This is a genomic window from Nakamurella panacisegetis, assembly GCF_900104535.1.
GTDB lineage: Bacteria > Actinomycetota > Actinomycetes > Mycobacteriales > Nakamurellaceae > Nakamurella > Nakamurella panacisegetis.
Genome location: NZ_LT629710.1, coordinates 2,706,194 through 2,933,555, shown reverse-complemented (window position 1 = coordinate 2,933,555; position 227,362 = coordinate 2,706,194). Strand labels below are relative to the sequence as shown.

Here is a 227,362-nt window from a genome sequence, read left to right as displayed (position 1 = left end):
GAGCGCCCCCAGCGTGCTGGCCGGCTGGACCGTGGCCGATTTGATCGGACATCTCGCGGGCACCGGGAGCTCGATCGCCGCCCTCGAGCCGGCCCCCGAGGGCACCGACCCGATCAGCATCGCCACCTACGTGTCGAACTACGCACCGGCGGCGGACGAGATCGCGGCCGTGGCCCGCGACACCACCGTCGGCGCCGGCCCCGAGCTCCTGGACCTGTTCGGTCGTACCAACGAGGCGGCCATGTCCAACCTGACCGCCCTGGGCGGGAGCGATCGTGTCGTGCTGGCCCGGCGGGGCCCGATCCTGCTGTCGGATTTCCTCGACACCCGGCTCATCGAGTTGGTCGTGCACGCCGGCGATCTCGCCCGGTCGCTGCCCGACCGCAAACCGCCGAAGGTGCTGTCCGGAGCGGCGTGGCGGGTCGTCGCGGTGATGCGAGAACTACTGACCGAACGCGCCGCCGACCCGGTCGCCGCTCTGGCCGCCGCCTCGACCCTCCCGGTGGTCGAGTTCATCGAGCTCGCCACCGGGCGGCGTCCGCTCCCCGACGGGCTTCCGGTGGCCCTTGGCACCGCGCTCCCGCTGTTCTGACCTTTGGTGAACGGCCTCTTCTGAACGACCTGCGCTGAACGACTTGCACCACGTGCCCGTGCGGCCGGTCGGTGAGGGCGGCGCTCTCCGCAGGGCGGCCGAGGTTCCCGCGAGCCGGCCCGGGCGGGCCGGACGTCAGGGCCGGTTGATGGTGGTGGCCACGAGGAACAACAGGGCGAGAGCTCCGAGGAACAAGACGTCGAAGGTGCGGCCCCGGACCCGGAGCGGACCGATTGCCCGTTCGGGGACACACAGCCGCAGCAGGGCGCCCACCCCCGCGGCGGCGCCCAGCACCGCCGCCGCTCGCAGCCAATGCCCGGTGGCGTCGATGACCAGACCGATCGCCACGATCAGGACCACCACCGTGATCGGGACGAGCCGCCGCAGGCGGGCCGTCACCGACGCCCACAGAGATCGGCCGGGAAGATCACTCGCCGCCGACCGCGCGTTCGGCCGCCGCGACCACGTTGGCCAGCAGCATGGCCCTGGTCATCGGGCCGACACCGCCCGGGTTCGGGGCGACGAAACCGGCGACCGCCGCCACGTCGGCGGCCACGTCGCCGGCGATCCGGCCGTCGACCCGGCTCACCCCGACGTCGAGGACAGCCGCGCCCGGCTTCACCATGTCCGCGGTGATCAGGTTCGGGGCACCGGCGGCGGCGATCACGATGTCCGCCTGGCGGACGTATCTGGCCAGGTCGCGCGTTCCGGTGTGGCAGAGAGTGACGGTCGCGTTCTCACTGCGGCGGGTCAGGAGCAGGCCCAGCGGGCGCCCGACGGTCAGGCCCCGGCCGACCACGACCGCGTGCGCGCCGGCGATCGGCACGTCGAACCGGCGGAGCAGTTCGATGGCGCCCATCGGCGTACACGGCAGCGGCCCGGGCTGGCCGAGCACGAGCGACCCGAGATTGAACGGATGCAGCCCGTCGACGTCCTTGGACGGGTCGACCCGGGACAGGATGGCGAACTCGTCCAACCCGGTGGGTTGCTGCACCAGGAAGGCCGTGCAGGCCGGGTCCGCGTTCAGTTCGTCGACCACGGCCAGCACGTCGGCCAGCGAACTCGACGCCGGCAGTTCACGGGCGATGCTGTTGATCCCGATCTCCGCACAGTCCTTGTGCTTGGCGTTCACGTACCAGCGGCTGGCCGGGTCGTCGCCCACGAGCACCGTCCCCAACCCGGGCACCACACCTCGCGCGGCGAGCGCCTCGATGCGCAGTCGAAGTTCCGACTTCACGGCCTTCAGGGTGGCTTTGCCGTCCAGGATCGTCGCGGTCACGGGCCTCATCCTGCCATGGGGACCTGGGCCGTCCGTCAACTCTCTCCGCGCGCGAGGGTGAGTCCGTGGGCCGCCGCGAACAGCACGGCTTGGTCGAGGTCGATGACGGCGCCTTCGAGCCGGGCGGTCACCCAGACGCCGGCGTCGATGACGGCACCGCGGAGGTCGGCCCCCCGCAGGTCGGCTCGGGTGGCCCTGGTCCCGGCCAGGTCGGCCCGGCGCAGGTCGCAGCCGTGCAGGTCGGCCTCGGTCAGGTTCATCTCGCGCATGCGCAGCCCGGACAGGTCCACCCCGGCCAGCTTCTCCCCGGCGAACGAGGCGAGCGTCAGGTCGCAGTCGACGAAGCGGATACCGGTCAGTCGGCACGAGGTGAAGGTGGTGCCGAGCAGCCGGCAACCGTTCAGCGAGGTGTCCGCCCACGAGGTCCGCTCGAACGTGCATCCGAGGAACGAACCGGCCCGGTGGGTCGAGGAGTACATCTCGGCGCCGACGAACCGACAGCGGGTGAAGGTGACCCGTCTCGTCGAGGTGCGGGCCAGCGAGCCGTGTGAGAAGTCGCAGTCGATGAATTCGATGCCCTCGATCTCGGTGTCCGAGAGGTCGACCTCCGTGAAGTCCTCACCGTCGTAGACGGTTTCGGTCAGCGTCAGGGCCATACCCAACCCTTCGTCGATCCGGCGCGGACGGTTCGGTCAGTGGAAGAAGTGCCGGGTGCCGGTGAAGTACATGGTCGCCCCGGCGGCCTCTGCGGCGGCGATCACGTCGGGATCACGCACGGATCCGCCCGGCTGGACGACCGCCGTGATCCCGGCGCCGAACAGGATCTCGGGGCCGTCGGCGAACGGGAAGAACGCATCCGAGGCAGCGACCGATCCGGCCGCCCGCGTGCCGGCCCGCTCGACGGCGAGCCTGGAGGAGTCGACCCGGTTGACCTGACCCATACCGATCCCGACCGAGGCGCCGTCGGTGGCCAGCAGGATCGCATTGGACTTGACGGCGCGGCAGGCCCGCCAGGCGAAGGCGAGGTCGGCCAGAGTCTGCTCGTCGGCCGGCGCCCCGGCGGCCAGCGTCCAGGTCGTCGGGTCGTCGCCCGGCGCGTCGATGGCGTCGCGGGTCTGGGCCAGGATTCCGCCGGAGATGCCGCGGAACTCGATGGGGTCGGTGTTGACCATCGCCGGCATCACCAACAGCCGGATGTTCTTCTTGCGGGTCAGGATGGCCAGTGCCGCCTCGTCGAACGCGGGAGCGAGCAGAACCTCGGTGAACACCTCGGCCACCTGCTCGGCCATCTCGGCCGTCACCGGCCGGTTCACCGCGATCACCCCGCCGAAGGCCGACACCGGATCGCAGGCCAGCGCCTTGCGATGGGCAGCGGCGATCGAGGCATCGTCGCCGCCGGCGATCACCGCGATCCCGCACGGGTTGGCGTGTTTGATGATGGCCACCGCGGGATCGGTGAAGTCGGTCGCGCTGCGCCAGGCCGCATCGACGTCGACGTAGTTGTTGTAGCTCATCTCCTTGCCGTGCAGCTGGGTGGCACCGGCCAGTCCGGGTGGCCAGTGCCGGTAGAGCGCGGCCTTCTGGTGGGGGTTCTCGCCGTATCGCAGTACCGACTGCCGCTCCCAGGTCGAGCCGGTCCAGCGCGGCCACCCCTGCTCGTCCGGCGCGACGACAGCGTTCATCCAGGACGCGACCGCGACATCGTACGAGGCGGTGTGGGCAAAAGCCTTGGCCGCCAACGCCTGCCGCTGCTGCAGGGTGAATCCCCCGGCAGCCAGGGCGGCGATGACGGAGTCGTAGTCGCCCGGCTCGACCACGGTGGCCACGCTTGGGTGATTCTTGGCCGACGCGCGGATCATCGCCGGGCCGCCGATGTCGATCTGCTCGATGCACTCGTCCGGGCTCGCTCCGGAGGCGACCGTCGCCCGGAACGGATACAGGTTCACGACCACCAGGTCGAAGGTCTCGATGTCCAGCTCGGCCAGCTGGTCGAGATGGCTCTGCTTGCGGGTGTCGGCCAGCAGCCCTCCGTGGATCTTCGGGTGCAAGGTCTTGACCCGACCGTCCAGGCACTCGGGGAACCCGGTGACGTCCTCCACCTTGGTGACCGGGAGCCCGGAGTCGGCCAGCAGCGCCGCCGAACCGCCGGTCGAGACCAGCGCGACCCCGGCCCGAGTCAGGGCGGTGGCCAGGTCGAGCAGTCCGGCCTTGTCCGAGACGGACAGCAATGCCCGGCGGATCGGACGGACGTCCGAGCCTGCGTCTGGTGCGGTCATGAGGTGAAAGCCCTTCTGCCTTGGATGGTCCAGCCGTGTCTGGCCATCAGCGAAACCTGTTCGACGAGCTGCGCCCGTTCGGCCTGCTTGATCCGCTCGGTGAGCGTCTCCTCGCTGTCGTCGTCGAGCACCGGGACCGCCACCTGGGCCAGAATCGGCCCGGTGTCGACTCCGTCGTCGACCACGAACAGGGTGGCGCCGGTGATCTTGACGCCGTAGGCCAGCGCGTCCGCCGGTCCGTGCATGCCCGGAAAGGCGGGCAGCAACGTGTTGTGGGTGTTGATGTACCGACCCGGAAAGCGGGCCAGGAACTGCGGCCCGACCAGCTTCAGGAAGCCGGCGGAAACCACCAGATCGGGTTCGAAGCCAGCCGTGACCTCGGTCAGCGCACGGTCCCAGCTCGCCCGGTCGGGGTGATCGCTGACCCGTTCGACGAAGGTGGGAACTCCGGCCTGACGGGCCAGTTCGAGACCGGTGGCACTGTGTCGGTCGGCGCCGACGGCAACGATGTGCACCGGGTACTGCTCGGGCTGGGGCGCGGCCAGCAGGGCGGCGAGATTGGACCCGCCGCCGGAGATGAGCACGACCACCCGCAGGCCGGACGGTTCCGTCACGAAGCGCTGCGGGGCCAGGGGGGCCGACGGTTCCAGGATTGGGTCGGGTTCAGGGTGTTCCGGATCGGAGCGTGCTGCAGCGTGGTCGGCTTGCACCTGGAGTCTTTCCTGTCGTCGGCGATTCGGCCCGACCCAGGGTAGAGCGTCCGGGAGGTCCAGATTGACGCACCCCGATGCCGGTCGGCGGCCCGTCCCGTGCTCCACCGGTTCGGTGGCCGCCGGCGTGCACGGCCGAGGCCGGCGGCGGACGGTGCCGCAGTCGCGCCCGGGCCGGGACGGCCGAGGTCAGCCGGCCCTTCCGGGCCGGCGCCGGGGACGCAGTTCGGTGACCAGGGCCTCGTCCGGATCGCCGTCCGGGGCCGCGATCAGGTCCTCGTCGCGCACGCCGGCCACACGGGCCCGCCGACCGGCCAGGTCGCTCGGGTGGGCGACCGGGGCTGCGGCCGTGGCGTCCGGGTCGATGTCGTCGTGCTCCTGGTCGACGGCCTGCGGGCCCGGGTCGGGGGCCGGATCGCTCCCATCCCGGTCGCTGTCACCGTCCGGGGTGTCCATCTCGGTGGCATCGTCGGTCGGTGCTCGGTCGGTGGTTGCCTCCCGCGACGTCCCGCCGTCGACCGGCCCGTCATTCGTCAGGTCTTCGGGCGATTCGAGTTCGGTCACCTCGGCGTCGTCCTCGATCTCCCCCTCGGTCGCGTTCTCGTCGCTGTCGGATCCATCCGGGCCGTCGGACACGGCGGCATCGGCGGTGTCGTCCGCAACCGGGTCGCCCTCGTCGAGGTCGAGCGACGCGGCGGCGGTCCGCGCCGGGACCAGCACCACCACGGTCGCGCCGACGGTTCCCATGACCATCCCGACCGCGGCCCCGAACAACAGCGGGGGTGAGCCGGACGACGACCACTCCCCGCCGGTGACGCCGCCCGACGCCATCTTCGCGGCCGCGGCCGCTACGACCGCGGCGAACAGGCTGGCCGCCCCGACCGCGAACAGCCGGTCGCTGCGGCTGTGCAGCCTTCGGATCGATCCGAAGGCGATCACCAGGCCGGCGACCACCGGCACCAGCAGCACCAACAGGGCGGTCCGTCCGACCGTGTGGGAGTCGGGTACCGCCGTCAACAACGACACGGCCGGCAATTCCACCGGCGACGACCCGAACGGCGTGTAGGTGCCGCTGCCCACCGTGAACCCGACCCCCGTCGAGTACCCGGTGGCGGCGACGACGGCGTTCGGCAGATAGGCCAGGCCGAGCAGGAACATGCCGAAACCGCCGGCCGCGCCGGGGGCGGCCAACGTCTGGATGGTGCTCGAATCGGAGAAGGTGCGAACCAGCCCGACGATCAACGTGACCGCACCGCCGCCGAAGAGCGCGAAGATCCCGGCCGACCCGACCCGCAGCGAGGTCGGGGCCCAGGGCGGCAGCCGGTCGAACAGCCATTCGCGCGCGGCGGAGCCCCTGACCAGCATGGTCACGGACAGCACGACCCCGGCCAGCAGAGCGGGGCGCCAGATCTGCACGGCGTTCACGGCGTGCCCGCCGCCCAGCACGCCGACTGCGGTCACGGTGATCGCGAAACTGGCGGTCGCGGCGCCGACGAACGTCGCCTCCAGTCGGAGGTTTCGCTCCGAGGAGCGCCCGCGACCGACCACGGCGGTCAGCAGCGCGACGATCACCCCGGTGAGCATCAACGGCGACAGGGTGAGATCGGCGTGGCCGATGCGCAGCGTCATGCCGGCGGCGCCGCAGAAGGCCGCGATGCCGGCCTGCACCAGCCTGACCGGTGTGCCACCGGAACTCGGTGTCACCGCCCACACGACCAGGGCCAGCCCCAGACAGAGGACGAATCCGGCGAGGGCGGCGAGGGCGGTCTTCAGGGCCGCGTTGCCCGCCACTGCGAGTCGCGAGGGCGTGAGTTCCGCAGTGGGCGCAGACGCGGAGGCATCGACGTCGGCGAGGAACATGACCGCAACCCTCACACGTTAGGGAGGACGTTCGGGGGGTGCCACGCCGTTTCGACTACGGATAGTCCGATACCGGGGCAGCCGGGAGGCGACGGATCCGGCATCCGGGTGGGCGGCTGGGCATCACGCAGCGGTGCCGGAACCAGAAAGGGCGGGCGCCGCTCCCGCGAATGCTCGCCGGAGCCGCGCCCGCCCTGTCGGTGCGTGGTCGAAACCTCTCAGAAACGGACCTGCTGCGTGACATCGGGTGACGGGCCGTCGTCGCGGCCGTGCTGGCCCGTGTTCGGGCTGGCCGATCCCGGTTCCGCCGATACCTGCTGGCCGGTCGGAGCGGTGCCGTACGGCGCGTACTGCGAACCGCTGTCAACGGACGGGTTCGATCCGGTGGTCGCTCCGGACCCGGACGGCTGCTGGCCGTACTGGCCGTAGCCTTCCGAGCCCTGACCGGCCGGGGCCGGCGCAGCGGGCGGGCCGGCCGGGGCGTAGCCGCCCTGGCCGTAGCCGCCGAAGGCGGGGACGTCACTCTGGCCGTGGCCCTGCGCTCCGTAACCGGACGGTGCCGGGGCCGAACCCGACGGCGCCGGCTGAGCCGGACCGGACGGCCCAGGGCCCTGGCTCGGACCGAAGGAGCGCGCCGAATGTCCCGAACCCCGCTCGCCGGCCGGCCGGGTCGCCGGGCCGGAACCCGCCTCGGTGAACCAGGCGTATCCACTGGCCGCGGCCTGCAGAACGGCCACGATCAGCAGCAGCCAGATGCCGAACCCCTTGGAGGAGGAAGCACCGGTGCCGCCGTCGGCCAGCTTGGACAAGATGGTGGACGACACCGCCGCGCCGATGGCGCCGAGCAGACCGGCGACGGAGAGCAGCAGCACGGGGAGGCTGTACTTCCGGCCGCCCGGGATCAACGGCGCGCAGGCCAGAAACCCCACCACGATGAGCAGGATCGGCAGATAGGAGGGCCCGCCGCCGAAGACCGAGACGCTCAGCGACATCGAGTTCTCGGTGTAGGACGCCGCCGGAAGGAAGCCGGCGATGAAGCCGACCACGCCGAGACCGCCGATGACCAGTGGGAGGATCTGCCCGAGGTCGGCCGGGGCTCTCGTCTTGGGCGCCGGGCCACCCCACTGGCCCGGTCCACCTGGGCCGGACGTGGCGGGGCCGCCGTGACCACCGGCAGCGGGCGGGGCGCCGTGACCGAACGGCTGGCCGTATCCCGGTGCGGGCGCACCGGGGGTGGGAGCTCCGTAGCCCGAGTTGTGGCCGGGTCCGCCGTAGGACGGCGCCGGCTGGCCCTGGGTCCAGGATGGGGCACCACCGGGTGCGCCGTAACCGCCGGCTTGGCCCGGACCCTGCTGGCCGCCCTGGGGCGGTCCGTATGGACTACTCATGCTGATCCACCTCACTCTTTTTTCACTGCTTGTTGTTCCCCGACAATTGCTTTCCTGTGCATTCTCGCGGGCGACCTGCACCCGCAACCACGTTCCGAACCTATCGCAACGGACCGACGCCCCGACCGGTCGGCATCGCGCGGGACCCCGCCTCAGCCTTCCCCCGCGACGCCGACAGGCCGGACACCCCGCGAAAGGATGTCCGGCCTGTGCGTCGATTCGTCTGTTACCCGTTCCGATTGACGGGCAATCGTCCGGCCTATCCGGCGAGGACCTCACGCAGCAGCCGCGCGGTCTCCGAAGGGGTCTTGCCGACCTTGACACCGACGGCCTCGAGGGCCTCCTTCTTGGCCTGCGCGGTACCGGCTGAGCCGGAGACGATGGCCCCGGCGTGGCCCATCGTCTTGCCCTCGGGAGCGGTGAACCCGGCGACGTAGCCGACGACCGGCTTGGTCACGTTGTCCTTGATGAACGCGGCCGCCCGCTCCTCGGCGTCGCCACCGATCTCACCGATCATGACGATGGCCTTGGTCTCCGGATCGGCTTCGAACGCGGCCAGGGCGTCGATGTGGGTCGTCCCGATGACCGGGTCCCCGCCGATCCCGATTGCCGTGGAGAAACCGAGATCCCGCAGCTCGTACATCATCTGGTAGGTCAGGGTGCCGGACTTCGACACCAGACCGACCGGGCCCTTGCCGGTGATGTTGGCCGGGGTGATGCCCACGAGCGACTCGCCGGGGGTGATGATTCCGGGGCAGTTCGGGCCGATGATCCGGGTCTTGCTGCCCTTGTCCAGGGCGTACTGCCAGAACGTGGCCGAGTCCTGCACCGGGATGCCCTCGGTGATGACGACCAGCAGTTCGATGCCGGCGTCGATGGCCTCGATGACGGCCGCCTTCGCGAAAGCCGGCGGCACGAAGACGACGGAGACCGTGGCGCCGGTCTTCTCGACGGCCTCCACCACCGTTCCGTAGACGGGGAGGACGACGTCGCTGCCGTCCTTTCCGGCGTGCTGCACCGTGGTGCCGGCCTTGCGGGCGTTGACGCCACCGACGACCTTGGTACCGGCCTTGAGCATCAATGCGGTGTGCTTGGTGCCCTCGCCGCCGGTGATGCCCTGGACGATGACCTTGGAATCAGCATTCAGATAGATAGACACAGTTGATCTTCGTCCCTTACTTCGCAGCCGCGAATGCGAGTTCGGCTGCCTTGTCGGCGCCTTCGTCCATGGTGTCGGCCAGGGTGACCAGCGGGTGGTTCGCCTCGGCCAGGATGCGGCGCCCCTCTTCGACGTTGTTGCCGTCCAGCCGGACGACCAGCGGCTTGTTGGCCTCGTCGCCGAGGATCTGCAGAGCCTGCACGATGCCGTTGGCGACCGCGTCACAGGCAGTGATGCCGCCGAAGACGTTGACGAACACGGCGCGGACCTCCTCGTCGCCCAGGATGATCTCCAGGCCGTTGGCCATCACGGTCGCGCTCGCCCCGCCGCCGATGTCCAGGAAGTTGGCCGGCTTGACGCCGCCGTGGGCCTCGCCGGCGTAGGCGACGACGTCGAGGGTGGACATGACCAGCCCGGCCCCGTTGCCGATGATGCCGACCTGACCATCGAGCTTGACGTAGTTGAGGTTCTTCTCCTTGGCCGCCAGCTCCAGGGGGTTCTCGGCTGCGTTGTCGACGAAGGCGGCGTGCTCCGGGTGACGGAACGAGGCGTTGTCATCCAGCGACACCTTGCCGTCCAGTGCCAGCACCACCCCGTCCGGGGTCTTGACCAGCGGGTTCACCTCGACCAGGGTGGCGTCCTCGGAGATGAAGACGTCCCACAGCTTGATCAGCACGTTCTCGACCTGGTCGCGGACTTCCTCCGGGAAGCGGCCGGCGACGGCGATCTCGTGCGCCTTGGCCGCGTCGACTCCGACGATCGCGTCGACCGCGACACGAGCCAGGGCTTCCGGGCGCTCGACGGCGAGTTCCTCGATCTCCATGCCGCCGTCCTTGCTGGCCATGGCCAGGTAGGTGCGGTTGGACCGATCGAGCAGGTAGGAGACGTAGTACTCCTCAGCGATGTCGGCCGCCTCGGTGACCAGCACCGTGCGGGTGACATGGCCCTTGATGTCCAGGCCCAGGATCGCTTCGGCGTTCTTGCGGGCCGCGGCGACGTCGGGCGAGAACTTCACGCCGCCGGCCTTGCCTCGACCACCGATCTTCACCTGGGACTTCACCATCACGGGCACGCCGTACTCGGCGGCGATCGCCTCGGCCTCGTCGACCGTGGTCGCGGTTTTTCCCCGCGTTCCCGGCACGCCGTGCTTCGCGAAGAGTTCCTTCGCCTGGTATTCGTACAGATCCACGTCTTGCTCCCGACTTCTCGACATTGTGTAGTCGTGGGTGTTTGGCTGCGGGTGTTGAGCAGCGGCTGCGCTGGGATCCGGGCGCGGTGACCGGTCTCCCGGGCGCGTCGTGGACCGTGAAGTGACCCTACTGGCCCGTCCTTGCCGCGGACACATCCGCCCTGGTGAGCTATCCCACCTGGTGATGTGGGCCGCACCGGGCAGAGCGGTTCAGTCCTGTTCCAGCCGAGCCGCGACGTTCTCGCGCAACCAGCTGACGATGTCCGTCGTCGATGCTCCGGGGGTGAAGATTCCGTGCACGCCGAGTTCGGCGAGTTCGGCGATGTCCTCCGCCGGGATGATGCCGCCCCCGAACACCACGATGTCCTGGGCGTCCTGCTCGGCCAACAGCTTCACCACCGCCCTGAACTGCGTCATGTGGGCTCCGGAGAGGACCGAGAGACCTACCGCGTCGGCATCTTCGGCCAACGCGGCGGCGACGATCTGCTCCGGCGTCTGGTGCAACCCGGTGTAGATGACCTCCATGCCGGCGTCGCGAAGCGCCCGTGCCACCACCTTGACGCCGCGGTCGTGACCGTCGAGGCCGGCCTTCGCGACCACCACCCGGATCGGTCTGGTCATCGTCGTCGTCCCTTCTTCTCGCCCTTTGATGATGCTCCGGCGGCGGTCTTGCCGCTGGGGCCGGCCGGGCGAACGGCGGCAGAGCGGCCGCCGACCGGCCGTCGGCCCGACGCCGGACGGACCGGCTTCGACGCGACCGGATCGGTATGACGGATCCGCGCCGCACTGAAGCCGAGGACGACGGCGGCCGCGGCGAAGGCGGCGATGGTGATGTACCCCCCGATCAGACCGGGTCCGGCGGTGAATCCGTCCTGCGCGCGCACCGCGGCCGGGATGACCAACCGCACGGCCAGCACGGCGCCACCGGCCAGGGCGTAGCTGACCGCTCCCGCCGTCCGCTGTGACCGGCCGGCCGCCCAGGCCGCCGCGATCATCGCCGCGGCCAGGGTCAGCACACCCCAGGAATTCGCCTGGTAGCCGTCGAGCAGGGTGGCCGAGTCGAGCTGTTGGGTGGAGTACACCGGCATCGAGAGAACCACCACCACGACAACGGTCAGCACGACGGCGACCACCGTGCCGATCGACCGGGCCCTCGACAACGACGCCTCCTCGGCGACCAGCGGCGACGCGTCCGCGGCCTGGCGGCTGGCCAATGCGGCGATGGCGCACGTGGCCAGTCCGAGGCCGATGCCGGCGACGCCCCACCAGAGCCCCGGGCCGGCCGACCAGCGCGGGACGGCGAACGGGCTGTTGGCGACGAACACCGACGCGCTGGCGATCAGTTCGCTCAGCACGTACGTCGATTGGGCCACGGCGACGACGAGAGCGACCCAGCCGATCGCGGCCAGCGCCCGTCCGGAGCGCGCGGCGATCGGCACCAACCAGAGCACTCCGGCGATCGCCGGGATGATCGCCGCGACGAGGTAGGGGGCCGACTGCGGCGCCGACAGCGCGACGCCGGTCCCCGACGTCGTGGGCACCGCGCCGCCGCTGTACCGCAGCTGCGGGAGCCGCCAGCCCCCCACTGCGGCGCCGGCGACGGCCAGACTGAGAACGGCCCCGGACAGGTTCAACCACCGCACCGACGCCCGGCTCGGCTCGGAGTAGTCGTCCTGGACCAGCACCACTCTGGACAGCGCACCGGAGGCCGCGAGTACGACGACGCCCAGGATCCCCAGCGCCACGATCGGATTCAGCTTGACCGGCGCGTCGGTGATGCTGACCAGTACGGCCGTCAGAAAGGGAATCGAGGCGCCGACGGCCACGCCGCCGAGCAGGCCGAGAGCCACCGCGCGCGGGAGCACCGCCGCGGTCAGCACGGCAACCGCGGCGACCAGAGCGAGTACCAGAGCCGCCCCGAGCCCGAGCATCCCGATCTCCGGCGGGATGTACCGCGCCAGCAGATAACCGCCGGTGTACGGCAGCCCAAGGGAAGCGGCCAGCACGGCCAGCGTGCCCAGGAATCCGGCCAGGATGAGCCAGTTGTTCCGCCGAGGCCCTCCGTCGATCATCGATTCCGGCTCGTCGGCCCGGACCGCGTCGGACTCCTCGAGTGCCTCGACCAGCAGTTCGGCGCCGGATCCGGTGTCATCGACCTCGATCAGGTGGACGTCGAAGATCCGCTCGGTCCGGAACGACAGGCTGGCCGCGACCCGCCGCGCCGCGAGTACCCCCGCCACCACCATCACGACATCGCCGACCACCACGACCGCGGCCCCGGGCCCGGCCGAGAACGGCTGGGCCCGGTCGGTGAGTTCATAGAAGAACTCGGGCCGGATCGCCGTGTTGGGACTGGTGAGCAGGCCCAGGTCGGACACGGTCCGGGCGAGCGCGACGATGCCCGCCCCACACGTGACGGCCAGCCCGATCTCCGGCCGCACCGCGGAGACGGAAAGCGCCAGCACCGCCGGGAGCAGGACGATCCAGACCGCGCCGGACGCCGACCCCAGAGCGGAGTGGTCGAACGGAGTGGCCACGCCGATCAGGCCGCCCGCTCCGATCAACAGGGCGCCGACAAGCAGCAGAGCGGCCAACCCGACCGGGAGGGAGCGACCGGCGCGCTGGAGCACGACCGCCGTCCGACCCCCGCTCACGCGCGACCGCCGTGGTGGGTCGCCCGGGGGGCCCGGCCAGCGTCCGACCTCATCGCCGTCACCATCCCTGACCCCCACGGACCTTGACGCGATACATCCGGGCGCAATTCACATCCATGACCGTAGCAACGTCGGGCCGGGAGAATCGGTTACCGTCACCATGCCCCGCCCGTGACATCGACGTCCGCCCCGTCTTCTCGCGGACCGACTGCACCACACCTTCCTCGACGCGCCCACGAAAGGCCCGCTTCCCGATGATCGACGCACTGGCCTACAGCCTGGTCGGCGCGGGACTGCTGCTGGGCATCTGGTGCGGAGTGCAGGCGCGCCGGAACCGGCCCACCGACGACGCGCTGATGATCGCCGCCATCGCACTCGAAGTGGCCCTGGTGGTGCAGACGGCGGTCGGCCTCGCTCGTCTCGGCGGCGCCCATCTGGCCGAACCGGTCACCTACGTGGCATACGCGGTCGGGATCCTGTTCCCTCTGCCGCTGGGGTTCTACCTGGCTCGGCTCGAACGCACCCGTTGGGGCTCGACCACCCTGGGCGTCACGGCCGTCGTGGTCGGCGTGATGACGTTGCGGCTCCTGCAGATCTGGCGGTCGGATCTTGGCTGAGCCAGAGCAGCCGCCTCCGGTGGACCGGACGGAGAACGAGCCCCCGCCGACCGGTCCGCGGCGGATCCTGATCGCCCTGTACGCGATCTTCGCACTGGCCGCGACGTCGCGCGGGATCGTCCAGGTGAGCACCACATTCCACTCGGCCCCATTGGCCTACGTGCTCTCGTTGTGCTCCGGAATCATCTACATCGGCGCGGCGGTCGGTCTTCTCAGCGAGCGGGCGTGGTCGCGGCGACTGGCCTGGGCCGCGTGCGGCACGGAGATGGTCGGCGTGCTGGTGATCGGCACCGCGTCGCTGATCGACCGCGCCGCCTTCCCACACGACACCGTGTGGTCGCGTTTCGGCAGCGGGTACGGCTATTTCCCGGTCCTGCTCCCGGTGCTCGGGCTGTTGTGGCTCTGGTACAGCCGGCCGGCGGCGCAGAACTGAGTTCATTGCGCGTCACCGGTTTCCGGCCGGCCGCGAGCGTGTGATCCACCAGACACAGATTCTGCTCGGCCGCCCACGCCGCGGCCGTGGCCCGCCAGGCCAGGATCGCGGCCGCCCGGGCCGACCAGGAGGCAGCCGAGCCCGAGCAGCAGGCGGCCGCGCTCAAGGCCGAGTACGAACGCGACACCGAGATCAAGCGAGCGGGCTTCATCGCCGAGACCGACCGCGCCAAGGCCCATGCCGCCCAGGCCGGCCCGCTGGCGCAGGCCCAGGCCACGCAGAACGTCATCGAGCAGCAGACGGCTCTGGCCCGGCGCCAGGCCGACCTCGCGGTCCAGCGGCTGGAGGCCGAGGTACGTCGGCCGGCCGACGCCGAGGCCTATCGCCGCCGGACACAGGCCGCGGCCAACACCGTCCGGGCCGCGTCGCTGGACGGCGGCAATCAGGAACTCATCGCGGCCAACCACCTGATCGAGGTGCTGCCGTCGCTGGTCGAGGCGGCCGCTCGTGGCATCGCCGAGTCGAACCTGACCATCATGAACGGGGCCGAGGGTGTGTCCGAGATGGTGACCGGCATCGTGGGACAGGGCCTGTCCATTCTCGATGCCCTCAAGCCCCGACTCCACTCCGGGCCGGCCCTCACGGCCGTGCCGGTCAAGTGGGTCCCCTTCTACAGTGACGGCCATGACGCGCGCCGAGACCCTCGCTGTCGCCCGGTCCTACCTCAACGCAGTGGAATCCGGGACCACGGCGGAGTTGCGGCGTCACCTCACCACCGATTTCGTGCAGCGGGAGTGGCCCAACCCGATGTCCCCGCAGGGCGCCAGCCGCAACCTGCCGGAGGTGCTGCAGGCGGCCGAGCAGGGCCGGGAGGTGGTGGCCGATCAGGTGTTCCAGATCGCCACCGAGGCCGTCGACGGGGACCGGGTGATCCTGGAGGTGAACTGGAGCGCGACGTTGCGGGTGGACTTCCCGGACGCGCCAACCGGGACCCGCATTCGGGCCCGGGTCGCGATCTTCCTGCAGATCCGTGACGGCCGCGTAGCCTCCCAGGACAACTACGACCACTATCTCCCGGGCTGACTCGGCCAGACTGGGCATCGTGGACTATCAACCCATGGCGGCGCGGCTCGAAACGGAGCGGCTGCTGCTCGAACCGATGCGGCTGACCGACGCCGACCGTTACGTCGAGTTGATCGTCGAGCGGGGTCCGGGGGCCCGCGGCCACGGCACCGATGTCGCGGCGGCACGGCTGAAGATCGCACAGATGGCGGACGGGGCAGCGGCCAGCGGCATCGGATTCCTGGCCCTACGCCGGCACGGGGACACCGACATGCTCGGCTACTGCGGGCTTCTGGTCGGCCGGGCGAGCCTGGATGAGCCGGAGCTCGCCTACGAGCTGCTCTCGCGCGAGCACGGCTGCGGGTACGCGACGGAGGCGGCCCGGGCCATGGTCGAGGCTGCGAAGGCCACGGGACGTCGCCGGCTCTGGTCCACCGTCGGGGATTGGAACACCGCGTCCCTGCGGGTGCTGGACAAGTTGGGATTCCACCGCCACCACACCGCACCAGGACCGCAGGACAGCGACCTGATCTACCTCACCCGCAGCCTCTGAGTCGTCAGCCCACGACCCGCGCACTGAACAAACAGCACACGTGTTCGAATGACGCGTAACATGAGTGCATGACGACGTCCTATCAACCGTCGATGTTCGACGTCGACGAGGTACCGGCCCTGTGCGACCTGGCCGGCCGGATCGAGCGGACCGATCTGACCGACGGCGCCTGGGTCGACCGGCTTCCGGGCTGGCTGAGCGGATCCGATCCGGTGCTGCAGACGCTGCTCGACGAGGTGCCGTGGCGGGCCGAGAAGCGCCCGATGTACGACCGTGTGGTCGACGTCCCCCGGCTCTTGCGCTGGTACGGGCCGGACGCTCCGCTCCCGCACCCGATCCTGGCCCAGGCCCGACAGATGCTCACCGACCACTACCGGCCCGAACTGCACGAGCCGTTCCTGACGGCCGGGCTGTGCCTGTACCGGGACGGGCGCGACAGTGTGGCCTGGCACGGGGACACGATCGGCCGGGGATCCCATTCCGACACCATGGTCGCGATCCTGTCCGTCGGTGCCGACCGCCCGTTGATGCTCCGGCCGCGATCGGGCGGTGAGAGCCTGCGGATCCCTGTGGGCCACGGCGATCTCGTCGTCATGGGTGGGTCCTGCCAGCGGACATGGGAGCACGCCATCCCGAAGACGGCCCGGCCGGTCGGCCCGCGGGTCAGCATCCAGTTCCGGCCGGCCGGGGTCGCCTGATCTCCGGTGCGGCCTACAGCTTCGTCATCGGGACGCCGCCGATCAGCATGAGGCGGATGGTCCCGGCCGTACCGAAGTCGATGGTCGCCGTGGCGGTCGGGCCCGTCCCGGACACCGCGGTCACCTTGCCCAGACCGTACTTGTCGTGGTTGACCCGATCGCCGACCGCCAGCACCAGCGGCGGCCGTGCGGCGCGGGCACCACCGATCTGCCCGAACCGGGACGCCGACACCGGCGCCGATCGCGAGCTGTATCCGGAATAGTTGCTGGAGCCACCGGAACCCCAGTTGGACGACCGGTAGTCGGCCGAACCGGAGACGTAGGGCTCCCGCGCCGGCGCCAACCGGCGCCAGTCGATCAGCTCCTCCGGAATGTCGTCGAGGAACCGGGACGCCGGATAGGAGTTCGCCTGCCCCCAGGCCGAGCGGGTAACCGCACGCGACAGGTACAGCCGCTCGCGGGCCCGAGTGATGCCGACATAGGCCAGGCGCCGCTCCTCGGCGAGCTCCCGATCGTCGGAGAAGGCCCGTTGGTGCGGGAAGATCCCGTCCTCCAACCCGGTCAGGAAGACGACCGGGAACTCCAGGCCCTTGGCCGTGTGCAGCGTCATCAGGGTGACCACGCCCTCGGCGGAATCGGGGATCGAGTCGGCGTCGGCCACCAGCGAGATCTGCTCCAATACCGCGGCCAGCAGTTCATTTCCCGGCGCCGGCGGCGGGGTCGCGGGCGCGTCGGTGTCGCCGGCGATGACCGCTCCGCCGCCACCCAGCAGCAACTCCGCGTTCTCCCGGAGCACCGTGACCAGCTGGTCCAGGTTCTCCATCCGGGAGAAGTCCTGCGGATCCTGTGACGCTTCGAGCTCGGCGCGGTACCCGGTCTGGTCCAGAACCGCCGTCAGGACCTCGGCCGGCTCGGCGCCGCCGGCCACGAGCGCCCTCAGGCCGCTCATCAGGTCGTTGAACGCAGCCACGGACTTGGCCGATCGGGTGGCCATCATCGGCATCTCGGCCACGCGGACCAGAGCGTCGGCGAACGCGATCCGTTCCTGTTCGGCGAACACCACGACCGTCGCCTCGGCCCGGTCGCCGATGCCGCGCTTCGGGGTGTTCAGGATGCGCCGGAGCGACACCTCGTCGTCCGGATTGGCGATCGCCCGGAGATAGGCCAGAGCGTCGCGGACCTCGCGGCGCTCGTAGAACCGGACCCCGCCGACGATCCGGTACGGCATTCCGGTCCGGACGAACACGTCCTCAATGGCCCGGGACGCCGAGTTGGTCCGGTAGAAGATCGCGACGTCGCCGAACCGGATCTCGGAGTCGTCGACCAGCCGGTCGATCTCCTTGCCGATGAACTGCGCTTCCTCGTACTCGTTGTCCCCGACGTATCCGACGATGAGCTGCCCGTTGCCCTGCGCGGTCCACAGATTCTTGGCCCGACGCTCGGTATTGCGGGAGATCACCTTGTTCGCGGCGGACAGAATGGTCTGCGTCGAGCGATAGTTCTGCTCGAGCAGAATCGTGCGGGCGTTCGGATAGTCCCGTTCGAATTCGGTGATGTTCCGGATCGAGGCCCCGCGGAAGGCGTAGATCGACTGATCGGCGTCGCCGACCACGACCAGCTCGGCCATCGGGATGTCCGACACCGGTTCGTGCACGAGAACCCCGTCGTCGCTCCAGGTCTCACGGATCTCTCCGCCGACCAGTTCGCGCACCAGCATGTACTGGGCGTGGTTCGTGTCCTGGTATTCGTCGACCAGCACGTGCCGGAAACGGCGCCGGTAGTGTTCGGCCACGGCCGGCAACCGTTGCAGCAGGGATACCGTTTCCATGATCAGGTCGTCGAAATCGAAGGCCGACGCCGCCCGCAACCGAACCTGATAGTTCGTGTAGACCTCGGCGACCATCTTCTCCAGATCCGAATCGGCCTTGTCGGTGGCCTCGACCGGGTCGACGAGTTCGTTCTTGAGGTTGGAGATGGCCCCGGCCAACGTCCGGGCCGACACCTTCTTGGTGTCGATGTTGAGGTCGGAGGCGACCATCTGCACCAGACGCTGGGAGTCGGCCGAGTCGTAGATGGTGAAGCTGGAGCGCACGCCCAGGTGCGCCGCCTCGGCGCGCAGGATCCGCACGCACATGGAGTGGAAGGTGGACACCCACATCGCCCGCGACCGAGCGCCGATCATCTCGGCGACCCGGTCCCGCATCTCGGCGGCGGCCTTGTTGGTGAAGGTGATGGCCAGGATCTCCCCGGGGTGTGCCCCGCCGGCGGCCAGGAGATAGGCGATCCGCCGGGTCAACACCCTGGTCTTGCCGGATCCGGCACCGGCGACCACCAACAGCGGCGCGCCGCGGTGCTCGACGGCGGCCCGTTGCTGAGGGTTCAGACCGTCCAGCAGCGCCTCGGCCTCCTGGTGGCGAGCCTTTGCCGCTCGCTCCCGCGATGCCTCCGCCTGCTGTCGCGCCTGTTCGATCAACCGCTGCTGCGGGGTCAGCTTCGGCCCCGTCGACGAGGCAGCCCCACGCCCGGGAGAGGTGGCCGACGCGTCTGACGGCGCTTCTGACGGTAGGTCGAACAGTCTGTCCATATCGATATCCAAACTACCGGCCCACACCGACGGCCGACGCCGACGCCGCCGGCCGGAACCCGGAGCCGGACCTCCCCCGGTCCTCGTGACCCACGGTCACCATCACGGATTCGACGCCGGAATGCGACCAATCTGGCACTCGGGTCCCCTTGTGTGCCAGTGCACTGTGGCCCCACCATCAACATCATGATCAGCTCGGCGACGGGCTGATCCATACCTCGGGCAGGAACGGAGGTTGGCCATGAGCGAATCATCGGCCCGCGCGGTGCAGGTGTCCGCGCTGGAGTCGGCGGGGGCGTTGAGCGGTTTCGTGGTGTCGGGGCGGTGGCCGGAGAACACCCTCGAGTGGGTCAAGTTCCTCGTCATCGCGGTCCGGGTGGCCAGCGTGCCCGGGCTCCTACCGGTGACCACGGTCTTCCGCGTGCGGGAAGAACTGCCGGACGAACCGCAACCGGGCACCATCGGGCTGGTGATGGCCGAGGGCACCCTGATCGGGGAGCGGGCCCTCACTCCAGGGCAGTTCGCCGAGCCTCAGCCGTCCGGCCTGCTCGTCCTGCACCCGCCTTCGGAGACCAGGCCTTCCCTCCCGGAGTACGACGGTGTCGCGTCCGGCTGCGTCTACCTGCCCGGGCTGCCTCATCTCGGGCTCGACCACCGGGCCGGTTGGGCCGAGGCGGACCACACCGGCGCCGTGACCAGCATGCGCGGGATGGCCGGCATCGATCCGATGAACGACGCCGACACGGCCGTGCTGGCCATGTTGATGGCGGCCTGAGGTTTCGCCGCCGATCCCGCGCGCGGCCCGGAGAACCTAGTTCAGTACCAGCATGCCGGCGAAAAACACGGCGTACAGGCCGAACCCGAACAGCAACGTGCCCGACGTGAGTTTCCGCAGGCGCCCGAGCACGATCATCACGATGATCGAGGCCAGCGTCACGATGCCGGCCAGCGTGATGGTGGGCGTGAAATGCCATGGGGTGAAAGCGATGCCGAGCGCCGACGGGATGGTGGCCTGGACCATCATGGACCCGGAGACGTTGGCCAGAGCCAGGCCCGGCTTGCCTTGCCGGACCCAGATGACGGCGTTGAGCACCTCCGGCAGCTCGGTCGCGATCGGCGCCAGCAGCACGGCCACGACGGCCGGCGCCAGCCCCAGGTGCGGCCCCAGCTTCTCCAGCTGGGCCACGAACAACTGACTGGCCGCGAAGATCACGCCGAGGGTGATCGCGGTCTGGATACCGATGGCCCAGCCGGTGGGAATGGCCTTACGGGGCTGCAGTTTCAGCGGCTCGAGGCCGTCGGAGGAATGTCCGCCGTCACCGCCGGCATCACGCAGTTCGCGGACGACGTAGATCGCGTAGGCGAACAGGAACAGCCAGGCCAGCCACGGCTTCCAGCTGAACACCAGCAGGCCCAGCGCCAGTTTCGCGATGAAGATGACCATGAACCAGGTCTGGTCCTGCACCAGTTCCCCGGACCCGTCGGGCCGTTTGCGGAACGAGCGGTGCACCGCGAGCAGAGAGACACCGACCACCGAATAGGCGATGGTGGACAGCACCAACGGCCCACCCATGGCCGCCCCGACGCCGATCTCCTTGCGGTCGGGTGTGGCTCCGAACGCGACGGCGACCAGCGTGACCACCGATTCAGGCAGGGCGGTGCCGACGGCGGCCAGCACGCTGCCGACAGCGACGGTCCCGACGTTGAGCCGCGAACCCAGCCATTCCACGGCGTTGACGAACCACTCGCACGCGAGATAGATCGCCACGGCCGAGACCAGGAGCAGGAAGATCGTCAATGCCATGTTCTCCTCCGCGCCGGGCGGAGGTGCGCACTGGGGTCCAGAGCCGCCTTCGACCGACGGCTGTACACGCGATCACTCGCGTCGACGTCATTGGTCGAAGGTCTCGCCCACCTGCCGGAACCGACAGGCCCAGTCGCCGGGCACCGAGAACGGTGCCAGTATGTCGACGAACAAGTAGCGGGCTACTCCCCTTCGCCGGTGAGCCTAGCCCATCCGGGAGGCCGCGCCGGACGCGCGGACGTGCGCACGGCGGGATGCCAGGTGACCGCGCCCGCGGGCCTGTGGTGTACTTGTTGCCATGACCTGCCGCCAGTTCTACTTCGGGTACCGGATCCCGGTGCCCGTCAGCGGCTGAACCACACCGCCACGACGACGCCCCGAGGTCCATCGGACCCGGGGCTTTTTCTTGCCGGGACACCGGTGGCCGGCCCGGGGCAGAATGAGGACATCATGACGAGCACACCCGCTTCCGAAGCCGACCACCCGGGCGACGACGAGTCGGCCGTCCCGGATGCGACCGTCCCGGTCCCGCAGGACCAGGCCGGCATCGAGACGCTGCGCCTTCAGATCGACGCCATCGACGCGGAGCTCGTGCGGCTCATCCAGCGGCGCACCGCGATCTCCAACGCCATTGGCGCTGCTCGCAAGTCCCTGGGCGGCCCCCGCATCGTCTACAGCCGCGAGATGGCCATCCTGGAACGCTTCCGGGAGCTCGGTCCGTCCGGCACCGACCTCGGCATGATGCTGCTGTCCATGGGTCGCGGTCGGCTCGGCCGCAAGTAGTCACCGGCCCTGGCGCGCCGGCCAGGTCAGACCAGGCGGCGGTCGGTGGCCCAGCGGGAGAGTTCGTACCGGTTGGACTTCTGCGTCTTGCGCAGCACGGCCGACACATGGGTCTCCACCGTCTTCACCGAGATGAACAGCTGCGACGCGATCTCCTTGTAGGCGTAACCGCGGGCCAGAAGCTTGAGCACCTCCCGCTCGCGGGGCGAGAGCATGTCCAGTTCGGGGTCCGACACCGGCGCGCCGCCCGGGCGGTCGGAGAACGCGTCCAGCACGAACCCGGCCAGCCGGGGCGAGAAGACGGCGTCCCCACCGGACACCCGCACCACGGCGTCGGCCAGTTCGGGTCCCGAGATGGTCTTGGTCACGTAGCCGCGGGCGCCGGCCCGGATGACGTTGATGACGTCCTCGGCGGCGTCGGACACCGACAGGGCCAGGAACACGACAGCGGGCAGGCTCCGGTGCACCTGCTCCAGGACGGCACGACCACCGCCGTCGGGCATGTGCACGTCCAGCAGCACCACGTCCGGCGGGTTGGAGGTGATCCGCACGACGGCCTCGGCCACCGACCCGGCCTCTCCGACCACCTCGATGCGGTCATCGCCCAGCCCGGCCAGTTCGGCCTTCACACCGGTCCGGAACAACGCATGGTCGTCGACCAGGAAGACGCTGACCGTCATGCGGGGGCGCTCTCGGGTGGGGCCGTCCTGGCCACGATCGGCATCTGCAACTCCACTTCGGTGCCCTCCCCGGGCGTTGAACGGACCACGGCCTTCCCGCCGTGCCGCTCCATCCTCCCCCGGATCGACTCGGCCAGGCCACGCCGATCCGTCTCGACCGCCGAGACCTCGAATCCGGCCCCGCGATCGCGGATGAAGACTGCGGCCGTCCCGTTCTCGATCTCGGCGTAGACGCTGATCTCCGGAGCGCCGGAGTGCTTGGCCGCGTTCACCATCGCCTCGCGCGAGGCGGCGACCAGCGCCGCCAGGTGCGGGTCCATGGTCGCGTCGCCGACCACCACCGGGGCCACCGCCAGCGCGTAGGTGTCCTCGACCTCGCCGGCCGCGGTGGCCAGGGCGGCGGCGAACGTCATGTCCGGGGCGGCACTTTGTCCGTCGGGCGCGATGTATCCGGCCGGTCCGTACAGCCAGGTGCGCAGTTCACGTTCCTGCCCGCGGGCCAGCCTGACCACCTCCCGGCTGTCGCCGGCCTGACGCTGGATCAGGGCCAGGGTCTGCAGCACGGAGTCGTGCAGGTGGGCGGCGATCTCGGCTCGTTCCCGTTCCCGGATGCGGCCCTGACGTTCGTTGCCGAGGTCGCGGACCAGCCGGATCCACCACGGCACGGTGATGATGGCGACGCCGACCAGGGTGAGCAGCACCGCGATCAACGCGGACCGGACGGCGGTGAAGTCCAGTTGCCCGAGGGCGAAGACCGACAGCCCACCGATGACCAGGGCCGCACCGCCGGCCAACCGCCAGGCCGTTCCGCGGGTCGGGCCGACGATGCCGACGGCCGTCCGCCGCCAGCGGGCCCGGCGGGCATCGTCTGCCTCCCGCCAGATGAACGCACCGCCGAGAGCGGCCAGCCCGAGCGGACCGAGCACCCAGCCCAGCACCGCGCCCAACCCGAGGGCGGTGGCCCCGATCATCAAGGCAACACCAAGGGCGGCGATCCCGATGGCCTGACGGCGTTCGACCCCACCCACCGGCGACGAGGTAGCTACCCCAGAGACTCGTCGAGGCGGTACGAAGATCCACAACAGGGCATAGGCGAGCACGCCCGCCCCGGCCATCAGGGCCATCAGTACGAACGCGACCCGGACGGCGAGCACCGGCACTCCGAGGTGTTCGGCCACCCCGCCGGCGACGCCCCCGACGATGGATCCGTCACGACGACGGGTCAGACGCGGGATACCGTCCGGCGTCAGTTCCGGCTCGTCACCCTCGAAGGAAAACGGCAGTCGGCCGGGCACGCCCCCCGGCGGCGGCCGGTCCACGCGGTCACCGGGATCCGGCGCCGAGAACCCGGGGGCGGCCTGGGTGCTCTCACCGCCGGGGCCGCCGAACGCACTGTGTGAACTCACCCCACCAGGGTCACACGTGGGCGGCGACGGGGGTATGGGGGATCACCCTGAGCCGAACAAACCAGGGGTATCCCCGATGGTCCACGCGCCCGGTGACCGGCAAGGTTGTGCCATGACCGATCAGTGGAACTCCGGCTCCGGCGCGGCGGGCCCGCAGAGCCCGACCAGCGACCGCCCGCGCAACGAGAGATGGCTCCGGCGTCCGCGTCGTTCGACCGGCGACCGGAAGATCGCCGGCGTGGCCGGCGGTCTGGGCCGAGCGTTCGGGATCGACCCGATCCTGATTCGGGTCGCCTTCGTGGTGCTGACCATCTTCGGCGGGTTCGGCGGCCTGTTGTACGTCCTGGGCTGGCTGTTCCTGCCGTCCGACGGCGACGAGGTCTCGGCGGCCGAGGCGCTGCTCGGCCGCGGCCGGTCGTCCGTGCCCCCGCCCCTGGCCGTCGGCCTGGGGGTGATCGCCGTGATCAGCGCGTTCTGGATGTTCTCCTGGGGACGGCCGTTCCTGCCGTTGGCCATCGGCGGGGTGATCGTGCTGGCCGTCATGCGCCGGCGCGGTCACTTCCACGGCTGGAGCGGTCCCGGAAGGGACTGGAGCGGGCCCCGTACCGCCGACTGGGCCCGGCGCACCGACGAGCAGGTGCGCGCGTGGTCCGAGCAGGCCGAGCAGTGGGCCGACACCTTCCGCGGAAACGCCCGCAGCGCCGCGCGGGCCGGACGGGGCTGCGGTCGCGGATGGGGTCAGTGGAACCCGTGGGGCGCAGCGTCGTCGGACAACCCGGCCGATTCGCCGTTCCAGCGGCCCGCGTTCTGGGACGCGCCCGATTCGTCCACCCGGGTCGACCGTCCGGCCCCCCGGTCCCAGACCCCCGGCACCCAGACCGCCGGCGCCCAGACCCCCGACGCCCAGACCCCAGGCGCCCAGACTCCCGGGACTCAGACCTCCGGCGTCCAGACCTCCGGTGTCAACATGACGAAGCCCAGCACCACGCCGGCCGATCCGGCCCGCGACGATCCGATGAATCTCGGCACTCCCCCGGCCTGGGACCCGCTGGGCGTGGCCCCGTTCGCCTGGGACCTGCCCGAGCCGACCCCGCTGGCACCGGCGCCGGCGCCGGCCCACCGATCCGGTGGCGTCATCGCCCGAGTCACCATGGGGGCGACGCTCCTGATCGGCGGCCTGACCGCGGCCGGGGTGTTCGCCGGGTGGTGGGTCCTGACGTGGGCTCAGGTGGCGGGTATCTCGCTCGGCGTGCTGGGACTCGGCCTGCTGATCTCGGCCCTGCGGGGACGCGGCTACTCGTTGATCGGGCCGGGCGTCTTCCTCTCCCTGGTGACCTTGGCCCTGGCCGTGACCGGCGTCAGCGGCACCACGGGATACGGCCAGACCGACCTGCGCCCGACGGCGATCGCGCAGCTGCAGGACAGCTACGTGGCCCAGGCGGGCGAGTTCAACCTGGATCTGTCGGCCCTGCCGACGATTCCCAAGGGCGCCGAACGGACGGTGACCATCCAGGTGAAGGCCGGCCACGCCGACGTCACCGTACCCACCACGATGAACGTCACCGCCACCTGCGAGACGAAGGTCGGCGAGGCCCAATGCCTGGGCTACTCGATCCGCGGGGTGAACCAGCAGACGACCGTCCGCCAGTCACCCAGCGCCGACGCCGGCCGGCTGAACGTCATCGTCAAGGTCAACGCCGGGTTCGCGGAGGTGAAGACCGATGCCTGAAACCACCGCTCCGACCCGCCGGCCGGTCAACGTGATCGGCGTGATCATGTCGCTGGTCTTCCTCACCGTCGCGTCGATCGGCCTCAGCGGTAACCCGTGGTGGTTGCTGAACGCCGGCGCCAAGTGGATCGTGGCCGGGGTGATCGCGTTGATCGGGCTGTCTCTGCTGGTCGGTGCCCTGCCCGGTCGCCGCTCCCGATCTTGACGGTCGGGTCTGTTCCCGCCGGGTCCCGCCGGCCCCGGGGACCCGGCGGGAATAGACCACCTCGTTCGCCTGTTAAACTAATCTGCCGGCCCTGGATGCGAAGGTGGTCTCCATCGGCAGACGGTGCCTCCGGGCACGGCAGTCGAGCACGGGCGATGCGAAGGGTTCGATTCCTTTCGACGGCACAACGGCAAATGGCTCGGACACTTCGGTGCCCGGGCCATTTCGCGTTCAAGGCCGTTCCCGTTCAGAGATCCGTCCCGCTCGGGGCTGCTTCCCGATCAGGGCTGTTTCGAATTCAGAGCCGTCTTTGCGTTCAGGTCGAAGCCGCGACCCGGGCCGGCTCGAGTGCCGGTGATCCTCGCCGGGCCATCAGCAAGCCGGCCACGGCCAGCGCAGCCGCCCCGAGTGCGGTGAAGGCCAAGGCGGTTCCGGCCGTCTTGTCGCCGAAGCTGACGAGCCTCGAGGTGACCGCCCCGAACGCGTACTGGAAGGCACCGATCAGCGCGGAGGCGGCGCCGGCCACCGTGCGGTGCCGATCCATCGCCAGTACGGAGGCGTGCGGCAGCGCGAACCCGACCGACGACACCATGACGAACAGGGACACCAGCAGCCACGGCAGCGTCGTTCCGGCCAGCAACGCGGCGGCCAGCATCGCGGCACCGACGACGCACTGCCCGACGCCCCAGCGCATCAGCACCACGGACGTCGTCCGGCGCAGCAGCAGACCCCCGAGACTGCTCGTCGCCACGATGCCGAAGGCGTTGGCCGCAAAGCAGAACGAGAAGGTCTGCGGGGACAGGTGGAATCCGTCCTGGAGCAGGAACGGCGAGGCCGAGATGTAGCCGAACATGGCTGCGCACACGGTGGACCCGGCGATGGCGTAGCCCAGGAACACCCGGTCGGTCAGCAGCCGGCCGAAGGTGCGGAACGTTCCGGAGAGTCCTTCCCGTGAACGCCGCTCCGGCGGCAGCGTCTCCCGGACCAACCACACAGCCAGGACGGTCAACACCACACCGATCCCGGTCAGCACCCAGAAAACGGTGCGCCAGGTGCCGATACGCAACACCTGGGCGCCGAACACCGGTGCCATGATCGGGGCCAGTCCGTTGATCGCGGCGATCGTCGAGAAGTAGGACGCCGCCGCCTTTCCGGTGAACCGGTCGGCCACGATGGCCCGGCACAGTACGATTCCGGCGGCTCCGGCCGCGCCCTGCACCAGCCGCAGCCCGATCAGCAAGGCCATCGACGTCGTCACGGCGCACAGGGCCGAGGTCACCACGAACAGCAGCAGACCGATCAGCAGCGGCCGTCGGCGTCCAAGGCGGTCGGAGAATGGACCCACCACCAGCTGCCCGGCTCCGAGCCCGACGATGCACGCCGAGAGCGACAGCTGGGCCGCGCTCGCGGTCGAGGACAGCGACACCGACAACTCGGGCAGGGACGGCAGGTACATGTCCATGCACAGCGGGCCGAAGGCCGACAACGCCCCCAGGGTGATCACCAGAGGGATGCTCCGACCGGACTCCCGCGCGGGAGTCACTCCCACTCGATGGTCCCCGGCGGCTTGCTCGTCACGTCGAGCACCACCCGGTTGACCTCCGGCACCTCGCCGGTGATCCGTCCGGAGATCCGGGCCAGCAGGTCGTACGGAAGCCGGGACCAGTCGGCCGTCATGGCGTCCTCGCTGGACACCGGGCGCAGGACGATCGGGTGGCCGTAGGTGCGTCCGTCACCCTGGACGCCGACGCTGCGGACGTCGGCCAACAGCACCACCGGGCACTGCCAGATCTGCGCGTCAACGCCGGCCGCCGTCATCTCCTCCCGGACGATGGCGTCGGCCGCCCGGAGTACCTCGAGCCGGTCGAAGGTGACTTCGCCGATGATCCGGATGCCCAGGCCGGGGCCGGGGAACGGATGCCGCCCGACGATGGCCTTGGGCAGGCCGAGCTCGTACCCGAGCAGCCGCACCTCGTCCTTGAACAGCGTGCGCAACGGCTCGACCAGGGAGAACGTCAGGTCGTCGGGCAATCCCCCGACGTTGTGGTGGGACTTGATGGTGGCCGTTCCGGTGCCTCCGCCGGACTCGACCACGTCCGGGTACAGCGTGCCCTGGACGAGGTACTTCACGCCGCCCTCCTCGGCCGACACCCCGATCGCGGCCTGCTCGAACACCCGGATGAACTCACGGCCGATGATCTTGCGCTTGGTCTCCGGGTCGGTGACGCCGGCCAGCGCGTTCAGGAACCGCTCCTGTGCGTCGATGGTGACCAGCTTGATGCCGGTGGCGGCGACGTAGTCCTTCTCCACCTGTTCGCGCTCGCCCCGGCGCAACAGCCCGTGGTCGACGAAGACGCAGGTGAGCTGATCGCCGACGGCCCGGTGGACCAGCGCGGCGGCCACCGCGGAGTCGACCCCGCCGGACAGGCCGCAGATCACCTTGTCGGTGCCGACCTTGGCCCTGATCAGCTCAACCTGCTCGGTGAGGATCTCCCCCGCCGTCCAGTCCGGTTTGATGCCGGCCACCTGGTGCAGGAATCGGCGGAGCACCTCCTGGCCCTGCTCGGAGTGCAGCACCTCTGGGTGGTACTGCACGCCGGCCATGCGCCGCCCGATGTTCTCGAAGGCGGCGATCGGGGTATCAGCGGTCCTCGCCGTCACGGCGAAGCCCTCGGGCGCCTCGGACACCGAATCGCCGTGACTCATCCAGACCCCGAGCGTCGACGGAAGTCCTTGCAGCAGAGCCGATCCGGGATCGGTGACGGTCAGTTCGGTGGCGCCGTACTCACGACGACCGGTCTGCGCCACGTGCCCGCCCAGGGCGGTGGCCATCACCTGGAAGCCGTAGCAGATCCCGAAGATCGGCACGTCGGAATCGAACAGGGCGGAGTCCAGGTGCGGCGCGTTCTCGGCGTAGACGCTGGACGGGCCGCCGGACAGGATGACGGCCGCTGGCGACTTGGCCAGCATGTCCTTGGCCGACATCGAGGACGGCACGATCTCGGAGTAGACCGCGGCCTCGCGGACGCGGCGGGCGATCAGCTGGGCGTACTGGGCTCCGAAGTCGACCACCAGGACGGGGTGCGCCTCGAGATCGTTGGCCGGTGCCTCGCGCTTCTCGGGTGTTGCTGGCTCTGTCACGGTTGACGCCTTTCGGGTGGGGCCGGTGTCGGCACACGGATGGTGCTCGCGCGCGCAACCGGTCCCTCCCTGGGCTTTTGTCCCGGAGGTGAGGCTCCCGCGGCGATCTCACCGCTGGTGCTTGTGGCGCTCGGACCAGCCTCCGAAAGGTGCGGAGCGGAACCCTAGCCACCGTCGTCGGTCAGCTGCGCAGCAGTCTAACCGACGCGTGCGCGACCGCCGCTGGGACGCGGGGCCTGACGGCGGTCGGAGGGACGGACCGGGCGGGGCAGAATTCAACGATGGCCATCCTGATCGACCCACCGCGCTGGCCGGCCCACGGGCGGATCTGGTCACATCTGGTCAGCGATCACTCCTACGCCGAGCTGCACGCGTTCGCCGCGGCCCAGGGCATTCCCGAACGCGGCTTCGACCACGACCACTACGACGTGCCGGGCGAGCGTTACGACACACTGGTGGCCGCCGGCGCGGTCGCCGTCGACTCGCGCGAGCTGTTGCGCCGCATCACATCAGCCGGCCTGCGCCAACCGAAACGCGACCGGCGCTGACGCCAGCAGGACCACAGATGTCTCGCCGCACCGGCCACGGGACCGCGACCGGCCCTGGGGCCTCAGGGCCGGCGGTCGTCGACCCAGGCCCCATCCTGCAGGACGGCCTGCACGTTCAGTTCGGCATCGGTGATCACCAGATCGGCGGCGCGACCGGGTCGGACGGACCCGAAGCGGTCGTCCACACCGAGCAGGGTGGCCGGGACGAGCGAGGCCGCGTTGGCCGCCTCGACCAGGGACAGACCGACCTGCTGCACCGCACGCTGCACGGCGACGGCCATGGTCAGGGTGGAGCCGGCGATAGTGCCGTCGGAGACCAGCCGGGCCTCTCCCCCGGCGACCCGGACGTCGAAGGCGCCGAGCTTGTACATGCCGTCAGCCGAGCAGGTCGCGCCCATGGCGTCGGTGATCAGCGCGACCCGTCCCGGCGCGATCGAGCGGAGCAGCCGCACCGTCGCCGGATGCAGGTGGACGCCGTCGTTGATCGCCTCCAGCACCACCCCGGCGTCCATCGCCGCGCCGATGATCGACGGGTCCCGATGGTGCAGCGGCCGCATCCCGTTGAAGGCGTGGGTGACCAGGTCGGCGCCGGCGGCGAAGGCCTGCCGTGCCACGTCGTACCCGGCGTCGGAATGCCCCACGGCCGCGTGGACCCCGGCCGCCACGAGCTGACGCACCAGATCCAGACCGCCGGGCAGTTCGGGCGCGAGCGTGACGACCGCGACCTGTCCGGCCCCGGCCTGGAGAAACCGTTGCAGCAGAGCAGGATCGGGCATCAACAGCGAGGCCGGGTCGTGCACGCCGCGGCGGTCGACGGACAGGAACGGCCCTTCCAGGTGCAGGCCCAGCACGCCCGGATGACCGGCGGCGAACTCGGCGGCCACGCCGATCGTCCCCAGCATCTGCGCGGCCGGCGCCGTCACCAGCGACACCAGCGACCGGGTGGTGCCGTTGGCCCGGTGCGTGGCCAGGCCGGTCGCGATCGAGGCCGCGCCGTCGTCGAACGTGGCGCCGCCGCCCCCGTGGACGTGCAGGTCGATGAATCCGGGCAGCACCAGACGACCCGTGACGTCGAGGATCTCGCCCTCGGCGACCCCGATCCGGGCGATGTGTTCACCGTCGATCACCACCGCGCCGTCGACGACGCCGTCCGGGGTCACCACCCGTCCGCCGGTCAGCGACCAGGTCGTCACGAGACCACCGCCGCTGAATCGACCAGGTCCCAGGCCCGCAACGCGGCCCCGAGCATGCCGGCGCGGTCACCCAGGGTGCTGGGCCGCAGCGGCGGGGCGGAACGGAACGTCAGCCGGCCGGCCAGCGCCTTTGCCAGCGGATCGATCAGCGTCGGCCCGGCCAACGACAGGCCACCGCCGATGACGAACGTGCCCGGGTCGATCAGCACCGTCGCGGCGGCGAGCGCATCGGCCAGGGCATCGATCGCCTCGGCCCAGATCTGTCCGGCCGCCGGTTCTCCGGCTACCACCAGTTCCGCGATGCGCTGGGCGGAGACGCCGGTGCGTCCGGTCAGCGCGCCGTAGCGAGTGGAGATCCGCGACGCGGACGCCACCGCCTCCAGGCAACCCCGGTTGCCGCACTGGCAGGGCGGGCCGTCGGGGATCACGACCAGGTGCCCGATCTCGCCGGCCAGACCCGCCGCCCCGTCGTCGACCTCGCCGTCCCGGGCGTACCCGCCGGCGATCCCGGTGCCGATGGCGACGAAGAACATCGAGCCGGCACCGACGCCGGCCCCGATCCGGGCCTCGGCCAGCACCGCCGTGCGGACGTCGTGGGCCAGCACCGCCGGCAGGCCTGTGCGTTCGCTCACCAGGGCCGCGAACGGCACGTCGGTCCAGCCGAGATTGACGGCGTGACGGGCGATCCCGGTGGCGGAGTCGACCGTACCGGGCACACACAGCCCGACACCGGCCGCGGCCGCGCCCGCGGTGTCCACCAGCTCCTGGGCCAGGCCGACGATGCCGTCGACCACCGCCCTCGGACCGTGCTCGACCCCGGTGGCCCGGCGGATCTCCGCCTGCACCCGGCCGGACCGGTCGATCAGGCCGGCCTTCATCGAGGTACCACCGACGTCGAGGGCCGCGACCAAGGAATTCACAGGGCGGATGCTACCGCCCGGGGCGTTCGTGAACGGCCGGTCAAGCGGGCGCCGAGCGTCGGCCCGCTCGGCCCGGGTTCGACCGTTGACGCGGGGCGGAACAAGCCGATTATTCGGCCGGCAAAGTGCCGGCCGAGCGAGCATCGGGGGAACCGCGAATACGTGTCCGGCCGAGTACGGTTCCGTCCGGGCCGACCCGGCCGCACCCCAGTGCGACATCGGGGATCAATCCGGGGTGGGGAAGTCGACGCTGGTCAACGAACTCGTGCCGAACACGGCGTAGGCCAGCACGACGAACACAACGGTCCAGGCCGCGGCTCCGGCCGCCCACCGGCGCGATCTCACGGCCCCATCGTAGGTCGTGCCGTTCATCCGTCATGCTGACCGGATGAGCGGACAGGCATGGAACGACAACGGATTCCTCGAGGCCGACGATTCGGCCGCGCAGGTGCGCGAACTGCTGCGCACCGATCCGACCAGCAAGGCATGGCTGTTCCTGCCCCGGCACGAGACGGACGCACTCGACCAGGCGGCGACGCACCTCGGCATCGATGCACTGGCCATCGAGGACATCCTCGGCGAGCGGGAGCCGATGAAACTCGACTGGATCGACTCGACGTTGGTCGCCGTCCTGCGGTGGGTGTCCTTCGACGTCACCACCGGCGAACTGACGGCGCTGCCTGTCTCGGTGTTGGCCGGTCCTCGTGCGGTCATCGTGTTGACCGACGAGGAGCATTGCCGCGAACTGGCCGACGTCCTGCGCAAGCGCGGCCCGGCCATCCTGTCCGACGGGATACCGGCCGCCCTGCACGCCGTCGTCGACACCGTGGTGGACGCCATCACGGCCGTCCTGCTGGTCATGGAGGACGCGGTCGACAAGTTGTCGGAGACGTTGTTCGACGACCGACCGCTGATCAAGGCCGAGCAGCTGTACGCGTTCCGCGTCCGGCGCGCGCTGGCCCACCTGCGCCGCGTCACCACCCCGATGCGTGACATCGCCGCCGGCCTGGCCAATGCGGCCGGCCGGGCCGCGGCCCGGCACAACACCGACGACCCAGAGCCGACCGACGATGCCGAACGGCTCCTCGGGCTCCGGAGCGTCCGGGAGTTCTCCGACGTGGCCGACCACGCCGAACACGCCGGCCAGAATGCCGACGGCCTGCGGGACGTCATCTCGTCGATGTACGAGACCAACCTGGCTCTGGCCGACGTCCATCTGAACACGGTGATGAAGAAGTTGACCGGCTGGGCGGCGATCATCGCCGTCCCGACCCTGATCACCGGATTCATGGGAATGAACGTGCCCTATCCGGGATTTCAGTCCGAGGTCGGTTTCCTGATCGCCTTCGTCGTGATGATCACGGCGGTGCTCACCCTGTTCGTGACGCTCCGTCGGCGCGACTGGATCTGATCAGCCGCGAACGGTGAGTCCGACCTTCTGGAATTCCTTCAGGTCGGAGTAGCCGGACTTGGCCATCGCCCGGCGCAGAGCGCCGAAGAGATTGCTGGTGCCGTCCGCGCTGACCGCCGGGCCGAGCAACAACTGCTCCAGCGGCACGTCGGCGAAACCGCAGGGCCCGGCGAAACCGCGCGGCAGGATCGGGTGGGCCGCGGTGGTGGGCCAGAACCAGCCGCCGGCGGGAGCTTCCTTGGCCTCGGTGAGTGGCTCCCCCAGCATGACGGCGTCGGCGCCGCAGGCGATCGCCTTGGCGATGTCGGCGCTGGTGTGCAGGTCCCCGGCCGCGATGACGTGCACGTACCGGCCGCCGGTCTCGTCCAGGTAGGAGCGGCGGGCCGCCGCCGCGTCGGCGATGGCCGTCGCCATCGGCACCGAGATGCCCAGCACCTCGGAGGTGGTGGCGTGGCTGCCGCTGCCGGTCCCGACGATGACGCCGGCCGCGCCGGTCCGCATCAGGTGGGTGGCGGTCTGGTAGTTGGTGGCACCGCCGACGATCACCGGGACGTCCAGATCGGCGATGAACGACTTGAGGTTCAGCGCCTCGCCGTCGTCCTGGACATGCTCGGCCGAGACGATGGTGCCCTGGATGATCAGCATCTCGACCCCGGCGGCGATGGCCTTCGGGGCCAGCGTGGCCGCGTTCTGGGGCGACAGCCGAACGGCGACCGTCGAGCCGCCGTTCCGCAGCGTCCCGATGGCCTCGGTCAGCAGGTCGATCGACACCGGCTCGGCGTAGGCGGCCTGCAGCTTGGCCAGCACATCGGTGGCTTCCGCGTCCGGGCCGAGGGCGACGATGCCGTCGATGACCTTCTGCGGGTTGGCGTGGCGGGCCCACAAGCCCTCCCCGTCAATGACGCCGAGTCCGCCGAGCTTGCCGACCTGGGTGGCAACGGCCGGGGACACGACCGCGTCGCACGCCGCCGTGATCAACGGGATCTCGAACCGGTAGGCATCGATCTGCCAGGACGTCGACACCTTCGAGGACGAACGGGTGCGCCGCGAGGGCACGATGCCGATGTCGTCCAGCCCGTACGTGCGGCGGGCGGTGCGGCCCATGCCGATCTCAACGGTCTCGTTCAAGGTGTGCTCCTGGGTTCTGCTGGATCTGAGGACGAGGCGTGGACGGCGTACGACCGGAGGACGGCAACTCCGCGACCCGTAGTGCTGGTGGACACTCGTCATGCCGCCGGCGGCATGACGAGTGACGACCAGACATTACAAGTGCCCAACGGGGCCCGGCGCCCAACGGGGCCCGGCGCCCAACGGGGCCCGGCGCCCAACGGGGCCCGGCGCGCACCGGTACCCGACGCCCACCCGTCCCGTCCGACCCTCAGCGATCGAAGTAGTTCGGCGCCTCAGTCGTGATGGTGATGTCGTGCGGATGCGATTCCTTGAGGCCGGCTGCGGTGATGCGGACCAGGCTGGCTTCCTGCAGGCGGGCGATGGTCCGGGAACCGGTGTATCCCATGGCCGCGCGCAGACCGCCGATCAACTGGTGCGTGACGTCGGACAGCTTGCCGCGATACGGGACCCGGCCCTCGATCCCCTCCGGGACCAGCTTGTCGTCGGAGAGCACGTCGTCCTGCCCGTACCGCGACTTCGAGTACGCCTTCGTCTGGCCGCGTGACTGCATCGCGCCGAGCGAACCCATACCGCGGTAGCTCTTGTACTGCTTGCCGTTCACGAAGATCAGCTCGCCCGGCGATTCGGACACGCCGGCCAGCAGCGACCCGAGCATCACGGTGTCGGCGCCGACCGCGATCGCCTTGGCGATGTCGCCCGAGTACTGCAGCCCGCCGTCACCGATCAGCGGGATGCCGGCCGGCCGGCACGCCTTGGCCGCCTGGTGGATCGCCGTCACCTGGGGAACACCGATACCGGTGACGATCCGGGTGGTGCAGATGGAGCCGGGGCCGACCCCGACCTTGACCGCGTCCGCACCCGCGTCGATCAGCGACTGGGCACCGGCCTGGGTGGCGACGTTCCCGCCGACGACGTCGACGTGCCGCCCGACCAGGTCCTTCTTCAACCGAGCGACCATGTCGGCCACGGCCCGGGAGTGTCCGTGCGCGGTGTCGACGATCAGGACGTCGACCCCGGCGTCGACCAAGCCCATGGCCCGGGCGTGGGCGGCATCACCGACGCTGACCGCGGCGGCGACGAGCAGGCGGCCGTCACGGTCCTTGGTCGCGTTCGGGTACTGCTCGGTCTTGGTGAAGTCCTTGACGGTGATCAGGCCGCGCAGTTTGCCGTCCCCGTCGACCAGCGGCAGCTTCTCGATCTTGTGCTTGCGCAGCAGGCCCAGAGCCACGTCCGCGGTGCATCCGACGGGGGCGGTCACCAACGGCATCGGGGTCATGACCTCCCGGACGGGCCGCGACATGTCCACCTCGAACCGCATGTCCCGGTTGGTGATGATGCCGACCAGATGACCCTCGGCGTCGGTGACCGGCACGCCGGAGATCCGGAACATCGCGCACATGCCGTCGGCCTCGCCGATGGTGGCGTCCGGTGAGCAGGTGATCGGATCGGTCACCATTCCGGCCTCGGACCGCTTGACGATCTCCACCTGGGTGGCCTGGTTCTCCGGCTGCATGTTGTAGTGCAGCACGCCGATCCCACCCTGCCGGGCCATGGCGATCGCCATTCTCGACTCGGTGACGGTGTCCATGGCCGAGGAGACCAACGGAATCTTCAGCGACACGTTCCGGGTCAGCCGGGTGCGGGTGTCGGCCTCACTGGGGACCAGGTCGGACGCGTCCGGCAGCAACAACACGTCGTCATAGGTGAGCCCGATGAGTGAGAACTTGTCGTCCGTCGGGGCAGCGGAGCCGGCGGAGTTGTTCGGGAGTGCAAAACGGTCTGACATGCAAAGCCTTCCTGGCGATCCTTTGCGTCAGTCTAGGCGCGTCGGCGGCCCCGAGGACCGCACGTCGGGAGCGGCCCCGGACTCACTGTCCTTACGTGGTGATGTCAGCAGCCGAAACGTCCTGCGGCGCTACGGCGGTGGTCTGGCCGTCCGGGGTCTGGGTCTGCGTCGGCAGTTCCGAGGTGGTCGAGGTCTCCGTGCTCGCCTGAGAGCCGGCCGTCGTTCCCGGATCGGTCGACGACGGCGACGTCGAGGGGCTGGGGTCGGGCGTGGTCGTGGCATCGGTGCCCGACGGGCCGGACGCCGTGGTCGGCGCGGGCGTGACGACAGTGGTGCGCGGGATCACCACCGGGGGCGGGACGACGGTCGCTCTGGACGGTCCGGTGGTGCGGGCCGGGACGGTCGGAGCCGCTGCGGTCGACGGGTGGACGGAGGCGGAACCCGATCCGGTGCCGCGCCCGGCATCGGCGGCCGTCGCCGGTGGGACGCCGGAATCGCGGGTGGTGCCGGCCGAAGGTTTCGAGGTCCCGGCCACGACCGGTCGCGATACGTCCGGAATCGTCGGGCGGGGCGACGACCCGGACACGGTGGCCTGCAGGCTGTTGGTCGCCTCGTTCCACAGTCGGGTCAGGTCGTCCTGCAGGGCCTGTTTGCCGTCGGTCGTCAGCACCTTCTGGACCTCACCCGAGGCCGAGGTCAGGGCCACCAGGGCACTCTGCGGCTGATGCTGGACCAGCGCGTCGCGAGCGATACCGAGCGATGCCTTCACCGCGAGCCCCGCCTGTACCGAGGTCGCGTGGTCGGCGTAGAGCACCTGGGCCAACGGCCACAGCGCGTCGCCGGGCTGCGCGTGCTGCGCGCCGATCGCCGCCGACCCGAACAACAGGGCCGAGATCGCCACGGCGACACCGAGAATCGGGCGCAGTGCGCGTCGGGCGGGCCTGGCCTTCGGCGCCGCGGCCCTGATCGCCTCGTCGACGGTCGGCGCATCGGGCCACTGGGGATCGACGATGTCGGCCCGCCACGTGGCGAGCAACGGGGCCAGCCCTCCCGGACCGGAACGCACGCCGGTGGCGGGTTCGGGGAACACATCGCCCTGCCCGGCCGCGATGCGGTCAAGGAGCAGGTCGTCGGCGGTGATCAGCGTCAGGTCGTCCATCACCGCCTCGGCCACGGAGAAGTCGACGCCGGCGGTGTCACCGGAGGCCGCACGGGCACGCGTCGACCGCGCCGTGTCCATCAACACCACGGAGCCGCGCCCGGCCCCGAGCTCGGGTGCCCTGTGCCGGCCCATCAGACCACCTGCTCGAGCAGGCTGTGGTTACTCTCCAACACCGTCCGCAACTTCGTCAGGGCCCGGTGCTGGGCGACGCGCACAGCGCCCGCCGTCATGCCGAGAGCGTCGGCCGTCTCCTCGGCCGACAGGCCGACGGCAACCCGGAGACGCAGGATCTCCTGCTGCGTCGGCGGCAGGGTGCCGAGCAACGAGGCCATGGTGCCGGCCACACTGGCGTCAACCGCGTTCTGCTCGGGTCCGAGATCGTTGCTGGTCGTCTCGGGGACGTCGGCCACGGGGATCGACTTGGACCGGCCGGCCGCGCGATGCGCGTCCACCACCTTGTGCGCGGCGATGCCGTACACGAAGGCCAGGAATGGGCGTCCGTCACGTCGATAGGTGGGCAATGCCGTCACCACGGCCATGCACACCTCCTGCGCTACATCATCAGCGGTTGACAGCGAACGGTGTCCGGCAGACAGTCTGGAACGGCAATAGCGGACTATGAGTGGATGAACGCGGGCCAGCAGGACGCCAAGCGCTGCGCGGTCCCCACCGACAGCACTGTCGACCACCGAATCGAATCCGGCGCCGTCTCTCGCGTCCTCTACCTGGTCCATCGTTGTAACAGGTCCGTCCGTTACATGACCGGCAGGTGTCCCCGCCGTTGCCCGCCGGTCCGTGCAGCGCACGCCCGGTGTCGTTCACGATCCGCCGAGGTCGTGTGGGGTCGATGATAACCGGCCGGTGACCCAGCGGACAGGGTCCCTCGGGGCCGCATCCGCCGGCCCGAGGGCGGCTCGCGCGATGAACCCGCTACGCGACCAGGCCGCGGCGGAAGCCGACCGCCACGGCCTGCGCCCGGTCGCGGGCGCCGAGCTTGCGGAACAGACGGCGGGCATGGGTCTTGATGGTGTCCTCCGAGAGGAAGAGCTCCTTGCCGATCTCTCCGTTGGACTGGCCCTGGCTCATCCCCCGCAGCACCTGCAGTTCACGCTCGGTGAGCTGGGCCTGACCGTCCACCGCATCGCGGGGCGAGGGGATGCGCGGACTGGTGAGCGTGTCGGCCAGGGCCGCCACGATCTCCGGCTGAGTCGCGTCCCATCGCAGGAATCCACGGGCGCCGCACGCGATGGCGGCGGCGATCGATGCGGTGTCGTCGGGCGAGCCGAACACGATGACCACGGCCGACGGATGGATCGCGAGCAGACGCCGGGTCGCCTCGATTCCACTGGTCAGCGCCCGTTGGGTCCCGATGAGGACGACGTCCGCGGCTTCGCGTCCGTAGCGGCTGAGCAGTTCGTCCCCGCTCCCGACACAGTCGATCCCGGACACCGAGGGAACGGAAGCCATGACCCGGTTCAAACCGTCACGAGCACTCCGGCGTTCGTCGCAGATCAGCACGCTCGTCACGTCAGCCTTCTTTCCAGATCGTCGTCGGCCAGGAGCCGGCCGGCGGATTTCACCCGTCGGTCGGCATCAACCGAGCGGGCGGGGGTATTAGTTGTCGGCAGTTCCCGGAGCTCCACGACCGAGTGGCGCCCGTTCGAGGACAACCGAAGTTCACTTTTGGGACACATTCGGGCAAACCATGACAAAAAGATTGACAACCTTGACGGAGTGTAGGTGTGGTGTAGCTCTGTGTATGACGATTCCTCAGGCCGATACCCAATCGTGATGACGGAGCGCGCGCCGCATCCCCAATTCGAGGCCGCCGACCACCCGTTCATCACCCGTCGGACCCGATCATCGGGGGTTAGACCCCCTACGCCTCGTGTTCGAAAGGTCGGGCAAGACGCGTTTGCGGTGTTCGCGCCGCCGGGAAGTCGATCTTCGTCGCCGGATGATCCACTCTTGATGCGACGCCCGATGGGGCCTAGGGTCAAGATCACAGCAGCGTCGATATCAATGCGGATGCGACCAGAGCGGAACTGAGTTCGGGCACCCTGCCGGACCATCCTGACCGCGCTTGCCGGCACCGCAGATGTCGATGAGGGCGAGCGACGGAGGTGGGCATCACGATGGCCGATACCAGGCGTCTTCCCGGACCCAATGCCGACGTGTGGGACTGGCAGCTGCACGCCGCCTGCCGCGGAATGGCCAGTTCCTACTTCTTCCACCCCGAGGGGGAACGCGGCCCGGCCCGAGCCCGCCGCGAGGCCACCGCCAAGGCCGTCTGCCACGAGTGCCCCGCGCTGGCGGCCTGCCGGGCTCATGCCCTCGAGGTCCACGAGCCGTACGGCATCTGGGGGGGCCTCTCGGAGGGAGAACGCCAGCAGATCCTGGCGCTGTCGGTGCAGGCCGGCTGAGATTCGCCCACCCCCGGTGCCGGCCGGGGGATCAGTACCGCTGGGGTCGCGCCGCCGCGGCATGGCCCCGTGTCCGGCGCCGCCCGTCGGCCGCCCCCTCAGCGCACAATCGTGCACATCGCCCGGGGCGACTGCGCTCCGGCGAGGGACGGCGGGCCACTTCTGCGGCATGGCCACGACATTAGACCAGTCCAAACCGGTCTGTCACCCCATCGCGCGCGGCGGCCATCACTCCAACAGTTGAAATTCGCTCCTATCGGCGTCCGTCATACGACCCTGCGCATGCACTACGAACCGCAATGCCTCACATGACAGGACAATCGCTCCGATGGGCCCCGTCGGAGTGAGGACGGCGGGGGACCTGGGCCCGGGCCACCACCCGAGGCTGTCGGACGCCGGCGCCTGGAACGCAAAGAGCGGGCAACCTCGGACCGATGTCCGGGCTGCCCGCTCTTCGGCGGGAGGTCACCGCCTTCCGGCGGCGCCGCCTCCGTTCAGTGCTGTGCGGTCAGTGCTGGTGACCGTGGTGGCCACCGGTCGCCGCCGGCGCGTCCTCGGGGATGTCGGTGACGGTGCTGGCCGTGGTCAGCACCATTCCGGCGATGGAGGCAGCGTTCGCGACGGCCGACTTCGTCACCTTGACCGGGTCGATGATCCCGGCCGCGATCAAGTCGGTGAACTCGTCACGGGCCGCGTCATACCCGTGGCCGACGGGCAGCTCGGCAATCGAGTTGACCACGACGGCGCCTTCCTTGCCTGCGTTCGCCGCGATCCAGTAGGCCGGCGCACGCAGAGCACGACGCACGATGGCCACGCCGGTGCCCTCGTCGCCGCCGAGCTGGGCCTCGAGTTCGTCCAGCTCCAGCGAGGCGTGGACCAGCGCGGAACCGCCGCCGGCGATGATGCCCTCAGCGACGGCGGCCTTGGTGGCGGCCACGGCATCCTCGATGCGGTGCTTGCGTTCCTTGGCCTCGGTCTCGGTGGCTGCCCCGACCTTGATCACCGCGACACCGCCGGCCAGCTTGGCCAGCCGTTCCTGCAACTTCTCCCGATCCCAGTCGGAATCGGTCGCGTCGATCTCGGCCTTGATCTGGGCCGCGCGATCCTTGATCGCCTCGGCCGAACCGCCGCCGTCGACGATGGTCGTGCCGTCCTTGGTGACCGTCACGCGGCGGACGGTGCCCAGGACCTCGAGCCCGACATCCTTGAGCTTGAGCCCGACCTCCGGGGAGACCACCTCGGCCCCGGTGACGATGGCCAGGTCCTGCATGAAGTTCTTCCGTCGGTCACCGAAGTACGGCGACTTGACCGCCACCACCTTGAACGTCTTGCGGATCGCGTTGACGACCAGGGTCGACAGAGCCTCGCCCTCGACGTCCTCGGCCACGATGAGCAGCGGCTTCGACTCGGCGAGGACCTTCTCCAGCAGCGGCAGAAGGTCGGACAGGGCGGAGATCTTGTCGCGGACCAGCAGCACGCCGGCATTCTCCAGAACGGCCTCGGCCGCTTCCGGGTCGGTGGCGAAGTACGGGGAGATGTAACCCTTGTCGAACTGCACGCCATCGGTGTACTCGAGCTCGACCGTCTGGCCACCGTGCTCCTCGACGGTGACGACGCCGTCGGCGCCGACCTTGTCGATGGCCTCGCCCAGCAGGTCGCCGATGTGCTCGTCGCGGGAGGCGATGGTGCCGACCTGCGCGATGGCGGCGCGGTCCCCGACCACCGGGGTGGCCCGCGACTCCAGGATCGAGATGACCTTGTCGGCCGCCTTGGTGATGCCGGACCGGAGCGCGAGCGGATCGGCGCCGGCGGCGACGTTGCGGAGGCCTTCGGTGACCAGGGCCTGGGCCAGGACGGTGGCGGTCGTGGTGCCGTCACCGGCCACGTCGTTGGTCTTGGTCGCCGCGGTCTTGGCCAGCTGCGCGCCCAGGTTCTCGCCGGCGTCGTCGAGGTCGATCTCGCGGGCGATGGTGACACCGTCATTGGTGACCGTCGGGCCACCGAACTTCTTGTCCAGCACCACATACCGGCCGCGGGGGCCGAGAGTGATCTTGACTGCGTCGGCCAGCTTGTCGACTCCGCGCTGCAGCGCGGACCGAGCGGCCGAATCGAAGCTGATCTGCTTCGCCATGGATATGCCAGTCCTTCGTCAGGGGTGTTCGGGATGTGCGTCAGGTGCGTGAAACACCTGCGCCCCGACCCGGCACGAATGCGGAGGATCGGGGCGCAGGGGGAACTCAGTGACGAAACGTCACTTGGTGACCTTGGCCAGCACGTCGCGGGCCGAGAGGATCAGGTACTCCTGGCCCGAGTACTTGACCTCGGTGCCGCCGTACTTGGAGTAGATGACGACGTCGCCTTCAGCGACATCCAGCGGAACGCGGTTGCCGTTGTCGTCGACACGGCCCGGTCCGACCGCAAGGACGGTGCCCTCCTGGGGCTTCTCCTTGGCGGTATCAGGGATGACGATGCCGGACGCGGTAGTCGTCTCGGCCTCGTTGGCCTGGACGAGGATCTTGTCCTCGAGCGGCTGGATCTTCACGCTCGCCACGATGTGATCTCCCCCTTCTGGGGTTGTGAAAGGTTGCTGCGGATGGTTTTTCGATTGTGCGGGCCCATGTTGCGAGGCATCGACCCAACCGTGCGCCTTCGGACCGTCGTCGCGGGAGCCGGACCGTCGTTGCACCGTTCAACTAGCACTCTAACCACGAGAGTGCCAGGGCTCAACCCGGGGGTCGATGTTTGTTGCCGGTGGGCGCCTCGACGGGCGCGCGCGGCCGACAGTTCAGCCGCTCGGAGGCGGAAAACCGGGCGGTCGGGCGATCCCCGACGGCGGGGAGCCTATTCGTCGGAGGCCGAGTCGGCCAGCACGTCACGGAGCCGGTAGACCGGGGCCAGGGCCTCCGCCAGCTGGCCGGTGCCGGTCCACTGCCCGATCCACTCGTTGTCGTCCACCAGCACGATCCGGTTGACGGCCCCAGTGGCCACCTGGCGGCGGGCCGGGTTCAACTCGATCTCGAGGTCGGCGAACCAGGCGAGCAGGTCGGTCGAGTCGGGCGCGGTGCCCAGCACGTCGGGTTCGAAGGCCGACAGCAGCAGGGCCAGGGCGACCAGGGCCCGGCTGACCTCGGCCGGCTCCAACCCGTCCTCGGACTGGGCAACGGCCCGCAGCGCGCCGGACACCATGTCGCCCACCGCCTTCGGGTCGGCGTCCCGCAACTGGCCGAGGAAGGCAAGCGCATCGTCGTTCTCGAAGATTCCGGTTCCCGTTGCTCCCATCCCAGCAGTATGCCGCCAACCGAAATCGGCCGCCGGGCCGGCCGGTCGCCGTCACCATGGCCCGCTCAGGACGCCGCCGGTCAGGCGGCCAGCACGGCCGAGACGGACATCGCCGGATTGCCGGTCAGGAACGGGCTCGACGGGCGAGCACCGGCGGTGACCACGTGCGCGCCGACCGCGGCGATCATGGCTCCGTTGTCGGTGCACAGCCCTGGCCGCGGAATCCGCAGATGGACGCCGACCGCGGCACACCGGTCGGCGGCCAGGCCCCGCAGCCGGCCGTTGGCGGCGACGCCGCCGGCGATGACCACCGTGCCGATCCCCAGATCGGTTGCCGCCCGGACGGTCTTGGCCGTCAGCACGTCGGCCACGGCCTCCTGGAACGAGGCGCACACGTCCTCCACCGGCACGGTGCCACCGGTCCGTTCGATGCCCTCTACGAAACGGGCCACGGACGTCTTGAGGCCGGAGAAGGAGAAGTCGTACCGCGAGTCCTGCGGACCGGTCAGCCCTCTTGGGAAGCGGATCGCCGTCGGGTCCCCGGTCGCCGCGAGCTGGTCGATGATCGGCCCGCCGGGGTAGCCGAGGCCCAGCAACCGCGCCACCTTGTCGTAGGCCTCACCGGCCGCGTCGTCCACCGTGGTGCCGATCTCGGTGATCCCTCCGGCCAGGTCGTCGATGCGCAGCAGCTGGGTGTGTCCACCCGAGACCAGCAGGGCCAGAGCGGGTTTCGGCAGCAGACCGTGCTCGAGGGTGTCTGCCGCGACGTGCCCGGCCAGGTGGTTGACCCCGAACAGGGGCACCTCCCAGGCCGCCGCGTACGCCTTGGCCGCGGCCACCCCGACCAGCAGTGCGCCGGCCAGACCCGGGCCGCTGGTGACGGCGATGGCATCGATCTCCCCCGGCTTCACCCCGCTCTTGACGAACGCGGTCCGGACCGTGTGCGTCATCGCCTCCAGGTGGGCCCGGGAAGCGATCTCGGGGACCACCCCGCCGAACCGGGCGTGCTGGTCGGAGCTGGACGCCAGTTCGTGGCCGAGGAGTTCCGGGCCCCCGTCGGTGAGGCGGACCAAGCCGGCCCCGGTCTCGTCGCACGAGGACTCGATGCCCAGGATCACGGCCCCTGGGCCCAGTTGAACGATGTCCGTCATGTCTGTCCTTCGCGGTCGGGCGTGGGCTTCTCCATCGTGTAGGCGTCGGCGCCGCTCGGCTGGTAGTACCGCCGGCGCAGGCCTATCCGGGCGAATCCGGAGGATTCGTAGAGGCTGATCGCCGGAGTGTTGTCGGTGCGGACGTCGAGCAGGATCCGGCGATCTCCGGCCGCGGCGATCAGGTCGTCGAGCAACCGCCGGCCGAATCCGTGGCCCTGCATTCCGGGGCGCACCCCGATGGTCTGCACCTCGGCCTCCTCGGCCGAACGGGCCAGGCCCGCGTAGCCGAGCACCGTCCCGTCGGCGGCGGCGATGACGCTGTAGTGGTGGCCGGCAGCCATCTCGGACCAGAACATGGCGGCGGTCCACGGCGAATCGGTGGGAAACAGTTCCTGCTCCAGCTGGGCGATCTGTTCGATGTCCCACCACCGCATGGCCCGCAGGGTCAACAGGTCCGTCATGGCCCGAGCACCGACTTGCGGACCCCCGGTTCGGTGGCGTCCGGCCGGCGCAGGTACAGCGGCGTCAACGGGCCGGGGACCACCCCGGTGACCAGCGCAACCGCGGCCGCGAGGACCAGACCGGCCGAGAGCCGGCCGGCCACCGGGGCCGCCGGGGGACCGTCGACCAGCAGGCCGGTACCGGCCCCGATCATCGCGGTCGGCGCGACGGCGGCTGCCTTCAGGGCCGCGGGTGCGGCGGCCGGCGCGATCGGCGCCGGACCGAACCGGCGGGCACCCTGGGCCGAATACGCCGACAGGTAGACCTCGCGGCGCCGGGCATCGGTGACGACCAGGAAGTCGCCGTCCACCGGGCCGTCGAGAAGGTACGTACGAGCCAGGGCGTCGTGCGAACCGACACCGTGCACCGGGATGTCCAGCGCATCCCCGAGGGCCTGCGCGGTGGCGATGCCGACCCGCAGGCCGGTGAACGGACCGGGGCCCAGCCCGACCACCACCGCGTCGAGGTCCTTCAAGGTGTGTCCGGCCTCGGCCAGCGCGGCCGCGACCAGCGGCATCAGTTGTTCGGCGTGAGCGAAGCCGCCGGTCACGGTGCGCTCCGCGGCGACCGCGACCGGCGCTGGTGGCTGCTCGCCGATCAGTTCGTGGGGGCGCAGCAGCGACACCACTCCGGCGATCACGGTGGGCGTCGAGGTATCGATGGCGAGCAGCAGCACCGGTCGATTCTAGGGGCGCCCGGGACCGGCGCGGATTCCTGCGGGCCGGGACGGCAGGGCCAGGGCATACATCCTGACCCGGCCGAACGCGGGACCGGCGTGCGGGCGACCGTGGAAGCTCTAGTGTCTTGCACAAGTCGTGACGTCGCGCACGGAGAGGACGGACCCGCTCGTGGCCGAACTGGTGACCCTCGCCGATGTGGCGCGCGCGGCCGGCGTGTCGCTGGCCACGGCCTCGAGGGCGCTGTCGGGCGCAGCCGGCCGCACGGTGGGGGCCGACCTGAAGGCCAAGGTGCTCAAGGCGGCCGCCGATCTGAACTACTCCCCCAACGCCAACGCGCAGGCCATGGTCCGCGGGACCACCACGACCGTCGGGCTGATCGTGCACGACATCGCCGATCCGTTCGCCGCGGCCATCGCGTCCGGGGTGATGGCCGTGGCCGCCGAGCGGGACCTGATCGTCACCATCGCCTCCACCATGTGGGATCCGCAGACCGAGATCCGTCACGTGGAGGCCCTGCGGCGCCAGCGAGCGCGCGCGGTCATCCTGGCCGGTTCGCGGTTCGCCGACGAGAACGGGTACGAGCGACTGGCCTCCGAGGTGGCGGGGATCACCGCGGCCGGGGGGCACGTCTCGGCGATCGGCCAGAAGGCGTTGCCGGTCAACACCCTGGTGCTGGACAACACGGGTGGGGCCCGGCGTCTGGCCCGGGTGCTGTGGAGCCTTGGCTACCGGTCGTTCGCCGTCCTGGCCGGGCCCGAGTCGTTGTTGACCAGCGAGGACCGCTTGGCCGGCTTCCGCGAGGGCCTGGCCGACTGCGGACACGAACTGCCGGACGAGAACGTCATCGCGACCCAGCTGACCCGCGACGGTGGCTACGTGGCGATGACCGAACTGCTCGACCGCGAGGTCGACGTGGAAGCGGTGTTCGCGGTCAACGACGTGATGGCCGTCGGGGCCATGGCGGCCCTGCGCGAGCAGGGATTCCAGGTCCCGCAGGACATGGCGTTGGCCGGCTTCGACGACATCGCCACCCTGCGGGACGTGCAGCCGCCACTCACCACCGTGCGGCTCCCCCTCGTGCACCTCGGCCGCCGCGCGCTGGAGCTGGCGCTGGATCAGGTCGCCGGCCAGGAGCCGTTGGCCTTCACGGTCGTCGGTGAGGTCGTCGTACGGGCGAGCACCCCCGCCCGGAACTGAACCAACGGTGCCCGGGGCACCGCCGGGCACCGAAGAGCCAGATCAAGGCCGGTTTGCCGGCATCGAGACAAGCGCAGAATTTTGCGACAGTGCGGCCTTACGGCGTTACGCTGGAACGGGCGGGAAGGGCCCAACGGTGGCGCCCGAGACGGCGGATCCGACTCCTGCCGCCGGCGGATCGACGCCACCGGCACACCGGCGTCCGGAGGAGGGTCGAGATGGCCAACACTGACGTCTACGGGAGGAAGTTCCCGTCGATCAAGTACGTGTCCGACCGTCATGGCGCGGCCACCTCGTTATATCCGCGCCTGGGAACGACGGTCGAGACCGGAGCGATCGTTCACGAGGGCGACCGGCTCACGTTTCGATGCAGCGGCGGTGGCCGCCCGGGTGACCCCGCAGTGCGGTGGTGGCTGCATCCGTACAGCGGTGAGCGGCAACGTCCAGTGATCGGGGATTGCGTCGAACTGACCTGGACGGTCGGGCGATCGACCGTACGACGGCGGATCTACATCGGCATCGGAATGGCGGGCGAGACCCGCTACCACCGCCAGGGAGGTCCGGACGAGGAGGGGTACGACGGCTGGGTGGTTTTCTACTACGCGGTGGCGCCGAGCGACCGGCCTCGGGCCGAGCCCGACGGACGCATCCGGCTCCAGCGCTCCTCCGTGGTCGATGCCCTGGGAAACGCCTGACGTCGATCGTTCACAGGAAGCGTTCAGGGACAGCAAAGGATTGACCTTGGTCGGTCCGCGAGATTGCTTCCCATGACCGCATACGAGATCACCCAGGACCTGCTCCGCTCGACCACTGCCGCGGCCCCACCGGCCACCCGGACCCGGACCTTCGGACGCATCCGCGGCCTGGTCACCGCCGGTCTCGCGGCCGGCGCCCTGATCCTCGCCGCCCCGGCCACCTCGACCGCCGCCGCGGCCGCACCACCGCACAGCGCGATCGCCGAGTCCAACGCCAGCTCGACCCCCCCGTCGACCATCACCCTGACCACACGCCGGACCGGATCGGTGATTCTCTGACCGTCGTCCGACGCCTACGCTGGCCTCATCATGAGACGAAATCTGCTGATCGGACTGGGCGGACTGATTCTGGTCCTCGGGCTGCTGTTCCTGCTCCAGGGCTCCGGGGTGGTCCACGGCAGTCCCATGACCGACGACCACTTCTGGATCTACGCCGGCGCGGTCATCGCGGTGGTCGGAGCGGCGCTGCTGTCAGTCGGACTGCGAGTCGGCCGCCGATAGGGCCGCCATCCTCGGCGTCCAGTCGTCGCCCACGGCGGTCAGAGTGGCCAGCCGCGTGTCGTCCGGTCGCCGGTCGAGATGGATCGTCAGACGCGCGTCGGCCAGCTGTTCGGCCACGCCCTCGCCCCACTCGATGACCACGGCCGACGCGGTGAGGTCGGTGTCCAGGTCGAGGTCGTCCAATTCGACCGCTCCGGCCAACCGGTAGGCATCCACGTGCACCAGCTGGACTCCGTCCGGGCCGGCCGGGTGGACCCGGACCAGGACGAAGGTCGGCGACGCGATCGTCCCGGTGACACCCATCCCGGCCCCGATCCCCTTGGTCAGCGCGGTCTTGCCCGCACCGAGCGAACCGGACAGGATCACCAGATCTCCGGCGCGGAGCATCGCACCGAGGCTCCGACCGAATCGCAGGGTGTCCTCCAGTGTGTCCAGTCGGACCGTCGTTCCTTCCGTCGATCGCACGTCGACCGCCACCTCGGTTGACTCTCCGTTCATCCCGACCGACGCCCCGATGCGTTCCGGGTCGCCGTCTGCACGTGGTCCATGGCCCGGACCAGGAGCCGGCGCAATGCAGCGTTGACCTCGTCCGGCCGCTCCATGATCACCATGTGACCGGTGCCTGGGATGACCACCAACTCGGCGTTCGGCAGTGCGTCGGCGATGGCCAGCGACCGCGACAACGGCGTCTGGAGGTCGGCGTCGCCGCAGATGATCACCACCGGCAGGTCGACCAGCGTGGTCAGGGACGCCGTCTGGTCGAGTGACATCAACGCCGGTACGAACTCGGCGATGACGTTGACCGGCGTGCCGGAGATCATCTCGTCCAGATAGTCGACCAGTTCGCCGGGGACATCCTTCTGCGCGAACCCGAGGGCCCGGGTCAGCAACCAGACCGCGTCGCGACTGCTGGCCCGACCCCGTTCAACCAGCTTCGGGTAGCGCGAGGCGGCGTAGCCGGCGAGCTTGAGGGCCACGCTGTTGCTGGACATCAGGCTGCGGGCCACCTGGGGGCCGGACAACTCACGCGAGGACGTCGCCACCAGCCCGACGCCGGCCACCCGTTCGGCGAACAGGTCCGGTCGCAGGCCGGCCAACGTCAGCAGCGCCATGCCACCCATCGAGTGCCCGATCAGCACGACCGGCCCCGTCGGGGCGGCGGTGGCGATCACCGCGGCCAGGTCGCCGGCCAGATCCTTCATGGTCGAGTGGCCCTCGCCGGCCCGCGACGATCGGCCGTGGCTGCGCTGGTCGTAGAAGACCATCCGAATCGCCGGTCCGTCGCCGCCGGTGCCGAACCCCTTGCCGCCCAGACCGATTCGCTGGTAGTGCCAGGACCCGGAGCGGAGGGTCCAGCCGTGGCCGAAGATGACCGTGAGCGGGGCGGACTCCGGACCCACCTCTTCGATGTGCAGAACGACGCCGTCGTCGGCCAGCACCGAATAGGTCCGATCGGCGGCCAGCGCGTCGTAGCCGGCGTCGGCGCCGTCCGACGCCCGGTACTTGCGGATGGCCCGCCGCTGGGCGGTGACGCCACCGAGAGCGGCCGCGGCGACCACCCCGGTGGTGATCGACGCCGCGCCGATGATCTTGCCCCAGGTGCTCACGTGGATCCTTCGTTCAGCGGACCGCGGTCATTCGGCGGCAGATCTTCCAACATACCGGCGTGGTATCCGTGGACCGATTCTGGTGACGATCTCGTAGCCGATGGTGGCGTCGGCCCCCGCCCAGTCGGCGGCCGTCGGCTCGCCGCGCTCCCCCGTGCCGAAGATCAGCACCTCGTCGCCCGGCGCCACCTGGTCGTCACCACAGTCGACGACGAACTGGTCCATCGCGATCCGCCCGGCGATCGGGCGGCGGCTTCCGGCCAGGAACACCTGTGCGCCGGCGGCCGTCCGAGGGATCCCGTCCGCGTATCCGACCGGGACCAACGCCAGCGTGGTCTCGGCCGTGGTCCGGTACCGCAGCCCGTAGCTGACCCCCTGGCCGGCCGGGACCCGTTTGGTCAGGGCGACCCGGGCCCGCAGCGTCATGGCCGGGACGAGCCCGGGAACCGGTACGTCGAACGGGCTGATCCCGTAGACCCCGATCCCGCACCGCACCAGGTCGTAGGTCGCACCGGGCCAGGCCAACGTGCCCGGGGTGTTCGCCAGATGACGCCACGCCGGGGTCAGACCAGCGGCTCCGGCCTCGGCGGCGGCCCGGTCGAACCGGGCGATCTGCTCCGGCACCGATTGATCATCCGGCTCGTCGGCGCAGGCGAGGTGGCTCATCAAGCCGACCACCCGCACCCGTCCGTCCTGCTCGGCCCGGGCGGCCAGCCGCGTCAGCTCGGCGAAGTCGGCCGGCGTGGCGCCGCCGCGACCCAGCCCGGTGTCGATCTTGAGGTGGACCGCCACCTGGGACCGGGCCGCCTGCAGCACGGCGTCCAGGTGCGCCCGCGAGGAGATCGCCAGTTGTACCCCGGCGGTCAGTGCGGGACGGATGTCCTCGTCGGGCACCCACAGCCAGGCCACGATCGGCTGCTCCGGGGTCGAGACGATCCCGGCCTCGATCAGGGCCACCGCCTCGCCCGGAGTGGCCACACCGAGCGCGGTGGCCCCGGCCTCGCGCGCGGCCCTGGCCACCGGGACGGCCCCGTGGCCGTAGCCGTCGGCCTTGACCACAGCCATCAGCGCGGCCGCCGGATTGGTCCGGCGCGCGGCGGCCAACAGCACCTGCACGTTGTGTCGCACGGCGTCGAGGTCGATCACGGCCTCGGCTCGGATGTTGTCCATGGCGTCAGAAACCCGGCACCCGGATGCGACTCCACAGCTCGGTCGCCCCGACGGCGCGATCGGCTGCGGCCCGCTCGCCGGCCCGGCCGTGCAGGTGCGCGCCGGCCGCAGCCGCTTGCCAGGCCGGCACGCCTGCGGCCAGCAGAGATCCGATGATGCCGGACAGCACGTCACCGGACCCGGCGCTGGCCAGCCAGGAGGTGCCGGTGGTGTTGACCGCGACCCGTCCGTCGGGATCCGCGACGAGGGTCCGGCTTCCTTTCAGCAGCACGATCGCGCCGGAGCGGGCCGCGGCCGCTCGGACCGAAGCCAGACGGTCGGACGGGTCGAGATCGGGGAACAACCGCGCGAACTCGCGGCCGTGCGGGGTGAGGACCGTGACCCGACCGCGACGGGCCTCCAACTGCGACATGGTCCGGGCCAGCATGGTCAGCCCGTCGGCATCCACCAGGACCGGGCCGTCGAACGCCATGACGTGACGGAGCAAGGCCTGGGATCCCTCGTCCGTACCCATTCCGGGACCGGCCACCCAGGCCTGGACCGCCCCGGCCTCGGCCGGATCGTCGGCGGCCACCACTTCGGGCCATCGGTTGACGACGGCCTGGGCCTGCGGCCCGGCGTACCGGACCATGCCGGGCCGGGTGCTCACGGCACCCCCGACGCACAGCATCGCCGCGCCCGGGTACTGACGGGAGCCGGCCACGATGCCGGGCACCCCCTGGGTGAACTTGTCGCCGTCCGGGCGCGGATCGGGCAGCAGTGCCCGGACGTCCAGGTCGGTGAGGGTGAAGGTGTGCGCACCGGCGGGTTCGAATCCGAGATCGTCGACGGTGACCTCGCCGGCCGCCGAAGCCGCGACCAGCAGGGATGTCTTCATCCCGCCGAAGGTCACCGTCACGTCGGCGACGAACGAGCCGTCGCCGCGTCCGGAGTCCGGGTCTATGCCGGTCGGCAGGTCCACCGCGACCTTGAACGCCCTGGCCGCGTTGGCCTTGCGCACCAGCGCGGCCATCGGCGGGCGCATGGGCGGGCTCGCGGCCAGACCGAGCAGGCCGTCGATCAGCACCTGGGCCGAGGCGATCAGGTCGTCCACCGATGGGTCCGACATCGGAACGGCCCGTCCGCCGGATCGGGTCAGGGCCCGCAGACCGGACGGGTGCGCACGATCGGGGTCCAGAAGCACAGCGGTGACCGACATCCCGCGCCTGCGCAGCACGGCTCCGGCGAACAGGGCATCGCCACCGTTGTTGCCCGGACCGACCAGGAGCACCACCCGTGCCCCGACCACCGGTTCGACCCGATCCAGAACCACGGCGGCCACCGCGTAGGCCGCTCGTTTCATCACGGCGTCATCCCGATCGCCCTGCAGCGCCAGGGCCTCCGCGGCGCGGATCTGCCGCACCGAGTACGCGCCGATCATGAGCTCACTCCCAACGCGAGGACGACCGCGGCGGCGATACCGGCGTCGTGGGACAGCGACAGGCGCCACTCGGTGACCCCGAGTTCCGCGGCGGCCGCCTGCACGGTGCCGGTGACCACCAGGACCGGCCGCCCGGAATCCTCCGAGCGGACGGTGCAATCGTGCCATTCCATGCCGCGCGGCACGCCGAGGGCCTTGGCCACCGCCTCCTTCACCGCGAACCGCCCGGCCAGCGACACCGGACGCCGCGGAGAGCCGGAGACGGTGATGAGCTCGTCCGGGGCGAACAGCCGTCGCGCCAGGCTCGGCGTGCGGCGCAGGGTTTCGGCGAACCGGTCCACCGCAACCACATCGATGCCGACCCCGATGACGAGGTGACCGCCGGGCACGGACATCTCGCCCGTCGCCGCGCCCAAGGGCGGGATCATTCGACGGTGACCGACTTGGCCAGGTTGCGGGGCTTGTCGATGTCGTAACCGCGGGTCCGGGCGATCTCGGCCGCCAGGATCTGCAACGGCACGGTGGCCACCAGCGGTTGCAGCAGGGCCGGAACCCGGGGCAGCTCGATCAGGGTGTCCGCGAACGGCGCGATGGTTTCGTCGCCCTCCTCCCCGATGACGATGGTGCGGGCCCCGCGAGCCTGGATCTCCCGGATGTTGGAGAGCAACTTGCTGTGCAGCAACGGCTGCGACTTGGGCGACGGGGTCACCACGACCACCGGCAGGCCGTCCTCGACGAGGGCGATCGGGCCGTGCTTGAGCTCGCCCGCGGCGAAGCCCTCGGCGTGCATGTAGGCCAACTCCTTGAGCTTCAACGCCCCTTCGAGAGCGACCGGGAAGCCGACGTGCCGGCCCAGGAACAGCACCGCCTTGGAGTCGGCGATGTCCCGGCCCAACTGGCGGACCGGATCCATCAGGGTGAGCGTCTCGGCGACGGCGGCCGGCATCTCCAGGAGCGCCTCGTACTCCCGGGCCACCTCGTCGGCGTACTTGGTGCCGCGGGCCTGGGCCAGGGCCAGGCCGACGAGCAGGTTGGCCGTGATCTGGGCCAGGAAGCATTTGGTCGAGGCCACCCCGACCTCGGGACCGGCGTGGGTGTAGACCACGGCGTCGGACTCCCGTGGGATCTGCGAACCGTTGGTGTTGCAGACGGCCAGCACGCGGGCCCGCTGGCGGCGGGCGTGCCGGACCGCCTCCAGCACGTCGGCCGTCTCGCCGGACTGGGTGATGGCGACCACCAGCGTGTCCCGGTCGAGAACCGGGTCGCGGTAACGGAACTCGCTGGCCAGCTCGACCTCGACGGGCAGCCGGGTCCAGTGCTCGATGGCGTACTTGGCGACCAGGCCGGAGTGGTAGGAGGATCCGCAGGCGACGACGAACACCTTGTCGATGGTGCGCAGCTCGTCCTCGCCGAGTCGCTGTTCGTCCAGGACGATCCGGGTCCCGTCGAAATGACCGCGGAGCGTGTCCTCGACCGCCTGCGGCTGCTCCTGGATCTCCTTGTCCATGAAGAATTCGTGGCCGCCCTTCTCGGCGGCGGCCAGGTCCCAGTCGACCCGGAACGGCCGGTAGTCGGTGGTGGCCGACTCCCCCGGACGGAACGAGGTGACCTCCCAGCTGGTCGGGGTGATCACGACCATCTGGTCCTGGCCGAGCTCGATGGCGTCCCGGGTGTGCGAGATGAACGCAGCGACGTCGGAGGCGACGAACATCTCGCCCTGCCCGACCCCGATCACCAACGGCGAGTTGCGGCGCGCGGCGACGAGCGTGTCCGGGACGTCGGCATGCGCGGCGACCAGAGTGAACGCGCCCTCCAGACGACGGCAGACGACGGCCATCGATGCCGGCAGGTCGCCGGCGGTCGGGCCGGCGGCGAAGGCCGCCCCGAGCAGGTGGGCCACCACCTCGGTGTCGGTGTCACTGGTCAGCTCGATGCCGGAGTGTTCCAGTTCGGCCCGCAGCACCGGGAAGTTCTCGATGATGCCGTTGTGGATGACGGCCGTCTTCCCGGAGGTGTCGGTGTGCGGGTGGGCATTGCGATCGGTGGGGCCGCCGTGGGTCGCCCAGCGGGTGTGCCCCATGCCCGTGGTTCCCTCGAGGGCGATCGCCCCGGAATCGATGTAGGTCTCCAGGTTGGACAGCACGCCGGCCTTCTTCGCCGTGTGCAGCACACCCGATCCGTCCAGCACGGCCACGCCCGCGGAGTCGTACCCGCGGTACTCCAACCGCCCCAGACCTTCGAGAATCAACGGAAGCGCCTGACGGGGACCGGTGTAACCGACGATTCCACACATGGGCCCCAGGCTATCTCCCGCCGGGCCGCTCCGGGGCGCTCACGCGCGGACGGGCATCCTGACCTGCGACGGTCGCGGAACGGCCGCGGCGAGCGGGGCAGCGGCGGCATGGGCGGCGGCCACGGCCCGCAGGGCGGTGAGCACCGGGGCGATGTGCGGCTGGTCGTGGGTCCCGGCGCGGTACTGCACGGCGATCCGGCGCAGGGGCGGTTCGCCGGCCACCGGGATGACGACCACCGGGTCACTGCTGAACGGCCCCTGGGCCAACCGGGGCAGCAGGCAGATGCCGGCGCCGGTCCCGACCAGCGCCACCGCCCCGGTGAAGTCGTCGGCGCTGTGCCGGGAACGCGGGACGAACCCGGCCCGGGCACATGCGGTGCGCATGGCGGCCCAGCACGGGACCCCGGCCATGTGGGTGATCCAGTCGTCGTCGGCCAGGTCGGCCAGGTCGATCGATGTCTCACCGGCCAGCCGATGATCCAGCGGAAGGGCGACGTCCATCACGTCGTCGATCAGATGCTCGTCGGTCAGACGCGGGTCGTCGGCGCCGAGTACCTCGCTGCCGCCGGTCAGGGTGACGGCGAGGTCGACCGATCGGCTCAGCAGCGCGTCCACCGTGTGCTCCGGCTGGACCTCGCGGATCTGTACCTCGAGCCGGCTGGAACGGAGCTGGTTCAGCACCGGCACGGCGATACCGCGGATGGCCGTCGGGAACGCTCCGAGTCGGACCACCCCGGCGTCACCCCGCCGGAACGCGGCCAGATCCGATTCGGCGTGCTCGAGGTGGGTGAACACCTCGTGGGCGTGTCGGAGCAGGAGTTGGGCGGCCGCCGTCAGGCGCACCCGGCGCCCGTCCGGTTCCAGCATCGGGGTGCCGGCCTCCCGCGACAACGCGGCCAGCTGCTGGGACACGGCCGACGGTGTCAGGTGGACCACCTCGGCGGTGGCGGCGATGGTCCCGCAGCGGTCCAGTTCGCGCAGGATCTCCAGGCGACGCAGATCGATCATGCAGAGGATCTTACGGGAATACCCAAGAACAAACAGATGGACGCGGGCTATGGATCGGCGGACATTTGGGTGCATGGCCCTCTTGTTCGTCCTTCTCGCGCTCACTGTCCTCGCCCTCGGCGCCACCCGGTTCGGCGCCGACACCCGTGAGGCGGGTGACTGGTCCCTCGGCGCGCTCATGCGCCCGCGGCCCCGGCTCTGATCAGGTCTCGACCACCCGGCCTCCGCGCGCCCTGACCGCGTCGGGGTCGGCCCGCGGCACCACCGACTCAACGGTCTGCGTCCGGTAGCCGGCGCGGTCCTCGGGCGCCGAGGCGGCCACCGCGCGCACGTCGGCCCAGGCCCGCAGGGCGGCGATCTGTTCGGCCTGGGTCACCGACAGCGGCACGGTGTTGGCGATGGCCCGCTGCAGATCCTCCGCCGTCAGCGCGCGTCGGCCGTCGAACGCGTCGAAGCAGGCCGAGATGACGGCCTGCTCGATCTCGGCTCCGGAGTACCCCTCGGTCAGGTCGGCCAGGGCACCGGTCAGGGCGTCGTCCACCGCCAGGTCGCCGAGCGCCGGGCCGGCCTTCAGCCGGGCGCCGATGTGCAGCGAGAAGATCATCCTGCGCTCGCTCGTGGTCGGCAGGTCGATGAAGAAGATCTCATCGAATCGCCCCTTGCGCAGGAACTCCGGCGGCAGCAGCGAGATGTTGTTGGCCGTGGCCATGACGAACACCGACGACGTCTTCTCCTGCATCCAGGTCAGGAACGTGCCGAACACCCGGGCCGAGGTGCCGGAATCGCCGGTACCGGACGCCCCGGCCGCGAAACCCTTCTCGATCTCATCGATCCACATCACGCACGGAGCCACCGCTTCGGCCGTACGCAGGGCCGAGCGCATGTTCTGCTCGCTCTCCCCGACCAGGCCGCCGAAGATCCGGCCGATGTCCAACCGGATCAGCGGCAGTGACCAGGCACTGGCCATGGCCTTCGCGGTCAGCGACTTCCCGCAACCCGGGACGCCGGTCACCAGAACGCCCTTCGGGGCCGGCAAACCGTAGAGGCGGGCCTCGTCCAGCCAGGATCCCGAGCGCTTGGTCAGCCACGTCTTGAGGTTGCCCAGGCCGCCGACGTCGTCCAGTTGCACGGTCGAGGTGATCAACTCCAGCACCCCCGACTTCCGGACGATCTCGCCCTTCTCCTGCTGGACGATGGCCACATCCCTCGCCGACAGGTGGCTGTCGTCGACCATCGCCTTGGCGAAGGCCTGGTCGGCCTCGAACGCGGTGAGCCCGAGCGCGGCCTTGGCCAGTCGTTCGAGCAGTTCGTCGTCCGCGTCGACGGTGAGCGCCCTTGACTCGGTGTTGAGCTTGATCTTGTCGTCCAGCAACTGCCGGATCTGCCTCTCGTTCGGCAGGGGGAACTCGACCACCGTCACCAGGGCCTGCAGGTCGGCCGGGATCCGCGGGGTCGGTGACAGCAGGACCAGGGTTCGCGGCACAGACCCGTCGGCGAACAACCGGGCGGTGTCCTTGAGGGCACGCACCACCTGGGTGTCCGGCAGTTGGTTGTTGGTGCCGAGCCACGGATGCAGGTCGATCATCACCACCACGCTGGGGGTGGTCAGGGCGTTCGCGGCGGCCAGCGCGGCCAATGGGGTCCGGGTGTCGGGGTTGCCGATCTGACCGAGCGCGGCGAATCCGTCGGAGGTGGTCCACCGGTAGACCTGACGCTGCGGGAGCAACTGCGTCCGATCGCCGACCACCGATGCGATCTCACGGATGGCCCTGGACTCCTCGGCGGTGCCGATCGAGAGCAGCGGGAACCGGGCCATGATCAACTGTCGCAGTGTCCGGGCGAAGCTGTCGCCCGAAGGATCCTGTGCCATTCCGGGCTCCTGACGTCATCCCCGCCCCGGCCGAACGGCCGGTGACGTGCGCCGGAAACACGACTTCGCCGGGCGCCAGCAATACTGTACGAGAACGCGCCGGGCTGCTTTCGGCGCGAGACAGACGAGCGCGGCAGCATCGGCGCCCAGGCCAGGAGGACGTTCATGCCAACCAAGTCGAAGAAGACACCCGTCGGTATCGACCGCCCGTCGCTGGACTACCTGGCCCATCGAGGACCGCACCGGGTCGCCGCCGGGAATCTGGCCGACGCCGGGATGCCCGGGCTGGTCTTCGCCCCCACCTCCGGTCGAGGGCTGCCGGCGGTGGCCATCTCGCACGGTTGGTTGCAACCGGCCCACCGCTACGCCGACACGATGCGGTACCTGGCGTCGTGGGGCTTCGTGGTGGTCGCGCCGGACACGGAGAAGGGCCCGATCCCCTCGCACGCGGCCATGTCGCGTGATTTATCGGCCGCGCTCCACCTGGTGGCCACGGGCCGGCTGGGAAACGGCCGGGTCAGGGTGGACGCCCGCAAGCTCGGCCTGATCGGCCACTCGATCGGTGGTGGCGCGGCCGTCCTGGCCGCCGCCGCCGACTCGTCGATCGGCGCCGTGGTCACGGTGACCGCGGCCGCGACCAGGCCGTCGGCCGTCGAGGCGGCCAGCCGCCTGCACATTCCGAGTCTGCACCTGGTCGGGGCCGACGACGACATGGCCGACGGTGACGGGGCGTCGATCGCGGCGGCCTGGGCCGGTCCGGCCACCCTGCGGACGGTCAAGGGGGCCAGCCATCTGGGCCTGGCCGAAGGGTCGCACTGGAGTTCGACCATCAGCGGGTCGGGCAACGAGAAGCGCATCCAGCAGGTGGTCCGGCTGCTGTCGACGGCCTTCCTGCTGCGTCACCTCTCCGAACAGGATCAGCTGGCCGACGAACTCGAGGGCAAGATCAAGGGCACCACGCTGGAAGACCTGGACGCCGTCCGGGAAGAGGCGATGGCCGATTAGGACCGCCGCCGGTCGGGTCGGACCTCGACCGGCGCGTCAGGCCAGCGCCACCACGGCGGCCACGCGTCCGGCCACCTCCTGGGCCTGCTCGGCGGTGGCCGCCTCGACCATGACGCGGACCAGCGGCTCGGTGCCGGACGGACGCAACAGAACCCGACCCGACCCGGCGAGCTCGGCCTCGGCCGCGGCCACGGCGGCGGCCACCGATGCCGAGTCGGCCACGGCCGCTTTGTCGCCCACCCGCACGTTGATCAGCACCTGCGGGAAGCGGACGACCGCCGAGGCCAGGTCGGCCAGGGACCGCCCGGTGAAGGCGACCTCGGACATCAGATGCAGCGCGGTCAGGACCCCGTCGCCGGTCGTGGCCTGGTCGGCCAGCACGACGTGCCCGGACTGCTCGCCGCCGAGGCTGTATCCGCCGGTGCGCATCTCCTCGAGGACGTAACGGTCCCCGACGCCGGTGGTGACCACCTCGATGCCGGCCTTCTTCATCGCCTGGTGGAAGCCGATGTTGGCCATCACGGTGCCGACCACGGTGGAGCGGTGCAGCCGCCCGGTGCGATTCAGGGCCACCGCGAGGATGGCCAGGATGGCATCGCCGTCGACGTCGGATCCGTCGGCCGCGATGGCCAGGCAGCGATCGGCGTCTCCGTCGTGGGCGATGCCCAGGTCGGCGCCGTGGGCCACGACGGCCGCGCGGAGCACGTCCAGGTGCGTGGAGCCGACACCGTCGTTGATGTTCAGCCCGTCGGGTTCACCGGCGATGACCACCACCTCGGCGCCGGCCCGTCGGTAGATCTCCGGGGCGACGGAGAAGGCGGCTCCGTTCGCGCAGTCGACCACGATCGACAGGCCAGCCAAGGAGTGCGGGGTGCAGGCCTGCAGGTGATCGAGGTAGCGCCCGATGGAATCGGTGGCCGAGGTGATCCGGCCGACGCCGGCGCCGGTCGGGAGCGCCGACGGCAGGCCGAGCCCAGACTCGATGGCGTCCTCGACGGCGTCGTCGAGTTTGAGCCCGCCGGCCGCGAAGATCTTGATGCCGTTGTCCGGCATGGCGTTGTGCGACGCGGAGATCACCACGCCGAGGTCGGCCGAGAGTTCGGCGGTCAGGAACGCGACCGCCGGGGTCGGGACCACTCCGAGCAGCAGGACATCCACTCCGGCCGAGGCCAATCCGGCAGCGACGGCTGCTTCGAGCATCTCGCCGCTGGCCCGCGGATCACGACCGACGACGGCTCGCGGACGATCCGCGCCGGCCGGGACCAGCACCTGGGCGGCCGAGGTGGCCAACGCCAGCGCGACCGCTGGCGTCAGGTCGGCATTGGCCACGCCACGGACGCCATCGGTTCCGAACAGTCTTCCCATACCGAAACTGACCCGCTCTTTCGATTCTCTTCGGCGCACCGTCGCTCAGCGCGCCGACCCGGGCGAGGAGCCGCCGACTTGGACGGTACCCGCGCGTCGCGGTCCTCATCAATTCACGAGGTGATGGCCGAATGACGCCGGACCACGTCATCCGCGGCCGGCCCCGGCCTACCGTGCGGCCGAGGCCGTACCGAACCCGGAGTGCGACCATGATCGAGACCGCGATCCACCATCCGTTCTCCGAGCTGGGGCCGGTGTGATCCGTCTCCCCTGCCCTCGGGCGTCCGCCGTCCGAGCCGCCGCCGATCTCACCGACTCCCGGCTGGGAAGGCCACGACGTGCTCGACGGCGATTCGGACCTGACCTCGTCCGACCGGCTGGGCCAGCAGAACCAGGTGTAAGCGGTGACGAATTCATCTCGTCAGTGCCGCTCCGTGTCAAGTGCTCTTCGTTGGCCAGGCCCGGAATGTCCGGCTCGACGAAAGCACTGCATCGCCTGACCCGGTCACCACGGGTTTCCGGTCATATGGTCTCGTGGCGCGACGACGGCGCCGAAAGCCTTGACGGCGGGGTCCATATCGCCTGGAGTCACCATGTGCGGCCTGATGAGCCGGACCAGCACGGTCCAGTCTCGAACGCAAGCACGAAGCCCCGCGGGCCGGGCGCGCGAACAATTCCCTGACACCGACAGAAAGACAATTCTCTGACACCGGCAGAAATGAGAGTGCGAATTCGCCCGACCATTGGTTGTGGGAGTGGACGGCATCCGTACGGAATCGGGAGCATCTCTCAGCGTGAGCATCTCCTGCGCTCGTGCGGACCGGCTCAGGTCACGGTGGTCAGGACACCGCCGTCGGCGCGCAGGGCGGCCCCGTTCGTGGCCGACGAGCGCGGACTGGCCAGATACAAGACCAGGTCGGCGATCTCGCGGGGCTCGATGAACCGCTCCAGAAGGGACGTCCGGTTGCCGGCAATGATGGCCGCCTTCAGATCCTCGGCCGCCATCCCCTGGGACCGAGCGATCTTGTCGACCACACCGGCGACCCCGTCGGAGTAGGTCGGGCCGCCGAGAACGGCATTCACGGTGACCGCCGACCCTCGGGTGAGTTTCGCCAGGCCGTTGCTGAGCGCCAGCATGGCCGCCTTGGTCGACCCGTAGTGGATCATGTCAGCGGGGACGTCGACCCCTGACTCGCTTGCCACGAAAACGATCCGACCCCATCCACGGTCGAGCATGGTCGGCATCAGATGCCGCGCCAACCGGACGCCGCTCATCACGTTGACCTGGAAGTAGCGCTGCCAGTCGTCGTCGCCGATGTCGAAGAAGGACTTGACCTCGAACAGGCCGACATTGTTGACGAGGATGTCGATCTCACCCACAGAATTCAGCAGCTCGTGCACCTGGACCGGATCAGACAGGTCGGCCGCCACGCCGGATACCGCTCCGTCCGGCGCGTCGCTCCGCAGCCGCTGCACCGCGGATCGGACCGACGACTGGGTGCGTCCGTTGATCACGACCGACGCCCCTTCGGCCAGGAGCGCCTGGGCGATCGCGTATCCGATTCCCTGTGTCGAACCACTGATGAACGCCCGTCGGCCCTTCAGTAACAGATCCATGGTCAGCCACCCGTTGTTCCCGTCGCCACGCGACGATCGCCTTTTACTTGCCCAGTCAAGTGAATGCTAGGTATATTGACTTGACCAGTCAAGTCAACAAGGCGCTTCGGGCGGTCGGTGATCACGTATCCTGCAGCCATGTCGGATGTGAACGAGCCCTCGGAATTCACTGACGAGGAGCTGCGCACGTGGTCCGCGGTCGCGACCGTCCTGGAATGGCTTCCTTCCGCCCTGGACGCTCAGCTGCAGCGGGACGCCGGCCTGACTCATTTCGAGTACGGGATCCTCTTCGCCCTGTCGGATACCACCGACCGAACGCTCCGCATGAGCACCCTGGCGGACTACGCGAACAGCTCGCTCTCCCGGCTGTCCCGAGCGGTGGCCCGGCTCGAAGCCAGGCACTGGGTGCAACGGTGCACCGATCCCGGGGACGGGCGCTACACCCTCGCCGTCCTGACCGATCTCGGTTCGCACAAGGTGGCCGAGGCCACGCCGAGCCACGTCCAGGCGGTGCGGCGGTTGGTCTTCGATTCGTTGACCCAGAGCCAATCCAGACAGCTGCGCGAGATCAGCCGACGGATCACACTGGCCATCCGGGCCGAAGGTGGATGGCAGCCGCCGGCCGCCGAGTGACCGTGCCGTTTCCGGGCCAACAGGGACCCCGGATGATCGGCCTGCGGTGACGCTGTCGCACGTCAGGATCGACCAGGAGGGAGGACTTCCGTTTCCCCGCGGCAACGCGAAACGACGAACCGCCCGCACTCGGCCGGGGCCGAATACGGGCGGTTCGTGTGACAGTCTCGCCCGAAAGGGCGAGAGATCAACGCTTGGAGTACTGGGGCGCCTTGCGGGCCTTCTTCAGGCCGTACTTCTTGCGCTCGGTGGCGCGGGCGTCACGAGTCAGGAAGCCGGACTTCTTCATGGCCGGACGATCGGTCTCGTCCAGCTCGATGAGCGCCCGAGCGATCCCGAGCCGCAGCGCGCCGGCCTGGCCGGAGACACCGCCGCCGTGCAGCTTGGCGTGGACGTCGTAGATGCCGTCCTTCTCCAGCTGGACCAACGGCTCCTTGATGAGCTGCTGGTGCACCTTGTTCGGGAAGTAGCTGTCCATGGTGCGGCCGTTCAGCGTGAACACGCCGGTGCCCGGGGTCAACCGGACGCGGACGACGGCTTCCTTACGACGGCCGACGGTCTGCACCGGGCGGTCGACGGCGACCTTGACCACGGCCGGGACGATCACCGGGGCTTCTTCGGTCGAATCGTCCTGGTCCTCGAAGTCAACTTCGACCTCGTCGGCTTCGACGATCTCAGGGGTTTCGCTCACTGACTCGCTCTTCTCAATTTCTCTGTGCCACTGGAATGTCGGGGAGATCTAGCTGTGCCGCACGAGAGCCGGCACCGGGTCCGTCGGTTACTGGGCAACCTGGACGATGTCGAACGGCTGCGGCTGCTGCGCCGCGTGCGGGTGCTCCGGTCCGACGTAGACCTTGAGCTTGCGGGCGATCGAACGACCCAGCGAGTTGTGCGGCAGCATCCCGATGATGGCCTTCTCGACCAGCTTGTCGGCGCGGGTGTCGAGCAGCTCGCCGACGCTCTGCTTGCGCAGGCCGCCCGGCTGGCCGGAGTGGCGGTAGAGGAACTTGCCGTCCCGCTTGTTGCCCGAGATGGCGACCTTCTCGGCGTTGATGATGACGACGAAATCGCCGGTGTCGACGTGCGGCGCGTAGATCGCCTTGTGCTTGCCGCGGAGCAGCTGCGCGGACTGGCTGGCCAGCCGGCCGAGCACGACGTCGGTCGCGTCGATCACGTGCCAGGCGTGGGTGACGTCGCCGGGCTTGGGGCTGTACGTGCGCACGGATATGCCTCTGTCTCTTGAATGCGGTCTGTTACCAGTCTTGATCTCGTCGCGGGTGGTACGTCCCTTGACGAGCGTCGACGCCTTCCGGCGACGACCTCGGGGTCATTGCTGCGCCGGCCGCCGGAGTTCCCCGCTGCAATGATCTCCCGGGGCAAACCCGGGGATCCAGGCCAAGTCCGAAAGATTCACGTTCGAGAGGCGACGCACAACACAACGGGGCGCTCTGCACCACCACGAGCACGTACGACACCGGCTCATGGCAATGCAATGGCACGCCGAAGATCGAGGTTACCGTGCTGGGGCGCGGAGGTCAAAATGCGAGGCCCAGCGACAAGCCCGAATGCCGCATGTCACAGAGCCCGCGGGAGATCAGAAGCCCTGCAGCATCGCGTACTGCGCGGCTGCGGCCGCGTTCAGATCGGCCACGCTGTCCGCGTTGATCTCGAAGGCGTACCGCCCGGCCACGCCGACGCAGTAGTACTTGGAGTTGAGCGCCTGCTGCAGGCAGGACACGGCCGGGACATCCGCGGTCAGAGTGTAGGGCGTCATGCCGGACGTGGACTTCTCCACGAACGCGACGAACCCGTCCCGCACTGCCACCGCGCCCGCCGCGTCCTTGGCCCGGTACACCGAGGTGCGACCGTCCGACACCAGGTCCACCCCGGCGCGCGCGAACAGCTGCTGGGTACCCACCGGATCGGTGTCGTAGTGCAGCTGGCCGGCGGCCGTGACCACACCGTCGGTGGCGCTGGCGTCGTCGGCGCTGTTGAGGAGCGTGTGGGCCTCCATACCGTCCGGGTCGATCGGCAGCTGCATCAGCTTCGCCGGCGGCGTCGGGACGAACTTGGCCATGGCCGCTGTCTCGACCTGGAACGCCCGGGCCGCGCGGGCAGCTTGGAGCGTCGGCGTGTTCAGCTTCGGTCCGGTCACCCAGACGTAGAGCACCAGAGCACCCTGGGCCAGAAAGGCCTGGTAGTAGCCGTAGTCCGAACTGAACGCCCCGTACCAACCGACCGCGGCCGGGAAGCCGGGGATGTTCGCCTTTCCCTTGTCCTTGCCCTTGTTGGCCGCGGCAGCAGCGAGCAGCGGAGCGGCGGCCTTGGCCGAGGCCGCCGAGGGAAACTCGATTGCGGCCACGATCAGATTGTTGTTGTCGGCGTCGCTTCGCGACGAGGAGAACCCCGAGATCATCCCGGCCCGTTGAGCGACCGAGGGCATCACGTCCGCCCCGAACAGGATCGTCATCGCCTTCGGCCCGTAGAGCGGCATCGTGGAGATGCTCCCCTTGGTCAGGGTCGGGTCGATGAACGTCGGCACGACCAGGTAGGAGGCGATCCGAGCGCCCTCCAGCAGAGCGGCCTGGGTCGCGGTGCGCGGCGTCTTGATCAGCTGGGCCGGCGTGGTCGGATACGCCGTGGAGGAGGCACCGGACGAGCCGGAGGTCGTACCCGAGCCGGTCGGTCCGGGGCCACCGGAGGTTTGCGGTGCACTCGCGCTCGTCGACTCCGTGCTGGGGGCCATCGACGTCCGGGCTGCCGTCGATCCCGTTGCGGACGTTGCGGACGGCAACGAGCTGGCCGGGACCTGCGGCTCGGAGGACGGCGCGACCGCGGACGCGGCCGGTTGGGCGCGGCCGGCGACGGTGCTGGCACAACCGGCGAGCACGATAGCTGTGACCGCGCCGAGCGCGACGGCGAATCTGGCGGGACTTCTCATTCCTTGCCCTCCGATGGCAACGCAGTGGTCCTTCGATCCCGGGTGTGCAGCGGACGAAGCAACAGGTCACTCCCCCCGTTCAGGACGCCTCGGTGCCGCTGTGACCGTTCCCGTGGTCGATCGGTTCCAACCGAGGCGGCAGTTCGCGTGTGGCCCGGGTGGCCAAGGCCCTGGACCGCAGCTGTTCGTCGGCAGGGTAGTCGACCGATGTGAGGGTCAGGCCGAGCGCAGGCGCGATGTTCACCCCGGAAGAGCGCGAGGCGGCGGCCAACTGCTCGGCCGGGCGGGTGAACGGGACCTGGTGCTCCCCCACCGCGATGAGCGCCCCGACCAACGACCGCACCATGGAATGGCAGAACGCGTCCGCGGTCACCTCGACCACGACCAGGTCGCCCTGCCGCCCGACCGTCAACGACTGGAGTTCCCGGACCGTGGTCGCCCCGTCCCGCGGTTTGCAGAACGACGCGAAGTCGTGCAGTCCGACGAGCAGATCGGCGGCCTTGGTCATCGCATCGACGTCGAGCGGGCGACGCCGGGCGAAGACGTCCTTGCGCCCGAGCGGTTCCACGCCCCATTCCGCGGTGCCGATCCGATAGCGGTAGTGCCGACGCAGGGCCGCGAATCGGGCGTCGAACCCGTCGGGGGCGACCGTGACGGCCCGAACCCGGATATCGAGCGGCAGCAGCCCGGCCAGGCGTCGCAACAGACCGGTACGTCCGCCGGTGAGACCGTCGGTCTCCGGGTCCTTGGCGCGCGGGGCCAGGCCGATCAGGCCGGCCACGGGGACGTCGATGTGGGCTACCTGCCCGGTCGCGTGCACCCCGGCGTCGGTGCGCCCGGCCACCACGAGCGGGACGTCTTGGCGGAAGAGCACCTTGAGTGCTTCGGACAGGCATCCGGCTACGGTGCGGCGGTCGGGTTGAGCGGCCCAGCCGGAGAAGTCGGTGCCGTCGTAGGAGATGTCCAGCCGCAGCCGCACGTTCTCGGGGGGATTCTGATCGCTCATCTCGGGACCGACCCTATGCGGCCGGGCCCGAAAACGCGGAAAGGCCCGCTCCGGGAACTTCCGGAACGGGCCTTTCCGCGGAACAGGACCTACTTGGTCGGCTCTGAGTCTTCGTCGACCGGGGCGTCCGTGTCAGCGGCGGACTCGACCGGAGCAACGTCACCCTCGGCCGGGGACTCGTCAACGGCCTGCTCGGCCTGCGTCGGAGCCTCGGCTTCGTCGGTCGCGGTGACCTCGGGAGCGGCCGGAGCGGCCGGCGCCTTGGTCGACGCGGCGCGGCGGGCGACCCGGCTGGCGGCGGAGGAAACGGTCTCCTCGGCCACGAGTTCGATGATCGCCATGGGGGCGTTGTCGCCCTTGCGGGGAGCGGTCTTGATGATGCGGGTGTACCCACCGTCACGGGTCGCGAACGACGGCCCGATCTCGGCGAACAACTTGTGCACGACGTTCTTGTCGCGGATGACCTTGAGGGCCTCGCGACGGGCGTGCAGGTCGCCGCGCTTCGCGCTGGTGATGATCTTCTCGGCGAAGGGGCGAAGCCGCTTGGCCTTGGCCTCGGTGGTGGTGATCTTGCCGTGCTCGAACAGCGACTGCGCGAGGTTGCGCAGGATCAGTCGCTCGTGCTGCGGCGATCCGCCGAGGCGGGGACCCTTGGTGGGAGTAGGCATCTCAGTTCCTTTGATCGTGTCCGGCGTCCGGATGAGCCCGGGGCCGGGTGAGGCGGTCCCCGGGGAGCGAACTCCCCGGGGCCGACGGTTTCCTATCTGCGTTCAGCAGACCGCGCGAAGCGGCTCTGCCGCCCATCCCCGAACCGGCGGATGGACCGGATTCCAGTGTCGGACCTAGACCTGCTCGGTCTCGGCGTAGTCGGTGTCGTCGCCCGCTTCGGCCGGCGCACTGAAGTTGGTGCCCTCGGCCGGGACGGCCGCGGTACCGAAGTCGTCCTCGGTGTCGCTCCAGTCGGCGTCGCCGTAGGCCTGGGCGGCCGCGGCCGGGTCGAAACCGGCCGGCGAGTCCTTGAGCGACAGGCCGAGGCCGTGCAGCTTGATCTTGACCTCGTCGATCGACTTCTGGCCGAAGTTGCGGATGTCGAGCAGATCGGCCTCGGTGCGCGAGACGAGCTCGCCGACGGTGTGGATCCCTTCGCGCTTGAGGCAGTTGTAGGAGCGGACGGTGAGGTCCATCTCCTCGATCGGCAGCGCGAAGGCGGCGATGTGATCGGCTTCGGCCGGCGACGGCCCGATCTCGATGCCCTCGGCGTCGATGTTCAGTTCGCGGGCCAGGCCGAACAACTCCACCAGGGTGGTGCCGGCCGAGGCCAGTGCGTCCCGCGGGGAGATGGACGGCTTGGTCTCGACGTCCAGGACGAGACGGTCGAAGTCGGTGCGCTGCTCGACCCGGGTCGCCTCGACGCGGTAGGTCACCTTGAGGACCGGCGAGTAGATCGAGTCGACCGGGATGCGGCCGATCTCGGCCCCGACGACCTTGTTGGGCGAGGCCGGGACGTAGCCGCGGCCACGCTCGACGACGAGCTCGATCTCGAGCTTGCCCTTCTTGGTCAGGGTGGCCAGGTGCAGGTCCTGGTTGTGCACCTCGACACCGGCCGGGGGCGCGATGTCGGCGGCGGTCACGTCGCCGGGGCCCTGCTTGCGCAGGTACATGGTGACGGGCTCGTCGTCCTCGGAGGAGACGACCAGTTCCTTGAGGTTGAGGATGAGCTCAGTGATGTCTTCCTTCACACCGGGCACGGTGGTGAACTCGTGCAGCACGCCGTCGACGCGGATGCTGGTGACGCTCGCGCCGGGGATGCTCGACAGCAGCGTGCGACGGAGCGAGTTGCCCAGGGTGTAGCCGAAACCGGGTTCGAGCGGCTCGATGACGAAACGCGAACGGTTCGCCGAGACCGGCTCTTCGGTCAGGGCCGGGCGCTGAGAGATCAGCATGGTGGGGCTCCTTCTGTTACTGGTGACGACCGCTATTTGACGTCACTCGGGTACTGCGGGTGGTGCGCCGTGGTCCGGCATGGATCAACTTCTCAGGCCTGGATGAAGTTGTTCACTTCTGTCCCACGAGTCCCAAAAGGGCCAAGTTGATCCATGCCGTCGAAGTTGATCCATGCCGACCACGGGTTCCAGCAACACGGAGTTGATCCGCGTGCCGGGTGAACGGCCTACTTCGAGTAGTACTCGACGATCAGCTGTTCGGTGATCTGCGAATCGATCTGAGCCCGGACCGGCAGCGAGTGGATGAGCACCTGCAGCGAGTTCGGGACGACCTGCAACCAGGCGGGGGTCGGACGATCGCCGAACGTCTGGCGGGCCAGCTCGAACGGGAAGGTCTCCACCGACTGCTTGCGGACGGTGATGATGTCGTACTGCTCGACCCGGTAGGACGGGACGTCGACGCGGGTGCCGTTGACCAGGAAGTGACCGTGGGTCACCAGCTGGCGGGCAGCGCGGCGGGTCCGGGCCAGGCCGGCGCGGTACACGACGTTGTCCAGGCGCGACTCGAGGATCTGCAGCAGGGTCTCGCCGGTCTTACCCGGGCGGGACGATGCTTCCTTGTAGTAGCGCGAGAACTGCTTCTCCATGACGCCGTAGGTGAAGCGAGCCTTCTGCTTCTCCTGCAGCTGCGTCAGGTATTCCTTCTCCTTGGTCCGGGCACGACCGTGCTGCCCGGGCGGGAAGGGACGGGCCTCGAAGGCCTTGTCCCCGCCGACCAGGTCGACCTTGAGACGACGGGACTTCTTGGTGATGGGTCCGGTATAGCGAGCCATGATTTAGCTTCCTCTCCCCGGGTCAGACCCGACGCCGCTTGGGCGGCCGGGTTCCGTTGTGGGCCTGGGGGGTGACGTCGGAGATCGCGCCGACCTCGAGGCCGGCGGCCTGCAGGGAGCGGATGGCCGTCTCGCGACCCGAACCCGGGCCCTTGACGAAGACATCGACCTTGCGCATGCCGTGTTCGATCGCCTTGCGGGCAGCACTCTCGGCGGCCATCTGGGCGGCGAACGGGGTGGACTTGCGCGAGCCCTTGAAGCCGACGTGGCCGGCGGAGGCCCACGAAATCACGGCCCCGGTGGGATCGGTGATCGAAACGATCGTGTTGTTGAACGTGCTCTTGATGTGGGCGTGCCCGTGCGAGACGTTCTTCTTCTCTTTGCGCCGGATCTTCTTGACGCCGGCGGCACCCTGACGGGTCTTCGGTGGCATGGTTTGTTACCTGGCCTTCTTCTTGCCGGCGATGGTCTTCTTCGGGCCCTTGCGGGTCCGTGCGTTGGTCTTGGTGCGCTGACCACGCACCGGCAGGTGACGACGGTGACGCAGGCCCTGGTACGAGCCGATCTCCATCTTGCGACGGATGTCGGCCTGGACCTCGCGGCGCAGGTCGCCTTCCACCTTGAAGCCGGCATCGATCTGCTCGCGCAGGGCAAGTACGTCTTCGTCGGTCAGGTCCTTGGAGCGCAGGTCCGGGCTGATGCCGGTCGCGACCAAGAGGGCGGCCGCACGCGTGCGGCCGATCCCGTAGATGTACGTCAGTGCGATCTCCATGCGCTTGTCGCGGGGAAGATCAACACCCATGAGTCGAGCCATACGGCGCGGCACTCCTTCGGTGGCCTCCAGGTGTCGGTCGCGTCCCGTCCCGGTTGGTTGGCTCGCCGCTGCATACCTTCATCGGGAAGGCGCTTGCATGACGGGCTCCGGGCCCCGGCCTGAAGTCCGGGGGTGTCCCGCACCGGCGAGCCGGTGCGGGTGGAAACGCGATGGGTGCCCACGCTGACGTGGGCGGTCTCGGCCGCGTGACACGACCGAGCGCCGGGGACAATCAGCCCTGGCGCTGCTTGTGACGCACGTTGTCGCAGATGACCATGACGCGACCGTGCCGGCGGATCACCTTGCACTTGTCGCAGATCTTCTTGACGCTGGGCTGAACCTTCATCTGCTTCTGCCTTCTCTGCGCCACCCTGGGCGGCGCGACTTCTCGCGGACCGGACCCGAAAGGGTCCGGCTGCTCGCGAGGCGAACGGAATTGTCCGCCTCACAGCAACCGACACCAGGTATCGGTTGCGGGTCCTTGCTGGTGTACTTCACGCCTTCGTCAGGCGCCGGTCACCCCTCACGGGGTGATGGCTACTTGTAGCGGTAGACGATCCGACCGCGCGTGAGGTCATAGGGCGAGAGCTCCACGACCACGCGGTCCTCGGGAAGGATGCGGATGTAGTGCTGCCGCATCTTGCCGCTGATGTGAGCGAGCACACGGTGCCCGTTCTCCAACTCCACACGGAACATGGCGTTGGGAAGCGGCTCGACCACGCGACCCTCGACCTCGATGGCCCCGTCTTTCTTGCCCATGTCCTCCACAATCCACTGCTGTTGAACACGGCTGCCTATCGGCACAGCCGTGCGGTCGTGCCATGTGCGGTACCCCTGGTCCGACTCCGACCTCAGGCACAGCTCTACCCGACGACCAGAAGCCGTTGGGTTGTGGTGGTCGGGACGGACGGACCGCCCGCAACCACCGGTAAGCGCACTCGAGGAAGCCAATACCAGTTCGCGGCCACGACAAACCGATACGACATGCACGCCGAAGTTCCACTCTACGGGAAAAGCGCAGCCCAGCAAAGTCGCGGCCAGCGCAAACGGCCGTTCCGGGCCCCGATCAGTCCAGCGAGACCGGTGTGACGCCGTAGGGGGCCAGATCGGCGGCCCCACCGTCGGCCGCGGTCAGCACGCAGATGCCGTCCTCCAGAACGGCAACCGAGTGCTCGAAGTGGGCCGCCCGGGCGCCGTCCCTGGTCACCACGGTCCAGCCGTCGTCCAGTTCCTTCGTCGCCGGACGCCCGAGCGTCAGCATCGGCTCGATGGCCAGGGCCATCCCGGGCGCGAGCCGTGGCCCCTTGCCGCGCTTGCCCTGGTTCGGGATGAACGGCTCCATGTGCATCGCCGTGCCGATCCCGTGGCCGCCGTACCCCGACACCGAGCCGTAGCGCCGTCCGTCCTGGGCGCCCGACTTCTCGGCCGAGGTCTCGATGGCCCAGGAGACGTCACCGAGACGCCCGCCGACGTTGATGGCGGCGATGCCGGCCCACATCGCGGACGAGGTGGCGTTGATGAGGTCGACCTCGGCCATGTCGGGGGCGTCACCGACGTGTACCGAGATCGCCGAATCGGAGTGCCAGCCGTCGAGGATGCACCCGGCATCGATCGACAGCAGGTCACCCTCGAGCAGGACGCGGGGCCCCGGGATGCCGTGCACGACCTCGTCGTTGACCGAGGCACAAATGGTGGCCGGAAAGCCGGGGTCGGAACCGTGGGCGCCGTAGTGCAGGAAGTTGCTGGTCGCGCCGGCCTCGGCGATCACCGCGGCGACCGCGGCGTCGACGTCGGCGGTCGTGACTCCGGGGCGGACCACGGCCCGGCCGGCCGCAATGGCCCGGGCCAGGATCACACCGGAGGCCCGCATGGCCTGCAGTTCGCCTCTGGTCTTGTACTGGATGCCGTGGTGCGCCATGTCCCGGTTCCGTCAGCCGCGAACCGCGGCCAGCACACGCTGGTGCACCTCGTCGACCTCACCGACGCCGTCGACGTGCACGACCCGCCCGTCGTAGTAGTCGATCAGCGGCTTGGTCTCGCGGTGGTAGATGTCCAGGCGCCGGGTGATGGCCTCGACCGTGTCGTCGGTCCGGCCGCGGGCCAGCATTCGGCCGAGCAGGACCTGATCCGGCGCGGTGAGCAGGACGACGCGATCGATCGGCGCGCCGATCCGGGCCAGCATCTCGGTCAGCCAGTCGGCCTGCGAGATGTTCCGCGGGAATCCGTCGAGCAGGAACCCGGCCGCGGCGTCGGGCTGGGTGACCCGGTCCGCCACCATCTCCTGCGTCACCTCGTCGGGGACGAGTTCTCCGGCGTCCATGTACTTCCTGGCCAGCTTGCCCAGTTCGGTCCCCCCGGCCAGGTTGGCCCGGAACAGGTCTCCGGTGGAGACGTGAGGGATACCGAGCGATTCCGCGAGCAACGCTGCCTGGGTGCCCTTTCCGGCGCCCTGCGGACCGACGATGAGCAAACGCATCAGCGGAGGAACCCTTCATAGTTGCGCTGCATGAGCTGGGTTTCGATCTGCTTCACGGTGTCCAGCCCGACACCCACCATGATCAGCACCGAGGTACCGCCGAACGGGAAGTTCTGCGCGTTGTTGCTGGTGAGCGAGAGGAACAGGTTCGGGAGAATGGCGACGATGCCGAGGTAGAGCGATCCGGGCAGGGTGATCCGCGACAGCACGAACTGCAGGTACTCGGCGGTGGGCCGACCCGGACGGATACCGGGGATGAACCCGCCGTACTTCTTCAGTTCGTCGGCCCGCTCGGTCGGGTTGAACGTGATGCCGACGTAGAAGTACGTGAAGAAGATGATCAGGGCGAAGTAGAGAACGTTGTGGAACCAGTTGCTCGAGTCGACCACGTAGACGTTCAGGAAGTTCGAGAACCCCGAGTAGGTCGTGACCCCCGTCGTGCTGTCCGTGCTGCCGCCGATGAGCTGGACGATCAGGGACGGAATGTAGAGCAGGGAGGTCGCGAAGATGACCGGGATGACGCCCGCCTGGTTGACCTTCAACGGCAGATAGGTCGAGGTGCCGCCGTACATCTTGCGGCCGATCATGCGCTTGGCGTACTGCACCGGGAGCCGACGCTGGCCCTGCTCGATGAAGACGACGGCGGCGATGATGGCCAGGCCGATGACGATGATGACACCGAAGACGACGCCACCACCGGAGGCCAGGATCTGCTGCCCCTCGGTCGGGATCCGGGCGGCGATCGAGGTGAAGATGAGGATGGACATGCCGTTGCCGATGCCGCGGTCGGTGATGAGCTCACCCATCCACATGATGGCGGCGGTGCCGGCCGTCATGGTCAGGACCAGGACGATCAGACCGAATGCACTGTTGTCCGAGATGATCTTGGACGGGTCCGGGCAACCGGTGCTGGAGCTCAGCAGCTGGCCGCTACGAGCCAACGCGACGAACGCCGTCGACTGCAGGATCCCGAGGCCAATCGTCAGGTAACGGGTGTACTGCGTCATCTTGGCCTGGCCGGGCTGGCCCTGCTTCTTCAGCTGCTCGAACCGCGGAATGACCACGGTGAGCAGTTGGATGATGATCGACGCCGTGATGTACGGCATGATGCCGAGCGCGAAAACGCTCAGCTTGAGCAATGCCCCACCGGAGAACAGGTTCAGGACGGTGTTCAGCGAGTTGTCCTGGTTGCCCGAGACACAAGCATTGACGACCTTGTAGTCGATGCCGGGGGACGGCAGCGTGGCTCCGAGCCGGTACACCGCGATCATGGCGAGAGTGAAGAGAATCTTCTTCCGCAGATCGGGTGTCTTCAGCGCCGAGACGAATGCGGCGAGCAATGGTCCTCCTGTCGACGCCGGCCAGCGCAGCTGGTGGCGGCGGCGATATCTCAGCCCCAGCGGCCCGGTCGGCGCTGAGTCTTGCGGTGTTGAAGCTGTCGGGTCGTTCGCTGCCTTAGGTTGCCCGGCGGCAGGTGAGGCGGGTGTACGTCGGCGGCCGACATCCGACCCGGCAGCATCGCCGCCGACCCCGGACGCGGTCGTCATGGGCAGCTTTCACCGCTCCCCAATGAAGAGACTGTAACGCACCGATCCCCCGGGCCCGTTGCTCCGTCGATGACGGGACGTCGGGAATCCCAGGGGATCTGCGCGCTTCGTGCACTGCGTTCGCTGTCGGAGTAACTCCGCACCGGACGCGATCAGACAGCGGTGGTGGTGCCTCCGGCTGCGCTGACCTTTTCCTTGGCCGAACCGGAGAAGGCGTTGGCCGTGATGTTCAGCTTGACACCGTTGATGTCGCCGTCGCCGAGGACCTTCACCAGTGCCTTGGCGCGGACCGCGCCGGCCTCGACCAGTTCGGCGATGCCGACGGAACCACCCTCGGGGAACAGGGTGGCGATCTGACCGACGTTGACGACCTGGAACTCCACACGGAAGCGGTTCTTGAAGCCCTTGAGCTTCGGAAGCCGCATGTGCAGGGGCAGGTTGCCACCCTCCATGGAGGCGGGGACATTCTTGCGAGCGCCGGTGCCCTTGGTACCGCGGCCGGCGGTCTTGCCCTTGGATCCGTCACCACGGCCGACGCGAGTCTTGGCGGTCTTGGCTCCGGGGGCGGGACGAAGGTGGTGGACCTTGATCGTCACTTTTCGTCAGTCCCTTCGGTCTTGACGTACTCGACCGTCAACAGGTGACGGGCCGACTTGAGGTAGCCCCGGTTCACGGCGTTGTCCGGAACCGTCACCACCTGGTGGATCTTCTTCAGACCCAGGCTGCGCACCGACTCGCGAGCGTTCGGCTTGTTGCCGATCGTCGAGCGCACCTGGGTGATCTTCAGCTGCTGCGCCATGGTCAGACTCCTTGCCCAGCCCGGGCGCGCAGCATCGCGGCCGGAGCCACGTCCTCGATGGGCAGACCACGGCGGGCCGCGATCTCCTCGGGGCGCTGCAGACCCTTGAGGGCTGCGATCGTCGCGTGGACGATGTTGATCGGGTTGTCCGAGCCGAGCGACTTGGACAGCACGTCGTGGATTCCGGCGCACTCCAGCACGGCACGCACCGGACCACCGGCGATGACACCGGTACCCGGGCTGGCCGGACGGAGCAGCACGACGCCGGCGGCCGCTTCACCCTGGATCGGGTGCGGGATGGTCGCGGCGATACGCGGAACCTTGAACTGGTTCTTCTTCGCCTCTTCCACGCCCTTGGCGATGGCGGCCGGGATTTCCTTGGCCTTGCCGTAGCCGACGCCTACCGTGCCGTCGCCGTCGCCGACGACAACCAGAGCCGTGAAGGAGAAACGACGTCCACCCTTGACGACCTTGGCCACGCGGTTGGTGACGACGATGCGCTCCAACAGCGGGTTCTTCTCGACGGGTGCGTCACGGCGTCCGCCGTCACGACGGTCGCGGCCGCCGCGGCGGTCCCCGCCCTGTCCGCCGTCACGCTGGCCACCGGCGCCGCCGCCGAAGCCGCCACCGCCCTGCCTAGCTTGTCCGGGCATCAGATGTCCCTCTCGATCTTGCGGTTGGTCATGTCAGAACTCCAGCCCGGCGCCACGGGCGCCGTCGGCCAGAGCCGCAATGCGGCCGTGGTACTTGTCGCCGCCGCGGTCGAAGACAACGGCGGTGACGCCGGCTGCCTTGGCCCGCTCGGCCACCAGCTCGCCGACCTTCTTGGCCTTGGCGCTCTTGTCGCCCTCGGCGGCACGCAGGTCCACCTCGAGGGTCGAGGCCGAAGCCACGGTCTGGCCGATGGTGTCGTCGACGACCTGCACGGCAATGTGCCGCGCGGACCGCGTGACGACCAGGCGCGGACGCGCTGCCGTGCCGGTGACCTTCTTGCGCAGACGGAAGTGCCGCCTCGTGCGCGCCTCGGCGCGCTTCTGTGAAACGTTGGCTGCCATCACTTACCCGTCTTTCCGACCTTGCGCCGCACGACCTCGCCGGCGTACCGCACGCCCTTGCCCTTGTACGGGTCAGGCTTGCGCAACTTGCGGATGTTGGCGGCGACCTCGCCGACCAACTGCTTGTCGATGCCCTCGACCTTGAACTTGATCGGGGACTCGACGGTGAAGGAGATGCCCTCCGGCGCCTTGACCGGCACCGGGTGGGAGTAACCGAGTGCGAACACCAGGTCCCTGCCTTCGGCGGCGACGCGGTAACCGACGCCGACGATCTCCATCGGCTTGGAGTAACCGGCGGTCACGCCGATCACCATGTTGTTGACCAGGGTCCGGGTCAGGCCGTGACGGGACTTGGAGTCCCGCTGGTCGTCCGGACGAGTGACGGCCAGAGTGCCGTCCTCTTCCTTGGAGATGGCGATTGGTTCGACCACCGAGTGGGACAGGGTGCCCTTGGGCCCCTTGACCGTCACGGTGCGACCGTCAATCGTCACGTCGACCCCAGCAGGAACTGGGATCGGCAGTCTTCCGATTCGCGACATGAGGTTTCGTCCCTTACCAGACGTAGGCGAGGACTTCCCCGCCCACCTTCTTCTTGGCGGCCTGACGATCGGTCAGCAGACCGGTCGAGGTCGAGATGATGGCGACACCGAGGCCTCCGAGGACCTTCGGCAGCTCGGTCGAACGCGCGTAGATGCGCAGGCCGGGCTTGGAGATCCGGCGGACGCCGGCGATCGAACGCTCACGGTTGGGGCCGTACTTGAGCGTGACGACCAGCGACTTGCCGACGGTGGCGTCCTTGGTGGTCCAGGAGCCGATGTAGCCCTCCTTGACGAGGATGTCGGCGATGTTCCCCTTCAGCTTCGAAAAGGGCATCACGACCTCGTCGTGGTAGGCCGAGTTGGCGTTGCGGATCCGGGTCAGGAAATCCGCGACCGGGTCAGTCATAACCATTGCGGGCAGTGCCTCTCTCGTCTGGTTCCCGCTTCGCTGGGCGAGGCCGGGCCTGTGACGATGTATTCGGCGCGGGTGGGCGCCTGATGTTGACCGCAGGGAGTGATTTCTACTGCGGCAGTACGGCAGATGTTCTCCGGGACTACCAGGAGGACTTGGTGATGCCCGGCAGTTCGCCGGCGTGCGCCATCTCGCGGAGGCAGATGCGGCACAGGCCGAACTTCTTGTAGACCGAGTGCGGGCGGCCGCACTTGTTGCAGCGCGTGTATCCACGGACCGCGAACTTCGGCTTGCGCTTGGACTTCATGATCAGAGCGGTCTTCGCCATGGTCAGATCTCCTTGAACGGGAAGCCCAGGAGCTTGAGCAGCGCCCGGCCTTCGTCATCGGTGGTGGCCGTGGTGACGACAGTGATGTCCATACCGCGGGGGCGATCGATCCGATCGATGTCGATCTCGTGGAACATCGACTGCTCGTTCAGGCCGAACGTGTAGTTGCCGTTGCCGTCGAACTGCTTCGGCGACAGGCCACGGAAGTCACGGATACGCGGCAACGCGATGGTCACCAGGCGATCCAGGAACTCCCACATGCGGTCGTTGCGCAGGGTGACCTTCGCACCGATCGGCATGCCTTCGCGCAGCTTGAACTGGGCGATGGACTTGCGGGCCTTCTTGACCTCGGGCTTCTGGCCCGTGATCAGGGCCAGGTCGCGAACGGCGCCTTCGATGAGCTTCGCGTCACGCGCGGCCTCACCGACACCCATGTTCACGACGACCTTGACGACGCCGGGGATCTGCATGACGTTGGCGTAGGAGAACTGCTCGTTCAGCGCCGACTTGATCTCCGCTGCGTAGCGGGTCTTCAGTCTCGGCGAGACCTTCGCGGCTGATTCGGTTGTCGTCATTACAGGTCCTTCCCGCTGCGACGCGAGACGCGGACGTTGCGTCCCTCGTCGTCAACGCGCTTGCCGACCTTGGTCGGCTTGTTGTCGCCGTCGACGACCATCACGTTGGAGATGTGGATGGCGGCTTCCTGGGTCACGATGCCGCCGGACTTCGCACCACGCTGGGTGGTGGAGACCTTGGTGTGCTTCTTGATCCGGTTCACGCCTTCGACCAGGACACGGTTCCGCTCCGGGTAGGCCTGGATGACCTTGCCCTTGGCGCCCTTGTCCTTGCCCGCGATCACCAGAACGGTGTCGCCCTTCTTCACCTTGAGACCCATGGTTACAGCACCTCCGGAGCCAGCGAGATGATCTTCATGTACTTCTTGTCGCGCAGCTCGCGGCCAACCGGCCCGAAGATGCGAGTGCCGCGCGGGTCGCCGTCGCCCTTGAGCAGGACGGCTGCGTTCTCGTCGAACTTGATGTAGGACCCGTCCGCACGACGGCGCTCCTTGACGGTGCGCACGATGACGGCTTTGACGACGTCACCCTTCTTCACACCGGCACCCGGAATAGCATCCTTGACCGTGGCGACGATGATGTCGCCGATCCCCGCGTACCGACGGCCGGAGCCACCGAGGACGCGGATGCACAGGATTTCCTTGGCGCCGGTGTTATCGGCGACGCGGAGCCTGGACTCCTGCTGAATCACGTCAATCCCAACCTTCGCTGTGCGCTCCCCCGGGCTGCCCCGGCTTCGCGCTCTCGTTCACTGGTTCTGCCGGCCGCGGGTCCGGCCCTCTGACATGCGAAAAGACAAGAGGAAGTACGAGCCGATTCGCTCGCCTTTTCTCTCTTGCCTGTGGCATGTGCCGGTGGCTGGCTCCTGCATCCGATGGATACGTGAGCCGGCCGTTGGGTTGGACCCGAAGCAATGACAGAGCCCTGGCGAAATTTCCGACCTCGCCAGGCCAGAGGTGATGGTCGTCCTTCGGACAGACTTCACACCAGAGGCTCAGGCTACCGGACCAGGGACAACATCGCCAAATCACCCGGCGCTCGGACTGGTGGGCCGACATCGATCGGAAACGCAGGAAGCCCCGACCCACCCGAAGGTGGAGCGGGGCTTCCCGGTGGCGCGAGGGCTACTTGGCCTTCTCGAGGACCTCGACCAGACGCCAGCGCTTGGTGGCGCTCATCGGACGCGTCTCGGCCAGCAGGACACGGTCGCCGATGCCGGCGACGCCGGCCTCGTCGTGTGCCTTGACCTTGGAGGTGCGGCGGATGACCTTCGAGTAACGCGGGTGCTTGACCCGGTCCTCGAGCTCGACCACGATCGTCTTCTCCATCTTGTCGGAGACGACCAGGCCCTCACGGACCTTGCGATCGCCCCGAGCCGCAGCGGCCTCGGCGGCCGTCACGTTCTCTTGCTCACTCATGCTGCACCCTCTTCCGTATCCGTCGAACCATCAGGTCCGGTGGACAGACCCAGCTCACGCTCGCGCATGACGGTGTAGATGCGAGCGATGTCGTGCCGGACCGTACGGAGCCGGCGGTTATTGTCCATCTGGCCGGTGGCCATCTGGAAGCGGAGGTTGAACAGCTCCTCCTTGGCCTCGCGAAGGCGGAGGACCAGTTCCTCGGCACCGAGTTCGCGCATGTCGTTAGCGGTAGCCATCAGGATTCCCCACCTTCCCGGGTGATGATGCGGCACTTCATCGGCAGCTTGTGGATCGCGCGACGAAGGGCCTCGCGAGCGATTGCTTCGGTCGGGTAGCTCATCTCGAAGAGAACGCGACCCGGCTTGACGTTGGCCACCCACCACTCCGGCGAACCCTTACCGGAACCCATGCGGGTCTCGGCCGGCTTCTTGGTCAGCGGACGGTCGGGGTAGATGTTGATCCAGACCCGGCCACCACGCTTGATGTGGCGGTTGATGGCGATACGAGCGGACTCGATCTGCCGGTTGGTGACGTACGCCGGCTCCAGCGCCTGGATGCCGTAGTCGCCGAACGTTACTGCGGTGCCACCGGTGGCCATGCCCGTCCGGTGCGGACGGTGCTGCTTCCGGTGCTTGACCCTGCGGGGGATGAGCATGTGATCAGCTCTCCTGTGTCGGTGCGGACGCGGGGGCCGCTTCGTCAGTGACAACCGGAGCGTCGTCGACCGCTGCGCGGCCGGCGTCGGTCGAGGTCGGCGTGGTTCCACTGGCACCCGAGCGGCGGCGAGCCGGACGATCGGAGCGCTCGGCGGAAGCCGGACGGCCACCGGCACTGCGCTGAGCAGCTGCGGCTTCCGCCGCCTTCTGCTCGGCCAGGGAACCGGTCTTGTCGCCCTTGTAGATCCAGACCTTCACGCCGATGCGACCGAACGTCGTCTTGGCCTCGAAGAAGCCGTAGTCGATGTCGGCGCGCAGGGTGTGCAGCGGAACGCGACCCTCACGGTAGAACTCCGAGCGGGACATTTCCGCGCCACCGAGACGACCGGAGCACTGGATCCGGATGCCCTTGACGGCACCGCTGCGCTGAGCCGACTGCATCGACTTGCGCATGGCCCGACGGAAGGACACGCGGTTGGACAGCTGCTCGGCGACGCCCTGGGCAACCAGCTGCGCGTCCGACTCGGGGTTGCGGACCTCGAGGATGTTCAGCTGCACCTGCTTGCCGGTCAACTTCTCGAGCTGGCCACGGATGCGATCGGCTTCCGCGCCACGACGACCGATGACGATGCCCGGTCGGGCGGTGTGGATGTCGACGCGGACCCGGTCACGGGTGCGCTCGATCTCGACCTTGGCGATGCCGGCCCGCTCCATGCCCTTGGACATGAGCTTGCGGATGGCAACGTCCTCGGCCACGTAATCGGCGTAGGACTTGTCGGCGTACCAGCGCGAGGTCCAGTCGGTGGTGATACCGAGCCGGAACCCATGCGGGTTGACTTTCTGACCCACTAGCGGGTCCCTCCCTTCGCGCTCTGGTTGCCGCGAGCACCGCGACGACCCTCAGTGGTTCCCGCCGCGGACAGCGAGACCAGTTCGATGGTGATGTGGCAGGTGCGCTTCCGGATGCGGAAGGCGCGACCCTGGGCCCGCGGCTGGAAGCGCTTCAGCGTCGGGCCCTCGTCCACGTAGACGGTGTCGACGAAGAGCGTGTCGGCCTGCAGACCCTGGTTGTTCTCCGCGTTCGCGATGGCCGAGGCCAACAGCTTGGCAACCGGCTCAGCGGCGGCCTGCGGGGAGAACTTCAGAATGGAGGCGGCGGCGGCCACATCCGTACCGCGGATCAGGTTGACGATGCGGCGCGCCTTCATCGGCGTCATGCGCAGGTGCTTGAGCTGGGCCCGCGTGCGCGGGGCCTCAACCACCTGAACATCTTTCTTTGCACTCATGTGATTTCCCTGTCCCGTACTCAGCCGCGCCGTGCGCGACGGTCGTCCTTGATGTGGCCCTTGAAGGTCCGCGTCGGAGCGAACTCACCAAGCTTGTGGCCGACCATCGACTCGGTGACGAACACCGGGACGTGCTTGCGGCCGTCGTGGACGGCGATCGTGTGCCCGAGCATGTCGGGGATGATCGTCGACCGACGCGACCAGGTCTTGATGACGGCCTTCGAGCCCTTGTCGTTGGCAACGTCCACCTTCTTGAGCAGGTGGTCGTCGATGAACGGGCCCTTTTTGAGACTGCGTGGCATCTCTTGTCCTCCTGCTCAGTTCTCGGTGGTGGTGTGGATGGAATTCGAATTCAAGGACTGTGTCATCAACGCTTCTTGCCGCCCTTGCGACGACGACGAACGATCAGCTTGTCGCTGGCCTTGTTCGGGCGACGCGTCCGGCCCTCGGGCTTGCCGGCCGGGTTGACCGGGTGGCGACCACCGGACGTCTTGCCCTCACCGCCACCATGCGGGTGGTCGACCGGGTTCATGGCGACACCACGGACGGAGGGGCGCTTGCCCTTCCAGCGCATACGGCCGGCCTTGCCCCAGTTGATGTTCGCCTGCTCGGCGTTACCCACCTCGCCGATGGACGCGCGGCAGCGCGCATCCACGTTGCGGATCTCACCGGACGGCATACGCAACTGCGCGTAGGGGCCGTCCTTGGCGACGAGCTGCACCTTCGTGCCGGCCGACCGGGCGATCTTCGCGCCGCCACCGGGGCGGAGCTCGATGCCGTGGATCACGGTGCCGACCGGGATGTTGCGCAGCGGCAGGTTGTTGCCGGGCTTGATGTCGGCGCTGGCGCCGGTCTCTACCGTGTCACCCTGGCTGAGCCGGTTCGGGGCAACGATGTAGCGCTTCTCGCCATCGGCGTAGTGCAGCAACGCGATGCGGGCGGTGCGGTTGGGGTCGTACTCGATGTGAGCAACCTTGGCCGGCACGCCGTCCTTGTCGGACCGACGGAAGTCGATGATGCGGTAGGCACGCTTGTGCCCTCCGCCCTGGTGGCGGGTGGTGACCCGACCGTGGACGTTGCGTCCGCCCTTGGAGTGCAGCGGCGCGATGAGCGACTTCTCCGGCGTGGTGCGGGTCAGTTCGGCAAAATCTGCCACCGACGAGCCACGACGACCGGGAGTGGTCGGCTTGTATTTACGGATACCCATTAGTCCCTAGTCCTCTTCGCCTCAGGCGCCGGTGAAGATCTCGATCGCCTTGCTGTCTTCCGACAGCGTGACGATCGCGCGCTTGGTGGATTTGCGCTGGCCGAAGCCGGCCCGGGTGCGCTTGCGCTTGCCCTGCCGGTTGATCGTGTTCACCGAGGTCACTTTGACATCGAAGATCTTCTCGATGGCAATCTTGACCTGGGTCTTGTTCGCATCCGGGTGCACCAGGAAGGTGTACCGGCCGGTCTCGAGCAAGCCGTAGCTCTTCTCGGAGACAACCGGCGCGAGGATGATGTCGCGCGGATCGGAGATCACTTGGACTCCTCCTTCGTGCCGGATTCAACGGCCTCTGCTTCTTCGGTCGCGGCGGCCTTCTTGGCTGCGGAGACCTTCTTCGTGGGCGCCTTCTCGGCGACCGGCTCTTCGATCTCGGTCTCGACCACGGCAGCGGAAGCCCGGGCGAAGGTGAGGAAGTCGTTCAGCGACTGCTCGGTGAAGACCACGTCGTCGCTCTTGAGCACGTCGTAGGTGTTCAGCTGATCAGAGGCGATCAGGTGCACGTTGTCGGCGTTGCGCAGGCTCTTCCAGCCGTTCTCGTCCTCGCGGGAGATGACGACGAGGACGTTCTTGGCCGTGGAGACCTGGGCCAGCGCGCTGATGGCCACCTTGGTCGACGGCTTGTCGCCCTCGACCAGGGAGGACAGCACGTGGATGTTCCCGCCGCGGGCCCGATCGGACAGAGCGCCACGCAGAGCGGCGGCCTTCATCTTCTTGGGGGTGCGCTGCAGGTACAGATGCGGGACCGGCCCGTGGGAGATACCGCCACCGACGAACTGCGGCGAACGGGTCGAGCCCTGGCGGGCGCGGCCGGTTCCCTTCTGGCGGTACGGCTTCTTGCCGCCACCGGAGACCTCACCGCGGGTCTTCGTGCTGTGGGTGCCCTGACGAGCGGCAGCCAGCTGAGCGACGACGACCTGGTGCATCAGGGCGATGTTGGACTGAACACCGAAGACGGCGTCGGGCAGGACGATGGAATCGCCCTTCTCGCCGGCCGGGGTGGTGATGACGACGGTGGTCACTTGGACGCCCCCTTCACAGCAACGGTGCCGAGGTGCTTGACCGCGGACTTGACGAAGACGACGCCACCCTTGGGACCAGGGATCGCGCCCTTGATCAGGATGAGGCCCTTGTCGGCGTCGATCGCGTGGATCGTCAGGCTCTGGATGGTGACCTTCTCGTGTCCCATCCGACCCGCCATGCGCATGCCCTTGAAGACACGGCCGGGGGTGGAGCAGCCACCGATGGAACCGGGTCCACGGTGCTTGCGGTGCACACCGTGCGAAGAGCTCAGGCCCTTGAAGCCGTGGCGCTTCATGACGCCGGCGGTGCCCTTGCCCTTGGAGGTGCCCGTGACGTCGACCAGGATGCCGGCCTCGAAGACCTGCTCCGCGGTCAGTTCCTGGCCCAGTTCGTAGCCGGAGACGTCCTCGGTCCGCAGCTCGGCGATGTGCTTGCGCGGCGTGACACCTGCCTTGGTGAAGTGCCCGGTGACCGGCTTGGTCACCTTGCGGGGGTCGACGGCACCGAAAGCCAGCTGAACGCCCGAGTAGCCATCGGCTTCGGGAGTGCGGACCGCAGTGACGACGACCGGGCCGGCGGCGATGACGGTGACCGGGACAACCCGGTTCGCCTCGTCGAAGACCTGGGTCATGCCGAGCTTGTGGCCCAGAATTCCCTTGATCGTGTTAGCCATGATTTGAAATACCCATCTCCTCGAGATCTCTTCACCCGAGGGGTCGGAGGAGATCCCTACTGGATGTTGACGTCGACCGAGGCCGGCAGATCGATGCGCATCAGCGCGTCCACCGTCTTCGGGGTCGGATCGAGGATGTCGATCAGACGCTTGTGCGTCCGCATCTCGAAGTGCTCGCGCGAGTCCTTGTACTTGTGCGGCGAGCGGATGACGCAGTACACGTTCTTCTCGGTCGGCAGCGGCACGGGGCCGACTACACGTGCACCGGTCCGGGTCACCGTCTCCACGATCTTGCGCGCTGAGGCGTCGATCGCTTCGTGGTCATAGGCCTTGAGCCTGATGCGGATCTTCTGTCCCGCCACGCTTGCCGTCCTTCTTGGTTGATCCTGCTGGAGTTCGTCTGTCTTGGGTCGTACGTCACGCCTTCGTGCCGTACTGCGCCCACCCTGGTGTGGCCCGGGTGGGCACGGTTCCGCGATCCGACGGCCTCGACCGGCGTTTCTCGGAGCGAGACAATGCTCGCCGCTGTTCATCTGTCTCAGGTACTCCGGTCCACGCGGTCGGGCGTGTCGCGCCGACTGCTCACACGTGTGCTACTCCGTGTGGTGGACCAGTTGTGCTCGTGCGAGCACATGGTTCGGTGATGCTTATGGGCCGTGCTGGTGGTTGCTGGTTTCGTAGTCCGGTGGACTTGCTGTCGGACCTGCAGTGCTCACCGGCGGCAAACAGCATCCACCCGGAGAGGGCAACCCGTCGAGTATGCCCTAGACCTGGTCCGGACTTCAAATCGAGTCGATCACACGGACGATGCCGGGGCCGTTGGACGTCGGTCTTGTCGGGTGGGGTCGGTTCGGACGGTTGACCGTGGTCCTCGGCCCACGCGGTTGATGGTCTGGCGGTGGATGGTTCGCGGTAGATGGTTCGCGGTAGATGGTCTGGCGGTAGATGGTCCGGCCCGACCGACGACTGTCCCGAACCGGCCCAGAGCGCCGGAGCAGTCCAGAGCACCGGCACGCCCGGCGGGGCCGGAACGGCCGGCGAGGGCCGGAGCAGTCCAGAGCACCGGCACGCCCGGCGGGGCCGGAACGGCCGGCGAGGGCCGGAGCAGTCCAGAGCACCGGCACGCCCGGCGGGGCCGGAACGGCCGGCGAGGGCCGGAGCAGTCCAGAGCACCGGCACGCCCGGCGGGGCCGGAACGGCCGGCGAGGGCCGGAGCAGTCCAGAGCACCGGCACGCCCGGCGGGGCCGGAACGGCCGGCGACGCTAGTCGGCCCCGACCTCCGTCACGAATTACGGGACCTTCCGGCGCGATACACACCGGTTGAACATGGGCACACCTGGTCCCCGCCCGGGGGCCGGTGTGACAGGGACCAGCGGGTGTGACAACGACCAACCGGTGTGGCAGGGACCACCGGCGTCACATGGACCAAGCGGTGACAGGGACCAGCGGGTGTGACAACGACCAACCGGTGTAGCAGGGACCACCGGCGTCACATGGACCAAGCGGTGACAGGGACCAATGGGTGGGAGAACGACCAATCGGTGTGGGCGCCGAGCCCACAGATGCGCGCACCGCCCTGGCCATGGCCCGTGCGACGCGAGCTTCCGACCCGTCGAACGCGGGCGCGACCCCGGCGGTGCGCAGGCGACCGGTAGGGATGGATACCGCGGGGCCACTCGTCCCGGACAAGGTCGACCCGCCCCCCGATGAGGAACGGCCTCCGGTCGGCGGAGCTGTCCCCACACGTCTGATCGATCCACAAAGTCGGCTGGGACCTGGCCCCGAAGACGATCGATCGGCACGGTTGTCGGCATGAACGTCGTCCTCGACATCGACCGCAAGCCTCTCCTGATCCGACGCGAACTCATGGCCACCGGGTATTCCCCGGCGGAGGTCGAGCGAGCTCGAGCGTCGGGCGAGATCCGCTCGGTGCACCGCGGGGTGTACTCCCCCGCCGAGTACTTCGACCGCCAGGACCTACGCGGACAGCACGTTCTGCGGGCCAGGGCGGCCGCCCACGCCGCGCCCAGCGTGGTCGTCAGCCATATCTCGGCCGCAGCGCTGCACGGGCTCCCGGTCGATTCTGCAGTCCTGGGGCGGATCCACCTGACCAGGCCGGGCCGAACCGGCGCTCGCGGTGACTCTCGAAGAATCCTGCACGTCGCTCCGCTGGATCCGGCCGACGTGATCGAGATCGACGGCGTCCGGGCGACGTCGCTGGCCCGCACGTTGGTCGACGTGGCTCGCACCGAAACCTTCGGGGTAGCAGTACCCGTCGCCGACGCCGCTCTGCACCAGGCCCCGACGATCGCCGATCAAGTGGCGCGGGCCTTGGGTGACGTCCGAGGCTGCGTCGGTGCGTCGGTGGCACGGCGCGCCCTGCAGTTCGCGGATGGACGCGCCGAGAGCGTGGGCGAGAGCCGGCTGCGCGTGGCGTGCCGTGCCCTAGACCTGCCGGAACCGGATCTGCAATGCCGGGTCTACGGCCGAAGGGGCGAATTCATCGGCCGGACGGATCTCGGATTCCTCGGCAGCGGCCTCCTGCTGGAGTTCGACGGCAAGGTCAAGTACCGGGACCCGGCGATGACCGACGGGCGGGATGTGGTCGACGTCGTCGTCGAAGAGGCACTCCGGGAGAAGCGCCTGCGGGAGCTGGGTTGGCAGGTGGTGCGGATCGTCTGGTCCGACTTGTTCGACCTGCCCGGACTCGGCCGGCGCATCCGTGCGCTCCTGGCTCGAGCCGAGAAGGTACTGGCGACGGTCGGCATCGACGGGTCGGTTCGGGCTCTCGACCCGATCCAGATCCCTCGGTGAGTGCCCGCCGGCGGGCGTGACGATTCAACGCCGGGAGTATCGCGTCCCGCCGCCCTGCCCTGACCAACCAGCACGCCGCACAGGCACAGGCATGGCTCGGGCACCGCCAGGGACACGCGCACCGGCATGGGCACGCGCACCGGGCACCGGGCACCGGGCACCGGCAGGAGCACGGGCCAAGGCACAAGCTGGGCACGCGCACCGCGCACCGAGCACCGGCGGGATCACCGGCCAAGGCCCACGCTGGGCACGCGCACCGCGCACCGCGCACCGAGCACCGGCGGGATCACCGGCCAAGGCCCACGCTGGGCACGCGCACCGAGCACCGGGCTCGGGCTCGGGCAGAGGCACGCGCACCGGCACCGCACCGCGCAGGGCAGCACCAATGCACCAACATCGCGCCAAGCCACACCTCTTGGGTGCCCTCACACCCACCTACCCCGGGACACACCAGTTGGCGCGCCGACAATCGGTGTGAAGGCGCCGAACGGGTGTGAGGATGGTCCGTCCCAGGGCGACGTCCACCTCACCGCGACCGCGACGCCCACCGGCCGCCGCCCGGCCACCGCCCACCGCCCACCGGCCACCGGCCACCGGCCACCGGCGACCGGCGAATCAACCAGTCACACACGCGCGGGCGACCAACCCGCCGCTCACACCCGCCAGCAGCCAACCCGCCGCTCACCCACCACGGCAAATCAACACGCCACTCACGCCCGCGGGACGCCAACCACCGCGCGGCTGACCAGCACCACGACCGACCAACACGACCACGCACCAACACGCCCACGCATCAGCACGACCACGCACCACGCACCACCCACCACGCACCACGCACCACGCACCACGCACCAGCACCAGCACCAGCACCAGCACCAGCACCAGCACCAGCACCAGCACACAACGCACAACGCACAACGCACCGGGACACAACGCACAACGCACCGGGACAACGCCGCAGGGCCCCGACGCGAATCGCGTCGGGGCCCTGCGGGTCATGCGGAACTACGGACTCCGGCGAACCGGAGCGGGAACTACTTGACGATCTTCGTGACCGAGCCGGCGCCGACGGTACGGCCGCCTTCACGGATCGCGAAACGCAGGCCATCTTCGATGGCGATCGGCTGGATCAGCGCGACGGTCATCTCGGTGGTGTCGCCCGGCATGACCATCTCGGTGCCCTCGGGGAGGGTGACGACGCCGGTCACGTCGGTGGTGCGGAAGAAGAACTGCGGACGGTAGTTGTTGAAGAACGGCGTGTGGCGGCCGCCTTCGTCCTTGCCCAGGATGTAGACCTGCGCCTCGAACTCCGTGTGGGGAGTGATCGAGCCCGGCTTGACAACGACCTGGCCACGCTCGACGTCTTCGCGCTTGGTGCCGCGGAGCAGCAGACCGGCGTTGTCGCCGGCCTGGGCGGTGTCGAGCAGCTTGCGGAACATCTCGATGCCGGTGACGGTGGTCTGGAAGGACTTCGGCTTGATGCCGACGATCTCGACCGTCGCGTTGACGTTGATGACGCCACGCTCGACCTTGCCGGTGACGACGGTGCCACGACCGGTGATCGTGAAGACGTCCTCGATCGGCATCAGGAACGGCTTGTCGGTGTCGCGCACCGGCTCCGGCACGGACTCGTCAACCGCGTTCATCAGCTCGACGACGGTCTCGACCCACTTCGGGTCACCCTCGAGCGCCTTCAGACCGGAGGTCCGGATGACCGGGGCGTCCTCGTCGAAGTCCTGGGCGGCGAGAAGCTCGCGGACCTCGAGCTCGACGAGCTCCAGGATCTCCTCGTCGTCGACCATGTCGGACTTGTTCAGGGCGACCAGGATGTACGGAACGCCGACCTGGCGGGCCAGGAGCACGTGCTCCTTGGTCTGCGGCATCGGGCCGTCGGTGGCGGCGACGACCAGGATCGCACCGTCCATCTGAGCCGCACCGGTGATCATGTTCTTGATGTAGTCGGCGTGACCAGGCGCATCGACGTGGGCGTAGTGACGCTTCTCGGTCTGGTATTCGACGTGCGCGATGTTGATGGTGATACCGCGCTGGCGCTCTTCCGGCGCCTTGTCGATCTGATCGAAGGCCGACGCCTGGTTCAGGGTCGGGTACTTGTCGGCCAGCACCTTCGTGATGGCCGCGGTCAGGGTGGTCTTGCCGTGGTCAACGTGGCCGATCGTGCCAATGTTGACGTGCGGCTTACTGCGGTCGAACTTCGCCTTCGCCACTGCAGGTCCTCCTCAGGACTGTGATGATGCGCCCGCGACACATGAACTGGTGCCGGTCGTCAGGCGTTCGTGGGTGGATCTGGAGCTGACCGGTCTTCAATCAGCACCCTTGATGAACCGGCGGAACTGCCGGTTCACCGAGCTTGGGGATTCGAGGTGGTCAAACCTCTGGAAGGGTACGGACTCGCTCCCGCAAGAGCGAATCCGTACCGCTTCCGGGAAACTACTCGCCGTTCTGCTTCGCGGGGACCATCGCTCGCCTCACGGCTGGCTCCGCTCCCCGTTCGTGCGTCACTGCGATGCCTACTCGCCGTTCTGCTTGGCGATGATGACCTTCGCCACGTTGGTCGGAACCTCCGCGTACGTGCTGAAGACCATCGAGTACGAGGCGCGCCCGGCGGTCTTGGACCGCAGGTCGCCGACGTAACCGAACATCTCCGACAGCGGAACCAGCGCGGTCACGACGCGGGCGCCGGAGCGCTCGTCCATGCCCTGGATCTGCCCACGACGGGAGTTCAGGTCGCCGATGACGTCGCCCATGTTCTCTTCCGGGGTGACGACCTCGACACTCATCAGCGGCTCCAGCAACACCGGATTGGCCAGACGGGCCGCTTCCTTCATCGCGATGGAACCGGCGATCTTGAACGCCATTTCCGATGAGTCGACCTCGTGGTAGGCACCGTCGATCAGGGTCAGCTTGACCCCGAGCATCGGGAAGCCGGCCAGTACGCCGTACTGCAGGGCGTCCTGGGCGCCGGCATCCACCGACGGGATGTACTCACGCGGGATACGTCCACCGGTGACGGCATTGACGAACTCGTACGTCGCACCCTCGGAAGTCGCCAGATCGAGCGGCTCGACCGTGATGAGGATCTTCGCGAACTGCCCGGATCCACCGGTCTGCTTCTTGTGGGTGTAGCTGTACTTCTCGACCTTGCCGCGGATGGTTTCGCGGTAGGCGACCTGCGGCTTGCCGATGTTGGCCTCGACGTTGAACTCACGCTTCATCCGGTCGACGAGGATGTCCAGGTGGAGCTCGCCCATACCGCCGATGACGGTCTGGCCGGTGTCGTCGTCCTGGTGGACCTTGAACGTCGGGTCCTCCTCGGCCAGCTTCTGGATGGCCGTGCCCAGCTTCTCCTGGTCCGACTTCGTCTTCGGCTCGATGGCCACCTCGATGACCGGCTCCGGGAACGTCATCGACTCAAGGACGATGGGCTTGGCCGGATCGGCCAGGGTGTCCCCGGTGGTGGTCTGCTTCAGACCCATGACGGCCACGATGTCGCCGGCCGAGACCGATGCCAGTTCCTCACGCTTGTTGGCGTGCATCTGGTAGATCTTGCCGATCCGCTCCTTGCGGTCCTTGGTCGCGTTGACGACCTGGGTGCCGGAGTTGAGCGTGCCGGAGTAGACCCGGACGAACGTGAGCTTGCCCAGGTGCGGGTCGGTCGCGACCTTGAACGCCAGACCGGAGAAGCTGTCCTTCGGGTCGGGCTCGCGGGTCGCCTCGGTGACGCCGTCCTGCAGCGTTCCGTGGGTGGCCCCGACATCCAACGGCGACGGCAGATAGGCGACGACGGCGTCGAGCATGGGCTGGACGCCCTTGTTCTTGAACGCCGATCCGCAGGTGACCGGGTTGACCTTGCCGGCGATCGTGGCCCGGCGCAGAGCAGCGTTGAGCGCCTCGACCGACAGCTCCTCACCGACGAGGAAGGCCTCCATGGCCTCGTCGTCGTTCTCGGAGATCGTCTCGACGAGCTTCTCGCGGTACTCCTGAGCCTGCTCCAGCATGTCGGCCGGGATCTCTTCGATCGCGTAGTCCTCACCCTTGGCGGTCTCGCCGCGCCAGGTCAGGGCCCGCATGTTGAGCAGATCGACGACACCGATGAAGTCGGCCTCGGCGCCGATCGGCAGCTGCAGCACAGCCGGCGTGGCGTTGAGCCGGGTGACCATCATGTCGACGCAGCGGAAGAAGTTCGCGCCGGTCCGGTCGAGCTTGTTGACGAAGCACATCCGCGGGACGTGGTACTTCTCGGCCTGACGCCAGACCTGCTCGGTCTGCGGCTCGACGCCGGCGACTCCGTCGTACACGGCGACCGCGCCGTCAAGAACACGCAGCGACCGCTCGACCTCGACCGTGAAGTCCACGTGGCCGGGCGTGTCGATGATGTTGATCTTGTGACCCTTCCAGTGGGTCGTGGTGGCCGCGGACGTGATCGTGATGCCACGCTCCTGCTCCTGCTCCATCCAGTCCATGACGGCGCCGCCGTCGTGAACCTCACCGATCTTGTACGTGATACCGGTGTAGAACAGAATGCGCTCGGTCGTGGTGGTCTTACCCGCGTCGATGTGCGCCATGATCCCGATGTTCCGGGTCTTGTCGAGGGCGTTGGGTGCCACGTGCGGTTCTTCCTCGTCTCTTGTTCTGTGTGCCGCGGCCGGCCGGAATCCTCCGACGGCTCACAGCATGCTGGCGCGGCAGGGCGGGGTCTCCGCCTCTGCCGCGCCGGGGGTGTGCTTTCAAGCGTACTCAGACCGGGCGGCCGCTTGCCGATCAGATGTCGGCGGCCGCCGAACTGACTACCAGCGGTAGTGAGCGAAGGCCTTGTTGGACTCGGCCATCTTGTGGGTGTCCTCGCGACGCTTGACGGCGGCACCCAGACCATTGCTGGCGTCCAGGAGCTCGTTCATCAGACGTTCCGTCATGGTCTTCTCACGACGGGCCTTCGAGTAGCCGACCAGCCAACGCAGGGCCAGGGTCGTCTGCCGCGGGACGCGGACCTCGACCGGCACCTGGTAGGTGGCGCCACCGACACGACGGCTGCGCACCTCGAGCGACGGGCGGACGTTGTCCAGCGCACGCTTGAGGGTGACGACCGGGTCGGTGCCACTCTTCTCGCGGCAGCCTTCCAGCGCGCCGTACACGATGGCCTGCGCGATGGAGCGCTTGCCGTCCTGCAGGACCTTGTTGACCAGCTGGGTCACCAGCGGGGAGTTGTAGACCGGATCGGCGACCAGCGGCCGCTTCGGTGCGGGGCCTTTGCGGGGCATTAGCTCTTCTCCTTCTTGGCGCCGTAGCGGCTCCGAGCCTGCTTGCGGTTCTTGACGCCCTGGGTGTCGAGCGAGCCGCGGATGATCTTGTAACGGACACCGGGGAGGTCCTTCACCCGGCCGCCGCGGACGAGCACGATGGAGTGCTCCTGCAGGTTGTGACCCTCGCCCGGGATGTAGGCAGTGACCTCGACCTGGCTGGTCAGCTTGACGCGGGCGACCTTGCGCAGAGCCGAGTTCGGCTTCTTCGGGGTGGTCGTGTAGACGCGAGTGCACACACCGCGACGCTGGGGGCTGCCCTTGAGGGCGGGCGTCTTGGTCTTGCTGCTCTTGTCCTGCCGGCCCTTTCGGACGAGCTGTTGAATCGTTGGCATGCGACTTCTTTCTGCCTTGGGTAAGGGGAACAAGCGGTTCGTGCGGTTCGACTGCCATCTGTGTGCCGCTCGAGCGGTGGCACTTCCCCGCGAACGGGGCTCGCCTCGCGAACGGCCACCACCAAGCCGCGACAGCTCTTCGCCGCCGAACGCCCGGGAATGCCGAGTACATGACGATAACCCAGCTAGAGCGGGTCAACCGTAGATGTTACCGCACGTCAGACGCGTGGCACAAAGACGAAGATCCGATCAAATGCTGGGCGGCCCCGGGTCGTCACTCGAACGACGTCCCGGACTTCGGCCACCGGTCCAGCTTCCGATCCCACCCTGCTTCGAAGGAATCGAGGCAACGTGAGGGGCAAGCCAGGCCGCAGCGCTGGGTTCGCCCACCATGCTACCCGCAAACGTGCCGACGGCCGACCAGGTCCGTGCGTCCCCCGCTCGTGGCCGGCCACGACCACTTCCACCGACGCGGTGACGGTCGACTGCCATTAACGGCGGGCGCCCGACCTCATGTGCCCACGGCGCCCGCGATCTCTCTCACCGCATGCGCGGCTCGCACACCCCCGAGCGACCGTACTTCGAATCGGTGCGTCCGCCGAGCGGAAAGCCACAGGGCCCCCGCCCGAACTCGGGCATCGAATTAGTCGCCTCACCAGCCAAATCGACACGGATACAGGCTGTATCGACCCGGTCTCGGCCAGATCACGGGGCGATCACGGTGAAATCTGGACGTATCCACATGCCCCCGACACCGAAACCCACAGAAACCGGGCCGGTCCACGTCATAGTTCAGGCACAGACTCGACGAATGTCGCACCCGCAGAGCCTTTTCAGCGCGTAGTGGGTGCCCGGTTCCAGTCATGGATCGGGCACGAAATGTGGTCATTGTGACTGGACGCACACGGAAGACCAGGGGTACCAATAGTGAGCACCAGATGTGGTCGAACCCACACCATGCGGAGCAGCAACGGCAGGCCGCCGACACCGGAGGCCAGAGCCCGTGAGGCACGGAACTCAGCGACGAGGAGGTCGGGACGATGAACGCGAAGCAGGGCGAGGAGCGTCGTCGGCTGATCCTGGCCCAGGCCAGGGGCGCCGGTCATATCGCCGTCACCGAGATCGCCGACGAGCTGGACGTGGCCGCCGAGACCGTCCGCCGGGATCTGAAGGTGCTGGAGGATCACGGCCTCCTGCGCCGGACCCACGGCGGTGCCTATCCGGTCGAAGGGGTCGGCTTCGAATCGAACATCGCTCACCGCAGCGAATCCTGGGTCCCGGAGAAGCGGCGCATCGCCGTCGCCGCCGCCGAGCAGCTGGGCCCGGCCGAGACCGTCTACCTGGACGAGGGTTTCACGCCGCAACTGGTCGCCGAGGAGCTGGTGAACTCCGGCCGCGCGCTGACCGTGGTGACATCCTCACTGGCCACCGCGGGCATCCTGGCCGCCTGCGCGGCGATCAACGTGATCCTGCTCGGCGGCCGGGTCCGCGGGCGCACACTGGCCACCGTCGACCACTGGGCCACCGCGATGCTGTCCGATCTGGTCATCGACCTGGCCGTGATGGGAGCCAACGGGCTCACCCGTGATCGCGGCCTCACCGTTCCCGACAGCGCCGTAGCCGCGGTCAAGGCCAAGGCGATGGCCGTCTCGCGACGCAAGGTGTTCGTCGGGATCCACACCAAGTTCGGCGTCACCAGCTTCTGTCGGTTCTCCGACGTCGGCGACTTCGAAACCCTCATCACCGACACCACACTCTCGGCCCACGAGGCCCACCGTTACAGCGCACTCGGCCCACAAGTGATCCGGGTCTGAGACAGGGTCGGCGGCCCCCACCCGGGCGCGGCCGACCACTGGCGCGACAACCACATACCCACCGGAACTGACGAGGAAGTCCTCGTCGGGCATCGGGCTGCACCCGTGGCCACCCCCCGGCCACACTCCCCACCCGCAGTACCAACCGAAAGGAACCACTCCAGATGCGCTGGACCAACAAGGCGGCAATCGCCGCCGGCTGCGCCGCGATGCTCGTCACCGCGGCGTGCAGCAGCTCCTCGTCAAGCGGAGGCTCGACGTCGTCGACCTCCGCTGCTTCCGCGGCGGCCAGCTCGGCTCCGGCCGGGTCGGCCCCGGCCGGCTCCTCCTCGGCCGCCGCCTCGGCACCGGCCGGCAGTGGTTCGTCCTCGGCCCCTGCCGCGTCCGGGGGTAGTACTGCGGCCCCGGCCGCCGACCCGTTCCTGGACAAGTCCAACGCGGGTACGACCATCAACGTGCTGATGGTCAACAACCCCCAGATGGTTGCGTTGCAGGCGTTGACCAAGGACAACTTCACGGCCCAGACCGGCATCAACGTGAACTACACGGTGCTGCCCGAGAACGACATGCGGAACAAGGCCTCCCTGGAGTTCAAGAACCAGGCCGGCCAGTACGACGTCGCCACCCTGTCCAACTTCGAGGCGCCGATCTACGCCAAGAACGGCTGGCTGACCGATCTCACGCCGTACACCCAGAAGGACACCGGCTTCAATCAAGGCGACATCTTCCCCGCCCTGACCTCGTCGCTGTCCAGCGACGGCAAGATCTACGGCGAGCCGTTCTACGGTGAGTCGTCGTTCCTGATGTACCGCAAGGACGTCTTCGCGGCCAAGGGTCTGACCATGCCGGCCAACCCGACCTGGGACGAGGTTTCCGCCCTGGCGGCCAAGGTGGACGGCGCGCAGTCGGGTATGAAGGGCATCTGCCTCCGCGGCGAGCCCGGATGGGGCCAGCTCGGCGCCCCGCTGACCACGGTGGTCAACACGTTCGGTGGCACCTGGTTCGATAAGGACTGGAACGCCCAGGTCAACGCCCAGCCGTTCAAGGACGCCACCAACTTCTACGTGAACCTGGTCAAGGCCCACGGCGAGGTGGGTGCGTCCACCGCCGGCTTCACCGAGTGCCTGACCGCCATGGAGCAGTCGAAGGTTGCCATGTGGTACGACGCGACGTCGGCCGCCGGTTCGCTCGAAGGCTCCGGTTCGCCGGTCGCGGGCAAGGTCGGGTACGCGCAGGCTCCGGTCAAGATGACGAAGTCCTCGGGCTGGCTGTACGCCTGGTCCTGGATGATGGAGAAGAAGACGACCAAGGCCGATGCGGCCTGGAAGTTCATCTCCTGGGCCTCCTCCGCCCAGTACGAGAACCTGGTCGGCCAGAAGAACGGCTGGGCCACCGTCCCGTCGGGCAAGCGCACCTCGCTGTACTCCAACGCGGACTACACCAAGGCCGCCTCCGCCTTCGCCCCGGCGACCCTGGAAGCCCTGAAGAACGCCAACCCGACCAACCCCGGCACCCAGCCGCGGCCCACGGTCGGTATCCAGTTCGTCGACATCCCTGAGTTCACCGATCTCGGTGACAAGGTGACCGCCCTGATCTCATCGGCGATCTCGGGATCCGGCTCCGTGGATGACGCGCTCAACCAGGGCCAGACCCTGGCCGAGTCCGTGGCCTCGAACTACAAGTAGCCGGCGCGACGCGCCAGTCGTTCCACCAGCCGGCGGTGAAGCCGGCGAAGTCAGACACACCAGGGGGTCGGCGCTCGGTTCGCCGAGGGCCGGCCCCCTGGCCGGTGGAAGCTCTGCCGGACCCCTGCCGATGAGTCCCGGCGATCACCCCGCTTGAGTCACCCGAAAGATTGGTTCCTCATGACCGTCACTGATCAACCACGGACGGCGCTGTCCGCCCAAGACCCTGCGGTGCGGGATGCCAACCGCCGGGCCCGGAAAGAGGGCTGGACTCGCCGGGGTCCGCTGCTTCCCGCTCTCGTCTTCACCATCGTCATCACGCAGCTGCCGTTCCTGGCCACGCTCGTGTTCTCCTTCCGGCGCTGGAACACCAACCACCCGAACCGCTACGGCTGGGCCGGGTTCGACAACTACGTCAAGGTGTTCAAGGACAAGCAGATGCTCAAGGACATCTGGCACACCGTGGAGCTGACCGTCACGGTCGTCCTGGTGTCACTCGTCCTCGGGCTCTGCATCGCGCTGCTGCTCAACCGCAAGTTCATGGGCCGCGGCGCCGTTCGCACCATGATGATCGCGCCGTTCTTGATCGTGCCCGTGGCCGCCGCCCTGTTCTTCAAGTTCGGCATGTTCGACCCGAACATCGGTCTGCTCAACGGCGTGCTGACCACCGTGCACCACTGGTTCTCCCCGAACGCGGCGCCGACGGCCATCGACATCACCGGCCCGCACCCGATGCTCGCCGTGCAGATCGCCCTGATCTGGCAGTGGACGCCGTTCATGACCCTGATCCTGCTGGCCGGACTGCAGTCCCGCCCGGGTGACGTGCTGGAGGCGGCCTCGGTGGACGGCGCCACTCCGTGGCAGACCTTCACCAACATCACGCTCCCGCACATGCGGCAGTACCTGGAGCTCGCCGGCCTGCTCGGTGCCATCTACATCATCCAGAACTTCGACGCCGTCTTCACCATCACGCCGTTGAACGTCAACACCGAGAACCTGCCCAACAAGATCTACCAAACGATCTTCAGCTCGAATGACAACGGGCTCGCGTCCGCCCAGGGCGTGATCATCGTGATCGGCACGATCATCATCGCGACCTTCGCCCTGCGCACCGTGTCCAGTCTGTTCAAAGAGGAGAACGCGCGATGACCACCACTGCGATCCCGGCCACCGGGGCCCACAAGCAGTTGAAGGAGGGTGGCGCCGGCAAGAGGAAGGCCGGCGGCATCATCGCCACCGTCGGCACCTGGATCATCGGTCTGATCTTCATCGCGCCGGTGTTCTTCATGGTGCTGACCAGCTTCCACGCGGAGGCCCAGGCCTCGCTGAACGCGCCCAACCTGTTCGCCCCGCTCACCCTGGATGGATACCGCGAGTTCTTCGGCTCCAAGTCCGGCCAGAGCCCGTGGCCCTTCCTGCTCAACTCCCTGCTGGACTCGGTCGTCTCCACCCTGCTCGTGCTGGTCCTGGCGATCCCCGCCGCCTACGCCCTGTCGGTCAAGCCGGTCAAGAAGTGGACCGACGTGATGTTCTTCTTCCTGTCGACCAAGTTCCTGCCGGCCGCTGCCGGCCTGGTGCCGTTGTTCGTCATCGCCAACAACATCGGCGCCCTGAACCACTCCTGGTTCCTGATCATCCTGTACACCGCGATGAACCTGCCGATCGCCGTGTGGATGATGCGGTCCTTCCTGGCCGACATCCCACCGGCCCTGTTCGAGGCGGCCTCGCTGGACGGCGCCGGGCTGGCCAAGACCCTCACCCGGGTCGTCGCCCCGATCGCCATGCCGGGCATCGCCTCGACCTCGTTGATCTGCTTCATCTTCGCCTGGAACGAACTGCTGATGGCCAACCTGCTGACCTCGAGCCAGCAGGCGCAGACGGCACCGGTGTTCCTGACCAGCTTCATCACCTCGCAGGGTCTGTTCCTGGCCAAGGTCTCGGCCGCCGCGTTCGCGGTGTCCGTACCCGTCCTGGTGGCCGGCTTCGCGGCGCAGGACAAACTGGTGCAGGGTCTGTCCCTCGGCGCGGTCAAGTAGTTCCAGCCGCACCGCCAACCTCACACTCCGTCCGGGCGGGATCGCTGACCAGCGCTCCCGCCCGGATGCATATCAGGCAAGAGAAGGAACCGAAGATGGCTCAGCTCAACACCGCCGCTCTGGCCGAGGTCGGCCGGAGCGTCCCCGTCCCGACCTACGACCGCGGCGCCGTGACCACCGGGATCGTGCACTTCGGGGTGGGCGGCTTCCACCGCGCTCACCAGGCGATGTACCTGGACCGGCTGATGAACGACGGGAAGGCCCTGGACTGGGGCATCTGCGGGGTTGGCGTCATGCCGTCCGACCAGCGGATGAAGCAGACGATGGACGCCCAGGACTGTCTGTACACGCTGGTGCTCAAAGCCCCGGACGGGTCGTGGGAGCCGCGCGTCATCGGGTCGATCGTCGAGTACCTGTTCGCCCCGGACGACCCGCAGGCCGTGATCGAGAAGATGGCCGACCCGGCCACCCGGATCGTGTCGTTGACCGTGACCGAAGGCGGCTACAACTTCCACCAGGTCACCGGGAAGTTCGACGAGACCAACCCGGCGGTGGCCGCGGACCTGGCGCCTGGGGCCGTACCCACCACCACCTTCGGCTTGATCACCGAGGCTCTGGTCCGCCGCCGCGCACGGGGTCTCGCCCCGTTCACGATCATGAGCTGCGACAACATCCAGGGCAACGGCCACGTCGCCCACGAGGTGTTCACCGCCTTCGCCCGGCTCCGTGAGGCCGCATCGGGCGAGGCCGGCCTGGGCGACTGGGTCGACACCACGGTGCACTTCCCGAACTGCATGGTCGACCGCATCACGCCGGTCACCACCGACGACGACCGTTCCGCGATCAGCGAGCGGTTCGACATCCAGGATGCGTGGCCCGTGGTGTGCGAGCCGTTCACCCAATGGGTGCTGGAGGACAATTTCAGCCTCGGCCGGCCACCCCTGGAGGACGTCGGCGTCCAGATCGTCACGAACGTCGAGCCGTACGAGCTGATGAAGCTGCGACTGCTCAACGCCAGCCACCAGGCGCTGTGCTACTTCGGCTACCTGGCTGGCTACCGGCTGGTCCACGAGGTCTGCCAGGACCCGCTGTTCGCGCGGTTCCTGCTGGCCTACATGAACCGCGAGGCCACCCCGACCCTGGAACCCGTGCCCGGGATCGATCTGGACGAGTACAAGCACCAGTTGATCTCCCGGTTCTCCAATGCCGGGGTCCGCGACACGGTGGCCCGGCTGTGCGCCGAGAGCAGCGACCGGATCCCCAAGTGGCTGCTGGCCGTCATCCGTGAGCAACTCCGGACCGGTGGCGACATCACGCTGGCCACGGCCGTGGTGGCCAGCTGGGCCCGTTACGCCGAGGGCGTCGACGAGCAGGGCGAGCCGATCGAGATCGTCGACCGGCTGGCCGACCGGTTGAAGGCCGCCGCCGCGCGCCAACGCACCGAACCGCTGGCCTTCGTCTCCGACCGCGAACTGTTCGGCGACCTGGTCGAGGAGAAGCGATTCGTCTCCAGCTATGTGGACACCCTGAACTCGCTGCACCAGGTCGGCGCCCGGGCCACCCTGGAAAAGCTGGTCGCGCCGATCCCGGTCTAGGACCGCCCCGCACCCCGTGGCCCGTTCGGTACTCGCCGGACGGGCCACGGCCCTTCCTCCCGCCGCTGGGCTCAGCCGTGCGGGGGGACGGCGAACAACACTGGTGTCCCGTCCGGTAGCTGGACCTCGACCCGGGAGATCTGGGACAGCCGCAGGGCCGTGGCCGTGGTGACGACCGACCCCGCCCCGGACACCGACTTCCAGCCTCCGGCCGGCACGGCCTTTCCGGCCGCGTCGTAGGCGACCAGGTCGTACCACTCTCCCGGTTCGTGGGCACTTTCGTAGTGGCAGTTGACGACGATGCTCGTACCCCACTGTTTGTCGACCAGCTGCAACGAGACGTTCATCGGCCCGGGCACCACGTGCTCCATCGCGACCGGCGCGGGTAGGGCGGAGCTACCGGAAGGAGTCGCTGGACGCAGCACCAGGGTGATCACCAGAGCCACCACACAGGCTGCGGCGGCCGCCATCGTGCCGGTCCAGATCCACCGCCGCCGCCGACCCTGCCGGGCGGCCGCCCTCAGCAGACGCGGGAGCAGAGTGTCCGGAACGGGCGGCGGATCCTGCTCCAGATCCGCGGCCGACGTGAGCCCGAGCAGACCGGGCAGACCCGCCAGGCGGGCCACCGAGGCCTGACAGTCCCGGCAGGTCGCGAGATGCTGCTCGAACGCCTGCCGTTCCGCAGGCGACAGCGAGCCGAGCACGTAGGAGGCGTCGTCCAGGCACAGCGTCGATTGCGGCTGCTCACTCATGTGACCACCCCCAACTCCTGCAGGGCCAGACGCAAGGCCTGGAGCGCGTAGTGCGTTCTCGATTTGACGGTTCCGAGCGGGATGCCGAGACGGGCGGCGGCCTGGACCGCGGTGCTGCCCCGGTAGTAGCACTCCAGCAGGACGGCCCGATGCTCGGTGGTGAGCCGCCGCAGCGCCTCGCCGACCAGCATCGACTGGAGCGCGGCGTCGGTGCTGTCCGGGGTGAACTGCTCCGGGACGTGGTCGGTCAGTGACTCCGGGCGCCGTCCTCGGGCCCTCCACTGGTCGACCACGATGTTACGGGCGACCGTGAACAGCCAGCTGCGGGCCGACGTGTCGTGCTGTTCGAGCAGCTCCGGCCGGCGCCAGGCGCGGAGCAGCGTCTCCTGGACCACGTCCTCGGCCCGTCCGCGGTCACCGTTGGTCAGCCCGAGGGCGAACGACCAGAGGGCGGCGGCGTGCTCGTCGTGCAACGCCCGCATGAGGTCGGCGTTGGACTCCGATGCCGCCATCCCCGCCTCCGTTCCGCCTTGTCCCCGTGAATGCACTGTGGTGATGATCAGGCCTTCCGACGTTCGGCCGCCAGCGCCAGGACAGCACCGGCCACGGCCACCCACTCGGCGACCTCGGCCAGGACGACCTGATTGCCCCCGAAGGTCTCGTGAACGCCGAACAACCCGACGGTGGCCGAGATGTAGTACGCGGCGAGCGTCGCGACACCGAATCCGACCGCGGCCAGCAGCGGCAGCCAGTGGTGCCAGAGCAGCACGGCCAGGCCGATGACGATCCCGCCGATCGCGTTGGCCATGAACGCCGGTCCGATCACCTTGATGCCGCTGAACCCGTCGAAGTACAGCACCAGGTGAACGTCCGCGCTCAGCAGCACCCCGGCCGCGGCCAGCCCGCGGCCGAGTGCCGAGCGCCGATCGACGGGGTTCCCGGCCGGGGAACGCACGTTCGTCGCCAGGTTCCGGGTGCTCACCATGGTCTCCTCCTCGATGTGGTTCGACTGCCCCTGCCCACCACACGCCGACCGGGCCCGGAACGTTCAACCGGGCCGATCTGAACCTTTTCCGAGAACGGGTCGTGATAGCCGTCATGACGACTCACCTGACCGCCGCCGCGGAAGCCGCCACCGACCCGAGCCCCGCCGACGCACCGAAGACCACCGGCTCCCACCTGCCCGCCCCGAACCGCCGGGAGGTGCTTCTGGCCGCCGGGCTCGGTGCCGGCGCCCTCGCACTGGCGGCCTGTGGCAGTTCCAGTACCCCGGCCGCCTCCACCTCCACCACCGCGACATCGGCGACATCGGCGGCCGCCGGCTCGGCGGGCGGCGCTGCGCCGGGCGGGAACGCCCTGGTCGCGGTGAGCAAGGTGCCGGTCGGCGGCGCCGTGGCCGCCACCGACGCGAACGGCAAACCGATCGTCGTCGCCCAGCCCAGTGCCGGGAAGGTCGTCGCCTTCAGCGCGATCTGCACGCACATGGGGTGCACGGTCGCCGTGGCCGGCACCGAGCTCGACTGCCCCTGCCACGGCTCCAAGTACAACGCGCTGACCGGCGCGGTCGTCAACGGGCCGGCGTCCAAGCCACTGCCGTCGGTGGCGGTCGAGATCAGCGGGGGCAACGTGGTCGCGGGCTGACTCCCGGGCGGGCGCCGCGGCGCCGGTCACGCCCACCGTGCGGTCGGCGGCCAACGGGGACACAATGCCCTCCAGGGAAAGGTGTGCCCGCGCAACGCTGCCCGGAGGCGACATGACCACCAACGGACCCATCCCGGTGCCGTCCCAGACCAGGGCCGACCGGGTCCGGAACGTCGCCCTGGTCGGCCCGTCAGGCGGGGGCAAGACGACGTTCGCCGAGTCGGTGCTGTACCTGACCGGGGAGCTCAACCGGGCCGGCAGTGTCGCGGAGGGCACCACCGCACTCGACCACGACGACATCGAGAAGCGGCTGGGGCACTCGGTGTCCATGACGGTGGCCTCCACCACGCTGGCCGATCCGTCCCTGTTGGGTCGGCCCGACCCGGTGCGGGTCAATCTCGTGGACACCCCGGGCCATGCCGATTTCGTCGGCGAACTGCGCGCCGGCCTCCGCGCCGCAGACGCCGCCTTGTTCGTGGTGTCAGCGGTCGACGGGGTGGACGCCCCGACCCGGGCCCTGTGGCAGGAGTGTGCCGCGGCCGGTACGCCGCGGGCCATCGTGGTGACCCACATCGACCAACCGCGCGGCGACTTCGCGTCGGCCGTGCAGGAGTGCCGGGAGTCGTTCGGCGCCGGCGTCCAGGCGTTGTACGTGCCCGACGGCGACACCCTGGTCGGGCTGTTGTCGGGGACCGCGTACCGGCTGGATGCCGACCGACGGCACCGTTCACGTTCGGAGACGGCGACCGTCCCGGCGGCGGATCGGGACGCGCTGATCGAGGGCATCATCACCGAATCGGAGGACGACACCTTGCTCGACCGTTACCTGGGCGGTGAGGTGATCGAGTTCGACACGCTGGTCGCCGACCTGGAGAAGGCGGTCGCCCGCGGCGCGTTCCACCCGGTCGTGCCGGTCGTCCCGACCACGGGCCTCGGGGTTCCGGAGGCCCTCGAGTTGATCGCGCGGGCGTTCCCCGACCCTCGCGAACACCCGATCGACCTGTTCAGCCCGGCCGGAGCCACGCTGGGTCCGATCGACTTCGACGGGCCACTGGTCGCCGAGGTGGTCAAGACGACCACCGATCCGTACGTCGGGCGGGTCAGTCTTGTCCGGGTCTACCGGGGTGTGCTCACGCCGGACTCGCCGGTGCACGTCAGCGGGCACCTGTCCGCGTTCTCCGGACTGGACCGGGACGAGCAGCGGCATCCGGCCCATGACCTCGACGAGCGGGTCGGAGCCGTGTCGAGGCCGGTCGGCGCGAACCTGCAGCCCGTCGCCCGGGCGGTCGAAGGCGACATCGTCGCCGTGGCCCGGCTGGCCCATGCCGAGACCGGCGACACCCTGTCCGACCCGACGCAACCGGCCGTCCTGCCGCCGTGGACGATCCCAGAGCCGTTGCTGCCCACCGCCGTGACCCCGCGGGCCAGCGGCGACGAGGACAAGTTGATGCAGGCGCTGGCCCGGCTCCAGGCCGAGGACCCGACCGTACGGGTCGAGGTCGACCCGGACACCGAGCAGATGGTGATCTGGACGGTCGGGACCGCTCAGCTCGACGTCGTGCTGGACCGGCTGCGGACCCGGGCCGGCGTGGAGATCACCACCCACCCGGTGCTGGTGCCACTGCGCGAGACCATCCGGTCCGCCGCCGACGGGTTGGGTCGGCATGTGAAGCAGTCCGGCGGCCACGGTCAGTACGCCATCGTCGAGGTGCAGGTCGAGCCGTTGGCCGAGGGCAACGGGTTCGAGTTCGTCGATCGGGTGGTCGGCGGCGCCGTGCCCCGCCAGTACATCCCCAGTGTCGAGAAAGGCGTCCGGCAGCAGTTGGAACGGGGCGTCACCGGCCACCCGATGGTCGACCTCCGGGTCACCCTGGTGGGCGGCAAGGCGCACAGCGTCGACTCGTCTGATGCCGCCTTCCAGCTGGCCGGGGCGCTGGCCCTGAAGAATGCCTGCTCCACCGCCGGAGTGCAGGTGCTGGAGCCCGTTGACAGCATCGAGATCACGGTGGACGACGAATTCGTCGGCGCCGTCCTGGCCGACCTGTCGTCCCGCCGCGGACGCGTCAGAGGCACCGCGGCCGTCGGCGCCGGCCGCTCCCAGGTGCAGGCCGACGTACCGGCCGTCGAGCTGGTGCGCTACGCGGCCGATCTCCGCTCGCTCGCGCGCGGGAGCGGTCAATTCCGCCGGGAGTATCTCCGCCATGCCCCCGCTCCGGACGCAGTGCTCGACCGGCTGCAGGCCAAGTCGTGATAGTGGGGCCGTTCGCCGGATACGCTCAAGCTTCAACCCCGCCCATCGAAGGACTGCATGTGAGCACACGGCAACACACCCGGCCGGGGACCCCGGCCATTCTCACGCTGATCGCGTTGGTCGCCGTCGTGCTGTTCGGTGGGTCCGGGATGGCCGCTGCGGCCGGTCCGACGGTGGTCGCCCAGCCGACGACAACGACCCTGACCGTGACCCCGACAGCCCGGGGCTACGGCACGGCGACGGTGGCTCGGGCGGTGGTCCGCGACAGCGGTCAGCATGCCCGCCCGGGCAGCGTCCGGTTCTACCTCGACCAGGCCCTCGTCGCGACCGTCGCTCTGCCCATCTCCGGCATTGCTTCCGTCTCGATCGGAACCGGTGCGTCGGTCGGACGGCATGTCGTACGGGCGGTCTACGTCCCGGCGCCGAACCTCGCGGTTGCGTCGTCGAGAGCAGACCGGGCGTTCGACGTGACTCGCGCCAGGCCCACCTGGTACGTCTCGGTCCCCCTGCCGGTCGTCTTCGGCGGCAAGGCCGCGCTGAACGTTGTGGTGAACGGCCCCAAGGTGTCGCCCGGGACGGCCTCCCTCATGCTCGGCGGCCGAACCATCCAGAAGCTGGCCGTGCCGAGCAGCGGCCCGCTCAAGTTCCGGCCGAGCGTGAGCTGGAACGCGGGCCGGGCCAACTTCACCCTGACCTACTCCGGTAACGCCTACACCGCCCCGTCCAGCCGACCGGTCGTGCTCAATACGGCCAAGGCTGCCAGCACGCTCAATCTCAGCGCACCGACCAGCCTGGCCTACGGCACCGGCGGCATCGTCCGGGTCGGGATCACGTCGGCCGGAACGAAGGCCACCGGCGTGGTCACCCTGTTCGTCGACGGAACGGCCCGCAGCGCCTCCCGGCTGTCGGCCGGGGCAGCTGCCCTGACCATCCCGGCCCTGAAGGCCGGCCGGCACACGTTGACGGCACAGTATGCCGGCGACTCCAACCACGGCACGGCCACGCGCTCGGCGACCATCACGGCGCCCGCTACCCCCTGCCCGGTGAGCGCACGCGCCTGCGTCGATCTGACCCATTCGGTCACCTGGCTGCAGAGCGGTGGCCGGATCACCTACGGCCCGGTGGTGATGACCTCGGGACGCCCCGGCTACCGCTCCAATGCCGGCATGTTCACCGTGTACTGGAAGGACATCAACCACCACTCGTCGGAGTTCAACAACGCCCCGATGCCGTACTCGGTGTTCTTCGACGGTGGCATCGCGTTCCACGAGGGCAGCGTGTACGTGCAGTCGCACGGCTGCATCCACCTGACCCAGTCGGCTGCGCAGACGTACTTCAACTCTCTGCACGTCGGGGACCAGGTCTACGTCTTCGGCTACGCCCCCTACTAGAGGTCGGCGCGACCTGCAGGGGTCCAGTGCTGAACGAGGAGCCGGTCCGCCCGAAAGGGGCGGACCGGCTCTTCTGCTGTGGTCAGCCTCGGCTGGATGGGGTCGGGCCGGTCGGAACTCGTCACCGGGTCCGCACTGGCCAACCCCACACCCGCGGGCTTGTCGTCACACCCGCGGGCTTGTCGTCACACCCGCGGGCTTGTCGTCACACCAGCTGGCCGTCCGCACACCCGTTGGCCGTCCGCACAACCGTTGGCCGTCCGCACACCCGCTGGCCGTCCGCACCCCCGCTGGCCGTCCGCACCCCCGCTGGCCGTCCGCACAACCGTTGGCCGCCCGCACACCCGCTGGCCGCCCGCACCCCCGCTGGCCGATCGGGAGCCGGTGTGCCGGCGACGGACCGGTGTCGCAGCCACTCGCGACGGCCGGGACGGTGCGCCAGGTGGTCCGCCGGGTGGTCCCCAACGCCGAACGGCCCGGCTCCCCCACGTGGGTGGGAGAGCCGGGCCGTCCGGTTGATGCGGTGGATCAGCGGTAGTCGCGACCCATGTCGTAGTCGTCCAGCGGCACCGCGGTTCCGGCCGCGACACCGAAGGTGTCACTGCCGTAGTAGGTGTCGTCGAACGACGCCATCGAGTACGCCGCCGCACGCGCTTCCTCGGTCGGCTGCACCGCGATGTCGCGGTAGCGGGCGATGCCCGTACCGGCCGGGATGAGCTTGCCGATGATGACGTTCTCCTTCAGGCCGACCAACTTGTCCGACTTGGCGTTGATCGCCGCGTCGGTGAGCACCCGGGTCGTCTCCTGGAAGGAGGCGGCCGAGAGCCACGAGTCGGTAGCCAGCGAGGCCTTGGTGATACCCATCAGAGCCGGGCGGCCGGCCGCCGCTTCGCCACCTTCGGCGAGGATGCGGCGGTTGGTCGCCTCGAACTCCTTGCGCTCGATCACGGCACCGGGCAGGAACTCGGTCGAGCCGGAGTCGATGATCGTGACGCGACGGAGCATCTGACGAACGATGACCTCGATGTGCTTGTCGTGGATCGACACACCCTGGGAGCGGTAGACCTCCTGGACCTCGCGGACCAGGTGCAGCTGCACCCGACGCGGGCCCATCACACGCAGGACCTCGTGCGGGTCGACGTTGCCCTCGAGCAGGTGCTGCCCGACGGCCACGGTGTCACCGTCGATGAGCAGACGCTCGCTGCCGTCCACCGTGATGGTGGCCAGTCGCTGGGTCTTCGGCAGCTTGTCGTAGACAACCTCTTCGCTGCCGTCGTCCGGAACGATGACGATGCGCAGGAACTTGTCCGCGTCCTCGATCCGGATCCGTCCGGCGGCGTCCGCGATCGGCGCCTTGCCCTTCGGGATACGGGCTTCGAAGAGCTCCTGCACGCGGGGCAGACCCTGGGTGATGTCCGAGGACCCAGAGGCGGCACCGGTGTGGAAGGTACGCATGGTCAGCTGGGTACCCGGCTCACCGATGGACTGCGCGGCAACGACACCGACGGCCTCGCCGACGTCGACCAGCAGGCCGGTAGCCAGGCTGCGTCCGTAGCAAACGGCACAGGTGCCGATGGCCGCTTCGCAGGTCAGCACCGAACGCATCTTCAGCGACGTGATCCCGGCGGCGACCGCCGATGCCACGTGCCACTCCCGCATGTCGGTACCGGCCGGGACGACGACGTTCCCGTCCTTGTCGACGGCATCGACGGCCAGGACACGAGCCTGGATCGACGTCTCGACGAACTCATCCGTACGCAGCACGCCGTCCGGGCCGGCCGCGGCGATCGGCAGGTCGACGCCGCGCTCGGTCCCACAGTCGGACTCGCGCACGATGACGTCCTGCGACACGTCGACCAGACGACGGGTCAGGTAACCCGACTCCGCCGTACGGAGCGCGGTGTCGGCCAGACCCTTACGGGCCGAGTGCGTGTTGATGAAGTACTCGAGCACCGACAGGCCCTCGCGGAACGAGTTCCGGATCGGCCGCGGGATCTGGACGCCCTTGGAGTTGGCGACGACACCCTTCATACCGGCGAGGCTTCGAACCTGGATCCAGTTACCGGCGGCACCGGCGGCAACCAGGGTGTAGACCGGGTTGTCCTTCGGGTAGGCCGGCGGGATGGCCGCCTCGATCTCCTTGGTGGCCGCCTCCCAGATCTTGACCAGGTCTTCGCGACGCTCTTCCGGCGAGAGGTTGCCTCGCTGGTACGCCTTCTCCACCGTCTCGGCCTGGCCGTCGTACTTGGCCAGGATCGCGGGCTTGGACTCCGGGATGATGACGTCGCCGATGGCGACGGTCATGCCGGAGCGGGTGGCCCAGTGGAAGCCGGCTTCCTTGAGCTTGTCCAAGGTCTGCGCAACCAGGGACATCGGGTAGTGCTCGGCCAGATCGTTGACGATCGCGGCCTGCACCTTCTTCGGCAGCTCCTGGTTGACGAACGGGTACCCGGCGGGCAGCAGCTCGTTGAACAGGACGCGACCCAGGGTGGAGCTGACGGTCCAGGGATCGCCGGCCTTCCAGTCCTCGGGCAACTCGGCGCCTTCGGTCGGAACGACCCCGTGCAGCCGGATGTTGATCGGCGTCCGCACCTCGATCTCGCCGCGGTCGAGGGCCATCAGGGCCTCGGCCGAGGACGAGTACGAGCGCAGCTGGCCTCGGGCCTCTTCTAGGTCACCGTCATCGAGAATGTGGTGAGCACCCTTCGCGTTCTCGTCCAGCCCGCACAGGTAGTACAGACCGGTGACGAGGTCGAGCGACGGCATGGCCAACGGCTTGCCCGACGCCGGCGACAGGATGTTGTTGCTCGAGAGCATCAACACGCGGGCCTCGGCCTGGGCCTCGGCCGACAGCGGAAGGTGGACCGCCATCTGGTCGCCGTCGAAGTCGGCGTTGAACGCGGCACAGACCAGTGGGTGCAGCTGGATGGCCTTGCCCTCGACCAGCATCGGCTCGAAGGCCTGGATGCCCAGACGGTGCAGGGTCGGCGCGCGGTTCAGCAGCACCGGGTGCGAGTTGATGACCTCTTCGAGGACGTCCCACACCTGCGAGCGCTGACGCTCGACCATGCGCTTGGCCGACTTGATGTTCTGCGCGTGGTTCAGGTCGACCAGACGCTTCATCACGAACGGCTTGAACAGCTCGAGAGCCATCAGCTTGGGCAGACCGCACTGGTGCAGCTGCAGCTGCGGGCCGACGACGATGACCGACCGGCCGGAGTAGTCGACGCGCTTGCCGAGCAGGTTCTGACGGAACCGGCCCTGCTTGCCCTTGAGCAGATCGGACAGCGACTTGAGCGGGCGGTTGCCCGGTCCGGTCACCGGCCGGCCGCGGCGGCCGTTGTCGAACAGCGCGTCGACGGCCTCCTGCAGCATCCGCTTCTCGTTGTTGACGATGATCTCGGGTGCACCGAGGTCGATCAGTCGCTTCAACCGGTTGTTGCGGTTGATCACGCGGCGGTACAGGTCGTTGAGGTCGGAGGTCGCGAAGCGGCCACCGTCCAGCTGCACCATCGGGCGGAGCTCCGGCGGGATGACCGGAACGCAGTCCAGCACCATGCCCAGCGGCGAGTTGTTCGTCGACTGGAACGCAGCGACGACCTTGAGGCGCTTGATGGCGCGGATCTTGCGCTGACCCTTGCCGTTCTTGATCGTGTCGCGCAACGAGGTTGCCTCGTTGTCGATGTCGAAGTCGGCGATGATCTTCTTGAGCGCCTCGGCGCCCATGCCACCGGAGAAGTAGTCGCCGAAGCGATCCTGCAGCTCGCGGTAGAGGATCTCGTCGATGATCAGGTCGCGGACCTTGAGCTTCTTGAACAGGTCGAGGACCTCGTCCAGCTTGTCGATCTCGCGCTGTGCGCGGTCGCGGATCTGGCGCTGCTCACGCTCGCCACCCTCGCGGACCTTGCGGCGGACATCGGACTTGGCGCCCTCGGCCTCGAGCTCGGCCAGGTCGGCCTCGAGCTTCTTGGCCCGGGCGTCGATGTCGGCGTCGCGGAGGTTCTCCAGGTTCTTGCGCTCGACCGACATCTCGGCCTCGATGGTCGGCAGGTCGTTGTGACGCTGCTCGTCATCGACGGACGTGATCAGGTAGGCCGCGAAGTAGATGATCTTCTCGAGATCCTTCGGGGCCAGATCGAGCAGGTAGCCCAAGCGCGACGGAACGCCCTTGAAGTACCAGATGTGAGTGACCGGGGCGGCCAGTTCGATGTGGCCCATCCGCTCACGGCGCACCTTGGCCCGCGTGACCTCGACGCCACAGCGCTCGCAGATGATGCCCTTGAACCGGACACGCTTGTACTTACCGCAGGCGCACTCCCAGTCGCGGGTCGGACCGAAGATCTTCTCGCAGAAGAGCCCGTCCTTCTCCGGCTTGAGGGTGCGGTAGTTGATGGTCTCGGGCTTCTTGACCTCGCCGTGAGACCAGGTACGGATATCGTCCGCGGCCGCCAGACCGATTCGGATCTCGTCGAAGAAATTGACGTCGAGCACTGATTGCACGTCCCTGTCTTGTCAAAAGGGTGGGGCACCGCTTCCGGACTCTCGTCCGGAAGCTCGGTGGCACTTGCGGTGCACCCGGGGGTAGGAAGCGGGAACTTCTCATCGCGGTGGGCGGCGGCCGGTTTCCAGCCGGCCGACCGCCTCACCTCGACGATGGCTTCCAGATCAATTCACGAGTTCGTCCACCGAGGCCGACTCGTTGCGGGACAGGTTGATTCCGAGGTTGGCCGCGGCCCGCTCGAGATCGTCGTCATCGGTGTCACGCATTTCGATGGTGGCGCCGTCGCTCGACAGCACCTCGACGTTCAGGCACAGGGCCTGGAGCTCCTTGAGGAGCACCTTGAACGACTCGGGGATACCCGGCTCCGGGATGTTCTCGCCCTTGACGATGGCCTCGTAGACCTTGACGCGGCCCACGATGTCGTCGGACTTGATGGTCAGGAGCTCCTGCAGCGTGTACGCCGCGCCGTAGGCCTGCATGGCCCAGCACTCCATCTCACCGAAGCGCTGGCCACCGAACTGGGCCTTACCGCCGAGCGGCTGCTGGGTGATCATCGAGTACGGACCGGTCGACCGGGCGTGGATCTTGTCGTCCACCAGGTGGAGCAACTTGATGATGTACATGTAGCCGACGGCCACCGGGTACGGGAACGGTTCGCCGGTGCGGCCGTCCATCAGCAGCGCCTTGCCGTCTTCCTTGACCAGACGCTCGCCGTCGCGGGTCGGGGTCGTGCTGCCGAGCAGCCCGATGATCTCGTCCTCGGTGGCGCCGTCGAACACCGGCGTGGCGGTGCGGGTGAACGCCGTCGCCGAGCGCGCGCTGTCGTCCAGGTACTGCGCCCACTGCGGGGTGCCCTCGATGTCCCAGCCCTGTGACGCCACCCAGCCCAGATGGGTCTCCAGGATCTGGCCGACGTTCATCCGGCGGGGAACACCGTGCGGGTTCAGCACGATGTCGACGGGGGTGCCGTCGGCGAGGAACGGCATGTCCTCCTGCGGGAGGATCTTGCCGATGACGCCCTTGTTGCCGTGACGGCCGGCGAGCTTGTCGCCGTCCTGGATCTTCCGCTTCTGGGCCACGTAGACGCGGACCAGCTCGTTGACGCCAGGAGGCAGCTCGGCCCCGTCCTCTTCGCGGTTGAAGACGCGGATGCCGATGACCTTGCCGGTCTCGCCGTGCGGCACCTTGAGCGAGGTGTCGCGGACTTCCCGCGCCTTCTCACCGAAGATGGCGCGGAGCAGCCGCTCCTCCGGGGTGAGCTCGGTCTCGCCCTTGGGCGTGACCTTGCCGACCAGGACGTCGCCGTCCTGGACCTCGGCCCCGATGCGGATGATGCCGCGCTCGTCCAGATCGGCCAGCACGTCCTCGGAGACGTTCGGGATGTCCCGGGTGATCTCCTCCGGCCCGAGCTTGGTGTCGCGGGCGTCGATCTCGTGCTCCTCGATGTGGATCGAGGTGAGCACGTCGTCCTGGACGATCCGCTGGCTCAGGATGATCGCGTCTTCGTAGTTGTGACCTTCCCACGGCATGAAGGCGACGAGCAGGTTCTTGCCCAACGCCATCTCGCCACCGTCGGTGCAAGGTCCGTCGGCGAGGACGTCGCCGGCCTCGACCCGCTGACCCTCGTCCACGATCGGCTTCTGGTTGAAGCTCGTGCCCTGGTTGGAGCGGCGGAACTTGTGCAACCGGTACGTGCGGTGGGTGCCGTCGTCGGCCATCACCGAGACGTAGTCGGCGGTCGCCTCTTCGACGACACCGGCCTTCTCGGCGATGACGACATCTCCGGCGTCGACCGCCGCGCGCGCTTCCATACCCGTGCCGACCAGCGGAGACTCGCTGCGCAGCAGGGGGACGGACTGACGCTGCATGTTGGCGCCCATGAGCGCACGGTTGGCCTCGTCGTGCTCCAGGAACGGGATCATCGCGGTGGCGACGGAGACCGTCTGGCGCGGGGAGACGTCCATGTACTCGACCTGGTCCGGCGTGACCTGGTCGACCTCGCCGCCCTTACGACGGACGAGCACGCGGGCCTCGGAGAAGTGGCCGGACGCGTCCAACTTCGCGTTGGCCTGGGCGATGACGTAACGGTCCTCCTCGTCGGCGGTGAGGTAGTTGATCTCATCGGTGACGGAACCGGCCTCGACCTTGCGGTACGGGGTCTCGATGAAACCGAACGGGTTCACCCGGGCGAAGGTGGCCAGCGAGCCGATCAGGCCGATGTTCGGGCCTTCCGGGGTCTCGATCGGGCACATACGTCCGTAGTGCGAGGAGTGCACGTCACGGACCTCGAGCGAGGCGCGGTCACGGGACAGACCGCCCGGCCCGAGGGCGGACAGACGACGCTTGTGGGTCAGACCGGCCAGCGGGTTGGTCTGGTCCATGAACTGCGACAGCTGCGACGTGCCGAAGAACTCCTTGATGGAGGCGACGACCGGTCGGATGTTGATCAGAGTCTGCGGCGTGATGGCCTCGACGTCCTGGGTTGTCATCCGCTCGCGGACCACACGCTCCATGCGGGACAGGCCGACCCGGATCTGGTTCTGGATCAGCTCACCCACGGTGCGCAGCCGGCGGTTGCCGAAGTGGTCGATGTCATCGGTCTCCACTGGCAGGTTCTGGCCACGGATGGTCCAGTTCTCCTGGCCGTCGTGCAGACGCAGCAGGTACTCGACGGTCGAGATCAGGTCGTCCTCGGTGAGGGTGCCCACCGACGTCGGCGAGTTCAGGCCGAGCTTCTTGTTCAGCTTGTACCGACCGACCTTGGCCAGGTCGTAGCGCTTGTCCTTGAAGAACAGGTTCTCCAGCAGGGCCTGCGCGGATTCCTTTGTCGGCGGCTCGCCCGGGCGCAGCTTGCGGTAGATGTCCAGCAGGGCCTCGTCGGTGCCGGCGATGTGGTCCTTCTCCAAGGTGGCCAGCAGGACGGGCGACCACGCGAACTTCTCGCGGATGCGCTCGGTGTCCCAACCCAGCGCCTTGAGCAGCACGGTGACCGGCTGACGGCGCTTGCGGTCGATGCGGACGCCGATGGTGTCGCGCTTGTCGATGTCGAACTCGAGCCAGGCACCGCGGGAGGGGATCACCTTAACGGCGAACACCTCCTTGCCCGCGGTCTTGTCCAGCGTCCGGTCGAAGTACACGCCCGGGGAGCGGACCAGCTGCGAGACGACGACACGCTCGGTGCCGTTGATGATGAAGGTGCCCTTGCTCGTCATCATGGGGAAATCACCCATGAAGACCGTCTGGGACTTGATCTCACCGGTCTCGGCGTTCATGAACTCGGCGGTGACGAAGAGCGGCGCCGAGTAGGTCATGTCCTTGTCCCGGCACTCCTCCTCGTTCGCCTTGACGTCGTCGAACCGGGGATCCATGAACGAAAGGGAGAGGTTCCCGGAGAAGTCCTCGATCGGGGAGATCTCTTCCAAGATCTCGTCGAGGCCACTGGGGGTCGGCTCGGACTGCCGATCCTTCCAGGCCTTCGCGCCCACGAGCCATTCGAAGGACTCGGTCTGCAGGGCGAGAAGATTCGGTACCTCCAGCGGTTCGCGAAGCTTCGCGAAGGAGACCCTTTTCGTGGTCCCGCCAGAGGTCGATGAGGTGGTCTTGGGCGAACTCGTGACTGCCAAGATGCGTCCTTCCAAGGACAAGCGCCGTCGGTCTACTGTGCTGTCGTGCTGGTGTTGCCGTTACTTCGATCGAACTCCTGTACTACGATCTGCCTGACGCGGGCACGATGCCGTCCGGCTCGAGATTCCCTGGGGTCGCCACCGGCTGGGTCCGAAACGATTTGCTGATCCGGACCCCTCCTTGAGGATGACGACGCGGTGACCGCGAGACTGACGGCGCCCGCCGAAGTTTTGCCTGATCACGCACGACCCAGCCCTGGCGAAGGGGCCGAACCGGTCGATGGCAGCAAAAAGTAGGCAGCGCAAACACGCAGCCTAGCAGCAATGGACACAACTGTCCAGACGTGCCCTGGCGGGCGGATGCCGGGGGGCCGACTCTTCGATGGCTACCACCTGGTTGTCACGAGCAACCGGTGCTTCACAGCGATCTTCGGGCCCTACCGCACAGCTCCAACCTCGCGGGGAACGGCGCCCGAGACCACACGGGAGCCGACGTCGCTGGACCAAGCGTGGCCCGCCAGGAGCGATCCGTCAAGAAGGCTGGCCGATCAATTTCTCCCCGCCCCCGATCGCGGGCCGTCCGCGCGTACGTGGTCCGATCTGCGGCAACACCATGTGCACGGTCCTGACCGGATGCCGCATCGGATCAGGATGTGGCCATCGCCGCGGGGGACAGTGCCTTGAGCGTGACCCTCGCCGCCACCGCCACCGTCTCGTTCCACTCCCGGACCGGCTCATCAGCAGCCGTGGCCGCCCCGACACTAGTGGTGGCACACCGCCTCGACGTTGTTACCGTCCGGGTCGCGAAGGAACACCGCGTAGTAGCCGGGGTGATACTCCGGCCATTCCCGCGGGGCGTGCAGCACCTCGATGCCGTCGGCCACGGCGATCGCGTGGACCGCCCGGACCTGGTCGCGGTCGGCGGCGGGGAAAGCGATGTGCAGACCGCGACTGGGCTCAGTGCCCGGTTCGAAGGGCGAGATCCAGAACTGCGGATTGCCGTCCGGACCACTGAACCCGACGACCGCGGTGTCCCCTACCGGTATGCGCATGGCCTCGCGGAAGCCGACCGGTGCGAAGACCTTCAGGTAGAACGCAGCCGAGGTGTCGACGTCACGGACCTGAACCCCGAAGTGATCGATCATGGCCAAGAAGGTAGACGGTCGCCGGTGGCAGCGCACGGCGAGAGCCGGCCGGGACCGCGACGGGCTGAGCGGCCGGACGCAACAACCCGGGTGTCGGTGTCCGTGGCTAACGTGACCGCTACCGACCGTCCCAGCCGAACCGGCAGTCCGAGGAGTCACATGGTGTCCTGGCGTGAACTCGGTGGGCCGGCCCGGGGGATCGGTACGGCCGTCCTGTTGGCCGTCGACGCGGCGCAGTCGGCCGATCGACCGGCCTTCGAAGCGGCCGTCGTCGAGCTGTCGGCGCAACCGGCGGAGCCGACCGGGCTGCTGCTGGGCGCGTTGATTCGCCAACTGTTGGAAGACCAGCACGTCGACGGTCTCGACGCCGACGACATCCGAACCGTTCTGAGCCGGTCCTACGCCGCAACCACCCTGTGGCTACCGGCCGACACGGTCCGGGTGGAGGCCCTGCTCGCCGTGCTGTCGAGCGCCCTCGGTATCCACGAGCCCGGAGTCACCTACCAGGAAGTCGCCCGGCCATCGGTCGCCGCCGATTGGCGGGACCCTGACCTGCCGGGCGACCGTCCGATCGTGCCGCGGGCCCCGACGGCGGCCGAGTACGGGCGACACGCTCCCCTGTTGCTGGCCGACCTGTTGTCGACCGGGGGCCGCCCGCTGGTTCGCTACCTGGACGCGGCCTTCGCGGAGATCGCCCGGGCGGAGGCGATGGAACTCCCTTGAGGTTCGTGGCGGCGGCTTCGCCGGCCCAGCAAAAAGACTGCTGGGGCGGAACCACCTTCGTGGTTCCGCCCCAGCGGCGGTGATGCAGGTGCCACCCAATCGGGCGGCGGCGCGGATGCGCGGAATTACTTGACGGTCGCCTTGGCGCCGGCCTCTTCGAGCTTGGCCTTGGCGGCCTCGGCGGCCTCCTTGGTGGCCTTCTCGAGGATCGCCTTCGGAGCAGCGTCGACCAGGTCCTTGGCTTCCTTCAGGCCGAGGCCCGACACGAGCTCGCGGACGGCCTTGATGACCTGGACCTTCTTCTCGCCGGCGGACTCGAGGATGACGTCAAACTCGTCCTGCTCCTCGGCAACCTCGGCGGCGGCGGCCGGGCCGGCCGGGCCGGCAACGGCAACCGGAGCGGCGGCGGTAACGCCGAAGGTCTCTTCGAACTGCTTGACGAACTCGGAGAGCTCGATCAGGGTCAGTTCCTTGAAGGCCTCGAGCAATTCGTCGGTGGTGAGCTTCGCCATGATGGGCGTCCTTTCATTGGTACGTATCCCCCGCATCAGCAGATGCGTTCGCAGGGTGTCACGTGAGGGTTGGGGTGTACCGGTCGATCCGACCGGGTGCTACTGGTCGGATCAGACCGAAACTTCGGCCGTCTCCTGCGTGGTCGCCTCGGCCGCCGGGGCGTCCTCGACGGGGGCGTCGGCCACAGCCGGTGCGCCCTCTTCCTCGGTGCGCTTCTCGACCAGGGCCGCGGAGAGCCGCGCCACCTGGGACGGAAGAGCGTTGAGGACGATCGCCGCCTTGGTCAGTGTGGCCAGCATGGCGCCGGCCATCTTGCCGAGCAGCACCTCGCGGGACTCCAGGTCGGCCAGCTTGCCGACCTCCTTGGCATCCAGCGCCTTGCCGTCGAGCAGACCGCCCTTGATGACCAGCAGCGGGTTCGCCTTGGCGAAGTCGCGGAGCACCTTCGCAGCGTCAACGGGCTCGCCGCTGATGAATGCGACGGCCGTCGGGCCGGTGAACAGATCGTCCAGACCTTCCACCCCGGCGTCAGCGGCTGCCCGCTTGACCAGGGTGTTCTTGGCGACGGTGTAGGCGGTGTCGCTGCCCAGAGACTTACGGAGCGTCGTGAGCTGCGACATCGTCAGACCGCGGTATTCGGTGACGACCGCGGCGGACGAATTGCGGAACTGGTCCGCGATCTCGGCGACAGTCGCCACCTTGTCGGGCTTTGCCATCCTCGCCTCCTTCCTCGTTCGTAGTTCGTGCGGAACAAACATGGCTCGTGACCACCGACCGCAGGAACGACAAACGCCCCGGCCGCAAGGGCACGGGGCGTGGAGGCAGGTGAACCTGCTCGGGAACCTCGTCCTCCTGCGTGGGCCATTCGCGTCTCGCGAACCTTCGCCCGCGAAACCCTTCACAGGGCACGCGGGAGCCGACGGTCTTCGGTGGAACTGTTCCAGGCTACGGGACCACCCGGTGAAGCACCAAATCAGTCCGGCGCGGGAGGTCTCACCCGGTGAAGACGTCGGCTGCGGGCGGTACCTTGATCACGACCGCCGAGTTGTAACCGCTGACCGTCATGGTGATGGCCGTCTTCGATCCGCTCATCGTCGTGTTCGTCGCGACTCGGACCAGCCGGAACGACGAATCCACCCAGACGTCGACCTCGCCGGAGGTGAGCGTCGTCAGGGTGTATCGGTGGGCGCTCTTGCCGGCGACCTTCTGTACCCCGCCATCCTGGATGGCGGTCGCCGCCGCCGCGAGCTCGCGGTACTGGGACACGCCGGCCGACGTGGTAAGTCCGTCCATCTGCTGGGCCAGCGCGCGGAGGGTGGAGTTCGACGATGCTGTGCTGGCCAGCGCCCACTTCTTCGACCCCGCACCAACCGCGGCCAGGACGGTGTCACCCCCGAGGTACACCTTCCCCCCGACGAGCAGGAAACTCATCGGAAGACTCTGCCCTCCGGCCTTGATGAAGACCGACATCGACAGACCGGACACGCTGGGACCTGACAGGGTCTCGCTGAACGTGCCGTCCATGGAGATCGTGGACGACGCCATGCTCAGCGATCCGCGGACGGTCTTCACCGTGGCATTCGCGGCTTCCAGCTTCCGGGCGAACGTCGGACCATCCATCTTTCCGCCGGTGGTCGCCTCGGACGGCCTGCTCGTCGAGTCCGTCCCGGTGGTCCGCGGAACGTGGGACACCACGGTCGGCGAGGCCGAGGAGGTCCGATGGGAGCTGATCCCGGTCGGAGCGGTCGAGGCGATGGTGATCGGGCCGGTTGCCGCCGTCGACGACGGCAGGTCGACCGCACCGGCCACCGGAGACGCGGAGCCGGACACGGAGGTGGCGCAGGCCGCCGTGATCAGGACGGCGGTGAGCCCGGCGGCCAGCCGCCACACCCCGCCGCGGACAGTCGGACGTCGGCGCTCTCGGAACATGAATCCCCCACTTTCCGCCCCCAGGTTCCCACGACCAGGCGCTCTGTTGGGCGTCAGCATGCCATTGCCGTCCGGCGGCCCCGCACCGCGCTCCGCGTGGGCGACCGCGCACGGTCGGAACGACGAAAGACCCCCGACCGGGTTCCCGGTCGGGGGTCTTTCGTGATGTGTGTGCGCGGCCCCAGCCCGCGCAGCGCGGGTCAGCCTTCTTCGAGCTCGAGCAGGTTGCGGGTCCGTGCCGGATCGACCGGGATGCCCGGGCCCATGGTGGTGGAGAAGAAGACCTTCTTGACGTACTTGCCCTTCGCCGCGGACGGCTTGGAGCGCAGCACCTCGTCGAGGGCGGCGGCGTAGTTCTCGACCAGCTTCTCGGTCGGGAAGGAGACCTTGCCGATGACCAGGTGCAGGTTGGCGGCCTTGTCCACGCGGAAGTTGATCTTTCCACCCTTGATCTCCGTGACCGCCTTGGCCACGTCGGCCGTCACGGTGCCGGTCTTCGGGTTCGGCATCAGGCCACGCGGTCCGAGGACACGGGCGATACGGCCGACCTTGGCCATCTGGTCCGGCGTCGCGATGGCGGCGTCGAAATCGGTCCAGCCACCCTGGATGCGGGCGATCAGGTCATCGCTGCCGACCACGTCGGCGCCGGCGGCCTCGGCCTCGGCGGCCTTGTCGCCGACGGCGAACACGACGACGCGAGCCGTCTTGCCGGTGCCGTGGGGCAGGTTGACGGTGCCACGGACCATCTGGTCAGCCTTGCGGGGGTCGACACCCAGCAGGAGGGCAACCTCCACAGTGCTGTCCATCTTGGTCGCGGACGTCTTCTGAGCGAGTGCGGCCGCCTCGAGCGGGCTGTACAGGTTCTCGCGGTCGACGAGCTCAATAGCGGCCTTGTAGGCCTTGGAGCGCTTCATTTCCTTCTCCTGAATATCAAGTATGGGTGGAGTTCGTGGTTGTTCGGGCCGGCGCGGGCCCTCCCACTGGTGGTGCTGCGCATATCGAACCGCCGGATGAGTGGCGGTTGCCCGCCGAAACGGGCAGATCCGTCTGCGCCAAGCAGATCGATATGCGCGGGACTGGGTCAGCCCTGGACGGTGATGCCCATCGAGCGCGCGGTGCCGGCAATGATCTTGGCGGCGGCGTCGATGTCGTTCGCGTTCAGGTCGACCTGCTTGAGGGTGGCGATCTCGCGCACCTGGGCGGCCGTGATGCTGGCCACCTTGGTGGTGTGCGGGGTGCCCGAACCCTTCTCGACGCCGGCGGCCTTGAGGAGCAGCCGAGCAGCGGGAGGGGTCTTCAGCTTGAAGTCGAACGTACGGTCTTCGTACACGGAGATCTCGACCGGGACGACGTCCCCACGCTGCGACTCGGTCGCAGCGTTGTAGGCCTTGCAGAACTCCATGATGTTGACGCCGTGCTGACCGAGCGCGGGTCCGACCGGCGGTGCCGGGTTGGCCATTCCGGCCTTGATCTGCAGCTTGATGACCGCTGCAAGCTTCTTCTTCTTCGGAGGCATTTCTCTTCCTGATTTCTGCTGGGTGTGTGGTGCGGATATCCGGGCCGTCGCCGCTGGGGAGCGGTCGGTCCGAAGACTGGATTCAGATCTTGGCGACCTGGGAGAACGACAGCTCGACGGGAGTCTCACGACCGAAGATCGACACGAGCACCTTGAGCTTCTGGGCGTCGGCGTTGACCTCGTTGATGGTGGCCGGCAAGGTCGCGAACGGGCCGTCCATGACCGTGACCGACTCGCCGACGGAGAAGTCGACCTCGGTACGGACGCTCGAGCCGGCCGTCACATTCCCTTCGCCGGCGGCGGCCTTCTTCGGCGCGGCCGGGACCAGGATCTTCACGACGTCGTCGATCGACAGCGGCGAGGGCCGCTGGGCCGTGGCCCCGACGAAGCCGGTGACGCCCGGAGTGTTCCGGACAGCACTCCAGGACGCGTCGGTCAGATCCATGCGGACCAGGATGTAGCCCGGGTAGACCTTGCGCTGGACCTGCTTGCGCTGGCCGTTCTTGATCTCGGTGACCTCTTCGGTCGGGACCTCGATCTGGAAGATGTACTCCTCCATGTCCAGGGACTTGATCCGGGTCTCGAGGTTGGTCTTGACCTTGTTCTCGTAGCCGGCGTAGGAGTGCACGACGTACCACTCGCCCGCCGCACGGCGAAGAGACGCCTTCAGCTCCGCGATGGGGTCGACCGGTTCGGCGTCGATGTCAGCCGGAGCCGACTCGGGCGCGTCTTCGGCGGGCGCGGCTTCAACGGCAGGTTCCCCGTTGTTCTCGTCGTCGGCAAGAACCAACTCGGCATCGCCGGTGGTCTCGTCGGTCGACACGTCCTCGGCCAACTCTGGGTTGCCGGTGGAATCGACAGGGCTCGACACGGTGGAACTCACTTCCTCATCTGGCTTCACAACTGCGTGTTGGCTGCGGTCATCGTCGATGAACGCGGCACATGGGGTAATGCCGGCGGTACTGGCCGATCCACCGCTCGCCGGAACGGCGGACGATCAGCCGAAGATCGTCAGCACGCCCTTGGCGAACAGCAGGTCGAGGCCGGCTGTGAGAGCCACCATGACAACGACGAAGACGATCACGACGATGGTGTAGGTGACCATCTGGTTCCGGGCGGGCCAGATGACCTTCCGCAATTCGGCGACGACTTCCCGGAGGAACCGACGCAGACGTGCGAACAAACTGCCTCGGGAATCACGACCAGTGTCGCGAGCCCGGGTGGCGGCGCCCTTCGCCGCGGTGGTGCCGGCGCGGACGCCGCTACGGCGGGCGGCCGCACGGGCCGATCCGGCCGACGCACCGACCAGGGCCGACTCGCGGACGGGCGCCGCAGCACCCTCCTCGTCGTCGGACTCGGAGACCTCGACGGCCTCCGGCTGCTCACTCGCGGACTCCTTCACCAGGTTCACATCCGACTCGGTCGAGTCGGTCGAACCGGCCTCCACGACGGCGTCGTCGGGGGTGTCGCCAGCCGGAGGTACGGCACGGCCCTCGCCCGCCTCGGAATCGTCGCTCACTCGTGGTCCTCGTCTCGTGCTCTGGCGTGACGAGGACCCTGCGGCCCTCGCCGTCGTACCGGTCGTACTGCTCGTTCTGGGCAGGGGCGACAGGACTTGAACCTGCAACCTACGGTTTTGGAGACCGTTGCTCTACCAATTGAGCTACGCCCCTCTGTACATCTCGCTGCACATCTGGGCCCTGCACCTACCGCCTACTGCCAATCCGCACCGGCGGTATTCGCAGATCCGGGATGCACCCGTCCGGCCCGTTGGACGCAGGCAGGCTCGAATACACCCCAGAGAGGTCAAGTGTAGGGCACGGTCGGCCCGACCGGCGAACCGTCGTCCCGGGACGCGTTCACGATGGGGTCCCCTCGGCCACGCCGGCCGCCGCCGGGACGGGCGGCGGAGCGACCGATCCGCGGCGGCGGGGCTGGGCCACCAGCACCCGACGCCGTCCGGTGCTGCCCTGCTCGATGGCCTCGACGGTCCGCCGGACGACTGTGGTCACCAGTTCCTCCACCGGCCACCGATAGCTGGACAGCGGCGGGGTCAGCAGCGCCGACAGCGGATGGTCGTCGAACCCCATGACCGAGACGTCCTGGGGCAGTGCGAGGCCGAGCTCACGGGCGGCCGCGTAGACGCCGTACGCCAGCGAATCGGACAGGCACAGCACCCCCGTCGGTCGGTCGGCCGCGCTGAGCAGGCGCCAGGCAGCGGCCGTGGCGCCCTGCAGGTCGTGCGGAGCGGTGACCAGGCGGACGTCGATACCCAGGGCCGGGCCGACCCGGTGCACGACCGCCTCGGCCGGACGGTCCGGGGTGCTCTCGCTCATGGAGGTCAGGACGGCGACCCGACGATGCCCGGCGTTGGCCAGCTCGCGCAGTGCGTCGGCGACGGCCGCCTCGTTGTCGAACACCACCTCCGCCGCGGTAGCCGCCCCGGGCAGCCCATCCCCGATCGACACCAGCACCACCCGTTCGGCGATGCCCGCCCAGTGAGCGGCCTTCGGGTCGATGGGCATGGCGATCAGTGCATCGACCCGCTGGTCGACCAGCCGCGCAGCCAGCGTCCGCTCCTGCTCGGGGCTGTTGGTCGCATCCACGATCAGCGCCTGCCGGCCGGCCTGGAGCAGACCTCGCCCAAGAGCGGCGGCGACGCCCTGCTGCCAGATGTCCTCCAGCGACCCACAGAGGAGCCCGACGTTGCCCGTCCGCCCGGAGGCGAGGGCCCGGGCGATCGGATCCGCCTGATAGCCCAGTCGCTCGGCTGCTTCACGCACCCGGTCCTGCGTCTCCACCGGTACCTGCAGGCCGCGCAGCGCATAGGAAACGGCGGCCGCCGACAAGCCGGTCTCCTCGGCGATGTCCTTGAGGGTCGGCCGGCGGCGGCGGTCGGGCATTCAATCACGGTAGCCGTTGGCGCCGACAATGAGCCCGGAAGCAGTCAGCCAGCCCGGCTGGACGGGGCAGGCGCTGATGCAGGGAGCGGCCCGAACCGGGCGTCTCCACCTGCTACGCCACTGGTAAACAGCTCGTTTCGTGGGCGTCACCGGGCTTGACAGGCATCTGGTGAAGCGGTTCACTGATACGTATCAGTGAACCGCTTCACTGCAGTTCAGAAGGAGGCGCCGGTGGGGAGGATCGCGGGCGCCATCGATGTTCACCAGCATCTGTGGCCGCGGACATTCATCGACGCCCTCCGCCGGTCGGACTCCTACCCGCGCCTCGACGGATGGACTCTGGCCCTACCCGGCGAACCGCCGTTCCAGGTGCGCCCCCAGGACCACGATCCGGCCGCCCGGCGAGCGTTGGACCCCGATCTGGCCATTGCCATCGTGTCTCTGTCCAGTCCCCTGGGCATCGAGGCGCTCCCGGTGGACGTGGCCGAACCCCTGCTGGACGCGTACCACCGGGGCGCCGCCGCCCTCCCGACGCCGTTCCGGGCCTGGGCCGCGGTGCACAGCACCGAACCGGACCTCGCCGGACTGGCCGCACGGCTGGCCGACGGCTTCGTCGGGCTGCAGATCCCGGCCACGTCGATGCGCACCCCACGGGCCGTCGAGCGGCTGGCCCCGGTGTTGCGCGTCTGCGAGGAGGCCGACAAGCCGGTGCTGGTCCACCCGGGTCCGGTCGCGCCCTCCGCGGAGGCCGAGGAGCTCCCGTCCTGGTGGCCGGCCGTGGTCGACTACACGGCCCAGATGACGGCGTCCTGGTGGTCGTGGCAGGTGGCGGGACGGCCCATGCTCCCGCAACTCCGCATCTGCTTCGTCGCCGGCGGCGGCCTGGCTCCGGTCCACCACGAACGGTTCTCCGTCCGCGGCGGCGGCAACCCGGCGCCGATCGACCGTCTGACCTTCGTGGAGACCTCGTCCTACGGGGCCAGGGCCGTCGACGCCCTGGTCCGGGTGCTCGGCATCGACGTCGTCGTCAACGGCACCGACCGGCCGTACGCGGGACCGACCCAATTCCGCATGGGCGACGCCGCCGACCACGCCTTCAGCGTCGCCAACCCCACCCGCCTGCTCGAAGGAGGCCCAGCATGACCGTTCCCGCAGTCACCGCCGTCGTTCCATCCCGACTTCCCGACGACCTCGCGGACGAGGCGGCCACCATCGTCACGCTGCCGTCCACCGAAGGCCGTCCGGTCAACGGCGCGAGGCTCATCGCCGACGTGGTGGCCAACGCCACCGGCGGCATCACCCTGGAGAACCTGCCCGGCCGGGACCTGGACTCGGAGGAACTGCGCGAACTCGCCGCCGGGATCGCGGCGGACACCAATCGATGGGCCGAGCACGTCGCGTTCTCCGACGACAAACGGCACTACGTCTCCCTGCACCGCGACACCCACGTGGACATCTGGGTGCTGTGCTGGACGCCGCAGAACGACACCGGCTGGCACGACCACGACATCTCCTCGGGTGCCGTCGCCGTCACCCAGGGTTGCCTGACCGAGCACAACCTGGCCGTCGGCGCCCCGAGCATGTCCACCGACGTCCAGGACGGCTTGGTATTCGCCTTCGGCCCGGACCACATCCATCGCCTGACCGGCCGCGACGCGGGGAGCGTGTCGATCCACGCGTACTCGCCCCCGCTGTGGCGGATGGGCCAGTACACGGTCAGCGGCAACGGCATGCTGCGCCGCCGGTCCGTCTCCTATGCCGACGAGCTACGCCCGTTGGACGACATGATCTGAGCTGCGCCGGCCGGCGAGCCTGTCCAGCGCACCGCCGGCCGCCGTACTCCTAAGACCGGGCCGGGGCGGGCCGACCGGTCAGCTCGGCCAACGCCGGGAGCAGGTCGATGGCCAGGGCTAGGTCCTCGGTGAGATCCCGGTCGCGGAGATCCGTCGGCAGGGCCGCGCACCGAGCCAGGATCTCCTCGATGCGCCCCGCGGGCGGCCGGTCGAGCATGCGCAGGGCCCGCACGGCCGTCACCAGCTCGCAGGCCACCAGTTGCCGGTACCGATCGGCAATCGTCAGGCACTGCGTGGCCGCGAGCGACGCGAACGAGGCGTCCTCCTCCACGCCGCGAGACAGGGTCACGGTCTGGAGGCCGGCCGGCGCCGCAGCCGCCCGCATCGCCCCGAGCGCCGAGGCGGCCACGTACTCGCAGACCATCACCCCGGATGCGCCGGGCGTACCGTCGCCGAGGAACGGCGGGAGCCCGGTGAAGGACGGCTCGATCAGCGTGGCCATCCGGGCCAGCACGAGCTGGCCACTCTGCGCCACCGCCAGGGCCAACGAGTCCAGCGCCATCTGCAGGTAGGCCTGGTGGAAGCCGGCGTGGTGAGCCACCACACCGCCAGTGGGATCGGCGTCGTCGACGGCGACCAACGGGTTCTCGGTCGGCGCGTTGGCCAGTCTCGAGACCACCTCGGCGGCCTCGGCCACGCGATCCAGTACCGGGCCGTTGACCTGTGGGATCGCTCGCAGACCGAACGGATCCTGGATCCGCGCGGCCGCCCGTCCGGACGGCCCCGACCGGCGACTGCCGAACGGGTCGGCCCCGATCAGTGAGCGCATCGTCCGGGCCGCGTCCGCCGCTCCGGCGAACGGCGTGGTGCGCAGGGCCCCGTCGGAGTACGCCTCGGCGTTGCCGTCGACCGCGTGGAAGGTAAGTGCCGCGACCACGAGAGCGGCAGCGGCGGACTCCTGGATCGAGGACACGGCCAGCGCGGCGTCGGCGATCACCGCCGCGTTGCTGGAAATGAACGCCAGACCATCGGCCGGCCCGAAGCCGGTGATGTGCCGCACCGGCGAGGAGGTCGGGCCCTCCCCCATCAGCGCCAAGGCCGTGGTGGCCAGGGCGGACAGGTCACCGGTGCCGATGCTGCCCAGCTCCCGGACCGCGGGCAGGGCGTCGTCGGCGATCATCGCGACCAATCCGTCCAGGACCTGCGGGTCCACGCCGCTGCCGCCGGTGGCCAGCTGGTTCAACCGCACCACGAGCATGGCGCGCACCCGCTCGGGCGACCGCCGCTCGCCGGTCGACGCGGCGTGGCTGCGCAGCAGCCGGACGGCATGATCGCCCGAATCACCCGGAACTGAGACTGTGCGGTTCGCGCCGACGCCGGTCGAGCGGCCGTACAGCGGACGCTCGCCCGCGGTGCGGTCGGCGAACTCCTGCGACCGCCGAGCCCGCTCGCGGCCGGTGACCGCCAACTCGATCGGCCGGGTTCGAAACGCGGCCGAACGGATACCGGCGACGGTCAGGGAACGGCCGTCGACCACCAACGGCTCGACGCCGGATCCGCTCCCGGCCTGATCAGCAGTACCCACGTTGCCTTCCCATTTCGTCGTCGTCTCGGTCCTCGGGCCGGTGACCGGCCCGGATGAAAGCGGTGTAACGCCATTGTCACGAACCCCGGTAGGTCTTGACGGACGATCCGCGCCGGGCCAAGGTTTCACTCGTTGGCAGCATTCTTCCGCTGGTTGGCAAGAAAGAAGCCTCGGATGACCGAAGTATCCACGAACGGACTTCCCGCGCGAATGTTGGCTTCCGGCCCTTCGTCGTCCACCCGTGCCGTCGAACGCGCGATGGATCTGCTGGCCGAGGTCTGCGACCAGGGCGAGATCGGCCTGGCCGAGTGCGCACGACGCGCCGGTCTGGCCCCCAGCACCGCCCTCCGCCTCCTGCGCACCCTGGAGACCTCGAACCTGGTCAGCCGGGACGAGCGCGGGCTGTTCCGGGCCGGGCCGCGGCTGATCCAGCTCGGCGCGGCCGCCCTGAGCCGACAGGCCCTGGTCGTCGCGGCCGAACCGGCATTGCAGCGCATCGTGGGGGCCTGCAGCGAATCGACGTACCTGTGCCTACCCGGTCCCACCGACACCGCTGTCTACGCCGGCATGGTCGAAGGTCTGCACTCGGTCCGGCACACCAGCTGGATCGGTCGGAGCATCCCGTTGCGCGGTACCGCCGCCGGCGCCGCCTTCCGCGGCGAGGTGCCCCCATCGGGCCACGTCGTGATGCGGTCAGCGGTCGAGCCGGACGTCACCGCCATCGCCGCTCCCGTCTGTCGGCCGGCGCCCCCCGGAGGACGGGCGGCGGCGGTCGCCGTGATCTCTGTCGTGGGTCCGACCTACCGTATCGATGACGAGCAGGCCGCGCGCATCGGTGCCGCGGTCAGCGCCGAGGCCCGTCTCCTCGGCGAACAGTTCGCCGTGCCGACCCGCCCGGGCCGGCTCGTCATCGCAGAGACCGGATGAGGAACGGAAATGCCGAGCACGGGGCGACCACCGGTCGTCGACGCAGCAGTACGAGCCAACCGACCAACAGGAGCGAGCATGGCGGGGTCCGCATGATCAAGTTCGACTCAGTGACCAAGAGGTACCCCGACGGCACGGTGGCGGTCAACGACCTGAGCCTGACCGCTCCGTCCGGGCAGATCACCGTGTTCGTGGGGCCGTCCGGGTGCGGCAAGACGACCTCGCTGCGCATGATCAACCGGATGATCGAACCGTCCGGCGGCACGATCTGGCTTGACGACCAGGACACCGGCAAGGTGCCGCCGGCCACCCTGCGACGGGGTATCGGATACGTCATCCAGCATGCCGGTCTCTTCCCCCACCGGACCATCCTGGACAACATCATCACGGTGCCCAGCCTGCTCGGACACAACAAGAAACAGGCCAGGGCCAAGGCCATGGAGCTGATGGAGCGGGTCGGGCTCGAGGCGCGGTTCGCCGAGCGCTATCCGGCTCAGCTGTCCGGCGGCCAGCAACAACGGGTCGGCGTGGCCCGGGCCCTGGTCGCCGACCCGCCGGTGATGCTGATGGACGAGCCGTTCTCCGCGGTGGACCCGGTCGTCCGGGAACAGCTGCAGCAGGAGTTCCTAAGGCTGCAATCCGAACTCGGCAAGACCATCGTCTTCGTCACCCATGACATCGACGAGGCGATCAAGCTGGGCGACCAGGTCGCTGTGCTGAACGTCGGCGGGGTGCTGGCCCAGTTGGCCAGCCCGGCCGAGCTGCTCTCCCATCCGGCCAACTCGTTCGTGGCCGGCTTCGTCGGACGCGACCGCGGGTACCGTGCCCTCGGCTTCGCGACCGACACGGTGCCCGTCCGGTCCGAGACCACCGTCGCCGTCGGCGCCACGGTGGCCGAGGGAGTCCGGGCGGCCGAGGACGGGTGGGTACTGGTCGTCGACAGCGCGAACAGCCCGCAGGGCTGGTTCAACGTCGACCACGGCGTCCATGACGGGTCGATGCAGATCACCCCGGCCATCCTCAACCTCGGAGGGACTTTGGCCACCGAGGGCGGGACCCTGCGCAACACGCTCGACGCGGCCCTGTCGTCGCCGTCCGGGCGCGGCGTCGTGGTCGACGAGGACGGCCGCTTCCGCGGCACGGTGACCGCCGCCGAGGTGGTCGCGCGCATCGAGGCCAGGGCCGCCGCCGGCCGGTACGGAGCACCGGCGGTGAGCGGCTGATGCTGACCTACTTCCGCGACCACGCCAGCGGTCCGACGGGAGTGTGGGCCTACCTGTGGGCCCATTTCTACCTGTCCGTGCTGCCCGTGGTCATCGGCCTGGTGATCGCCCTCCCGTTGGGCTGGCTGGCGGCCCGCTACAAGTTCGCCTACCCCGCGCTGATCAGCATCGCGGGCCTGATCTACACGATCCCCTCGCTCGTGCTCTTCGTCGCGATGCCCGGCATCCTGCACACGCAGATCCTGTCCGTCGTCAACATCATCGTCGCCCTCGCCGCGTACGCCGTCGCGCTGCTGGTCCGAGTGGTCGCCGACGGCCTCAAGTCCGTACCGGCGGAGACCAAGCAGGCGGCCACGGCGATGGGTTACAAGGCCGTCGGCCGCTTCTTCGCGGTGGAGCTGCCCCTCGCGGTGCCGGTCATCGCGGCCGGCGTCCGGGTGGCGACCGTGTCGAACGTCAGCTTGGTCGCCGTCGCCACGCTGGTCGGTACCGCGCAACTCGGGACCTTGATCGACACCGGCTTCCACGCCGGAAACGATCCGTACAGCCCGATCGGACTGGCCATCGTTCTGTGCCTGCTGCTGGCGCTGGCCCTTGACTTCCTGATCCAACTGATCAGCCGGCTGCTCACCCCGTGGCGCAAGGCGGTGCCGAACCCGTGAACGATCTGTGGAACTACCTCACGACCAGCGCGAACTGGCACGACAACGGCGGCGACACCGGTCTGTGGACGGACATCGTCCAGCACCTGACCTACTCGTTCATCGCGGTGTTGATCGCCGCGGTGGTCGCCTTCCCGGTCGGGATGGCGATCGGCCACACCGGCCGGGGCCGGGCCGTCGTCGTCGGCGCGGTCAATGCCAGCCGCGCGCTCCCGACCTTCGGCCTCATCGTGCTGCTCTACGTGATCCTGTCCCCGCACTTCCACGGGCACAGCAACACCGTCTTCATCCTGCCGGTGGAGATCGTGCTGGTGCTCCTGGCCATCCCGCCGATCCTGTCCAACACCTACGCCGGCATCCAGCAGGTGGAGCCGGCCATCAAGGACGCGGCGAAGGGAATGGGTATGACCGGGGGTCAGGTCCTGCTCCGCGTCGAACTCCCCAACGCGCTGCCGCTGATCATCTCTGGCTTGCGCAGCGCCATCCTGCAGGTGATCGCCACCGCGACCGTCGGGGCGTACATCGGCCTCGGCGGCCTCGGGCATCCGATCTACAACGGCTTCCAGAGCGGACCTTTCCAGGACACACCGGACAGCCACACGGCCACCGGGCAACTGCTCGCCGGCGCGGTGCTGGTCGCGCTGCTGGCGTTGGTGGTCGATCTCATTGTGGCAACGATCCAGCGCTATGTGACGTCTCGGGGAATTACCGCCAGATACAAAAGGTCGCACCTACGAGCACCCGTGGTGGCTGTTCCCTAGCTATCCGTTTTCCCCTATCGGTGCGCCATCCAAGAGGCGCCCCGGACCCTTCACAAGGAGAAACAGGAATGAATCGCAGACTGATCGGTGCCGTGGGCGCCCTCGCCGCCTCCACCTTGGTGTTGGCCGCGTGCGGTTCCAGCTCATCGAGCTCACCGACCACCTCGAGCGCATCGGCGGCCGCCGCCTCGGCCGGGGCGACGGCCGGCTCCGGCGGGGCCAGCTCTGCTTCCGGCGGGGCCAGCTCTGCTTCCGGTGGGGCGAGCTCTGCGGCCGGCGGCGGCACGACCGGCCCAATCGTCGTCGGCTCGGCCAACTTCGACGAGAGCGTCATCCTGATGTACATCTACGCCGACGCGCTGAAGGCGAAGGGCGTCGATGCCACGGTCAAGCCGAAGATCGGCAGCCGGGAGGTCTACATCCCGGCGCTGAAGGACGGGTCCATCGACCTGATCCCGGAGTACAGCGGCACCCTGCTGGCCTACTTCGACAAGACGTCGACCGCGGCCAGCTCGGCCGACATCTACAAGGCGCTGCCGGCGGTCGTCGGGCCGGCTGGGATGACGGTGCTCGAGCAGTCGGAGGCGCAGGACAAGGACTCGATCGCCGTCACCGCCGACACGGCCAAGAAGTACAACCTGAAGACCATCGGTGACCTCGCCTCCCACGCATCCTCGATGGTGCTGGGGGCGGCCCCGGAGTTCAAGACGCGCGCCGACGGCGTTCCCGGTCTGGACAAGACCTACGGGGTCAAGTTCGGCACGTTCAAGACGCTGGATGCCGGAGGCAAGCTGTCCGTCACCGCGCTGAAGAACGGTCAGGTCGACGCGGCCGACCTGTTCACGACGGACCCGTCGATCCCGGAGAACGGTTTCGTCGTGCTGCAGGACCCGAAGAACCTCTACACCGCGCAGAACGTGCTGCCGTTGATCGCCACCAAGAAGGTCACCCCGTTGATCACCAAGACGCTGAACGCGGTGTCGGCCAAGCTGGACACGGCCACCCTCACCGCCCTGGACAAGCAGGAGTACGGCGGCACCGACGCCGAGAAGGTCGCCCAGGACTGGCTGAAGGCTCAGGGACTGTCCTGATCTGACGTCGGCGCCCGTCCGGTCGCCACACCTGATCGCCGAGAGCCGGTGCCCCGCCGGGGTGCCGGCTCTCGGCGTCTGCCCCGGAAGGCGAGCACCGGCCGGCGGGCACCGACCGGCGGCATCGGCCGGCGGGCATCGGTCGGCGGGTCGGCCCCATCGGCCGGCGGGTCCGACGAGCATCGGTCGGCGGGTCGGCCCCATCGGCCGGCGGGTCGGACGGGCATCGGTCGGCGGGTCGGATGGCCGGGCGGCACGTCCGGTTGCCGCCATCGGCCGCTGGGTGCCGCGCGACGTCCGGTGCGGCGGGTGTGGAAGGATCGGTCCTCGTGAGTGAGACCACAAAACCCCGCGTTTCTGCCCGGATCTCGGCCATTGCCGAGTCGGCCACTCTGGCCGTCGATGCCAAGGCCAAGGCGCTCAAGGCGGCCGGCCGGCCGGTGATCGGATTCGGGGCCGGCGAGCCCGACTTCCCGACGCCGGAACCCATCGTGAAGGCGGCCGCGGACGCGTGCGAGAACCCGGCCAACCACAAGTACACGCCGGCGGCCGGCCTGCCGGAGTTGCGTCAGGCCATCGCCGACAAGACCGCTCGGGACTCGAACTACCACGTCAAGCCGTCACAGGTGCTGGTCACCAACGGTGGCAAGCAGGCCGTCTACCAGACTTTCGCCACGCTGCTCGATCCGGGCGACGAGGTCATCCTCCCGGCCCCGTACTGGACCACCTACCCGGAGGCAATCGCCCTGGCCGGTGGGGTTCCGGTCCCGGTGGTCGCCGACGAGACCAGCGACTACCTGGTGTCGGTGGAGCAGTTGGAAGCCGCGCTGACCGACCGGACCAAGATCCTTTTGTTCTGTTCTCCGTCCAACCCGACCGGTGCGGTCTACCCGCCGGACCAGGTCGCCGCGATCGGCCGGTGGGCCGCCGACAAGGGCATCTGGGTCGTGACCGACGAGATCTACGAGCACCTGGTCTACGGGGGTGCCGAGCACGTCTCGATGCCGGTCGTGGCCCCGGAGATCGCCGATCGCTGCGTCGTGCTCAACGGTGTGGCCAAGACCTACGCGATGACGGGTTGGCGCGTCGGCTGGATGATCGGTCCCCAGGACGTCATCACGGCCGCCACCAACCTGCAGTCACATCTGTCGTCCAACGTGGCCAACGTGTCGCAGCGGGCCGCCCTGGAGGCGGTCAGCGGGCCGCTGGACGCCGTGGCGATGATGCGCGAGGCCTTCGATCGGCGTCGGCAGACGATGGTCGCGATGTTGCGGGACATTCCCGGTGTCACGTGTCCCGAGCCGAAGGGGGCGTTCTACTGCTACCCGAGTGTGGCTGCCCTGATCGGCAAGGACTTCGGTGGCGTCCGCCCGCAGTCGTCGTCCGAGTTGGCCGCCCTGGTGCTGGAACGCGCCGAAGTGGCCGTCGTGCCGGGTGAGGCATTCGGTACCCCGGGCTACTTCCGGCTCTCCTACGCCCTCGGTGACGAGGACCTCAAGACCGGCGTGCAGCGCATGGGCGACTTCCTACGGACCGCCAAGGACTGACCGCTGACCCGCCGCGCAGGCGCGAGCGGTTCTGCGCATATAGAAAGCCTCCGCGCATACAGAAAGGCCCGATTCCGGCGATTTGCTGCCGGAATCGGGCCTTTCCGTATGCGCCGGGAGGTTCTGTATGCGCCGGGAGCTCCGCATGCGCCGAGGATCAGAGTTGGACGACGACGCGGGCCTTGCCCAGGACGGTGACGCCGGCCGCCTTGGCCGTCAGGTCGACGCGAGCGGTGCGGGCATCGGGGTCCAGGGCACCGATGACGCCGGTGACCTCGACCAGGGCGCCGACGCCGTCATCGGGAACGACCACGGGCCGGGTGAAGCGCACCGAGTACTCGATCACCGCGGCCGGGTCGCCGACCCAGTCGGTGACGGCTCGGGCCGCGGTGGCCATGGTCAGCATGCCGTGGGCGATGACGTCGGGCAGACCGACCTCGGTCGCGACCCGCTGGTTCCAGTGGATCGGGTTGAAGTCGCCGGACGCTCCCGCGTAGCGGACGAGGTCGGACCGGGTCAGGGGGTAGGAACCGGCCGGGATCGAATCTCCGACCGAGAGCCCGTCGAACGTGACCGTCATGCCGTGCCCCTCACGACGAGCGAGGACACCGCTGTGGTGACGGGGGTGCCGTCGGCCAGGGTCAGCTCGGCCCGCAGGGTGAGCACATCGTTGGATCCCAGGGCCCGAATGGCGTCGACGGTGACGGCGCAGTGCAGCACGTCACCGGAGCAGATCGGGCGATGGTGAACGAACTTCTGGTCGCCGTGGACGACCCGGGTGAAGTCCAGCCCCAGAGCGGGGTCGAAAATGACAGCGTCCTGGGCGCGCGCCACGGCCGCGATGGCGAACGTGGGCGACGCGACCAGGCCGTCGTGTCCGGCGGCCTTGGCGGCCGCTGTGTTGTGGGAGATCGGGTTGTTGTCACCGATCGCCGAGGCGAACTCCCGGATCTTCTCGATTCCGACGACGTACGGCTCATCCAGGGAGAACGTACGACCGACGAACGACGGATCCAGGGCCACGGAAACTAGCGAGTTTCCTTGTGGGCGCGGTGGGTGCCGCAGTTCGGGCAGAACTTCTTGATCTCGAGACGATCGGGATCGTTGCGACGGTTCTTGCGCGTGATGTAGTTGCGGTGCTTGCACTGCTCACACGCGAGCGTGATCTTCGGACGAACGTCGGTGGCGGCCACGTCAGCTGCCTCTTTCTTCAACTTGCGGTGCGATAACGAGCACGCGGGCTGGGCGCCTACGGACTCTCGGGCATTTGGCCATCCGAAGGTGGCCGGCGAACGTCACCGCGACTGATTCCAGGTCGGATAGCCGGTGGTGATCTTGGTAGCGATGGCCGGACTCGAACCGGCGACCTAGCGATTATGAGTCGCTCGCTCTAACCAGCTGAGCTACACCGCCACATAGGAACACAGCGTCCGCCTCATTTGTTCCGTGAGGCATGCTCGCCGGGGCGAGCCGTGCGTTCCCGAGCGACACCCGACGAACGGACCGCCGAGCATCTCCGAGCCCCTTTACGGAATCGAACCGTAGACCTTCTCCTTACCATGGAGACGCTCTGCCGACTGAGCTAAAGGGGCCTGTACTGCATGAAACAAGGTTCTGCTCCCAGGAGGATCACTGACCACCTGAGAGCCTCGGCAACTGTACCTCACCGCGCCCCCCGCAAGAAAACCGCAGTTCAGGCCGGATCAGCCGCCGCACTAGCCGACGAGACGAAGCATCTGCGGGGCGGTGCCGACCGCCTTCGTCCTGACCGTCCGGGAGGCCAGCCAGGCCTCCAACTTCTCGATCGGCATCGGGCGGGCCAGCAGGAACCCCTGCATCTCGTCGCAGTGCAGCGCCCGCAGGGCGTCCCGGGCCGCTTCCTCCTCGACCCCCTCGGCGATCACCCGCAGGCCGAGCGAGTGCCCCAGGTCGATGATGGCGCGCACGATGGCGTGGTCGGACAGGTCGGTGACCATCCCCTGGACGAAGGACTTGTCGATCTTGATCTCGTCGATCGGCAGCCGGCGGAGGTAGGCCAGGGAGGAGTATCCGGTGCCGAAGTCGTCCACCGAGAGCCGAATGCCCATCGAGTGGAGTTCGCGCAGGATCGGCAGAGAGCGCTCCGGATCGGCCATCACGCTCGACTCGGTGATCTCGAACGTAAGCAGCTCCGGCGGGACGCCGTGCGCGTCGAGGGCCGCGCGGATCACCTGGGGGAAGTTGGGTCCGGACAGGTTGCGGACCGACAGGTTGACCGCCGCGCTGATCTTCATGTTCCGGCGTCGCCACTCCGCCACCTGGGCCAGGACGATCTCCAGAACGTGGCGCAGGAGGGTGTCGATCGAACCGGTCGCCTCGATGGCCTCGACGAATTCCGACGGCGACACCGGCCCGAACTCCGGATGCGTCCAGCGCACCAGCGCCTCGACGCCGGCCAGTTCCCGATCGGACAAGCTCAGCTTCGGCTGGTAGTGGACCGTGATGAGGCCGTCCTCGACCGCCTTGCGGAACTGGGTCACCAGCTGGAAGCGACGCCGGAAGACCTGTCCCATGCTCGCGCCGTAGGTGCGGATGGGCTCGTCCGATGACTGCGCCGCCATCAGAGCCATCTCGGCGCGCTGCAGCAGGGTGCTGACGTCCTCGACGGCCGAGGCCCCGCCGTCGACCCCACCCGCCACTGCCACGTGGGCGATGCCGGCGTGGGCATGAGGCTCGACCTCGATCCCGTCCAGGGCGTAGGGGCGCCCGACGACCGTCAGTAGATCCGAGGCCCGGTCCAGCAGGTGACCTTCGGGAGTGCTCGGGATCAGCACGGCGAAGCGATCGGACTCGATGTGCGCGACGAGACGCTCCTGCCCCAACGCGGCCACCAGCCGTAGACCGGCGGCGGAGAGCAGCTGCTCACCGCGGTCATGGCCGATGGCGTTGTTCACCTCGGGCAGGATGTCCAACTGCACCAGCATCACGGCGCTGATCGACCCGGTGGCCATGGAGCTCTCCAGCTCCCCGGCCAGCCCACGCCAGTTCAGCAGACCGGTGATCTCGTCGTGATAGGCCTCGTGCCGCAGGGTCTCCAGCAGGCGCATGTTGTCCAAGGCGGTGGCGAAGTGACTGGCCAGGGTCTCCAGCAGGGTCAGGTCGTTCTCGCGGAACCGTCCCCACCGGCTCAACCGGTCACGCACCTCGAGATAGCCCCGGTCGCGGTCCCCGGATCGCAGCGGCACCACCAGCACGTCCCAGGCGTCGCGCGCACGCAACGCGGCGAGGAGGCTCTTGTCGGCCGTGCGGTCACTGGAGACCTGAGCCCGGCCGTCCCGCGTGGCCAGCGCGAGCAGCGGGTCCAGCGGCTCGGGCGGCAGCTCCGACAGCACGCCGTCCGACCCGACCGACAGGGTCTGGAAGCCGCTGGTCGGCTCGTTGAGGTGGACCAGAGCCACCTTGGCGTTGAGCTGGTCGCGGACCTGCTCGATCAAGCCGTGCCAATCCGAGGCCGACGATCCGACCTCGGCCACGTTCCGGCCGAAGGAGTACATCCGGGACAGGTCCGTGTGCTGGCGGAGGAACTTCGCGTAGGTGCGGTAGAGCACGATGATCAGAGCGCCCAGACCCGCGCACAGGATGTAGCCGGTCGGCTGCGGAGTGGTGTTGCACAACGTGTAGGCGACGAGCGCGAAGATCGCGCACGAGCAGGCGGCCACCAACGACCGCGTCAGCATCCGGACGAAAGGTTCCGGCGTTCCCATGAACGAGTAGGTGGCCCACACGGCCTGGGACGAGACCATCGCGGCGACCACCCCACCGACGGCCGCCCCCAGGATGGGGTGGTTGTGCTGGTCCCAGCCGATGGGGAGGCCGGCCGCGATGATCGCGCCGACGCCGGACTCGACGGCGATGACGACGAAGTTGATCCGCACCGCGCGCCAGTTGTCCCGGCGCAAACGGAAGACGATGACGGACGCGACGACGTGGGCGACCCCGACCACCCAACCGGGCAGGATGATCAGGCCGTAGATCGAGGCCAACTCGGAGAGGCTGACCAGGAATGTCTCCTTGCGCACCTCGATGCGCAGGGACAGCGTCTCGGTGGTCGCGAAGGCCAGGATCAGCAGGGCACCGCCGATCATCAGCGACGAATGCGAGACCGGACGGTGGTAGAGCGGGACCGCGATGACCCAGAGCACGGCGGCAATGAGTCCGAAGACTACGGTGGCGACGGCGTACACGCGTTGTTGCGGGTAGATGCGGCGCGCGCGTTCGGGCACTGCGTCACCTCTCGTGTTCACTGACGGTCTGCGACGGATCTACCCCGCCGATGAAGCCACCTGCGTGTTCCGGGCACGGCATTTGGGCCAACGTCTCAACCGCTCATGAGCGAAGCGTAACTTCCAGCGCCCCGATTAGCGATCGAAGAACAGCAAATCGTTCCACGGATGGACAACATTCACTCTGCTGTTCAGGTCACGACGTCACGCGAACAGGTCGGCGCACGGGGTCTTCACCCGGTCGTGACAGCCGTCTGGCCCCGCACCATGCGGTGCGGGGCCAGATCTGGTGTGGCAGGTGAGGGATTTGAACCCCCGTAGCTTGCGCGGCTGATTTACAGTCAGCTCCCTTTGGCCACTCGGGCAACCTGCCTCGTTCTCGGGACGCGTTCGTCCCGTACTGCGGCGTGAACATTACTAGGCGGTGGCCAACTATCCCAATCCGTGGCGGTAGCGTCGAGGCGGGCTCCGTCCGGCCAGGTCGGCCGGAGCGGGGCGAGACGAATCCGAGCACCGAGAGAGGCGTACCGAGATGGCTGACCCGTCATTCGACATCGTGAGCAAGGTCGACCGCCAGGAGGCCGACAACGCGCTCAACCAGGCGGCGAAGGAGTTGAGCCAGCGATTCGACTTCCGCGGCACCGATTCCACCATCGCCTGGGCCGGCGAGGAAGGCATCACCATCACGTCGTCGACCGAGGAGCGGGCCCTGGCCGCCATCGACGTCTTCAAGGAGAAGTTGATCAAGCGCGGCATCTCGATGCGGGCACTGGACATGGATGAGCCGGTGCAGTCCGGCAAGACGTACAAGGCGTCGGGCAAACTGGTCCAGGGCATCTCGTCGGAGCAGGCCAAGCTGATATCGAAGAAGATCCGCGAGGAGGGCCCCAAGGGGGTCCAGGCCCAGATCCAGGGGGACCAGCTTCGGGTGTCGGGCAAGAAGCGGGACGACTTGCAGGCCGTCATCGCCCTGCTGAAGGCGGCCGACCTCGAGGTGGCCCTGCAGTTCACCAACTACCGGTAGACCCCGGTCACCGGTAGCCCCCGATCCCGTCATCGGACCGCAAACACGGCGCCATCGGTCATACGTCAGGATTATGATTGTGCCATCAGGCCCGTGTTGAAGGAGCAGTTCGTTGCAGCTCGACTCTATTGACCATCACATCATTTCGTGTCTGATCGAAGACGCCCGCTCATCGTTCCGCGAGATCGGCGAGTCGGTCGGGCTGTCGGCACCCGCCGTCAAACGTCGGGTCGACCGGCTCCGGGCCGAGGGAGTGATCACCGGCTTCACGGCCCGGGTCGACCCGGGTTCGGTCGGTTGGCACACCGAGGCGTTCGTCGCCGTCACCTACGGCGGGAACATCACCCCAACCCGGATACGGGCCATCCTGACGCCGATCGCCGAGGTCGTCGCGGCCTACACGGTGTCCGGTGACGCCGATGTGCTGGTGCACGTCCGCGCGGCCGACATGGCTCATTTCGAGCAGGCCCTGGAGCGCCTGCGGGCCGCCGACGGCGTGGCCAGGACGGAATCACGGATCGTCCTGTCGACGCTGCTCGACCGCCCGAACGTGGTAGACGGCCGCGCCTGATGCGCCGCGGAGTGGTCTTCGGAGTCGTCGCCTACCTCATCTGGGGTCTGTTCCCGCTGTACTGGCCCCTGCTGGAACCGGCCAAGGCCGGGGAGATCCTGGCCCACCGGATGGTGTGGTCCCTGGTGGTGATGGGCGTCGTGGTGTCGGTGCTGCGCCAGTGGTCGACGATCCGCGCGATGGCCGGCCGGACCTGGCTGCTCGTGGTCGCCGCGTCGGTGCTGATCTCGATCAACTGGGGCGTGTACATCTACGCCGTCAACAGCGGCAAGGTGGTGGAGGCGGCCCTCGGCTACTTCATCAATCCGCTGGTCAGCGTGCTGCTCGGGGTGCTCGTCTTCCGCGAGCGACTGCGCCCCGTCCAGTGGGCCGCGGTCGGACTCGGCGGGGCCGCCGTACTGGTGATCGCGATCGCCGGGGGCCGCTTTCCCTGGATCGCGGTGATCCTGGCCGTCACCTTCGGCCTGTACGGGCTGGTGAAGAAGGTGATCCCGCTCCCGCCGCCGGCCTCGCTGACCTCCGAAGGCGTGGTGTTGCTCGTTCCGGCCCTCGGGTACCTCGCCTACCTGCAGCTGAAGGGACAGTCGACCCTCACCGGACACGGCACCGGGCACGTGTTGCTGCTGGCCCTGTCCGGAGTCGTGACGGTGCTGCCCCTGCTGGCCTTCGCCGCATCGGCCCGGGCCCTGCCGCTGTCGATCCTCGGACTGCTGCAGTACCTGACGCCGGTCGTGCAGTTCCTGATCGGCGTGACCTGGCTGCACGAGCAGATGATCACCGCTCGCTGGATCGGGTTCGTCCTGATCTGGATCGCCTTGATCGCGCTGTCGGTGAGCGGGTTGCGCGAAGCGCGCCGGGCCCACGTTCATGCGCGCCGGCCGGCGACGGATCGACCGGCCCCGGCCCAGAGCTGACGCTTGGGCTGACGGTTCGGGCGACTACCTGGTCCGCGCCACCACGAACTGGGTCAACGACACCAGGGCATCCCGGGCGGGCGACGGAGCCAGGCTGTTCAGCTCGTCCAGGGCGGTCGATGCGTAGTTGTCCAGGGTCGCTCTCGCCTGGGCCAGCCCGGCCGAGGCCCGCAGCAGTGACACCGCCTCGGCGAGTTCCGCCTCGGACTCGATCGGGCCGGACACCAGCTCCACCAGCCGGGGATCGGATGTCGGGTCGGCCAGGGTGTAGAACACCGGCAGGGTGGCGACGCCCTCGCGCAGGTCCGTGCCGGGCGTCTTCCCCGACTCGTCCGAGGCCACGTCGATGATGTCGTCGGAGATCTGGAACGCCACCCCGACGGCCCGGCCGAAACGGCGCAGCGCGGCGGTCTCGGCCGCCGATGCCCCGGAGAACATGCCGGCGTAGCGGGCGCAGGTGTCGATCAAGGCCGCGGTCTTCTCGTCCAGCACCGTCAGGTGATGTGCGATGGGATCGGCACCGGGGCGTGGACCGACCGTTTCCCGAGTCTGCCCGGTGACCAGTTCGGCGAAGGTCTCGGCGATGATCCGTACCGCGTCCGGACCGAGGTCGGCCACCAGACGCGAGGCGTGGGCGAACAGGAAGTCACCGGTCAGGATGGCGATCGAGTTGTCCCAACGGGCGTTCGCCGACTTGGCCCCGCGACGCAGGTCGGCCTCGTCCATCACGTCGTCGTGGTAGAGCGTGGCCAGGTGGATGAGTTCGACGACGGCCGACGCGGTGATCACGTCCTGCGAGTCGGCGTTGGGCCCGACACCGGCGGCGACCAACGTGAACAGCGGGCGGAAGCGCTTGCCGCCCGCATGCATCAGGTGGGATGCCGCTTCGGTGACGAAATCGAACTCGCTGGCCATCTCGCGTTCGAGGACCTCTTCGACGCGGGCCAGGCCGGCCGCGACCCGGGCGGCCAAGGCCGGGTCGGCAAGTTCTATACCGGCGAGGATGGTCGGTGCGTTCACATCGACGACCCTACGGCAGCAGTCAGGACAGTAAAGGCCACGGCACCTGCAACCCGTCCAGGAACGGCTGCGGGAAGATGCCCAGCACCAACGTGACGGCAACGCTGAGGCCGATGACGATTCCGGTCAGGGTGCCCGGAACGACGACGAACGGCTCGGTCGTCACCGCGGCGTCGGGGTCGAGCGAGCCGGACACCGGCGCCGAGAAGTACATCAGCACGACCACCCGGAGGTAGAAGAACGCGGTGATCGCGGTGGCGATCATGGCCACCACCACCAGCGGCCCCATCCCGGCTTCCGTGGCCGCGCTGAACACGCTCAGCTTGCCGATGAACCCGCTGGTCAGCGGGATCCCCGCGAAGGACAGCAGGAACAGGCTCATGCATGCCGCCATGAGCGGCGATCGTTTGGCCAGACCGGCCCAGTCGGACAGATTCGACGCTTCCCCGTCGCCCTTGCGGACCAGCGTGAAGATCGCGAACGAGCCGACGGTGGCGAACCCGTAGGTCAGCAGGTAGAACATCGTGCCCGAGGCGCCGTTCTGGCTGATCGCCATCACGCCCAGGAGGATGAACCCGGCGTGGGCGACCGACGAGTAGGCCAGCACCCGCTTCATGTCGGTCTGCGTGATGCCGAGGATCGCGCCGATCAGCATGGAGGCGATCGCCACCACCCACAGCACCGGTCGCCAGGACCAGGCCATCGGGCCGATGGCGACCTGGAACACGCGGACCATGGCGGCGAAGGCGGCGACCTTGGTGCACGCCGCCATGAAGGCCGTGACCGGGGTCGGGGCCCCCTGGTAGACGTCGGGGGTCCACAGGTGGAACGGCCCGACGCTGCCCTTGAACAGCAGTCCGACGACCAGCAGGCCGATGCCCACCAGCAGCAGCAGGTCGCTGGTACCACCGGCACTGGCCTTGGCCGCAATGGCGGAGAACTTGATCGAGCCGGCGTAGCCGTAGATCAGGGTGATGCCGTACAGCAGGATCGCCGAGGTGAATGCGCCGAGCAGGAAGTACTTGACCGCCGCCTCCTGCGAGATCAACCGCCGGCGGCGGGCCAGCCCGCACAGCAGGTACAACGGCAAGGACAGCACCTCGAGCGAGACGAACAGCGTCAGCAGGTCCGACGAGGCCGGGAACACCAGCATGCCGCCGATCGCGAACAACGTCAGCGGGAACACCTCGGTCTGCATCGGCAACGCGACGGCGGTCTGGGTCCGGTCGCGGGCGGAGCCGACCCGGATCGACGCCTGGGCGGCGAAGGCACCGCCCGGCTCAGACACCCGATCGGCCATCAGCAACACCGACGCCAGAGCCAGGGCGAGCAGCACCCCCCACATGACGTACGTGCCGCCATCGACCGCGATGGCTCCGGAGAACGTCACCGCGTACCGGTGCCGACTGCCCTCGACGACGGTCCAGACCCCGGCCCCGACGATCGCGACGACGGCCAGCGTCAGCTGACTGACGTAGCGCTGCGCGCGGGGCAGGACCGCCTCCAGCACCACCGCGACGCAGGCTGCGCCCAGCACGATCAGGACCGGCATGACGGCCGTCAGGTCGACCGACGGCGCCTTGATGGCATCGGGCACCGACCCGGCCGCGATATACAGCGTGCTCACTGGCACCCCTCCGAGATGGTCACTGCGGTGGTACCGGCGGCGGCCGCATGGGCCGGCACCGGATCCGTGTGGCACGACCAGCCGACGGTCTGCTCCGCGGTCGGGTTGATCACGTCCAACACCGGTTTCGGGTAGACCCCGAGGAAGATGATCAGCACCACCAGCGGCGTCAGAACGCCGATCTCGCGCTTGGTCAGGTCGCCGAAACGGACCTTCACCGCGGTCGGCTGGTGGGCGAGCGTGGCCGTGGTGGCCCTCGCTCCCGACGGGAGCGAGGGCCGGCCGGTCGGCCCGCCGAGCGGCGACTCGTCATCCGGTTCCTGTTGCAGCACAGCGGCTCCGCGAACCGGGCCGGTCATGGTGCGCTGGAAGATCCAGAGCATGTAGACGGCCGCGAACACGATGCCGGTGGTGGCCACGACGGCCCACGCCGGATATCGGCTGAAGGTGCCGATCAGCACCAGGAACTCCGACACGAACGAGTTCGTCCCCGGCATGGCGATGGTGGCCAGCGCCCCGATCAGGAAGAACCCGCCGAGCAGGGGCGCGACCTTCCAGACCCCGCCGTAGTCGGCGATGTTCCGGGACGCCCCGCGCGCGGTCAGCATCCCCACCACCAGGAACAGCAGCGCGGTGGCCAGACCGTGGTTGACCATGTAGAGCACGGCCCCGCTGATCGACTGCGTGGTGAACGCGAAGACGCCGAGGGCGATGAACCCGAAGTGCGCGATGGACGTGTAGGTGACGAAGCGCTTGAGGTCGCTCTGCCCGGCCGCCACGATCGCGCCGTAGATGATGCCCACCACCGCGAGGGTGATGATCAGCCAGGCCAGCCGGCTCGATGCCGCCGGCAGCAAGGGCAGACAGATCCGCAGGAAACCGAAGGTGCCGACCTTGTCCAGCACGCCGACCAGCAGCGTGCCCGCACCGACCGGCGCCTCCGAACCGGCGTCGGGCAGCCAGGTGTGCAGCGGGACCAATGGCGCCTTGATGGCGAAGGCGATGGCGAAACCCGCGAAGATCCACATCTGGGTCGACGGCGGGATCTCGTGGGCGATGTTGCGCAACGTGTTCCAGTCCAGAGTCCCGCCCAGCCCGGCCCGGTCCGGCGTACGCCCGGACGCCACGAACAACGCGATGATCGACGCCAGCATCAACAGGCCGCCGATCAGCGAGTAGAGGAAGAACTTGGTCGCCGCGTAGGCCCGTCGTACCCCGCCGAACGCGCCGATCAGGAAGTACATCGGGATCAACATGACCTCGAACATCACGTAGAACACGAACACGTCGGTGGCCGCGAAGACCCCCGTCATGGCCGCCTGCATCACCAGGATCAGCGCGAAATAGCCGCCGACGGTGCGCCCCTGGGGCACCTTCTCCTCCCAGGACGCGCCCAGCACGATCGGCACCAGGAATGCGATCAGGGCGATCATCACCAGCGAGATGCCGTCAACGCCGAGCGAGAAGTGAATCCCGAAACTGCGGATCCAGTCGACCGAGAAGGTCTGCCGGAAGGGAGAGTCAGCCGCGGAGAAGCTTCCCGATCCGATCTGGGCGGCCGGGTGGGTGTAGGCGATCCACAACACCACGGCCATCACGAATTCGACCAGTGAGAAGCCGAGCGCGACCGATTTCACGGTGCGCACCGGCGCCCCGCCCATGAACGCGACCACCCCGGCCCCGACGAGCGGGAGGGCGATGAGGACAACCAGGTAGGGGAAGCCGTTCATCGTGCGTCCTCCGTCCCGGTCAGCGCAGATCGAACTGCCCAGATCGGCCTAGTAACCGCCGATTTCGGGAACTTCCGTATGTGCCGGGCAGTTCTGTATGCGCTGTTCATGCGAACCTCACCACGATCAGGGCGGCGACGACCAGGAAGGTGCCGGAGAGCATCGACAGGGCGTAGGAGCGGACGAAACCGTTCTGCCACCGGCGCCATCGACCGGACAGTCCGCCGAGCGCCGCGGCCAACCCGTTGACCGCGCCGTCGACGCCGCGGTTGTCGGCGTAGATCAGCGCCCCACCCAGCCATTGGCCGGGACGGGCCACCAGAGCCTCGTTGACGGCATTGCCGCCGGCGTCGGCCCGAGCGAAACGCACCAGCGCGCTGACCTTCTCGGGCCGCGTCACCGGGACCGGCTGCCGCCCGACCAGCAGGTAGGCGACACCGACGCCGGCCGCGACGACCACCAGCGTTCCGACCGTGATGACGATCTTGGCCACCGGCGGGTGCGGCTCGTGGAACTCCCCCACCGACGGGGCCAGCCACTCGACCAGCCGGTTGCCGACGGCCAGGAACGCACCCGCGCCGACCGATCCGACGGCCAGGATGATCATCGGCACGGTCATCACCAGAGGCGACTCGTGCGGGTGGTACTCCCGCCCGTCGGCCGATCGCAGGTGCTTCCAGCGGGCCTCGCCGAAGAAGGTCATGATCATCAACCGGGTCATGTAGAACGCGGTCAGACCCGCGCCCAGCAGGGCGGCGCCGCCGAGCAGCGCGCCCTTGGCTCCCCCGGCCGAGAACGCCGCCTCGATGATCGGGTCCTTCGAGAAGTATCCGGACAGGAACGGGAAGCCGATCAGGGCCAGGTATCCGGCCATGATCGTCCAGAAGGTGATCGGCATCTTGCGGGCCAGGCCGCCGTAGTGCCGCATGTCGACGTCGTCGTTCATGCCGTGCATGACGCTGCCGGCCCCGAGGAACAGGCCGGCCTTGAAGAAGCCGTGGGTCAACAGGTGCAGGATGCCGAGCGCGTACACGCCGCTGCCCAGGCCGACAGCCAGGAACATGTAGCCGATTTGCGAGACCGTCGAGTAGGCCAGGACTTTCTTGATGTCGTCCTTGGCGCACCCGGCAATGCAGCCGACCAGCAGAGTGACCGTACCGATGATGGACACCACCAGCCGGCCGTCCGAGGTCAGGTTGTAGATCGGCGCCGACCGGGCGATCAGGTAGACGCCGGCGGTGACCATGGTCGCGGCATGGATCAGGGCCGACACCGGGGTCGGGCCCTCCATCGCGTCAGGCAACCAGGCCTGCAGCGGGACCTGGCCCGATTTGCCGCAGGCGCCGAGCAGGAGCAGCAGCGCGATCGTCGTCACGGCGGCCGGCGACACATTCGGTATGGCCGTGAAGACCCCGCTGTAGGAGGTGGTTCCCATCTCCTTGTACATCAGGAAGATGGCCAGGGCCAGCCCGACGTCACCCACCCGGTTCATGATGAACGCCTTCTTCGCGGCGGTCGCCGCGGCCGGGCGGTCGGACCAGAAGCCGATCAGCAGGTAGGACGCGAGACCGACGCCCTCCCAACCGAAGTACAGGGAGATGAACCCGCCGCCGAGCACCAGGAGCAGCATCGCCGCGACGAACAGGTTCAGATAGGCGAAGAACTTCCGCCGCTCCAGATCGTGGGACATGTAGCCCACCGAGTAGATGTGGATCAGTGATCCGACCCCGGTGATCAGCAGCACGAACGTCAGCGACAGCGGATCCAACCGCAGGTCGAGGTCGACGTTGAGCGACCCGGACGTGAACCAGGAGAACAGTTGCAGCGAGTGCACCCGGTCGGTGCTGCCGGACCCGACGGTCGAGAAGAAGATGGCCAACCCGAGGACGAACGCGGCGACGACGGTCGCACAGCCGATCCAGTGGCCGATCCGGTCCAGCCGCCGGCCGCCGACCAGCAGGACCACGGCGCCGGCGACGGGCAGCAGCAACAGCAACCACGCTGCGCTCGTGATGCCCGACGCCGGGGTGATCACGGTTTCTGGTGTCATGAGGAAAGTTCCCGCCCCGTCAGAACTTCAGCAGGTTCGCGTCGTCGACGGAGGCACTCCGCCGGCTCCGGAAGATGGACATGATGATCGCCAACCCCACCACCACTTCGGCCGCGGCCACCACCATCACGAAGAACGCCATCAGGACGCCGTCGAGGTTGCCGTGCATCCGGGCGAAGGTGACCAGCGAGAGGTTCACCGCGTTCAGCATCAGCTCGATGCACATGAACACGACGATCGCGTTGCGCCGCACCAGCACCCCGACGGCACCGATGCCGAACAGCAGGGCGGACAGGATGAGGTAGTGGTCGGGGGTCACCGGTGGTCTCCGTTCGGGACGGCGATGGTGTGTTCGGAATCGGTGTCGGCCGGTTCGAGCCGGTGCGGGTGCTCGGCCGTCTCGAGCGCGGCCAGTGAGCGGCCCTGCGAATTCCGGGTGGCCACCCGGACCGCCTCGCTCCGCTCCACCAGCTTCGACACCGATCCCGGTGCGATCGATCCGTCGGGCAGGAGAGCCGGGGTGGCGTTGGACGACGATGTGGCGAACACGCCGGGCCCGGGGAGCGGGGACATCCGGTCCGACCGCATCCGCTCGTGCACCCGCTGGCGCTGCGTCTTCTTCTCGCCCGGGGCCCGCTCGACGTGGGCCAGCACCATCGCGCCGACCGCGGCCGTGATCAGCAGGGCGCTGGTCAGTTCGAACGGGAACAAGTAGTCGGTGAACAGCGCCGCGGCCAGCGACCCGATGGGTCCGCGCTGGGCCATCGCCGGCCCCAGGCCGACCGACTCGGTCACCCGCAGGGCCCGGACCAGCGCGGCGACCAGCAGGCCGACGAACCCGATGCCGATGCAGATGGCCTTGATCCGCTGACCCCGGAGCACCTCGATCACCGAGTCGCCGGCCTCCCGGCCGGTCAGCATCAGCACGAACAGGAACAACATCATGATCGCGCCGGTGTACACGATGATCTGGGCGAACCCGAGGAACTCGGCACCCTGCGCCATGTACAGGCACCCGAGGGAGAGCATGGTCAGCACCAGCCACAGCGCGGAGTGCACCGCGCCCTTGGCCAGCACCATGCCGACCCCGCCGAGCAGGGCCAGCGGGGCCAGGATCCAGAAGGCGATCTGTTCGCCGCCACCGGACGCGACCGTCGTCGACGCGTCACCGGCCGCGGCCATCAGGGCGCTCATCGGGCGTCACCGGCGGGCGGGGTGACGCCCCGCGGAACGGTGCCGTGCGACGTCGCCCCGGGCGGTACGCCGGGGGCCGCCGCCCCGGTGACGCTGTGGGCCGGCGGGACGCTCGAGGAGTCCACCGGTCGGCGCGTGACGTCCGGGTGGGCCGGAACGTTCACGTCGGGTGCGGCCCCGCGCCGGAAGGTGGGGTCGCGGAGCAGTTCCGGCCCCTTGACGTAGTAGTCCTGCTCGTCGCCGAGGCGCATCGGGTGCGGCGGTTGCTCCATGCCGGGCAGCAGCGGGGCCAGCAGCCGGTCCTTGGTGTAGATCAGCCGCTGACGGTCGTCGTCGGCCAGCTCGTACTCGTTCGTCATGGTCAGCGACCGGGTCGGGCAGGCCTCGATGCACAGGCCGCAGCCGATGCAGCGCAGGTAGTTGATCTGGTAGTTCTTGCCGTACCGCTCGCCGGGCGAGTAACGCTCCTCGTCGGTGTTGTCGCCGCCCTCGACGAAGATCGCGTCGGCCGGGCAGGCCCAGGCGCACAGTTCGCAGCCGACACACTTCTCCAGTCCGTCCGGGTGGCGGTTCAGCTGGTGACGGCCGTGGTACCGCGGCGCCGTCGGCAACGGATTGTTCGGGTAGTCCTCGGTGACGACCGGTTTGAACATGGTCGCGAAGGTGACACCGAAGCCCTTGACGGGATCAAGAAATGACATTGGGATCTCCTTCACTGGTCCCGGTCGAGCCGGGGTGACCCTGGGCGAGCGCCCCGACGGGCGGCGCAGCGGCTCGGGCGGATCGGATCGGTGCGGCCGGGACCCGCAGATCGAGCGGCGGGATCGGATAGGCCCCCAGCCGCGGGGTCACGACGGTGACCAGGCCCTGGGCGTCGACCACGGTCGGTTCGCCATCCTCCTGTTCGGCGGCCAGGAGATCGGCCGCGTCGATCTCCTCCTGATCGGGTCGCTCCTTCTGGGGCCAGAAGGCGGCGATCAGCAGCACCAGCACCAGCGGAATGCCCATCCAGAGCAGCACCTGCCTCGTCGTCAGCGAGGTCGCCGAGTTCAGCACCCGGGCGGTGGACACCAGGACGATCCAGACCAGGGAGACCGGCACCAGGATCTTCCAGCCCAGCGTCATGAACTGGTCGTAGCGGATGCGGGGCAACGTGCCGCGCAGCCAGACGAAGACGAACATGAACAGCAGGACCTTCACGAAGAACCAGATCAGGGTGATCCAGCCGCTGTTCGCGCCCGGGATCCGGGAGAGCGGCCAGGGCGCCCGCCAGCCCCCGAGGAACAGCGTGGTGGCGATGGCCGACACGTTGATCATGTTGATGTACTCGGCCAGGAAGAAGGTTCCGAACCGCATGCCGGTGTACTCGGTGTTGAAGCCGCCGACCAGTTCGCCCTCGGCCTCGGCCATGTCGAACGGCGCCCGGTTGGTCTCGCCGACCATCGACACGCAGTACACGACGAACGACACCGGCAACAGCCAGACATACCAACCGCCGGCCTGCTGGTTCACGATGGCCGAGGTCGACAGGGTGCCGGCGTAGAGGAACACCGCGACGAACGAGAGTCCCATCGCGACCTCGTAGGAGATCAGCTGGGCGGCCGACCGGAGCCCGCCCAGCAGCGGGTAGGTGGAACCCGAGGCCCAGCCGCCGAGCACGATCCCGTAGACGCCGATCGAGGAGAAGGCCAGCGCGGCCAGCACACCGACCGGGAGGTCGGTCAACTGCAGAGCCGTCTGGTGGCCGAACATGCTGACCTGGCCGCCGAGCGGGATGATCGAGAAGATCAGGAAGGCCGGGATACAGGCCAGGATCGGCGCAGCGATGAAGACGAACTTGTCGGCCCGGGCCGGGATCATGCCCTCCTTGAAGATCAACTTCAGGGCGTCGGCCAGGGATTGCAGCAGGCCGAACGGGCCGTTCCAGGTGGGACCGGGGCGGTGCTGCATCCGGCCGACGATCTTGCGCTCGAACCAGATGGCGAACAGCGTCATCAGCAGGAGCAGCGCGAAGATGATGACCGCCTTGATCAGCATCAGCCACCACGGGTCACCGGCCAGCAGGGCCTGCGTCGACCCGTCGAGGCTGATCCCCGGCGAGGTATCGAGATGGACTGGAGCGCGCATCAGAGGCCCTGCCTTTCCGCTGCCGTGTCGTTCCCGCTCGCCCGGGTGACCCGCACGCGCGTGGTGACCCCACCACCGAGCAGCACGCCCAGCGGGGTCCCGCCGATCCGCGAGGGCAACCAGACGGAGCCGTCGGCCATCACCGTGATCTCCAGCGGCAACGTCACCGATCCGCCCGACGGCCCCACCACCCGTACGGCGTCACCGTCGTTCACATCAAGACGGGCGGCATCGCCAGCCGACAGGCGCGCCACGTCGGGCTTGGCCGTGCCGGCCAGGTGCGGCTCCCCGTCCAGCCCGCGCCCGCCGTCCAGGTTCATCCGCCAGGTCGCCACGGCGAAGGTCCCCTCGCGTGGACCACCTTCGCGTGGACCACCTTCGCGTGGATCAACTTCGCCGGCATGGATCAACTTCGCCGAATTGGGACTGGAGTGACCGGAGTCGCCAGATTCGTCCACGCCTGAGAAGTTGATCCACGCCGATGACGGGTTCCAGATGCCGAGCCGGCCCATGTCGGCCCGGGCCGCGACGGGGGTCTGGGTGTACAGGTCGACGTCCATCTCGACGCCCAGGGTGTCCAGGATGCGGCCCTCGTCCAGCGTCCCGAATTCGGGCAAGGCGGCACCGAACGGGCGGTTGCGGCCCTCCCAGTTGACGAACGATCCCGACTTCTCGGCGACCGCCGCGACCGGGAAGACCACGTCGGCCAGTTCGGTGACGGCGCTGCGCCGCAGCTCCAGGCTGACCACGAAACCGGCGGCGGCGATGGCGGCGATAGCGGCGGCCGGATCGGGCAGGTCGGCCACTTCCACCCCACCGATCAGCAACCCGGACAGGCCGCCGGCCCCGACGGCGTCCAGGATGCCCGACGTGTCCCGACCGGGAGCGGCCGGAACCGATGCGCCCCAGGCGCTCTCCACCTCGGCGCGAGCGGCGTCGTCGGCGATCGGCCGACCGCCGGGCAGCAGGTTCCCGATGGCGCCGGCGTCCAGCGCTCCGCGTTCACCGGCCCGGCGGGGCACCCAGGCCAGCTTGGCCCCGGTCCGGTCGACCAGGTCGGCCACCGCGGTCAGCAGTCCGGGGATCTCGGCGGCTCGCTCCCCCACCAGCACGACGGCCCCGGCCGCCCGCAGCGCCACGGCGGCCTGGTTGTGCACGGGGGCCTCGGGCGCACCGGCCCTGGCCACCTCCGTCGAGAGACGCTGCAGCACAGCCATTTCCTGCCCCGGCACGGCCGTCAGCAGGTGGCCGTCCATCTTGTCCAGCCCCCGGGACCGCACCGCGCCCACCGAATAGACGGGCACCCCCCGGCGAGACGCCTTGCGCAGCCGCAGGAACAGGATCGGCGACTCCTCCTCCGGTTCGAGGCCGACCAGCAGGACGACGGGTGCCGTCTCCAGTGACGCGAACGTCACCCCGTCGGTGTCCGGGGTCCGGCCGGTCACCCGGGCAGCCAGGAACTCGGCTTCCTCGGCCGAATGAGCCCGGGCCCGGAAGTCGATGTCGTTGGTCCGCAACGCAAGACGGGTGAACTTGGCGTAGGCGTAGGCGTCGGTGACGGTCAGCCGACCACCGGTGAGCACCCCGACACCGCCGGTGTCGCGCGCCGTCGCCAGCCCGGCCGCGGCCACCGACATAGCCTCGGTCCAGGACACCGGTTCCAACGTGCCCTCGGCATTGCGGACCATCGGCCGCAGGATGCGATCTCCGACCGAGGTGTAGGTGAAACCGAAGCGGCCCTTGTCGCAGTTCCACTCCTCGTTCACCGCCGGGTCGAGACCGGCCAGGCGTCGGGTCACGCCGATCGACCGGTGGTCGGTCCGCATCGCGCAACCGTCGGCGCAGTGCTCGCACACCGTCGGGGTGGAAACCAGGTCGAACGGGCGGGACCGGAACCGGTAGGCGGCCGAGGTGAGCGCGCCGACCGGGCAGATCTGGATCGTGTTGCCGGAGAAGTAGGACTGGAACGGCTCGGCCGAGTTGATGCCGATCTGCTGAGCCGACCCGCGTTCCAACAGGTCGATGAACTTGTCCCCGGCGATCTGGTCGGAGAACCGGGTGCAGCGCTGGCACAGCACGCAGCGCTCACGGTCCAGCAGGATCTGGGTGGACACGGCGATCGGCTTGGTGAACACACGTTTGGCATCGTGCATCCGCGACTCGGCCGCCCCGTTGGCCAGGGTCTGGTTCTGCAGCGGGCATTCACCGCCCTTGTCGCAGATCGGGCAGTCCAGCGGATGGTTCAGCAGCAGGAACTCCAGGTTCGAGCGCTGCGCCTTCTCGGCCACCGGCGAGCTGAGCTGGGTGCGCACCACCATGCCGTCGGCCACCGTCTGGGTGCAGGAGGCCTGCGGCTTCGGCATCGGCCGGCCGCCCATCTCGATCTCGACCAGGCACTGCCGGCAGGCGCCGACCGGCTCCAGGAGCGGGTGGTCGCAGAACCGCGGGATCGCGGTCCCGATCCGTTCGGCGGCGCGGATCACCAACTCGCCCTTGGGCGCGTCCAACACGACGCCGTCGATGGTCAGCCGGACGTGACCCTCGGGTACCGGCCGGTCCTCCGGCGAGCCGCCGGTGTTCGTCGTCGGGCTCACTACCTGGGTCATCAGTGCGCTCCAACCAGCAGGCGGGACTCGACCACCGGCGGCGTCCGCCCGGTGACGAGATCTTCGAACTCGGAACGGAAGTACTTGAAGCCGGACAGGATCGGCGTCGCCGCGGCGTCACCGAGAGCACAGAACGAGCGCCCGGCGATGTTCCCGGCGGCGTCGGTCAGGGTGTCCAGGTCCTCGAACGTCCCGGACCCGCTGACCACCCGGCGCAGGATCTGCACCAGCCAGCCGGTGCCCTCCCGGCACGGCGTGCACTTGCCGCACGACTCGTGCTTGTAGAACTCCAGCCACTTCCACACCGCCCACGGGACCGAAACCGTTTCGTTGAAGCACATCAACGCGGTGGTGCCCAGCATCGACCCGGCCGCGGCGACGTCGTCGAACGACAGCGGCACGTCCAGGTGCTGCGGGGTGAAGATCGGCGTCGAGGAACCACCCGGGGTGAAGAACTTGAGCGGGATGCCGTCCAGCATCCCGCCCGCCGACTCCAGCAGCTGCCGCAGCGTGGTGCCCATCGGCGCCTCGTACTGGCCGGGCCGGGTGACGTGTCCGGACAGCGAGAAGATCTTGGGACCGGGCGACTTGTCGGTTCCCATGCTGCGGTACCAGTCGCTGCCACCCATGACGATGGCCGGCACCGACATGATCGTCTCCACGTTGTTGACCACCGTCGGGCAGGCGTACAGCCCGGCCACGGCCGGGAACGGCGGCTTGAGCCGTGGCTGGCCGCGGCGCCCTTCCAGGGAGTCGAGCAACGCCGTCTCCTCCCCGCAGATGTAGGCGCCGGCCCCGGCGTGCACCACGATCTCCAGGTTGAACCCGGTACCCATGATGTTGCGGCCCAGGAAGCCGGCGGCCCGGGCTTCGTTCACGGCGTTGGTCAGCCGACGCAGCGAGTGGATCGCCTCGCCCCGGACGTAGATCGCGCAGAACTCGCTCCGGATCGCGTAGCAGGTGATGATGCAACCCTCGATCAGCGAGTGCGGATCGGCCATCATCGACGGAATGTCCTTGCAGGTACCCGGTTCTCCCTCGTCGGCGTTGATCACCAGGTAGTGCGCCTTGCCGTCACCCTGCGGCAGGAAGGACCACTTGAGCCCGGTCGGGAATCCGGCCCCGCCACGGCCGCGCAGCCCGGAGTTCTTCATCAGCTCGACGATCCGCCCCGGATCGACGGCCAGCGCCTTGGGCAGCGCCTCGTAGCCGTCCAGCCGGCGGTAGGTCTTGATCGACCAGGAATCCGGTGACGCCCAGCGCCGGGTGAGTACCGGCGTCATGACGGCGGGACCGGCGGGGACAGCCGGCATCTGGGGTGCACTCATGACGTCACTTCTTCTCCGGGAGCGGCGGGAATTCGACGTGGTCGGGCATGGCCGGGGCGGACTGGGCGTTCTGCTCGGCCAGTCGGGAGCCCCGCAGGGTCATCTCCGACACCGACGGCCCGGTCACCGCGGCCGCGAGATCAGGCATGATGCCGGCGATCTCGAGTTCGGCGGTGCGGAAGTCGGTCAGCGGAGCACCCCGGGTCGGATGCGGCTTGTCACCGGCCTGCAGCGCGTGCACCAGGTCGAGGGCGCCGTCGGGCGTCTGGTTGTCGAAGTACTCGTAGTTGACCTGGACCACCGGACCGTGGTCGCAGGCCGCGAGGCACTCGGCCGACTCCAGCGTGATCGACCCGACTTCGCCCGGCACACCGGCAGTTTCGTCCTGCCCGACGCCGAGGTGGTCGCTGAGCGTCCGGTAGATGGCGTCGCCGCCGAGCACCGCACACAGCGCGTTCGTGCAGACACTGACCAGGTGCTGCCCGCACGGATTCCGCTTGTACATGGTGTAGAACGTCGCTACCGCCGACACCTCGGCCGAGGTCAGGGCGAGCTTGGCCGCGCAGAACTCGATTCCCGGTTGGCTGACGAAGCCTTCCACCGATTGCACCAGGTGCAGCAGCGGTAGCAGGGCCGACCGCGAATACGGGTACCGGCCGATGATCTCGGCTGCCCGGTCGTGGGTGAGCTGATCGAACACGACGTCCGTGGTCAGGAACTCCGGAACGCCGATCCTGGAGCGCGTCATCGATCCACCCCGCCCATCACCGGGTCGATGGAGGCGACCGCGGCGACGACATCGGCGATCAGTGACCCTTCGCTCATGGCCGGCATGGCCTGCAGGTTCACGAATCCGGGATCACGCAGATGGACCCGGAACGGGCGCGTCCCGCCGTCGGAGACGACGTGGCAACCCAGTTCCCCGCGGGGGTTCTCGATCGCGACGTAAGCCTGCCCGGCCGGAACCTGGAATCCCTCGGTGACCAGCTTGAAGTGGTGGATCAGCGACTCCATCGAACTGCCCATGATCTTCTTGATGTACTCCAGGGAGTTGCCCATGCCGTCGGCGCCGATCGACAACTGCGCCGGCCAACCGATCTTCTTGTCGGTCACCATCACCGGGCCCGGTTCGGCCAGCTTCACCACGGCCTGCTTCATGATCTTGAGTGACTCGTGCATCTCGGCCAGCCGCAACAGGAATCGGGCGTAGCAGTCGGCCTCGGTGGCCGTGGGCACCTCGAAGTCGTACTCCTCGTAACCGCAGTACGGCATGGTCTTCCGCAGGTCCCAGGGCAGCCCGGCCGACCGCAGGACGGGTCCGGTGATGCCCAGCTGCATGCAGGCTTCCAGCGGCAGGATGCCGACACCCTTGGTCCGCATCTTCCAGATCGGTTGCCCGGACAGCAGTTTGTCGTACTCCGGGAGCCGCTTCTCCATGACGCGGATGAAGGCGTTGATCCTCTCGATCGACCCTTCGGGCAGTTCCTGGGCCACTCCCCCCGGACGGATGAACGCCATGTTCATCCGCAGTCCGGTGAGGAACTCCATCAGGTGCAGTGCTTCCTCGCGCTCCCGGAAACCGGCCGTCATGCCGGTCAGGGCGCCCAGTTCCATCCCGCCCGTGGCCAGGGCAACCAGGTGGGAGGAGATCCGGGTCAGCTCCATCAGCAGCACCCGGATCACCTGCGCCCGCCGCGGAACCTCGATCTGCAGCAGCTTCTCGATGGCCATGCAGTAGGCGGCCTCGTTGAAGGCCGGCGACAGGTAGTCGGCCCGGGTCACGAACGTGACGCCCTGGGTCCAGGTCCGGTACTCGCAGGATTTCTCGATGCCGGTGTGCAGATATCCGATCACCGAGCGGGCCTGGACGACGGTCTCGCCCTCGATCTCCAGGATCAGCCGCAGCACACCGTGGGTGGACGGATGCTGCGGACCCATGTTGACGATGATGCGTTCGTCGGAGTCACCGCCGTCGCCGAACTGACCTTCCGCCAGCATGTCGTCCCAGTCGCCACCGGTGACGGTGAAGACGCGCCCCTCGGTCGTGGCCGTACCGCGGGCCACCCGCGGCTCCCCGCCCCGCACATCGTCGGGCAGGAAATCCTCGGCGAAGACGATGTTCTCGTCGATCATGAGTAGCTCCTCCGCTGGTCGGGGGCGGGAATCTCCGCGCCCTTGTACTCCACCGGGATGCCGCCCAGCGGATAGTCCTTGCGCTGCGGGTGTCCCTCCCAGTCGTCCGGCATCAGGATGCGGGTCAGACCGGGATGCCCGTCGAAGACGATGCCGAACATGTCCCAGGCCTCCCGCTCGTGCCAGTCGGCCGTCGGGTAGGTCGCGACCGCGCTGGGCACATGCGGATCGTCAATGCCCACCGCGACTTCCAACCGGATGCGGCGGCGGTAGGTCATCGACGTCAGCTCGTAGACGACGTGCAGGCGCCGTGGGACGTCTGGTCCGTAGTCGACGCCCGAGATCGAGGACGCGAGCTCGAACCGCAACGACGGGTCGTCGCGCAGCGCCCAGAACAGCGCCGACATGTGCTCAGGGGAGAAGTAAAAGGTGATTTCACCGTTGGCGACGGTGGTTTGCAGCAACGCCGAGGCCGGGATGCCCCGTTCGGCCATCGCTGCCGCGAGCGCATCGGCCACCTCGTCGAAGTATCCGCCGTACGGGCGCTCGGCCGGATCCGGGGCGTAGGGCGGACGGACCAGCAGTCCGAACCCGCTGGTGTCACCCGAGTCGTGCACGCCGAACATGCCGGTGCGTTGCACCCCGACCGGCGCGACGCCCGGTCCGGTCGGTTGGTTCAGGGCGGCGGCGGCGAGTTCCGTTCCGGCCCCGGCGCTCCGGTGGGACGCGTCGTCGGTGCTGCCGGTCTGGACCGAGGCCGGGGAGTCGACGCTCGTCGCCCCGCCCTGCGCGGCACTCTGCCCGGGCGGGAGATCGACCGCGCCGCCGGTGTTCTGGTCGGGTTCGGGCACCTTCCCCGTCGCTCCGCTCGCCCCGGGCGAATTCCCCGTCGCTCCGCTCGCCCCGGGGCCATTCCCCGTCGCTCCGCTCGCCCCGGTCACGGCTGCATGGCCTTCCACTGCGGGCTCTCGACGGCCGCGGCCGAACGAGCCAGTTGATCGTCGGAGGGTGAGCGCTGTCCGTGGAACACACCGTTGCGGCCGTACCGAATCGAGGACGGAACCAGATCGGTTCGTTCTCCCAGCTTCTCGGCCGCCCGGGCCACGCCGAGCGGCTCGTCCATGATCTTGGCGTGCAGCTTGAGGATGGCGTCGATCAGCATCTCCGGCCGCGGAGGACAGCCGGGCAGGTACATGTCGACCGGGACGATGTGGTCGACGCCCTGCACCACGGCGTAGTTGTTGAACATCCCGCCGGACGAGGCGCACACCCCCATCGCGATGACCCACTTCGGCTCGGCCATCTGGTCGTAGATCTGCCGCAGCACCGGGGCCATCTTCTGGGTGACGCGACCGGCGACGATCATCAGATCGGCCTGACGCGGCGAGGCCCGGAACACCTCCATGCCGAAGCGACCGAGGTCGTACCGGGGGGCACCGGTGGTCATCATCTCGATGGCGCAGCAGGCCAGCCCGAAGGTCGCCGGGAACAGCGACGCCTTCCGCGTCCAGTTGACCAGTTTCTCCACACCGGTCAGCAGGATGCCGTTCGGGAGCTTTTCTTCTAGACCCATCATCTGCTCCGCAAGGGGGTTGGAACTTCGTCGGTACTTCCAGATGCCCTGCTCCGCAGGGGAACTGCACATGCCGGCGGCCGACGGATCTCGGCCGGCCGGTCAGTCCCAGTCAAGGCCACCACGTCGCCAGACGTAGGCGTACGCACAGAAGACGGTGACGATGAACAGGCCCATCTCGACCAGGCCGAAGACCCCGAGCGCAACCGCGCTCTGGGCCCACGGGTAGAGGAAGATGATCTCGATGTCGAAGACGATGAACAGCATCGCGGTCAGATAGAACTTGATCGGGAAACGGCCCGCGGTCCCGGCCGGCAGCGGGGTCGGCTCGATGCCGCACTCGTAGGCGTCCAACTTGGCACGGTTGAACCGCCGCGGGCCGATGAGGTCGGTCAGCACAGTGGCGTTGGTGACGGCGAAACCGCCCGCCACCACCAGCAATATCAAGATCGGCAGATACGCGCTCATGCATACTCCAGACTCATCCTTGAGCGCCCTTGACGGGCTGGAACATCCAGTTCAACTACGCCGAACGACCGCAACCAGCTACACGCTGGGCACCACCTTGGTGAGCGAGCGGACGACCTTGTCCGCCCAGTCGCCGTCCCGGCTGTCGTACAGCCCGGCCAGCAGCTTCAACACCAAGTACATCAACCGCTTTCGCGGCAGTCCGAGACGAGTGGCCGTCTTCATGATCGACGGCTTCCCGATCAGCGTGGAGAACATACCGCCCAGCCGGTAGTACGAACCGAGATGATCCTTCATGGCCGCCGCATATCCGTGCAGGGCGGCCTCCCGGCTGGCCCCTTCCGGGCGTCCGAGGGCCTGCAGCACGTACTCCGAAGCCAACGCGGCCGACTCCATGGCGTAGGCGATGCCTTCGCCGTTGAACGGGTTCACCGATCCGCCCGCATCCCCGAGCAGCACCAGACCGTCGGTGTAGTGCGGGGTGCGGTTGAACCCCATCGGCAGGCCGGCTCCGCCGATCCCGCCGATCGCGTTCTCCTCGCGCAGACCCCATTCCTCCGGGGTGCCGTCGAGCCAGGTCCGCAGCAGCTTGCGGTAGTCGGTCTTGCCGAAGGCCTTGGACGAGTTGAGCATGCCCAGCCCGACGTTGACCGTGCCGTCGCCCAGGCCGAAGATCCAGCCGTAGCCCGGCAGGAGCTTCGGGTCGGCCGCGTTGCTGCGGTCCCAGAGTTCCAGGTGGGACTCCAGGTAGTCGTCGTTGGTCTTGGCCGGCGCGTTGTAGTAACGGCGGACGGCGACCCCGAGCGGGCGGTCGTCCCGCTTGTTGATGCCCATGCCGAGGGCCATCCGGGCCGAGACGCCGTCGGCGGCGATGACCAACGGGGCGTGGAAGGAAACGGGCCCGGCGTCGGTCCTGGCCTGTGCCCCGACCACGCGGCCGGTTCGCTCGTCCTTGATCGGGCCGGTGACGTTGGTGCCGACGTGCAACCGGGCGCCGGCCTTGACCGCCATGTCGGCCAGCATCTGGTCGAAGTCGCGCCGCGGGCGGACCAGCCCGAAGTCGGGATAGTCCTGCAGCACGGGCCAGGGCAGTTCGAGGGAGGTGCCGCCGCCGACCACCCGCAGGCCCTTGTTGCGCAGCCAGTCGTCACCGGAGACATCGACGCCGAGAGCGAGCACCTGCTTGACGCCGCGGGGCGTGAGGCCGTCGCCGCAGACCTTGTCGCGGGGGAAGACGGACTTCTCCAGGAGAAGCACGTCCACACCGGAGCGGGCCAGGTACACGGCCGCGGTGGACCCAGCCGGGCCGGCACCGACGATGATCACGTCGGCGGTGGTGTCCGGGTGCTTGCTGACGTCGTGGCTGGAGTGGGGCGAGGACATGTCGCGGGCGCTGGTCACGTCTCCATCTTCCCTTCACGCCGGTCTGACCGACGACCTCGGGGATGTGCGGCGGCAGGCCCCGGGTCGACGTCGTGAACGAGATTGTGAATCTGTTCACGAAGTGGCGCACGCCCAGTGTAAGACGGCTCACAAGGCATCCGGAACAGCGGGGCACCCCAGTAGTTGATCTTGACCGCCGCCCGTCGGGGACGCACAGGTCAGGGATCCACCCGAACGGCGTGGTGCAGCGCGACCACCCCGAACGTCATGTTCTTCCACGCCACCTCGGCCCACCCGGAACGCGTGATGAGGCGGGCCAGGGACGGCTGGTCGGGCCAGGAATTGATGGTCTCCCCGAGGTAGGTGTAGGCCTCTGGATTCGACGAGAACCGCCGGGCGAGCCGCGGCAGGACGTGGGCCAGGTACCAGCGGTAGACCCAGCCGATCGGGGCCGGACGGGGCGTGGAGAACTCGCAGACCAGCAGCTCGCCCCCTGGCTTGGTGACGCGCGCGAACTCGGCCAGCGCGATCCCGGGATCCTGCACGTTGCGCAGGCCGAAGGAGATGGTGACCGCGTCGAAGCTGGCGTCGGCGAACGGCAGGTGCATGGCGTCCGCGGCGACCTTGGGCACCGCCCGCGAAGCACCGGCCGTCAGCATGCCGAGGGAGAAGTCGGCGGCCACGCTCCAGGCGCCGGTCTGCGCGAGCTCGGCGGTCGAAACCGCGGTGCCGGCGGCGACATCCAGCACCTTGCGGCCGGGCATCAGGTCGAGGGCGCGGACGCTGTGCCGACGCCAGCGCCGATCCTGGGCGAACGACAGCAGCGTGTTCGTCCGGTCGTAGCGGCCGGCGACACCGTCGAACATCGCCGCCACCTGCCGCGGGTTCTTCTCCAGTCCGGCGCGTCCCATGGGCCAAGAGCCTACCGATGCAGGCCGCGCCCCCCGGACGGGTCGCCCGATCACGGCTCGATGACGCTCGTGATGGGACGTTCATCACCCGCCGGGCACTCCCCCTTCACCGCACAGTGACCGTCCCGACACACCGGATGGGCATGCTGGAGGCATGGCCACCCCCCTCGCGACCTCCGTCGGTCTGCTCTCCCGCGCCCTCGATCTGGCCGGGCGGCTGGCCAACGACGCGGCCGAGGTGATCACCGCCACCGCCGGCCGGATGGCCGGCCCCGACTCCAAGGCCCACCCGTTCGACTGGGTGACCGAGACCGACCGGACCCTGGAACGTCACACCCGACGGGTCATCGCCGCCGAGTTCCCGGGCAGTGCCGTGCTCGGCGAGGAGTACGGCGGGCCGGACGGATCCGACTGCCTCCTGCTCCCGGGCACCCCTGGGGCGCCCGACCTGCTGTGGATCGTCGACCCGGTCGACGGGACCTCCAACTACGTGGCGGGCATTCCCTGGTGCTGCTACTCGCTGGCCCTGGTGGATGCGCACGGTCCGTTGGTCGGCGTCATCGCCGACCCGTACCAGGGGCAGATCTACGCGGCGGCCCGCGGGTTGGGGCTGCGGGCCAACGGGCGGCGGGTGCCACCAACCGCGCTGGACACCCTGGCCGGGACCGTCGTTTTCGTCGAACCGAGCAAGCCCGGCCGACGGCCGGAGCTGGCTCCGCTGATCGACCGGGCCCGATCCGCGCACGTCGGCCTGCGGATGATGGGATCGTCGGCCCTGGCCATCACGCAGGTCGCCCTCGGCCGGGCATCGGCTGCGGTGCTGCCCTCGGGTGGCTACCACGTGTGGGACATCGCGGGTGCACTCACGCTGGCCGTGGAGGCCGGGATGACGGTCTCCGACCTGGACGGCCGGCCGGGCCTGTTGCCCCTCGACGGTGTGATCGTGACCGCCCCGCACGTCACCGAAGAGGTCTTGGCGCTGGTCAGCGGACGCTAGCGAGAAGGCGGGGCACGACTAGCGAGAAGGCGGGGGTGCGACGGCGGGCTGGCGCCGAGCGGCCGCCCGGCGCGAACGGCGGTGCAGGAAGAAGATCAACGGCGCGGCCACGACGACCGTCACCCCGAGGGTGATGCCGAGCAACAGGTCGCCGACCGCGGCCGTCCGGCCGGCCACCCTGACCACGGTGGGGTCCAGCGTGGAGTACTCGACCTGGAACCGCTGACCCACGCTGAGCAGCCCCGGGTACAGCACCCCCTTGGGCGGCCGGATGGTGACGCCGGCGCCGTCGACGAACTCGATCCCGGTTCGCAGCGCCGAGATGGAGATCACGGTGGCCGTCGCCGTGCCGTGATGACCGTCGATCTGCCGGTCGTCCAGCCGCATGCCGACGGCCAGCGCGGCCACCATCACGATCGCCGCGCAGGCCAGACCGAGCACGACGTGGGCGGCCAGCCGGTAGCCCTGACCCGGGCGCAGCCGCCGACGGGGAGCGGTCCGGGCCGGACGCGGGATCGAGAGGCGGGGTCGCGGCGTGGGGCGGGCCGGCGGTGCGGTCGACGGCGGCGGGTCGACGGTCACGGCGTGAGTCTAGGTCGGGAGAGCGGCGGCCGGACCGAGCGGCATGTGGCGACCGCCTCGCTGTCGGCCCCCCGCGACCGGCGCGGTCTACCCTGGACCATCGTGTCCGCCTCTCCCGCCGCCCCGGCTCAGGTCCGGGCCACCACCCGTCGCCTGGCGGAGCCCGTCGACCTCGTGGCGGCCCTGCCTGCGGCTCGCGGCGGCGTGTCGTTCCTGCAGGACGGTGAGGGCCTGGTCGGTTGGGGCGAACACTCCCGGATGACGGCGAAGGGCCCGGAGGCGGCGAGCGAGATCCGGGCGTGGTTCGACGCGGTGGTGGCCGACCTCGCGGTGTCGGACGAGGTCGGGGTGCCCGGCAGCGGGCCGATCGCCTTCGTCTCGCTCGGTTTCGACGACTCGGACGAGTCGGTGGCCATCGTTCCGTCGGTGGTGATCGGAGTGCGGTCCGGAATCGCCTTCAGCACGGTGATCGGCGCGGGCGGCCTGACCGAGCGCAGCGCGGTCGAGGCGCCGGGCCGGATCAGCTACTGCGATGCGTCCCTGTCGGTGGCTGGCTTCACGTCAGCGGTCAGGGCGGCCACCGAGCGCATCGGCCGTGGCGAGCTGGACAAGGTGGTGCTGGCCCACGATCTGGAGGCCATCGCCGAGCACGAGATCGACGAACGGTACCTGCTGCGCGAACTGGCCGCGGCCTACCCCAGCTGCTGGACCTACGCCGTCGCCGGCCTGGTCGGGGCGAGCCCGGAGATGCTCATCCGCCGGATCGACGGTGCGGTGACCTCCCGGGTCCTGGCCGGAACGGCCTGGGCCGAACATGCCGGCGACGCCGTGGCGGCCGACCTCATGGTCAGCCGAAAAGACCTGGCCGAGCACGCTTTCGCGGTCGACTCGGTGGCCAGGGTGCTCCGCGACGTCGTCACCGAGCTCGAGGTGCCGGACGGCCCCCACCCGCTCCCGCTGGCCAATCTGACCCACCTGGCCACCGACATCACCGGTCATCTGCCGGCGACCGGGCCGAGCGCGCTCGAGGTCGCGGCGATGCTCCATCCGACGGCGGCCGTCGGCGGCACACCGACGGCGCTGGCCCGCCAGGTGATCCGCGAGTTGGAGCCGGCCCCGCGGGGCCGGTACGCCGCGCCCGTCGGCTGGCTCGACGCCCACGGTGACGGTGAGTTCGCCATCGCCCTGCGGTGTGCCATGGTCTCCGGCCACACGGTGCGGATGATTGCCGGGTGCGGGATCGTCGCCGACTCCGACCCGACCACCGAGGCCCGCGAGGCGCAGGTCAAGATGGTCCCGATCAGGGATGCACTGGAAGCCCAGCGCTAGTCAGCCCCGGACCGCGGCCGAGACGGCGGTCCGGATCCGTTGGTGCACCTCCCGCAGATCCGTCCGCGACGTCGGAACCTCGACCACGCGGATCCCGGACGGGTCGGCCAGCGCGTCGGCCAGTTCGTCGGTACTGGTGACGAACACGTGCTCCCAGCCGGCCGCCTCCACCAGACCGGCCAGCTGGACGTCGTGCGGCGTGCCGAACACCCGCTCGAATGCTCTGGCGTGCAACGGTTCTCCCGGTTCAAGGGTGTGGAAGATACCGCCCCCGCCGTTGTTGGACACGACGATCGTCAGGTCCGGCCGCGGTTCGTGCGGGCCGATCACCAGGCCGGTCAGATCGTGCAGGAACGTCAGGTCGCCCATCAGCGCGACGGTCGGCCCCTCCGATCCGAGGGCCACTCCGACGGCCGTCGAGATCGTCCCGTCGATCCCGGCCACGCCCCGGTTGGCCACCAACCGCAGGCCGTCCCGCGGGGCCGCGGCCAGACCGACGTCACGGGGCGGCTGGGACGACCCGAGCATCAGGGTGGACCCGTCGGGCAGCAGGGCCACCAGATCGGCGGCCAGCCGCGGTGAGTGCGCGATGTCCATCTCCGCGACCTGCGCGGCGACCTGCGCTCGGGCCACGGCCTGGGCTCGGCGCCAGATCTGGACGAACTCGGTGTCACCGGGCCCGGCCAGCGGGGCCAGCACCGGAGCCACCCGGCGGGCCTTGCCGGTCGGGTCGGCGTAGCCGAACGGCGCGGCCAACACGTCGACCTCGATCATCGAGTCGGCCAACAGGGTGGTGATCTGCCGATACATGGTCGGGCGGCCGAGCACCACCACCCGGTCGGGCAGGGCCGGTTCCAGGAACCCGGGGACCGCGAGCAGGTGCAGACCGGCCGAGACGACGGCGGAACCGGCGGCGCCGCCGGCCTCGGAGAGCACCACGTGACCCAGCGCCGCCAGCGGGCCGGCCGCCGGGTGGGTCAGGTCACCCAGGAACAGCACCCGTTCACCGTCAGCGGGGGCCGGGATCATCGGGACCCGTCCGAGGGGCACGTCGACCCCGGAGAGCACCTCGTCGGCGGCCGCCGTGTCGATCGCGGTCCAGGGAATCGGGTGGCCGCCGGCGGCCGTGCGGTGATGAAGGGACTCGGGCCAGGCCTTGTCGTCGTCCGGCAGCAGCGGCTCGACCAGCGGGACGTTCAGCTGCACGGGGCCGCCGAAGCCGGTGCCCGCCCCTCGGGTGTGGGCCAGGGCGCGGCAGACCATGGAGCGCCAGATGGCGTTCTGCCCCGGCGTGGCCGCGGCCACGCCGAACTCGTGGAAGAACCTCAGGGCCGGGCCGAACAGGCCGCGCTGGTCGACCACCTGGTTGGCGCCGACATCACGCAGGGCCGGCGGCCGGTCGCTCGAGAGGATCAGGAGCGGTACACCGCCGTGGTGTGCCTCCAGGACGGCCGGGTGCAGGTTGGCCACCGCGGTCCCGGACGTCGTGACGATCGGAACCGGCCGTCCGGTGCTCCGGGCGAGGCCGACGGCCAGGAAACCGGCCGTCCGCTCGTCGATCCGGACGTGCAGGCGGACCCGGCCGGTCGAGTCGGCGTCGAACAGCGCGATGGACAGCGGTGCGTTCCGGGATCCCGGGGCGAGGACAGCGTCGGTGACGCCACCGTTGATCAGTTCGTCGACCAGGACACGGGCCAGAGCGGTCGACGGGTTCACCGGTTGATTCTCGCAGCCGGAAGAAGGGCGGCGACCCGCTGCAGCCGCGCCAGCCAGTAGGCCGTCCGGTCCCGGCCGGCTTCGAATTCGGCCAACCGGTCCGGTTGCGGCGCGGCCGCCGGCACCGGCAGGCGACCATCGGTCGGCATCTGGCGGGCCGAGCTGACGTCGCCGGCCAGCAGGCTGGCCGTTCCCAGTCCGCAGGCGAAGTCCAGTTCGGGGAGCGCGCCGGCCAGCGCCAGGCCCGCGGCCAGCCCGACCGCGGTGTCGACCGCCGAGGACACGACGATCGGCAGCCCGGTGGCCTCGGCGATCCGCAGCGCCTGGCGGACCCCGCCCAACGGTGCGACCTTGACCACGGCCAGGTCGGCCGCTCCGGCCAGGACGACCCGCATCGGATCCTCGGCCCGCCGGATCGACTCGTCGGCGGCGATCGGCACACCGACGCTCCGCCGGACGGTCGCCATGTCATCCAGGCCGGCGCACGGCTGTTCCACGTACTCCAGTCCGTGCGCGGCCGCATCCAGGAGCGGGATGGCACGGACGGCCTCGTCCACACTCCAACCGGCGTTGGCGTCGATGCGGATCTTCCCGGCCGGACCGAGGGCGTCACGGACGGCGGCCAGCCGCTCGGCGTCAGCATCGAGCGAGTTAACGATCCCGCGGCGCAGCACTCCCCCGTCCAGGCCGCCGACCTTGACCTTGGCCGTCCGGCAGCCCGAGGCCGCGACGAGCTCCGCGGCCCGGTCCGGGGACACGACCGCCACCGTCGTGTTGACCTCGATGCTGGTGCGATGCATTGCCGGCCAAGGGTTCTGCGCGGTGTCCAGAGCGGCTTGGAGCCAGGGCAGGCAGGCGTGGTCGTCGTAGTCGGTGAACGGGGCGAACTCGGCCCAGCCGGCCGGTCCCTGCATCAGAATGCCTTCGCGGACCGTGATCCCCCGGAACTCGTCGTGCAGCGGGATGGCGAAAACCTTCGTGGTGGCGAGAATTTCCGTGATCGTGCGGTCGGCCGGGTTCACCGGGTGATCGACCTGACGTCATGCTGCTTTCCCGGGGCGGCGAATTCGAGCAGTCGACGAGCCTGTCGCTCCATGGCCGAGTGGTCCTTCCTGGTGATGCCGCGGTGATCCACCGGGGGCAGTGCGGTGATCGTCAACGTCGCTTTCTCCTTGTCCTGCTTGATCTCCCACAGGGCTCGGGCGAACCCGTCGATCAGCACCGACGCCTTGATGATGCCGTTGTTGGTGAAGATCAGTGTCCGGTGCTCGGCCGGGAACATCCGGACGCGATCAGCGTGGGCGAGCAGGATCTGGTCGAAGTCGGGCAGGAACCGGATCGGCGCCGGGACGTCGGCCGGTGGCCGGGGGGCCTCCGGCAGGTCGTAGAGCTGGGCGCCGGACTCGTCCCGGAAGGTGATCAATTCGTCGCCGAGGCGGGCAAAGACGGATCCGAGACCGGTCAGGCCGGACCAGGCCTGCGCGTCGCGAACGGTGGCCGGGCCGTACGCGGCCAGATAGCGCCGGACCATCTGCGCGACGTCCGGTTCGGCCAGCGGCTGGCCGAGCCACGCCTCGGCGCTGGTCGTGCGGGCCTGGCCGACCCCGCCCCACAGACCGCGGGGCGGTACCTGCACCAGCGGCACGGTGGCCCGAACGGCGAACGCCAACGCGCGGGCGTCGACGCCGGGCCACCGCTTCTGCAGCGCGAGGGCAACCTCGGCGCCGGTCAACGGCTTCTCCTCCACCATCCGACGGCCGAGGGCCGACAGCTCGGCGAGATCGACCCCGGCCAACGCCTTGCCGTACGGGCTAGCCGGCGTCAGTCCACGACCGACGGCTCGAGCCAGAACGGGCCGCAGGGCCAGACAGTCGCGGGCGCTGACCAGATGCACCGTCGACCGCATCAGCGCGACCCGCACCACCGCGCGGTCCAGATACAGCTGCGACAGTTCACCCGGATCGAAGTTCGCCAACCGGGTCCAGAGCCCGAAGTACGGCGGGGTCGGTAGTTGAGCCTGCATCCCGACCAGGTGCTCGATCGCGGCCAGCGGGGACATCGGGCTGCGGTCGAGCAGCAACTGCCGGGCCAACAGGGCGCGGTTCAGCGCACGACGGGTGAGCACCTGCGCCGTCATCGTCACCTCGTCCTGCCGTGGGTGTGGCCTCGGGCCAGTTTTCCACGGGGAACGGTTCGTCGTGGTCGGCACGGGCCGGCGACGGCGAAGCCCGGGTGGCCTGCGCAGCGGTGAGCACCCTCGGTGAGCAGGCCACGCCGGTACCGCGCCGGTCTCAGTTGCCCTTCACGTTCACGATCTGGTGGAGCTTATGGACGACCGTCACCAGACCGGTCGCGTCCAGCATCACCTGCTCGATGGGCTTGTAGGCACCGGGGATCTCGTCGATGAACGCGTCGGAGTCCCGGTACTCGATCCCGACCATCGCCGCCCGGAGGTCGTCGCCGGTGAAGGTCTGCCGCGCCTTGTTCCGCGAGAAGGCCCGGCCGGCACCGTGCGGCGAGGACGACAGGCCGAGCCGACTCCCCAGTCCCTGCACCACGTACGAAGCCGTTCCCATCGAACCGGGGATCAGCCCGGGCACTCCGAGTCCGGCGTGGATGGCTCCCTTCCGGGACACCCAGACCCGCGGCCGAAGTGCTCCTCCACCCTCGAGTAGTTGTGGTGGCAATTGATGTTCTTGCCCACCCGCACCTCCTCGCCGATCCAGTTCTGAAGACAATCGATCATCCGATCCATCATCTCGTCCCGGTTCAGCAATGCGAAGTGCTGCGCCCAGTTCAGCTCGCTGACGTAGGCCTCGAACTCCGGCGTGCCCTCGACGAGGTAGGCCAGATCGGGATCAGGCAGCGAGATCCACCACCGCTGCGCCAATTCCTTGGCCACGGCGATGTGGTGCTGTGCGATCCGGTTACCGACACCCCTCGAGCCGGAATGCAGGAACAGCCAGACCCGGTGCACGACGAACTCCCGGTTCGCGAACGAAGGTGGCCGGGCTACGAGTATTCGAGCCGGAGAATGGACCCGATCGCGAGCCGAGGCGGCCGCGGGCGAAAGGTCAGAAGAACAGGGGTACGCGGAGGAATTCGAGGCCGCGTTCATCGAGCGGTCTGCTCGGGTAGCTCGATCGGCAAAGGCACAACGGGTGGGCGGTCAACGTGTTCTCCTCTCACGTGAAGAATTCGGCGGTCCCGCTGACCGCCCGGAGAGACCGTACGCCCGACGCGATCGGATCGCCACCACAAAAGATGATCACACCGATCTGCCCGATGCTCATTTCCCGGTCCACTGTCCCGAGAATGGCAGCACCACCGAGAAGCAGGCTCCACCCTCGGGGGCCGGGCCGGCCGAGATCGACCCGCCGAGCCGGGTGACCAGGCTGTGCGCCAACGCCAATCCGAGCCCGGCCCCACCGGGACGGCGACCGCGGTAGCGCTCGTGCAGCACGCCCTGCTCAAAGGCCACTGCGTAGTCCCCGGCATCGAGACCGGGCCCACCGTCACGGATCTGCAGTACTACCGCGTCGGACACGGCCAGCGAGAACACCAGCGGTTGCCCGGGTGAGAGCAGTCGCAGCGCGTTCTCGGCCAGGCCGTCCAACACCTGCCGGAGACGCCGGGCATCGGTCACCACCACCACCGGGGCCGGCGGAACCGACACCACCAAGGGCACCCCGCGCTGTTCGCACCGGACCTGCCAGACCCCGGTCATCTCCCGCACCAAGGCCACCAGATCGCAGGGGGCCGGGTCCAGCCGGAACGAGTCGGCGCCGAGCCGGGCCAGGTCCAGAAGGTCGGAGACGAGTCGTTCGAGCCGCGCCGACTCGGCCCGGATGGTCCGCCCGACCTGGGGCACTTCGTCTGCCGCCACGATGCCGTCACTCAATGCGTCGGCCTGCCCGCCGATCGCCGCGAGCGGCGTCCGCAACTCGTGCGACACCGACGTCAGGAAGTCTCGCTGCCGGGACTCGCTGTGCTGCAATGCATCAGCCAACTCGTTGACCGCTTCGGCGACGTCCGCGACCTCCGACGGGCCGGCCACCGGAGCCCGGGTCTGCCGGGATCCGGCCCGCATGGCCCTGGCCGTCTCCGCCGTCCGGCGCAACGGCCGGGTCACCAGCCGCGCGACGACCAGACCCCCGATCACCGCCGCCGCCAACCCGATAGCCAGGGCGAGCAACACCCTGCGCTGCAACGATCTCTGCGTTCCGGCACCGATGTCGGCCGACGCGACCAGCGCGAACGATCGGCCGTTGACGGCTCGGGCCTCCAGCAACTCCGTCTTGCCGGCGACGCTCAGCGTCTTCGACATCGACGCACCGTCGGCCAGGGCCAGCGCCCCGGCCACGGTCGCCTGCCGGACCGCCTGCTGGTCGGTGCCCTCGAGCCGGCCGCCGCGGTTCTCGGTGACCAGCGAGATGCCCTGCTGCGCGAACACCTGGGCCAACTTCGCCAGTCCGATCCGGTACCCGGGGCTCTCCCCGGCCAGTTGCTGTGCGATCACCTCGGCCTGGTTGACCAGGTAGGTCCGGGTCACGTCGACGGCGGTGTTGCGGATCATCGCTGCGCCGACGACACCGGCGATGATCGCCACCGCGACGGCCACCGACACCACCAGGGCGGTGGTCCGGAAGGCCAGCGACGTCCGCCGGGGCGGAGGGAACGCATCCGTCCGACCGTTCGACCCCGCGACCCGCGCCCCACCCGGCATCATCGCCGACCCGGCGGCGGGGACGTCAGCCACCTTCCACCGCATAGCCGACCCCCCGCACCGTTCGGATCGGACTGGCGTCACCGAGTTTGGCCCGAAGCGCCGCGATATGCACGTCCACCGTTCGCAGACCGGACGCCGCCGCGTAGCCCCAGACCGAGCTGAGCAGACTCTGCCGGTCGAACACCCGCTCCGGATGTCGCATCAGGTACACCAGGAGATCGAACTCGGTTGCTGTCAAAGCTATCTCGCCGGAGTCCGCCCACACCCGGCGCTGCGCGGTGTCGGCCCGCAGCCGCCCCGCGACCAACACCGGCGACGCGCCCACCGCCGCACCCGATCGGCGCAGCACCGTGCGCACCCGGGCCACCAACTCCCTTGGGTTGAACGGTTTCACCAGATAGTCGTCGCCACCGAGCTCCAGCCCGAGGATGCGGTCGACGTCCTCGTCCCTCGCCGTCACGAAGATCACCGGAGTCCAGTCACCGGCCGCCCGCAACTGCTGGCAGACCGACAGCCCGTCCAGATCGGGCAGCCCGATGTCCATGACGACGGCCACCGGACGGTCACGGCGGATGATCGCCTGTGCGCTCCGTCCCGACCCGGTGGTCTGCACGGTGAAACCCGCAGCCACCAGGTACCGCCGGATCACGTCGGCGATGGTGCTCTCGTCCTCCACCACCAGGACGAGGCCCCGCGCCGGCCCGGCCGTCGTGGTGTGCTCCATCGCGTTGTTCTCCCTGCTGCCGGTGCGACACCGGACGCACCGGCCCGACCATCCTGCCCGAGGCTCCCCCGATGGTGATCGCCGCCGGTCAACGGTGTGTTCGGATCTGATGAAGATTTTCGGCCCGGCGCCCGGCTATACCCTCGAACCCATGCGCCCCCGCACCGTCGAACTGCTCGAGGTCCCGACCGGCGGGGACCTACAGCGACTTCTACCGCGACTGAGGGCGGCCCTCGAGGGGCAGGGTCCGGCGCTGGCCCCGGTCGCGGCCGGCGACCACAGCCAGATCGAGCTGCTCACCTCGGCGTTCGGGATCGGGACCCAGCTCGCTCCGGCCGAGGACGACGAACACGACCCGACAGCCGTCGTCATCGCCACCTCCGGCTCGACCGGCACCCCGAAGGGCAGCCTCCTCCCCCGGTCGGCGCTACTGGCCTCGGCGCAGGCCACCCAGGATCGGCTCGGACCGCCGGGTAGTTGGTTACTCACCCTCCCGGCGCAGCACATCGCCGGGCTCCAGGTGCTCCTGCGGTCCATCGCCTCCGGCACCACTCCCCACCTCATGGACACCGGCCGGACGTTCACCCCGGAACGGTTCGTCGAAGCCACGAACGCCCTCCCGGAGGGCCCGCGCTACGTCTCGCTCGTCCCGACGCAGCTGCACCGGATTCTCACCGACCACACGGCGACCGCCGCGCTCGCGACCTACACCGCTGTCCTGGTCGGCGGTTCGGCCACCGCCTCCGACCTGCTGCGTCGGGCCGGGGAGGCCGGGGCCACCGTCCGTACCACCTACGGCATGAGTGAGACCTGCGGTGGCTGCGTGTACGACGGGATCCCGCTGGACGGTGTCACCGCCACCACGGACGAGGACGGACGGATCAGCCTGCACGGCCCGGTCGTGGGGCGGGGCTATCGCAACCGGCCCGGTCATCCCGCGTTCGCCCGGCCCGGCACCTACCGCACCGACGACCATGGCACCTGGACGGACGGCCGCCTCCGCATCGTCGGCCGGATCGACGACGTCATCATCACCGGCGGCCTCAAGATCGCCCCGGCGCCGGTCGAGGACGCGATCGCCGAGTTGCCGAGCGTGGCGCAGGTGCTCCTGGTCGGAGTGCCCGACGCCGAGTGGGGGCAGCGACTGGTGGCGGTGGTCGTCCCGGCCGACCCGAGCCGGCCGCCGACCCTCCAGGACGTCCAGGTGGCGGCCGGGACGGCCCGGCCGACGGCAATGATGCTCGTCACCAATCTGCCCACCCGGGGCCCGGGTAAGCCCGACCGGAGGGCCGCGGCCGACCTGGCCGCCCGGCGACTGGCCTGATCCGTCCGGGGCTCCCACTACTGTTGGTCCACGTGGCAACCGCAACTCAATGGCTCTCGGCGTCCCGGCCCCGCACCCTCCCGGCGGCCGTCGCCCCCGTCCTCGTCGGATGCGGAGCCGGCTTCGCCGTCGGGCACTTCATCTGGTGGAAGGGCCTCCTGGCCCTGATCGTCTCGCTGGCCCTGCAGATCGGTGTCAACTTCGCCAACGACTACTCCGACGGGATCCGGGGCACGGACGCGATCCGGGTCGGACCGATGCGGCTGGTCGGATCGGGCGCGGCGCGACCACAACTGGTCAAATACGCCGCCTTCGCCTGCTTCGGCGTCGCCGGTATCGCCGGCGTCGTCCTCGCCGCGACCACCACGTGGTGGCTGGTGCCGTTCGGTGTCGCCGCCGTCGCCGCCGCCTGGTTCTACACCGGTGGGCCGAAGCCGTACGGCTACGCCGGGTTCGGCGAGATCTTCGTCTTCGTGTTCTTCGGTCTGCTGGCCGTGATGGGCACCATGTACGTCAACAGCCGGCACATCACCCCGACCACGGTGGCCGCCGCGGTCGGGGTCGGTCTGCTGGCCTGCGCCCTGCTGATGGTCAACAACCTCCGGGACGTCGCCACCGATGCGGTCTCCGGCAAGCGCACCCTGGCCGTCCTCCTCGGTGACCGACTGGCCCGCCACGTGCTCGCCCTGACGATCGGGGGCGCCTACCTGGCCGTCCTCGTCATCGGGGTGAGGCATCCCTGGGCCCTGCTCGGTCTGCTCAGCGCGCCGCTGGCCGTCGCCCCGCTCAAGCAGGTGCTCGGCGGGGACAAGGGGCCGGCTCTGATCCGCAGTCTCGGCGCCATCGGGCGGCTCGAATTCGTCTACGCCGTCCTGGTCACCGCGGGACTGGTGCTCGGCCGCGCCTGAGGCAGACGACGTCCGGCCGAAGGCGTGCGGAATCGGGCCCGGCAGTGGAACCATGAGGTATGTACATCGCCGGTACGGAGAGTTGCCAGATCTCCGTCGACGAGCCGTCCGCGCTGGTCGTGGCGCTGTACATCCGGGAGCTCATCGGCATTTCCGGCCTGACGGCGCCCGAGATCCCGGTACTGGACCCGTCGTCGGACATCTGGCCGGCCTGGGCACCGCGCCCCTCCGCGGGCCTGGCCCCGCCGCCGGACCCGTTCGCCGGCCTGATCGATCGGGAGCAGACGGCGCGGGAGTGGGCCCGGTGGTGGCGGCACGCCCTGGCCGTCGGGGCGGCCGCGATAGACGACCTGCACCCGCCGAAGTTCCCCGCGTTCCACGCGACGCCGTCCCTGCGCCTGCTGCTGCAGGTGCACTATGAGCGAGCGGCGCTGTGGGCGGACGTCATCTCCAGCGACCCTAGGGTCAAACGGGCCCATTCCGCCCCTCGCGACGGCCTGGAGACCCTCGCGCGTGAGGCCGCCCGGAGCTGGGGAGCCCGTCCGTTCCGCCTGCGGATCACCGTGATCCCGGTGCAGACCGAGCACGCGTGGCAACTCGGGCCTGACCACATCCTGATGACCAGACACCTGATCGCGGACCGGGAGAACGTGCTGGACTGGTTGCGGTCGCGGATCCTGGCCATGAGCTGAGGGCACCGTCGGCCGGGATCCGTCCCGACCGGGAGTTCACCGACCGGTCCAGGCCCCGCTGTGCAGGAACGTCCGCACGCTCTCCAGAGGGTCGGTCAGGTCCCACCCCTGTGCGGCCACCCACTGGTCGTCGTAGTAGGTCTTCTCGTAGCGCTCGCCGCCGTCGCAGAGCAGCGCCACCACCGACCCCTGCCGACCGGCCCGCGCCATCTGGTCGACCAGGCCGAACGCGGCCCAGAGGTTGGTGCCGGTGGAGGGGCCGACCTTGCGCCCCAGCACCTCCTGCACGCCGCGCATGGCCGCCACCGAACAGGCGTCCGGAACGCTGACCATGCGGTCGATCACCTGCCCGACGAACGACGGCTCGACCCGCGGCCGACCGATGCCCTCGATCCTGGAACCGACCGCGCGCTGGGTGGGGTTGGAGTCGCACCAGGCATCGAAGAACGCCGAGTTCTCCGGGTCGGGCACGCACAGGCGCGTCTTGTGCCCGCGGTACCGGACGAACCGGCCGATGGTGGCGCTCGTGCCACCGGTGCCGGCTGCGATGACGATCCACTCCGGAATCGGATGCTCCTCCAGGCTCATCTGGGCGAAGATCGACTCGGCGATGTTGTTGTTGCCTCGCCAGTCGGTGGCCCGCTCGGCATGGGTGAACTGGTCCATGTAGTGGCCGCCGGTCTCCTCGGCCAGTTGCCGGGAGACGTCGTAGATGGTGGTCGGATCGGCCACCAGATGGCAACGTCCGCCCTGACGCTCGATCAAGGCGATCTTCTCCACCGACGTGCGCTCCGGCATCACGGCGATGAACGGCAGGCCGATCAGCCGGGCGAAGTACGCCTCGGAGACGGCCGTGGAGCCGGACGAGCTCTCGATCACCGGCCGGCCCTCGCCCAGCCAGCCGTTGCACAGGGCGTAGAGGAACAACGACCGGGCCAGGCGGTGCTTCAACGACCCGGTCACGTGGGTCGACTCGTCCTTGAGGTACAGGTCGACGCCCAGGTCGGTCGGCAGGGGAAACCGGATCAGGTGCGTGTCGGCGCTGCGCATCGCGTCCGCCTCGATACGGCGGACCGCTCGGGCCACCCAGGCCCGGGCCAGCGGATCGGACCGATCGGAGGTACGGGTGACGACGACGTCGGACGCCATCACTCCTGCTCGCCGTTCAGCGCACTGCGCAGGCGTTCCCGCTCGGCCCGGCGGGCGGCGGTGGAGACAGCCATGGCCTCGTTCAGGCGCCGACGGACCCCAGCGAAGAGGATCCAGGCCAGCGGGAGGGCCAGCAGGACGGCGAACAGTGCGGCCAGGATGAACGGCATCACCAGGGACAGCGCCGCGGCCAGTCCCACCAGCATCGCGATCCGGAGCACGGTGTAGAGGACGAGCCATTTGACCAGCTGCGGGGGGCCGGTTGGGGCCGGGACCTCCCGACCGTCAGGTCCCACGTCTGTGATCGCGGCCGTCTCTTCCCGGTCGCCCACCCGATCTGCGCTGCTGTCCACCCGCCCAGGATATGTCCACGGCGGCGGGATCCGATCGCCGCGGCGCCCGGACCCGGTCAGTCCGCGATGTCGGTCCCGGCCCGGGCCACGACCGACGCCGGGCGGCCCTCGAACCGGGTGGCCAGGACCACCGTCGTACGGGTGCGGGCGACACCGTCGATTCCGCGCAACTGACCGAGGCAGGCATGCAGTTCGTCCACACTGGACACTCGCAACGTGACGATGAAGGCATCGTCGCCGGCCACCGAGTAGCAGCTCTCGACCTCGGGCATCGCTTCCAGGCCGGCCGCGATCACCTCGTCCCGTCCGTTCTCGCCCGGGGCGATCCCGACCAGAGCGGTCACTCCGACCCCGATGGCGCTCGGCGCCACCACGGCCCGGTAGGCGGTGATCACGCCGGACGACTCCAGCTTGCCGACCCGCTCGTGCACCGCGGACGACGACAGCCCGACCAGCCGGGCCAGCTCGGCGTAGCTGGCCCGCCCGTCGGCGCGAAGCGCATCGATCAGTTGCCGATCCACCAGATCCATGCCGGTCCTCCTGCGCCAGGTCGAACGGGTGACGTTTTAGCGGCGGAGGGCCTCCGCGCTCCGGACACCGTAACCGGTAGGGGCCGCCGACCCCCTGGGTCGACGTCGATTCCGGCGCCTCCGACGCCGTGGTCCGGGTCGAGATCAACGGCGACGCGAGGCGGGGAGTCCGGCGCCGGGCGTCGGGATCTGTGGGCACCCGCGGCCACGGACGCCGCAATCCATGCGGCCGCATCGATCGATACTGCTACGTAATGTGCATTGCGTGCGGGGAACAACTACCTACAGTGACATTTTCGTGAGAACACCCCTTGCTTCGTCACCCGTTCGGACCGATTCCACGGGAAATACCCTTTCCGGACAATCCGGACATCGCGCCGATTTTGTTCCCATCGTGAGCTCGAATGAATCGCGTCAATGGGGCACAATAGTCACACGCCGCCCGGGCGTACGAGGCCAGTCGGGGCCTGAAAGGGAGGAGGCACGTAGCCATGGAGAAATCAGAACGATTACTCACACCGGGTGAGGTTGCACTGATGTTCCGGGTGGATCCCAAGACGGTCACGCGTTGGGCTTCGGCCGGCCGTATCGGATCGATCCGCACCCCGGGCGGCCATCGCCGGTTCCGCGAATCCGAGGTCAGCGTGCTGCTCGCCGACCTGACCGTCCAGGCGGCCCGCCACTCAGCTTGATTGGTCCGGTCGCGCCGGCCTCGGCCCGCCCGGTCCCGACTTGACGAACGCCCTCTGCCGTCGGCAGGGGGCGTTCGGCGTTTCGACCTGACCAACGGACCGTGACCATTTCTCCACCTGTGGACCTGCTCGACCGGGGGCGCGAACGGACCGTCTATGCGTACTGTGGAGTGCACAAACGAAGGAGGTGCCGGATGTACATGCTCATTGCGATCGCCGTGACCGTTCTGGTCATCGCGTTGGCGTGGCGTGGAATCGGCGCCGGGACGACGGACGACGAATCGGCCGGAAGCCCCCAAGCCCGACCCAGCCGTCCCGTTCGTCCGCGCACCCGCTCGGTTGCCCCCGACGACGACCCGGAGTTCCTCCGCGAGATCGACCGCAAGTTGCGCGGAGAGGACAAGAGCAGCTAGGTCCGCCGCCCCGGCCACCGCGCCCCGCAGTCGGGCGCGCGGAGCACGGGCGCCCGCGCGGCCGCGGTCCGGCGGTGCAGCTAGTTGAGCCCGGCGTAGCTGTGCAGGCCGCTGACGACCATGTTGATGAAGAACAGGTTGAAGATCACCGACACCAGGCCCAGGACCGAGATCCAGGCCGCGCGACTCCCACGCCAGCCGGCGGTCGCCCTGGCGTGCAGATACGCGGCGTAGAAGACCCAGGTGATGAAGGCGCAGGTTTCCTTGGGATCCCAGCCCCAGTAACGGCCCCAGGCAACCTCGGCCCACATCGCGCCGGCGATGACGGCGAAGGTGAACACCGGGAAGGCAACGATCGCGCTGCGGTAGGCGACGCGGTCCAGTGTGGTCAGGGACGGCAGCGCGGCCAGACGAGACTTGTTCGCCACCAACGCCTCCGGGACGAACCCGCCGGCCGATCCGGACGCTGCGTCCTCGGCCGAGCCGGCCCAGGCCTTCTCGGCGAGCAGCTTGCGCTCGTACCGGGACCGCAGCAGGTACATGACCGAGGCGACACCGGACACCATCAGCACGCCGCTGGACAGGGACACCGCGAGGACGTGGATGACCAGCCAGTAGGAGTGCAGCGCCGGCACCAGCGACTCGACCTGCGTGTAGAGCTTGGTCCCGCCGATGAACATCAGGATCACGACCGGGATCATCACGAAGAATCCGACGGAACGCGCCTTCGTCTTCCACAGCACCACCAGGAATCCGGTGATGGCCGCGGCGCAGAACAGCGACGTGAACTCGTACATGTTGCCCCAGGGGGCGCGGCCGGCCGCGATACCGCGGGTGATGATGGAGAACACGTGAGCGACGAACCCGATCGTCGTGACGATCAGACCGGCCCGGCCGAAGAGCGCGGCCATCGACCTGCGTGCGGCCCGCGGCGGCTTGACGATCTGGCCGATGCTCTCCCGGTCCATGACGGCGGTGCCGCCTCGACCGGCGGCTCGCAGCGTCATGCTGACCGCCTCGGCCGGGGTCGGGGCCATTCCGCGCGACGACGCGAACTCGATGCCGAAGCACACGAGTGCCGCGATGTACCCGGCCAGTGCCGCCTGGAACCCCAGGTAGGACACATTACCGAGTTGATCGTTGACCGCCATGTCGTTTCGCGCCTTTCAGTGGAACCGATGAACACCTGCTTGCCCTGCGCTGCCGGGACGGCCGTCTAGGACGACCTCGGGGCGCCGGCGTCGGCCAGGGCCACCAGCTTGCCGAACTCGTCGCCGTACCCGGCTTGATCGGTCCGGGCCAGACCACCGATCTCGACACTCACGTGACCGCCCGGGACAACCGTACGTCCTGACCCCGACGGCGCCGGATCGTCGGTCTCGGCGACGCCCGCCGGAGCCGGTGAGATCCGGAACCAGACCCGCCGCCGCTTGATGACCAGGGAGGTCATCAAGCCCGCCAGCAGGGTGATGGCGAAGATCAACGCCCAACCCTCCGCCGGATCGTAGGAGGTCTGCAACGACACCCATTCCTTGTAGCCGGTGAAGGTGATCTTGGTGCCGTCGTCCAGGGTCGTCGACTCGCCGACCGCGAGATTGGCCGTCTTGACCTTCTTGAGCTTGCCGTTGTCGACCTGGGTCTGATCGATCGAGAAGACCGACTGGGCCTTGCCGGTGTCCATGCCCAGGTCACCGCGGTAGACCTGCACGGCGACTCCGGGCTGCTCGGCCGCTGGGAAGGTCGACGTCATGATGCCGCCGTGGACGAACGCGCTGGGGGCGAACACCCCCACCAGGGCCAGTTGGTGGTTGAGCACGGCCGAGCCGGTGTAGCCCGGCGGGTCGAGGATCTTGACCACCCCCTGGGAGGTGAAGGTCGAGTCCGCGGGCTGGAACGGGGCGATGCCGGTGCTGGTCTTGCCGCCCGCGTAGGTGACGGTGAACATCGGTGAGTAGCCGTGGCCGAGTAGATAGAGCCGCTGGCCACCGGGGATCCGCAGTGGGTCGTTGACCTGGAGGTCGCGTGAGCTCCAGGTATCCGTGTTCAGCCCGGCGCCGGCCTGGTAGCGGATCGACGCGTCGAAGGTGCTGGCCTGCCCGCTGTCGGTGTAGGTCGCCTTGAACTTGTCCACGCTGACGCAGAACGGCGTCATGGCGGTGCCGTCGACCAGCAGCCCGGGACGGAAGTTGTCGTACACCGACGGGGTCGTCGAGCAGAACTGCGACGTGGCACCGGTGTCGGCGTTGAGGATGATCGATCCTTCGTAGCCGAAGAGCTTCCCGACGGCGATGGCGATCAGCAATCCGAGCAGGGAGAAATGGAAGACCAGGTTGCCGATCTCTCGGATGAAGCCCTTCTCGGCCGAGATGGTGATGGCACCCGAGGCTTCGACCCGCTGGATCTTGCGCCAGCCCCGCAGCCCGGCGCTGATGGTCTTGGCCAGCTCGGCCGGGTCGCCGGTGGTGGCGATCGTCGCCGAATGCGGCATCCGGGACAGATTGCGCGGGGTGGCCACCGGCTTCATCCGGATCTGGCCGACGAAGTCCCAGGTCCGCGGGAGGAGACAACCGATCAGCGAGGTGAACAGCAACAGGTAGATCGCGGCGTACCAGGGTGACCCGAAGACGCCGAAGAATCCCAGTTTGTCCAGCAGTCGACCCCAGACTCCATGATCGAGGATGTACTGCGCCGTCTTGGACTGGTTCAACGTCCACTGCGGCAGCAGCGCGCCGGGCAGCGAGGCGAGCGCGAGCAGGAACAGCAGGACGAGTGCCGTGCGCATGCTGGTGAGCTGGCGCCAGATGTTCCGCAGGAAGGCCAGTAGACCGCGGACGGGGCCTTGGCGGTAGGGCGTCTTGAGCTCGTCGGGCACGTCGGGACCGCGGGTCGCCGTGCTCTCGACCTCGCCGGCGTCCGGCGCCAGCCCACCGGCCAGATGAGTGGCGTCTCTGGACGACATCTACAGCACCGTTCCCGAATTGACGAAGTGAACCTGCAACCATGCGATGAAGCTGCCCCACAGCCCGGTGACCATGGCCAGACCGACCAGGATCAGCATGCCCGCACCGACGATCTGGATGGTCCGCGAGTGCCGGCGCAGGAACGTCATGCCGGTCGTGGCCCAGCCGAAGCCGAAGGCCAGCAACAGGAAAGGGACGCCGAGGCCGGCGCAGTAGAACAGCACCAGGAAGATGCCGCGCCAGGCCGATCCGTTCCATTGGGTTGCCGTGGACAGCGAGATGACGCCGGCCAGGGTCGGTCCGATGCAGACCGTCCACCCCAACCCGAAGAAGGCACCGAGCAGCAAGGCCCCGAAGACCCGGCCTTTCGGACGGGCATGGATGCGCTTCTCGGACTGCATGGGCCGGATCAGCCCCAGCATGGCCAGCCCCATCAGGATGGTGACCACCCCGCCGATCCGCATCAACCAGGACGTGTTCACGGCCAGGCTGTGGGCGATCCCGAGCACCAGACTCTGCTCAGCCAGGAACACCAGGCTGAAACCGCCGACGAACAGGGCCGCCGCCCCGAGCACCCGGCTGCGGACGCGTACCCGCTCGAGGGTGTCTCCGGAGCCGACGGCCTCGGCTCCGCTCAGTCCGACCAGGTACGAGAGGTAGCCAGGGACCAACGGAATGACGCACGGGGACGCGAACGACACCGCGCCCGCGGCCAGCGCCAGACCGGCGGCCACCACGAACGGGCCGTCGATGACGGTCGACGTGGTGGCCGCCGTTGCCGCCAGCGCTCCCGCCGTCAGCAACTCAGGCCTCCGCGGTCAGCGCGGTGAGAACCGGACCGAGATCGCCACCGGTGATCTCGTGCAGCCAGATCTGGGCCACCCGGCCCTGCTTGTCCAGCACCAGCGTGACGGGCAGAGAACCGGTGGGCAGGCCACGGATCGACAGCATGGTGCGCATCCCGGGATCGAAGATCGACGGGTAGGTGATCTGTTTGCCGGACAGGAAGCCCTGGGCTCCGGAGGCCGTGTCCTTGACATCGACACCCACGAACTGGACCCCGGATGCCTTGTGCTTCTGGTAGGCCGCCTCCAGGCTGGGCGCTTCGTCCCGGCACGGGGCACACCAGGAACCCCAGAAGTTCAGCACGACGACCTTGCCCTTGAACGACGAGACGTCGATCGTGCCGTCACCGCTGACGGTCGGACCGGACAGGGCGCCGATCGTCTTGCGATCGGCGGGGGCGTAGCTGAACTCGGTCTTCCCGCCGGGCGAGGTGAAGGTGAAGGAGCCGCCGTAGACCGTGGCGTCGTTCCCGGACGAACAGCCGGCCAGGACCAGCGCGGCCACCGCGAGCGAAGCCGCCAGGCGGCGAATCCGCGTCCCACCGGAGCCGATCATGACGCGGTACCCGGCTGCGGGACGCCCGCATCGTCGACCGCGGCGATGTGCGCGACCGGTTCGGCGTAGGTCAGCCCGGCGAACACTCCGTCGTCGAAGGTCAACGAGGTGACGGAGGCGACACTGCACTCCCGGTTGGTGGGGTTGTGCCAGAGCCGGCGGCCCTCCAGATAACGCCGGACGGTCACGATGGGAAGCTGGTGCGACACCAGCAGGGCCTCGTGTCCGTCGGCCTTCTGCACCGCCGAATAGATCGCGCCGACCATCCGGTGGGCGATGGTCAGGTACGGCTCGCCCCACGACGGCAGGAACGGATTGCGCAGCTTCAGCCAGTGCTTCGGCTGCCGCAGAGCGCCGTCACCGACCGCGACCCTCATGCCCTCGAACTGGTTACCGGCCTCGATGACGCGGTCGTCGGTGACGACGTCGATGCCCTTGCGGGCGGCCAGCGGGGCGGCCGTCTCCTGCGCTCTGATCAGCGAAGACGCTGCAATGTAGGTGATGTCGTGGTCAGCCAGGTGGTCGGCGATGCCTTCGGCCATGGCCCGCCCGGACGCGGCCAGCCGGAACCCCGGCAACCGCCCGTACAGGATGCCCGAGGGGTTGTGCACCTTGCCGTGGCGCAGCAGGTGGACGACGGTACGGCTCATCGGACGGATCGCAGCAGCTCGGGGGAGGACACCGGCCGGCGGGACGGGCGAAGCAGGGCGGGGCGGGATTCGAAGGGCGGACGCACGACACCAGTGTCCCAGGTGTTCGGTGTGCCGAAGGTAGGACCATGGTCCCGGCCCAGCGCGGTCACACAGGCACGCACGGTGCCCGCTCACCCAGCCGGTCGCCGAGCGGCCGCTCAGGCGAGATTTCGACCCGCACGCCGCGCCCGCTGCAGGCGCAGGTGGCGGAAGAGATCGACCCCGAAGGACACGAACGCGAGCCCGGCGAGCAGAGCACACCCGGCGGCACCGGCGATCCACGGGGCCGAGTAGCGGACGATGGTCGTGCTCTTGGTACCCGACAGGTAGGGCGGAAAGGTGTCGTCCCGCACTCCGTGGGCGAACAGAAGGCCGGCGACCATCAGCAGGGCGATCGTGGCCGTCCCGGCCACGATCGCGCGCACCAGCAGGACGGTCGACACGTCGTCGGCGGCCCGCCCGGCCGCGCGGGGCGACAGCGGCAGCTCCACCGCCGGAAGTGGGGCGGTGTCGAGGTTCGTCACGTCCCGGTCGAGCACTAGTGCTGCTTCCCCCGCATGGCGACGCGCATGAAGAAGGCGGCGTTCTTCCCGACGTACGTCATCACCACGGCGATGGCCATCAACAGGGTGGCCACCAGGGTGATCGGAGTCGAGAGCTTGAGCAGTGCGGCGGCGAGCAGCAGAAGCGCCCCGCCGATCACCAGGGTGCGTTTGGCCCATCTGGCCCCGTTCCGCAGGAACCAGCCCGCGGCGCCGACGACGAGACCGATCACCACGAAGATGACCCCGAACGTCCGCTGCGACTTCAGAAACCCGTCCTTGTCGGACTGGGTGAGGTCGGTGCTGGAGCGGCAAACCGCCGCGCTCGACGTCAGCGAGGCAACCGTCGGGGTGGCCAGCGTGCTGCCGTGTCCCCCGAAGGTCTGCTCGCAGGAGGAGATCCCGGCGTTGTACTGCTTGACCGCGCTGTCCAGGAGGGACGGGGCGGTGGCGAACCCGAGCGCGCCGCCCAGGAGGAAGATCACTCCCGCGACGATGGCCAGCACGGACGCGATGGTGACGCCACGCGGCCGGACGATCGGCTGCCCGTCGTCGACGGGCAGCGGGATGACCGCCATGTTCTGCAGCTTGGCCAGGAAGCCGCTCTTCTTCGGGCCGGGTGAAGTCATGAGGGAGAACTTACCGGCCGATCCTGGGTGATCTGTACGACAGCGCGACCCCACCCCCGGCCGGCGCAGACAAAAGTGCCCGTTCCGGCCGTCATGACGACCAAAACGGGCACTTTCATATGCGCCGGACGGTTCCGTATGCGCGCACGGTCAGCGCCTGCGGGGAGAGCGGCGAGGGGGCGGAAGAGCACCCTCGGACCGGAGCCGCGTCGCGTGCCCGACCAGGGCTTCCACCAGCGACGCGATGTCCGGCGTCTCCGGCTGCACGTCGACCCGAAGGCCGAATTCCCGGGCCGTCTCGGCCGTCTTCGGGCCGAGGCAGGCCACGATCGACCGGGCGTGCGGCTTGCCGGCGATTCCGACCAGGTTGCGCACCGTCGAGGACGAGGTGAAACACACCGCGTCGAAGCCACCGGCCTTGATCGCCTCGCGGATGGACGCCGCCGGCGGGGCGGCCCTGACCGTCCGGTACGCCGTCACGTCGTCGATCTCCCAGCCGCGTTCCCGCAAACCCTCGGCCAGCGTCTCGGTGGCGATGTCGGCCCGTGGCAACAGCACCCGGTCCACCGGGTCCAGGATGTCGTCGAACTCGGGGAAGTCGTCCAGCAGACCGACCGAGAACTCCTGGTGCCCGGAGACCAGCTCCGGGTTGATCCCCAGCGCGCGGACGGCGTCACCGGTCGCGTTGTCGACGCAGGCGATCTTGACCCCGGCGAACGCCCGGGCGTCCAGCCCGAACTCGGTGAACTTCTCCCACACGGCGCGGACCGAGTTGATCGACGTGAACACCACCCACTGGTAGCGACCGTCGACCAGGCCCTTGACCGCCCGCTCCATCTGCGCCGGGGTCCGCGGCGGCTCGACGGCGATCGTCGGCACGCGCTCGGGGATGGCGCCGTGGGTACGCAGCAACTCGACCATCAAGTCGCTGGAGTCGCGGGTCTGCGGGATCAGCACCCGCCACCCGTAGAGCGCCCGCGATTCCCACCAGGAGAGCTTGGACCGCTGGGTCGCGCTCGCGCCGACCGCGACGACCAGCGGCCCGGTGAGATCCCGGCCCATCCCGTCGAGGGTGGCCAGCGTTCCGTCCACGGTGCGTTGCGTCGGCAACGACGCGCCCGCCGTCACCGACGTCGGGGTTTCGGCGGCGAAACCGGCCTCGGCCAGCGACGCCGCGGTGTCGGCCAGGTGGCCACCGGCCGCCTGGAGCAGCAGGGTGCCGGGGGCGGTGGCCAACCGGGCCCAGTCCGAGGTGGAACGGACGTCGGCGATGGTGTGGACCGACCCGACGGCGATACCGGCGTACGAGGCGGCCGCGGCAGCTGTCGAAACACCGGGCACGACGTCGAACGGAACGGTGGTGCGGGCCACGGCCTGCAGTTCCTTGACCACCGAGTCAGCGGTCAGCACGTCACCGGCGACCAGGCGCACGACGGCCTGGCCGCTCTTGGCCGCGGCCAACAGCACCTTCGCGACCTCGGCGGCCTCCCCCACGGCCGGCTGCACGTCGGCGTCGACGGCGAGCGCGACCACCTCGGCCGGGACGTCCGGGTCGGTGACCAGAACGGCCGCCCCGGCCAGCGCCTGCACCGAACGCACCGTCAGCAGTCCGGGATCACCGGGGCCCGCCCCGACGAAGATGATGCGGCCGCCTGTCCTTCGCGCGCGGGTCATGACGTGCTCCTTGCCTGACTTACGTCGGTATTCGCCGGCTCGAGCCGACCGGTGTGCGTCATGCCGGGACTCCGGGTCGGAAGCCGTCGGCATCTGTGTGTAACGGTGAAGATCTCGACCGTGCGGAAAGCTGCCCGACCAGGCCTACCACCGGAAGAAGAACAGCAACCAGCGCCGGACGAACGGCAGGTGACGGGACGGATCGCGACGCGGACCGACGTCGGGCAGCGCACGGTCATCGCGCGACCACGCCGTCGACGCGACTGGTCTCGTGGAACGCGAGCATCTGCAGCTCAAGGGCCAGATCGACCCGCCGCACCTCGACGCCGGCCGGTACCACGATCTTGCCCGGGGCGAAGTTCAGGATCGAGAAGATCCCGGCCGTCACCAGTGCGTCGGCGGCGGACTGGGCCGCCCCCTCCGGCGTGGTGATGACTCCGATGGTGATGCCCTCCGCCGGGCAGACCTCCTGGGCGTCGGCCAGGTCGCGGATGCGGAGCCCGGCGACGGTACGACCGATCTTCTCCACGTCGACGTCGAACAGTGCCCCGATCCCGAATCCGCGACCGCCGAAACCGGCGTAGCCGGCCAGCGCCTGACCGAGGTTACCGATGCCGACCAGAGCGACCCGGAAATGGTGATGGGCACCCAGCACCCGCTGGATCTGTTCGATCAGGGTGTCGACGTCGTAGCCGACGCCGCGTACGCCGTGGCTACCCAGGAAGGACAGGTCGCGCCGCAGCCCGGCCGGATTGACCCCCGCCGCCGCGGCGAGTTCGGCCGAGGACACCACCCGCACCCCGTCACCGCGATCGCCGAGGGCCGGACGCACCGCTTGCGGATCGGTCAGCACTCTGAGATAGACCGCGAGGCGGCCGACGGTGGCTTCCGGGATGGCCCGCGAACGGGTGCGACCCAGATCAGGGGCGGCGGCGGCCACCGCAGAACCAGCGTTGTTCTCCCCGCCGGCCTGCCGTGTCATGAGCGCCACCCGATTGACATCTGGAGCGTGGAGGTGATACCCCCGCCGCTACTGGGTCGGCTTCCGTGTGATAGGCCGCCGCGTGATCAACACTAGCCAGACGAAAGACAGGAACCAATTCCGCTCGGTCCGGCAGTCTCGCATGTCGGGATAGCCCACCCATTTGGAGCAGACTGTTCCGTCCGGCGCAGCCTGTTGCACAACGGGCAACGATCAGCGGGTCAGCGCGGCCTGCAGTTCGATCGCGTCGATCGTGAAGTAGCCGTACTGGACCCCGTCCAGGAGCACCACCGGCACCATGTCGCCGTATTCGGCGCGCAGTTCCCGATCGTCGTCGACGTTCACCTCGCTGAAGGTGGTGCCGGCAGCCCGGGTCGCGGCAGCCACGGCCGCGCGCGCGTCGTCACACAGGTGGCAGCCCGGACGGGTCAACAGTTGAACCTGCTTCACGAGGTCTCCCCGGTGGCGCGGTTGCGGGCCTCGCGCGTGATGCGGTTGAGCGAACGAGCGATCACCAGACGCTGGATCTGGTTGGTGCCCTCGACGATCTGCAGCAGCTTGGCCTCTCTCATGTAGCGCTCGACCGGGTAGTCCTCCACGTAGCCCGCCCCGCCCAGCACCTGCACCATGTCGGTGGTGACGGCCATCGCCATGTCGGTGGCGATGAGCTTGGCCATCGCCGCCTCCGTGGAGAACGACTTGCCGACGTCCTTGCGGCGGGCGGCGTAGAGGTAGAGCTGCCGGGCCGAGGCGATCTTGGACGCGGCATCGGCCAGCAGGAACGACACACCCTGGAAGTCACTGATCAGGCTGCCGAACGCCCGACGCGTTCGCGCGTACTCGGCCGCGACGTCCAGGGCCGCCTGGGCCAGCCCCACGGCGCAGGCGGCGATGCCCAACCGTCCGGAGTCCAAGGCCGACATGGCGATGGCGAACCCCTTGCCTTCGGCGCCCAGACGGCGGTCGGCGTCGATCCGCACGTTCTCGAACCGCACCGAGCTGGTGACCGACGATCGGACGCCCATCTTCCGCTCGTTGATGCCGGCCTCGATACCGGGAGTCCCTCCCGGCACCAGGAACGAACTGATCCCACGCGGGCCGGGCTCGCCGGTCCTGGCCATCAGCAGGTAGAAGTCGGCCACCGGGCCGTGGGTGATCCAGGCCTTCTCCCCGTTGATCACGTAGGTGTCGCCGTCACGGACGGCACTGGTGAGCATCGCGCCCGGGTCGGAACCGCCCTGGGGTTCGGACAGGCAGTACGCACCCAGCAACCGACCGCCCAGCAGATCGGGCAGCCAACGGTCCTTCTGCTCATCCGTGCCGTAGTTGACCAGCCCGTGGCAGGACAGGACGTGCACGCTGACGCCCATCGCCACTCCGAGCCAGGCCCGGGCCAGTTCTTCGACGACCTGCAGGTAGACGACGGCCGGCTGCTCACCTCCGCCGTAGCGGTGCGGATAGGGCAGGGACAACAGGCCAGCCTCGCCGAGGGTGGTGAACACCGCCCGCGGGAAGGCTCCGGCCGATTCGGCCGCGTTGACCTGCGGGAGCAGTTCACCGCGGACCAGATCCCGGGTCAGCGCCAGCAGATCGAAAGCTTCTTCCGACGGCAGCTCGCGATCGATGACAGCCGGTGCCAAGGGGATGACCACAACGTTTCCCACCCTTTCCGTTCCATGCGATTGCGTTGTCCCGCCGGGTGTGCCCGGCGATCCCGGTCCAACTCAGAACAGGTCGTCGTCGGTGTCCTCGTCGCCGCGCCGCCCTTCCCGACCCGGGAGCCGGGCCCCCAGCTCACCCAGCTCGGCCGCCGGTTCCGGATCGGTCCGCGGGACGACCGGTGTGTCCTCGGGCCGCGGGGCGACCGCCTCCCCCGCGGACGGGACGTGCAACCCGTCGATGATGCCGGACTCCAGCGGCTCTGACGAGCGGTACATGGCCCGTACCTGGTCGCGGTCGATCCGGCCGAGCTCGTTGCGGGGCAACCGGTCGACCAGGTGGTACGACCGCGGACGCTTGAACACCGGGAGCCGCTCGGCGACGTACTCGTCGAGGTCGGCCTCGGTCGGGTGTTTGCCCCACAGCGGCACGATGACGGCCGCCACCGCCTCTCCGGCCCGACCGGTCACGCCGATCACAGCGGCGTCCCGGACGTAGGGATGGCCGGCCAGGACGTCCTCGATCTCCCGCGGATACACCGTGAACCCGGCCACTCGGATGGTCTCGGTCGCCCGGTCGACCAGGTGGAGCTCGCCGACGTCGTCGAAGTAGCCGAGGTCGCCGGTGGTGAACCAGCCGTCGGCGGTCATCCCGCTGGTGTCGAGGTCGACCGTCGCTCCGCTCGCCCCGGTCTCATCCCCCGTCGCTCCGCTCGCCCCGGTTCCATCCCCCGTCGCTCCGCTCGCCCCGGTTCCATCCCCCGTCGCTCCGCTCGCCCCGTCATGTGGCAGCCAGTAGCCCGAGAACAGCGTCGGCCCACTGATCTGGATCCGGCCGACCTCTCCGCCGACCGCGTCCGCGCCCAGGTCGTCGACCGCGCTCTCCGGGCGACCGTCGGCATTGACGTCGCCGCCGTCCTCGCCGACGATGCGGAGCGACACTCCCCGTAGCGGCTTGCCGACCGAGCCGACTCGGGACGCCTTCGTCATCAAGCTGCTCGAGATGACCGATGCGGACTCCGAGATCCCGTAGCCCTCCCAGACGCTCTGCCCGGTCAGGGCCTTGATCGCCGAGAAGTCCGCCGGATCCAGGGGTGCCGCGCCGGAGGTCATCAGGCGGACGGATGCCAGCGCACGTTCGACCCCGCTGACGTCTCGCAGCCGTCGGTACAGGCTCGGCGCCCCGGGAACGATCGTCACGCGGTGCCGCCGGATCGCCGCGACCACGGTGTCCAACCAGGCATGCGTGCCGTCCGGACGATCAGGGATGACGCCGGCCGCGCCGACCAGGGTCAGCGGCAGGAACGCGGTGACCCATCCGGCCAAGTGGTAGGTGGGCAACACCAGGACCGCGCGGTCGTCCGCGCGCAGTCCCAGTCGCGGAGTGGCGGAGATGGCCTCGACGGCGGCCAGAATGGCCCGGTGCGACACCATCACCGGGCGGTCACTGCTGGCCGCCCGGGCCAGCACGGCGAGATCCTCGCCCGACCCGACGGGATCGAACTCGGCGGCCGGGCGCCCCCACCAGAGAGCAACCGCCTGCGGGGACACCTGGATCGGCACCGGCACGGTGACCGGCGCGGTGATGGCGGCGGACGCCCCCACTCGCGCCACGATGGACGACAGGTCGGCACGATCGGGACCGATCGGCACGGCGACCAGACCCGCCCTGGCCACGGCGAACAGGGCCGCGATGATATCGGCGCCGGTCTCCAGCGAAACGACCACCCGGCTGCCCGGGGTGAGACCAGCGGCCACCAGTTCGGCCGCACCGGCGTCGACGGCGCGGTCCAACTCGCGCCAGGAGCGCGTGCCGTCGGACAGGATCAGTGCTGAATGGTCGCCGAAGGCGGTTGCCGCGGCCCGGAGCAGATCGGACACGTTGCCCCGGGGAGTCCCGCTTCCGCTGGTGGTTGCTGACGTCATCACACCTCGATGGCTGGCACGGACGGTCGGTTCGAGTGCCGGCTGCGCACTCGGTCCGACGATAGCCGTATGGCCCGACACGGCGCGGAGGTCGGTGTGGATCGTGGGTCGCCCGGGCACGGCGCGCCGGCCGCGCTGGTTACTCTGAACCGAACCCGAACCGCTCCGGACCCGAACCCGGACCGGGGTCGTGCCGAATCGAAAGGTGGTCCACTGGTGAGAATTGCCCGCGCCGGGAAGACCCGCGAGGCGGCCGAGCGCGCTCAGTTGGCCGGGGAGGCTTCCGCGGAGGCGGCCTACCAGGCCGAACACGCGCCGGACGAGACCGGGACGGCACCGCCGGTGCTGCCCGGCGCCGATCTCACGGCGGCGGCATTCTTCGACGTCGACAACACGATGATGCAGGGCGCGTCCGTCTTCCATTTCGCCCGGGGACTGGCCGCGCGAAAGTTCTTCACCACCGGTGACCTGGTTCGCTTCGCGGTCCGTCAGGTGAAGTTCCGGGTCGGCGGCGAGGACATGAACGACGCGTCCAACGCGCGGGAGGAGGCCCTCTCGTTCGTCGCCGGCCGCAGCGTGGCCGAGATCGTGGCGCTCGGCGAGGAGATCTACGACGAGCTGATGGCCGACCGGATCTACCCCGGCACCCTGGAGCTGGCCCGGCGTCATCTCGAGGCCGGCCAGCGGGTGTGGTTGGTGACCGCGACCCCGGTCGAGCTGGCCCAGATCATCGGGCGCCGGCTGGGGCTGACCGGCGCGCTGGGCACGGTGGCCGAGAACGACGACGGCATCTACACCGGCCGACTGGTCGGCGAGTTGCTGCACGGCAAGGCCAAGGCGGCCGCGGTACGCGGTCTGGCTGCGCGGGAGGGCCTTGATCTGCGCCGCTGCACGGCCTACTCGGATTCGGTCAACGACGTGCCCATGCTGTCGGTGGTCGGCACGGCGGTGGCGATCAACCCGGACAGCCAGCTGCGCGACATCGCCCGTCGTCGGCACTGGCAGATCCACGACTACCGGTCGGGCCGCAAGGCCGCCCGGATCGGGGTGCCGTCGGTGCTCGGCGCCGGCGCGATCGGCGGAATGGTCGCCGCGGGTTTCGCCCTGCGACGCCGGCTCCGCTGACGGCCCGAGCCGGCTCCGCTGACGGCCCGAGGCCGTCGAAGGCACGCGGCCGCGCCCGTCCCCGGTGCGCAGGCCTATCCGAGGTAAGGATGCCCGCGGCGTAGCAGCAGCCGGTAGAGCGCCTGCTGAATCGTCTCCCGTACCCGGTCGGCCAGGTTGAAGACGACCATCGGATCCTCCGAGGCCCCATCCGGGAGGTGGTCCGTCGCGATCGGTTCGCCGAACTCGATCAACCACTTGCTCGGCAGCGGGATGGCGCCCAGCGGCCCGAGCAGCGGAAAGGTCGGCGTGACGGGGAAGTACGGCAGGCCCAGGGCACGCGCCAACGGCTTGATGTTGCCGAGCAACGGGTAGATCTCCTCGGCGCCCACGATGGCACACGGAATGATCGGCACGCCGGTGCGGATGGCCGCCGCGACGAACCCGCCGCGACCGAACCGCTGGAGTTTGTAGCGCTGGGAGAACGGCTTGCCGACGCCTTTGAAACCCTCCGGGAACACCGACACCGCCTCGCCCGCATTCAGCAGGCGTTCGGCATCCTCGTTGCAGGCCAAGGTGTTTCCCGCCCTGCGGGCCAGCGGCCCGAGCACCGGGGTGTCGAAGATCAGGTCCGCCCCGAGCATCCGGAGGGGCCGGTGCGCCGGGTGGTGGTCGTGCAGGGCGACGGCCGTCATGACGGCGTCCACGGCGATCGTCCCGGAGTGGTTGGCCACCAGCAACGCGCCACCGGTGGACGGCACGTTCTCGATGTCGATGGTCTCGATGCGGAACCACTTGTCGTACAGCAGCCGCAACGGGGGCAGCAGAACGTGTTCGGTGAAGTCGGGGTCGTAGCCGAAGTCGTCGATCTCGTACTCGCCGTTGAGCCGGCGGCGCAGGAACGCCAACGAGCCGGCGACGTTCCGCTTCCATCCCGCTTCCGGCGACGCAGTGGCCGGTGTCGGCGGCGCCTGGGCGCCGTCCATCGGATCCCGCCGGTTCGGGTCGGGCGGGTTCACCGCTTCCTGCCGTCGACGCGGCCCGGAGGCGCGGCGGACCGATCGCCGCCGACGCTGAACAGACGGGGGCGGTCGGGGGAAGAGCTCTCGGGCCCGGCCGGGCGTGCCTCGGACTCCCAGAGCCCGGTCGGCTCCGGCCGGACGCCCAGCCGGGAGGCGATGGCGACCTCGGCCTGACGAACGACCCGAGGGTCGAGAGCCGGAGCCAGCCGACCGACGAAGTCGTCGAAGGCCGCGGTGGTGCTGAACTCCGGGTCGAACCCGACGACGTCGCGCAGCCGCGAGGTGTCCAGCACCCGGCCCGCGGCCAACAACCGCACCTGCGCGGCCGAGAAGGAGCCGAACCCGCCGACCCCGAGCAGCCGGAACGCACGACCGACGCCGTCGAGGGCGGGCGACGGGATCGGCAACGGCAGCCGGCCGGCCCGATGAATGGCCTGGGCCACCGTCATGGCCCCGGCGCCGGCGACGTTCACGATGCCGGCGAAGTCGCCCAGGGCCAGGTGTTCCAGCAGGGCCACCGCATCGGACTCGTGGACGAGCTGGAGGCGGGCGTCATGGCCGGCCGCCATCGGGACGAACGGGCTCATGGAGAAGTACTTGGTCAGCGGGGTGCGGACGGTCGGGCCGATGATCTCGGAGAATCGCGGCACCGCGACCCGGACGTCCGGGCGACGGCGACCGAAGCCGCGCACGTAACCCTCGATGTCGATCGCGTCGCGCGCCAGGCCGGTCGACGGCACGGACCGGGCCAACGTCTCCTCGGTGGCCACGGCCGGATCCCGCGAGGATCCCCCGTAGACCGCGGCGGTCGACCGGACGATCAGGTTTTTCAGCGTCTCGGCTCGCTGGCACGCGGCCAGTAGCTGGATGGTGCCGAGGACGTTCATCTCCTTGGCCATCGTCCGCGCGGCCGAACCGCTGGGCGTCGAGGACGCCGATGCGTGGATCACCGTGTCCACCCCGGCCGCGTCGATGACCCGGGAGATCAGCGGGTTGCGGATGTCGGCGCGGGCGAACTCGGCCCCGCCCATACGCAGCCGCGCGGCCGGTTCCGGCAGGGCGGCGTCCACTCCGATGACGCGATCGACCCCCGGGTGCGCGGCCAGCCGGCCGGCCAGAGCCGACCCGATGTAGCGGGTGACCCCGGTGACCAGCACCGTCAGGCCGATCACGACCGGTCCGGGAGACGACAGACGCGCGGATCGACGGCGCGGCAGTCAAGCCGCGGCCATTGGTCGATCCGCGCGTGGGTCACTTCAGCCGATACCTCCGGCCTCGTTACTTGCCGGCCTTGCGACGGGCCACTCGGGTCTTGCGAAGCAACTTGCGGTGCTTCTTCTTCGCCATCCGCTTGCGACGCTTCTTGATCACAGAACCCATGTGCAGACCCTCTTGCCTTGAACGACCCGGCGATTGCCACCGGATGGTGTTGATCGGAAAATGCTTGACACGAACCGACGGACGCCCGCGAGGACTCGCCGTCACACGGCGATGCCGCCGGTTCTCGAAGGGGAGTCTACCGGCTGGTCACGACGCGTCCGAACGACGAGTCGACCCCGACCCGACGTCAGCCGACGTCGTTGTACGCCGTCCGCAGGTACTCGTGCACGGCTCTCTCGGGGACCCGGAACGACCGGCCCACCCGTACCGCGGGCACCTCGCCGGAGTGGACGAGTCGATACACCGTCATGCGGGAGACCCGCATGACGGTGGCCACCTCGGCCACGGTCAGAAACTTCATTTCCGCCAACGGAGACTCCCGCTGAACGGGGTCTTGTGGCTCATTCGCCATAGGGCACCGTCTTCCAGTACGGATCGCGCCGCCGGCTTCCCCTCCGGTGGACATCACGTCCGTGCAGCCTGAACTCTAGCGGTACTGGTGGGACTAAAGCGATGGGTTCTTTTACTCGCCCTTCACGGATCCGTCAGCGTGACACGCCGTGACGCTCCAAGATCTCTGGGTGACGGTCGGATGGCCGTCAGTCGTGTGCCCGGCCGAGTTCCACCGAACGGAGGGCAGCAGCCTCGATGGCCGAGAGCAGGGCCGCCCGGACGGCGTGGTTCTCCAACTCGCGGATGGCGGCGATCGTGGTGCCTCCGGGTGAGGTGACGGCCTCGCGAAGGGCGACCGGATGCTCGCCGGAGTCTCGCAGCATCGTCGCCGCTCCAACCGCGGACTGGATGATCAGCTGGGTGGAGACGTCCCGCGGGAGGCCGAGCAGGATGCCGGCGTCGATCATCGCCTCGACCAGGAAGAAGAAGTACGCCGGGCCGGAACCGGACAGGGCGGTCACCGCGTCCTGCTGGGTCTCGGCCACCCGGACCACCTTGCCGACCGAGGACAGCAGATCCTCCACCAGTTGCAGGTGCGCGGCGGTGGCGTGGGTGCCCGGCGAGATGGCGCTCATCGCCTCTCCCACCAACATCGCCGTGTTCGGCATGACCCGCACCACCGGCGTGCCGGCCGGAAGGTGACGTTCGTACAGGCTGGTCGGCAGCCCCGCCGCCAAGGAGACGACCAGTGTTCCGGACGTGATCGAACCGGCCAGGCTGACCAGCAGGGGCTCGATGTCCTGCGGCTTGACCGCCACCACCAGCACGTCGGCCGTCCGGGCGGCCTCCTCGGTCGACACCCCGCGGACGCCGTACCGCTCGGTCAACTCGGTGACCCGTGCCGGGTACCGCTCGGTGAACATCAAAGATTCGGGGGTACGGCCGGCGGCCAGCACGCCGGACAGCAGCGCTTCGCCGATCTTGCCCGCACCCAGGATCGCAATCGTCGTCATGGTGGACAACCTAACCAGACGCGCGCGACCGGACTTCCCGCTACGTCGCGGTCGGCCCGATCACGGTGGGCGCAGTCAGCAGCAGGGCTGTGGCCATGGCGGCCCGGCCCTCACCGCGGCCGGTGAGCCCGAGACCGTCGGTGGTGGTCCCGGCGACCGAAACCGGTGCGCCGACCACGGCGGTGAGGACCCGCTCGGCCTCCAGGCGGCGCGGCGACAGACGCGGCGTGTTGGCCACCAGTTGCACAGTGGCGTTGGCAACGGTGAACCCCGCGGCGCGCACCCGGTCGACCACCTCGGCCAGCAGGGTCGACCCCGAGGCCCCGGACCAGCGCGGATCCGATGTGCCGAACACGCCGCCGAGATCGCCGAGGCCGGCCGCCGACAACAGCGCATCACACAGGGCGTGGGCCACCACGTCGCCGTCGGAATGGCCTTCGCAGCCGTCGTCGTCGGGGAACAGCAGCCCGGCCACCCAGCAGGGCCGACCCGGCTCGATCGGGTGGACGTCGGTTCCGCTGCCGATCCGGGGGGTGGCGAACATGGCTCTGGCCTCCTGGAGATCGGCCGGGGTGGTGACCTTGAACGCCGCCCGGTCGCCGGGTACCAACGTGATTTCCACACCGAGGCGCTCCACCAGACCGGCATCGTCGGTGGCGGTGATGCCGTCGGCGTTCGCGCGGTCATGGGCCCGGCGAAGGATTTCCGGGTCGAAGCCCTGCGGCGTCTGGACGATGCGGAGATTGTCCCGGTCGACGACCGCCGGCGGGTCGACCGAACGGATGGTGTCGGCGACGGGCAGCGCCGGGATGACGGCCGGCGCGCCGTTGCGGACGGCCGCGATCACGGCCTGGATGACGTGCACCGGCACGAAGGCGCGGGCGGCGTCGTGCACGAGGACGACTTCCGCGCTCGGGCGCACCCGCTCGAGCAGCGCCCGGACGGACGCGACGCGATCGGCCCCGCCGATCACGACCTCGGCCAGGCGACCCAGGCAGCCTTCGGCGAGGGCGACTTCGTCCGGCCCGACGGCGACGACGACCCGATCGACTCCGGCCTCTCGCAACCGGCGCACGGCATGCACCAGCAACGGCGACGGGCCGACCATCGCGAATGCCTTGGGGATGCCCAGCCCCAGCCGCTCACCGCGACCGGCGGCCGGAACCAGGGCGACAACCGTCACGCCCAGGCCCCACCACGAGAGTGAGGACCGGGCGATCGGCGTTGATCAGGAAGCAAGTACCTCGTCGAGGATGCCCTCGGCCTTGTCCTCGTTGGTGCCCTCGGCCAGTGCCAGCTCGGAGACGAGGATCTGCCGGGCCTTGGCCAGCATCCGCTTCTCGCCGGCCGAGAGACCTCGCTCCTTGTCGCGACGCCACAGGTCGCGAACCACTTCGGCGACCTTGTTGACGTCACCGGAAGCCAGCTTCTCCAGGTTCGCCTTGTACCGGCGCGACCAGTTGGTCGGCTCTTCGGTGTGAGGTGCACGAAGCACGTCGAACACCTTGTTCAGTCCCGTCTGGTCAACCACGTCACGTACGCCGACGATCTCCGCGTTCTCAGCGGGAACCTTCACCGTCAGGTCGCCCTGGGCAACCTTGAGGACGAGGTAAAGACGTTCCTCGCCCTTGACGATCCGCGTTTCGGTGGCCTGGATCAGAGCGGCCCCATGATGGGGGTAGACGACAGTCTCGCCGACCTTGAAAACCATGTGTCCGGTACCCCTTTCGATGACTCCATCTTAACACGACTTGCACCGTTGGATCGACTCGTTGGTGCAGGTCAGAGCGCACCGGTGAGCCTTGACAAGCGTCGCCCTGCGTGCATTCGGCGAGGCGTCCCGGTGCCGCGCGGAGCGCACCGCGGGTGCCGACGGGGAGAGATCAGGGACGGGCCGGACGGCCCGAGATCCGTTGCTCCGAACCGACTCCGGGGCATCGCGGGCCGTCCCGGGCGGCGGCCCGACGAGCGCTGTGACGAGGGCCGCCCGGCCACGGGCGCGCCCGGTGGCCGGGACGACCCCGGAGCCGACTAATCTGATCCGAGATCACCCGACGGCGCCGCCGCCGGTTGGATCGACGTTCGATCGATCTGCTCTTCGAGGACAAAGGGGAACCGCCGTGTCCCGCACCGCCCGTCTGCCACGCCGCGTGCTCGTGCCCGTGGCCGCGGTTCTTGCTGCGGCACTGACCCTGTCCGGGTGCGCCGCCGGCCAGATCTCGCAGACCGCCAACCAGGTGGCCGCCATCGACGGGGCCAACGGCACCTCCGGCAACATCGGCGTCCGCAACGCCCTGCTGGCCGTGCCGACCGGCGCCACCCAGAAGACCGGGTACGCCAAGGGCGCGGACGCGCCACTGGAACTGTGGGTCTCCAACGCGGGCCTCGACACGTACAAGCTCAGCGGCGTGACGTCCTCGGCGGCCGCATCGGTGCAGATCACCGGCTCGGCGGCGGTGCCGCCGCAGTCCCTCACCGACTTCACCGGCACGTCCGTGACGCTGACCATGAAGAACCTGACCAGCGCGGTCACCTACGGCCAGTCGGTGCCGGTCACGTTCACGTTCGATCCGGGCACGGCCAACCCGACCGGCGCGGGGCCGGTGACCGTGACCGTCAACGTCCCGGTGGCCATCCCGGCCGAGCGCACCGGTGGCCGCCCGACCATCGTCATCCAGCCCACCGAGGGTGGCAACGTGTGGGACTCCGAGTCGCCGGAGTCCTCCGGCTCCGGGGGCTGACACTCCGCCGCGCACTCACCCGAAACGGGCCGGACGTTCTTCGTCCGGCCCGTTTCGCGTCCTCCCCGGCCCTGTCGGTGCAGTGAACTAGTGTTCGAGTCATGTCAGGAACCTCTTCGTTCTCGTCCCGTCCGTCCGCCGGGAGCAGCGCGTCCTCGCGGGCGGCGGCCAGGGCCGCCCGGCCGGCGTTCCATTGCACCGAGTGCGGCGCCTCGGTGGCCAAGTGGGCCGGGCGGTGTCCGCAGTGCCAGGCCTGGGGCAGCTTGTCCGAGGTGGGCGCCACCCGGGCCGTGCTGCGGAAGGTGACGGCCGGGCCGGTGACGGCGGCCGCCCAACCGATCGGCGAGATCGACGCCACGCAGGTCACGGCGAAGCCCTCGGGCGTCGCCGAACTCGACCGGGTGCTGGGGGGCGGCCTGGTGCCGGGCGGGGTGGTGCTGCTGGCCGGTGAACCCGGAGTGGGCAAGTCGACCTTGCTGCTCTCCGCGGCTCACGCCTGGGCGAAGACCCACCGCACCCCGTCGCTCATCGTCACGGGGGAGGAATCGGCGCCGCAGGTGAGGATGCGGGCCGACCGGATGGGGTGCCTTCATCCCAATCTCTATCTCGCGGCCGAGACCGAGATGTCGGCCGTGCTGGCCCACATCGATGCCGTCAATCCCGGGCTGCTGATCCTGGACTCGGTGCAGACGGTGTCGATGGCCGAGGTCGACGGCAGTGCCGGCGGCGTGACCCAGGTCAGGGCCGTGGCCGCGACCCTGACCGCGATCGCCAAGGAGCGCGGCATCGCCTGCGTACTGGTCGGCCACGTCACCAAGGACGGCGCGATCGCCGGCCCGCGGGTGCTCGAGCACCTGGTCGATGTCGTTCTGCACTTCGAAGGCGATCGGAACTCGCCGCTGCGGTTGATCCGAGGGGTCAAGAACCGGTTCGGGCCGGCCGACGAGGTCGGCTGCTTCAAGATGGTCGAGGACGGCATCGTTGGCCTGACCGACGCGTCGGGCCTGTTCCTGTCCGGACGCAAGACCCACATCCCGGGAACCTGCTCGATGATCACGATGCAGGGTCGTCGCGCCATTCCGGTCGAGTTGCAGGCCCTGGTCAGCGGGACGGAGGGCGACGGTCCACCCCGGCGGACCTTCTCCGGGCTCGATGCCTCGCGGGCGGCCATGGTGCTGGCCGTCCTGCACCGTCTGGGCGGGGTCAGTGTGGCCAAGAAGGAGGTACTGGCGGCGACGGTCGGTGGGGTGCGGATCAATGAACCGGCCGCCGATCTGCCGCTGGCCATGGCCGTGTGGTCATCGGTGCGCGACATCCCGCTGGCACCGGGCCTGGTGATGTTCGGCGAGCTCGGCCTCTCGGCCGAGATCCGTCCCGTGCAGAACATGGACCGGCGCCTCGCCGAGGCGTCACGGCTTGGATTCGATCACGCGGTCATCCCCGGCGGGGGTGACATCCACCGGCCGACCGGCATGCGCGTCGACCGGGTGGAGGACCTCGGCGAGGCCATGCGCGCCCTGGGGAACGACTCGGGGGTCACCCGCTGGTTGGAGCGCCGAGCGAACTGAGCGTCAGTGCGATGCGTCCGGCCCCTCCCCGCCGCGGGCGGGCCGCGGCTCCGGAGGGCGGCGCGGAGTCCGTGTCACTGGCCGTGACCGTCGACAAACTAGACTCCCGCTAACTGGAAGTGCTGACAGCCTTGGGGGTACCGGTGGAGGACGAGCGGCAGTCTCTCGCGGCTCAGCGGGAGGTGCTGGCCCGGATCGCTCCCGGAACACCGCTGCGCGAGGGTCTGGAGCGAATACTCCGCGGTCGCACCGGGGCCCTGCTGGTCCTGGGGTACGACCCGACCGTGGAAGCGATGTGCGACGGCGGATTCCGCCTCGACGTGGAGTTCTCCCCCACCCGGCTGCGCGAACTGTCCAAGATGGACGGGGCGGTCGTACTCAACAACGACGCGACGCGGATCCTGCGAGCCAACGTCCAGCTGATGCCCGACGCCACCATCCCGACGGTCGAGTCCGGCACCCGGCACCGCACTGCGGAACGGACGGGGCTGCAGACCAACCTCCCGGTGATCGCCGTCAGTCACTCCATGGCGATCATCAGCCTGTACTTCGGCGGATTGCGGCACGTGGTCGCCGATCCGTCGACCATTCTTGGCCGGGCCAACCAGGCTCTGGCCACCCTGCAGCGCTACAAGTCCCGACTGGACGAGGTCACGGCGTCGTTGTCGGCGCTGGAGATCGAGGACTTCGCGACGCTGCGCGATGCGATGACGGTGCTTCAGCGGCTGATGATGGTGCGCCGGATCGCCGACGAGTTGACCAGCAGCGTGATCGAGCTGGGCACCGACGGCCGGCTGCTGGGCCTGCAGTTGGACGAGTTGGTGGCCGGTACCGAGGAGATGCGCGAACTTCTCATCCGCGACTATCTACCCACCGAACAGGCCGGACGGGACGTCCAGGACGTCGTCGCCGGACTCCGTCGGCTCAGCGAGTCCGAACTGCTGGACCTCACCGCCGTGGCCCGGGTGGTCGGATACGCCGCACAGCTCGACACCCTGGACGCGACCGCCAGCCCCCGCGGATACCGCCTGTTGGCCGGGATCCCGCGGGTGCCGCCGGCCATTCTGGACCGGCTCATCGCCCACTTCGGGAACCTGCAGGGCCTGCTCGCGGCGACGGCCGACGATCTCCAACTGGTCGACGGCGTGGGTGAGGGCCGGGCCCGGGTGGTCCGGGAAGGCCTCTCCCGCCTGGCCGAGTCATCGATCGTCGACCGGTACGGTGCGCCGCTGTAGAACCTGCTGGTGCGCCTGCCGGCTCAGCCGAGCGCCGATCAGCTACGCGAGCGCCGGTCAGTCACGAGATCGTGAAAGCGACCGGGGTCGCGATCAGCGAGCCGATGGTCACTCGCAGCTGGTATTTTCCGCCCGGGGCGACCACCCGGGCCGCGGTGCAGCCCGGGTTGGATGTGGTTCCGGACCATTTGATGTTGTATTGCACGGATTCTCCGGTCGCCAGCGTGCGCACGTCCGTACCCTCGCCGGGGAAGCAGTCCGACGTCGACCAGACCCTGGCGCCGGCCGCGGTGTAGACGGTGAAGACCTGCAGCGGCCCGGACAGATCGCGGGTGCAGGTGGTCGAGCTGATGTTGGTGACGGACACCCCCAGGATGGGCTGCGTCCCGGATGCGAACGTGGGCGATCCGGTGGTCGCGGTCACCTTCAGTGCCGAGTTCGCGCAGAGCAACCGGCCCTGGGCGTCGGTGCTCGGCGCCGGCGGGGCGGTCGTGCTCGGCGTGGTCTTGGTGGGGGTGGTCTTGCTCGTCGTGGTGGACCGGGCCGTGGTCGCGGTGGTCTTCGCCGTGCCGGTGCCCGACGCGGCGGTGGACTTCGTGGTGGACTTCGCCGGGACCGTGGATTTCGCGGTCCCGGTGGTCTTCGCCGTGGCGGTGGATTTCGCGGTCCCGGTGGTCTTCGCCGTCGGGGTCGCGTTCGCCGTGGTCGCAGGTCGGGTCGTGGCCGGCGTGGTCGAGCTGCCGACCGTCGGGCTGCTGGCCGCGGGCGAGGAGCCGATCGCCGCGCTGCTGCCCACCGATGACCTGGCCGGGCCCGAGGCGAGTACCCCGGTCAGTTGGGCCCGGGAGGAGAGCGCGGTGGCGGCCGCCCCGGACACCGGCGACGAGGTGGACTTCTTGGCTCGCCCGGCCACCAGGAAGATGACCCCGACCAGGACCGCGACGGAGGCAACGATCACGGCCACCCGGCGGAGCCAGTAGACCCTGGGTGACAGGGGACCGACGGGATGCATCACGGCTCGACGGTAATCTTCAATGGCAACGAATCCGTGGAAGCGCGGCCGACGAATCCTCAGTCGGGAGCGGATCACTTGCATCGACCACCGGAGAACGGGATTCCCAAGGCATGACGGCGACCGAGCACCGGCTGGACGTCGATCGACTACTCGTCTTCTTCGGCGATCACGGACGGGACCTGCCCTGGCGGCGACCGGAGGCCGGGCCGTGGGGAGTGATGGTCAGCGAGTTCATGTTGCAGCAGACGCCGGTGGTCCGGGTGCTCCCGGTGTTCGAGGCCTGGATGCGGCGCTGGCCGCGGCCGGCCGACCTGGCCGCGGACTCGTCGGGCGACGCGGTTCGGGCCTGGGGCCGGCTGGGCTATCCGCGCCGCGCCCTGCGGCTGCACGCCGCGGCCACCGCGATCACCAACGACCACGACGGTGCCGTACCCAGCGACATTCCCGAACTGCTGTCGTTGCCCGGAGTCGGCGAATACACGGCCCGGGCCATCGCCGCCTTCGCCTTCGGCGCACGCACCCCGGTTGTCGACACCAACGTGCGTCGCGTGCTGTCGCGGGTGGTGCGGGGCGTGGACAGCGTCCGGGAGCCGGCGACGCCGGCCGACCGACGTGAGCTGGAGTCGCTGCTGCCGACCGAATCGGTTCGGGCGGCCCGCTTCTCCGCGGCCGTGATGGAACTGGGCGCATTGATCTGCTCGGCCGGGGATCCGGACTGCGACCGGTGCCCGTTGTCCGGCCGGTGCGCCTGGCGGGCCGCCGGCTACCCGCCGACCCCGGCCCGACGGGCCGTGCAGGCGTTCGCCGGGACCGACCGTCAGGTCCGGGGCAAGATCATGGCCCTGCTGCGCGCGGCCCACGGGCCGGTCGCCGGGAGCGTCATCGACACCGCATGGCCGGATCCGATACAGCGAGACCGTTGTGTGGCGTCGCTGATAACCGACGGCTTGGCCGTCACCGATCGCGACGGCGGGTTGAGCCTGCCCGGCTAGTCGGGTCGACCGACCTCAGGCGGCCACCGTCAACTCGGCCGTTTCGATCCCGGCCTGCTCGCGGCGCCGGATCAACAAGGTTCCGAGTGTGCCCACGATCAGCAGCACGACCGGCGTGGCCACACTGATCACGGCGACCTCGCCGGACGGGATGGCATAGACCAGCCAGAGGCTCTGGCAGATCAGGTTGATGGCCAGGCCGGTGACCGAGACCCCACCGACATCGCTGGCCCGCAGGATCTCTCGCCACTGGGAGAGAAGGCCGAGGGCTGTGGGGATGAATACGGCAGCAGCGAACCAGAACGGTCCGAAGGCGAGATCGACGGTCACCGATGCCGCTGTCCAGACCAGGGGCAGCATCCACACTCCCGCCGCGGCCAGCCCCCGCATCCGGCTCAGCTGGCCCAGCACGGCCACCGCGGTGACGCCGAGAATCGCGTTGGGCAGGAAGATCTGGACGACGCCTTCGGTCAGTCCGTGCGCCGTCCAGCACAGCGACCCGACCACGGTGGTCTGCCAGATCAGCACGCTCACACCGGCCGACGAGCGGCTGCGCACGAATCGGATGGCCTGCGGCAGAGCGATGACGGCGCTGCACAGCGCAGCCATCCAACCGATCGCCGGAATCACGGACACGACGAGAACGCCTTTCTTCACAACGGGTTTTCTCGCGTAGCCGGCGGCACCGCCGGGGCGAATCGCACCAGGAGTGAAGCGGTGTCTCCGGTGTTCGATTCCACGATAGGACCGTGCGGTCGGTCGATCGGCCAACCACCGCCGGCGTGGACGTGCCCTTGGACACAGCAGAGCGGGCCGGACGATTTCTCGTCCGGCCCGCTCGGCCGTCTCGTCACCGGCGAACCGGTGGGGTATTACTCCTTCTCGAAGCTGATCCCGGAGCCACCCTCCGCCGCGAGAGCGGCGACGGTGTCGGGGATCTCCGACGGACGCGGCACTCCGACGAAGGTGAAGACCTTGTCGGCCCCCTCACCCTCGACGTCGACGGCCACGATCTGGCCGGGCTTGATCTCGTCGAACAGGATCTTCTCGGACAGCTTGTCCTCGATCTCCCGCTGGATGGTGCGACGCAGCGGCCGCGCCCCCAGCACCGGATCGAATCCGCGCTCGCCGAGCAGCATCTTCGCGGCGTCGGTGACTTCGAGCCCCATGTCCTTGTTCTTCAGGGCCGTCTCGACGCGCTTGAGCATGAGGTCGACCATGGTCATGATCTGCTCGGTGGTCAGCTGGTGGAAGACCACCACGTCGTCGATACGGTTGAGGAACTCGGGCCGGAAGTGGCGCTTGAGCTCGTCGTTGACCTTCGTCTTCATCCGCTCGTAGTTGGAATCCTCGCTGCCCTGCGAGAAGCCCATGCCCACGGCCTTGGAGATGTCCTGCGTACCGAGGTTGGAGGTGAACACGATCACGGTGTTCTTGAAGTCCACCGTGCGCCCCTGGCCATCGGTCAGCCGGCCGTCCTCCAACACCTGCAGCAGCGTGTTGTAGATGTCCGGGTGAGCCTTCTCGATCTCGTCGAACAGGACTACGGAGAACGGCTTGCGGCGCACCTTCTCGGTGAGCTGCCCGCCCTCTTCGTAACCCACGTATCCGGGAGGGGCACCGAAGAGCCGCGACGCGGTGTACCGGTCGTGGAACTCGCCCATGTCCACCTGGATCAGCGCATCCTCGTCGCCGAAGAGGAACTCGGCCAGGGCCTTGGTCAGCTCGGTCTTACCGACACCGGACGGGCCGGCGAAGATGAACGAGCCGGACGGGCGCTTCGGGTCCTTCAAGCCGGCCCGGGTACGACGGATCGCCTGCGAGACCGCCTTGACCGCCTGGTCCTGTCCGATGATCCGCTTGTGCAGCTCATCCTCCATGCGCAGCAGCCGGGAGGTCTCCTCCTCGGTCAGCTTGAACACCGGGATGCCGGTCCAGTTGGCCAGCACCTCCGCGATCTGCTCGTCGTCGACCTCGGAGACGACGTCGAGGTCGCCGTCCTTCCACGCCTTCTCGCGTTCGGCCTTCTTCGTCAGCAGCTGCTTCTCCGTGTCCCGGAGCGAGGCGGCCTTCTCGAAGTCCTGCGAGTCGATCGCCGATTCCTTCTCCCGACGAACTCCGGCCAGCTTCTCGTCGAAGTCGCGCAGGTCCGGCGGCGCCGTCATCCGACGGATCCGCATCCGGGCCCCGGCCTCGTCGATCAGGTCGATGGCCTTGTCCGGCAGGAACCGGTCGTTGATGTACCGGTCGGCGAGGGTGGCCGCGGCGACCAGGGCTTCGTCGGTGATGGTGATCCGGTGGTGCGCCTCGTACCGATCGCGCAGACCCTTGAGGATCTCGATGGTGTGGGCGACCGTCGGTTCACCGACCTGGATCGGCTGGAAACGACGCTCGAGAGCGGCGTCCTTCTCCACGTGCTTGCGATATTCGTCCAGCGTGGTGGCACCGATGGTCTGGAGCTCACCGCGAGCCAGCATCGGCTTGAGGATGGACGCGGCGTCGATCGCGCCCTCGGCGGCACCCGCGCCGACGAGCGTGTGCAGCTCGTCGATGAACAGGATGATGTCCCCGCGGGTACGGATCTCCTTGAGCACCTTCTTCAGCCGCTCCTCGAAGTCGCCGCGGTACCGGGATCCGGCGACCAGCGAACCGAGGTCGAGGGTGTAGAGGTGCTTGTCCTTCAGGGTCTGCGGGACGTCGCCCCGGATGATCGCCTGGGCCAGGCCCTCGACCACCGCGGTCTTGCCGACGCCGGGCTCGCCGATCAGCACCGGGTTGTTCTTGGTGCGGCGGGAGAGCACCTGCATCACCCGCTCGATCTCCTTCTCGCGGCCGATGACCGGATCCAGCTTGCCCTCGCGGGCCGACTGCGTCAGGTTCCGGCCGAACTGGTCCAGGACCAGCGAGGTCGACGGGGTGCCCTCCGAGCGACCACCTTCGGCGGCCGCTGTTTCCTTGCCCTGGTAACCCGAAAGCAGCTGGAGGACCTGCTGGCGGACCCGGTTGAGGTCGGCCCCGAGCTTCTGCAGCACCTGGGCGGCAACGCCCTCACCCTCGCGGATGAGACCGAGAAGGATGTGCTCGGTACCGATGTAGTTGTGACCGAGCTGCAGGGCCTCGCGCAGCGACAGTTCCAGAACCTTCTTGGCCCGGGGGGTGAAGGGGATGTGACCGGACGGCGCCTGCTGGCCCTGCCCGATGATCTCTTCGACCTGGGCCCGCACGCCTTCCAGCGCGATACCCAGCGACTCGAGCGCCTTGGCGGCGACCCCTTCGCCTTCGTGGATGAGACCGAGCAGGATGTGCTCGGTCCCGATGTAGTTGTGGTTCAGCATCCGGGCCTCTTCCTGGGCCAGGACAACCACGCGACGCGCTCTGTCGGTAAATCTTTCGAACATGTGCACTCCTTACGAGCGTGCGCGGCAGGGAGATGGCCGGGATTCGTGATGACCCGTGCCAGCGAGTTCGCCGACAAAAGCCACAACGGACTCCGATCGTCCGAGTCTAGTCGGGCCGGGCTCACGCTCCCCGGCCTTCCGTCCACCCATCAGGCTCGTTCTGCGCACCAGAACTGCCACCGTCCTTCTAACGCTGCTCCTAGCTGCGACGTTCCGCCAGGGCTGGCGCCTACGCCGAGGGCGAACAGCACGTCGTCGGCTCCGGGCGCAGCCGCCGACCGCGACCAAGGGCGGCGGAAAGCGCAACGACCCCCGGGCCCGTTGGCCTGGGGGTCGTTCTCGACGCACCGCCTCGAACGGAGGCGGGGTGGATCAGTGAGCGGACTCGAAGGCGTCCAGCACGGCCGCGGACAGGCGACCGCGCTCGGAGACCTCGTAGCCGGCCGCGCGGGCCCACTCGCGGATGGCCGCGGTCTGCTCCCGGTCGGGGGCGGTGCGGGCCGTCGACTTGGTGGCCTTCGCCGGCTTCGCCTTGGCTCCGCGAGCGGCGGCGACACGGCGGCCACCGTCGATGCGGCGCGCGTGAGCGGTGAAGTTGGCCAGCGCGTCGCGCAGCTTCTTGGCGTTCTTGTCGGTCAGGTCGATCTCGTAGTTGGCTCCGTCGAGCGAAAAGGAGACGGTCTCGGCAGCGACGGATCCGTCCAGGTCATCAACGAGACTGACGGTGGTCATGGTGGCCATGGATTTTCCTCCTGATAGGGCCAGGTCGGCCGCAAGTTGTTCTGCTTTCCAGCGTAGATCACAAAAGTGTAAATAACCAACAGGACCCGTACTTAGTGGGCTGGGCTACACGCCGGCGGCGATGCTTAAGCATTGCGCTGCGGCGATTGGCGGCCCCAAGTCCGCGACTAGTTGTTGTTGATTGCCGGTCCCTTACTCAGTCGCCCGGGCGGACGAACGGGAACAGGATGGTCTCCCGGATTCCCAAACCCGTGAGGGCCATCAGCAACCGGTCGACGCCCATGCCCATACCTCCGGCCGGCGGCATGCCGTATTCCATCGCGCGGAGGAAGTCCTCGTCCAGGACCATGGCTTCGACGTCGCCCAGCCCGGCGAAACGCGCCTGGTCGACAAAGCGCTCCCGCTGCACGACCGGATCGACCAGCTCCGAATAGGCGGTGGCCGTTTCGACACCCCGGATGTACAGGTCCCACTTCTCGGCCAGCCCCGGCGTAACCCGGTGGGCCCTGGTCAACGGGGATGTTTCGGCCGGGAAATCCCGGACGAACGTGGGCAGGACCAGCGACGGCACGACCAGCGCCTCGAAAAGTTCCTCGGCCAGCTTTCCCGGTCCGTAGTGCGGGGCCACCGCGACGTCGAACTTCTCGGCCAGCTCGACCAGCGCCGCCATGGGTGTGGTCACGTCGACCTCCATCCCGGCCGCCTCGGACAATGCGCCGTACAGCGTGATGCTTTCCCAATCCCCACCCAGATCGAAGGTCGACCCGTCCGCGTGCGTGACGTCGGTCGTACCGAAAATCTCGATCGCGGCATTCTGGACCAGGGTGCGCGTCAGCTCGGCCATGCCGTTGTAGTCGGAGTAGGCCTCGTAGGTTTCCAACATCGCAAACTCAGGTGAATGCGAGGAATCCGCGCCCTCGTTACGGAAGTTCCGGTTGATCTCGAAGACGCGGTCGATACCGCCGACGACGCAGCGCTTGAGGTACAGCTCCGGGGCGATGCGCAGGAACAGGTCCATGTCCATTGCGTTCATGTGGGTCTGGAACGGGCGGGCCGCGGCGCCGCCGTGCAGGACCTGCAGCATGGGCGTCTCGACCTCGAGGTAACCACGCTCGTGCAAGGTGTTCCGCAGCGAGCGGTTGACCGTCCCCCGCACCTCGACGTTGCGGCGAGCCTGCGGCCGGACGATCAAATCCACGTATCGTTGCCGGACCCGGTTCTCCTCGGACAATGGCTTGTGAGCCACGGGCAGCGGCCGCAGCGACTTGGACGTCAGCTGCCACGATTCGGCCAGCACACTGAGTTCTCCCCGGCGCGACGTGATGACCTCGCCGCGGGCGAACAAGTGGTCGCCGAGGTCGACGTGGGCTTTGAACGCAGCGAGCGACTCGGCACCGACCGAGGCCAGGGAGATCATCACCTGGAGCTCGGACCCGGTTTCTCCGGCGCCACCCTCGCGAAGTGTCACGAAACACAATTTGCCGGAGTTCCGGAGGAAGATGACCCGGCCCGTGATGCCGACCACCTTGCCGGTTCGTACATCGGGCTCGAGATCAGGAAACTCCGCCCGCAACTGCGCCAGGCCGGTCGTCCGGGGCACACCCACCGGGTACGGATCAATTCCGTCATTCAACAAACGGGCCCGCTTGTCCCGCCGCACCCGCATCTGCTCGGGCAGATCGTCGTCGACCGAGACCGGTCCGGCCGGCTTCGAATCGGACTTTCCCGGCACCAGGGCGGCGGGGACGTCGGAATGGACGGGTTCGGTGGGGTTGGCGCCGTCGGTCCGGCCGCCTGAAGTGGAGCTCACCCTTGAAAGACTACTTCGCGCGCGGGGGCCGGCCTGACAATGCAAGTCGGCGGCCGGGGCCGGGAACCGCCGGGGACGACCGAGCGGCCGTCGATCTCGTGGACAATTGTGGCTGTGACCACTCCGGGCGACCCGCATACGATCCTGCATCGCCGATCCTGGGTCGAGTTCGAGCAGGCGCACGCCCAAGAAGTCGATTCGATCACACGGGATCACCTGAGCCGGTCGTCGGCGAACCGGACCCACCCGGTCGAGGATTTCCTGTTCACCTACTACTCGCTGCGTCCGTCTCAATTGCGTCGCTGGTATCCCGGGGCCGGCACCGCCCTGCTGGACGCTCCGGAACGGACCGACTGGCGATTTCACCGGGAATTGGACATACCCGGCGAAGGGAGGGCAAACGCGGCCGACGTCGCTTCATTCCTTCAGGCCCGCGGCCCCAGTGTCGCGTTCATTCGACAACTGCTCACCCGGACGGTGGCGGCTCCCCCACAGTTCGGATGCTTCGGGTTGCACGAATGGGCCATGGTGTATCGCTCCGCGGACGACCGTCGTCATCTCGATTGGCCTCTCCGTCTGGGCAGCGGGGGCACCGACCAGGTGGTGGAGGATCATCAGATCCGCTGTTCGCACTACGACGCGTTCCGGTTCTTCACGCCGGCCGCACGACCGCTCAACCTGCTGGCGCCCGACCTGTGGACACGGGACCGGATGGAGCAGCCGGGCTGCCTGCACGCCTCGATGGATCTCTACAAGTGGGCGTACCGGTTGACGCCACTGGTCGGCAGCGCCGTCCTGCTGGACTGCTTCCGCTTGGCCCGGGATGTCCGGGAGGTGGACATGCGCGCATCGCCGTACGACCTCACCGGTCTCGGATATGCCCCGATCACCATCGAGACCCCGGCCGGCAAGGCCGAGTACGTGGCGGCGCAGCGCGCCTTCGCCGACCGCGGCCAGGCGTTGCGCGGCCGGTTGGTTGACGAGTTGGACTCGGCCTGCGAGGGATTCCGGTTGCCGGAGGTTGCCGACCGCGTGACCTGATCAGTTGCCGACCGCCTGACCTGCTCAGTCCTCGGCGCGGCGGCGACGGCGAGGGGTGGCCTCACTGGCGCCGTAGGCGGCCAGCAGGTCGGCCACGGAGATCCCGGCCGAGTGGCCGGTGCCGGCCAGCGCGTGCTCCGGCGGGGCACTCTCCTCCTCGGTCTGCGGTTCGGGTCCGGACTCGAGCGACCATCCAGCCTCGGGACGCGGCTCCGGCTGCGCCTCGGCTTGCGGCTCGGACTCCGGCTGCAGTTCGGCTTCCGGCTCCGGCTCCGGCTCCGGCTGCACTTCAGCTTCGGGCTCAGGCTCCGGCTGCACTTCAGCTTCCGGCTCCGGCTGCACTTCGGCTTCCGGCTCCGGCTGCACTTCGGCTTCCGGCTCCGGCTGCACTTCGGCTTCCGGCTGCGCCTCAGCTTCCGGCTGCACTTCGGCTTCGGGCTCGGGCTCAGGCTCCGGCTGCACTTCAGCTTCCGGCTCGGGCTCGGGCTCGGGGGCCGGCTGCGGCGCCAGCTCTGCTTCCGCCTCGGATGCGGGTGGTTCCACCGCCGGCTGCTCCGCGACGACCGGCTCCGCGACAACCGGCTCCGCGACCGGCGGGGCCACCGGAGCCGGGGCTTCGGGCACCGGCGGCTGGCTGCCGGGGCCGAACAGTCCCCGGGGGAACTGCACCGTGTCGTCGTCGCGGACCGGGTAGCCACCGAATCCGGGAGCGGCCGACGGTGGGCCGGACGGACGCCCGATGTACGGGCCGGTGGGCTCGGCCGAGCCTTCGATCTGGCCGGAGCGGGCCATCGCCGTGAGCCGGCCACGGCCGCTCTCCCCGACCTGGCGGACCCGGGTCGACTCGGCCGACAGGGTCAGCCGCTCGAACAGCAGGTCACCGTCCAGGAGGCCGGACAGGGTGGTGTTGAGGCGATCGAGCTGTTCGCGCAGGCCCGCCAGCTCCTCGCGGTGCCGCGCCTCCGCTTCCTCGCGAGCCGCCTCGGCCACCCCGATCTCGTACTCGCGGCGGGCGCTGATCTCGCGATGCAGTTCCAACTCGTACGTGCGCTTGCTGTCCTCCGCACGGAGTTCGGCGCTGCGGGCGTCACGCCGGAACCAGACCATGGCCAGCCCGGCGAACAGAGCGGACCACAGGCCGAGAACAACCGCGAGCCGCAACCATCGGACCTGGTCGGTCAGCACGACCAACAGGGTGGCCACTATCGCCAAGACGAATCCGGAGCCGAGGACCAATCGCGTGGCCATGGGTAATGCACCGCGACGAGGGCGGTTCGCGGCTGGGCTCATGGCCCACAGGGTACCGGGGCGTCGGCGTCGTACCGACGTTCAGCCAGGTGGGCCGTGCGCGTCTGTGTCGCTCCGACCCGGCCTGACGGCCAGCTCACTCCGACCGGAGCGGACCTCAGTCCGGTGCCCGGCAGCAGAACTCGAGGTACAGCGCACCGGCGCACATGACGACGGCGGACACCAGTCCCAGCGCCGCGGTGATCGCGTCGGAACGGGCGGCCGCCACCACCCCGGCGTTCGGCAGCACGTAGGCCAGCAGACCGATCCAGAGCCCGCCGGCGGCCGCCCCGGCCAAGGCGGTGGCCTTGGCCGTCATGACGGCCCGAGCCGCGACGAGCGGCGGGACCGGCGGCGGCACCGGCCGCCGGGAGGCCGGCGCGTCCGGACTGCGATCGGCCTGGATGCGCGTCCGGAGGCCGTTGCCGAACAGCGCCTCGCCGATGCCCAGGACGGCGGCCGTGACACCGGCGAAGCGGGGCAGCGGCGGGATGTGGCGATAGTTGAAGCGCACCAGAAGGTATGCGGCGATCGCGGCGACGAGGGCGACGGCGAGCAGATCGCGGGGACGGGTGGATCCCAGGCGCGTTCCGGGATCAGCTGACACGGCCGACCACCGTGATCTCCGCCGTCGCCAGGTCGGCCAACAGATCACCGATCGGCCCGTGCCCGGGGATCTGCGCGAACGGCTCGATCTCCATCCACGGCAACAGCACGAACGCCCGCTCGTGGGCCCGTGGGTGGGGCAGCGTCAGATCGGGATCCACTGACACGACCTCGTCCACCATCACCACGTCGGCGTCGAGAGTCCTTGGACCCCAACGGATATCGCGGACCCGCCCGGCGTTCCGCTCCAGCTCCCGGCACAGGGCGAGCCATCCGTAGGGATCCAGTTCGGCCCGGGCCGCCACCGTGAGGTTGTAGTAGTCGCCCTGCGGAACGGGCCCCCAGGGCGGGGTGCGGTAGACCGAGGAGACCGCGTCCACCGTCACCCGGGCGGTCAGCGTGGCCAGAGCCGCGGCCAGGTGTGCCCGGCGGTCACCCAGGTTCGACCCGAGGGAGAGCACGGCCCGGGTCACGGGAGCATCGGCGGTGCTCACTCCCCGCCTCGTCTCGTCGAGCGCCGGATGGTGACGGCCACATCGGCGAAGTCCAGCGGGATGGGAGCCTGTGGCTTGTGCACGGTCACCTCGACCGCATGGACGGCATAGGTCTGCATCACGGTGTCGGCGATCTCACCGGCGACCGCCTCGATCAGATCCCGCGGTGGGCCAGCGACGATCCCCGCGGCCAGATGGGCGAGTTCCCCGTAGTGCACCGTCGTGGTGAGGTCGTCCGAACGGACCGCCTCGGTCAGGTCGAGCCACAGGGTGACGTCCACGACGAAGTTCTGGCCGTCCCTCCGCTCGTGGTCGAAGACACCGTGGTGCCCGTAGACCTTCAGCCCGGTCAGGGCGATCCGGTCAGCCATCGGCGCGGCCCGGTCGTCGTAGGTGCCCCAGCTGGGCCCCGAGGTCGTCCGTCAGGATCTCCACCGGCGCGAACGGATCCCACCGGGTGTTGACCGCGTCCGGACGACGGACGGCCGCCGCCGCCATCGTCGCGAACGCGTCGCGGGTGGGCACCGGCTCGTGGACCCGGACGCCCCAGACTCCACGCTGCGCCGACAGCAGGGACACCGCCGCCGTGGCCGCCTCGCGTCCGGACGGTGGCCGGACCTCTCCGTCCGGATCGGCCAGCAGTTGCCCGAGAAAACCCTTGCGGGACGCGCCCACCAGTACCGGAAGCCCGAGCTCGACCAACTCGTCCAGCCGGCGCAGCAGTTCCCAGTTGTGCTCCGCGTTCTTCGCGAACCCGAGCCCGGGGTCGAGGATCAGGCTCCGCTCGTCGACGCCGGCGGCGACCGCGTGGTCGACCTGCCGCAGCAGTTCCTCACGCACCTCGCGCACCACGTCGACGTAGTGTGCCTGCTCGTGCATGGTCTGGCTGTGCCCGCGCCAGTGCATCAGGATCCAGGGCACCCCGGATCCGGCGGCCACCCGTGCCATGTCGGGATCGGCCAGTCCGCCGGAGACGTCGTTGATGACGACTGCTCCCGCGTCGAGGGCCGCGGCGGCCACGGTGGCCCGGGTGGTGTCGATCGAGCACAGCACCGCTTGGGCGCTCAGTTCACGGATCACCGAAATCACCCGGGCCGCCTCGGTGTCCGCGTCGATCCGGTGCGATCCGGGCCGGGTCGACTCGCCTCCGACGTCGACCACGTCCGCGCCCTGGGCCGACAGTTGCCGCCCGCGCTGAACGGCGAGTTCGGTGCGATCCCACCGGCCACCGTCGGAGAACGAATCGGGGGTCACGTTCAGGACCCCGAACACCCATGGCCGCGGCCCGAAGGCGGGGTACAGGGTTGCCTCGGTCACCGGGTTCTCACCGGCCCGTGATCAGGCTCATCGCCTCGGCACGGGTACTGGCCTGGCTCTGGAACAGGCCCCGAACCGCTGAGGTGGTGGTGATGGCGCCCGGTTTCCGGATGCCGCGCATGGCCATGCAGAGGTGCTCGGCCTCGATCACCACGATGACGCCGGCCGGCTGTAGCTTGCGGACCAGCGCGTCGGCGATCTGGGTGGTGAGGCGTTCCTGCACCTGCGGACGTTTCGAGTACCCCTCGACCACCCGGGCGAGCTTCGACAGGCCGGTCACCTGCCCGGCGCGACCCGGGATGTAGCCGACGTGGGCATGGCCGAAGAACGGCACCAGGTGGTGCTCGCAGGTGGAGTACATCGGGATGTCCCGGATCAGCACCATCTCCGAATGGTTCTCGGCGAAGACCGTTTCCAGGACCTGGTCCGGATCCACGTACAGACCGCTGAACTGTTCGGCGAAGGCGCGCGCGACCCGGGCCGGGGTCTCCCGCAATCCGTCCCGGTCGACGTCCTCGCCGACCGCGATGAGCAATTCACGGATGGCGGCCTCGGCCCGGACGTGATCGAACACCGGCCGGACCGGCGGCGCACCGTCGAGCAGTACCGGTGACGAGACGCCGTCCGCACGCGAGCCGTCATCGACGAGCGGGCTGACCGACCGCTCGGGCGAGCCATCGGCCCGCGTCGCGTTGGTCACCGCCGCTGGTCCCCGGGCGGTGGCGCCCACGGGTCCACGGGCCCGGCCGGGTCGGTCGGTCCGTTCTGGTCCGGCGCCCGATGACCGCCTGGTCCCTGGGTGTGTCCGTTCGTGTACGGGTGCCCATGACCGTTGGCCTGGCCCCAGCCATTGGTGTGCGGGACCCCGTTCGGATGCCCGGCGCCGTTCGCCGGCGGAGCCGGACGCTGGGCTCCGGTCTGCGGGTCACCCTGGCCGTTCCAGGCCCCGGGCAGCGGGGCCAGCGGGCCGGGGATGACGCCTCCGGTCCAGTTCTGCGGCTGCCCGGCCTGGGCCGGTGGGCTGTACGGGGTCGGACCGGGGTACTGCTGTCCGTACCCGGCCGGCGCGCCCTGCGGCGGGCCGTAGGGGTAGGGCTGCCCGTAACCGGGCCCGGCCGGCTGCCCGCCGGGCGCCCCGACCGGGACCGGGGGCTTCTGCAGCTGCGGCGGCGGCCAAGGCTCGCCGCGTTCCATGGCCAGTTCACCCGGGGTCTTGATCGGCGGTCGGTCGGACGGCGTGCGCTGGCCCCAGTCGTCGAACGTGGTGATCCGGGGACGCTTGACGACCGAGGCGAAAATGACCTCGAGATCCTTGCGCTCCAGGGTCTCCCGTTCCAGCAACTTGGTGGCCAGGTCGTCGAGGACGTCCCGGTACTCGTTGAGTACGGCCCAGGCCTCGGTGTGGGCCGCTTCGATCAGGGCGCGGACCTCACCGTCGATCTCGGATCCGACCTCGATTGAGTAGTCCGGCGAGTGGCCGTAGGTGCGGCCCAGGAACGGCTCGTCGTCGCCGGTGCCGTACTTCACCGCACCGAGCTTGGCCGACATGCCGTACTCGGTGACCATGGAGCGGGCGATCTTGGTGGCCTGCGCGATGTCGGAGGAGGCGCCCGTCGTGGGCTCGGCGAAGACCAGCTCCTCGGCCGCCCGGCCGCCGAGGGCCATCACCAGACGGGCGATCATCTCGGTGCGGGTCATCAGACCCTTGTCGTCCTCGGGGACGACCAGGGCGTGTCCGCCGGTGCGACCCCGCGGCATGATCGTCACCTTGTAGACCGGCTCCAGGTCGGGCATGGCCCAGGCCGCGAGCGCGTGACCGCCCTCGTGGTAGGCCGTGATCTTGCGTTCCTTCTCGGAGATGATCTTGCCCTTGCGGGCCGGGCCACCGACCACCCGGTCGACCGACTCCTCCAGTGCGGCATTGGTGATCATCGTGCCGTGGGTGCGGGCGGTGAGCAGCGCGGCCTCGTTGATCACGTTGGCCAGGTCGGCGCCGGACATCCCGACGGTGCGCTTGGCCAGCGGCAGGAACTCGACGTCGGGGGCGAAGGGCTTGCCCTTGGCGTGGACGGCCAGGATGGCCTGGCGGCCCTTGAGGTCGGGCTGACCGACCGGGATCTGCCGGTCGAACCGTCCGGGCCGCAGCAAGGCGGGGTCCAGGATGTCCGGCCGGTTGGTCGCGGCGATCAGGATGATGCCGCCCTTGGACTCGAAGCCGTCCATCTCGACCAGCAACTGGTTGAGGGTCTGCTCACGCTCGTCGTGGCCGCCGCCCATGCCGGCGCCGCGGTGACGGCCGACGGCGTCGATCTCGTCGACGAAGATGATGGCCGGGGAATTGGCCTTGGCCTGTTCGAACAGGTCACGGACACGGCTGGCGCCGACGCCGACGAACATCTCGACGAAGTCGGATCCGGAGATCGTGTAGAACGGCACCCCGGCCTCGCCGGCCACCGCCCGGGCCAGCAGGGTCTTGCCGGTGCCGGGCGGCCCGTAGAGCAGCACGCCCTTGGGGATCTTGGCGCCCAGGGCCTGGTACCGGGCCGGGTTCTGCAGGAAGTCGCGGATCTCGTCGAGTTCCTCGACGGCCTCGTCGGCCCCGGCCACGTCGGTGAACTTGGTCTGCGGCATGTCCTTGTTGAGCAGCTTGGCCTTGGACTTGCCGAAGCTCAGGACCTTGTTCCCGCCGCCCTGTGCGTTGTTCATCATCCAGAGCAGGAACAGGATGATCAGTCCGATGGGGACGATGTACAGGAGCAGGGAGAACAGCGTCGACTGGCTGGTGACCTGGGTGTCGTAGGCCGGCGCGCCCTTGGCCTTCTGCACGGCCAGGAAGACGTCGTCCGAGGCCGCCGCCGGGTAGAGGGCGTAGACCTGGCTCGAACCGTCGACGGGGGTGTTGAGGATCAGCCGGATGCGCTGTTCCTTGTCGTCGATGGTCGCCTGCTTGACGTTGCCGTTGGACAACTGGGAGAGCACGACGGAGGTCGGTTCCACCTTGTAGTTCTTCGTGTCGTCGGCGAGGTAGCTGTAGAGCAGATACGCGACGAAGACGACGGCCACCCAGAGTAGAGGGGAGCGGATCAGGCGCTTACGGTCCATGTGGCGTTCGGCCGCACTGCGGCCTCCACCCTCTCTGCGGAGTCAGACACCGGGTCCCGTCGCTGCCCGCCGGCCGAGACCGGCGACGAAGGGCGGAACCGCGTGTTTACGTGGTTGAGCTGATGAGTTCAGTGGCCGAGCGCACACCGCCCAGCGCCGAGAATCAGAGGCTCTGCCTCGTCAACACGCCGCGGAACGCGCAGGCGCGACCATTCCATTGAGCGTACCGCGCACTGATTTGGTTCCCGGCGCGTTCGTCGAGGGTGCGGGCCCCCGTGTGGCCGGCCCGGTCGAAGGGGCCGGCCGGCCGCCGGAGGGGCCGACCGGGCCCGCGCCGTCAGGGCTCGTCAGGCGTACATGTGCTCCCCGAGGAGACCGACGAACGGCAGGTCGCGGTAGCGCTCGTTGAAGTCCAGGCCGTAGCCGACGACGAAGTCGGTCGGGATGTCGAAGCCGACGTAGGCGACGTCCACCTCGACCTTGACCGCTTCCGGTTTGCGGAGCAGGGCGACGATCTCGATGGACGCCGGGCCGCGGGTCTGCAGGTTCTTGTGCAACCAGGACAACGTCAGCCCGGAGTCGATGATGTCCTCGACGATGATGACGCGGCGTCCGGAGATGTCTCGGTCGAGGTCCTTGAGGATGCGGACCACGCCGGACGACGAGGTCGAGGATCCGTAGGAGCTGACCGCCATGAACTCCATCTCGGAGGGGATCGGCAACGCCCGGGCGAAGTCGGTGACGAACATCACCGCACCCTTGAGCACGCAGACCAGCAGCGGCGGGGTGTCTCCGGTGTGGTTGGCCGCCACCGCCTCGGCCAGGGCGACGATCTTCGCCTGCAGCACGTCCTGAGTGATCAAGGTCGCCGCCAGCTCGCCGACGTACCCGTGTCCCAGACCCGGATCGAGGTCGCCCGGGCCCGGACGGATCGCGTCGGCCGAGGTCAGCGTGGTGGTGAGGGTCGATACCGCGGGGGTTGCCGAGCTGCCGGACACAGTTCTCCTCAGGAGTCGATGCGCGGGTCCTTCGGGACCGTCCGCACCGCGGACGGCGTCAACCCGGCATCAGGGACGCTACGTCTGCCCAGCCTGCCACTCCCCCGGGCCGTCACCGAACCCACCCCGGCCGCGGACACGCGCCGCTCCGCCTCCGCGCCCAGCCCCCCGGCCCGAGGATCCCCGCCCCGAGAACCGGACCTGGTCGGTTCAACCGGCGGGGACGGCTCGCAGCAGCGGCCCGGTGCGGACCGCGTCGAGCGCGCCGGGCAGCCGAACCGCGCCCGAGCGGCGCGTCCCGGTGACCAGGGAGTCGAGCCGGTACAGATGGTCGGCCGTGAGTGCCTTCGCTCCCACGGCATCGGCCCAGGCCCGCAGGGCCCGCCGGCGGAGCGCGACCGGGTGCCGCACCAGTTCGGTCACCTCCACGGCCCCGCCGGGCTGCCACACATCGGCCAGCACCCGGGCCGCCAGGTGGTCCAGGGCCTGGAGGTCCTCGGCCAGCATGGTCGCCGTACGGGCCAGAGCCGGCGTCACGCCGCCGCCCAGCACGTCCTCCAGCAGAGGCAGCACCTCGCGCCGCAGCCGCACCCGGGTGAACGCCGGGTCGACATTCTGCGGGTCGTCCCAGTAGGTCAGACCGGCCTCGCGGCAAGCCTTCTCGGTGTCGGTGCGGCGCAGACCGAGGAACGGACGGCCCCACGGCGCCCGCCACGGCGCCATACCGGCGATGGACCGGGGGCCCGAACCACGCCCGAGACCGAGCAGCACCGTCTCCGCCTGGTCGTCCGCGGTGTGGGCGAGCAACACCAGACCACCCGGGTCGGGTCGGAGGGCCTGGTACCGCGCGGCCCGGGCCGCCGCCTCCAGGCCGCCGACCGAGCCGACCGTCACCGTCTCGATCCGCACTGTGCGGTAACCGATCTCGTGCAACTGGGCCGCGGTGGTCACCGCGCGGTCGGCCGAACCGCCCTGCAGCTGGTGATCGACCGTCACGGCGTCCAGCCGGCCCTCGTCGAGTTCGGCGAAGGCGGCTGCGGCCAACGCCAGCGAGTCGGCGCCGCCGGAACAGGCGATGCTGACCGTGGCCGATGGGGGCGCGAACGCCGTCATCCAGTCGCGGACGGCCGCCCGGACCAACTCGACGGTCACGTCAGGACCCGGCGCATCCAGCTCTCCGGCTCGGTGGTTTCCGCTCTGGTCGGCAGGGTGTCGGGCGAGCTCCAGATGGTGTTGAAGGCGTCCATTCCGGCCCGCTCGACGACCGTCCGCACGAACGCCGCACCCTTGACGTACTGCGCCATCTTCATGTCCATGCCCAGCAGCGATCGCAGGAGGCGATCGAACGGACCGCGGCCCTTCTTGCGGCGCAGCGTGAAGGCCGAGCGGATCTCGCCCACCGACGGGATGACGGCCGGCCCGACCGCGTCCATGACGTGATCGGCGTGGCCTTCGAGCAACGTCATCAGGGCCATCAACTGGTCGAAGACGGCCCGTTGCTCGGGCGACTGGATGGTCTCGATCCACGAGGATCCTTCGGTCCGGCCCTTGATGGCGCCGACCATCCGTCCCAGCATCTCGCTCGGATCGGTGTCGATCGCCGATCCGAATTCGGCGACCAGTGACCGGAAGTGCTCCCGCAACCACGGCACGGCGGTGAACTGCAGCCGGTGCGTGCTCTCGTGCAGACACACCCACATCCGGAAGTCGACCGGGTCGACGTGCAGCTCCCGCTCGACCTTGATGATGTTCGGTGCCACCAGGAGGAGAACGCCGGGCCCGGCCGCGTCAGGCCCGGCCATCGACAGCGGGTCGTACTGACCGAGCACGCGACTGGACAGGAAGCTCAGCACCACCCCGAGCTGGGCTCCGGCCAGGGTCTTGGCCCGGGGCGCGCGGCCGAGTCGGCCGATCAGCTTCTCGGCCAGCGGGGCGGTGAGCTCGGCCATGCCCTTCGCCGTGGCCTCGATCCAGTGGGGCCGGTCGACCACCCGGGCCGCCTCGACCGGCAGGCCGTGGCCAAGGCCGGTGGTATCGCGGACGATCAACTCGGCCTTGGCCGAGAACTGTTGCAGATCGTCCACCGCTTGCCGGGCCTGCTCGGCCGACACCTGCGGCCCGGTGGGGGCCATCCGCTGTCCGGCCCGGACGGCGGCGGCCCAATCGATCGCTTCGGCTGCCATGGGTCAACGGTAGAGCAGCCGCGGTCGGACGATCAGGTGCAGCCGCACTGCCGCAGCGCCGCGGCGAAAACGTCCTGTGCGTTGCGCACCGGAGCGGACACCCCGTTGGAGTTCAGCGCGAACACGAGGATCCGGCCGTCGACGTCCGGCACGTAGCCAGCCAAGGCATAGGTGACGGCGACCGATCCGGTCTTGGCCCGCACCCAGCCGATGCCCGGCTTCGCCGCCGCCGAGCTGAAGCGGTTCTCGGCCTTGCTCAATGTGCCGGACACCCCGGCCACCGGAAGTCCGGTCAGCAGGCCACGCAGGGCCGGCACCGCTTTGACCTTGCCGTTCGCCTGGCGGACCTGGCCGGTCACGGCCGCTTCCATGATGTCCGCCAGCAGGCCGACCGGGACGCTGTCGGAGCTGGTGCTGTCGGTGGAGTTGGCCAAACCTGACCCGTCGAGGATGGTCGTCTTGCTCAGCAGCGTCTTGTCGAAGCCCAGGTCCTCCAGGGCGATCTTGATGGCGTCACGCTCTCCGGCGAAGCTGGGCGCCCCACCCATCGAGATGGCCACCTGCCGGGCCAACGCCTCGGCCAGCACATTGTCCGAGTTGAGCAGGGCCTGGGCCAGGAGGACGGACATGGGCTGGGACCGGACCGAGCCGAGCACCTTGGCGTTCTTCGGGGTCTGGCCGGGACTGGACTCGGCCTGCACCGGCAGGGTTGCGTTTCCCAGCGCGCGGGCCAGCGCCTTGCCCGCCGTGACGGCCGGAGTGCCGGTGCGGGCGGACGTCTCGTTCGACGGATCGGTGCGATCACCGTCGACCATCAGCGGCACCATGTGGGTGATCGCACCGCCGGCGATGTCCTTGATGTCCCATCCGGGTGCCAGGTTGTTGCTCGGACCGGCGTTCTCGTTGGTCCAGTAGCTGGTGTCCAGCAGGATCTTCGTGACCTTGACCCCCGAGGCCAGGACCTGGGAGGCCAGGTCGCCCATGGTCGGGGCACCGTCGTAGACGGTGGCCACATTGGCGGCCCGCGCCGACAGGGTCACGTCTCCCCCGCCGACCAGGATGATCGTCCCGGGATCGGCCCCCTGGACCACCTTGGTGGTGAAACGGCTGGCCGGATCGACCTTGGTGAGCAACGCGGCTCCGGTCAGCAGCTTCAGGGTGGAGGCGGGAGCGGTCGGCGTGGTCGGGTCCTTCTTCCACAACACGGTGCCGGTGGCCGCGTCGATGACCTCTCCGGTGTAGTTGGCCAGCGCGTTGTGGGCCAGCGCGGGGGCCAGCCGCTTGGCGACGCCGGCCGCCGTCGGGGTCTTGCCCGACTTGATGCCGAGCGGCTTGACCGCCGCGGCCGGCGCGGTGACCGGCGGGTCAACCGCGGAGACGGTCGGCGGGGCCACGACCGAGCTGACCGACGACGATGCGGTCGAGTTCTTGGCCGACTTCGGCCAGAAGATCACCGCCACCGTCGCCGCCGCGGCCACCAGGACGATCGACAGGACGATGACGATGGCCCTACGGCTCGACGAACGTGTCGCAGACACAAGAACTCCCTCTGGCGCGCGCCTCCGCACCGATTGCACTACGTGATCAAGCGATTGTGATGGAAACGCACTGTGATCGAAACCTCGCACTGCGAGGTCTCCGATCGGGTTCATCAAGCCCCGGGACCGGGTCCGTCCAGACTAGAGTCTGGACGTAGGCAGTTTGTGAAGCGGCGGCCCGGGTGATCCGGTGGTGCCAGGCGCAGTCACGGCAATCGCCTCCACATGGGCAGATACGATCATCCGACCGGCGGTGTTCGACCCCGGGGTCGATCGCAACGAGGCGAGAGAAGGTAGCAGAAGTCGTGGAATTCGACGTCACCATTGAGATCCCCAAGGGCAGTCGCAACAAATATGAGGTGGACCACCACAGTGGCCGTATCCGGCTCGACCGGACCTTGTTCACGGCGACGCAGTACCCCGCCGACTACGGCTTCATCGACAACACCCTCGGTCAGGACGGCGATCCGCTGGACGCCCTGGTCCTGCTCTCCGAGCCGACGTTCCCGGGCTGCCTGATCCTGGCCCGCGCCATCGGCATGTTCCGCATGACGGACGAGAAGGGCCCGGACGACAAGGTCCTCTGCGTCTCGGCCAACGACCCGCGGCAGGCGAACCTCCAGGACATCGGCGACATGTCGATCTTCGAGCGCCTGGAGATCCAGCACTTCTTCGAGGTCTACAAGGACCTGGAACCCGGGAAGAGCGTCGAGGGGGCCAACTGGGTCGGGCGCGGCGACGCCGAGACCGAGATCCGCATCTCCTTCGATCGCGAGCGCAAGCGCCTCGCGGCCGAGGCCGAGGCGGCTGCCAACGGTGAGGCCCCGGCCCACCACTGATCCGGATGTGAGGAAGCGGACCGACCCATCACGGGTCGGTCCGCTTCTGCGTTTGGCGGGTCCGATGCCCGTCTACCGGTCGCGCGCGACGCCGGCCGGGCTCGCCGGAGCGCTTGGGTCAGGCGCGGGCCGGATCGGTGGTGAGCATCGGATCCGCGACGGCCAGATGGACGAGGACCTCCGCCGTTGACGACGCCAGCATCAGTTCCTTCTCCGCCGCCGTCACGCCGACCAGCTGCAGGAACGACACCCGGCCGTTCGGGGTGAGGATCTCGCCCAGCCGTGGATCGAGCGTCAGGGCGTACGCGGTGAGGCCGGTGTCCGGGGCGTCGGCAAGGTTCGGGAATCCGGTGATCGGGGCACGGAAGTCGACGCGGCCACCGGCGGCCAGCCCCTGGATCCTCCCGGCGTTCACCGACTTGGCGATCTCGTTGATGATGACGAAGGGCCATTCCGGCGCCACCTCGGTCGGGCCGGCGGGCACCCGCAACGTCAACTCGAATCCCCACCCGGAGACGGCCGGATCGGCATCGGGGGCCGGCTCGTAGAGTTCGCTCAGGCCGTAGGTGACGTAGTGCCAGTGTCCGTCGACCGGGTACGCCGAGCAGCCTTGGAGGTTGTCGCTGCGTCCCATCGGGGGGTCGTAGGCGACATGCGTGGGCTGCGTGGAGCCGTACACAGCAGTCAGGGTCGCGTCGATGGCGTCCCAGCCGGGGGCCGGGAGATCGAGGTCGGCGTCATCCGGCTCGAGGCCGGTAGCAGTGTCGTCGTTCACGCGGCCATGCTGCCATGCCGTTGGCCTTCGGACAGCCGCTACCAGCGGGAGCCGCGCTGCACTTCACGAAGCTTGGGGCGAACGTCCAACACATAGACCAACTCACCGACGAGGGCGGCCAACCACAGCAGGCCCGTCGGCGGACCGAAGGCCCCGAACGGGAATGCGAGGCCCAGCAAGGACACGATGGCGCAGGCGACGGTGATCCCGCTCCAGGTGCCCTTGGTCTGCTTGTCAGCGGCCGCGAACGCGTCCGGCCGGCGGGTGCTGGCGTCACCGGCCGCGAAGACCCCGAGGACGACCCCGCCGATCGCCAGGAGCCAGATGATGGCGTTGATGACGGGTTCGACGAGGTTCATGTCTTCGAGAATACCTGCGCCCGCGAAAGGTCACGGGAGCTGATCATGGCGCGCGCGACTGCCCGTTCGGGCCGAAATCAGGTCTCGGTGGCCGGCGTGATGACGATCGGCGTTTCCCCGGGTGAGCCGGCCGGCTTCACGACCCGCTTGCGGGCCGCCGCTCTGGGGGTGGCCTTGGCCGCGGACGCTTTCGGGGCGCCGGCCCCGGTGGCCTTCGGGGTTGCGGCGCGGGGAGCTCGGGGCTTCGGCGTGGCCACCGGGGTGGCGACCGGAGTGACCTTGGCCCGCGGGGCCCTCACGGCCGGGGCCTTCGCCGCCGGAACCTTCGCCGCCGGGGCCTTCGCCGCCGGAACCTTGGCCGCCGTGGCCTTGGCGGCCGGAGCCTTGGCGGCCGGAGCCTTGGCCGCGGGGGCCTTGGCCGGACGGGTCCTGGCGGCGACCGCATCGACGACGGCGCCCGGGTGCAGGCCGGTGGCCCTGACCTTGTTCCAGGTCTTGTCGCCGCGGTCGGCGAGGTTGCCGTAGATCATGCCGGCCAGCTGGGTGTAGGCCTCGAGGGTCTCCCGGACCGCATCCGGCGAGAGCGACTGGGCGGCGGCCTGCAGTTCGGCCAACTTGTCGGGCAGGGTCGAGATCAGTTCCTGGGCCTTGGCCGGCGCCTCGGCGGCGAAGGACTCGATGCTGCCGGCGACATCGGCGGCGACCTTCTGCGCCTTCGACGGGAGGTCGACCACCTTGGCGCCGAGGTCGGCGGCCGCCGACCGGACGTCGGTCACGTCGAGGGACGGCGGCGACACGCGGTCGCCGATGGATTCGCTGAGTGATTCCCGGAGGTCGGCCAGACGCGCGACGGCCATGTCGCCGGCGCCGATGGCGGCCAGCAGCGGTCGGGGCAGATCGGAGAAGCGGGCCGCCAGTTGCTCGACGGCGTTCTCGGATACGGCACGGATGTCGGTGATCAGGGACATGACCTGCTCCTTCTGGCCCCGGTGGGGCCGATCGGCGAATGGTTCCGGACTGCTTCAGCCGGTGACGTCGGCCTGGGCTTCGGCTTCCTTGCAGAAGGCCGCGTAGATATCGATGAGCGAGGACTTCTGTCGTTCGGTCAATGTGGTGTCGGCTCTGATGGCGAGCACCACGTCGGGTGCGTCGGCGGTATCCAGAATGCCGGCCCGGGCGAGGAGGGATTCCACCGAAATCGACAGGCCGTGGGCGATCTGGGCCAGGATCTCCGCGCTCGGCCGCCGCAGGCCCCGCTCGACCTGCGACAGGTAGGGGTTGGAGACTCCAGCCTTCGCGGCCAGGCCGCGGAGCGAGATCTGGGCTGCGGTGCGCTGATCCCGGATGAAGGCGCCCAGGTCCTTGACCGGGGTCAGTACGGGACCGAGATCCATTGCCGCACACCGCCTTCTGAAGCGCTCGCCCGATCGACCGAGTGAATCCCGGACACCGATCTCCACAGTACCCACGAGTGCTTGCAATTGCAAGCAGGCGAGCTAGCGCTGCATACGGGAGTCGGCTCAGCCGACGGAGTTGATCACGCGCAGTGCTTCTCGCTCGGCATTGGCATTGGCCACCAGGCTCCGCGAACCGGCCAGCTTGGCCGAGATGTGATCGGCCACGGTCACCGGTGGATACAACTCGGTCGTCCCCGGTTCGACCATCCCCGGCAGCGTGGAGATGAGTGCGTCCACGTTGCCGTCGTGGAAGTAGGCCGCCGAACGCCGTCGTTCGATCCGCCCATTCACCACCGGTGGCTTGACGCGGTGCAATGTCGACTTCCACACCTCGTTCGTCCAGCGAGCCGTCAGATCGCCCAGATTGACCAGCAGGGCACCAGGTTCCGGCATGACGTCATGCCACGATCCGTCGTCCGCGAGGACCTGTAGGCCGGCGACCCGGTCGGCCCACAACACGGTGACGATTCCGTAGTCGGTGTGCTCTCCCATCCCGGTCAGGCCGCCGTCGAGGTCGACCTCCCCCGGCGGCAGTGCGTAGTTGTTCATCCGCAGCACGTCCAAGGAGTGGTCGGTGAACCGGTCGAAGTACCGCGGAGGGAGATCGAGGGCGTCGGCGAAGATGGAGGTCAGAGTCCTGGCTACCCGGCCGGCCTCGGCGAACCAGGCCTGGGTCTTCTCCGGGAAGCCGGGAACCCCGTCCGGCCACACGTTGTCGGCGTAGTGCGCAGCCGGGAGATCGAGGTCGGGGTAGGCATCGACGCCCTGACCGATGTTGAACGCCTCGAAGAAGTCGTTCATGCGGGTGGCCGATTCCACCCCGAGGCTGAGCGAGAGTTGCTCGGTCTTCGGCGCGCTGTAACCGCGGTTGACCCCCGCGACGGTCGACTTCTTCTTCTCCCCCAGAGGCCGCGAGAAGAAGTCGTCCATCGCGGATGTGAGTCCTTCGATCGCGTCGGACGGAATCCGGTGGCCCACGATCTGAATGAAACCGACTGTGCGGCAAGCTTTGTCCACCGCCTCGGCGGTCGCTCGCCGATCGGCCTGGTCGCCGGCGCCCGTGTAGGGCGAGATGTCGACGATCGGAACCTGAAATGCGTTCATCTGCGAGCCTCCAGCCCCTGGGGATGTCACGTTCGTCATCAGCCTGGCACGCCGGTGTTTCGGGCGTCGGCGGCGGGATGACCACGGCGTGAATCGAGGCGGGCCGTGGTGAGCACTCAGCTCGACCGGGCGGGTCAGGCCGGCCGGGCAGACTGCCCGAGGCCGCGCGCCGCCGGGGCGGACGGGTGGTCGTAGGACAGGACGACGTCGGCTCGGTCGGCCGGGTGATACTCGGCCCCGTAGCGGGCATCCGCCTCGAGCCACCATTGCCGGTCATCCGGAAGCGACCGCCGCAGCGCTCCCGGCCCGACCTGGGCGAACACCGAGGCGTCCAGCGGCAGGTCCGCGGCCAGCAGGAAGGGGCCGTCGAGGATCACCACGCTCCCGGCCGGGACCCGGGCGGGCGTCTGCCGGACCGAACGATCGGTGCCCGGGTCGCGGAGCCGCGTGATGTGGGGGCGTCCCCCGGCGACCGGCTCGAACAACTCCCGCCGCAGCGCCTCGTCGTCGACCCAGCCGGTCAGCAGCATGTCGACGTCCTCACGCCCCAGCTCCAGCCGCAGGGCGGCCGGACGCCACCACCAGTTGGTCGTGGCGCGCACCACCACCGCGCCGCGGCCACGCATCCGTTCGGCCACCCGGTCGGCGAGTTCGGTCGTGCCGACTTCGGCCGAGCCGTCGAACCCGACGACGGTGCCCGCCGTAGCCGTGACGATCCGGCGACCGTGCAGCTCACCGATCCAGTCGGCCAGCTCGTCGACCAGCCGGGCCGGCGTCAGAGGGATGAAGCGCACCGAGCCAGCGTGCCACAGGCGGACGTGGGCGGGAGGGTCCGGCCGGGTCGGCTCATCCGGCGTTCAGGCACAGACAGAACGGGTGCCCCGACGGGTCGAGGAACACCCGGAAGGTGCTGTCCCCACCCGGAATCCCGGTTGGGCGAGCACCGAGGGCGACCACCCGCTGCTCCCCCACATCCAGGTTGGGCACGTTCAGGTCGAGGTGGGACTGCTGCGGCACCTCCCGGTCGGGCCAGGTCGGCGGCACGTGGTCCGGCGCCAGCTGGAACGCGAGACCGGCCCCGCCGGAGCCGCGGATGGTGATCCAGTCGTCGCTGGCGTCCTCGATCCGCCAACCGAGCACCGCGCAGTAGAACTCGGCGAGCTTGCGCGGCTCGGCGGTGTCGAGCACGGTCAGATCGAAGGTGGCAATGGGCGTCTGAACGCTCTGTTCGGTCATGCCGGCCATCCTGCACCCGACCCCCGACAGGCGGTCAGAGCAGGGCGGTGGCCAGCGTGTAGATCACCAGGCCGGCGAGCGCACCGACCACCGTGCCGTTGATCCGGATGAACTGCAGGTCGCGTCCAACCTGCAGCTCGATCTTGCGGCTGGTGGCCTCGCCGTCCCACCGCGCGATGGTCTCGTCGATGACCCCGGTGATGGTGCGGGCGTGGTTCCGGGCCAGGTAGCCGGCCGCCTCGGCCACCCAGTTGTCCACCTTGGCCGCGGTCGGACCGTCGTCCTGCAACCGCCGCCCGAACGACATCAACCCCTCCAGTACGGACACCCGCAGCGGCGAGGCCGGGTCGTCGGCCGCCGACAGCATGGCCTCCTTGATGGACGACCAGGCTCCGGCGGCCAGCACCCGGATCTGATCGTTGTCCATGATGCGTTCCTTGATCGCCTCGGCCCTGGCGATCGTGTCCGGATCGCTCTGCAGGTCGAGCGCGAACTCGCCGAGGAACTTGTCCAGGGCCAGCCGCAACTGGTGCTGCGGATCGGTCTTCACGGCCAGCGCGAACGTTTCCACCTCCCGGTAGATGCGGTCGGCGACGAGCCCGTCGAGGAACTTCGGGGACCACGACGGGGCCCGTTGGGACACCACCCGGGAGACGAGCGAGTAGTTGTCGCGGATCCAGATGTGGAGCCGGTCGACGATGAAGTCGACCAGTGGATGGTGCTCGCCCCGGGCGAAGACCTCCGCGGCGATCCGGCCCAACGGCGGCCCGACCTTGGTCTCGGCGATCTTCCGGCGGGCGATCGCCTCCAGCACGCCGGCGACCTGGTCGTCCTTGAGAACGGTGGCGATCCCGCGCACGGCGGTCGCCAGTTCGGCGGTGATACGTCCGGCCCCGGCCGGCGAGGCCAGGTAACCCCCCAGCTTCGCGGCGATGGAGAACCGACCGAGCTTCTCCCGGATCACCTCCTCGGACAGGAAGTTGGTCGCGACGAACTCCGACAGGGACGACCCGATCGCGTCCTTACGGGTCGGAATGATCGCCGTGTGCGGAATCGGCAGGCCGAGCGGCCGCCGGAACAGGGCGGTCACGGCGAACCAGTCGGCCAGCGCGCCGACCATGCCGGCCTCGGCCGCCGCCCGGACGTACCCGAGCCAGGGATGACGGTCCTGCAACGAGAACGCGATCACGAAGACCACCGCCATCAGCACCAGCATCCCGACGGCGATCAGCTTCATCTGCACCAGTCGTCGTCGACGCTCCGCGTCAGCCGGCGTCAGGACTTGCGCGTTCGTCATGCGGTCATTGTCCGTCCCCGGCGAACCGGGACCCGACCGCCGACGGGCCGCGCGGAGGCGACGGCGGTCGGGTGCGGTAGGAATGCACCATGCCCCTGGTTCCCGCGCTCGCGCCCTTCCGCACGACGATCTTCGCCGAGATGTCGGCCCTGGCCGCGCGGACCGGAGCGATCAACCTGGGGCAGGGCTTCCCGGACAGCGACGGACCGCCGGCCATGCTGGAGGCGGCCCAGCAGGCCATCCGCGACGGGTTCAACCAGTACCCACCCGGCCCCGGCATCCCGGCGCTGCGGCGGGCGATCGCCCTGGCCCGGCAGCGTGACCGGGGCCAGACCTTCGACCCGGACACCGAGGTACTGGTCACGGTCGGCGCCACCGAGGCCATCGCCGCCGCGGTCATCGCGCTGGTCCAGGCGGGCGACGAGGTCATCATGCTCGAGCCGCACTACGACTCCTATCCGGCCGTGGTCGCCATGTCCGGCGCGAAACACGTTTCGGTACAACTGAAGGCGACCGCTGATCGGTTCGCCCTCGACCTGGACGACCTGGCCGCCGCGGTCACCCCCCGGACGCGGATGATTCTGCTCAACACCCCGCACAATCCGACCGGCACCGTCCTCACCCGGGCCGAACTGCAGGGCATCGCGGACCTGGCCATCGAGCACGACCTGGTCGTGGTGGCGGACGAGGTGTACGAGTACCTGACGTTCGACGGGACCGAGCACGTCCCGATCGGCACGCTGCCCGGTATGGCCGAGCGGACCATCACCGTCTCCAGTTCCGGCAAGACGTTCGCCGCCACCGGATGGAAGATCGGCTGGGCTTGCGGCCCACAGGAACTCGTCGCCGCCGTCCGGGCGGCCAAACAGTTCCTCACCTACGTCGGCGGGGCCCCGTTCCAGCCGGCCGTGGCCTACGCCCTGGAACACGAGATCGCCTGGGTTGCTGAGCTGCGGGACAGCTTGCAGCACAAGCGGGACCGCCTGTGCCAGGGGTTGACGGCCGCCGGCTTCGAGATCTTCCGGCCGCAGGGCACCTACTTCGTCGTCACCGACATCCGCTCGATCAGTGCCCGGCTCGGCCGGCCGGCCGACGGCATGGCGTTCTGCCTTGACCTTCCGGAGCTGGCCGGTGTGGTGGCCGTCCCGCAGGAGGTCTTCCACGACGACCCGGCCGACGGGAGGCCTTTCGTCCGGTTCGCCTTCTGCAAGCAGGACCGGATCATCGACGAGGCCGCCGACCGTCTGGCCCGGATGAGCCGATGACGAGCCCATCACGCGATCGGGTGGCCGCGATCCTGGCTGCGCACCCCGTCCTGGACGGGCACAACGACATCGCCTGGGCGCTGCGCAAACAGGTCGCATACGACCTCGACGCCCGCGACCTGGCAACGTCACAACCCTTGCTGCACACGGACATCCCCCGGCTGCGGGCCGGCGGTGTCGGCGCCCAGTTCTTCTCGGTCTACGTGCCCGGAACCCTGTCCGGCGGCGCCGCGGTCACCGCGACGCTGGAGCAGATCGACGCTGTTGCCGCGATCATCGGCCGCTACCCGGAGACCTTCGCCGCCGCCCGGACCGCCGCCGACGTGCGGGCGGTGATGCAGTCGGGACGAATTGCCGCGCTGATGGGCGCCGAGGGCGGACACAGCATCGACGGGTCGCTGGCCGTGCTGCGCACGCTGCACCGACTCGGGGTCGGCTACCTGACCCTCACCCACAACGAGAACCCGCGCCGGGACGGGGTGGCCTGGGCCGACGCGGCCACCGACCGACCGGAGGCGGGCGGGTTGAGCGACTTCGGGCGTGAGGTGGTCCGGGAGATGAACCGGCTCGGCATGCTGGTCGACCTCTCGCACGTCGCGCCGGTCACCATGCACGCCGCCCTGGATGTCAGCAGTGCACCGGTGATCTTCTCGCACTCGTCCTGCCGGGCCGTCACCGATCACGTCCGGAACGCTCCGGACGACGTGCTGTCCCGGCTGGCCGCCGGGGGCGGCGTCGTCATGGTGACGTTCGTGCCGGACTTCGTTTCCCAGCGCGTCGCCGACCGCGCGGCCGCTCACGACCGCCGGCGCGAGGAACTGGGGCTGGCCAAGGTGACCGTGTACACCCAGGACGCCGCGACTCCCCCCGAGCCGGCGGCCGCCGCGGAACTGGCCCGCTGGGAGGCGGCCAACCCGGCACCGACGGCGAGCTTGTCCGACGTCGCCGACCACCTCGACCACGCCCGCGAGATCGCCGGGATCGATCACGTCGGGCTGGGCGGTGACTACGACGGCGTGGAATCGCTTCCGACCGGTTTGCAGGATGTGTCGAAGTACCCGGACCTGCTGGTCGAGCTGGCCGACCGCGGCTGGAGCGACGCCGACCTGACCGCACTGACCAGCGGCAACATCCTGCGCGTGCTGCAGGCGGCGCAGGACGTCGCCGAGGGCTGAGCCGGAGTCAGGCCGGCCGGGACGCGGCCGAAGACACGTCCGCCGGCGGTGCTGGGACCCGGCGCGCGACGCTCGTCTGCATCACCAGTTCGGCGTCGTCCAGGGTCAGCTCGACGCCGATGGACTCGATTCCGGCCAGCGAGGTCGGGTGCGTCCCACCGCAGAGGATCCGTTCCTGCCCGTCGGGCAGGGTGCAGACCCAGGTGCGACGATCGGTCAAGCCAGGGCCGTCGGCCTCGATCGAAATCGTCGCGCCGGCCGCC

The 227,362-nt window shown here is 69.1% G+C and carries 226 protein-coding genes, 4 tRNA genes and 2 pseudogenes (2 of these 232 cut by a window edge); 58 read left to right on the top strand and 174 right to left on the bottom strand.

Features of this window, described 5'->3' with window-relative positions:
* Positions 1 to 592: the 3' portion of a maleylpyruvate isomerase N-terminal domain-containing protein gene (locus BLS97_RS13065; RefSeq protein WP_157695393.1), read on the top strand. It extends 86 nt beyond the left edge of the window; 592 of the gene's 678 nt are visible here — the last part of the coding sequence; its start codon lies off the left edge, out of view; its stop codon occupies positions 590 to 592.
* Between the two features lie 135 nt (positions 593 to 727).
* Here BLS97_RS13065 and BLS97_RS13060 read toward each other — a convergent pair whose 3' ends face one another.
* The 11 genes from BLS97_RS13060 to BLS97_RS13010 all read right to left on the bottom strand — a co-directional run bounded on the left by BLS97_RS13060 (position 728) and on the right by BLS97_RS13010 (position 13,107).
* Complete coding sequence (locus BLS97_RS13060) at positions 728 to 991, bottom strand: DUF3017 domain-containing protein (protein ID WP_157695392.1); 264 nt, start codon at positions 989 to 991, stop codon at positions 728 to 730.
* A gap of 28 nt (positions 992 to 1,019) precedes the next feature.
* Positions 1,020 to 1,871 carry a bifunctional methylenetetrahydrofolate dehydrogenase/methenyltetrahydrofolate cyclohydrolase gene (locus BLS97_RS13055; protein WP_090476510.1) on the bottom strand — a complete coding sequence of 284 codons (852 nt, stop codon included), beginning with the start codon at positions 1,869 to 1,871 and terminating at the stop codon, positions 1,020 to 1,022.
* Positions 1,872 to 1,906: 35 nt separating this feature from the next.
* On the bottom strand, positions 1,907 to 2,527 hold the full coding sequence (locus tag BLS97_RS13050; RefSeq protein WP_172832272.1) for a pentapeptide repeat-containing protein: 621 nt from the start codon (positions 2,525 to 2,527) through the stop codon (positions 1,907 to 1,909).
* Positions 2,528 to 2,563: 36 nt separating this feature from the next.
* A complete protein-coding gene (gene purH / locus BLS97_RS13045) occupies positions 2,564 to 4,147 on the bottom strand; it encodes a bifunctional phosphoribosylaminoimidazolecarboxamide formyltransferase/IMP cyclohydrolase (RefSeq protein ID WP_090476509.1) in 1,584 nt (527 codons plus the stop codon).
* Positions 4,144 to 4,761: a phosphoribosylglycinamide formyltransferase gene (gene purN, locus BLS97_RS13040; RefSeq protein WP_090482134.1), complete on the bottom strand. Its 618-nt coding sequence runs from the start codon at positions 4,759 to 4,761 to the stop codon at positions 4,144 to 4,146. The genes purH and purN overlap by 4 nt, the downstream gene beginning before the upstream one ends.
* Positions 4,762 to 5,046: 285 nt before the next feature.
* The gene (locus BLS97_RS13035; RefSeq protein ID WP_090476507.1) at positions 5,047 to 6,717 is read right to left on the bottom strand and encodes a cell division protein PerM; all 1,671 of its coding nucleotides are present in this window, start codon (positions 6,715 to 6,717) and stop codon (positions 5,047 to 5,049) included.
* 218 nt (positions 6,718 to 6,935) lie between these two features.
* Complete coding sequence (locus BLS97_RS23525; RefSeq protein WP_157695391.1) at positions 6,936 to 8,105, bottom strand: DUF5336 domain-containing protein; 1,170 nt, start codon at positions 8,103 to 8,105, stop codon at positions 6,936 to 6,938.
* A 259-nt stretch (positions 8,106 to 8,364) separates the two neighbouring features.
* Complete coding sequence (sucD, locus tag BLS97_RS13025; protein ID WP_090476504.1) at positions 8,365 to 9,264, bottom strand: succinate--CoA ligase subunit alpha; 900 nt, start codon at positions 9,262 to 9,264, stop codon at positions 8,365 to 8,367.
* A gap of 16 nt (positions 9,265 to 9,280) precedes the next feature.
* Entirely contained in the window at positions 9,281 to 10,453 is a 1,173-nt protein-coding gene (gene sucC, locus BLS97_RS13020; RefSeq protein ID WP_090476502.1) for an ADP-forming succinate--CoA ligase subunit beta, read from the bottom strand.
* Positions 10,454 to 10,663: 210 nt separating this feature from the next.
* Positions 10,664 to 11,074, bottom strand: coding sequence for a cobalamin B12-binding domain-containing protein (locus tag BLS97_RS13015; RefSeq protein ID WP_090476500.1), 411 nt, complete (start codon positions 11,072 to 11,074; stop codon positions 10,664 to 10,666).
* Complete coding sequence (locus BLS97_RS13010) at positions 11,071 to 13,107, bottom strand: hypothetical protein (RefSeq protein ID WP_157695390.1); 2,037 nt, start codon at positions 13,105 to 13,107, stop codon at positions 11,071 to 11,073. Before BLS97_RS13010 ends, BLS97_RS13015 begins: the two co-directional genes overlap by 4 nt.
* Positions 13,108 to 13,361: 254 nt before the next feature.
* On the opposite strand from BLS97_RS13010, the gene BLS97_RS13005 reads away from it, so the two are divergent.
* On the top strand, positions 13,362 to 13,724 hold the full coding sequence (locus tag BLS97_RS13005; protein ID WP_090476495.1) for a hypothetical protein: 363 nt from the start codon (positions 13,362 to 13,364) through the stop codon (positions 13,722 to 13,724).
* Positions 13,717 to 14,157 carry a hypothetical protein gene (locus BLS97_RS13000; protein ID WP_231988088.1) on the top strand — a complete coding sequence of 147 codons (441 nt, stop codon included), beginning with the start codon at positions 13,717 to 13,719 and terminating at the stop codon, positions 14,155 to 14,157. Before BLS97_RS13005 ends, BLS97_RS13000 begins: the two co-directional genes overlap by 8 nt.
* Before the next feature lie 2 nt (positions 14,158 to 14,159).
* Here the strand turns inward: BLS97_RS13000 and BLS97_RS22885 are convergent, their stop codons facing one another.
* On the bottom strand, positions 14,160 to 14,783 hold the full coding sequence (locus BLS97_RS22885) for a hypothetical protein (RefSeq protein ID WP_172832271.1): 624 nt from the start codon (positions 14,781 to 14,783) through the stop codon (positions 14,160 to 14,162).
* Positions 14,784 to 14,841: 58 nt separating this feature from the next.
* Between BLS97_RS22885 and BLS97_RS12990 the strand changes: the two genes are divergently transcribed.
* The 3 genes from BLS97_RS12990 (at position 14,842) to BLS97_RS12980 (ending at position 16,470) form a co-directional block, all read left to right on the top strand.
* Positions 14,842 to 15,240, top strand: coding sequence for a nuclear transport factor 2 family protein (locus BLS97_RS12990; RefSeq protein ID WP_157695388.1), 399 nt, complete (start codon positions 14,842 to 14,844; stop codon positions 15,238 to 15,240).
* A gap of 19 nt (positions 15,241 to 15,259) precedes the next feature.
* Positions 15,260 to 15,772: a GNAT family N-acetyltransferase gene (locus tag BLS97_RS12985; RefSeq protein ID WP_197676162.1), complete on the top strand. Its 513-nt coding sequence runs from the start codon at positions 15,260 to 15,262 to the stop codon at positions 15,770 to 15,772.
* A gap of 68 nt (positions 15,773 to 15,840) precedes the next feature.
* Entirely contained in the window at positions 15,841 to 16,470 is a 630-nt protein-coding gene (locus BLS97_RS12980) for an alpha-ketoglutarate-dependent dioxygenase AlkB (protein ID WP_090476486.1), read from the top strand.
* Between the two features lie 13 nt (positions 16,471 to 16,483).
* Here BLS97_RS12980 and pcrA read toward each other — a convergent pair whose 3' ends face one another.
* On the bottom strand, positions 16,484 to 19,054 hold the full coding sequence (gene pcrA / locus BLS97_RS12975; protein ID WP_090476483.1) for a DNA helicase PcrA: 2,571 nt from the start codon (positions 19,052 to 19,054) through the stop codon (positions 16,484 to 16,486).
* Between the two features lie 241 nt (positions 19,055 to 19,295).
* Here pcrA and BLS97_RS12970 point away from each other — a divergent pair, with 241 nt between their 5' ends.
* Positions 19,296 to 19,829 carry a peptidase gene (locus BLS97_RS12970; RefSeq protein ID WP_090476481.1) on the top strand — a complete coding sequence of 178 codons (534 nt, stop codon included), beginning with the start codon at positions 19,296 to 19,298 and terminating at the stop codon, positions 19,827 to 19,829.
* A gap of 36 nt (positions 19,830 to 19,865) precedes the next feature.
* Here BLS97_RS12970 and BLS97_RS12965 read toward each other — a convergent pair whose 3' ends face one another.
* Complete coding sequence (locus BLS97_RS12965) at positions 19,866 to 20,858, bottom strand: sodium:calcium antiporter (protein ID WP_090476479.1); 993 nt, start codon at positions 20,856 to 20,858, stop codon at positions 19,866 to 19,868.
* A gap of 450 nt (positions 20,859 to 21,308) precedes the next feature.
* Here BLS97_RS12965 and BLS97_RS12960 point away from each other — a divergent pair, with 450 nt between their 5' ends.
* Complete coding sequence (locus tag BLS97_RS12960; RefSeq protein ID WP_090482131.1) at positions 21,309 to 21,641, top strand: chorismate mutase; 333 nt, start codon at positions 21,309 to 21,311, stop codon at positions 21,639 to 21,641.
* 26 nt (positions 21,642 to 21,667) lie between these two features.
* Here BLS97_RS12960 and BLS97_RS12955 read toward each other — a convergent pair whose 3' ends face one another.
* A complete protein-coding gene (locus tag BLS97_RS12955; protein ID WP_090476477.1) occupies positions 21,668 to 22,321 on the bottom strand; it encodes a response regulator in 654 nt (217 codons plus the stop codon).
* Positions 22,318 to 23,727: an ATP-binding protein gene (locus tag BLS97_RS12950; protein WP_231988087.1), complete on the bottom strand. Its 1,410-nt coding sequence runs from the start codon at positions 23,725 to 23,727 to the stop codon at positions 22,318 to 22,320. Before BLS97_RS12950 ends, BLS97_RS12955 begins: the two co-directional genes overlap by 4 nt.
* A 112-nt stretch (positions 23,728 to 23,839) precedes the next feature.
* Here BLS97_RS12950 and BLS97_RS22880 point away from each other — a divergent pair, with 112 nt between their 5' ends.
* A complete protein-coding gene (locus BLS97_RS22880; RefSeq protein ID WP_157695387.1) occupies positions 23,840 to 25,456 on the top strand; it encodes a PspC domain-containing protein in 1,617 nt (538 codons plus the stop codon).
* On the top strand, positions 25,449 to 25,661 hold the full coding sequence (locus BLS97_RS12940; protein ID WP_090476475.1) for a hypothetical protein: 213 nt from the start codon (positions 25,449 to 25,451) through the stop codon (positions 25,659 to 25,661). Before BLS97_RS22880 ends, BLS97_RS12940 begins: the two co-directional genes overlap by 8 nt.
* 316 nt (positions 25,662 to 25,977) lie before the next feature.
* On the opposite strand, the gene BLS97_RS12935 is transcribed toward BLS97_RS12940, so the two are convergent.
* Together BLS97_RS12935 and guaA are read right to left on the bottom strand one after the other, a co-directional pair.
* Entirely contained in the window at positions 25,978 to 27,165 is a 1,188-nt protein-coding gene (locus BLS97_RS12935) for a multidrug effflux MFS transporter (RefSeq protein ID WP_231988086.1), read from the bottom strand.
* A 35-nt stretch (positions 27,166 to 27,200) separates the two neighbouring features.
* Positions 27,201 to 28,802, bottom strand: coding sequence for a glutamine-hydrolyzing GMP synthase (guaA, locus tag BLS97_RS12930; protein WP_090476473.1), 1,602 nt, complete (start codon positions 28,800 to 28,802; stop codon positions 27,201 to 27,203).
* 281 nt (positions 28,803 to 29,083) lie between these two features.
* Between guaA and BLS97_RS12925 the strand changes: the two genes are divergently transcribed.
* Positions 29,084 to 29,350: a DUF4031 domain-containing protein gene (locus BLS97_RS12925; RefSeq protein ID WP_090476471.1), complete on the top strand. Its 267-nt coding sequence runs from the start codon at positions 29,084 to 29,086 to the stop codon at positions 29,348 to 29,350.
* A gap of 62 nt (positions 29,351 to 29,412) precedes the next feature.
* Here the strand turns inward: BLS97_RS12925 and nagA are convergent, their stop codons facing one another.
* Together nagA and BLS97_RS12915 are read right to left on the bottom strand one after the other, a co-directional pair.
* Entirely contained in the window at positions 29,413 to 30,543 is a 1,131-nt protein-coding gene (gene nagA, locus BLS97_RS12920; RefSeq protein ID WP_090476469.1) for an N-acetylglucosamine-6-phosphate deacetylase, read from the bottom strand.
* Positions 30,540 to 31,463 (bottom strand): ROK family protein, encoded by a 924-nt coding sequence (locus BLS97_RS12915; RefSeq protein ID WP_197676161.1) that lies wholly within the window; start codon positions 31,461 to 31,463, stop codon positions 30,540 to 30,542. The genes nagA and BLS97_RS12915 overlap by 4 nt, the downstream gene beginning before the upstream one ends.
* A gap of 388 nt (positions 31,464 to 31,851) precedes the next feature.
* Here BLS97_RS12915 and BLS97_RS12910 point away from each other — a divergent pair, with 388 nt between their 5' ends.
* A complete protein-coding gene (locus BLS97_RS12910; protein ID WP_090476467.1) occupies positions 31,852 to 32,874 on the top strand; it encodes a magnesium transporter CorA family protein in 1,023 nt (340 codons plus the stop codon).
* Here the strand turns inward: BLS97_RS12910 and BLS97_RS12905 are convergent, their stop codons facing one another.
* The 5 genes from BLS97_RS12905 to BLS97_RS12885 form a co-directional block, all read right to left on the bottom strand.
* A complete protein-coding gene (locus BLS97_RS12905) occupies positions 32,875 to 34,002 on the bottom strand; it encodes a GuaB3 family IMP dehydrogenase-related protein (protein ID WP_090476465.1) in 1,128 nt (375 codons plus the stop codon).
* A gap of 250 nt (positions 34,003 to 34,252) precedes the next feature.
* The gene (guaB, locus tag BLS97_RS12900) at positions 34,253 to 35,791 is read right to left on the bottom strand and encodes an IMP dehydrogenase (protein WP_090476462.1); all 1,539 of its coding nucleotides are present in this window, start codon (positions 35,789 to 35,791) and stop codon (positions 34,253 to 34,255) included.
* Positions 35,792 to 35,882: 91 nt separating this feature from the next.
* Positions 35,883 to 37,085 carry a hypothetical protein gene (locus BLS97_RS12895; RefSeq protein ID WP_090476460.1) on the bottom strand — a complete coding sequence of 401 codons (1,203 nt, stop codon included), beginning with the start codon at positions 37,083 to 37,085 and terminating at the stop codon, positions 35,883 to 35,885.
* Positions 37,085 to 37,687 carry a sigma-70 family RNA polymerase sigma factor gene (locus tag BLS97_RS12890; protein WP_090476458.1) on the bottom strand — a complete coding sequence of 201 codons (603 nt, stop codon included), beginning with the start codon at positions 37,685 to 37,687 and terminating at the stop codon, positions 37,085 to 37,087. Before BLS97_RS12890 ends, BLS97_RS12895 begins: the two co-directional genes overlap by 1 nt.
* Before the next feature lie 196 nt (positions 37,688 to 37,883).
* Complete coding sequence (locus tag BLS97_RS12885) at positions 37,884 to 38,480, bottom strand: response regulator transcription factor (protein WP_090476456.1); 597 nt, start codon at positions 38,478 to 38,480, stop codon at positions 37,884 to 37,886.
* 608 nt (positions 38,481 to 39,088) lie between these two features.
* On the opposite strand from BLS97_RS12885, the gene BLS97_RS12880 reads away from it, so the two are divergent.
* On the top strand, positions 39,089 to 39,376 hold the full coding sequence (locus BLS97_RS12880) for a WhiB family transcriptional regulator (RefSeq protein ID WP_090482118.1): 288 nt from the start codon (positions 39,089 to 39,091) through the stop codon (positions 39,374 to 39,376).
* A gap of 508 nt (positions 39,377 to 39,884) precedes the next feature.
* Here the strand turns inward: BLS97_RS12880 and groL are convergent.
* The 6 genes from groL to tsaB form a co-directional block, all read right to left on the bottom strand.
* Positions 39,885 to 41,507, bottom strand: a complete 1,623-nt coding sequence (groL, locus tag BLS97_RS12875) for a chaperonin GroEL (protein ID WP_090476454.1) — start codon at positions 41,505 to 41,507, stop codon at positions 39,885 to 39,887.
* A 120-nt stretch (positions 41,508 to 41,627) separates the two neighbouring features.
* Positions 41,628 to 41,927, bottom strand: a complete 300-nt coding sequence (gene groES / locus BLS97_RS12870) for a co-chaperone GroES (RefSeq protein ID WP_090476452.1) — start codon at positions 41,925 to 41,927, stop codon at positions 41,628 to 41,630.
* A gap of 290 nt (positions 41,928 to 42,217) precedes the next feature.
* Entirely contained in the window at positions 42,218 to 42,655 is a 438-nt protein-coding gene (locus tag BLS97_RS12865) for a DUF4259 domain-containing protein (RefSeq protein WP_090476449.1), read from the bottom strand.
* Between the two features lie 80 nt (positions 42,656 to 42,735).
* Positions 42,736 to 43,806 (bottom strand): tRNA (adenosine(37)-N6)-threonylcarbamoyltransferase complex transferase subunit TsaD, encoded by a 1,071-nt coding sequence (gene tsaD, locus BLS97_RS12860; protein ID WP_090476447.1) that lies wholly within the window; start codon positions 43,804 to 43,806, stop codon positions 42,736 to 42,738.
* A complete protein-coding gene (rimI, locus tag BLS97_RS12855; protein WP_090476445.1) occupies positions 43,803 to 44,267 on the bottom strand; it encodes a ribosomal protein S18-alanine N-acetyltransferase in 465 nt (154 codons plus the stop codon). The genes tsaD and rimI overlap by 4 nt, the downstream gene beginning before the upstream one ends.
* A complete protein-coding gene (gene tsaB, locus BLS97_RS12850) occupies positions 44,264 to 44,983 on the bottom strand; it encodes a tRNA (adenosine(37)-N6)-threonylcarbamoyltransferase complex dimerization subunit type 1 TsaB (RefSeq protein WP_090476443.1) in 720 nt (239 codons plus the stop codon). Before tsaB ends, rimI begins: the two co-directional genes overlap by 4 nt.
* Positions 44,984 to 45,155: 172 nt before the next feature.
* Here tsaB and BLS97_RS12845 point away from each other — a divergent pair, with 172 nt between their 5' ends.
* The 4 genes from BLS97_RS12845 to BLS97_RS12830 all read left to right on the top strand — a co-directional run bounded on the left by BLS97_RS12845 (position 45,156) and on the right by BLS97_RS12830 (position 47,440).
* On the top strand, positions 45,156 to 46,184 hold the full coding sequence (locus BLS97_RS12845) for a LacI family DNA-binding transcriptional regulator (protein ID WP_090476442.1): 1,029 nt from the start codon (positions 45,156 to 45,158) through the stop codon (positions 46,182 to 46,184).
* 218 nt (positions 46,185 to 46,402) lie between these two features.
* Positions 46,403 to 46,879, top strand: coding sequence for a hypothetical protein (locus tag BLS97_RS12840; RefSeq protein WP_090476440.1), 477 nt, complete (start codon positions 46,403 to 46,405; stop codon positions 46,877 to 46,879).
* Positions 46,880 to 46,951: 72 nt separating this feature from the next.
* A complete protein-coding gene (locus tag BLS97_RS12835) occupies positions 46,952 to 47,218 on the top strand; it encodes a hypothetical protein (RefSeq protein ID WP_090476438.1) in 267 nt (88 codons plus the stop codon).
* Between the two features lie 30 nt (positions 47,219 to 47,248).
* Positions 47,249 to 47,440: a hypothetical protein gene (locus BLS97_RS12830; RefSeq protein ID WP_090476436.1), complete on the top strand. Its 192-nt coding sequence runs from the start codon at positions 47,249 to 47,251 to the stop codon at positions 47,438 to 47,440.
* Here the strand turns inward: BLS97_RS12830 and tsaE are convergent.
* The 7 genes from tsaE to BLS97_RS12795 are packed head-to-tail and all read right to left on the bottom strand — an operon-like array spanning position 47,411 to position 54,938.
* Positions 47,411 to 47,938, bottom strand: coding sequence for a tRNA (adenosine(37)-N6)-threonylcarbamoyltransferase complex ATPase subunit type 1 TsaE (gene tsaE / locus BLS97_RS12825; RefSeq protein WP_090476433.1), 528 nt, complete (start codon positions 47,936 to 47,938; stop codon positions 47,411 to 47,413). The two genes, BLS97_RS12830 and tsaE, sit on opposite strands and share 30 nt — an antisense overlap.
* Entirely contained in the window at positions 47,935 to 49,047 is a 1,113-nt protein-coding gene (locus tag BLS97_RS12820) for an alpha/beta fold hydrolase (protein WP_157695386.1), read from the bottom strand. Before BLS97_RS12820 ends, tsaE begins: the two co-directional genes overlap by 4 nt.
* Positions 49,048 to 49,074: 27 nt before the next feature.
* Positions 49,075 to 50,217 (bottom strand): alanine racemase, encoded by a 1,143-nt coding sequence (alr, locus tag BLS97_RS12815; protein ID WP_090476429.1) that lies wholly within the window; start codon positions 50,215 to 50,217, stop codon positions 49,075 to 49,077.
* A 4-nt stretch (positions 50,218 to 50,221) separates the two neighbouring features.
* On the bottom strand, positions 50,222 to 51,637 hold the full coding sequence (locus BLS97_RS12810) for an NAD(P)H-hydrate dehydratase (RefSeq protein ID WP_090476427.1): 1,416 nt from the start codon (positions 51,635 to 51,637) through the stop codon (positions 50,222 to 50,224).
* Positions 51,634 to 52,065: a holo-ACP synthase gene (locus tag BLS97_RS12805; protein WP_231988083.1), complete on the bottom strand. Its 432-nt coding sequence runs from the start codon at positions 52,063 to 52,065 to the stop codon at positions 51,634 to 51,636. The genes BLS97_RS12810 and BLS97_RS12805 overlap by 4 nt, the downstream gene beginning before the upstream one ends.
* Positions 52,062 to 53,930 (bottom strand): glutamine--fructose-6-phosphate transaminase (isomerizing), encoded by a 1,869-nt coding sequence (gene glmS / locus BLS97_RS12800; protein ID WP_090476424.1) that lies wholly within the window; start codon positions 53,928 to 53,930, stop codon positions 52,062 to 52,064. Before glmS ends, BLS97_RS12805 begins: the two co-directional genes overlap by 4 nt.
* Before the next feature lie 39 nt (positions 53,931 to 53,969).
* Positions 53,970 to 54,938 (bottom strand): LysR family transcriptional regulator, encoded by a 969-nt coding sequence (locus tag BLS97_RS12795; RefSeq protein WP_090476422.1) that lies wholly within the window; start codon positions 54,936 to 54,938, stop codon positions 53,970 to 53,972.
* 73 nt (positions 54,939 to 55,011) lie between these two features.
* Between BLS97_RS12795 and BLS97_RS24225 the strand changes: the two genes are divergently transcribed.
* Entirely contained in the window at positions 55,012 to 55,140 is a 129-nt protein-coding gene (locus tag BLS97_RS24225; protein ID WP_269457439.1) for a hypothetical protein, read from the top strand.
* On the opposite strand, the gene BLS97_RS12790 is transcribed toward BLS97_RS24225, so the two are convergent.
* Positions 55,141 to 56,808 carry an AAA family ATPase gene (locus BLS97_RS12790; protein ID WP_090476420.1) on the bottom strand — a complete coding sequence of 556 codons (1,668 nt, stop codon included), beginning with the start codon at positions 56,806 to 56,808 and terminating at the stop codon, positions 55,141 to 55,143.
* Positions 56,809 to 56,973: 165 nt separating this feature from the next.
* On the opposite strand from BLS97_RS12790, the gene BLS97_RS12785 reads away from it, so the two are divergent.
* On the top strand, positions 56,974 to 57,813 hold the full coding sequence (locus tag BLS97_RS12785; protein ID WP_090476418.1) for a dienelactone hydrolase family protein: 840 nt from the start codon (positions 56,974 to 56,976) through the stop codon (positions 57,811 to 57,813).
* Between the two features lie 36 nt (positions 57,814 to 57,849).
* Here BLS97_RS12785 and glmM read toward each other — a convergent pair whose 3' ends face one another.
* Positions 57,850 to 59,178 carry a phosphoglucosamine mutase gene (gene glmM / locus BLS97_RS12780; RefSeq protein ID WP_090476416.1) on the bottom strand — a complete coding sequence of 443 codons (1,329 nt, stop codon included), beginning with the start codon at positions 59,176 to 59,178 and terminating at the stop codon, positions 57,850 to 57,852.
* 825 nt (positions 59,179 to 60,003) lie between these two features.
* Entirely contained in the window at positions 60,004 to 60,795 is a 792-nt protein-coding gene (locus tag BLS97_RS12775) for an SDR family NAD(P)-dependent oxidoreductase (RefSeq protein WP_090476414.1), read from the bottom strand.
* A 138-nt stretch (positions 60,796 to 60,933) separates the two neighbouring features.
* Between BLS97_RS12775 and BLS97_RS12770 the strand changes: the two genes are divergently transcribed.
* Entirely contained in the window at positions 60,934 to 61,428 is a 495-nt protein-coding gene (locus tag BLS97_RS12770; RefSeq protein ID WP_090476412.1) for a MarR family winged helix-turn-helix transcriptional regulator, read from the top strand.
* Positions 61,429 to 61,615: 187 nt separating this feature from the next.
* On the opposite strand, the gene rpsI is transcribed toward BLS97_RS12770, so the two are convergent.
* The 35 genes from rpsI to rpsJ all read right to left on the bottom strand — a co-directional run bounded on the left by rpsI (position 61,616) and on the right by rpsJ (position 83,381).
* On the bottom strand, positions 61,616 to 62,119 hold the full coding sequence (rpsI, locus tag BLS97_RS12765) for a 30S ribosomal protein S9 (protein WP_407938019.1): 504 nt from the start codon (positions 62,117 to 62,119) through the stop codon (positions 61,616 to 61,618).
* 87 nt (positions 62,120 to 62,206) lie between these two features.
* On the bottom strand, positions 62,207 to 62,650 hold the full coding sequence (gene rplM, locus BLS97_RS12760) for a 50S ribosomal protein L13 (protein WP_090476408.1): 444 nt from the start codon (positions 62,648 to 62,650) through the stop codon (positions 62,207 to 62,209).
* Between the two features lie 372 nt (positions 62,651 to 63,022).
* Complete coding sequence (locus BLS97_RS12755; protein WP_090476406.1) at positions 63,023 to 64,369, bottom strand: DUF7373 family lipoprotein; 1,347 nt, start codon at positions 64,367 to 64,369, stop codon at positions 63,023 to 63,025.
* Between the two features lie 79 nt (positions 64,370 to 64,448).
* Positions 64,449 to 65,375 carry a tRNA pseudouridine(38-40) synthase TruA gene (truA, locus tag BLS97_RS12750; RefSeq protein WP_090476404.1) on the bottom strand — a complete coding sequence of 309 codons (927 nt, stop codon included), beginning with the start codon at positions 65,373 to 65,375 and terminating at the stop codon, positions 64,449 to 64,451.
* 89 nt (positions 65,376 to 65,464) lie between these two features.
* The gene (rplQ, locus tag BLS97_RS24510) at positions 65,465 to 66,043 is read right to left on the bottom strand and encodes a 50S ribosomal protein L17 (RefSeq protein ID WP_090476402.1); all 579 of its coding nucleotides are present in this window, start codon (positions 66,041 to 66,043) and stop codon (positions 65,465 to 65,467) included.
* A gap of 174 nt (positions 66,044 to 66,217) precedes the next feature.
* The gene (locus BLS97_RS12740; RefSeq protein WP_090476398.1) at positions 66,218 to 67,318 is read right to left on the bottom strand and encodes a DNA-directed RNA polymerase subunit alpha; all 1,101 of its coding nucleotides are present in this window, start codon (positions 67,316 to 67,318) and stop codon (positions 66,218 to 66,220) included.
* Between the two features lie 227 nt (positions 67,319 to 67,545).
* Positions 67,546 to 68,151, bottom strand: coding sequence for a 30S ribosomal protein S4 (rpsD, locus tag BLS97_RS12735; RefSeq protein ID WP_090476396.1), 606 nt, complete (start codon positions 68,149 to 68,151; stop codon positions 67,546 to 67,548).
* A 22-nt stretch (positions 68,152 to 68,173) separates the two neighbouring features.
* Entirely contained in the window at positions 68,174 to 68,584 is a 411-nt protein-coding gene (gene rpsK / locus BLS97_RS12730; RefSeq protein ID WP_090476393.1) for a 30S ribosomal protein S11, read from the bottom strand.
* Positions 68,585 to 68,590: 6 nt separating this feature from the next.
* Complete coding sequence (gene rpsM, locus BLS97_RS12725) at positions 68,591 to 68,965, bottom strand: 30S ribosomal protein S13 (RefSeq protein WP_090476391.1); 375 nt, start codon at positions 68,963 to 68,965, stop codon at positions 68,591 to 68,593.
* Between the two features lie 232 nt (positions 68,966 to 69,197).
* Positions 69,198 to 69,311, bottom strand: coding sequence for a 50S ribosomal protein L36 (gene rpmJ, locus BLS97_RS12720; RefSeq protein WP_073715456.1), 114 nt, complete (start codon positions 69,309 to 69,311; stop codon positions 69,198 to 69,200).
* Between the two features lie 191 nt (positions 69,312 to 69,502).
* Positions 69,503 to 69,724: a translation initiation factor IF-1 gene (gene infA / locus BLS97_RS12715; RefSeq protein ID WP_015746488.1), complete on the bottom strand. Its 222-nt coding sequence runs from the start codon at positions 69,722 to 69,724 to the stop codon at positions 69,503 to 69,505.
* 307 nt (positions 69,725 to 70,031) lie between these two features.
* Complete coding sequence (gene map / locus BLS97_RS12710) at positions 70,032 to 70,883, bottom strand: type I methionyl aminopeptidase (RefSeq protein WP_090476389.1); 852 nt, start codon at positions 70,881 to 70,883, stop codon at positions 70,032 to 70,034.
* Positions 70,884 to 70,895: 12 nt separating this feature from the next.
* Positions 70,896 to 71,441: an adenylate kinase gene (locus BLS97_RS12705; protein ID WP_090476387.1), complete on the bottom strand. Its 546-nt coding sequence runs from the start codon at positions 71,439 to 71,441 to the stop codon at positions 70,896 to 70,898.
* Positions 71,441 to 72,781: a preprotein translocase subunit SecY gene (gene secY / locus BLS97_RS12700; protein WP_090476385.1), complete on the bottom strand. Its 1,341-nt coding sequence runs from the start codon at positions 72,779 to 72,781 to the stop codon at positions 71,441 to 71,443. Before secY ends, BLS97_RS12705 begins: the two co-directional genes overlap by 1 nt.
* A gap of 359 nt (positions 72,782 to 73,140) precedes the next feature.
* Complete coding sequence (gene rplO, locus BLS97_RS12695) at positions 73,141 to 73,584, bottom strand: 50S ribosomal protein L15 (RefSeq protein WP_090476383.1); 444 nt, start codon at positions 73,582 to 73,584, stop codon at positions 73,141 to 73,143.
* Entirely contained in the window at positions 73,581 to 73,787 is a 207-nt protein-coding gene (gene rpmD, locus BLS97_RS12690) for a 50S ribosomal protein L30 (protein WP_090476381.1), read from the bottom strand. Before rpmD ends, rplO begins: the two co-directional genes overlap by 4 nt.
* Positions 73,788 to 73,789: 2 nt before the next feature.
* Positions 73,790 to 74,440 carry a 30S ribosomal protein S5 gene (gene rpsE, locus BLS97_RS12685; RefSeq protein ID WP_090476378.1) on the bottom strand — a complete coding sequence of 217 codons (651 nt, stop codon included), beginning with the start codon at positions 74,438 to 74,440 and terminating at the stop codon, positions 73,790 to 73,792.
* 33 nt (positions 74,441 to 74,473) lie between these two features.
* Complete coding sequence (gene rplR, locus BLS97_RS12680) at positions 74,474 to 74,842, bottom strand: 50S ribosomal protein L18 (RefSeq protein ID WP_090476376.1); 369 nt, start codon at positions 74,840 to 74,842, stop codon at positions 74,474 to 74,476.
* Positions 74,842 to 75,381: a 50S ribosomal protein L6 gene (gene rplF / locus BLS97_RS12675; RefSeq protein ID WP_090476374.1), complete on the bottom strand. Its 540-nt coding sequence runs from the start codon at positions 75,379 to 75,381 to the stop codon at positions 74,842 to 74,844. Before rplF ends, rplR begins: the two co-directional genes overlap by 1 nt.
* Before the next feature lie 13 nt (positions 75,382 to 75,394).
* Entirely contained in the window at positions 75,395 to 75,793 is a 399-nt protein-coding gene (rpsH, locus tag BLS97_RS12670) for a 30S ribosomal protein S8 (protein WP_090476372.1), read from the bottom strand.
* Positions 75,794 to 75,935: 142 nt separating this feature from the next.
* Positions 75,936 to 76,121, bottom strand: a complete 186-nt coding sequence (locus tag BLS97_RS12665; protein WP_090476370.1) for a type Z 30S ribosomal protein S14 — start codon at positions 76,119 to 76,121, stop codon at positions 75,936 to 75,938.
* A 2-nt stretch (positions 76,122 to 76,123) separates the two neighbouring features.
* Entirely contained in the window at positions 76,124 to 76,696 is a 573-nt protein-coding gene (gene rplE, locus BLS97_RS12660; RefSeq protein WP_090476368.1) for a 50S ribosomal protein L5, read from the bottom strand.
* Positions 76,696 to 77,016 (bottom strand): 50S ribosomal protein L24, encoded by a 321-nt coding sequence (gene rplX / locus BLS97_RS12655; RefSeq protein ID WP_090476365.1) that lies wholly within the window; start codon positions 77,014 to 77,016, stop codon positions 76,696 to 76,698. Before rplX ends, rplE begins: the two co-directional genes overlap by 1 nt.
* 2 nt (positions 77,017 to 77,018) lie before the next feature.
* Complete coding sequence (rplN, locus tag BLS97_RS12650) at positions 77,019 to 77,387, bottom strand: 50S ribosomal protein L14 (RefSeq protein ID WP_090476363.1); 369 nt, start codon at positions 77,385 to 77,387, stop codon at positions 77,019 to 77,021.
* Positions 77,388 to 77,820: 433 nt separating this feature from the next.
* Positions 77,821 to 78,114, bottom strand: a complete 294-nt coding sequence (rpsQ, locus tag BLS97_RS12645; protein ID WP_090476360.1) for a 30S ribosomal protein S17 — start codon at positions 78,112 to 78,114, stop codon at positions 77,821 to 77,823.
* Positions 78,111 to 78,353 carry a 50S ribosomal protein L29 gene (rpmC, locus tag BLS97_RS12640; protein ID WP_090476358.1) on the bottom strand — a complete coding sequence of 81 codons (243 nt, stop codon included), beginning with the start codon at positions 78,351 to 78,353 and terminating at the stop codon, positions 78,111 to 78,113. Before rpmC ends, rpsQ begins: the two co-directional genes overlap by 4 nt.
* The gene (rplP, locus tag BLS97_RS12635; protein WP_090476355.1) at positions 78,353 to 78,772 is read right to left on the bottom strand and encodes a 50S ribosomal protein L16; all 420 of its coding nucleotides are present in this window, start codon (positions 78,770 to 78,772) and stop codon (positions 78,353 to 78,355) included. Before rplP ends, rpmC begins: the two co-directional genes overlap by 1 nt.
* 4 nt (positions 78,773 to 78,776) lie before the next feature.
* Positions 78,777 to 79,622, bottom strand: a complete 846-nt coding sequence (rpsC, locus tag BLS97_RS12630; RefSeq protein WP_090476352.1) for a 30S ribosomal protein S3 — start codon at positions 79,620 to 79,622, stop codon at positions 78,777 to 78,779.
* On the bottom strand, positions 79,622 to 80,059 hold the full coding sequence (rplV, locus tag BLS97_RS12625) for a 50S ribosomal protein L22 (RefSeq protein ID WP_090476349.1): 438 nt from the start codon (positions 80,057 to 80,059) through the stop codon (positions 79,622 to 79,624). The genes rpsC and rplV overlap by 1 nt, the downstream gene beginning before the upstream one ends.
* Before the next feature lie 20 nt (positions 80,060 to 80,079).
* Positions 80,080 to 80,361, bottom strand: a complete 282-nt coding sequence (gene rpsS / locus BLS97_RS12620; protein WP_090476347.1) for a 30S ribosomal protein S19 — start codon at positions 80,359 to 80,361, stop codon at positions 80,080 to 80,082.
* 65 nt (positions 80,362 to 80,426) lie between these two features.
* Positions 80,427 to 81,266 (bottom strand): 50S ribosomal protein L2, encoded by an 840-nt coding sequence (gene rplB / locus BLS97_RS12615; protein WP_090476344.1) that lies wholly within the window; start codon positions 81,264 to 81,266, stop codon positions 80,427 to 80,429.
* Between the two features lie 21 nt (positions 81,267 to 81,287).
* The gene (gene rplW, locus BLS97_RS12610) at positions 81,288 to 81,581 is read right to left on the bottom strand and encodes a 50S ribosomal protein L23 (RefSeq protein WP_269457438.1); all 294 of its coding nucleotides are present in this window, start codon (positions 81,579 to 81,581) and stop codon (positions 81,288 to 81,290) included.
* Entirely contained in the window at positions 81,578 to 82,345 is a 768-nt protein-coding gene (gene rplD / locus BLS97_RS12605) for a 50S ribosomal protein L4 (RefSeq protein WP_090476339.1), read from the bottom strand. Before rplD ends, rplW begins: the two co-directional genes overlap by 4 nt.
* Positions 82,342 to 83,019 carry a 50S ribosomal protein L3 gene (gene rplC / locus BLS97_RS12600; RefSeq protein ID WP_090476337.1) on the bottom strand — a complete coding sequence of 226 codons (678 nt, stop codon included), beginning with the start codon at positions 83,017 to 83,019 and terminating at the stop codon, positions 82,342 to 82,344. The genes rplD and rplC overlap by 4 nt, the downstream gene beginning before the upstream one ends.
* A gap of 56 nt (positions 83,020 to 83,075) precedes the next feature.
* On the bottom strand, positions 83,076 to 83,381 hold the full coding sequence (gene rpsJ / locus BLS97_RS12595; protein ID WP_003938093.1) for a 30S ribosomal protein S10: 306 nt from the start codon (positions 83,379 to 83,381) through the stop codon (positions 83,076 to 83,078).
* 1,451 nt (positions 83,382 to 84,832) lie between these two features.
* Here rpsJ and BLS97_RS12590 point away from each other — a divergent pair.
* A complete protein-coding gene (locus BLS97_RS12590; protein WP_090476335.1) occupies positions 84,833 to 85,834 on the top strand; it encodes a type IV toxin-antitoxin system AbiEi family antitoxin domain-containing protein in 1,002 nt (333 codons plus the stop codon).
* Between the two features lie 1,034 nt (positions 85,835 to 86,868).
* Here the strand turns inward: BLS97_RS12590 and tuf are convergent.
* The 4 genes from tuf to rpsL form a co-directional block, all read right to left on the bottom strand.
* On the bottom strand, positions 86,869 to 88,059 hold the full coding sequence (gene tuf / locus BLS97_RS12585) for an elongation factor Tu (RefSeq protein ID WP_090476333.1): 1,191 nt from the start codon (positions 88,057 to 88,059) through the stop codon (positions 86,869 to 86,871).
* Positions 88,060 to 88,362: 303 nt separating this feature from the next.
* Positions 88,363 to 90,459, bottom strand: coding sequence for an elongation factor G (gene fusA / locus BLS97_RS12580; protein ID WP_090476331.1), 2,097 nt, complete (start codon positions 90,457 to 90,459; stop codon positions 88,363 to 88,365).
* A 180-nt stretch (positions 90,460 to 90,639) separates the two neighbouring features.
* A complete protein-coding gene (gene rpsG, locus BLS97_RS12575) occupies positions 90,640 to 91,110 on the bottom strand; it encodes a 30S ribosomal protein S7 (RefSeq protein WP_090476329.1) in 471 nt (156 codons plus the stop codon).
* The gene (gene rpsL / locus BLS97_RS12570; protein ID WP_090476327.1) at positions 91,110 to 91,484 is read right to left on the bottom strand and encodes a 30S ribosomal protein S12; all 375 of its coding nucleotides are present in this window, start codon (positions 91,482 to 91,484) and stop codon (positions 91,110 to 91,112) included. The genes rpsG and rpsL overlap by 1 nt, the downstream gene beginning before the upstream one ends.
* Before the next feature lie 1,040 nt (positions 91,485 to 92,524).
* On the opposite strand from rpsL, the gene BLS97_RS12565 reads away from it, so the two are divergent.
* From BLS97_RS12565 to BLS97_RS12545, 5 genes are all read left to right on the top strand, one after another.
* Positions 92,525 to 93,298, top strand: coding sequence for a DeoR/GlpR family DNA-binding transcription regulator (locus BLS97_RS12565; RefSeq protein ID WP_090476325.1), 774 nt, complete (start codon positions 92,525 to 92,527; stop codon positions 93,296 to 93,298).
* A 164-nt stretch (positions 93,299 to 93,462) separates the two neighbouring features.
* Positions 93,463 to 94,983 (top strand): ABC transporter substrate-binding protein, encoded by a 1,521-nt coding sequence (locus BLS97_RS12560; protein WP_231988082.1) that lies wholly within the window; start codon positions 93,463 to 93,465, stop codon positions 94,981 to 94,983.
* A 180-nt stretch (positions 94,984 to 95,163) separates the two neighbouring features.
* Entirely contained in the window at positions 95,164 to 96,132 is a 969-nt protein-coding gene (locus tag BLS97_RS12555) for a carbohydrate ABC transporter permease (protein ID WP_090476323.1), read from the top strand.
* Positions 96,129 to 97,019, top strand: coding sequence for a carbohydrate ABC transporter permease (locus BLS97_RS12550; protein ID WP_090476320.1), 891 nt, complete (start codon positions 96,129 to 96,131; stop codon positions 97,017 to 97,019). The genes BLS97_RS12555 and BLS97_RS12550 overlap by 4 nt, the downstream gene beginning before the upstream one ends.
* 95 nt (positions 97,020 to 97,114) lie before the next feature.
* A complete protein-coding gene (locus tag BLS97_RS12545) occupies positions 97,115 to 98,614 on the top strand; it encodes a mannitol dehydrogenase family protein (RefSeq protein WP_090476318.1) in 1,500 nt (499 codons plus the stop codon).
* Between the two features lie 71 nt (positions 98,615 to 98,685).
* Here the strand turns inward: BLS97_RS12545 and BLS97_RS12540 are convergent, their stop codons facing one another.
* The 3 genes from BLS97_RS12540 to BLS97_RS12530 are packed head-to-tail and all read right to left on the bottom strand — an operon-like array spanning position 98,686 to position 100,351.
* The gene (locus BLS97_RS12540) at positions 98,686 to 99,366 is read right to left on the bottom strand and encodes an anti-sigma factor family protein (RefSeq protein ID WP_090476316.1); all 681 of its coding nucleotides are present in this window, start codon (positions 99,364 to 99,366) and stop codon (positions 98,686 to 98,688) included.
* Entirely contained in the window at positions 99,363 to 99,878 is a 516-nt protein-coding gene (locus BLS97_RS12535; RefSeq protein WP_090476314.1) for a sigma-70 family RNA polymerase sigma factor, read from the bottom strand. The genes BLS97_RS12540 and BLS97_RS12535 overlap by 4 nt, the downstream gene beginning before the upstream one ends.
* Positions 99,879 to 99,925: 47 nt before the next feature.
* Entirely contained in the window at positions 99,926 to 100,351 is a 426-nt protein-coding gene (locus BLS97_RS12530; RefSeq protein WP_197676159.1) for a hypothetical protein, read from the bottom strand.
* 113 nt (positions 100,352 to 100,464) lie between these two features.
* Between BLS97_RS12530 and BLS97_RS12525 the strand changes: the two genes are divergently transcribed.
* From BLS97_RS12525 to BLS97_RS23520, 3 genes are all read left to right on the top strand, one after another.
* Entirely contained in the window at positions 100,465 to 101,007 is a 543-nt protein-coding gene (locus tag BLS97_RS12525) for a QcrA and Rieske domain-containing protein (RefSeq protein WP_090476312.1), read from the top strand.
* Positions 101,008 to 101,119: 112 nt separating this feature from the next.
* Positions 101,120 to 103,258 carry an elongation factor G-like protein EF-G2 gene (locus BLS97_RS12520; protein WP_090476310.1) on the top strand — a complete coding sequence of 713 codons (2,139 nt, stop codon included), beginning with the start codon at positions 101,120 to 101,122 and terminating at the stop codon, positions 103,256 to 103,258.
* A 59-nt stretch (positions 103,259 to 103,317) separates the two neighbouring features.
* Positions 103,318 to 104,649, top strand: a complete 1,332-nt coding sequence (locus BLS97_RS23520) for an Ig-like domain repeat protein (RefSeq protein ID WP_197676158.1) — start codon at positions 103,318 to 103,320, stop codon at positions 104,647 to 104,649.
* Positions 104,650 to 105,177: 528 nt separating this feature from the next.
* On the opposite strand, the gene BLS97_RS12510 is transcribed toward BLS97_RS23520, so the two are convergent.
* The 3 genes from BLS97_RS12510 to BLS97_RS12500 form a co-directional block, all read right to left on the bottom strand.
* Positions 105,178 to 109,140 carry a DNA-directed RNA polymerase subunit beta' gene (locus BLS97_RS12510; RefSeq protein ID WP_090476308.1) on the bottom strand — a complete coding sequence of 1,321 codons (3,963 nt, stop codon included), beginning with the start codon at positions 109,138 to 109,140 and terminating at the stop codon, positions 105,178 to 105,180.
* Positions 109,141 to 109,314: 174 nt separating this feature from the next.
* Positions 109,315 to 112,773 carry a DNA-directed RNA polymerase subunit beta gene (rpoB, locus tag BLS97_RS12505; RefSeq protein ID WP_157695385.1) on the bottom strand — a complete coding sequence of 1,153 codons (3,459 nt, stop codon included), beginning with the start codon at positions 112,771 to 112,773 and terminating at the stop codon, positions 109,315 to 109,317.
* Positions 112,774 to 113,534: 761 nt separating this feature from the next.
* Positions 113,535 to 113,918: a VOC family protein gene (locus BLS97_RS12500; RefSeq protein WP_090476305.1), complete on the bottom strand. Its 384-nt coding sequence runs from the start codon at positions 113,916 to 113,918 to the stop codon at positions 113,535 to 113,537.
* A gap of 159 nt (positions 113,919 to 114,077) precedes the next feature.
* On the opposite strand from BLS97_RS12500, the gene BLS97_RS12495 reads away from it, so the two are divergent.
* Entirely contained in the window at positions 114,078 to 114,641 is a 564-nt protein-coding gene (locus BLS97_RS12495) for a hypothetical protein (protein WP_090476303.1), read from the top strand.
* A 125-nt stretch (positions 114,642 to 114,766) separates the two neighbouring features.
* Here BLS97_RS12495 and rplL read toward each other — a convergent pair whose 3' ends face one another.
* The 9 genes from rplL to BLS97_RS12450 form a co-directional block, all read right to left on the bottom strand.
* Positions 114,767 to 115,153: a 50S ribosomal protein L7/L12 gene (gene rplL, locus BLS97_RS12490; protein WP_090476301.1), complete on the bottom strand. Its 387-nt coding sequence runs from the start codon at positions 115,151 to 115,153 to the stop codon at positions 114,767 to 114,769.
* Positions 115,154 to 115,264: 111 nt separating this feature from the next.
* Positions 115,265 to 115,870, bottom strand: a complete 606-nt coding sequence (gene rplJ / locus BLS97_RS12485) for a 50S ribosomal protein L10 (protein WP_090476299.1) — start codon at positions 115,868 to 115,870, stop codon at positions 115,265 to 115,267.
* A gap of 277 nt (positions 115,871 to 116,147) precedes the next feature.
* Positions 116,148 to 117,083 carry a hypothetical protein gene (locus BLS97_RS12480; RefSeq protein ID WP_157695384.1) on the bottom strand — a complete coding sequence of 312 codons (936 nt, stop codon included), beginning with the start codon at positions 117,081 to 117,083 and terminating at the stop codon, positions 116,148 to 116,150.
* A gap of 200 nt (positions 117,084 to 117,283) precedes the next feature.
* Positions 117,284 to 117,997 carry a 50S ribosomal protein L1 gene (gene rplA / locus BLS97_RS12475; protein WP_090476295.1) on the bottom strand — a complete coding sequence of 238 codons (714 nt, stop codon included), beginning with the start codon at positions 117,995 to 117,997 and terminating at the stop codon, positions 117,284 to 117,286.
* Positions 117,998 to 118,164: 167 nt separating this feature from the next.
* The gene (rplK, locus tag BLS97_RS12470; protein WP_090476294.1) at positions 118,165 to 118,599 is read right to left on the bottom strand and encodes a 50S ribosomal protein L11; all 435 of its coding nucleotides are present in this window, start codon (positions 118,597 to 118,599) and stop codon (positions 118,165 to 118,167) included.
* Between the two features lie 82 nt (positions 118,600 to 118,681).
* On the bottom strand, positions 118,682 to 119,482 hold the full coding sequence (gene nusG, locus BLS97_RS12465) for a transcription termination/antitermination protein NusG (RefSeq protein WP_090482105.1): 801 nt from the start codon (positions 119,480 to 119,482) through the stop codon (positions 118,682 to 118,684).
* Positions 119,483 to 119,596: 114 nt separating this feature from the next.
* Positions 119,597 to 120,118 carry a preprotein translocase subunit SecE gene (gene secE / locus BLS97_RS23875; protein ID WP_231988081.1) on the bottom strand — a complete coding sequence of 174 codons (522 nt, stop codon included), beginning with the start codon at positions 120,116 to 120,118 and terminating at the stop codon, positions 119,597 to 119,599.
* Positions 120,119 to 120,199: 81 nt separating this feature from the next.
* A tRNA-Trp gene (locus BLS97_RS12455) sits at positions 120,200 to 120,272 on the bottom strand.
* A gap of 186 nt (positions 120,273 to 120,458) precedes the next feature.
* Positions 120,459 to 121,502, bottom strand: coding sequence for a LacI family DNA-binding transcriptional regulator (locus BLS97_RS12450; protein WP_090476292.1), 1,044 nt, complete (start codon positions 121,500 to 121,502; stop codon positions 120,459 to 120,461).
* A gap of 231 nt (positions 121,503 to 121,733) precedes the next feature.
* Between BLS97_RS12450 and BLS97_RS12445 the strand changes: the two genes are divergently transcribed.
* Entirely contained in the window at positions 121,734 to 122,645 is a 912-nt protein-coding gene (locus BLS97_RS12445) for an amidohydrolase family protein (protein ID WP_231988080.1), read from the top strand.
* On the top strand, positions 122,642 to 123,295 hold the full coding sequence (locus BLS97_RS12440) for a cysteine dioxygenase (RefSeq protein ID WP_090476290.1): 654 nt from the start codon (positions 122,642 to 122,644) through the stop codon (positions 123,293 to 123,295). The genes BLS97_RS12445 and BLS97_RS12440 overlap by 4 nt, the downstream gene beginning before the upstream one ends.
* 49 nt (positions 123,296 to 123,344) lie before the next feature.
* On the opposite strand, the gene BLS97_RS12435 is transcribed toward BLS97_RS12440, so the two are convergent.
* Complete coding sequence (locus BLS97_RS12435) at positions 123,345 to 124,880, bottom strand: aromatic amino acid ammonia-lyase (protein ID WP_197676157.1); 1,536 nt, start codon at positions 124,878 to 124,880, stop codon at positions 123,345 to 123,347.
* Positions 124,881 to 125,054: 174 nt separating this feature from the next.
* Between BLS97_RS12435 and BLS97_RS12430 the strand changes: the two genes are divergently transcribed.
* From BLS97_RS12430 to BLS97_RS12405, 6 genes are all read left to right on the top strand, one after another.
* Positions 125,055 to 125,807 (top strand): IclR family transcriptional regulator, encoded by a 753-nt coding sequence (locus BLS97_RS12430; protein ID WP_197676156.1) that lies wholly within the window; start codon positions 125,055 to 125,057, stop codon positions 125,805 to 125,807.
* Between the two features lie 92 nt (positions 125,808 to 125,899).
* Positions 125,900 to 127,030, top strand: a complete 1,131-nt coding sequence (locus BLS97_RS12425; protein ID WP_090476286.1) for an ABC transporter ATP-binding protein — start codon at positions 125,900 to 125,902, stop codon at positions 127,028 to 127,030.
* Positions 127,030 to 127,692 (top strand): ABC transporter permease, encoded by a 663-nt coding sequence (locus BLS97_RS12420; protein WP_090476285.1) that lies wholly within the window; start codon positions 127,030 to 127,032, stop codon positions 127,690 to 127,692. Before BLS97_RS12425 ends, BLS97_RS12420 begins: the two co-directional genes overlap by 1 nt.
* Positions 127,689 to 128,453 (top strand): ABC transporter permease, encoded by a 765-nt coding sequence (locus tag BLS97_RS12415; protein ID WP_197676155.1) that lies wholly within the window; start codon positions 127,689 to 127,691, stop codon positions 128,451 to 128,453. Before BLS97_RS12420 ends, BLS97_RS12415 begins: the two co-directional genes overlap by 4 nt.
* A 68-nt stretch (positions 128,454 to 128,521) precedes the next feature.
* On the top strand, positions 128,522 to 129,544 hold the full coding sequence (locus BLS97_RS12410) for an ABC transporter substrate-binding protein (protein ID WP_090476282.1): 1,023 nt from the start codon (positions 128,522 to 128,524) through the stop codon (positions 129,542 to 129,544).
* A gap of 329 nt (positions 129,545 to 129,873) precedes the next feature.
* Entirely contained in the window at positions 129,874 to 131,091 is a 1,218-nt protein-coding gene (locus tag BLS97_RS12405; RefSeq protein WP_231988079.1) for a pyridoxal phosphate-dependent aminotransferase, read from the top strand.
* 157 nt (positions 131,092 to 131,248) lie between these two features.
* On the opposite strand, the gene BLS97_RS12400 is transcribed toward BLS97_RS12405, so the two are convergent.
* From BLS97_RS12400 to BLS97_RS12370, 7 genes are all read right to left on the bottom strand, one after another.
* A complete protein-coding gene (locus tag BLS97_RS12400) occupies positions 131,249 to 131,671 on the bottom strand; it encodes a MaoC family dehydratase (RefSeq protein WP_090476278.1) in 423 nt (140 codons plus the stop codon).
* Entirely contained in the window at positions 131,668 to 132,114 is a 447-nt protein-coding gene (locus BLS97_RS12395) for an FAS1-like dehydratase domain-containing protein (RefSeq protein WP_090476276.1), read from the bottom strand. Before BLS97_RS12395 ends, BLS97_RS12400 begins: the two co-directional genes overlap by 4 nt.
* Positions 132,115 to 132,119: 5 nt before the next feature.
* Positions 132,120 to 132,284 carry a 50S ribosomal protein L33 gene (gene rpmG / locus BLS97_RS12390; protein WP_090476275.1) on the bottom strand — a complete coding sequence of 55 codons (165 nt, stop codon included), beginning with the start codon at positions 132,282 to 132,284 and terminating at the stop codon, positions 132,120 to 132,122.
* A gap of 143 nt (positions 132,285 to 132,427) precedes the next feature.
* Positions 132,428 to 132,504, bottom strand: a tRNA-Met gene (locus BLS97_RS12385).
* 106 nt (positions 132,505 to 132,610) lie between these two features.
* A tRNA-Thr gene (locus BLS97_RS12380) sits at positions 132,611 to 132,683 on the bottom strand.
* A gap of 123 nt (positions 132,684 to 132,806) precedes the next feature.
* Positions 132,807 to 135,353, bottom strand: coding sequence for an EAL domain-containing protein (locus BLS97_RS12375; protein WP_157695383.1), 2,547 nt, complete (start codon positions 135,351 to 135,353; stop codon positions 132,807 to 132,809).
* A 292-nt stretch (positions 135,354 to 135,645) separates the two neighbouring features.
* A tRNA-Tyr gene (locus BLS97_RS12370) sits at positions 135,646 to 135,726 on the bottom strand.
* Between the two features lie 159 nt (positions 135,727 to 135,885).
* Between BLS97_RS12370 and BLS97_RS12365 the strand changes: the two genes are divergently transcribed.
* The 3 genes from BLS97_RS12365 to rarD all read left to right on the top strand — a co-directional run bounded on the left by BLS97_RS12365 (position 135,886) and on the right by rarD (position 137,862).
* Entirely contained in the window at positions 135,886 to 136,377 is a 492-nt protein-coding gene (locus BLS97_RS12365) for a YajQ family cyclic di-GMP-binding protein (protein WP_090476271.1), read from the top strand.
* Positions 136,378 to 136,489: 112 nt separating this feature from the next.
* On the top strand, positions 136,490 to 136,948 hold the full coding sequence (locus tag BLS97_RS12360; protein WP_090476269.1) for an Lrp/AsnC family transcriptional regulator: 459 nt from the start codon (positions 136,490 to 136,492) through the stop codon (positions 136,946 to 136,948).
* The gene (gene rarD / locus BLS97_RS12355; protein ID WP_090476267.1) at positions 136,948 to 137,862 is read left to right on the top strand and encodes an EamA family transporter RarD; all 915 of its coding nucleotides are present in this window, start codon (positions 136,948 to 136,950) and stop codon (positions 137,860 to 137,862) included. Before BLS97_RS12360 ends, rarD begins: the two co-directional genes overlap by 1 nt.
* Positions 137,863 to 137,886: 24 nt before the next feature.
* Here rarD and BLS97_RS12350 read toward each other — a convergent pair whose 3' ends face one another.
* The 17 genes and pseudogenes from BLS97_RS12350 to BLS97_RS12270 form a co-directional block, all read right to left on the bottom strand.
* Positions 137,887 to 138,882 carry a polyprenyl synthetase family protein gene (locus tag BLS97_RS12350; protein WP_172832270.1) on the bottom strand — a complete coding sequence of 332 codons (996 nt, stop codon included), beginning with the start codon at positions 138,880 to 138,882 and terminating at the stop codon, positions 137,887 to 137,889.
* A gap of 22 nt (positions 138,883 to 138,904) precedes the next feature.
* Positions 138,905 to 140,509 carry an NADH-quinone oxidoreductase subunit NuoN gene (nuoN, locus tag BLS97_RS12345; protein WP_231988078.1) on the bottom strand — a complete coding sequence of 535 codons (1,605 nt, stop codon included), beginning with the start codon at positions 140,507 to 140,509 and terminating at the stop codon, positions 138,905 to 138,907.
* The gene (locus tag BLS97_RS12340) at positions 140,506 to 142,239 is read right to left on the bottom strand and encodes an NADH-quinone oxidoreductase subunit M (RefSeq protein ID WP_090476265.1); all 1,734 of its coding nucleotides are present in this window, start codon (positions 142,237 to 142,239) and stop codon (positions 140,506 to 140,508) included. The genes nuoN and BLS97_RS12340 overlap by 4 nt, the downstream gene beginning before the upstream one ends.
* 106 nt (positions 142,240 to 142,345) lie before the next feature.
* Positions 142,346 to 144,289, bottom strand: coding sequence for an NADH-quinone oxidoreductase subunit L (gene nuoL / locus BLS97_RS12335; protein WP_197676154.1), 1,944 nt, complete (start codon positions 144,287 to 144,289; stop codon positions 142,346 to 142,348).
* Between the two features lie 19 nt (positions 144,290 to 144,308).
* Entirely contained in the window at positions 144,309 to 144,608 is a 300-nt protein-coding gene (gene nuoK / locus BLS97_RS12330; RefSeq protein WP_090476263.1) for an NADH-quinone oxidoreductase subunit NuoK, read from the bottom strand.
* A complete protein-coding gene (locus BLS97_RS12325) occupies positions 144,605 to 145,483 on the bottom strand; it encodes an NADH-quinone oxidoreductase subunit J (protein WP_090476261.1) in 879 nt (292 codons plus the stop codon). Before BLS97_RS12325 ends, nuoK begins: the two co-directional genes overlap by 4 nt.
* A 197-nt stretch (positions 145,484 to 145,680) precedes the next feature.
* Positions 145,681 to 146,184 (bottom strand): annotated as a pseudogene (gene nuoI, locus BLS97_RS12320) (NADH-quinone oxidoreductase subunit NuoI); the annotation flags it as partial.
* On the bottom strand, positions 146,171 to 147,610 hold the full coding sequence (gene nuoH, locus BLS97_RS12315) for an NADH-quinone oxidoreductase subunit NuoH (protein WP_090476259.1): 1,440 nt from the start codon (positions 147,608 to 147,610) through the stop codon (positions 146,171 to 146,173). The pseudogene nuoI and the gene nuoH, both read right to left, overlap by 14 nt.
* Positions 147,610 to 150,216, bottom strand: a complete 2,607-nt coding sequence (locus tag BLS97_RS12310) for an NADH-quinone oxidoreductase subunit G (RefSeq protein ID WP_090476257.1) — start codon at positions 150,214 to 150,216, stop codon at positions 147,610 to 147,612. Before BLS97_RS12310 ends, nuoH begins: the two co-directional genes overlap by 1 nt.
* Positions 150,216 to 151,544 (bottom strand): NADH-quinone oxidoreductase subunit NuoF, encoded by a 1,329-nt coding sequence (gene nuoF, locus BLS97_RS12305; protein ID WP_231988077.1) that lies wholly within the window; start codon positions 151,542 to 151,544, stop codon positions 150,216 to 150,218. Before nuoF ends, BLS97_RS12310 begins: the two co-directional genes overlap by 1 nt.
* 4 nt (positions 151,545 to 151,548) lie before the next feature.
* The gene (gene nuoE / locus BLS97_RS12300; RefSeq protein ID WP_090476255.1) at positions 151,549 to 152,292 is read right to left on the bottom strand and encodes an NADH-quinone oxidoreductase subunit NuoE; all 744 of its coding nucleotides are present in this window, start codon (positions 152,290 to 152,292) and stop codon (positions 151,549 to 151,551) included.
* Positions 152,289 to 153,677, bottom strand: coding sequence for an NADH-quinone oxidoreductase subunit D (locus BLS97_RS12295; RefSeq protein WP_090476253.1), 1,389 nt, complete (start codon positions 153,675 to 153,677; stop codon positions 152,289 to 152,291). Before BLS97_RS12295 ends, nuoE begins: the two co-directional genes overlap by 4 nt.
* The gene (locus BLS97_RS12290) at positions 153,674 to 154,357 is read right to left on the bottom strand and encodes an NADH-quinone oxidoreductase subunit C (protein ID WP_407938054.1); all 684 of its coding nucleotides are present in this window, start codon (positions 154,355 to 154,357) and stop codon (positions 153,674 to 153,676) included. Before BLS97_RS12290 ends, BLS97_RS12295 begins: the two co-directional genes overlap by 4 nt.
* 257 nt (positions 154,358 to 154,614) lie before the next feature.
* A complete protein-coding gene (locus tag BLS97_RS12285; RefSeq protein WP_090482076.1) occupies positions 154,615 to 155,250 on the bottom strand; it encodes a NuoB/complex I 20 kDa subunit family protein in 636 nt (211 codons plus the stop codon).
* A gap of 102 nt (positions 155,251 to 155,352) precedes the next feature.
* The gene (locus tag BLS97_RS12280; protein WP_090476249.1) at positions 155,353 to 155,718 is read right to left on the bottom strand and encodes an NADH-quinone oxidoreductase subunit A; all 366 of its coding nucleotides are present in this window, start codon (positions 155,716 to 155,718) and stop codon (positions 155,353 to 155,355) included.
* Positions 155,719 to 155,796: 78 nt separating this feature from the next.
* Positions 155,797 to 157,101 carry a geranylgeranyl reductase family protein gene (locus tag BLS97_RS12275; RefSeq protein WP_090482073.1) on the bottom strand — a complete coding sequence of 435 codons (1,305 nt, stop codon included), beginning with the start codon at positions 157,099 to 157,101 and terminating at the stop codon, positions 155,797 to 155,799.
* Between the two features lie 218 nt (positions 157,102 to 157,319).
* Positions 157,320 to 158,012 carry a demethylmenaquinone methyltransferase gene (locus tag BLS97_RS12270; RefSeq protein WP_090476247.1) on the bottom strand — a complete coding sequence of 231 codons (693 nt, stop codon included), beginning with the start codon at positions 158,010 to 158,012 and terminating at the stop codon, positions 157,320 to 157,322.
* A 154-nt stretch (positions 158,013 to 158,166) separates the two neighbouring features.
* Between BLS97_RS12270 and BLS97_RS12265 the strand changes: the two genes are divergently transcribed.
* Positions 158,167 to 159,009, top strand: a complete 843-nt coding sequence (locus tag BLS97_RS12265) for an inositol monophosphatase family protein (protein WP_090476245.1) — start codon at positions 158,167 to 158,169, stop codon at positions 159,007 to 159,009.
* A gap of 18 nt (positions 159,010 to 159,027) precedes the next feature.
* Here BLS97_RS12265 and BLS97_RS12260 read toward each other — a convergent pair whose 3' ends face one another.
* Positions 159,028 to 159,591: a DUF3592 domain-containing protein gene (locus BLS97_RS12260; RefSeq protein WP_197676153.1), complete on the bottom strand. Its 564-nt coding sequence runs from the start codon at positions 159,589 to 159,591 to the stop codon at positions 159,028 to 159,030.
* A gap of 102 nt (positions 159,592 to 159,693) precedes the next feature.
* On the opposite strand from BLS97_RS12260, the gene BLS97_RS12255 reads away from it, so the two are divergent.
* Positions 159,694 to 160,920: an isochorismate synthase gene (locus BLS97_RS12255; protein WP_197676152.1), complete on the top strand. Its 1,227-nt coding sequence runs from the start codon at positions 159,694 to 159,696 to the stop codon at positions 160,918 to 160,920.
* Here BLS97_RS12255 and menD read toward each other — a convergent pair whose 3' ends face one another.
* From menD to BLS97_RS12225, 6 genes and pseudogenes are all read right to left on the bottom strand, one after another.
* Positions 160,921 to 162,636 (bottom strand): 2-succinyl-5-enolpyruvyl-6-hydroxy-3-cyclohexene-1-carboxylic-acid synthase, encoded by a 1,716-nt coding sequence (gene menD, locus BLS97_RS12250; protein WP_090476238.1) that lies wholly within the window; start codon positions 162,634 to 162,636, stop codon positions 160,921 to 160,923.
* On the bottom strand, positions 162,633 to 163,658 hold the full coding sequence (locus tag BLS97_RS12245; protein WP_197676151.1) for an o-succinylbenzoate synthase: 1,026 nt from the start codon (positions 163,656 to 163,658) through the stop codon (positions 162,633 to 162,635). Before BLS97_RS12245 ends, menD begins: the two co-directional genes overlap by 4 nt.
* Complete coding sequence (locus tag BLS97_RS12240; RefSeq protein WP_090482064.1) at positions 163,655 to 164,773, bottom strand: winged helix DNA-binding domain-containing protein; 1,119 nt, start codon at positions 164,771 to 164,773, stop codon at positions 163,655 to 163,657. The genes BLS97_RS12245 and BLS97_RS12240 overlap by 4 nt, the downstream gene beginning before the upstream one ends.
* A gap of 154 nt (positions 164,774 to 164,927) precedes the next feature.
* A pseudogene (locus BLS97_RS24505) lies at positions 164,928 to 165,604 on the bottom strand (RtcB family protein); the annotation flags it as partial.
* Positions 165,605 to 165,925: 321 nt separating this feature from the next.
* Positions 165,926 to 167,395: a HAMP domain-containing sensor histidine kinase gene (locus BLS97_RS12230; RefSeq protein WP_231988075.1), complete on the bottom strand. Its 1,470-nt coding sequence runs from the start codon at positions 167,393 to 167,395 to the stop codon at positions 165,926 to 165,928.
* Positions 167,388 to 168,089: a response regulator transcription factor gene (locus BLS97_RS12225; protein WP_090476236.1), complete on the bottom strand. Its 702-nt coding sequence runs from the start codon at positions 168,087 to 168,089 to the stop codon at positions 167,388 to 167,390. Before BLS97_RS12225 ends, BLS97_RS12230 begins: the two co-directional genes overlap by 8 nt.
* 151 nt (positions 168,090 to 168,240) lie before the next feature.
* On the opposite strand from BLS97_RS12225, the gene menE reads away from it, so the two are divergent.
* The 3 genes from menE to BLS97_RS12210 are packed head-to-tail and all read left to right on the top strand — an operon-like array spanning position 168,241 to position 171,013.
* Positions 168,241 to 169,413, top strand: a complete 1,173-nt coding sequence (menE, locus tag BLS97_RS12220; RefSeq protein WP_090482058.1) for an o-succinylbenzoate--CoA ligase — start codon at positions 168,241 to 168,243, stop codon at positions 169,411 to 169,413.
* A gap of 32 nt (positions 169,414 to 169,445) precedes the next feature.
* Positions 169,446 to 170,321, top strand: a complete 876-nt coding sequence (locus BLS97_RS12215; protein ID WP_090476235.1) for a 1,4-dihydroxy-2-naphthoate polyprenyltransferase — start codon at positions 169,446 to 169,448, stop codon at positions 170,319 to 170,321.
* Positions 170,322 to 170,380: 59 nt separating this feature from the next.
* Entirely contained in the window at positions 170,381 to 171,013 is a 633-nt protein-coding gene (locus BLS97_RS12210) for a hypothetical protein (protein WP_090476233.1), read from the top strand.
* A gap of 36 nt (positions 171,014 to 171,049) precedes the next feature.
* Here BLS97_RS12210 and cds1 read toward each other — a convergent pair whose 3' ends face one another.
* Genes cds1 through BLS97_RS12195 form a run of 3 tightly spaced genes read right to left on the bottom strand, consistent with a single transcriptional unit; the run spans position 171,050 to position 173,045 of the window.
* Positions 171,050 to 172,162 (bottom strand): L-cysteine desulfhydrase Cds1, encoded by a 1,113-nt coding sequence (cds1, locus tag BLS97_RS12205; protein WP_090476231.1) that lies wholly within the window; start codon positions 172,160 to 172,162, stop codon positions 171,050 to 171,052.
* A complete protein-coding gene (locus tag BLS97_RS12200; RefSeq protein ID WP_090476229.1) occupies positions 172,162 to 172,515 on the bottom strand; it encodes a DUF4229 domain-containing protein in 354 nt (117 codons plus the stop codon). Before BLS97_RS12200 ends, cds1 begins: the two co-directional genes overlap by 1 nt.
* 56 nt (positions 172,516 to 172,571) lie before the next feature.
* A complete protein-coding gene (locus BLS97_RS12195) occupies positions 172,572 to 173,045 on the bottom strand; it encodes an Lrp/AsnC family transcriptional regulator (protein ID WP_090476228.1) in 474 nt (157 codons plus the stop codon).
* A 491-nt stretch (positions 173,046 to 173,536) separates the two neighbouring features.
* Between BLS97_RS12195 and BLS97_RS12190 the strand changes: the two genes are divergently transcribed.
* Entirely contained in the window at positions 173,537 to 173,737 is a 201-nt protein-coding gene (locus BLS97_RS12190; protein ID WP_090476226.1) for a BldC family transcriptional regulator, read from the top strand.
* A gap of 194 nt (positions 173,738 to 173,931) precedes the next feature.
* Positions 173,932 to 174,150, top strand: a complete 219-nt coding sequence (locus BLS97_RS12185) for a hypothetical protein (protein WP_090476224.1) — start codon at positions 173,932 to 173,934, stop codon at positions 174,148 to 174,150.
* 80 nt (positions 174,151 to 174,230) lie between these two features.
* Here BLS97_RS12185 and ccsB read toward each other — a convergent pair whose 3' ends face one another.
* The 12 genes from ccsB to BLS97_RS12125 form a co-directional block, all read right to left on the bottom strand.
* A complete protein-coding gene (ccsB, locus tag BLS97_RS12180) occupies positions 174,231 to 175,301 on the bottom strand; it encodes a c-type cytochrome biogenesis protein CcsB (protein WP_090476222.1) in 1,071 nt (356 codons plus the stop codon).
* Between the two features lie 65 nt (positions 175,302 to 175,366).
* Positions 175,367 to 177,109 (bottom strand): cytochrome c biogenesis protein ResB, encoded by a 1,743-nt coding sequence (gene resB, locus BLS97_RS12175; RefSeq protein WP_090476220.1) that lies wholly within the window; start codon positions 177,107 to 177,109, stop codon positions 175,367 to 175,369.
* The gene (locus BLS97_RS12170; RefSeq protein WP_231988074.1) at positions 177,110 to 177,913 is read right to left on the bottom strand and encodes a cytochrome c biogenesis CcdA family protein; all 804 of its coding nucleotides are present in this window, start codon (positions 177,911 to 177,913) and stop codon (positions 177,110 to 177,112) included.
* 1 nt (position 177,914) lies between these two features.
* Positions 177,915 to 178,511, bottom strand: coding sequence for a TlpA family protein disulfide reductase (locus BLS97_RS12165; RefSeq protein WP_090476218.1), 597 nt, complete (start codon positions 178,509 to 178,511; stop codon positions 177,915 to 177,917).
* On the bottom strand, positions 178,508 to 179,161 hold the full coding sequence (locus tag BLS97_RS12160; RefSeq protein ID WP_172832268.1) for a histidine phosphatase family protein: 654 nt from the start codon (positions 179,159 to 179,161) through the stop codon (positions 178,508 to 178,510). Before BLS97_RS12160 ends, BLS97_RS12165 begins: the two co-directional genes overlap by 4 nt.
* A 200-nt stretch (positions 179,162 to 179,361) precedes the next feature.
* Positions 179,362 to 179,742, bottom strand: coding sequence for a hypothetical protein (locus tag BLS97_RS12155; protein WP_090476217.1), 381 nt, complete (start codon positions 179,740 to 179,742; stop codon positions 179,362 to 179,364).
* Positions 179,742 to 180,374: a DUF7144 family membrane protein gene (locus BLS97_RS12150; RefSeq protein WP_090476214.1), complete on the bottom strand. Its 633-nt coding sequence runs from the start codon at positions 180,372 to 180,374 to the stop codon at positions 179,742 to 179,744. The genes BLS97_RS12155 and BLS97_RS12150 overlap by 1 nt, the downstream gene beginning before the upstream one ends.
* A gap of 150 nt (positions 180,375 to 180,524) precedes the next feature.
* Positions 180,525 to 182,048, bottom strand: a complete 1,524-nt coding sequence (locus tag BLS97_RS12145; RefSeq protein WP_090476213.1) for a bifunctional uroporphyrinogen-III C-methyltransferase/uroporphyrinogen-III synthase — start codon at positions 182,046 to 182,048, stop codon at positions 180,525 to 180,527.
* 235 nt (positions 182,049 to 182,283) lie between these two features.
* Positions 182,284 to 183,030, bottom strand: a complete 747-nt coding sequence (locus BLS97_RS12140) for a redox-sensing transcriptional repressor Rex (protein WP_090476211.1) — start codon at positions 183,028 to 183,030, stop codon at positions 182,284 to 182,286.
* A gap of 213 nt (positions 183,031 to 183,243) precedes the next feature.
* A complete protein-coding gene (locus BLS97_RS12135; protein WP_090476209.1) occupies positions 183,244 to 183,480 on the bottom strand; it encodes a glutaredoxin family protein in 237 nt (78 codons plus the stop codon).
* Positions 183,477 to 184,694 carry an acyl-CoA dehydrogenase family protein gene (locus BLS97_RS12130; RefSeq protein WP_231988073.1) on the bottom strand — a complete coding sequence of 406 codons (1,218 nt, stop codon included), beginning with the start codon at positions 184,692 to 184,694 and terminating at the stop codon, positions 183,477 to 183,479. Before BLS97_RS12130 ends, BLS97_RS12135 begins: the two co-directional genes overlap by 4 nt.
* A gap of 60 nt (positions 184,695 to 184,754) precedes the next feature.
* Positions 184,755 to 186,614 (bottom strand): class I adenylate-forming enzyme family protein, encoded by a 1,860-nt coding sequence (locus BLS97_RS12125; protein WP_090476207.1) that lies wholly within the window; start codon positions 186,612 to 186,614, stop codon positions 184,755 to 184,757.
* 216 nt (positions 186,615 to 186,830) lie between these two features.
* Between BLS97_RS12125 and BLS97_RS12120 the strand changes: the two genes are divergently transcribed.
* Positions 186,831 to 187,739: an HAD family hydrolase gene (locus BLS97_RS12120; RefSeq protein ID WP_231988072.1), complete on the top strand. Its 909-nt coding sequence runs from the start codon at positions 186,831 to 186,833 to the stop codon at positions 187,737 to 187,739.
* Positions 187,740 to 187,813: 74 nt separating this feature from the next.
* Here BLS97_RS12120 and BLS97_RS12115 read toward each other — a convergent pair whose 3' ends face one another.
* From BLS97_RS12115 to BLS97_RS12085, 7 genes are all read right to left on the bottom strand, one after another.
* The gene (locus BLS97_RS12115; RefSeq protein WP_231988071.1) at positions 187,814 to 188,737 is read right to left on the bottom strand and encodes a lysophospholipid acyltransferase family protein; all 924 of its coding nucleotides are present in this window, start codon (positions 188,735 to 188,737) and stop codon (positions 187,814 to 187,816) included.
* Positions 188,734 to 189,912 carry an NAD-dependent epimerase/dehydratase family protein gene (locus BLS97_RS12110; RefSeq protein WP_172832267.1) on the bottom strand — a complete coding sequence of 393 codons (1,179 nt, stop codon included), beginning with the start codon at positions 189,910 to 189,912 and terminating at the stop codon, positions 188,734 to 188,736. The genes BLS97_RS12115 and BLS97_RS12110 overlap by 4 nt, the downstream gene beginning before the upstream one ends.
* 106 nt (positions 189,913 to 190,018) lie before the next feature.
* Positions 190,019 to 190,120, bottom strand: a complete 102-nt coding sequence (locus BLS97_RS12105; protein WP_015746237.1) for a 30S ribosomal protein bS22 — start codon at positions 190,118 to 190,120, stop codon at positions 190,019 to 190,021.
* A 187-nt stretch (positions 190,121 to 190,307) separates the two neighbouring features.
* Positions 190,308 to 190,481, bottom strand: coding sequence for a helix-turn-helix domain-containing protein (locus BLS97_RS12100; RefSeq protein WP_197676150.1), 174 nt, complete (start codon positions 190,479 to 190,481; stop codon positions 190,308 to 190,310).
* 238 nt (positions 190,482 to 190,719) lie between these two features.
* Entirely contained in the window at positions 190,720 to 191,526 is an 807-nt protein-coding gene (proC, locus tag BLS97_RS12095; protein WP_090476203.1) for a pyrroline-5-carboxylate reductase, read from the bottom strand.
* A gap of 40 nt (positions 191,527 to 191,566) precedes the next feature.
* Complete coding sequence (ispD, locus tag BLS97_RS12090; RefSeq protein WP_090476201.1) at positions 191,567 to 192,709, bottom strand: 2-C-methyl-D-erythritol 4-phosphate cytidylyltransferase; 1,143 nt, start codon at positions 192,707 to 192,709, stop codon at positions 191,567 to 191,569.
* 45 nt (positions 192,710 to 192,754) lie between these two features.
* Complete coding sequence (locus BLS97_RS12085) at positions 192,755 to 193,237, bottom strand: CarD family transcriptional regulator (RefSeq protein WP_090476199.1); 483 nt, start codon at positions 193,235 to 193,237, stop codon at positions 192,755 to 192,757.
* A 409-nt stretch (positions 193,238 to 193,646) separates the two neighbouring features.
* On the opposite strand from BLS97_RS12085, the gene BLS97_RS12080 reads away from it, so the two are divergent.
* From BLS97_RS12080 to disA, 3 genes are all read left to right on the top strand, one after another.
* Entirely contained in the window at positions 193,647 to 194,267 is a 621-nt protein-coding gene (locus BLS97_RS12080; protein ID WP_090476197.1) for a hypothetical protein, read from the top strand.
* Between the two features lie 101 nt (positions 194,268 to 194,368).
* Positions 194,369 to 195,835, top strand: a complete 1,467-nt coding sequence (gene radA / locus BLS97_RS12075) for a DNA repair protein RadA (protein WP_090476195.1) — start codon at positions 194,369 to 194,371, stop codon at positions 195,833 to 195,835.
* A gap of 119 nt (positions 195,836 to 195,954) precedes the next feature.
* On the top strand, positions 195,955 to 197,070 hold the full coding sequence (gene disA, locus BLS97_RS12070) for a DNA integrity scanning diadenylate cyclase DisA (protein ID WP_231988070.1): 1,116 nt from the start codon (positions 195,955 to 195,957) through the stop codon (positions 197,068 to 197,070).
* Positions 197,071 to 197,131: 61 nt separating this feature from the next.
* Here disA and BLS97_RS12065 read toward each other — a convergent pair whose 3' ends face one another.
* Positions 197,132 to 197,437: a hypothetical protein gene (locus BLS97_RS12065; protein ID WP_157695381.1), complete on the bottom strand. Its 306-nt coding sequence runs from the start codon at positions 197,435 to 197,437 to the stop codon at positions 197,132 to 197,134.
* On the opposite strand from BLS97_RS12065, the gene BLS97_RS12060 reads away from it, so the two are divergent.
* Together BLS97_RS12060 and BLS97_RS12055 are read left to right on the top strand one after the other, a co-directional pair.
* Positions 197,427 to 198,050: a hypothetical protein gene (locus BLS97_RS12060; RefSeq protein ID WP_157695380.1), complete on the top strand. Its 624-nt coding sequence runs from the start codon at positions 197,427 to 197,429 to the stop codon at positions 198,048 to 198,050. The genes BLS97_RS12065 and BLS97_RS12060 overlap by 11 nt on opposite strands.
* Before the next feature lie 145 nt (positions 198,051 to 198,195).
* Positions 198,196 to 199,077, top strand: coding sequence for an HhH-GPD family protein (locus tag BLS97_RS12055; RefSeq protein WP_090476187.1), 882 nt, complete (start codon positions 198,196 to 198,198; stop codon positions 199,075 to 199,077).
* Positions 199,078 to 199,092: 15 nt separating this feature from the next.
* On the opposite strand, the gene BLS97_RS12050 is transcribed toward BLS97_RS12055, so the two are convergent.
* The 4 genes from BLS97_RS12050 to lysS form a co-directional block, all read right to left on the bottom strand.
* Positions 199,093 to 199,713: a PQ-loop domain-containing transporter gene (locus BLS97_RS12050; RefSeq protein ID WP_157695379.1), complete on the bottom strand. Its 621-nt coding sequence runs from the start codon at positions 199,711 to 199,713 to the stop codon at positions 199,093 to 199,095.
* Between the two features lie 236 nt (positions 199,714 to 199,949).
* Positions 199,950 to 202,475, bottom strand: a complete 2,526-nt coding sequence (locus tag BLS97_RS12045) for an ATP-dependent Clp protease ATP-binding subunit (protein ID WP_090476183.1) — start codon at positions 202,473 to 202,475, stop codon at positions 199,950 to 199,952.
* 372 nt (positions 202,476 to 202,847) lie between these two features.
* The gene (locus BLS97_RS12040; RefSeq protein WP_090476181.1) at positions 202,848 to 203,216 is read right to left on the bottom strand and encodes a histone-like nucleoid-structuring protein Lsr2; all 369 of its coding nucleotides are present in this window, start codon (positions 203,214 to 203,216) and stop codon (positions 202,848 to 202,850) included.
* A 196-nt stretch (positions 203,217 to 203,412) separates the two neighbouring features.
* Positions 203,413 to 204,882 carry a lysine--tRNA ligase gene (lysS, locus tag BLS97_RS12035; protein ID WP_090482039.1) on the bottom strand — a complete coding sequence of 490 codons (1,470 nt, stop codon included), beginning with the start codon at positions 204,880 to 204,882 and terminating at the stop codon, positions 203,413 to 203,415.
* Positions 204,883 to 205,140: 258 nt separating this feature from the next.
* On the opposite strand from lysS, the gene BLS97_RS12030 reads away from it, so the two are divergent.
* Positions 205,141 to 206,067 carry a 3-methyladenine DNA glycosylase gene (locus tag BLS97_RS12030; RefSeq protein ID WP_197676149.1) on the top strand — a complete coding sequence of 309 codons (927 nt, stop codon included), beginning with the start codon at positions 205,141 to 205,143 and terminating at the stop codon, positions 206,065 to 206,067.
* 24 nt (positions 206,068 to 206,091) lie between these two features.
* Here the strand turns inward: BLS97_RS12030 and BLS97_RS12025 are convergent, their stop codons facing one another.
* The 11 genes from BLS97_RS12025 to BLS97_RS11975 form a co-directional block, all read right to left on the bottom strand.
* Entirely contained in the window at positions 206,092 to 207,357 is a 1,266-nt protein-coding gene (locus BLS97_RS12025) for a DUF6779 domain-containing protein (RefSeq protein ID WP_157695378.1), read from the bottom strand.
* Positions 207,358 to 207,472: 115 nt separating this feature from the next.
* Entirely contained in the window at positions 207,473 to 207,961 is a 489-nt protein-coding gene (locus BLS97_RS12020) for a DUF3180 domain-containing protein (protein ID WP_197676148.1), read from the bottom strand.
* Positions 207,951 to 208,454 carry a 2-amino-4-hydroxy-6-hydroxymethyldihydropteridine diphosphokinase gene (folK, locus tag BLS97_RS12015; protein ID WP_231988068.1) on the bottom strand — a complete coding sequence of 168 codons (504 nt, stop codon included), beginning with the start codon at positions 208,452 to 208,454 and terminating at the stop codon, positions 207,951 to 207,953. Before folK ends, BLS97_RS12020 begins: the two co-directional genes overlap by 11 nt.
* Positions 208,451 to 208,825, bottom strand: coding sequence for a dihydroneopterin aldolase (gene folB, locus BLS97_RS12010; protein WP_090476176.1), 375 nt, complete (start codon positions 208,823 to 208,825; stop codon positions 208,451 to 208,453). The genes folK and folB overlap by 4 nt, the downstream gene beginning before the upstream one ends.
* Positions 208,818 to 209,771 (bottom strand): dihydropteroate synthase, encoded by a 954-nt coding sequence (gene folP, locus BLS97_RS12005; protein ID WP_197676147.1) that lies wholly within the window; start codon positions 209,769 to 209,771, stop codon positions 208,818 to 208,820. The genes folB and folP overlap by 8 nt, the downstream gene beginning before the upstream one ends.
* A 7-nt stretch (positions 209,772 to 209,778) precedes the next feature.
* Positions 209,779 to 210,375 (bottom strand): GTP cyclohydrolase I FolE, encoded by a 597-nt coding sequence (gene folE, locus BLS97_RS12000; RefSeq protein WP_197676612.1) that lies wholly within the window; start codon positions 210,373 to 210,375, stop codon positions 209,779 to 209,781.
* A gap of 92 nt (positions 210,376 to 210,467) precedes the next feature.
* Positions 210,468 to 212,873, bottom strand: a complete 2,406-nt coding sequence (ftsH, locus tag BLS97_RS11995; protein ID WP_090476174.1) for an ATP-dependent zinc metalloprotease FtsH — start codon at positions 212,871 to 212,873, stop codon at positions 210,468 to 210,470.
* 347 nt (positions 212,874 to 213,220) lie between these two features.
* Positions 213,221 to 213,772 (bottom strand): hypoxanthine phosphoribosyltransferase, encoded by a 552-nt coding sequence (gene hpt / locus BLS97_RS11990; protein WP_090482019.1) that lies wholly within the window; start codon positions 213,770 to 213,772, stop codon positions 213,221 to 213,223.
* 309 nt (positions 213,773 to 214,081) lie between these two features.
* Entirely contained in the window at positions 214,082 to 215,023 is a 942-nt protein-coding gene (gene tilS, locus BLS97_RS11985) for a tRNA lysidine(34) synthetase TilS (protein WP_197676146.1), read from the bottom strand.
* On the bottom strand, positions 215,020 to 216,054 hold the full coding sequence (locus tag BLS97_RS11980; protein ID WP_090476172.1) for a zinc-dependent metalloprotease: 1,035 nt from the start codon (positions 216,052 to 216,054) through the stop codon (positions 215,020 to 215,022). The genes tilS and BLS97_RS11980 overlap by 4 nt, the downstream gene beginning before the upstream one ends.
* A 32-nt stretch (positions 216,055 to 216,086) precedes the next feature.
* Positions 216,087 to 217,592, bottom strand: a complete 1,506-nt coding sequence (locus BLS97_RS11975; RefSeq protein WP_157695377.1) for a D-alanyl-D-alanine carboxypeptidase/D-alanyl-D-alanine-endopeptidase — start codon at positions 217,590 to 217,592, stop codon at positions 216,087 to 216,089.
* A gap of 305 nt (positions 217,593 to 217,897) precedes the next feature.
* Between BLS97_RS11975 and BLS97_RS11970 the strand changes: the two genes are divergently transcribed.
* Entirely contained in the window at positions 217,898 to 218,431 is a 534-nt protein-coding gene (locus BLS97_RS11970) for an inorganic diphosphatase (protein WP_090476168.1), read from the top strand.
* Positions 218,432 to 218,549: 118 nt separating this feature from the next.
* Here the strand turns inward: BLS97_RS11970 and BLS97_RS11965 are convergent, their stop codons facing one another.
* The 8 genes from BLS97_RS11965 to BLS97_RS11930 all read right to left on the bottom strand — a co-directional run bounded on the left by BLS97_RS11965 (position 218,550) and on the right by BLS97_RS11930 (position 224,659).
* A complete protein-coding gene (locus BLS97_RS11965) occupies positions 218,550 to 219,206 on the bottom strand; it encodes a suppressor of fused domain protein (RefSeq protein WP_197676145.1) in 657 nt (218 codons plus the stop codon).
* 38 nt (positions 219,207 to 219,244) lie between these two features.
* Positions 219,245 to 219,565 (bottom strand): DUF2516 family protein, encoded by a 321-nt coding sequence (locus tag BLS97_RS11960; RefSeq protein WP_090476165.1) that lies wholly within the window; start codon positions 219,563 to 219,565, stop codon positions 219,245 to 219,247.
* A 77-nt stretch (positions 219,566 to 219,642) separates the two neighbouring features.
* Positions 219,643 to 220,533, bottom strand: coding sequence for a hypothetical protein (locus BLS97_RS23515; RefSeq protein WP_197676144.1), 891 nt, complete (start codon positions 220,531 to 220,533; stop codon positions 219,643 to 219,645).
* Between the two features lie 54 nt (positions 220,534 to 220,587).
* On the bottom strand, positions 220,588 to 220,959 hold the full coding sequence (locus tag BLS97_RS11950) for a helix-turn-helix domain-containing protein (protein WP_090476163.1): 372 nt from the start codon (positions 220,957 to 220,959) through the stop codon (positions 220,588 to 220,590).
* A 126-nt stretch (positions 220,960 to 221,085) separates the two neighbouring features.
* The gene (locus BLS97_RS11945) at positions 221,086 to 222,126 is read right to left on the bottom strand and encodes an isopenicillin N synthase family dioxygenase (protein WP_090476161.1); all 1,041 of its coding nucleotides are present in this window, start codon (positions 222,124 to 222,126) and stop codon (positions 221,086 to 221,088) included.
* A 134-nt stretch (positions 222,127 to 222,260) separates the two neighbouring features.
* Entirely contained in the window at positions 222,261 to 222,920 is a 660-nt protein-coding gene (locus BLS97_RS11940; protein WP_090476159.1) for a nucleoside/nucleotide kinase family protein, read from the bottom strand.
* 52 nt (positions 222,921 to 222,972) lie between these two features.
* Complete coding sequence (locus BLS97_RS11935; RefSeq protein WP_090482009.1) at positions 222,973 to 223,362, bottom strand: VOC family protein; 390 nt, start codon at positions 223,360 to 223,362, stop codon at positions 222,973 to 222,975.
* Between the two features lie 34 nt (positions 223,363 to 223,396).
* The gene (locus tag BLS97_RS11930; RefSeq protein ID WP_172832266.1) at positions 223,397 to 224,659 is read right to left on the bottom strand and encodes a DUF445 domain-containing protein; all 1,263 of its coding nucleotides are present in this window, start codon (positions 224,657 to 224,659) and stop codon (positions 223,397 to 223,399) included.
* Between the two features lie 89 nt (positions 224,660 to 224,748).
* Here BLS97_RS11930 and BLS97_RS11925 point away from each other — a divergent pair, with 89 nt between their 5' ends.
* Positions 224,749 to 225,924 carry a pyridoxal phosphate-dependent aminotransferase gene (locus BLS97_RS11925; RefSeq protein ID WP_090476155.1) on the top strand — a complete coding sequence of 392 codons (1,176 nt, stop codon included), beginning with the start codon at positions 224,749 to 224,751 and terminating at the stop codon, positions 225,922 to 225,924.
* Positions 225,921 to 227,099: a dipeptidase gene (locus BLS97_RS11920; RefSeq protein WP_090476153.1), complete on the top strand. Its 1,179-nt coding sequence runs from the start codon at positions 225,921 to 225,923 to the stop codon at positions 227,097 to 227,099. The genes BLS97_RS11925 and BLS97_RS11920 overlap by 4 nt, the downstream gene beginning before the upstream one ends.
* Positions 227,100 to 227,106: 7 nt before the next feature.
* Here BLS97_RS11920 and BLS97_RS11915 read toward each other — a convergent pair whose 3' ends face one another.
* A protein-coding gene (locus BLS97_RS11915) for an alanyl-tRNA editing protein (protein WP_197676143.1) crosses the window boundary here: on the bottom strand, positions 227,107 to 227,362 show its 3' end. 662 nt of this gene lie beyond the right edge of the window; only the last 256 of its 918 coding nucleotides appear in the window; its start codon lies off the right edge, out of view; its stop codon occupies positions 227,107 to 227,109.

Bases quoted from the DNA above. Each gene is read 5' to 3' on its own strand.
- BLS97_RS13050 (WP_172832272.1), bottom strand. From the start codon at position 2,527: ATGGCCCTGACGCTGACCGAAACCGTCTACGACGGTGAGGACTTCACG.
- purH (WP_090476509.1), bottom strand. From the start codon at position 4,147: ATGACCGCACCAGACGCAGGCTCGGACGTCCGTCCGATCCGCCGGGCA.
- BLS97_RS13035 (WP_090476507.1), bottom strand. From the start codon at position 6,717: ATGTTCCTCGCCGACGTCGATGCCTCCGCGTCTGCGCCCACTGCGGAA.
- BLS97_RS23525 (WP_157695391.1), bottom strand. From the start codon at position 8,105: ATGAGTAGTCCATACGGACCGCCCCAGGGCGGCCAGCAGGGTCCGGGC.
- BLS97_RS13015 (WP_090476500.1), bottom strand. From the start codon at position 11,074: ATGACCAGACCGATCCGGGTGGTGGTCGCGAAGGCCGGCCTCGACGGT.
- BLS97_RS13005 (WP_090476495.1), top strand. From the start codon at position 13,362: ATGATCGACGCACTGGCCTACAGCCTGGTCGGCGCGGGACTGCTGCTG.
- BLS97_RS12990 (WP_157695388.1), top strand. From the start codon at position 14,842: ATGACGCGCGCCGAGACCCTCGCTGTCGCCCGGTCCTACCTCAACGCA.
- BLS97_RS12980 (WP_090476486.1), top strand. From the start codon at position 15,841: ATGACGACGTCCTATCAACCGTCGATGTTCGACGTCGACGAGGTACCG.
- pcrA (WP_090476483.1), bottom strand. From the start codon at position 19,054: ATGGACAGACTGTTCGACCTACCGTCAGAAGCGCCGTCAGACGCGTCG.
- BLS97_RS12970 (WP_090476481.1), top strand. From the start codon at position 19,296: ATGAGCGAATCATCGGCCCGCGCGGTGCAGGTGTCCGCGCTGGAGTCG.
- BLS97_RS12965 (WP_090476479.1), bottom strand. From the start codon at position 20,858: ATGGCATTGACGATCTTCCTGCTCCTGGTCTCGGCCGTGGCGATCTAT.
- BLS97_RS12960 (WP_090482131.1), top strand. From the start codon at position 21,309: ATGACGAGCACACCCGCTTCCGAAGCCGACCACCCGGGCGACGACGAG.
- BLS97_RS12955 (WP_090476477.1), bottom strand. From the start codon at position 22,321: ATGACGGTCAGCGTCTTCCTGGTCGACGACCATGCGTTGTTCCGGACC.
- BLS97_RS22880 (WP_157695387.1), top strand. From the start codon at position 23,840: ATGACCGATCAGTGGAACTCCGGCTCCGGCGCGGCGGGCCCGCAGAGC.
- BLS97_RS12940 (WP_090476475.1), top strand. From the start codon at position 25,449: ATGCCTGAAACCACCGCTCCGACCCGCCGGCCGGTCAACGTGATCGGC.
- BLS97_RS12925 (WP_090476471.1), top strand. From the start codon at position 29,084: ATGGCCATCCTGATCGACCCACCGCGCTGGCCGGCCCACGGGCGGATC.
- BLS97_RS12910 (WP_090476467.1), top strand. From the start codon at position 31,852: ATGAGCGGACAGGCATGGAACGACAACGGATTCCTCGAGGCCGACGAT.
- guaB (WP_090476462.1), bottom strand. From the start codon at position 35,791: ATGTCAGACCGTTTTGCACTCCCGAACAACTCCGCCGGCTCCGCTGCC.
- BLS97_RS12895 (WP_090476460.1), bottom strand. From the start codon at position 37,085: ATGGGCCGGCACAGGGCACCCGAGCTCGGGGCCGGGCGCGGCTCCGTG.
- BLS97_RS12890 (WP_090476458.1), bottom strand. From the start codon at position 37,687: ATGGACCAGGTAGAGGACGCGAGAGACGGCGCCGGATTCGATTCGGTG.
- BLS97_RS12880 (WP_090482118.1), top strand. From the start codon at position 39,089: ATGGCCGATACCAGGCGTCTTCCCGGACCCAATGCCGACGTGTGGGAC.
- groL (WP_090476454.1), bottom strand. From the start codon at position 41,507: ATGGCGAAGCAGATCAGCTTCGATTCGGCCGCTCGGTCCGCGCTGCAG.
- BLS97_RS12865 (WP_090476449.1), bottom strand. From the start codon at position 42,655: ATGGGAGCAACGGGAACCGGAATCTTCGAGAACGACGATGCGCTTGCC.
- tsaD (WP_090476447.1), bottom strand. From the start codon at position 43,806: ATGACGGACATCGTTCAACTGGGCCCAGGGGCCGTGATCCTGGGCATC.
- rimI (WP_090476445.1), bottom strand. From the start codon at position 44,267: ATGACGGACCTGTTGACCCTGCGGGCCATGCGGTGGTGGGACATCGAA.
- BLS97_RS12840 (WP_090476440.1), top strand. From the start codon at position 46,403: ATGGCCAACACTGACGTCTACGGGAGGAAGTTCCCGTCGATCAAGTAC.
- BLS97_RS12835 (WP_090476438.1), top strand. From the start codon at position 46,952: ATGACCGCATACGAGATCACCCAGGACCTGCTCCGCTCGACCACTGCC.
- BLS97_RS12830 (WP_090476436.1), top strand. From the start codon at position 47,249: ATGAGACGAAATCTGCTGATCGGACTGGGCGGACTGATTCTGGTCCTC.
- tsaE (WP_090476433.1), bottom strand. From the start codon at position 47,938: ATGAACGGAGAGTCAACCGAGGTGGCGGTCGACGTGCGATCGACGGAA.
- alr (WP_090476429.1), bottom strand. From the start codon at position 50,217: ATGGACAACATCCGAGCCGAGGCCGTGATCGACCTCGACGCCGTGCGA.
- BLS97_RS12810 (WP_090476427.1), bottom strand. From the start codon at position 51,637: ATGATCGGCGCGTACTCGGTGCGGCAGATCCGCGCCGCGGAGGCCCTG.
- BLS97_RS12805 (WP_231988083.1), bottom strand. From the start codon at position 52,065: ATGATCCCGCCCTTGGGCGCGGCGACGGGCGAGATGTCCGTGCCCGGC.
- glmS (WP_090476424.1), bottom strand. From the start codon at position 53,930: ATGTGTGGAATCGTCGGTTACACCGGTCCCCGTCAGGCGCTTCCGTTG.
- BLS97_RS12795 (WP_090476422.1), bottom strand. From the start codon at position 54,938: ATGATCGATCTGCGTCGCCTGGAGATCCTGCGCGAACTGGACCGCTGC.
- BLS97_RS24225 (WP_269457439.1), top strand. From the start codon at position 55,012: ATGGCCCTCTTGTTCGTCCTTCTCGCGCTCACTGTCCTCGCCCTCGGC.
- BLS97_RS12790 (WP_090476420.1), bottom strand. From the start codon at position 56,808: ATGGCACAGGATCCTTCGGGCGACAGCTTCGCCCGGACACTGCGACAG.
- BLS97_RS12785 (WP_090476418.1), top strand. From the start codon at position 56,974: ATGCCAACCAAGTCGAAGAAGACACCCGTCGGTATCGACCGCCCGTCG.
- glmM (WP_090476416.1), bottom strand. From the start codon at position 59,178: ATGGGAAGACTGTTCGGAACCGATGGCGTCCGTGGCGTGGCCAATGCC.
- BLS97_RS12775 (WP_090476414.1), bottom strand. From the start codon at position 60,795: ATGGATCTGTTACTGAAGGGCCGACGGGCGTTCATCAGTGGTTCGACA.
- BLS97_RS12770 (WP_090476412.1), top strand. From the start codon at position 60,934: ATGTCGGATGTGAACGAGCCCTCGGAATTCACTGACGAGGAGCTGCGC.
- BLS97_RS12755 (WP_090476406.1), bottom strand. From the start codon at position 64,369: ATGAGAAGTCCCGCCAGATTCGCCGTCGCGCTCGGCGCGGTCACAGCT.
- truA (WP_090476404.1), bottom strand. From the start codon at position 65,375: ATGAGCGATCAGAATCCCCCCGAGAACGTGCGGCTGCGGCTGGACATC.
- rplQ (WP_090476402.1), bottom strand. From the start codon at position 66,043: ATGCCTACTCCCACCAAGGGTCCCCGCCTCGGCGGATCGCCGCAGCAC.
- BLS97_RS12740 (WP_090476398.1), bottom strand. From the start codon at position 67,318: ATGCTGATCTCTCAGCGCCCGGCCCTGACCGAAGAGCCGGTCTCGGCG.
- rpsD (WP_090476396.1), bottom strand. From the start codon at position 68,151: ATGGCTCGCTATACCGGACCCATCACCAAGAAGTCCCGTCGTCTCAAG.
- rpsK (WP_090476393.1), bottom strand. From the start codon at position 68,584: ATGCCACCGAAGACCCGTCAGGGTGCCGCCGGCGTCAAGAAGATCCGG.
- rpsM (WP_090476391.1), bottom strand. From the start codon at position 68,965: ATGGCTCGACTCATGGGTGTTGATCTTCCCCGCGACAAGCGCATGGAG.
- rpmJ (WP_073715456.1), bottom strand. From the start codon at position 69,311: ATGAAGGTTCAGCCCAGCGTCAAGAAGATCTGCGACAAGTGCAAGGTG.
- infA (WP_015746488.1), bottom strand. From the start codon at position 69,724: ATGGGCAAGAAAGACGGGGCCATCGAGGTCGAGGGTCGCGTGGTCGAG.
- map (WP_090476389.1), bottom strand. From the start codon at position 70,883: ATGGCGCACCACGGCATCCAGTACAAGACCAGAGGCGAACTGCAGGCC.
- BLS97_RS12705 (WP_090476387.1), bottom strand. From the start codon at position 71,441: ATGCGTTTGCTCATCGTCGGTCCGCAGGGCGCCGGAAAGGGCACCCAG.
- rpmD (WP_090476381.1), bottom strand. From the start codon at position 73,787: ATGGCGCAGCAGCTGAAGATCACCCAGGTGCGCTCGACGATCGGCAAC.
- rpsE (WP_090476378.1), bottom strand. From the start codon at position 74,440: ATGCCCGGACAAGCTAGGCAGGGCGGTGGCGGCTTCGGCGGCGGCGCC.
- rplR (WP_090476376.1), bottom strand. From the start codon at position 74,842: ATGGCAGCCAACGTTTCACAGAAGCGCGCCGAGGCGCGCACGAGGCGG.
- rplF (WP_090476374.1), bottom strand. From the start codon at position 75,381: ATGTCGCGAATCGGAAGACTGCCGATCCCAGTTCCTGCTGGGGTCGAC.
- rpsH (WP_090476372.1), bottom strand. From the start codon at position 75,793: ATGGTTATGACTGACCCGGTCGCGGATTTCCTGACCCGGATCCGCAAC.
- BLS97_RS12665 (WP_090476370.1), bottom strand. From the start codon at position 76,121: ATGGCGAAGACCGCTCTGATCATGAAGTCCAAGCGCAAGCCGAAGTTC.
- rplE (WP_090476368.1), bottom strand. From the start codon at position 76,696: ATGACGACAACCGAATCAGCCGCGAAGGTCTCGCCGAGACTGAAGACC.
- rplX (WP_090476365.1), bottom strand. From the start codon at position 77,016: ATGGGTCTCAAGGTGAAGAAGGGCGACACCGTTCTGGTGATCGCGGGC.
- rpsQ (WP_090476360.1), bottom strand. From the start codon at position 78,114: ATGAGTGAGCAAGAGAACGTGACGGCCGCCGAGGCCGCTGCGGCTCGG.
- rpmC (WP_090476358.1), bottom strand. From the start codon at position 78,353: ATGGCTACCGCTAACGACATGCGCGAACTCGGTGCCGAGGAACTGGTC.
- rplP (WP_090476355.1), bottom strand. From the start codon at position 78,772: ATGCTCATCCCCCGCAGGGTCAAGCACCGGAAGCAGCACCGTCCGCAC.
- rplV (WP_090476349.1), bottom strand. From the start codon at position 80,059: ATGAGTGCAAAGAAAGATGTTCAGGTGGTTGAGGCCCCGCGCACGCGG.
- rpsS (WP_090476347.1), bottom strand. From the start codon at position 80,361: ATGCCACGCAGTCTCAAAAAGGGCCCGTTCATCGACGACCACCTGCTC.
- rplB (WP_090476344.1), bottom strand. From the start codon at position 81,266: ATGGGTATCCGTAAATACAAGCCGACCACTCCCGGTCGTCGTGGCTCG.
- rplC (WP_090476337.1), bottom strand. From the start codon at position 83,019: ATGGCTAACACGATCAAGGGAATTCTGGGCCACAAGCTCGGCATGACC.
- BLS97_RS12590 (WP_090476335.1), top strand. From the start codon at position 84,833: ATGAACGTCGTCCTCGACATCGACCGCAAGCCTCTCCTGATCCGACGC.
- rpsG (WP_090476329.1), bottom strand. From the start codon at position 91,110: ATGCCCCGCAAAGGCCCCGCACCGAAGCGGCCGCTGGTCGCCGATCCG.
- rpsL (WP_090476327.1), bottom strand. From the start codon at position 91,484: ATGCCAACGATTCAACAGCTCGTCCGAAAGGGCCGGCAGGACAAGAGC.
- BLS97_RS12565 (WP_090476325.1), top strand. From the start codon at position 92,525: ATGAACGCGAAGCAGGGCGAGGAGCGTCGTCGGCTGATCCTGGCCCAG.
- BLS97_RS12560 (WP_231988082.1), top strand. From the start codon at position 93,463: ATGCGCTGGACCAACAAGGCGGCAATCGCCGCCGGCTGCGCCGCGATG.
- BLS97_RS12555 (WP_090476323.1), top strand. From the start codon at position 95,164: ATGACCGTCACTGATCAACCACGGACGGCGCTGTCCGCCCAAGACCCT.
- BLS97_RS12550 (WP_090476320.1), top strand. From the start codon at position 96,129: ATGACCACCACTGCGATCCCGGCCACCGGGGCCCACAAGCAGTTGAAG.
- BLS97_RS12545 (WP_090476318.1), top strand. From the start codon at position 97,115: ATGGCTCAGCTCAACACCGCCGCTCTGGCCGAGGTCGGCCGGAGCGTC.
- BLS97_RS12540 (WP_090476316.1), bottom strand. From the start codon at position 99,366: ATGAGTGAGCAGCCGCAATCGACGCTGTGCCTGGACGACGCCTCCTAC.
- BLS97_RS12535 (WP_090476314.1), bottom strand. From the start codon at position 99,878: ATGGCGGCATCGGAGTCCAACGCCGACCTCATGCGGGCGTTGCACGAC.
- BLS97_RS12530 (WP_197676159.1), bottom strand. From the start codon at position 100,351: ATGGTGAGCACCCGGAACCTGGCGACGAACGTGCGTTCCCCGGCCGGG.
- BLS97_RS12525 (WP_090476312.1), top strand. From the start codon at position 100,465: ATGACGACTCACCTGACCGCCGCCGCGGAAGCCGCCACCGACCCGAGC.
- BLS97_RS12520 (WP_090476310.1), top strand. From the start codon at position 101,120: ATGACCACCAACGGACCCATCCCGGTGCCGTCCCAGACCAGGGCCGAC.
- BLS97_RS12500 (WP_090476305.1), bottom strand. From the start codon at position 113,918: ATGATCGATCACTTCGGGGTTCAGGTCCGTGACGTCGACACCTCGGCT.
- BLS97_RS12495 (WP_090476303.1), top strand. From the start codon at position 114,078: ATGGTGTCCTGGCGTGAACTCGGTGGGCCGGCCCGGGGGATCGGTACG.
- rplL (WP_090476301.1), bottom strand. From the start codon at position 115,153: ATGGCGAAGCTCACCACCGACGAATTGCTCGAGGCCTTCAAGGAACTG.
- rplJ (WP_090476299.1), bottom strand. From the start codon at position 115,870: ATGGCAAAGCCCGACAAGGTGGCGACTGTCGCCGAGATCGCGGACCAG.
- BLS97_RS12480 (WP_157695384.1), bottom strand. From the start codon at position 117,083: ATGTTCCGAGAGCGCCGACGTCCGACTGTCCGCGGCGGGGTGTGGCGG.
- rplA (WP_090476295.1), bottom strand. From the start codon at position 117,997: ATGAAGCGCTCCAAGGCCTACAAGGCCGCTATTGAGCTCGTCGACCGC.
- rplK (WP_090476294.1), bottom strand. From the start codon at position 118,599: ATGCCTCCGAAGAAGAAGAAGCTTGCAGCGGTCATCAAGCTGCAGATC.
- BLS97_RS12450 (WP_090476292.1), bottom strand. From the start codon at position 121,502: ATGCCCGACCGCCGCCGCCGGCCGACCCTCAAGGACATCGCCGAGGAG.
- BLS97_RS12440 (WP_090476290.1), top strand. From the start codon at position 122,642: ATGACCGTTCCCGCAGTCACCGCCGTCGTTCCATCCCGACTTCCCGAC.
- BLS97_RS12430 (WP_197676156.1), top strand. From the start codon at position 125,055: ATGACCGAAGTATCCACGAACGGACTTCCCGCGCGAATGTTGGCTTCC.
- BLS97_RS12425 (WP_090476286.1), top strand. From the start codon at position 125,900: ATGATCAAGTTCGACTCAGTGACCAAGAGGTACCCCGACGGCACGGTG.
- BLS97_RS12420 (WP_090476285.1), top strand. From the start codon at position 127,030: ATGCTGACCTACTTCCGCGACCACGCCAGCGGTCCGACGGGAGTGTGG.
- BLS97_RS12410 (WP_090476282.1), top strand. From the start codon at position 128,522: ATGAATCGCAGACTGATCGGTGCCGTGGGCGCCCTCGCCGCCTCCACC.
- BLS97_RS12400 (WP_090476278.1), bottom strand. From the start codon at position 131,671: ATGACGGTCACGTTCGACGGGCTCTCGGTCGGAGATTCGATCCCGGCC.
- BLS97_RS12365 (WP_090476271.1), top strand. From the start codon at position 135,886: ATGGCTGACCCGTCATTCGACATCGTGAGCAAGGTCGACCGCCAGGAG.
- rarD (WP_090476267.1), top strand. From the start codon at position 136,948: ATGCGCCGCGGAGTGGTCTTCGGAGTCGTCGCCTACCTCATCTGGGGT.
- BLS97_RS12340 (WP_090476265.1), bottom strand. From the start codon at position 142,239: ATGAACGGCTTCCCCTACCTGGTTGTCCTCATCGCCCTCCCGCTCGTC.
- nuoL (WP_197676154.1), bottom strand. From the start codon at position 144,289: ATGACACCAGAAACCGTGATCACCCCGGCGTCGGGCATCACGAGCGCA.
- BLS97_RS12325 (WP_090476261.1), bottom strand. From the start codon at position 145,483: ATGAGCGCCCTGATGGCCGCGGCCGGTGACGCGTCGACGACGGTCGCG.
- nuoH (WP_090476259.1), bottom strand. From the start codon at position 147,610: ATGCGCGCTCCAGTCCATCTCGATACCTCGCCGGGGATCAGCCTCGAC.
- BLS97_RS12310 (WP_090476257.1), bottom strand. From the start codon at position 150,216: ATGACCCAGGTAGTGAGCCCGACGACGAACACCGGCGGCTCGCCGGAG.
- nuoF (WP_231988077.1), bottom strand. From the start codon at position 151,544: ATGAGTGCACCCCAGATGCCGGCTGTCCCCGCCGGTCCCGCCGTCATG.
- nuoE (WP_090476255.1), bottom strand. From the start codon at position 152,292: ATGACGCGCTCCAGGATCGGCGTTCCGGAGTTCCTGACCACGGACGTC.
- BLS97_RS12295 (WP_090476253.1), bottom strand. From the start codon at position 153,677: ATGATCGACGAGAACATCGTCTTCGCCGAGGATTTCCTGCCCGACGAT.
- BLS97_RS12285 (WP_090482076.1), bottom strand. From the start codon at position 155,250: ATGGGTCTAGAAGAAAAGCTCCCGAACGGCATCCTGCTGACCGGTGTG.
- BLS97_RS12280 (WP_090476249.1), bottom strand. From the start codon at position 155,718: ATGAGCGCGTATCTGCCGATCTTGATATTGCTGGTGGTGGCGGGCGGT.
- BLS97_RS12275 (WP_090482073.1), bottom strand. From the start codon at position 157,101: ATGTCCTCGCCCCACTCCAGCCACGACGTCAGCAAGCACCCGGACACC.
- BLS97_RS12270 (WP_090476247.1), bottom strand. From the start codon at position 158,012: ATGGGACGCGCCGGACTGGAGAAGAACCCGCGGCAGGTGGCGGCGATG.
- BLS97_RS12265 (WP_090476245.1), top strand. From the start codon at position 158,167: ATGGCCACCCCCCTCGCGACCTCCGTCGGTCTGCTCTCCCGCGCCCTC.
- BLS97_RS12240 (WP_090482064.1), bottom strand. From the start codon at position 164,773: ATGACGGCGCAGGTGCTCACCCGTCGTGCGCTGAACCGCGCCCTGTTG.
- BLS97_RS12225 (WP_090476236.1), bottom strand. From the start codon at position 168,089: ATGGAGCACACCACGACGGCCGGGCCGGCGCGGGGCCTCGTCCTGGTG.
- menE (WP_090482058.1), top strand. From the start codon at position 168,241: ATGCGCCCCCGCACCGTCGAACTGCTCGAGGTCCCGACCGGCGGGGAC.
- BLS97_RS12210 (WP_090476233.1), top strand. From the start codon at position 170,381: ATGTACATCGCCGGTACGGAGAGTTGCCAGATCTCCGTCGACGAGCCG.
- cds1 (WP_090476231.1), bottom strand. From the start codon at position 172,162: ATGGCGTCCGACGTCGTCGTCACCCGTACCTCCGATCGGTCCGATCCG.
- BLS97_RS12195 (WP_090476228.1), bottom strand. From the start codon at position 173,045: ATGGATCTGGTGGATCGGCAACTGATCGATGCGCTTCGCGCCGACGGG.
- BLS97_RS12190 (WP_090476226.1), top strand. From the start codon at position 173,537: ATGGAGAAATCAGAACGATTACTCACACCGGGTGAGGTTGCACTGATG.
- BLS97_RS12185 (WP_090476224.1), top strand. From the start codon at position 173,932: ATGTACATGCTCATTGCGATCGCCGTGACCGTTCTGGTCATCGCGTTG.
- ccsB (WP_090476222.1), bottom strand. From the start codon at position 175,301: ATGGCGGTCAACGATCAACTCGGTAATGTGTCCTACCTGGGGTTCCAG.
- resB (WP_090476220.1), bottom strand. From the start codon at position 177,109: ATGTCGTCCAGAGACGCCACTCATCTGGCCGGTGGGCTGGCGCCGGAC.
- BLS97_RS12165 (WP_090476218.1), bottom strand. From the start codon at position 178,511: ATGATCGGCTCCGGTGGGACGCGGATTCGCCGCCTGGCGGCTTCGCTC.
- BLS97_RS12160 (WP_172832268.1), bottom strand. From the start codon at position 179,161: ATGAGCCGTACCGTCGTCCACCTGCTGCGCCACGGCAAGGTGCACAAC.
- BLS97_RS12150 (WP_090476214.1), bottom strand. From the start codon at position 180,374: ATGACTTCACCCGGCCCGAAGAAGAGCGGCTTCCTGGCCAAGCTGCAG.
- BLS97_RS12145 (WP_090476213.1), bottom strand. From the start codon at position 182,048: ATGACCCGCGCGCGAAGGACAGGCGGCCGCATCATCTTCGTCGGGGCG.
- BLS97_RS12140 (WP_090476211.1), bottom strand. From the start codon at position 183,030: ATGACACGGCAGGCCGGCGGGGAGAACAACGCTGGTTCTGCGGTGGCC.
- BLS97_RS12125 (WP_090476207.1), bottom strand. From the start codon at position 186,614: ATGACGTCAGCAACCACCAGCGGAAGCGGGACTCCCCGGGGCAACGTG.
- BLS97_RS12105 (WP_015746237.1), bottom strand. From the start codon at position 190,120: ATGGGTTCTGTGATCAAGAAGCGTCGCAAGCGGATGGCGAAGAAGAAG.
- BLS97_RS12100 (WP_197676150.1), bottom strand. From the start codon at position 190,481: ATGAAGTTTCTGACCGTGGCCGAGGTGGCCACCGTCATGCGGGTCTCC.
- proC (WP_090476203.1), bottom strand. From the start codon at position 191,526: ATGACGACGATTGCGATCCTGGGTGCGGGCAAGATCGGCGAAGCGCTG.
- BLS97_RS12085 (WP_090476199.1), bottom strand. From the start codon at position 193,237: ATGGTTTTCAAGGTCGGCGAGACTGTCGTCTACCCCCATCATGGGGCC.
- radA (WP_090476195.1), top strand. From the start codon at position 194,369: ATGTCAGGAACCTCTTCGTTCTCGTCCCGTCCGTCCGCCGGGAGCAGC.
- BLS97_RS12055 (WP_090476187.1), top strand. From the start codon at position 198,196: ATGACGGCGACCGAGCACCGGCTGGACGTCGATCGACTACTCGTCTTC.
- BLS97_RS12045 (WP_090476183.1), bottom strand. From the start codon at position 202,475: ATGTTCGAAAGATTTACCGACAGAGCGCGTCGCGTGGTTGTCCTGGCC.
- BLS97_RS12040 (WP_090476181.1), bottom strand. From the start codon at position 203,216: ATGGCCACCATGACCACCGTCAGTCTCGTTGATGACCTGGACGGATCC.
- lysS (WP_090482039.1), bottom strand. From the start codon at position 204,882: ATGCGGGTGCGGCGGGACAAGCGGGCCCGTTTGTTGAATGACGGAATT.
- BLS97_RS12025 (WP_157695378.1), bottom strand. From the start codon at position 207,357: ATGAGCCCAGCCGCGAACCGCCCTCGTCGCGGTGCATTACCCATGGCC.
- folB (WP_090476176.1), bottom strand. From the start codon at position 208,825: ATGGCTGACCGGATCGCCCTGACCGGGCTGAAGGTCTACGGGCACCAC.
- ftsH (WP_090476174.1), bottom strand. From the start codon at position 212,873: ATGGACCGTAAGCGCCTGATCCGCTCCCCTCTACTCTGGGTGGCCGTC.
- BLS97_RS11980 (WP_090476172.1), bottom strand. From the start codon at position 216,054: ATGGCAGCCGAAGCGATCGATTGGGCCGCCGCCGTCCGGGCCGGACAG.
- BLS97_RS11960 (WP_090476165.1), bottom strand. From the start codon at position 219,565: ATGAACCTCGTCGAACCCGTCATCAACGCCATCATCTGGCTCCTGGCG.
- BLS97_RS23515 (WP_197676144.1), bottom strand. From the start codon at position 220,533: ATGTCCCTGATCACCGACATCCGTGCCGTATCCGAGAACGCCGTCGAG.
- BLS97_RS11950 (WP_090476163.1), bottom strand. From the start codon at position 220,959: ATGGATCTCGGTCCCGTACTGACCCCGGTCAAGGACCTGGGCGCCTTC.
- BLS97_RS11945 (WP_090476161.1), bottom strand. From the start codon at position 222,126: ATGAACGCATTTCAGGTTCCGATCGTCGACATCTCGCCCTACACGGGC.
- BLS97_RS11935 (WP_090482009.1), bottom strand. From the start codon at position 223,362: ATGACCGAACAGAGCGTTCAGACGCCCATTGCCACCTTCGATCTGACC.
- BLS97_RS11930 (WP_172832266.1), bottom strand. From the start codon at position 224,659: ATGACGAACGCGCAAGTCCTGACGCCGGCTGACGCGGAGCGTCGACGA.
- BLS97_RS11925 (WP_090476155.1), top strand. From the start codon at position 224,749: ATGCCCCTGGTTCCCGCGCTCGCGCCCTTCCGCACGACGATCTTCGCC.
- BLS97_RS11920 (WP_090476153.1), top strand. From the start codon at position 225,921: ATGACGAGCCCATCACGCGATCGGGTGGCCGCGATCCTGGCTGCGCAC.